At 61.0% G+C, this 226937-nt stretch carries 217 protein-coding genes, 4 tRNA genes, 2 pseudogenes and 1 riboswitch (2 of these 224 cut by a window edge); of the genes and pseudogenes, 116 read left to right on the top strand and 107 right to left on the bottom strand.

All coding sequences use genetic code 11. The annotated features are described in order from the left end of the window. A protein-coding gene (gene recG / locus J5278_RS10990; RefSeq protein ID WP_209187504.1) for an ATP-dependent DNA helicase RecG crosses the window boundary here: on the bottom strand, window positions 1–291 show its start. The gene continues 1812 nt to the left of window position 1, outside the view; only the first 291 of its 2103 coding nucleotides appear in the window; it begins with the start codon at window positions 289–291; its stop codon lies off the left edge, out of view. A 176-nt stretch (window positions 292–467) separates the two neighbouring features. Between recG and J5278_RS10985 the strand changes: the two genes are divergently transcribed. Together J5278_RS10985 and mfd are read left to right on the top strand one after the other, a co-directional pair. Then, window positions 468–785 carry a succinate dehydrogenase assembly factor 2 gene (locus tag J5278_RS10985; protein ID WP_209183702.1) on the top strand — a complete coding sequence of 106 codons (318 nt, stop codon included), beginning with the start codon at window positions 468–470 and terminating at the stop codon, window positions 783–785. Beyond that, window positions 782–4282, top strand: a complete 3501-nt coding sequence (gene mfd / locus J5278_RS10980; protein WP_209187455.1) for a transcription-repair coupling factor — start codon at window positions 782–784, stop codon at window positions 4280–4282. Before J5278_RS10985 ends, mfd begins: the two co-directional genes overlap by 4 nt. 63 nt (window positions 4283–4345) lie before the next feature. Here the strand turns inward: mfd and J5278_RS10975 are convergent, their stop codons facing one another. Next, window positions 4346–5017, bottom strand: a complete 672-nt coding sequence (locus J5278_RS10975; protein ID WP_209183704.1) for a DsbA family oxidoreductase — start codon at window positions 5015–5017, stop codon at window positions 4346–4348. Between the two features lie 81 nt (window positions 5018–5098). Then, window positions 5099–6910: an extracellular solute-binding protein gene (locus J5278_RS10970; RefSeq protein WP_209183705.1), complete on the bottom strand. Its 1812-nt coding sequence runs from the start codon at window positions 6908–6910 to the stop codon at window positions 5099–5101. Between the two features lie 268 nt (window positions 6911–7178). On the opposite strand from J5278_RS10970, the gene J5278_RS10965 reads away from it, so the two are divergent. Next, window positions 7179–7823, top strand: a complete 645-nt coding sequence (locus J5278_RS10965) for an invasion associated locus B family protein (protein ID WP_209183706.1) — start codon at window positions 7179–7181, stop codon at window positions 7821–7823. Window positions 7824–7948: 125 nt separating this feature from the next. On the opposite strand, the gene hspQ is transcribed toward J5278_RS10965, so the two are convergent. From hspQ to J5278_RS10950, 3 genes are all read right to left on the bottom strand, one after another. After that, entirely contained in the window at window positions 7949–8278 is a 330-nt protein-coding gene (gene hspQ / locus J5278_RS10960; RefSeq protein ID WP_111215626.1) for a heat shock protein HspQ, read from the bottom strand. Between the two features lie 178 nt (window positions 8279–8456). Then, window positions 8457–9866 (bottom strand): type I glutamate--ammonia ligase, encoded by a 1410-nt coding sequence (gene glnA / locus J5278_RS10955; RefSeq protein ID WP_142822635.1) that lies wholly within the window; start codon window positions 9864–9866, stop codon window positions 8457–8459. Window positions 9867–9919: 53 nt separating this feature from the next. Beyond that, entirely contained in the window at window positions 9920–10258 is a 339-nt protein-coding gene (locus J5278_RS10950) for a P-II family nitrogen regulator (RefSeq protein ID WP_003579240.1), read from the bottom strand. Window positions 10259–10599: 341 nt separating this feature from the next. Here J5278_RS10950 and J5278_RS10945 point away from each other — a divergent pair, with 341 nt between their 5' ends. After that, the gene (locus J5278_RS10945; protein ID WP_209183707.1) at window positions 10600–12075 is read left to right on the top strand and encodes an NAD(P)H-hydrate dehydratase; all 1476 of its coding nucleotides are present in this window, start codon (window positions 10600–10602) and stop codon (window positions 12073–12075) included. A 6-nt stretch (window positions 12076–12081) separates the two neighbouring features. Here the strand turns inward: J5278_RS10945 and J5278_RS10940 are convergent, their stop codons facing one another. Beyond that, window positions 12082–12891, bottom strand: coding sequence for a DUF72 domain-containing protein (locus tag J5278_RS10940; protein WP_209183708.1), 810 nt, complete (start codon window positions 12889–12891; stop codon window positions 12082–12084). Between the two features lie 63 nt (window positions 12892–12954). Then, on the bottom strand, window positions 12955–15879 hold the full coding sequence (uvrA, locus tag J5278_RS10935; RefSeq protein ID WP_209187457.1) for an excinuclease ABC subunit UvrA: 2925 nt from the start codon (window positions 15877–15879) through the stop codon (window positions 12955–12957). A gap of 248 nt (window positions 15880–16127) precedes the next feature. On the opposite strand from uvrA, the gene J5278_RS10930 reads away from it, so the two are divergent. Together J5278_RS10930 and J5278_RS10925 are read left to right on the top strand one after the other, a co-directional pair. Beyond that, a complete protein-coding gene (locus J5278_RS10930; protein WP_111215778.1) occupies window positions 16128–16688 on the top strand; it encodes a single-stranded DNA-binding protein in 561 nt (186 codons plus the stop codon). 71 nt (window positions 16689–16759) lie between these two features. After that, window positions 16760–17014, top strand: a complete 255-nt coding sequence (locus J5278_RS10925) for an RDD family protein (RefSeq protein WP_209183710.1) — start codon at window positions 16760–16762, stop codon at window positions 17012–17014. A gap of 15 nt (window positions 17015–17029) precedes the next feature. On the opposite strand, the gene J5278_RS10920 is transcribed toward J5278_RS10925, so the two are convergent. Further along, window positions 17030–17659: a MarC family protein gene (locus J5278_RS10920; protein ID WP_142822645.1), complete on the bottom strand. Its 630-nt coding sequence runs from the start codon at window positions 17657–17659 to the stop codon at window positions 17030–17032. 225 nt (window positions 17660–17884) lie between these two features. Here J5278_RS10920 and gyrA point away from each other — a divergent pair, with 225 nt between their 5' ends. Beyond that, window positions 17885–20707 (top strand): DNA gyrase subunit A, encoded by a 2823-nt coding sequence (gene gyrA, locus J5278_RS10915; RefSeq protein ID WP_219258271.1) that lies wholly within the window; start codon window positions 17885–17887, stop codon window positions 20705–20707. Between the two features lie 188 nt (window positions 20708–20895). Here gyrA and J5278_RS30925 read toward each other — a convergent pair whose 3' ends face one another. The 3 genes from J5278_RS30925 to J5278_RS10905 all read right to left on the bottom strand — a co-directional run bounded on the left by J5278_RS30925 (window position 20896) and on the right by J5278_RS10905 (window position 21539). Continuing rightward, a complete protein-coding gene (locus tag J5278_RS30925) occupies window positions 20896–21030 on the bottom strand; it encodes a hypothetical protein (protein ID WP_257623361.1) in 135 nt (44 codons plus the stop codon). 39 nt (window positions 21031–21069) lie between these two features. After that, window positions 21070–21225 (bottom strand): hypothetical protein, encoded by a 156-nt coding sequence (locus tag J5278_RS10910; RefSeq protein ID WP_162854755.1) that lies wholly within the window; start codon window positions 21223–21225, stop codon window positions 21070–21072. Window positions 21226–21356: 131 nt separating this feature from the next. Continuing rightward, entirely contained in the window at window positions 21357–21539 is a 183-nt protein-coding gene (locus J5278_RS10905) for a hypothetical protein (RefSeq protein ID WP_142822647.1), read from the bottom strand. A 201-nt stretch (window positions 21540–21740) separates the two neighbouring features. Between J5278_RS10905 and coaD the strand changes: the two genes are divergently transcribed. The 5 genes from coaD to tgt all read left to right on the top strand — a co-directional run bounded on the left by coaD (window position 21741) and on the right by tgt (window position 25646). Beyond that, complete coding sequence (gene coaD / locus J5278_RS10900) at window positions 21741–22235, top strand: pantetheine-phosphate adenylyltransferase (RefSeq protein ID WP_142822648.1); 495 nt, start codon at window positions 21741–21743, stop codon at window positions 22233–22235. A gap of 30 nt (window positions 22236–22265) precedes the next feature. Continuing rightward, a complete protein-coding gene (locus tag J5278_RS10895; RefSeq protein ID WP_209183712.1) occupies window positions 22266–22835 on the top strand; it encodes a peptidylprolyl isomerase in 570 nt (189 codons plus the stop codon). Between the two features lie 23 nt (window positions 22836–22858). Further along, entirely contained in the window at window positions 22859–23368 is a 510-nt protein-coding gene (locus J5278_RS10890) for a peptidylprolyl isomerase (RefSeq protein ID WP_209183713.1), read from the top strand. 73 nt (window positions 23369–23441) lie between these two features. Then, on the top strand, window positions 23442–24515 hold the full coding sequence (gene queA / locus J5278_RS10885; RefSeq protein ID WP_209183714.1) for a tRNA preQ1(34) S-adenosylmethionine ribosyltransferase-isomerase QueA: 1074 nt from the start codon (window positions 23442–23444) through the stop codon (window positions 24513–24515). After that, window positions 24516–25646 (top strand): tRNA guanosine(34) transglycosylase Tgt, encoded by a 1131-nt coding sequence (gene tgt, locus J5278_RS10880; protein WP_142828847.1) that lies wholly within the window; start codon window positions 24516–24518, stop codon window positions 25644–25646. A gap of 3 nt (window positions 25647–25649) precedes the next feature. Here the strand turns inward: tgt and J5278_RS10875 are convergent, their stop codons facing one another. From J5278_RS10875 to J5278_RS10860, 4 genes are all read right to left on the bottom strand, one after another. Beyond that, window positions 25650–26075: a DUF4864 domain-containing protein gene (locus J5278_RS10875; RefSeq protein WP_209183715.1), complete on the bottom strand. Its 426-nt coding sequence runs from the start codon at window positions 26073–26075 to the stop codon at window positions 25650–25652. Between the two features lie 204 nt (window positions 26076–26279). Further along, the gene (locus tag J5278_RS10870; protein ID WP_209183716.1) at window positions 26280–26642 is read right to left on the bottom strand and encodes a DUF4189 domain-containing protein; all 363 of its coding nucleotides are present in this window, start codon (window positions 26640–26642) and stop codon (window positions 26280–26282) included. 158 nt (window positions 26643–26800) lie between these two features. After that, window positions 26801–27757 carry a bile acid:sodium symporter family protein gene (locus tag J5278_RS10865; RefSeq protein WP_209183717.1) on the bottom strand — a complete coding sequence of 319 codons (957 nt, stop codon included), beginning with the start codon at window positions 27755–27757 and terminating at the stop codon, window positions 26801–26803. A gap of 157 nt (window positions 27758–27914) precedes the next feature. Further along, a complete protein-coding gene (locus J5278_RS10860; protein WP_209183718.1) occupies window positions 27915–28355 on the bottom strand; it encodes a hypothetical protein in 441 nt (146 codons plus the stop codon). 105 nt (window positions 28356–28460) lie between these two features. Between J5278_RS10860 and J5278_RS10855 the strand changes: the two genes are divergently transcribed. The 3 genes from J5278_RS10855 to J5278_RS10845 are packed head-to-tail and all read left to right on the top strand — an operon-like array spanning window position 28461 to window position 32591. Next, the gene (locus tag J5278_RS10855; RefSeq protein ID WP_209183719.1) at window positions 28461–29117 is read left to right on the top strand and encodes an ABC transporter ATP-binding protein; all 657 of its coding nucleotides are present in this window, start codon (window positions 28461–28463) and stop codon (window positions 29115–29117) included. Next, window positions 29117–31525 (top strand): FtsX-like permease family protein, encoded by a 2409-nt coding sequence (locus J5278_RS10850; RefSeq protein ID WP_209183720.1) that lies wholly within the window; start codon window positions 29117–29119, stop codon window positions 31523–31525. The genes J5278_RS10855 and J5278_RS10850 overlap by 1 nt, the downstream gene beginning before the upstream one ends. After that, window positions 31515–32591, top strand: a complete 1077-nt coding sequence (locus J5278_RS10845) for a lipocalin-like domain-containing protein (protein ID WP_209183721.1) — start codon at window positions 31515–31517, stop codon at window positions 32589–32591. Before J5278_RS10850 ends, J5278_RS10845 begins: the two co-directional genes overlap by 11 nt. Here J5278_RS10845 and J5278_RS10840 read toward each other — a convergent pair. Both J5278_RS10840 and parE read right to left on the bottom strand, forming a co-directional pair. Next, window positions 32588–33796, bottom strand: a complete 1209-nt coding sequence (locus J5278_RS10840) for an AI-2E family transporter (protein ID WP_202617119.1) — start codon at window positions 33794–33796, stop codon at window positions 32588–32590. The genes J5278_RS10845 and J5278_RS10840 overlap by 4 nt on opposite strands. A gap of 166 nt (window positions 33797–33962) precedes the next feature. Then, window positions 33963–36026, bottom strand: a complete 2064-nt coding sequence (gene parE, locus J5278_RS10835; RefSeq protein WP_142822660.1) for a DNA topoisomerase IV subunit B — start codon at window positions 36024–36026, stop codon at window positions 33963–33965. 209 nt (window positions 36027–36235) lie between these two features. Here parE and J5278_RS10830 point away from each other — a divergent pair, with 209 nt between their 5' ends. The 5 genes from J5278_RS10830 to J5278_RS10810 all read left to right on the top strand — a co-directional run bounded on the left by J5278_RS10830 (window position 36236) and on the right by J5278_RS10810 (window position 41582). Further along, window positions 36236–37123: an alpha/beta hydrolase gene (locus tag J5278_RS10830; protein WP_209183722.1), complete on the top strand. Its 888-nt coding sequence runs from the start codon at window positions 36236–36238 to the stop codon at window positions 37121–37123. 122 nt (window positions 37124–37245) lie between these two features. Continuing rightward, window positions 37246–38016 carry a triose-phosphate isomerase gene (gene tpiA / locus J5278_RS10825; RefSeq protein ID WP_209183723.1) on the top strand — a complete coding sequence of 257 codons (771 nt, stop codon included), beginning with the start codon at window positions 37246–37248 and terminating at the stop codon, window positions 38014–38016. A 133-nt stretch (window positions 38017–38149) separates the two neighbouring features. Then, the gene (gene secG / locus J5278_RS10820; RefSeq protein WP_209183724.1) at window positions 38150–38593 is read left to right on the top strand and encodes a preprotein translocase subunit SecG; all 444 of its coding nucleotides are present in this window, start codon (window positions 38150–38152) and stop codon (window positions 38591–38593) included. A gap of 139 nt (window positions 38594–38732) precedes the next feature. Continuing rightward, window positions 38733–40361: a CTP synthase gene (locus J5278_RS10815; protein ID WP_142822664.1), complete on the top strand. Its 1629-nt coding sequence runs from the start codon at window positions 38733–38735 to the stop codon at window positions 40359–40361. Window positions 40362–40517: 156 nt separating this feature from the next. Beyond that, window positions 40518–41582, top strand: coding sequence for a HoxN/HupN/NixA family nickel/cobalt transporter (locus J5278_RS10810; RefSeq protein WP_209183725.1), 1065 nt, complete (start codon window positions 40518–40520; stop codon window positions 41580–41582). An 82-nt stretch (window positions 41583–41664) separates the two neighbouring features. Here J5278_RS10810 and J5278_RS10805 read toward each other — a convergent pair whose 3' ends face one another. Continuing rightward, window positions 41665–42753: a citrate synthase/methylcitrate synthase gene (locus J5278_RS10805; RefSeq protein WP_209183726.1), complete on the bottom strand. Its 1089-nt coding sequence runs from the start codon at window positions 42751–42753 to the stop codon at window positions 41665–41667. Window positions 42754–42837: 84 nt separating this feature from the next. Here J5278_RS10805 and J5278_RS10800 point away from each other — a divergent pair, with 84 nt between their 5' ends. Continuing rightward, window positions 42838–43977, top strand: coding sequence for a citrate synthase family protein (locus J5278_RS10800; RefSeq protein ID WP_209183727.1), 1140 nt, complete (start codon window positions 42838–42840; stop codon window positions 43975–43977). A gap of 193 nt (window positions 43978–44170) precedes the next feature. Next, window positions 44171–45199, top strand: coding sequence for a phosphogluconate dehydrogenase (NAD(+)-dependent, decarboxylating) (gnd, locus tag J5278_RS10795; RefSeq protein ID WP_142822668.1), 1029 nt, complete (start codon window positions 44171–44173; stop codon window positions 45197–45199). Between the two features lie 78 nt (window positions 45200–45277). Here gnd and glp read toward each other — a convergent pair whose 3' ends face one another. From glp to J5278_RS10770, 5 genes are read right to left on the bottom strand one after another with little or no spacing between them, the layout of a single operon-like run. Continuing rightward, window positions 45278–46501, bottom strand: a complete 1224-nt coding sequence (glp, locus tag J5278_RS10790) for a gephyrin-like molybdotransferase Glp (RefSeq protein WP_209183728.1) — start codon at window positions 46499–46501, stop codon at window positions 45278–45280. Continuing rightward, complete coding sequence (moaC, locus tag J5278_RS10785) at window positions 46498–46998, bottom strand: cyclic pyranopterin monophosphate synthase MoaC (RefSeq protein ID WP_209183729.1); 501 nt, start codon at window positions 46996–46998, stop codon at window positions 46498–46500. Before moaC ends, glp begins: the two co-directional genes overlap by 4 nt. A gap of 1 nt (window position 46999) precedes the next feature. Next, the gene (gene trpC, locus J5278_RS10780; RefSeq protein ID WP_209183730.1) at window positions 47000–47815 is read right to left on the bottom strand and encodes an indole-3-glycerol phosphate synthase TrpC; all 816 of its coding nucleotides are present in this window, start codon (window positions 47813–47815) and stop codon (window positions 47000–47002) included. 16 nt (window positions 47816–47831) lie between these two features. Then, entirely contained in the window at window positions 47832–48848 is a 1017-nt protein-coding gene (gene trpD / locus J5278_RS10775; RefSeq protein WP_209183731.1) for an anthranilate phosphoribosyltransferase, read from the bottom strand. Between the two features lie 18 nt (window positions 48849–48866). Next, window positions 48867–50762 (bottom strand): peptidylprolyl isomerase, encoded by a 1896-nt coding sequence (locus J5278_RS10770; protein ID WP_209183732.1) that lies wholly within the window; start codon window positions 50760–50762, stop codon window positions 48867–48869. Between the two features lie 166 nt (window positions 50763–50928). On the opposite strand from J5278_RS10770, the gene J5278_RS10765 reads away from it, so the two are divergent. The 3 genes from J5278_RS10765 to J5278_RS10755 all read left to right on the top strand — a co-directional run bounded on the left by J5278_RS10765 (window position 50929) and on the right by J5278_RS10755 (window position 54345). Next, a complete protein-coding gene (locus J5278_RS10765; RefSeq protein ID WP_142822674.1) occupies window positions 50929–51210 on the top strand; it encodes a hypothetical protein in 282 nt (93 codons plus the stop codon). A 383-nt stretch (window positions 51211–51593) separates the two neighbouring features. Next, a complete protein-coding gene (locus tag J5278_RS10760) occupies window positions 51594–52811 on the top strand; it encodes an HlyD family secretion protein (RefSeq protein ID WP_209187463.1) in 1218 nt (405 codons plus the stop codon). After that, a complete protein-coding gene (locus J5278_RS10755; RefSeq protein ID WP_142822676.1) occupies window positions 52804–54345 on the top strand; it encodes a DHA2 family efflux MFS transporter permease subunit in 1542 nt (513 codons plus the stop codon). The genes J5278_RS10760 and J5278_RS10755 overlap by 8 nt, the downstream gene beginning before the upstream one ends. A gap of 27 nt (window positions 54346–54372) precedes the next feature. Here the strand turns inward: J5278_RS10755 and J5278_RS10750 are convergent, their stop codons facing one another. Then, the gene (locus J5278_RS10750; RefSeq protein WP_209183734.1) at window positions 54373–54927 is read right to left on the bottom strand and encodes a DNA-3-methyladenine glycosylase; all 555 of its coding nucleotides are present in this window, start codon (window positions 54925–54927) and stop codon (window positions 54373–54375) included. A gap of 189 nt (window positions 54928–55116) precedes the next feature. Between J5278_RS10750 and J5278_RS10745 the strand changes: the two genes are divergently transcribed. Together J5278_RS10745 and J5278_RS10740 are read left to right on the top strand one after the other, a co-directional pair. Beyond that, window positions 55117–55365 carry a hypothetical protein gene (locus tag J5278_RS10745; RefSeq protein WP_111215685.1) on the top strand — a complete coding sequence of 83 codons (249 nt, stop codon included), beginning with the start codon at window positions 55117–55119 and terminating at the stop codon, window positions 55363–55365. 137 nt (window positions 55366–55502) lie between these two features. Beyond that, window positions 55503–55751 (top strand): BON domain-containing protein, encoded by a 249-nt coding sequence (locus J5278_RS10740; protein ID WP_142822678.1) that lies wholly within the window; start codon window positions 55503–55505, stop codon window positions 55749–55751. Window positions 55752–55795: 44 nt separating this feature from the next. On the opposite strand, the gene J5278_RS10735 is transcribed toward J5278_RS10740, so the two are convergent. From J5278_RS10735 to J5278_RS10725, 3 genes are all read right to left on the bottom strand, one after another. After that, on the bottom strand, window positions 55796–56062 hold the full coding sequence (locus J5278_RS10735) for a hypothetical protein (protein WP_209183735.1): 267 nt from the start codon (window positions 56060–56062) through the stop codon (window positions 55796–55798). Window positions 56063–56082: 20 nt separating this feature from the next. Next, the gene (locus tag J5278_RS10730) at window positions 56083–56346 is read right to left on the bottom strand and encodes a hypothetical protein (protein WP_209183736.1); all 264 of its coding nucleotides are present in this window, start codon (window positions 56344–56346) and stop codon (window positions 56083–56085) included. A gap of 152 nt (window positions 56347–56498) precedes the next feature. Beyond that, a complete protein-coding gene (locus J5278_RS10725) occupies window positions 56499–56792 on the bottom strand; it encodes a DUF2934 domain-containing protein (protein WP_209183737.1) in 294 nt (97 codons plus the stop codon). 181 nt (window positions 56793–56973) lie between these two features. On the opposite strand from J5278_RS10725, the gene J5278_RS10720 reads away from it, so the two are divergent. Continuing rightward, window positions 56974–57900: a DUF429 domain-containing protein gene (locus J5278_RS10720; RefSeq protein WP_209183738.1), complete on the top strand. Its 927-nt coding sequence runs from the start codon at window positions 56974–56976 to the stop codon at window positions 57898–57900. Between the two features lie 79 nt (window positions 57901–57979). Here the strand turns inward: J5278_RS10720 and sfnG are convergent, their stop codons facing one another. The 5 genes from sfnG to xylF form a co-directional block, all read right to left on the bottom strand. Then, window positions 57980–59083, bottom strand: a complete 1104-nt coding sequence (sfnG, locus tag J5278_RS10715; RefSeq protein WP_209183739.1) for a dimethylsulfone monooxygenase SfnG — start codon at window positions 59081–59083, stop codon at window positions 57980–57982. A 554-nt stretch (window positions 59084–59637) separates the two neighbouring features. Next, a tRNA-Arg gene (locus J5278_RS10710) sits at window positions 59638–59714 on the bottom strand. Between the two features lie 168 nt (window positions 59715–59882). Continuing rightward, the gene (locus J5278_RS10705) at window positions 59883–60668 is read right to left on the bottom strand and encodes an ATP-binding cassette domain-containing protein (protein WP_209183740.1); all 786 of its coding nucleotides are present in this window, start codon (window positions 60666–60668) and stop codon (window positions 59883–59885) included. Window positions 60669–60682: 14 nt separating this feature from the next. After that, window positions 60683–61996, bottom strand: coding sequence for a sugar ABC transporter permease (locus J5278_RS10700; RefSeq protein WP_142822685.1), 1314 nt, complete (start codon window positions 61994–61996; stop codon window positions 60683–60685). A gap of 262 nt (window positions 61997–62258) precedes the next feature. Continuing rightward, window positions 62259–63299, bottom strand: a complete 1041-nt coding sequence (gene xylF, locus J5278_RS10695) for a D-xylose ABC transporter substrate-binding protein (protein ID WP_142822686.1) — start codon at window positions 63297–63299, stop codon at window positions 62259–62261. Between the two features lie 221 nt (window positions 63300–63520). Here xylF and J5278_RS10690 point away from each other — a divergent pair, with 221 nt between their 5' ends. After that, window positions 63521–64759, top strand: coding sequence for an ROK family protein (locus tag J5278_RS10690; RefSeq protein WP_142822687.1), 1239 nt, complete (start codon window positions 63521–63523; stop codon window positions 64757–64759). Between the two features lie 63 nt (window positions 64760–64822). Here the strand turns inward: J5278_RS10690 and iolG are convergent, their stop codons facing one another. Beyond that, window positions 64823–65815, bottom strand: a complete 993-nt coding sequence (gene iolG / locus J5278_RS10685; RefSeq protein WP_142822688.1) for an inositol 2-dehydrogenase — start codon at window positions 65813–65815, stop codon at window positions 64823–64825. A 155-nt stretch (window positions 65816–65970) separates the two neighbouring features. Between iolG and J5278_RS10680 the strand changes: the two genes are divergently transcribed. Continuing rightward, a complete protein-coding gene (locus J5278_RS10680) occupies window positions 65971–66210 on the top strand; it encodes a hypothetical protein (protein WP_209183741.1) in 240 nt (79 codons plus the stop codon). An 18-nt stretch (window positions 66211–66228) separates the two neighbouring features. On the opposite strand, the gene J5278_RS10675 is transcribed toward J5278_RS10680, so the two are convergent. Continuing rightward, window positions 66229–66738, bottom strand: a complete 510-nt coding sequence (locus tag J5278_RS10675; RefSeq protein WP_209183742.1) for a hypothetical protein — start codon at window positions 66736–66738, stop codon at window positions 66229–66231. Window positions 66739–66792: 54 nt separating this feature from the next. Further along, window positions 66793–67797, bottom strand: coding sequence for a LysR family transcriptional regulator (locus tag J5278_RS10670; RefSeq protein WP_209183743.1), 1005 nt, complete (start codon window positions 67795–67797; stop codon window positions 66793–66795). A gap of 270 nt (window positions 67798–68067) precedes the next feature. Between J5278_RS10670 and chvE the strand changes: the two genes are divergently transcribed. From chvE to araD, 5 genes are all read left to right on the top strand, one after another. Next, window positions 68068–69132, top strand: a complete 1065-nt coding sequence (chvE, locus tag J5278_RS10665) for a multiple monosaccharide ABC transporter substrate-binding protein (protein WP_142822692.1) — start codon at window positions 68068–68070, stop codon at window positions 69130–69132. A 95-nt stretch (window positions 69133–69227) separates the two neighbouring features. Further along, window positions 69228–70763 (top strand): multiple monosaccharide ABC transporter ATP-binding protein, encoded by a 1536-nt coding sequence (gene mmsA, locus J5278_RS10660; RefSeq protein ID WP_209183744.1) that lies wholly within the window; start codon window positions 69228–69230, stop codon window positions 70761–70763. Continuing rightward, the gene (mmsB, locus tag J5278_RS10655) at window positions 70763–71974 is read left to right on the top strand and encodes a multiple monosaccharide ABC transporter permease (RefSeq protein ID WP_142822694.1); all 1212 of its coding nucleotides are present in this window, start codon (window positions 70763–70765) and stop codon (window positions 71972–71974) included. Before mmsA ends, mmsB begins: the two co-directional genes overlap by 1 nt. 118 nt (window positions 71975–72092) lie before the next feature. Next, window positions 72093–73091: an AraD1 family protein gene (gene araD1 / locus J5278_RS10650; RefSeq protein ID WP_209183745.1), complete on the top strand. Its 999-nt coding sequence runs from the start codon at window positions 72093–72095 to the stop codon at window positions 73089–73091. Between the two features lie 57 nt (window positions 73092–73148). Continuing rightward, window positions 73149–74888 (top strand): L-arabinonate dehydratase, encoded by a 1740-nt coding sequence (araD, locus tag J5278_RS10645; RefSeq protein WP_111215714.1) that lies wholly within the window; start codon window positions 73149–73151, stop codon window positions 74886–74888. Between the two features lie 113 nt (window positions 74889–75001). On the opposite strand, the gene J5278_RS10640 is transcribed toward araD, so the two are convergent. Continuing rightward, window positions 75002–76429, bottom strand: a complete 1428-nt coding sequence (locus J5278_RS10640; protein WP_209183746.1) for a DUF6880 family protein — start codon at window positions 76427–76429, stop codon at window positions 75002–75004. Window positions 76430–76703: 274 nt separating this feature from the next. Between J5278_RS10640 and J5278_RS10635 the strand changes: the two genes are divergently transcribed. Continuing rightward, window positions 76704–76777 (top strand) — tRNA-Gln (locus J5278_RS10635). A gap of 158 nt (window positions 76778–76935) precedes the next feature. Here J5278_RS10635 and J5278_RS10630 read toward each other — a convergent pair. Then, window positions 76936–77661, bottom strand: coding sequence for a GIY-YIG nuclease family protein (locus tag J5278_RS10630; RefSeq protein WP_209183747.1), 726 nt, complete (start codon window positions 77659–77661; stop codon window positions 76936–76938). Between the two features lie 443 nt (window positions 77662–78104). Between J5278_RS10630 and J5278_RS10625 the strand changes: the two genes are divergently transcribed. Then, entirely contained in the window at window positions 78105–82760 is a 4656-nt protein-coding gene (locus J5278_RS10625; RefSeq protein ID WP_209187464.1) for a hypothetical protein, read from the top strand. Between the two features lie 55 nt (window positions 82761–82815). Here the strand turns inward: J5278_RS10625 and J5278_RS10620 are convergent, their stop codons facing one another. Next, on the bottom strand, window positions 82816–83427 hold the full coding sequence (locus J5278_RS10620) for a PilZ domain-containing protein (protein WP_209183749.1): 612 nt from the start codon (window positions 83425–83427) through the stop codon (window positions 82816–82818). A 173-nt stretch (window positions 83428–83600) separates the two neighbouring features. Next, window positions 83601–84197, bottom strand: coding sequence for a PAS domain-containing protein (locus J5278_RS10615; protein WP_209183750.1), 597 nt, complete (start codon window positions 84195–84197; stop codon window positions 83601–83603). A 265-nt stretch (window positions 84198–84462) separates the two neighbouring features. Here J5278_RS10615 and J5278_RS10610 point away from each other — a divergent pair, with 265 nt between their 5' ends. After that, a complete protein-coding gene (locus J5278_RS10610; protein ID WP_209183751.1) occupies window positions 84463–85242 on the top strand; it encodes a rhomboid family intramembrane serine protease in 780 nt (259 codons plus the stop codon). Window positions 85243–85349: 107 nt separating this feature from the next. Further along, the gene (locus J5278_RS10605; protein ID WP_209183752.1) at window positions 85350–85784 is read left to right on the top strand and encodes a CBS domain-containing protein; all 435 of its coding nucleotides are present in this window, start codon (window positions 85350–85352) and stop codon (window positions 85782–85784) included. Window positions 85785–85855: 71 nt separating this feature from the next. Here the strand turns inward: J5278_RS10605 and J5278_RS10600 are convergent, their stop codons facing one another. The 3 genes from J5278_RS10600 to folE form a co-directional block, all read right to left on the bottom strand. Further along, window positions 85856–86821 (bottom strand): patatin family protein, encoded by a 966-nt coding sequence (locus J5278_RS10600; protein ID WP_209187465.1) that lies wholly within the window; start codon window positions 86819–86821, stop codon window positions 85856–85858. A 116-nt stretch (window positions 86822–86937) separates the two neighbouring features. Next, complete coding sequence (hisI, locus tag J5278_RS10595) at window positions 86938–87384, bottom strand: phosphoribosyl-AMP cyclohydrolase (protein WP_209183754.1); 447 nt, start codon at window positions 87382–87384, stop codon at window positions 86938–86940. A 19-nt stretch (window positions 87385–87403) separates the two neighbouring features. Then, window positions 87404–88018, bottom strand: a complete 615-nt coding sequence (folE, locus tag J5278_RS10590; protein ID WP_142822706.1) for a GTP cyclohydrolase I FolE — start codon at window positions 88016–88018, stop codon at window positions 87404–87406. A gap of 272 nt (window positions 88019–88290) precedes the next feature. Here folE and J5278_RS10585 point away from each other — a divergent pair, with 272 nt between their 5' ends. From J5278_RS10585 to J5278_RS10570, 4 genes are all read left to right on the top strand, one after another. Next, the gene (locus J5278_RS10585) at window positions 88291–88737 is read left to right on the top strand and encodes an iron-sulfur cluster assembly scaffold protein (RefSeq protein ID WP_219258270.1); all 447 of its coding nucleotides are present in this window, start codon (window positions 88291–88293) and stop codon (window positions 88735–88737) included. 2 nt (window positions 88738–88739) lie between these two features. After that, on the top strand, window positions 88740–89096 hold the full coding sequence (gene yidD / locus J5278_RS10580) for a membrane protein insertion efficiency factor YidD (protein WP_209183756.1): 357 nt from the start codon (window positions 88740–88742) through the stop codon (window positions 89094–89096). A 164-nt stretch (window positions 89097–89260) separates the two neighbouring features. Next, window positions 89261–91249, top strand: a complete 1989-nt coding sequence (gene thrS, locus J5278_RS10575) for a threonine--tRNA ligase (RefSeq protein WP_209183757.1) — start codon at window positions 89261–89263, stop codon at window positions 91247–91249. Between the two features lie 106 nt (window positions 91250–91355). Further along, complete coding sequence (locus tag J5278_RS10570; protein WP_209183758.1) at window positions 91356–92195, top strand: lysophospholipid acyltransferase family protein; 840 nt, start codon at window positions 91356–91358, stop codon at window positions 92193–92195. Between the two features lie 25 nt (window positions 92196–92220). On the opposite strand, the gene J5278_RS10565 is transcribed toward J5278_RS10570, so the two are convergent. Next, on the bottom strand, window positions 92221–93294 hold the full coding sequence (locus J5278_RS10565) for a hypothetical protein (protein WP_247749127.1): 1074 nt from the start codon (window positions 93292–93294) through the stop codon (window positions 92221–92223). A gap of 243 nt (window positions 93295–93537) precedes the next feature. Here J5278_RS10565 and J5278_RS10560 point away from each other — a divergent pair, with 243 nt between their 5' ends. The 3 genes from J5278_RS10560 (at window position 93538) to J5278_RS10550 (ending at window position 96022) form a co-directional block, all read left to right on the top strand. Then, window positions 93538–94125, top strand: coding sequence for a nitroreductase (locus tag J5278_RS10560; protein ID WP_142822711.1), 588 nt, complete (start codon window positions 93538–93540; stop codon window positions 94123–94125). After that, window positions 94125–94736, top strand: coding sequence for a flavin reductase family protein (locus J5278_RS10555; protein WP_209183759.1), 612 nt, complete (start codon window positions 94125–94127; stop codon window positions 94734–94736). The genes J5278_RS10560 and J5278_RS10555 overlap by 1 nt, the downstream gene beginning before the upstream one ends. A 146-nt stretch (window positions 94737–94882) precedes the next feature. Continuing rightward, entirely contained in the window at window positions 94883–96022 is a 1140-nt protein-coding gene (locus J5278_RS10550) for a DUF2336 domain-containing protein (RefSeq protein WP_374108271.1), read from the top strand. Window positions 96023–96038: 16 nt separating this feature from the next. On the opposite strand, the gene pcaD is transcribed toward J5278_RS10550, so the two are convergent. Then, window positions 96039–96839: a 3-oxoadipate enol-lactonase gene (gene pcaD / locus J5278_RS10545; RefSeq protein WP_209183760.1), complete on the bottom strand. Its 801-nt coding sequence runs from the start codon at window positions 96837–96839 to the stop codon at window positions 96039–96041. Between the two features lie 287 nt (window positions 96840–97126). Between pcaD and malQ the strand changes: the two genes are divergently transcribed. After that, complete coding sequence (gene malQ, locus J5278_RS10540; RefSeq protein ID WP_209183761.1) at window positions 97127–98926, top strand: 4-alpha-glucanotransferase; 1800 nt, start codon at window positions 97127–97129, stop codon at window positions 98924–98926. Window positions 98927–98959: 33 nt separating this feature from the next. Here the strand turns inward: malQ and J5278_RS10535 are convergent, their stop codons facing one another. Further along, on the bottom strand, window positions 98960–99865 hold the full coding sequence (locus tag J5278_RS10535; protein WP_142822716.1) for a LysR family transcriptional regulator: 906 nt from the start codon (window positions 99863–99865) through the stop codon (window positions 98960–98962). 135 nt (window positions 99866–100000) lie between these two features. On the opposite strand from J5278_RS10535, the gene J5278_RS10530 reads away from it, so the two are divergent. The 10 genes from J5278_RS10530 (at window position 100001) to J5278_RS10485 (ending at window position 109227) form a co-directional block, all read left to right on the top strand. Further along, complete coding sequence (locus J5278_RS10530) at window positions 100001–100723, top strand: LamB/YcsF family protein (RefSeq protein WP_142822717.1); 723 nt, start codon at window positions 100001–100003, stop codon at window positions 100721–100723. 74 nt (window positions 100724–100797) lie between these two features. Beyond that, window positions 100798–101031, top strand: a complete 234-nt coding sequence (locus tag J5278_RS10525) for an acetyl-CoA carboxylase (RefSeq protein ID WP_142822718.1) — start codon at window positions 100798–100800, stop codon at window positions 101029–101031. Further along, complete coding sequence (locus J5278_RS10520) at window positions 101031–102395, top strand: acetyl-CoA carboxylase biotin carboxylase subunit (protein WP_209183762.1); 1365 nt, start codon at window positions 101031–101033, stop codon at window positions 102393–102395. The genes J5278_RS10525 and J5278_RS10520 overlap by 1 nt, the downstream gene beginning before the upstream one ends. Window positions 102396–102407: 12 nt before the next feature. Then, on the top strand, window positions 102408–103283 hold the full coding sequence (locus tag J5278_RS10515; protein ID WP_209183763.1) for an allophanate hydrolase subunit 1: 876 nt from the start codon (window positions 102408–102410) through the stop codon (window positions 103281–103283). Beyond that, window positions 103273–104244 (top strand): biotin-dependent carboxyltransferase family protein, encoded by a 972-nt coding sequence (locus J5278_RS10510; RefSeq protein WP_209183764.1) that lies wholly within the window; start codon window positions 103273–103275, stop codon window positions 104242–104244. Before J5278_RS10515 ends, J5278_RS10510 begins: the two co-directional genes overlap by 11 nt. A 262-nt stretch (window positions 104245–104506) precedes the next feature. Beyond that, a complete protein-coding gene (locus tag J5278_RS10505; protein ID WP_209183765.1) occupies window positions 104507–105259 on the top strand; it encodes an ABC transporter ATP-binding protein in 753 nt (250 codons plus the stop codon). After that, window positions 105256–105990, top strand: coding sequence for an ABC transporter ATP-binding protein (locus tag J5278_RS10500; protein ID WP_209183766.1), 735 nt, complete (start codon window positions 105256–105258; stop codon window positions 105988–105990). The genes J5278_RS10505 and J5278_RS10500 overlap by 4 nt, the downstream gene beginning before the upstream one ends. Window position 105991: 1 nt before the next feature. Beyond that, window positions 105992–106897: a branched-chain amino acid ABC transporter permease gene (locus tag J5278_RS10495; protein WP_209183767.1), complete on the top strand. Its 906-nt coding sequence runs from the start codon at window positions 105992–105994 to the stop codon at window positions 106895–106897. A 3-nt stretch (window positions 106898–106900) separates the two neighbouring features. Next, entirely contained in the window at window positions 106901–107983 is a 1083-nt protein-coding gene (locus J5278_RS10490) for a branched-chain amino acid ABC transporter permease (protein WP_209183768.1), read from the top strand. A 41-nt stretch (window positions 107984–108024) separates the two neighbouring features. Further along, window positions 108025–109227: an ABC transporter substrate-binding protein gene (locus J5278_RS10485; RefSeq protein WP_209183769.1), complete on the top strand. Its 1203-nt coding sequence runs from the start codon at window positions 108025–108027 to the stop codon at window positions 109225–109227. A gap of 428 nt (window positions 109228–109655) precedes the next feature. Here J5278_RS10485 and J5278_RS10480 read toward each other — a convergent pair whose 3' ends face one another. The 7 genes from J5278_RS10480 to J5278_RS10450 form a co-directional block, all read right to left on the bottom strand. Then, window positions 109656–110477 carry an MBL fold metallo-hydrolase gene (locus tag J5278_RS10480; protein WP_209183770.1) on the bottom strand — a complete coding sequence of 274 codons (822 nt, stop codon included), beginning with the start codon at window positions 110475–110477 and terminating at the stop codon, window positions 109656–109658. Between the two features lie 4 nt (window positions 110478–110481). Beyond that, entirely contained in the window at window positions 110482–111261 is a 780-nt protein-coding gene (locus J5278_RS10475; protein ID WP_209183771.1) for a TatD family hydrolase, read from the bottom strand. 6 nt (window positions 111262–111267) lie between these two features. Beyond that, window positions 111268–112821, bottom strand: a complete 1554-nt coding sequence (metG, locus tag J5278_RS10470) for a methionine--tRNA ligase (RefSeq protein WP_209183772.1) — start codon at window positions 112819–112821, stop codon at window positions 111268–111270. Window positions 112822–112939: 118 nt separating this feature from the next. Further along, the gene (locus J5278_RS10465) at window positions 112940–113959 is read right to left on the bottom strand and encodes a DNA polymerase III subunit delta' (protein ID WP_209183773.1); all 1020 of its coding nucleotides are present in this window, start codon (window positions 113957–113959) and stop codon (window positions 112940–112942) included. Next, window positions 113956–114642, bottom strand: coding sequence for a dTMP kinase (tmk, locus tag J5278_RS10460; RefSeq protein WP_209183774.1), 687 nt, complete (start codon window positions 114640–114642; stop codon window positions 113956–113958). The genes J5278_RS10465 and tmk overlap by 4 nt, the downstream gene beginning before the upstream one ends. A gap of 149 nt (window positions 114643–114791) precedes the next feature. Beyond that, a complete protein-coding gene (locus J5278_RS10455; protein WP_209183775.1) occupies window positions 114792–115973 on the bottom strand; it encodes a D-alanyl-D-alanine carboxypeptidase family protein in 1182 nt (393 codons plus the stop codon). Between the two features lie 66 nt (window positions 115974–116039). Then, complete coding sequence (locus J5278_RS10450) at window positions 116040–117164, bottom strand: septal ring lytic transglycosylase RlpA family protein (RefSeq protein ID WP_209183776.1); 1125 nt, start codon at window positions 117162–117164, stop codon at window positions 116040–116042. 339 nt (window positions 117165–117503) lie between these two features. Between J5278_RS10450 and J5278_RS10445 the strand changes: the two genes are divergently transcribed. Next, entirely contained in the window at window positions 117504–117842 is a 339-nt protein-coding gene (locus J5278_RS10445) for a hypothetical protein (protein ID WP_209183777.1), read from the top strand. 195 nt (window positions 117843–118037) lie between these two features. Then, window positions 118038–118127 (top strand) — tRNA-Ser (locus J5278_RS10440). A gap of 73 nt (window positions 118128–118200) precedes the next feature. On the opposite strand, the gene J5278_RS10435 is transcribed toward J5278_RS10440, so the two are convergent. Continuing rightward, a complete protein-coding gene (locus J5278_RS10435; protein WP_209183778.1) occupies window positions 118201–118611 on the bottom strand; it encodes a hypothetical protein in 411 nt (136 codons plus the stop codon). A 142-nt stretch (window positions 118612–118753) separates the two neighbouring features. Continuing rightward, window positions 118754–119680 carry a LysR family transcriptional regulator gene (locus J5278_RS10430; RefSeq protein WP_209183779.1) on the bottom strand — a complete coding sequence of 309 codons (927 nt, stop codon included), beginning with the start codon at window positions 119678–119680 and terminating at the stop codon, window positions 118754–118756. Window positions 119681–119760: 80 nt separating this feature from the next. Between J5278_RS10430 and J5278_RS10425 the strand changes: the two genes are divergently transcribed. The 3 genes from J5278_RS10425 to J5278_RS10415 all read left to right on the top strand — a co-directional run bounded on the left by J5278_RS10425 (window position 119761) and on the right by J5278_RS10415 (window position 121375). Beyond that, a complete protein-coding gene (locus tag J5278_RS10425; protein WP_209183780.1) occupies window positions 119761–119988 on the top strand; it encodes a hypothetical protein in 228 nt (75 codons plus the stop codon). A gap of 22 nt (window positions 119989–120010) precedes the next feature. Then, entirely contained in the window at window positions 120011–120721 is a 711-nt protein-coding gene (locus J5278_RS10420) for an SDR family oxidoreductase (protein WP_209183781.1), read from the top strand. Window positions 120722–120844: 123 nt separating this feature from the next. After that, window positions 120845–121375: an ester cyclase gene (locus tag J5278_RS10415; RefSeq protein WP_209183782.1), complete on the top strand. Its 531-nt coding sequence runs from the start codon at window positions 120845–120847 to the stop codon at window positions 121373–121375. Between the two features lie 499 nt (window positions 121376–121874). On the opposite strand, the gene J5278_RS10410 is transcribed toward J5278_RS10415, so the two are convergent. After that, the gene (locus J5278_RS10410; protein WP_257623360.1) at window positions 121875–122447 is read right to left on the bottom strand and encodes a TetR/AcrR family transcriptional regulator; all 573 of its coding nucleotides are present in this window, start codon (window positions 122445–122447) and stop codon (window positions 121875–121877) included. A 137-nt stretch (window positions 122448–122584) separates the two neighbouring features. On the opposite strand from J5278_RS10410, the gene J5278_RS10405 reads away from it, so the two are divergent. After that, window positions 122585–123316, top strand: coding sequence for an SDR family oxidoreductase (locus J5278_RS10405; protein WP_209183784.1), 732 nt, complete (start codon window positions 122585–122587; stop codon window positions 123314–123316). Between the two features lie 333 nt (window positions 123317–123649). On the opposite strand, the gene J5278_RS10400 is transcribed toward J5278_RS10405, so the two are convergent. From J5278_RS10400 to J5278_RS10390, 3 genes are all read right to left on the bottom strand, one after another. Continuing rightward, the gene (locus tag J5278_RS10400) at window positions 123650–124090 is read right to left on the bottom strand and encodes a tetratricopeptide repeat protein (RefSeq protein WP_209183785.1); all 441 of its coding nucleotides are present in this window, start codon (window positions 124088–124090) and stop codon (window positions 123650–123652) included. A gap of 129 nt (window positions 124091–124219) precedes the next feature. Beyond that, complete coding sequence (cysC, locus tag J5278_RS10395; RefSeq protein ID WP_209183786.1) at window positions 124220–126133, bottom strand: adenylyl-sulfate kinase; 1914 nt, start codon at window positions 126131–126133, stop codon at window positions 124220–124222. Window positions 126134–126647: 514 nt separating this feature from the next. Next, window positions 126648–127790 carry a hypothetical protein gene (locus tag J5278_RS10390; RefSeq protein ID WP_209183787.1) on the bottom strand — a complete coding sequence of 381 codons (1143 nt, stop codon included), beginning with the start codon at window positions 127788–127790 and terminating at the stop codon, window positions 126648–126650. A gap of 658 nt (window positions 127791–128448) precedes the next feature. On the opposite strand from J5278_RS10390, the gene J5278_RS10385 reads away from it, so the two are divergent. The 4 genes from J5278_RS10385 to J5278_RS10370 all read left to right on the top strand — a co-directional run bounded on the left by J5278_RS10385 (window position 128449) and on the right by J5278_RS10370 (window position 132021). After that, window positions 128449–129009: a transglutaminase-like cysteine peptidase gene (locus tag J5278_RS10385; protein ID WP_374108282.1), complete on the top strand. Its 561-nt coding sequence runs from the start codon at window positions 128449–128451 to the stop codon at window positions 129007–129009. A gap of 247 nt (window positions 129010–129256) precedes the next feature. After that, window positions 129257–130021, top strand: a complete 765-nt coding sequence (locus J5278_RS10380; protein ID WP_209183788.1) for a hypothetical protein — start codon at window positions 129257–129259, stop codon at window positions 130019–130021. A gap of 126 nt (window positions 130022–130147) precedes the next feature. Then, window positions 130148–131647, top strand: a complete 1500-nt coding sequence (locus tag J5278_RS10375) for a D-alanyl-D-alanine carboxypeptidase (protein WP_209183789.1) — start codon at window positions 130148–130150, stop codon at window positions 131645–131647. Between the two features lie 107 nt (window positions 131648–131754). Continuing rightward, window positions 131755–132021 carry a hypothetical protein gene (locus J5278_RS10370; protein ID WP_142822746.1) on the top strand — a complete coding sequence of 89 codons (267 nt, stop codon included), beginning with the start codon at window positions 131755–131757 and terminating at the stop codon, window positions 132019–132021. A gap of 1 nt (window position 132022) precedes the next feature. Here the strand turns inward: J5278_RS10370 and J5278_RS10365 are convergent, their stop codons facing one another. Next, window positions 132023–132460, bottom strand: coding sequence for a DUF1489 family protein (locus J5278_RS10365; protein ID WP_209183790.1), 438 nt, complete (start codon window positions 132458–132460; stop codon window positions 132023–132025). 61 nt (window positions 132461–132521) lie between these two features. Then, the gene (locus J5278_RS10360; RefSeq protein ID WP_209183791.1) at window positions 132522–133928 is read right to left on the bottom strand and encodes an L-serine ammonia-lyase; all 1407 of its coding nucleotides are present in this window, start codon (window positions 133926–133928) and stop codon (window positions 132522–132524) included. A 211-nt stretch (window positions 133929–134139) separates the two neighbouring features. Between J5278_RS10360 and J5278_RS10355 the strand changes: the two genes are divergently transcribed. From J5278_RS10355 to J5278_RS10345, 3 genes are all read left to right on the top strand, one after another. Continuing rightward, window positions 134140–134832: a DUF599 domain-containing protein gene (locus tag J5278_RS10355; RefSeq protein WP_111221941.1), complete on the top strand. Its 693-nt coding sequence runs from the start codon at window positions 134140–134142 to the stop codon at window positions 134830–134832. 77 nt (window positions 134833–134909) lie between these two features. Next, window positions 134910–135899 carry a heparan-alpha-glucosaminide N-acetyltransferase gene (locus tag J5278_RS10350; protein WP_209183792.1) on the top strand — a complete coding sequence of 330 codons (990 nt, stop codon included), beginning with the start codon at window positions 134910–134912 and terminating at the stop codon, window positions 135897–135899. Window positions 135900–135911: 12 nt separating this feature from the next. Continuing rightward, window positions 135912–136385, top strand: a complete 474-nt coding sequence (locus tag J5278_RS10345; protein WP_209183793.1) for an isoprenylcysteine carboxylmethyltransferase family protein — start codon at window positions 135912–135914, stop codon at window positions 136383–136385. An 18-nt stretch (window positions 136386–136403) separates the two neighbouring features. Here J5278_RS10345 and J5278_RS10340 read toward each other — a convergent pair whose 3' ends face one another. Both J5278_RS10340 and mgtE read right to left on the bottom strand, forming a co-directional pair. Then, window positions 136404–136796: a MerR family DNA-binding transcriptional regulator gene (locus J5278_RS10340; protein WP_209183794.1), complete on the bottom strand. Its 393-nt coding sequence runs from the start codon at window positions 136794–136796 to the stop codon at window positions 136404–136406. A gap of 93 nt (window positions 136797–136889) precedes the next feature. Further along, entirely contained in the window at window positions 136890–138308 is a 1419-nt protein-coding gene (gene mgtE / locus J5278_RS10335; protein WP_142822752.1) for a magnesium transporter, read from the bottom strand. A 164-nt stretch (window positions 138309–138472) separates the two neighbouring features. Here mgtE and J5278_RS10330 point away from each other — a divergent pair, with 164 nt between their 5' ends. Together J5278_RS10330 and J5278_RS10325 are read left to right on the top strand one after the other, a co-directional pair. Beyond that, a complete protein-coding gene (locus J5278_RS10330) occupies window positions 138473–138979 on the top strand; it encodes a peptide deformylase (protein WP_209183795.1) in 507 nt (168 codons plus the stop codon). A 54-nt stretch (window positions 138980–139033) separates the two neighbouring features. Next, window positions 139034–139525, top strand: coding sequence for a BON domain-containing protein (locus J5278_RS10325; RefSeq protein WP_209183796.1), 492 nt, complete (start codon window positions 139034–139036; stop codon window positions 139523–139525). 69 nt (window positions 139526–139594) lie between these two features. Here J5278_RS10325 and J5278_RS10320 read toward each other — a convergent pair whose 3' ends face one another. Both J5278_RS10320 and lipB read right to left on the bottom strand, forming a co-directional pair. Then, window positions 139595–140134, bottom strand: coding sequence for a hypothetical protein (locus J5278_RS10320; RefSeq protein ID WP_209183797.1), 540 nt, complete (start codon window positions 140132–140134; stop codon window positions 139595–139597). 376 nt (window positions 140135–140510) lie between these two features. Beyond that, entirely contained in the window at window positions 140511–141230 is a 720-nt protein-coding gene (gene lipB, locus J5278_RS10315; protein ID WP_209183798.1) for a lipoyl(octanoyl) transferase LipB, read from the bottom strand. Between the two features lie 201 nt (window positions 141231–141431). On the opposite strand from lipB, the gene J5278_RS10310 reads away from it, so the two are divergent. The 10 genes and pseudogenes from J5278_RS10310 to fghA all read left to right on the top strand — a co-directional run bounded on the left by J5278_RS10310 (window position 141432) and on the right by fghA (window position 149544). Continuing rightward, window positions 141432–141516, top strand: a tRNA-Leu gene (locus J5278_RS10310). A gap of 182 nt (window positions 141517–141698) precedes the next feature. Beyond that, window positions 141699–142634, top strand: coding sequence for a DMT family transporter (locus J5278_RS10305; protein ID WP_209183799.1), 936 nt, complete (start codon window positions 141699–141701; stop codon window positions 142632–142634). 84 nt (window positions 142635–142718) lie between these two features. Continuing rightward, complete coding sequence (locus J5278_RS10300; protein WP_209183800.1) at window positions 142719–143429, top strand: hypothetical protein; 711 nt, start codon at window positions 142719–142721, stop codon at window positions 143427–143429. A gap of 109 nt (window positions 143430–143538) precedes the next feature. Beyond that, window positions 143539–145012 (top strand): annotated as a pseudogene (locus J5278_RS10295) (acetyl/propionyl/methylcrotonyl-CoA carboxylase subunit alpha); the annotation flags it as partial. Continuing rightward, window positions 144997–145260 (top strand): annotated as a pseudogene (locus tag J5278_RS31610) (acetyl/propionyl-CoA carboxylase subunit alpha); the annotation flags it as partial. The pseudogenes J5278_RS10295 and J5278_RS31610, both read left to right, overlap by 16 nt. 48 nt (window positions 145261–145308) lie before the next feature. Continuing rightward, window positions 145309–145548 carry an acetyl-CoA carboxylase biotin carboxyl carrier protein subunit gene (locus J5278_RS31605; protein WP_374108281.1) on the top strand — a complete coding sequence of 80 codons (240 nt, stop codon included), beginning with the start codon at window positions 145309–145311 and terminating at the stop codon, window positions 145546–145548. Between the two features lie 101 nt (window positions 145549–145649). Beyond that, window positions 145650–146915 carry a hypothetical protein gene (locus tag J5278_RS10290; protein ID WP_209187468.1) on the top strand — a complete coding sequence of 422 codons (1266 nt, stop codon included), beginning with the start codon at window positions 145650–145652 and terminating at the stop codon, window positions 146913–146915. A 149-nt stretch (window positions 146916–147064) separates the two neighbouring features. Further along, window positions 147065–148192 carry an S-(hydroxymethyl)glutathione dehydrogenase/class III alcohol dehydrogenase gene (locus tag J5278_RS10285; protein WP_209183803.1) on the top strand — a complete coding sequence of 376 codons (1128 nt, stop codon included), beginning with the start codon at window positions 147065–147067 and terminating at the stop codon, window positions 148190–148192. Window positions 148193–148246: 54 nt separating this feature from the next. Continuing rightward, on the top strand, window positions 148247–148714 hold the full coding sequence (locus J5278_RS10280; RefSeq protein WP_111221927.1) for a YaiI/YqxD family protein: 468 nt from the start codon (window positions 148247–148249) through the stop codon (window positions 148712–148714). Next, entirely contained in the window at window positions 148711–149544 is an 834-nt protein-coding gene (fghA, locus tag J5278_RS10275) for an S-formylglutathione hydrolase (RefSeq protein ID WP_209183804.1), read from the top strand. The genes J5278_RS10280 and fghA overlap by 4 nt, the downstream gene beginning before the upstream one ends. 75 nt (window positions 149545–149619) lie before the next feature. On the opposite strand, the gene J5278_RS10270 is transcribed toward fghA, so the two are convergent. The 7 genes from J5278_RS10270 to crcB all read right to left on the bottom strand — a co-directional run bounded on the left by J5278_RS10270 (window position 149620) and on the right by crcB (window position 155218). Further along, window positions 149620–150009 (bottom strand): DoxX family protein, encoded by a 390-nt coding sequence (locus J5278_RS10270; protein ID WP_111221925.1) that lies wholly within the window; start codon window positions 150007–150009, stop codon window positions 149620–149622. Window positions 150010–150121: 112 nt separating this feature from the next. Further along, the gene (locus J5278_RS10265; RefSeq protein WP_209183805.1) at window positions 150122–151654 is read right to left on the bottom strand and encodes an acyl-CoA carboxylase subunit beta; all 1533 of its coding nucleotides are present in this window, start codon (window positions 151652–151654) and stop codon (window positions 150122–150124) included. A gap of 65 nt (window positions 151655–151719) precedes the next feature. Next, on the bottom strand, window positions 151720–152205 hold the full coding sequence (locus tag J5278_RS10260; protein ID WP_209183806.1) for a hypothetical protein: 486 nt from the start codon (window positions 152203–152205) through the stop codon (window positions 151720–151722). Between the two features lie 53 nt (window positions 152206–152258). Next, window positions 152259–153047: an ATP12 family chaperone protein gene (locus J5278_RS10255; RefSeq protein WP_209183807.1), complete on the bottom strand. Its 789-nt coding sequence runs from the start codon at window positions 153045–153047 to the stop codon at window positions 152259–152261. 9 nt (window positions 153048–153056) lie between these two features. Next, window positions 153057–153713 carry an HAD-IA family hydrolase gene (locus J5278_RS10250; RefSeq protein WP_142822773.1) on the bottom strand — a complete coding sequence of 219 codons (657 nt, stop codon included), beginning with the start codon at window positions 153711–153713 and terminating at the stop codon, window positions 153057–153059. Beyond that, on the bottom strand, window positions 153710–154705 hold the full coding sequence (locus J5278_RS10245) for an RluA family pseudouridine synthase (protein WP_111221920.1): 996 nt from the start codon (window positions 154703–154705) through the stop codon (window positions 153710–153712). Before J5278_RS10245 ends, J5278_RS10250 begins: the two co-directional genes overlap by 4 nt. A 135-nt stretch (window positions 154706–154840) precedes the next feature. Beyond that, window positions 154841–155218, bottom strand: coding sequence for a fluoride efflux transporter CrcB (gene crcB / locus J5278_RS10240; protein ID WP_209183808.1), 378 nt, complete (start codon window positions 155216–155218; stop codon window positions 154841–154843). Between the two features lie 155 nt (window positions 155219–155373). Here crcB and J5278_RS10235 point away from each other — a divergent pair, with 155 nt between their 5' ends. Then, a complete protein-coding gene (locus tag J5278_RS10235; protein ID WP_111221918.1) occupies window positions 155374–155646 on the top strand; it encodes a hypothetical protein in 273 nt (90 codons plus the stop codon). Between the two features lie 13 nt (window positions 155647–155659). Here J5278_RS10235 and J5278_RS10230 read toward each other — a convergent pair whose 3' ends face one another. Then, window positions 155660–156190: a copper chaperone PCu(A)C gene (locus J5278_RS10230; RefSeq protein WP_209183809.1), complete on the bottom strand. Its 531-nt coding sequence runs from the start codon at window positions 156188–156190 to the stop codon at window positions 155660–155662. Window positions 156191–156371: 181 nt separating this feature from the next. Then, window positions 156372–156458: riboswitch (glycine riboswitch) on the top strand. 154 nt (window positions 156459–156612) lie between these two features. Between J5278_RS10230 and gcvT the strand changes: the two genes are divergently transcribed. The 3 genes from gcvT to gcvP are packed head-to-tail and all read left to right on the top strand — an operon-like array spanning window position 156613 to window position 161003. After that, window positions 156613–157749: a glycine cleavage system aminomethyltransferase GcvT gene (gene gcvT, locus J5278_RS10225; protein ID WP_209183810.1), complete on the top strand. Its 1137-nt coding sequence runs from the start codon at window positions 156613–156615 to the stop codon at window positions 157747–157749. A 27-nt stretch (window positions 157750–157776) separates the two neighbouring features. Beyond that, window positions 157777–158139: a glycine cleavage system protein GcvH gene (gcvH, locus tag J5278_RS10220; RefSeq protein WP_142822779.1), complete on the top strand. Its 363-nt coding sequence runs from the start codon at window positions 157777–157779 to the stop codon at window positions 158137–158139. Continuing rightward, window positions 158139–161003 carry an aminomethyl-transferring glycine dehydrogenase gene (gcvP, locus tag J5278_RS10215; protein ID WP_209183811.1) on the top strand — a complete coding sequence of 955 codons (2865 nt, stop codon included), beginning with the start codon at window positions 158139–158141 and terminating at the stop codon, window positions 161001–161003. Before gcvH ends, gcvP begins: the two co-directional genes overlap by 1 nt. A gap of 35 nt (window positions 161004–161038) precedes the next feature. Here gcvP and J5278_RS10210 read toward each other — a convergent pair whose 3' ends face one another. From J5278_RS10210 to J5278_RS10165, 10 genes are all read right to left on the bottom strand, one after another. Next, window positions 161039–161662, bottom strand: a complete 624-nt coding sequence (locus tag J5278_RS10210; protein WP_209183812.1) for a LysE family translocator — start codon at window positions 161660–161662, stop codon at window positions 161039–161041. Window positions 161663–161757: 95 nt separating this feature from the next. Continuing rightward, window positions 161758–162150 carry a Fe-S cluster assembly scaffold SufA gene (gene sufA, locus J5278_RS10205; RefSeq protein ID WP_209183813.1) on the bottom strand — a complete coding sequence of 131 codons (393 nt, stop codon included), beginning with the start codon at window positions 162148–162150 and terminating at the stop codon, window positions 161758–161760. A gap of 85 nt (window positions 162151–162235) precedes the next feature. Further along, window positions 162236–162520, bottom strand: a complete 285-nt coding sequence (locus J5278_RS10200) for a type II toxin-antitoxin system RelE/ParE family toxin (RefSeq protein ID WP_209183814.1) — start codon at window positions 162518–162520, stop codon at window positions 162236–162238. After that, window positions 162517–162795 carry a type II toxin-antitoxin system ParD family antitoxin gene (locus J5278_RS10195; RefSeq protein WP_209183815.1) on the bottom strand — a complete coding sequence of 93 codons (279 nt, stop codon included), beginning with the start codon at window positions 162793–162795 and terminating at the stop codon, window positions 162517–162519. The genes J5278_RS10200 and J5278_RS10195 overlap by 4 nt, the downstream gene beginning before the upstream one ends. Window positions 162796–162844: 49 nt before the next feature. After that, window positions 162845–163225: an SUF system Fe-S cluster assembly protein gene (locus J5278_RS10190; protein ID WP_209183816.1), complete on the bottom strand. Its 381-nt coding sequence runs from the start codon at window positions 163223–163225 to the stop codon at window positions 162845–162847. A 114-nt stretch (window positions 163226–163339) separates the two neighbouring features. Continuing rightward, entirely contained in the window at window positions 163340–164581 is a 1242-nt protein-coding gene (locus J5278_RS10185) for a cysteine desulfurase (RefSeq protein ID WP_209183817.1), read from the bottom strand. Between the two features lie 12 nt (window positions 164582–164593). Next, window positions 164594–165868, bottom strand: a complete 1275-nt coding sequence (sufD, locus tag J5278_RS10180; RefSeq protein WP_209183818.1) for a Fe-S cluster assembly protein SufD — start codon at window positions 165866–165868, stop codon at window positions 164594–164596. 22 nt (window positions 165869–165890) lie between these two features. Continuing rightward, window positions 165891–166646: a Fe-S cluster assembly ATPase SufC gene (gene sufC / locus J5278_RS10175; RefSeq protein ID WP_142822795.1), complete on the bottom strand. Its 756-nt coding sequence runs from the start codon at window positions 166644–166646 to the stop codon at window positions 165891–165893. A gap of 281 nt (window positions 166647–166927) precedes the next feature. Then, on the bottom strand, window positions 166928–168397 hold the full coding sequence (gene sufB / locus J5278_RS10170) for a Fe-S cluster assembly protein SufB (RefSeq protein WP_142822796.1): 1470 nt from the start codon (window positions 168395–168397) through the stop codon (window positions 166928–166930). Window positions 168398–168545: 148 nt separating this feature from the next. Continuing rightward, entirely contained in the window at window positions 168546–169712 is a 1167-nt protein-coding gene (locus tag J5278_RS10165; RefSeq protein ID WP_209183819.1) for a cysteine desulfurase family protein, read from the bottom strand. Window positions 169713–169932: 220 nt separating this feature from the next. On the opposite strand from J5278_RS10165, the gene J5278_RS10160 reads away from it, so the two are divergent. Beyond that, complete coding sequence (locus J5278_RS10160; RefSeq protein WP_111221903.1) at window positions 169933–170610, top strand: alpha/beta hydrolase; 678 nt, start codon at window positions 169933–169935, stop codon at window positions 170608–170610. 87 nt (window positions 170611–170697) lie between these two features. Here J5278_RS10160 and J5278_RS10155 read toward each other — a convergent pair whose 3' ends face one another. Beyond that, a complete protein-coding gene (locus J5278_RS10155; RefSeq protein WP_209183820.1) occupies window positions 170698–171375 on the bottom strand; it encodes a hypothetical protein in 678 nt (225 codons plus the stop codon). A gap of 170 nt (window positions 171376–171545) precedes the next feature. Then, window positions 171546–172670, bottom strand: coding sequence for an anhydro-N-acetylmuramic acid kinase (locus tag J5278_RS10150; RefSeq protein ID WP_209183821.1), 1125 nt, complete (start codon window positions 172668–172670; stop codon window positions 171546–171548). 145 nt (window positions 172671–172815) lie between these two features. Here J5278_RS10150 and tyrS point away from each other — a divergent pair, with 145 nt between their 5' ends. Continuing rightward, complete coding sequence (tyrS, locus tag J5278_RS10145; RefSeq protein ID WP_209183822.1) at window positions 172816–174072, top strand: tyrosine--tRNA ligase; 1257 nt, start codon at window positions 172816–172818, stop codon at window positions 174070–174072. Between the two features lie 54 nt (window positions 174073–174126). Here tyrS and J5278_RS10140 read toward each other — a convergent pair whose 3' ends face one another. Continuing rightward, entirely contained in the window at window positions 174127–177558 is a 3432-nt protein-coding gene (locus tag J5278_RS10140; RefSeq protein WP_209183823.1) for an AsmA-like C-terminal region-containing protein, read from the bottom strand. 104 nt (window positions 177559–177662) lie between these two features. On the opposite strand from J5278_RS10140, the gene J5278_RS10135 reads away from it, so the two are divergent. The 5 genes from J5278_RS10135 to J5278_RS10115 all read left to right on the top strand — a co-directional run bounded on the left by J5278_RS10135 (window position 177663) and on the right by J5278_RS10115 (window position 182535). Next, complete coding sequence (locus tag J5278_RS10135; RefSeq protein ID WP_209183824.1) at window positions 177663–178130, top strand: peroxiredoxin; 468 nt, start codon at window positions 177663–177665, stop codon at window positions 178128–178130. 10 nt (window positions 178131–178140) lie between these two features. After that, the gene (locus J5278_RS10130; RefSeq protein ID WP_257623401.1) at window positions 178141–178971 is read left to right on the top strand and encodes a ferritin-like domain-containing protein; all 831 of its coding nucleotides are present in this window, start codon (window positions 178141–178143) and stop codon (window positions 178969–178971) included. Between the two features lie 106 nt (window positions 178972–179077). Beyond that, window positions 179078–180352: a M23 family metallopeptidase gene (locus tag J5278_RS10125; protein WP_209183826.1), complete on the top strand. Its 1275-nt coding sequence runs from the start codon at window positions 179078–179080 to the stop codon at window positions 180350–180352. Window positions 180353–180586: 234 nt separating this feature from the next. Continuing rightward, window positions 180587–182113, top strand: coding sequence for a DEAD/DEAH box helicase (locus J5278_RS10120; RefSeq protein ID WP_142822806.1), 1527 nt, complete (start codon window positions 180587–180589; stop codon window positions 182111–182113). Further along, on the top strand, window positions 182113–182535 hold the full coding sequence (locus tag J5278_RS10115) for an NUDIX domain-containing protein (RefSeq protein WP_209183827.1): 423 nt from the start codon (window positions 182113–182115) through the stop codon (window positions 182533–182535). The genes J5278_RS10120 and J5278_RS10115 overlap by 1 nt, the downstream gene beginning before the upstream one ends. 9 nt (window positions 182536–182544) lie before the next feature. On the opposite strand, the gene J5278_RS10110 is transcribed toward J5278_RS10115, so the two are convergent. The 5 genes from J5278_RS10110 to J5278_RS10090 all read right to left on the bottom strand — a co-directional run bounded on the left by J5278_RS10110 (window position 182545) and on the right by J5278_RS10090 (window position 185075). Beyond that, window positions 182545–182865, bottom strand: a complete 321-nt coding sequence (locus J5278_RS10110) for a TfoX/Sxy family protein (protein ID WP_111221896.1) — start codon at window positions 182863–182865, stop codon at window positions 182545–182547. Window positions 182866–182869: 4 nt separating this feature from the next. Further along, entirely contained in the window at window positions 182870–183487 is a 618-nt protein-coding gene (locus tag J5278_RS10105; protein ID WP_247749093.1) for an NTP transferase domain-containing protein, read from the bottom strand. Beyond that, the gene (locus tag J5278_RS10100; protein ID WP_209183829.1) at window positions 183487–184182 is read right to left on the bottom strand and encodes an XdhC family protein; all 696 of its coding nucleotides are present in this window, start codon (window positions 184180–184182) and stop codon (window positions 183487–183489) included. The genes J5278_RS10105 and J5278_RS10100 overlap by 1 nt, the downstream gene beginning before the upstream one ends. Then, the gene (locus J5278_RS10095; protein WP_374108270.1) at window positions 184182–184502 is read right to left on the bottom strand and encodes an XdhC family protein; all 321 of its coding nucleotides are present in this window, start codon (window positions 184500–184502) and stop codon (window positions 184182–184184) included. The genes J5278_RS10100 and J5278_RS10095 overlap by 1 nt, the downstream gene beginning before the upstream one ends. A 117-nt stretch (window positions 184503–184619) precedes the next feature. Next, complete coding sequence (locus J5278_RS10090; RefSeq protein ID WP_209184114.1) at window positions 184620–185075, bottom strand: flavin reductase; 456 nt, start codon at window positions 185073–185075, stop codon at window positions 184620–184622. Between the two features lie 197 nt (window positions 185076–185272). On the opposite strand from J5278_RS10090, the gene J5278_RS10085 reads away from it, so the two are divergent. From J5278_RS10085 to J5278_RS10035, 11 genes are all read left to right on the top strand, one after another. After that, window positions 185273–186355: an ABC transporter substrate-binding protein gene (locus J5278_RS10085; RefSeq protein WP_209183831.1), complete on the top strand. Its 1083-nt coding sequence runs from the start codon at window positions 185273–185275 to the stop codon at window positions 186353–186355. A gap of 101 nt (window positions 186356–186456) precedes the next feature. After that, the gene (gene rpe / locus J5278_RS10080; protein ID WP_111221891.1) at window positions 186457–187143 is read left to right on the top strand and encodes a ribulose-phosphate 3-epimerase; all 687 of its coding nucleotides are present in this window, start codon (window positions 186457–186459) and stop codon (window positions 187141–187143) included. Further along, window positions 187130–187636: a hypothetical protein gene (locus tag J5278_RS10075; protein WP_374108269.1), complete on the top strand. Its 507-nt coding sequence runs from the start codon at window positions 187130–187132 to the stop codon at window positions 187634–187636. Before rpe ends, J5278_RS10075 begins: the two co-directional genes overlap by 14 nt. An 89-nt stretch (window positions 187637–187725) precedes the next feature. Then, on the top strand, window positions 187726–189027 hold the full coding sequence (purB, locus tag J5278_RS10070; RefSeq protein WP_209187471.1) for an adenylosuccinate lyase: 1302 nt from the start codon (window positions 187726–187728) through the stop codon (window positions 189025–189027). Window positions 189028–189101: 74 nt separating this feature from the next. After that, window positions 189102–189656, top strand: coding sequence for an alpha/beta hydrolase (locus J5278_RS10065; RefSeq protein ID WP_142829152.1), 555 nt, complete (start codon window positions 189102–189104; stop codon window positions 189654–189656). A 111-nt stretch (window positions 189657–189767) separates the two neighbouring features. Then, on the top strand, window positions 189768–192314 hold the full coding sequence (locus J5278_RS10060; protein ID WP_247749094.1) for a bifunctional diguanylate cyclase/phosphodiesterase: 2547 nt from the start codon (window positions 189768–189770) through the stop codon (window positions 192312–192314). Window positions 192315–192553: 239 nt separating this feature from the next. Further along, a complete protein-coding gene (gene purC, locus J5278_RS10055) occupies window positions 192554–193318 on the top strand; it encodes a phosphoribosylaminoimidazolesuccinocarboxamide synthase (protein WP_111221888.1) in 765 nt (254 codons plus the stop codon). An 18-nt stretch (window positions 193319–193336) separates the two neighbouring features. Beyond that, window positions 193337–193579, top strand: coding sequence for a phosphoribosylformylglycinamidine synthase subunit PurS (purS, locus tag J5278_RS10050; RefSeq protein WP_142822821.1), 243 nt, complete (start codon window positions 193337–193339; stop codon window positions 193577–193579). A gap of 19 nt (window positions 193580–193598) precedes the next feature. Continuing rightward, window positions 193599–193856 carry a hypothetical protein gene (locus tag J5278_RS10045; RefSeq protein WP_209183833.1) on the top strand — a complete coding sequence of 86 codons (258 nt, stop codon included), beginning with the start codon at window positions 193599–193601 and terminating at the stop codon, window positions 193854–193856. Next, the gene (purQ, locus tag J5278_RS10040) at window positions 193853–194524 is read left to right on the top strand and encodes a phosphoribosylformylglycinamidine synthase subunit PurQ (protein WP_142822825.1); all 672 of its coding nucleotides are present in this window, start codon (window positions 193853–193855) and stop codon (window positions 194522–194524) included. The genes J5278_RS10045 and purQ overlap by 4 nt, the downstream gene beginning before the upstream one ends. A gap of 118 nt (window positions 194525–194642) precedes the next feature. Then, window positions 194643–195050: a hypothetical protein gene (locus J5278_RS10035; RefSeq protein ID WP_209183834.1), complete on the top strand. Its 408-nt coding sequence runs from the start codon at window positions 194643–194645 to the stop codon at window positions 195048–195050. 15 nt (window positions 195051–195065) lie between these two features. Here the strand turns inward: J5278_RS10035 and J5278_RS30920 are convergent, their stop codons facing one another. After that, window positions 195066–195197, bottom strand: coding sequence for a DUF1127 domain-containing protein (locus tag J5278_RS30920; protein ID WP_247749133.1), 132 nt, complete (start codon window positions 195195–195197; stop codon window positions 195066–195068). A 206-nt stretch (window positions 195198–195403) separates the two neighbouring features. Here J5278_RS30920 and J5278_RS10025 point away from each other — a divergent pair, with 206 nt between their 5' ends. The 4 genes from J5278_RS10025 to J5278_RS10010 all read left to right on the top strand — a co-directional run bounded on the left by J5278_RS10025 (window position 195404) and on the right by J5278_RS10010 (window position 200151). After that, window positions 195404–196822, top strand: coding sequence for a PLP-dependent aminotransferase family protein (locus J5278_RS10025; protein WP_209183836.1), 1419 nt, complete (start codon window positions 195404–195406; stop codon window positions 196820–196822). Window positions 196823–196954: 132 nt separating this feature from the next. Next, entirely contained in the window at window positions 196955–197548 is a 594-nt protein-coding gene (locus J5278_RS10020) for an acyloxyacyl hydrolase (protein WP_209183837.1), read from the top strand. Window positions 197549–197670: 122 nt separating this feature from the next. Next, a complete protein-coding gene (gene purL, locus J5278_RS10015; protein WP_209183838.1) occupies window positions 197671–199902 on the top strand; it encodes a phosphoribosylformylglycinamidine synthase subunit PurL in 2232 nt (743 codons plus the stop codon). 15 nt (window positions 199903–199917) lie between these two features. Then, window positions 199918–200151: a BolA/IbaG family iron-sulfur metabolism protein gene (locus tag J5278_RS10010; protein WP_142822835.1), complete on the top strand. Its 234-nt coding sequence runs from the start codon at window positions 199918–199920 to the stop codon at window positions 200149–200151. A 16-nt stretch (window positions 200152–200167) separates the two neighbouring features. Here J5278_RS10010 and J5278_RS10005 read toward each other — a convergent pair whose 3' ends face one another. After that, complete coding sequence (locus J5278_RS10005; protein WP_209183839.1) at window positions 200168–201319, bottom strand: hypothetical protein; 1152 nt, start codon at window positions 201317–201319, stop codon at window positions 200168–200170. Window positions 201320–201605: 286 nt separating this feature from the next. Here J5278_RS10005 and grxD point away from each other — a divergent pair, with 286 nt between their 5' ends. From grxD to J5278_RS09990, 3 genes are all read left to right on the top strand, one after another. After that, a complete protein-coding gene (gene grxD, locus J5278_RS10000) occupies window positions 201606–201938 on the top strand; it encodes a Grx4 family monothiol glutaredoxin (protein ID WP_142822838.1) in 333 nt (110 codons plus the stop codon). 139 nt (window positions 201939–202077) lie between these two features. Next, window positions 202078–203307, top strand: a complete 1230-nt coding sequence (locus J5278_RS09995; protein WP_209184117.1) for a multidrug effflux MFS transporter — start codon at window positions 202078–202080, stop codon at window positions 203305–203307. A gap of 10 nt (window positions 203308–203317) precedes the next feature. After that, a complete protein-coding gene (locus tag J5278_RS09990) occupies window positions 203318–204601 on the top strand; it encodes a multidrug effflux MFS transporter (protein ID WP_209183840.1) in 1284 nt (427 codons plus the stop codon). Window positions 204602–204611: 10 nt separating this feature from the next. Here the strand turns inward: J5278_RS09990 and J5278_RS09985 are convergent, their stop codons facing one another. The 11 genes from J5278_RS09985 to J5278_RS09935 form a co-directional block, all read right to left on the bottom strand. After that, the gene (locus J5278_RS09985; protein ID WP_209183841.1) at window positions 204612–205436 is read right to left on the bottom strand and encodes an inositol monophosphatase family protein; all 825 of its coding nucleotides are present in this window, start codon (window positions 205434–205436) and stop codon (window positions 204612–204614) included. Window positions 205437–205457: 21 nt separating this feature from the next. Continuing rightward, window positions 205458–206285 (bottom strand): inositol monophosphatase, encoded by an 828-nt coding sequence (locus J5278_RS09980; RefSeq protein ID WP_209183842.1) that lies wholly within the window; start codon window positions 206283–206285, stop codon window positions 205458–205460. A 48-nt stretch (window positions 206286–206333) separates the two neighbouring features. Further along, window positions 206334–207206, bottom strand: coding sequence for a tRNA 2-thiocytidine(32) synthetase TtcA (gene ttcA, locus J5278_RS09975; protein ID WP_142822845.1), 873 nt, complete (start codon window positions 207204–207206; stop codon window positions 206334–206336). A gap of 72 nt (window positions 207207–207278) precedes the next feature. Continuing rightward, window positions 207279–208208, bottom strand: coding sequence for a glutaminase (locus J5278_RS09970; RefSeq protein WP_142822846.1), 930 nt, complete (start codon window positions 208206–208208; stop codon window positions 207279–207281). A gap of 67 nt (window positions 208209–208275) precedes the next feature. Next, window positions 208276–208893 (bottom strand): 30S ribosomal protein S4, encoded by a 618-nt coding sequence (rpsD, locus tag J5278_RS09965; protein WP_111221875.1) that lies wholly within the window; start codon window positions 208891–208893, stop codon window positions 208276–208278. A gap of 280 nt (window positions 208894–209173) precedes the next feature. Next, window positions 209174–210688 carry an ATP-binding protein gene (locus tag J5278_RS09960; protein ID WP_209183843.1) on the bottom strand — a complete coding sequence of 505 codons (1515 nt, stop codon included), beginning with the start codon at window positions 210686–210688 and terminating at the stop codon, window positions 209174–209176. A 182-nt stretch (window positions 210689–210870) separates the two neighbouring features. Further along, complete coding sequence (locus tag J5278_RS09955) at window positions 210871–211158, bottom strand: HigA family addiction module antitoxin (RefSeq protein ID WP_209183844.1); 288 nt, start codon at window positions 211156–211158, stop codon at window positions 210871–210873. A 40-nt stretch (window positions 211159–211198) separates the two neighbouring features. Further along, window positions 211199–211999, bottom strand: coding sequence for a glutamate racemase (gene murI / locus J5278_RS09950; RefSeq protein WP_142822851.1), 801 nt, complete (start codon window positions 211997–211999; stop codon window positions 211199–211201). Continuing rightward, on the bottom strand, window positions 211980–212807 hold the full coding sequence (locus tag J5278_RS09945) for an RNA methyltransferase (RefSeq protein WP_142822853.1): 828 nt from the start codon (window positions 212805–212807) through the stop codon (window positions 211980–211982). Before J5278_RS09945 ends, murI begins: the two co-directional genes overlap by 20 nt. A gap of 76 nt (window positions 212808–212883) precedes the next feature. After that, a complete protein-coding gene (locus J5278_RS09940; RefSeq protein WP_209183845.1) occupies window positions 212884–214896 on the bottom strand; it encodes an FUSC family protein in 2013 nt (670 codons plus the stop codon). Window positions 214897–214941: 45 nt separating this feature from the next. Then, on the bottom strand, window positions 214942–215484 hold the full coding sequence (locus tag J5278_RS09935; protein WP_209183846.1) for a hypothetical protein: 543 nt from the start codon (window positions 215482–215484) through the stop codon (window positions 214942–214944). Window positions 215485–215714: 230 nt separating this feature from the next. Here J5278_RS09935 and J5278_RS09930 point away from each other — a divergent pair, with 230 nt between their 5' ends. Further along, the gene (locus J5278_RS09930) at window positions 215715–216926 is read left to right on the top strand and encodes an NADP-dependent isocitrate dehydrogenase (protein ID WP_111221868.1); all 1212 of its coding nucleotides are present in this window, start codon (window positions 215715–215717) and stop codon (window positions 216924–216926) included. Between the two features lie 79 nt (window positions 216927–217005). Further along, on the top strand, window positions 217006–217452 hold the full coding sequence (locus tag J5278_RS09925; RefSeq protein WP_209183847.1) for a GNAT family N-acetyltransferase: 447 nt from the start codon (window positions 217006–217008) through the stop codon (window positions 217450–217452). Between the two features lie 73 nt (window positions 217453–217525). Here J5278_RS09925 and alaS read toward each other — a convergent pair whose 3' ends face one another. Both alaS and recA read right to left on the bottom strand, forming a co-directional pair. After that, window positions 217526–220186 carry an alanine--tRNA ligase gene (alaS, locus tag J5278_RS09920; RefSeq protein WP_209183848.1) on the bottom strand — a complete coding sequence of 887 codons (2661 nt, stop codon included), beginning with the start codon at window positions 220184–220186 and terminating at the stop codon, window positions 217526–217528. Between the two features lie 163 nt (window positions 220187–220349). Then, the gene (gene recA / locus J5278_RS09915) at window positions 220350–221438 is read right to left on the bottom strand and encodes a recombinase RecA (protein WP_111221865.1); all 1089 of its coding nucleotides are present in this window, start codon (window positions 221436–221438) and stop codon (window positions 220350–220352) included. Window positions 221439–221678: 240 nt separating this feature from the next. Between recA and J5278_RS09910 the strand changes: the two genes are divergently transcribed. The 3 genes from J5278_RS09910 to J5278_RS09900 all read left to right on the top strand — a co-directional run bounded on the left by J5278_RS09910 (window position 221679) and on the right by J5278_RS09900 (window position 224574). Further along, entirely contained in the window at window positions 221679–222623 is a 945-nt protein-coding gene (locus J5278_RS09910) for a carbohydrate kinase family protein (RefSeq protein WP_209183849.1), read from the top strand. A 46-nt stretch (window positions 222624–222669) separates the two neighbouring features. Further along, window positions 222670–223596, top strand: coding sequence for a pseudouridine-5'-phosphate glycosidase (locus J5278_RS09905; protein WP_209183850.1), 927 nt, complete (start codon window positions 222670–222672; stop codon window positions 223594–223596). 93 nt (window positions 223597–223689) lie between these two features. Then, on the top strand, window positions 223690–224574 hold the full coding sequence (locus J5278_RS09900) for a DMT family transporter (RefSeq protein WP_209184118.1): 885 nt from the start codon (window positions 223690–223692) through the stop codon (window positions 224572–224574). Between the two features lie 17 nt (window positions 224575–224591). Here the strand turns inward: J5278_RS09900 and cckA are convergent, their stop codons facing one another. Next, window positions 224592–226937, bottom strand: the 3' portion of a protein-coding gene (cckA, locus tag J5278_RS09895) for a cell cycle histidine kinase CckA (RefSeq protein ID WP_142822868.1). The gene runs 261 nt beyond the window's last position; only the last 2346 of its 2607 coding nucleotides appear in the window; its start codon lies off the right edge, out of view — the gene reads right to left on this strand; its stop codon occupies window positions 224592–224594.

Raw genomic sequence — 226937 nt, 5'->3', positions numbered from 1 at the left:
CTCGTCGTGCAGGAACACGCGGTACGGCTGGCTGGTGCGCGGCGGCGGCGCCTGATGGCGGTCGACCCGGCCGGTGATGGTGACGATGGTCCCCTGCGGCGCCCGTGCGATTCCCGGCTGTTCGCGCCGGTCGACGATTGATGAGGGGGCATGGAACAGCAGGTCGACGACCCTGGTGTCCTCAAGATTTTCGCGGCCAAGCAGCTTTACCAGCAGGTCGGCCACTTTTGGCCCGACGCCCGGCAGCGAGGAAATGGAAGCAAACAGCGGATCGAGAATGGCAGGGCGCATGATGGCGGCAAAATGCGACGGCGGACCCCGCTTTGGCAAGGCCGGATGACGCGATCCGCCGAGAGTTCTCGACATGCCCCCGGAAAAATCCCCGGCAGCGTCTTTTTTCCGAAAAACCGGTTCCCACATTTCGAAGCGATGCTTTATAGAGACGCAGCAACAAGAAGGTGTGTGAGATGACAGGCGTAACACTGAGCAGCGCGCTCCTCGATCCACGCCGCAAGCGGATTCTGTTTCGTTGCTGGCATCGCGGTCTCCGGGAAATGGATCTGGTGTTCGGCCAGTTCGCGGACGCAGAGCTGCCGACACTGTCGGAGGCCGAGCTCGACGAGTTCGAGATCATCATGGATGAGGAAGACAATGATCTGAACCGCTGGATCCTCGGCACGCTTCCCGTACCCGAGCGGTTCCAGACGCCGCTGTTTACCCGCATTGCCGCCTACGCGCCGGATTTCGAACAGATGACCGCCGACCTGCGCAGGGTCGCGGAATGATTGCAGGTATCGACGTCAGGAAACTTGCAGCGGCGCCCGTGCCGCTGACGATCGGCAACGTTCCGGCCGGCCTCGATCCCTTTATCATCGCGGAATTGGCGCGGTCCGGCGAACCGGTTGCCTACGTGCTTTCCGACGGACAGCGCATGGCTGACATCGAGCAGATGCTGTCGTTCATTGCGCCTGAAATTCCGGTGCTGACCCTGCCGGCCTGGGACTGCCTTCCCTATGACCGCGTTTCCCCGAGTTCCGACACGTCGGCACGCCGGCTGGCGGCGCTTGGCGGGCTGATCGCCTACCACAAGAAGCCACATTCGGCGATCGTCCTCGTCACCGTCAATGCCCTGTTGCAGAAGGTCGCCCCGCAGGACGTGATCGAAAGCCTGGCCTTCTCGGCAAAGCCCGGCAGCCAGTTGCGCATGGACGATATCGCCGGCCGCCTGGAGCGCAACGGTTTCGACCGGGTCGCGACCGTGCGCGAGGTCGGTGAATTCGCGGTGCGCGGCGGTATTCTCGATGTCTTCGTGCCCGGGTCGGAAGAGCCCGTGCGCCTCGATTTCTTCGGCGATACGCTGGAGAGCATCCGCAGCTTCGACCCGGCAAGCCAGCGGACGACCGGGCAGGTGCGCTCGCTCGATCTCAATCCGATGAGCGAAGTGACGCTGACGCCGGATACGATCAGCCGCTTCCGTACCAATTACCTGGCGACCTTCGGCGCTGCCACCCGCGACGACGCCCTGTATGTCGCCGTCTCCGAAGGCCGGCGGTATCCCGGCATGGAGCACTGGTTGCCGCTTTTCTATGAAAAGCTCGATACGATCTTCGACTACCTGAAGGGCTTCCGCTTCATCACCGACCATACGGTGCGCGAAGCAGCAGAGGAGCGCTCGAAGCTCGTCCGCGACTATTACGAGGCGCGCCAGCAGTCCGGCGAGCAACGCAAGGGCGCGATGACGCAGGGCACCCCCTACAAGCCTGTGGCCCCCGGCGAGCTTTACCTCGACGGCAAGATGTTTGGCGCGACGCTCGATGCCTTCAACGCCATCCGGATGTCGCCGTTCAACGAGCACGAGGGCGCGACCCGGATGGTGGTCAATGTCGATGCGCGCCAGGGGCCGCGCTGGGCCCGCGGTGCCACCGAGCAGGTCGATGCCGAGCGCGTCAACGTCTTCGATGCCGTCGTCAAGCATATCGCAGATCGTCGTGCGGCCGGTGGCAAGGTACTCGTCACCGCCTGGACGGAAGGCTCGCTGGAGCGCCTGCTACAGGTGCTCGCCGAGCATGGCCTGCAACGCGTCAAGACCATCGAGGCGATGAAGGATGTCGATGCGCTGGCCAAGGGCGAGGCGGCAGCGGCCGTGCTCAACCTCGAAAGCGGTTTCGAAACCGGCAATCTGGTCGTCATCGGTGAACAGGACATTCTCGGCGACCGCATGGTCCGCCGCTCCAAGCGCAGCAAGCGCGGCGCCAACTTCATTTCCGAAGTCGCAGGCCTCGACGAAGGCTCCATCGTCGTCCACGCCGAACACGGCATAGGCCGCTTCGTCGGCCTCCGGACCATCGAGGCTGCCGGCGCGCCGCATGCCTGTCTCGAGCTGCTCTATGCCGACGACGCAAAGCTGTTCCTGCCGGTCGAAAACATCGACCTCCTGTCGCGCTACGGCTCGGAAACCAGCGACGCGCAGCTGGACAGGCTCGGCGGCGGTGCATGGCAGATGCGCAAGGCCAAGCTGAAGAAGCGGCTGCTGGATATGGCCGGATCCCTGATCCGTATCGCGGCCGAACGCCTGACGCGCCATGCGCCGGCGCTGATCGCACCCGATGGCATCTACGACGAGTTCGCCGCTCGCTTCCCTTACGACGAGACCGAGGATCAGGCGAACGCCATCGACGCCGTGCGTGACGATCTCGCCGCCGGCCGGCCGATGGATCGCCTCGTCTGCGGCGACGTCGGGTTCGGCAAGACGGAAGTTGCGTTGCGCGCCGCCTTCGTCGCGGCGATGAACGGCGCCCAGGTGGCGATCGTGGTGCCGACGACGCTGCTGGCTCGCCAGCATTTCAAGACGTTTTCCGAGCGTTTCCGTGGTCTGCCGATCCGGGTTCAGCAGGCTTCGCGCCTGGTTGGCGCAAAGGAACTGGCACTGACCAAGAAGGAAGTCGCCGAAGGCAAGACCGACATCGTCGTCGGTACGCACGCGCTGCTCGGCAACGGTATCAAGTTCGCCAATCTTGGCCTGCTGGTCATCGACGAAGAGCAGCATTTCGGCGTCAAGCACAAGGAGCGGCTGAAGGAGCTGAAGAGCGACGTCCACGTCCTCACCCTCTCGGCGACGCCGATCCCGCGCACCCTGCAGCTGGCGATGACGGGTGTGCGCGAGCTCTCCCTGATCAAGACGCCACCGGTCGACCGCATGGCGGTGCGCACCTTCATCTCGCCCTTCGATTCGCTGGTGATCCGCGAAACGCTGATGCGCGAGCATTATCGGGGGGGCCAGAGTTTCTATGTCTGCCCACGGCTCGCCGACCTTTCCGATATCCACGCTTTCCTGCAATCGGATCTGCCGGAACTGAAAGTCGCCGTTGCCCACGGCCAGATGCCGGCGAGCGAGCTCGAAGACATCATGAATGCCTTCTACGAGGGCCGCTACGATGTGCTGCTGTCGACCACCATCGTCGAATCTGGCCTCGACGTGCCGACTGCCAACACCCTGATCGTCCACCGCGCCGACATGTTCGGGCTTGCCCAGCTTTACCAGCTGCGCGGTCGTGTCGGACGTTCCAAGGTGCGGGCTTTCGCGCTGTTCACGCTGCCCGTCAACAAGGTGCTCACCTCGACGGCAGAGCGCCGCCTGAAGGTGCTGCAGTCGCTGGATACCCTCGGCGCCGGCTTCCAGCTCGCCAGCCACGATCTGGACATCCGAGGCGCCGGCAATCTGCTGGGCGAGGAACAGTCTGGCCATATCAAGGAGGTTGGCTTCGAACTCTACCAGCAGATGCTGGAAGAGGCCGTGGTCGAAGTGAAGGGCGTCGACGAGATCCAGGACACCGGTTGGTCGCCGCAGATTTCGGTGGGCACGCCGGTGATGATCCCCGACGACTATGTGCCCGACCTGCACCTGCGCATGGCGCTCTACCGCCGGCTCGGCGAGATCACCGATCTCAAGGAAATCGACGGTTTCGGCGCCGAGATGATCGACCGCTTCGGACCCATGCCGATCGAGGTGCAGCACCTGCTGAAGATCGTCTACATCAAGTCTCTCTGCCGCATTGCCCATGTGGAGAAGCTCGATGCCGGGCCGAAGGGTGTCGTCGTGCAGTTCCGCCACAAGGAATTCCCGAATCCGGCAGCCCTCGTCGGCTATATCGCCAGGCAGGGCTCAATGGCGAAGATCAGGCCAGACCACAGCGTCTTCCTCACCCGCGACCTCCCAACACCAGCCAAGCGCTTGGCGGGCGCCGCCGTAGTCATGACGCAGCTGGCGGAACTGGCAAAATAAAAGGCTGCGTGCCCTGACGGAGCGCGCAGCCTGATTTACAGGGTAAATGTGAGAAATGCTGCGCTAGTTGAGCGCCGCGCGGGCCTCGCCCTTCGTCTTGGCGATGTCGCGGAGCGCGTTGGCAATCACATCCGGCGTCTGGGCGCCGCTGACTGCATATTGCTGGTCGAAGATGAAGAACGGCACGCCGTTGACGCCCATCTGCCGTGCCGACTCGATTTCCGCGACGATCAGGTCGCTGTCGGCATCGGAGGCGAGGAGGGCCTCGATGACCGCGCGATCCAGTCCGGCGGCTTCGGCGATGTCGAGAAGTACGGCGTGGTTGCCGACATTTCTGCCTTCTTCGAAATTCGCCTTGAAGAGGCCTTCGACCACCCGGTTCTGGAGTTCGCGATCTTCGGTCACAGCCCAGTGGATCAGTCTGTGGGCATCGAGCGTGTTCGGGCCGATGGTGATGGCATCGAAATTGAATGCAATTCCGACCTCGCGGCCAAGACCTGTGAGCATCGCGTGAGCGCTGGCCACCTTGTCTGCACCGCCAAGCTTTTCAGCCAGCTTTTGCTTCTGGTCGACGCCTTCAGGCGGATAATCCGGATTGAGACGGTAAGGGCGCCAGTTGATGTCGACACCGACTTCGTCCTGCACTTCGGCAATCGCCAGTTCGAGCCGCGCCTTGCCGAGGTAGCACCACGGGCAGACGACGTCCGAGACGATATCGATTGTGATGCGTTCCATGGTCGTTGCCCTTTCCTGTTTATCGGACCGAAATAGTCTCTTTGCCGCCTGGCTTCAACCAGGCACCAAAAAGGAACTACCTCACTGCACCGACGCATCCCACCACACAGGCAGCTGATAGCCGTATAGGGGCGTGACAGCCGGATGCCCTATCCGTTTGTGCCGAGCCACATATTGCTGGTCGATATGATAGAGCGGCACGAAGTAATGGCCGGAAAGCAACAGCCGGTCGAAGGAACGGACGGCATCGCGAAAATCCTCAACGCCGCGCGCCGAGAGAATGTGGCCGATCAACGTATCCACATCGGGATCGGCAACGCCCGCAAAGTTCTCGCTGCCCTGTCGATCACGCGCCACCGAACCCCATCGCCCGACCTGCTCGATGCCCGGCGAGAGGGAAGATGTGAACGATTTGATGATGATGTCGTAGTCGAAGCTGATTGTCCGGCGCTGGTACTGCGAATCGTCGACGGTGCGGATCGCCACCTCGATCCCCAGCAGGTTCAGCGTTCTCCGGTAGGCGATTGCCAGTCTCTCCTGGTCGGCATTCTGTGTCATGATCTCGAACGCCAGCTGATGCCCGCCGGCATCGACCATCTTGTCATCCTTGATCGTGTATCCACCTGCCTTTAGCAGATCCACGGCCCGGCGCAGCACGGTGCGGTCGCGGCCGGAACCGTTGGTGACGGGCAGCTTGTAGGTACCGTCGAGCACGGCCGGATCGATGCGCTTGCTGATCGGACCCAGCATTTCGAGCTCGCGGGCATCGGCGGGTACGCCGAAGGAAGACAGGTCTGAGCCCTGCCAGTAGCTCTCCGTTCGCGTATAGGCGCCTGACGATAGGTTCTTGTTGACCCACTCGAAATCGAAAGCCAGCGAAAGGCCTTCGCGCACCTTGGCGTTGGCGAAGATCGGCCGCCGCGTGTTGAAGACAAATCCGAACATGCCGCTGGGAAGCTTGGGATTGAAGACATCCTTTACAACCTCGCCGGAGCGCGCCGCCGGAAAGTCGTAGGCATTTGCCCAGTGGCCGGGGCTACCATCCGCATAGATATCGACATCGCCTTTCTTGAAGGCCTCGAACAGCGTGTTTTCCTGCAGGAAATAGTGAACGGTCAGCAGGTCGTAATTGTCGACCCCGACCTTGGCCGGAATATCCTTGCCCCAGTAATCCGGGTTCCGCGCAAAGACGATGCTGTCGCCGGGGTTCACCGTTTTCACCCGGTAAGGCCCGGACCCGATGGGTGCCACCAGCGTCGTCTGGTCGAATTTATCCGGATCGATCGCATGCTGCGGCAGGATCGGCGTCGAGCTGGCGATGATCATCGGCGTCTCGCGGTCGGCCTTGTCGTTGAAGGTGAAGCGGACACTGTGCTCGCCGACTTTCTCCATCTTGGCAACGGCATTCAGCCGGTTCGAGTAGGGCACGCGGCCCTTGTCACGCAAAAGGTTGAAGCTGAAGATCACATCATCCGGTGTCACCGGCTGGCCATCCGACCACTTGGCGGCGGGATTGAGATTGAACTGTATATAGGACCGCTTGTCGTCCCATTCGGCGGTCTGGGCGAGCAAGCCGTAGAGGGTAAACGGCTCGTCGCGCGAGCGCTGCATCAGCGTTTCGTAGACGATGTTGCCGTAGTCCGGATCCCACATGCCGCGCGCCGTCGTCCGCATGCTTTTGAGGATGAAAGGGTTGAGATTATCGAAGGTACCGACCACCCCGTAGCTGATGTGGCCGCCCTTCTTGACGGTCGGATTGACGTAAGGGAGGGCCTTGAAGTCGGCGGCAAGCGCCGGATCGCCGTGCATGGCAAGGCCGTGCACGGGGTCCGCCTGGGCGGTCTTGCAAAGCATTGCCGCAGCTAGATAAATCGCGACCCGGAGCGCTCGCATGGCATCCTTTCCCATAAGGGCATGATTCGTGACGGCGACCTTATCATGGCCTCCTCGATCCAAGACATAGGCATCGGATTTGTCCATCCTGCGGCCGAAACATGCAAAGAAAAGCTGGATATCCGAAGCAACGCCATGTAACAGGTGATCCACAGTTCGGAGTCATGCATTTGCCTTATTCTTTCGACAGGTGGACAGCAGTTTGACCCGAAAGGCATGAGGTGGCAGAAGGCTGCTTTGCATCGGATTTCAGGAGGCGGATTTCGCTATGACGTTCAAAACTGACAAAACAATTCGCGCGGCTCTGTCTGCACTGGCACTCGTGATGGGCGCTGCTGCGCCGGCTTTTGCGCAGGATGCACCGGCTGCTCCGGCCGATGGCGCCGCTCAGACCCCACGTCTCGGCTGGTACAAGACATGCGCAAAGCAGGATGACAACGACATCTGCATCGTCCAGAACCTGATCATGGCCAACAGCGGCCAGCTGGTGACGGCAATTGGTCTGATCTCTATCGACGGCAAGGTCAACCGCAAGATCCTGCAGATCTCCGTCCCGACAGCGCGCCTGATCGGGCCCGGCATCACCATGCAGATCGATGGCGGCAAGGGCCAGAAGGTCGATTACGCCGTCTGCCTGCCGGACAAGTGCACAGCCGAAATTCCTCTGACGGATGCGACGATCGCATCGCTGAAGAAGGGCACGGACGTGACCTTCACATCGATCAACTTCCGCCGCGCTCCGAACCCGATCAAGGTTTCGCTGACCGGCTTCGGCGCCGCCTATGACGGCCCGGCGATCTCCGATACCAAGCTCGCAGAAAGCCAGCGCAGCCTGCAGGACAGCATGCAGAAGAAGGCTGAAGAAGCCCGCAAGAAGCTTGAAGACGCCCAGAAGGCAGCGAAGTCCCAGTAAGCACCACACGCGTATGATCTAAAAAGCCCGGTTCAGCCGGGCTTTTTTTATGGCTCATCGTCAGACGACAAAAAAAGCAAGCCGGTTTGTCGGCTTCCTTTCATAGGCGCGTATCTGTTGAGGGATCAGTGGGCGAAGCTCATCTTGGGCTTGAGCTCGCCGGTCGTCTTGCGGTCGAAGATTTGGTAGACCTGCGGGTTGCGGAGAGGTTCTCCGCTGTCGTCGCTGACGAGGTTCTGCTCTGAGACATAAGCGACATATTCCGTCTCCTCGTTTTCAGCCAGCAGGTGATAGAACGGCTGGTCCTTGCTGGGACGAACCTCGGTCGGAATGGCATTCCACCATTCTTCCGTGTTGGCGAACTCCGGATCTACGTCGAACACGACGCCTCGGAATGGAAACACCCGATGCCGGACCACTTCGCCGATATTGAATTTTGCATCTTTTTGTTTCATGGCGCGACTTCCTTTCACGCAATTATGTGGGACGATGCGCCACATTTTTCAAGCCTTTTGCCGCCGTTGTCCCACAGCGCTGCCATAGTCAGGCGGCCGACAAGACCAGTAAAGCACGCCGCGCTGGCTCGGCGCAGAAAAAAAGTCCCGGCGATGACCGGGACTTTCTGGTTGATGACTAGGCCGAGTAGTACATGTCGAATTCGACCGGATGGGGTGTCATTTCGTAGCGCATGACCTCCACCATTTTCAGTTCGATGAACGAATCGATCTGGTCGTCGTCGAACACGCCGCCGGCGGTCAGGAACTTGCGGTCCCGATCAAGGTTTTCCAGCGCTTCACGCAGCGATGCGCAGACGGTCGGGATCTTCTTCAGTTCCTTCGGCGGCAGGTCGTACAGGTCCTTGTCCATCGGCTTGCCGGGATGGATCTTGTTCTTGATGCCGTCAAGGCCGGCCATCAGCATGGCGGCAAACGCCAGGTATGGGTTGGCAGTCGGATCCGGGAAGCGAACTTCTACGCGCTTCGCCTTCGGGTTGGAGCCGAAGGGAATACGGCAGGAAGCCGAACGATTGCGAGCCGAATAGGCAAGCAGCACCGGAGCCTCATAGCCCGGGACGAGACGCTTGTAGGAGTTCGTCGACGGGTTTGTGAAAGCGTTGATGGCCTTCGCGTGCTTGATGATGCCGCCGATGTAATAGAGGCAGGATTCCGACAGGCCGGCATACTCGTCGCCGGCGAAGGTCGGCTTGCCGCCCTTCCAGATCGACTGGTGCACATGCATGCCCGAGCCGTTATCGCCGAAGATCGGCTTGGGCATGAAGGTCGCCGTCTTGCCATAGGCGTTGGCGACCTGATGAACGACGTACTTGTAGATCTGGATCTTGTCGGCGTTGCGCACCAGCGTGTCGAACTTGACGCCGAGTTCGTGCTGTCCCGCAGCCACTTCGTGATGGTGCTTTTCAACCACGACGCCCATTTCGCCGAGAACCGTCAGCATCTCGGAGCGCATGTCCTGGCAACTGTCGATCGGCGGAACTGGAAAATAGCCGCCCTTGACGCGAGGACGGTGACCGAGGTTGCCGGTCTCGTAGTCGGTGTCGTCGTTCGACGGCAGTTCGCTGGAATCGAGCTTGAAGCCGGTGTTGTAGGGATCGGCTTTGTACTTGACGTCGTCGAATACGAAGAACTCAGGCTCCGGGCCTACGAAGATCGTGTCGCCGATGCCGGAAGCCTTCAGGTAGGCTTCTGCCTTCTTGGCGGTACCGCGCGGATCGCGATTGTAGGATTCGCCGGAAACCGGGTCCAGGATGTCGCAGAGGATGACCATGGTCGACTGCGCGAAGAACGGGTCCATGTGAACCGTTTCCGTGTCGGGCATCAGCACCATGTCGGATTCGTTGATGGCCTTCCATCCTCCGATAGAGGAGCCGTCGAACATGACGCCATCGGCGAACATGTCTTCATCGACGCAGGCAACGTCCATCGTCACGTGCTGCAGCTTGCCCTTCGGGTCCGTAAAGCGCAGGTCGACGAACTTGACGTCGTTGTCCTTGATCTGTTTCAGAATTTCGTTTGCGGTCGTCATGGGATGCTTCCTCGGTTTTTTATGACGATTTTGCCCTGGCCACCGGCGAGGGCTTAGATGGCATCTATACCCGTCTCTCCCGTACGGATTCGGATGACCTCTTCGATATTGGAAACGAAGATCTTTCCGTCGCCAATTCGTCCGGTCTGCGCCGCCTTGCGGATCGCGTCAATAACCGCTTCGGCATTTTCGTCTGCCAACACAACTTCGACCTTCACTTTCGGAAGGAAATCGACGACATATTCGGCACCACGGTAGAGTTCCGTGTGACCTTTCTGGCGACCGAAGCCCTTGGCTTCCGTGACAGTGATACCCTGCAAGCCGACTTCCTGAAGGGCTTCCTTCACTTCGTCCAGCTTGAATGGCTTTATGATCGCTTCGATCTTTTTCATGAGAAAATGTCTCTCCGCTTCTCCCGTTAGAGCGGACATTGCCCGCTCGCCCTTGTTGATGCACGTATCATGCCAGATTATCCAGAGATGTTTCGGTAAATGTTGCAGTTTTGAGCAATTTTGAGGCTGATACAGGGTTGTTTGACATATCGTGCCCCGAATTGAATATGCGCAGACACGTTTCGGACGATATCCGGAATGGAGGGCGGACCGCAGCGGTTGGAACGGCCTACACGCCCTGAATTCGACTGATTAAAAAGCGTGCTTTTGCTCAAATTTAAGTCGGCGGCACGCGGGATTTTTTGATTGTTTTTCAGGCGTCGTTGCGATCATTATCGTCCATGACACACACCCTAGCTGAACTCCTCCTGACACCCCAATCGATGGCGGCGGTCGACAAGGCCGCTGCGGCTTCAGGAATTGACTCTTTCGGACTGATGCAGAAAGCCGGCCGGGCGGTGGCGGCTGCGGCCTTGCGGGATTGTCCGGAGGCGCTGCGATACGCGGTCCTGTGCGGCCCCGGCAACAATGGCGGAGATGGCTACGTGGCCGCTTTGGCGTTGCACGAATGCGGTGCCGAGGTCGACGTATATCACCTCGGAGATGCAGCCGTGCTGAAGGGCGATGCGGCGCGCGCCTTTTCCGCCTGTCCGATTGCCGGCTCGCCGCTCGGTGCCTATCTGCCCCGGGCCGGCGACCTCATCATCGATGCGATTTTCGGTGCCGGCCTCGCGCGGGATGTGCCTGACGCCGTCGCAGCCGTGATCGAACGAACACGTGCCGCTTCCATCCCGGTTATCGCCGTCGATTTGCCGTCGGGCGTCAACGGCGCTACCGGCCGAGTGCTGGGCGCCGCCTTTCGCGCTTCCCATACGGTGAGCTTCATGACGCGCAAACCCGGGCATCTGCTGATGCCGGGCAGGGAGCTGTGCGGCACGCTCGAGATCGTCGATATCGGCATCCCGGCCCGCATCGTCCGGGAAAACGCCAACGGGCTCATCGCCGAGAACACGCCGGAACAGTGGCGGTCTTCCGTGCCTGAGGCTTTGGTGGAAACCCACAAATACAAACGCGGGCATCTTGTCGTCTTTTCCGGCAGCGAGACGGCGACGGGTGCGGCACGCATGTCGGCCATGGCGGGTCTGAAGGCTGGGGCGGGGCTGGTGACGATCGCCTCTTCCAGAGCCGCGCTCAAAGTCAATGCGGGGGCGCTGACGGCGATCATGCTGCGCGAAATCGATGACAGAGCCGCTCTTGAGGAGTGGCTCAACGATGCACGGCTATCGACTTTCGTTCTCGGCCCGGGTTTTGGCACAGGCGAAAAAGCACGGCAGTTCGTGGCAGCGCTGGTGGATCGACATCTCGTGCTCGATGCGGACGGCATCACCTCATTCAAGGACGATCCCGACGCACTCTTCGATGCTTTTGCCACCGGGCCGACTCATCTTGTGCTGACGCCACATGAAGGCGAGTTCGGCCGTCTTTTCCCGGATATCGCCAAGGATGAGGCTCTCGGCAAGGTCGAGAAGGCAATCGCAGCCGCAAGGCGCTCGCATGCGGCAATCGTCTATAAAGGCGCTGACACGGTGATCGCCGCGCCAGACGGGCGGGCACTGATCAACTGCAATGCGCCGCCATGGTTGGCAACTGCCGGCTCCGGCGATGTGCTGGCGGGGATCATCGGCGGACTTCTGGCGCAGGGCATGCCGGCCTTCGAGGCCGCGGCTGCCGGTGTCTGGCTGCACGGCGAAGCGGGAAACCGGGCCGGCAAGGGCCTGACGGCCGAAGAACTGGTCGGCCACGTGAGGCCGCTCTGACCCGTACTAGGATTTGGCAAGCACGCCCTGCAGGGCAATGGCGCCCTGCGGTGCGTTGACTTTTCCATCGTGGATCATAAAGGCGAAGACATCCCGCGGCTGGACTTTCACCTTGCGCGCAGAATCGATCAGCGGCAGGTCGGCGGGCAACTTGCCTTCTGCCCAGGTCTGAAGGCGCTCCGCCCACTCTTTCAGTTCCTTCGGCGGATAGCAGGTCTTGATTTCATCGGAGCCCTTCTGCAGGCGGCTGTAGACGAAATCGGCGGTCACATCGGCGATCATCGGATAGTCATGATGGTCGGCACAAACCGGGGCCACCTGGTATTTCTCCAGCAGCGCGACGAACTCCGGCACCTTGAACGAATCGTGGCGTACCTCAACGACGTGCCGCAGCGACAGTCCGTCCTGCTTCAGCGGCAGGAGCTTCAGAAAGCCTTCGAAGTCTTCAGCATCGAATTTCTTCGTTGGTGCGAACTGCCAGAGCAGCGGACCCAGCCGGTCGCCGAGCTCGCTGATGCCGGACTTCAGAAACCGCTCCATCGATTCCCCGGCTTCCGCCAGTATCTTGCGATTGGTGACGTAACGCGTCGCCTTCAGGCTGAATATGAAGCCATCCGGCACCTCGGAGGCCCATTTTGCAAAGGTCGCCGGCTTCTGCGTCGCATAGTAGGTCCCGTTGACCTCGATCACCTTCAGCTTGCTGCTGGCGTAGCGCAACTCGTCCTTCTGCTTGAGATCGTCGGGGAAGAACGTCCCGCGCCAGGGCTCGAACGTCCAGCCGCCGATGCCGGTGCGAATGGTGCCTGCCGCTGTCATATGGTTCCCCCGTCTATTTATCGTACCGGTATCCGGCGCTTCGAGTGTCTGTTCGCCGGGAGATCACTCTGCCGCAGCCACGGCCTTCTTGACGGGCCGCCGCTCCAGCAATTCCTTGAGGAAGTGTCCGGTATAGGACCGCTTCTCCTTGACGATTGTCTCAGGCGTGCCAACTGCCACGATCTCGCCGCCGCCGTCGCCACCTTCGGGGCCGAAGTCGAGCACCCAGTCGGCGGTCTTGATGACCTCGAGATTGTGCTCGATGACGACAACCGAATTGCCTTGGTTGACCAATTCGTGCAGCATTTCCAGCAGCTTGGCAACATCGTGGAAATGAAGCCCTGTCGTCGGCTCGTCGAGGATATAAAGCGTGCGCCCGGTCGAGCGCTTCGACAATTCCTTGGCCAGCTTGACACGCTGCGCCTCGCCGCCGGAGAGCGTGTTGGCCTGCTGTCCGACCTTGATATAGCCGAGACCGACGTCCTTCAGCGATTGTAGCTTGTCACGCACCGCAGGCACCGCAGCAAAGAAATCGACGCCTTCTTCGACGGTCATGTCGAGCACGTCGGCAATCGACTTGCTCTTGAAGGTGACGTCGAGCGTCTCGCGGTTATAGCGCTTGCCGTGGCAGACGTCGCAGGTGACGTAGACGTCGGGCAGGAAGTGCATCTCGATCTTGATGACGCCATCGCCCTGGCAGGCCTCGCAGCGTCCGCCCTTGACGTTGAACGAGAACCGGCCCGGCTGGTAGCCGCGCGCCTTGGCTTCCGGTAATCCGGAAAACCAGTCGCGGATCGGCGTGAAGGCGCCGGTATAGGTGGCCGGGTTGGATCGTGGCGTCCGGCCAATCGGCGACTGGTCGATGTCGATGACCTTGTCGATATGCTCGAAGCCATCGATGCGGTCGTGCTCGGCCGGCGTTTCGCGGGCGCCCATGACGCGGCGGGCCGCAGACTTGTAGAGCGTCTCGATCAGGAAGGTGGACTTGCCGCCGCCCGAGACGCCGCTGACGGCGGTGAAGACGCCGAGCGGGATCGCAGCCGTAACGTTCTTCAGATTGTTGCCGCGGGCGCCAAAAATCTTGATTTCCTTGCCCTTCTTCGGCTTGCGTCGCTCTGCAGGCACGGGCACGCCGAGATCGCCGGACAGATAGCGGCCTGTCAGCGAATTCGGGTTCGCCATGATCTGCTGCGGCGTGCCATGCGCAATGACCTCGCCCCCATGGATACCGGCTGCAGGGCCGATATCGACGACATCGTCTGCCTGCATGATCGCATCCTCGTCGTGCTCGACGACGATGACCGTGTTGCCGATGTCACGCAGATGCTTCAGTGTCTCCAGCAGGCGCGCATTGTCGCGCTGGTGGAGGCCGATGGAAGGCTCGTCAAGGACGTAGAGCACGCCCGTAAGGCCGGAGCCGATCTGGGAGGCGAGCCGGATGCGCTGGCTCTCGCCGCCCGAGAGCGTTCCTGAATTGCGGGAAAGGCTCAGATATTCCAGCCCGACATCGTTGAGAAACCGCAACCGGTCGCGGATTTCCTTGAGGATGCGGACCGCGATTTCGTTCTGCTTGGACGTGAATATCGCCGGCAGCGTCTCGAACCAGTCGCGGGCGTTGCGGATCGACATCTCCGAGACCTGGCCGATATGCAGCGTGGCGATCTTCACCGCCAGCGCTTCCGGCTTCAGCCGGTAGCCGGCGCAGACGGGACACGGAGCCGCTGACATATAGCGCTCGATCTCCTCGCGCGCCCAGGCGCTGTCTGTTTCCTTCCAGCGGCGCTCTAGGTTGGGCACGATGCCTTCGAAATTCTTGTGCGTCGTGTAGGCACGCGCACCGTCGGCGTACTGGAACTCGATCTTGTCTTCCGTGCCGTGCACGATCACTTCCTTGGCCTTAGCAGGCAGGTCGCTCCAGCGGCTCGAGAGCTTGAAGCCATAATGCTTGCCGAGCGCCTCCAGCGTCTGATTGTAATAGGGAGACGTCGATTTGGCCCACGGGGCAATCGCGCCATCGCGAAGGGTGCGCTCATGCTCGGGGACGATCATCTCGGGATCGATCTTCTGCAGCGAGCCGAGACCGTCGCAGGAGGGGCAGGCGCCGGCTGGATTGTTGAACGAGAACAGGCGGGGTTCAATCTCTGGAATGGTAAAGCCGGACACCGGGCAGGCAAACTTCTCTGAAAACAGCACCCGTTCGTGGGTCTCGTTCAGCGACTTGTTGGCGGAACCGCCGGCAGAGGTTTCCTCGGGCGGCAATGGCTTGTCGGCAAACTCCGCCACGGCCAGTCCGTCCGCCAGCCGCAGAGACGTCTCGAAGCTGTCAGCCAGACGCGCCGCGACATCAGCGCGCACGACAATGCGATCGACGACCACGTCGATGTCGTGCTTGTACTTCTTGTCGAGGGCAGGCGCATCGGCGATCTCGTAGAACTGTCCGTCGATCTTGACGCGCTGGAAGCCCTTTTTCATGAGCTCGGCAAGCTCTTTCTTGTATTCGCCCTTACGCCCGCGCACCATCGGCGCCAAAATATAAAGGCGGGTGCCGTCGCCAAAGGCGAGCACGCGGTCGACCATCTGGCTGACGGTCTGGCTCTCGATCGGCAGTCCGGTGGCTGGCGAATAGGGCACGCCGACGCGGGCAAACAGCAGGCGCATGTAGTCGTAGATTTCCGTAACGGTGCCGACCGTCGAGCGTGGGTTGCGCGACGTCGTCTTCTGCTCGATGGAGATCGCCGGGGACAGGCCCTCGATCAGGTCGACATCGGGCTTCTGCATCATCTCGAGGAACTGACGCGCATAGGCCGACAGGCTCTCGACATAGCGGCGCTGGCCTTCCGCATAGATCGTATCGAAGGCGAGCGACGACTTTCCCGAGCCCGACAGGCCGGTCATGACGATCAGCTTGTTGCGCGGCAGATCGATGTCGATACCCTTGAGATTGTGCTCGCGCGCACCCCGGATGGAGATGGTCTTCAGTTCGCTCATCGTTTTCCGCTAAATCCCTGTTCAGCCCTTATCTAGTGATGAAGGCCGGCGAGTCGAGGTTGAAATGCGACTCTCCGCCCGCTTTTCGATTCGGTTGACAAAATCATAGCCGCTGACTAGAACAAAGAAAGAACAAAATTCCTTGTGGATGACCGCCGCTTAGATCGCACCGGGCGGGGCCGATGGTTTAAGGTGCGTGCAATTATGTTCCAGGGCCGCCGGTGGGCGCGGCGAGCAGGGTGATTGGTATGGCGGGCAGCGTAAACAAGGTAATTCTGATTGGGAACCTCGGGGCTGATCCGGAAATCCGCCGGACCCAGGATGGTCGCCCGATCGCCAATCTCAACATTGCCACCTCCGAAACGTGGCGGGACAAGTCGTCCGGCGAGCGCAAGGAAAAGACCGAGTGGCACCGCGTGGTGATCTTCAACGAGGGTCTGTGCAAGGTTGCCGAGCAGTATCTGAAGAAGGGTGCCAAGGTTTACATCGAGGGCGCCCTGCAGACCCGTAAGTGGACTGACCAGGCCGGTATCGAGAAATACTCGACCGAAATCGTCCTTCAGGGCTTCAACTCCACTTTGACCATGCTCGACGGACGCGGTGACGGCGCTGGCGAAGGCGGCGGTCGCGGCATGCAGCGCAGCGGCGGTGGTGGCAATGATTTCGGCGGCGGCGGTTCGGGCTACGGCGACGACTACAACCAGTCTTCGCCATCGTCGTCATCCGGTCGCGGCAATGCCGGTAACGCCGGCAATAGCGGCGGTGGCGGAAACTTCTCGCGCGAACTTGATGACGACATTCCGTTCTGAGATTGGACTATCCGATGCACCCTGCGGGGTGCATCTTTCGTTTTGCGGCCGGAATAACAGGGACTTCAGCAATGTCAGACGCACTCGTGCCAAGAAATCCGTCGACATGGAGACGCGTGCTGGCGCTTATCCTCGACCTGATCACCGCTTTTTTCGGCCTGGGTTACCTCGTGGCGCTGCTGACGGGCGGCATGACTGAAGATGGTTTCCAGCTGAACGGCTGGCCGGCAATGCTGCTGTTCGCGCTGGTCATCGCCTATTTCGTCATTGCCAATCGATTTTTCGGCGGCACGATCTGGAAATACATATTGAAGGCGCGCACCTAACCCGCGCACACCCGGTCAGATCGCAAAGGCCGATCGGATGCCATCGACGACGAACTGTGTGGCAAGCGCTGCCAGGATAACGCCGAGGAGGCGCGTCAGGATCGCACGTCCCGTCATGCCCAGGAAGCGGTCGAGACGCTCGGCAATCAGCAGGGCTGCAAATGTCAGTACCAGGCAGGCCGCGATCACGACGATCAACTGCGAGCGATCGACGGAGCTCTGCAGCGATCCAGAAAGCAGGATCGTCGCAGAGATGGCGCCGGGCCCCGCGATCAGCGGCAATGCCAGCGGGAAAACCGAGATGTTATGGATATGATCCCGGGTGATTGCCACCTCGGCCGTCTTTTCCTTGCGGTCCTGGCGTTTCTCGAAGACCATCTCGAAGGCGATCCAGAATAGCAGCAGTCCGCCAGCAATTCTGAATGCACCGATCGATATGCCGAGTACGCCAAGCACGCTTGAGCCGAACAGCGCGAAGGCGGCGAGGATACCAAAGGCAATCAGCGAACCGCGCAAAGCGACCTGCGTCCGCTGGCTGCGGTTCATGCCTGTCGTCAGCGCCAGGAACAGCGGTGCCAGCCCGGGTGGATCGATGGTCACCATCAATGTGGTGAAGGCATTGATGAGACTGTCTACGCTCGCCATAATTTCCCCCGGATCGTCAACTTCACTTATGAAACTGACCCTTAAGCGCTGATCGCCGTTTGGCAAAGCGTTCGCAGCGACGAGCTTTTCCCACATGTCGCAAAAATGTGCTATTGAAACGTTCCAGAGGCTAAAAGCCTGTTCAAAACCGTTGGCGAAATTAGCGCCTTTGTCCGCTTTCCGCTATAAATTCCACAGTGATTCTTAAAGAGATCGTGATCTGTTTTGACTGAGCAATCCACACCCGGTGGCGGGAAGCTCCCGCCTGGTATCGAGCCAATTTCCATCATCGAGGAAATGCAGCGGTCCTATCTCGACTACGCCATGAGCGTTATCGTCAGCCGCGCCCTTCCGGATGTCAGGGACGGTCTCAAGCCTGTTCATAGACGCATCCTTTTCGGCATGTCCGAACTCGGGATCGACTGGAACAAGAAATACGTAAAATGCGCCCGCGTGACCGGGGATGTGATGGGTAAATTCCACCCGCACGGCAACTCGGCCATTTACGATGCGCTGGCCCGCATGGCGCAGGACTGGTCGCTTCGGTTGCCGCTCATCGACGGCCAGGGCAATTTCGGTTCCGTCGACGGTGATCCGCCGGCAGCCGAACGCTACACAGAGTGCCGGCTGCAGAAAGCTGCTCACGCGCTGCTCGACGACCTCGACAAGGATACGGTCGACTTTCGCGAGAACTATGATGGCACGCTCAGCGAGCCGGTCGTGGTGCCCGCAAAATTCCCCAACCTGCTGGTCAACGGCGCTGGCGGCATCGCCGTCGGCATGGCCACCAATATTCCGCCGCATAATCTGATCGAAGTGATCAATGCCTGCATCGCGCTGATCGACGACCCGGCCATCGAGCTCGCCGATCTGATGCAGATCATTCCGGGCCCCGATTTCCCGACCGGTGCCAAGATCCTCGGTCGTGCCGGCATCCGCTCGGCTTATGAGACCGGTCGCGGTTCGGTCATCATGCGCGGCGTTGCAGCCATCGAGCCGATGCGCGGCGATCGCGAACAGATCATCATCACCGAAATTCCCTTCCAGGTGAACAAGTCGACGATGATCGAGAAGATGGCCGAACTGGTGCGCGAAAAGCGCATCGAGGGCATCTCCGACCTGCGCGACGAATCCGACCGACAGGGCTACCGCGTCGTCGTCGAGCTGAAGCGCGACGCCAATGCAGAGGTCATCCTCAACCAGCTCTATCGCTACACGCCGCTGCAGACGTCCTTCGGCTGCAACATGGTGGCACTGAACGGCGGCAAGCCGGAACAGATGACGCTGCTCGACATGCTGCGCGCCTTCGTTTCGTTCCGCGAGGAAGTCGTTAGCCGGCGTACGAAGTACCTGCTGCGCAAGGCCCGCGACCGCGCCCATGTCTTGGTCGGTCTCGCTATTGCAGTTGCCAACATCGACGAAGTCATCCGTGTAATCCGCCAGGCGCCGGATCCGCAGTCTGCCCGCGAAGAGCTGATGACGCGCCGCTGGCCTGCATCGGATGTCGAAAGCCTGATCCGGCTGATCGACGATCCGCGCCACCGCATCAATGAAGACCTGACCTACAATCTGTCAGAAGAACAGTCCCGCGCCATTCTCGAATTGCGCCTTGCCCGCCTGACAGCCCTCGGCCGCGATGAAATCGGCGACGAACTGAACAAGATCGGCGACGAGATCAAGGATTACCTCGACATCCTGTCTTCCCGCGTTCGCGTCCAGACCATCGTCAAGGACGAACTGACGTCTGTGCGCGACGAATTCGGCACAACGCGCCGCACCGAGATTATCGATGGCGGCCTCGAGATGGATGACGAGGATCTCATCTCCCGTGAGGACATGGTCGTAACCGTCTCGCATCTCGGCTACATCAAGCGCGTCCCGCTGACCACCTATCGCGCCCAGCGCCGCGGCGGCAAGGGCCGCTCCGGCATGGCCACCCGCGACGAGGATTTCGTCAACCGGCTTTTCGTTGCCAACACCCACACGCCGGTGCTGTTCTTCTCCTCGCGCGGCATCGTCTACAAGGAGAAGGTCTGGCGTCTCCCCATCGGCACGCCACAGTCTCGCGGCAAGGCGCTGATCAACATGCTGCCGCTCGAAAAGGGCGAACGCATCACCACGATCATGCCGTTGCCCGAGGACGAGGCGAGCTGGGAAAACCTGGACGTCATGTTCTCGACAACGCGCGGTACGGTTCGCCGCAACAAGCTGTCGGACTTCATCCAGGTGAACCGCAATGGCAAGATCGCCATGAAGCTGGACGAGGACGGCGATGAAATCCTGTCCGTCGAGACCTGCTCGGAACATCAGGACGTTCTGATGACCACGGCGCTTGGCCAGTGCATACGCTTCTCCGTATCCGACGTCCGCGTCTTTGCAGGCCGCAACTCCATCGGCGTCCGCGGCATCACCATGGCCGAAGGCGACCGCATCATCTCGATGACGATCGTCAGCCATGTCGACGCCGAGCCGTGGGAGCGGGCTGCCTATCTGAAACGGGCCGCCAATGAGCGGCGCCTGACAACGGGCGAAGCCGAAGATATCGCACTTGTCGGCGAGGAAGTCGTGGAGGAAGGCCAGTTGAGCGACGAGCGCTACGAGGAACTGAAGGCGCGCGAACAGTTCGTGCTGACGGTTTCCGAAAAGGGCTTCGGAAAACGCTCGTCTTCCTACGATTTCCGCATATCTGGCAGAGGCGGCAAGGGCATCCGTGCCACCGACACGTCAAAGACCGGCGAGATCGGCGAACTTGTTGCGGCCTTCCCTGTCGATGACGGCGATCAGATCATGCTTGTCTCCGACGGCGGCCAGCTCATCCGAGTTCCCGTCGGCGGCATCCGCTTCGCCAGCCGCGCTACCAAGGGCGTGACGATCTTCTCCACCGCCAAGAACGAGAAGGTCGTGTCGGTCGAGCGCATCAACGAGCCGGAAGACGATGAGGAAATCGTCGATGTCGCGGAAGATGGCACCGTAGCGCCTCTCGATGCTGAAACTTCAGACAGCGAGACGCCGCCAGCCGGTTCGCCGGATGAAGGCAGTCCCGAATAGCAGCCGACAAGATATGCCACCGATACCAAAAAACCGGGCGCAGCTTTTGCGCCCGGTTTTTCGTTGAGGAAGGGTAATAAAACAATGAAGCCGAACGATGGGAGGATCGTTCGGCTTCATTGTTTGATAATTATTGATGATGAGAGCGTGTGAGAAATCTACTGCAGACTTCCAGATGCAGCAGGCGTTCAGAACGCCTTGTGCTGCTTGGTGATCTGCTTCATCTCTTCGCTTTCGCGACGCAGTGCCGAAACGGTTGACGCCACGGACACGACGAACATGACGCTGATAACGGCAGTGAGCAATGTCAAAATCGTGAACATGGTTGTTTTCCTTCTTCGCAACTCCGTGCGATCAGATCCTTAATATTGGCTCGCCACGTAGGAGTGAGCCGATGCATATGGACCATAGACAGGAGACTGATCGGTCTTCTGACCGTAGAGAGCAACTGTGAAAGCCAGCATGCCGGTAATGACTGTCATCCAGACGACGTTGATGAGGATGACTTTGTCCGGCATGGCTTTTTTCCTTCGTGTTACTGTGTTCATGTCTGTGTTCCGATCTGATAACGTGTCCTTTGGAAATTGGTTCCGCCGGATGTTGACAACTATTTAACGAAGGTTCGCTGAAGCAACTTTGAATAGGTCGTTCATTTACCGTTCATGTTTGCGGCCGCCCGCCGAAGTGTCGCCACGACGTCCAAAGCGAGTGCATTTTCGGGGACTGGAGTGGCCGTCGGCCATTCGATTTCGTAGGTCGAGTTGAACCGGCGAACGAGCATCTCGACGATCAGCGAGCCGATGATGGTGGCGGTAGCGAGAAGGATCAGCATGATCGTCAGCCTCGAAACGGAGCGTTGAACTCACCGTCCTCGTTGCTTTCGACGGTATGGCCCTTTTAATCACGGCCTGCCTGAAACGGCCTTGAACGCCGCATTCATCTTCCATTCAGCCGCCGGTTGCCGTGCCGCAAATGACTTGCGATAGCGCCCCATCCATGACAAAAGGCCAGCGAAACAACCGGCCGGTAGAGAATGACGATAGCTTTCTATCCCGGATCCTTCGATCCGATGACAAACGGACATCTCGACGTTCTCGCCCAGGCGTTGAACGTCGCGTCGACTGTTATCGTCGCGATCGGGGTGCACCCGGGAAAGACACCGATGTTCTCCTTCGAGGAGCGCGCCGAACTGGTCCGGCAGTCGCTGGCCGCCGCTCTTCCCGGCAAGACTGACGCCATTTCGGTGGTCTCGTTCGACAATCTGGTGATCGACGCCGCTCGCAGTCATGGTGCATCGCTGCTGGTGCGCGGCCTGCGCGATGGTACCGATCTCGATTACGAAATGCAGATGGCCGGCATGAACCGCCAGATGGCGCCCGAGCTGCAGACCATCTTTCTGCCGGCCGGCACCGCCTTCCGGCCGATAACGGCCACATTGGTTCGCCAGATTGCAGCCATGGGCGGCGATGTCAGCGCGTTCGTGCCCGCACCGGTTCTTGTCGCCCTGAAGGCCAAGGCGAAACGCTAGGCCCTAACGATTTTCCCAACGGAGCATTCCATGAAGTTCATCCACATCGCTTTCGCCGGACTTATGTACCTGGCATCCCTGACAGGCGCTGCTTCCGCTGCCGACGATAACGACATCACGATCCAGCTGAAGGACGGCCCGGTCGTCATCCAGCTCATGCCGGAAATCGCCCCGAAGCACGTCGCCCAGATCAAGGCGCTGGTCGCCAAGGGTGCCTATGACAACGTCGCCTTCCACCGCGTCATCGACGGCTTCATGGCCCAGACCGGCGACGTCAAGTTCGGCAACATGGCCAAGGGCTATAATGCCCAGCAGGCCGGCATGGGCGGCTCCGACATGCCCGACATCAAGGCCGAGTTTTCCAAGACGCCTTTCGTGCGCGGCACCGTCGGCATGGCCCGCTCGCAGGATCCCAATTCGGCAAACTCGCAGTTCTTTATCATGTTCAAGGACGGACCTTTCCTCAACGGCCAGTACACGGTCGTCGGCAAAGTCGTGTCCGGCATGGAATTCGTCGACAAGATCAAGAAGGGCGAGGGCGACAGTGGTTCCGTTACCGACCCTGACCGGATGATCAAGGTCACCCTGGGCAAGAAGTAAGAAGTTCAAAAGAGGAAAACACAATGGCTGAGATCAAAGATCCGGAAAACACCATCATCCTGGAAACCACCAAGGGCAAAGTCGTCATCCAGCTGCTGCCGGAAGTGGCACCAGAGCACGTTGCGCGCATCAAGGAACTGGCCCGCGAAAAGGCCTATGACGGCGTGGTCTTCCACCGCGTCATCAACGACTTCATGGCCCAGACCGGCGACGTCAAGTTCGGCAAGACCGGCGGCGCAGACTTCAACCCGGCCCGCGCCGGCATGGGCGGCTCGTCCAAGCCAGACCTGAAGGCTGAATTCTCTGCGACCAACCACACCCGGGGCATCTGCTCGATGGCCCGCTCACAGGCTCCGAACTCGGCCAATTCGCAGTTCTTCATCTGCCTTGCCGATTCACCGTGGCTCAACAAGCAGTACTCGGTCTGGGGTCAGGTCATCGAAGGCATGGATAACGTCGACAAGATCAAGAAGGGCGAGCCCGTCAAGGATCCGGATTCGATCGTCACCATGCGGGTTGCCGCCGACGTCTGATCGTGATTACTCCTGAAGCCCGCCCTTCGCGCTCCCGGCGCGGGGGCGGGTTTCACTTTGTCTGGAATTGCCCATGCGCGTAGACCTATTCGATTTCGACCTCCCGGATGAGCGCATTGCGCTGCGTCCCGCCGAGCCGCGTGACAGCGCCCGGCTGCTGATTGTCGATCCCCACGCAACACCCGAATTGTCCGACCATCTCGTCCGTGACCTGCCTTCGTTCCTGCGGGCTGGAGACGCTGTGGTGTTCAACGACACCCGGGTCATTCCGGCCCAGCTCGAGGGCATTCGTCACCGCGACGGCGCGACCAGCCAGCAGGTTTCCGCCACGCTCCACATGCGGATGTCGCCCGGCAGCTGGAAAGCCTTTGCCAAACCGGGCAAGCGCATCAAGACCGGTGACCGCATCCAGTTCGGCAGCGAAACCGCCGAGATCGCCCTTGAGGCAACTGTCGGCGAGAAAGGCGAGGGCGGTGAAATCACCCTGCATTTCGATTTCTCCGGTCCAGAGCTGGATGCAGCGATAGCGGCCGTCGGCCACATCCCGCTTCCTCCCTATATTGCCGCCAAGCGTCACGAGGACGAGCGCGACAGTACCGACTACCAGACGATCTATGCCCGGGAAAAAGGAGCCGTCGCGGCACCCACGGCCGGGCTGCATTTCACCCCGGAACTGTTCTATGCCCTGGACCGGATCGGCGTCGAGCGGCATTTCGTGACGCTGCACGTCGGCGCCGGAACGTTCCTCCCGGTCAAGGCCGATGATACCGACGACCACAAGATGCATCAGGAGATCGGCCATGTCAGCGCAGCGACGGCTGAAGCGCTGAATGCGGTCAAGGCGCGCGGCGGCCGGATCGTCTGCGTCGGTACGACATCGTTGCGACTGATCGAGAGTGCGGCCGCAGACGACGGCACCATCGATCCGTGGTCCGGGCCGACCGGCATTTTTATCACCCCAGGCTACCGCTTCAAGGCGGTCGATATCCTGATGACCAATTTTCACCTGCCGCGCTCGACGCTGTTCATGCTGGTTTCTGCTTTCGCCGGCTTCGAAACGATGCACGCGGCCTACGCCCATGCTATCGGCACCGGCTACCGTTTCTATTCCTATGGCGATGCCAGCCTCCTGTTCCGGAAAGACTAGATGAGCCAGACCTTTCAGTTCCAGTTGAAGAAGACCGATGCAGGCGCCCGTCTCGGTGAAGTCTCGATGCCACGCGGTTCGATACGCACACCGGCCTTCATGCCGGTTGGCACCGTCGGCACCGTCAAGGCGATGTATCTCGACCAGGTGCGCGACAGCGGCGCCGACATCATCCTCGGCAACACCTACCACCTGATGCTGCGTCCGGGCGCGGAGCGCGTCGCCCGCCTTGGCGGCCTGCACGAATTGATCCGCTGGCCTTATCCAATCCTTACCGATTCCGGCGGCTTCCAGGTGATGTCGCTGTCGGGGCTGCGCAAGCTCGACGAGCAGGGGGTCACCTTTAAGTCCCACGTTGACGGCAGTACGCATTACATGTCGCCAGAGCGCTCGATCGAGATCCAGGGCCTGCTGGACAGCGACATCCAGATGCAGCTCGATGAGTGCGTGGCGCTGCCGTGCGAGCCGAAAGAGATCCAGCGCGCCATGGAAATGTCGCTGCGCTGGGCGGAACGCTGCAGGGTGGCGTTCGGCGAACAGCCCGGCAAGGCAATGTTCGGCATCGTACAGGGCGGTGACATTCCCGATCTTCGCATCCGCTCGGCGCAAGGGCTGACCCAGCTGGACCTGAAGGGTTATGCCATCGGCGGCCTCGCCGTCGGCGAGCCTCAGGACGTCATGCTCAAGATGCTGGAGACGACCTTGCCGGTGTTGCCGACGGACCGGCCACGCTATCTGATGGGTGTCGGTACGCCTGACGATATCCTGAAGTCGGTGGCACGCGGCATCGACATGTTCGACTGCGTCATGCCGACCCGCTCCGGTCGCCACGGCCTCGCCTTTACCCGGCGCGGCAAGGTGAACCTGCGCAACGCACGCCATGCGGAAGATATGCGCCCGCTCGACGAACAATCGAATTGCCCGGCATCGCGCGACTATTCCCGCGCCTACCTTCACCACCTGACGCGCACCGGCGAAGCGTTGGGCGGCATGCTGCTGTCATGGCACAATCTCGCCTACTACCAGGAACTGATGCAGGGCATCCGGCAGTCGATCGAGGAGGGCCGCTTTGCCGATTTCATGGCGGAAACGCAGGAGAACTGGGCAAAGGGCGACCTCGAGCGGATCTGAGTATTAGATGCCCTTGCTCGTCGTGTTCGGCACGATCTGCACGCCGTTGATCTTGTAGCCGCCGTCAGGCTGACGAGCCAGCTGGTAGATCGCCGACCAGTCCTGACCGTCGCGGCCGGTGATCAGCACTTCCTGGTAGAGAACGGCATCGTCGCTTTCCGATTTGCTGCGACCGAAGGCATAGTTTCCGGGATGATAGACCGGCTGGTAGCTCTTCTTCACCATCGCGAAGAAGGCGTCCTTGTCCGGAAATTTAGCGGCAATGCCCGGCGCTGCAAAAGAGTAGGCCGCGTCCGCATCGTCGTGAAGAAAGGCCTGTATCTGCTTCTCGATGACCTGCTGGGCCGCCAGCGCAGCATCCGCCGCCGCAGCAGGCGTAAGACCCAAGCAGAAAAGGAAGGCTAGGAAAGCGTAAGGCAGCGTGCGCATGCAAGGACCTCCTGTAGCGGAAGCCCATAGAATAGCGCGTTCAGCGAATTTTAAAAGGGAACATACGTCGTCGCTTATTTAGCTCGTTCGAGCAAAGTACAAACAAGCGATGGTGCTGTACTTTAACATATTGATAGTAGTGAGAGTGACGGCTGACGCGAATGCAGGCCGTCACTCTTCAGTGACGTTTCAGGCTTGGGCGCCTTAGTTCTGGCAGTCCGAAACGATAACTCGGCAATTCGGGCAATCTTGCAGCGCCTTCTTTTCGGCTTCGCGCTTGGTGTCGCCGTAGCCTATGCCGTAGTTGACCTTGTCGCCGACATAGGCGCCGCACGTCTCGAACCAGACGGCAATTTCACAGCTGTCGTTGCCGGCTTCCTTGCAGGACTTCATCGCATCCCGCTCGGCTTCCTTGCGGGTCGAGCCCCAGCCCGTGCCATAGCCGACGTCGCTCGCCGATGTACCCTTGCTGTCGTTGACGGCGAAAGCGCCGAACGCGAATGCAGTGCTTGCCTGAACCGAAAGCAGAAGTGCGATCGACATGCCAAGTGCAGCTTTATAACTCATGATGAACCCCTACAAAAATGGTAACCGCCCTCTCGCGGCGGGGTATCATAGCATCTCACGGGTCATGAAGAACCGAGCCTATACTTCCAGCGCAGCCCATTTTTGGTAGGATTTATTAACCTTATATAGTTTGGAAAAAAACATTTTCCAAAAGTTCTTCAGAAAACTGGAGCAATATCTGGTTTTTCCTGTTCTGTTTGCCGTGAGAAGTAATTGGCAATCAATGCTCCGGAAATATTGTGCCACACGCTGAAGATCGCGCTCGGAACTGCGGCGATCGGCGAAAAATACGCATTGGCAAGTGCTGCACCCAATCCGCTGTTCTGCATGCCGACCTCGATGGCCAATGCCTTGCGTTTCGGCAGCGAAAGTCCGAACGCCTTGGCCGCGAAGAAGCCGAAAAGATAGCCGAGCCCGTTGTGGAGGACGACGACGGCAAAGATCAGCAGCCCGGATTGCGCAATTGCGCCCTTGCTGGCGCCAACGACGGCACTGACGATCAGGACGATGCCGACGACGCTGACCAGCGGCAGCACCGGAATGGCCGCCCGTACGAGCGACGGGACAAACTTCTGGAACAGCAGTCCCAATGCCAGCGGCAGCAATATGACCTGGACGATGCTAAGAAACATCGCGACGGGATCGACCGGCAGGTATTGGCTGGCAAACATCCAGACCAGGAACGGCGTGACAATCGGTGCGGCCAGCGTTGTCACGCTTGTGCAGGCGACGCTGAGGGCGACATCGCCTTTCGCAAGATAGGTCATGACATTGCTGGACGTGCCGCCCGGGCAGCAGCCGACGAGGATCACGCCTGCTGCGACCTCCGGCGGCATCGGGATGATGCGTGTCAGCAGAACTGCAAGTGCCGGCATGATGATGAAGTGCGCGAGGACACCGATTGCGACCTCCAGCGGACGCCTGACGAGCGCCTGGAAGTCATCGAGCGAAAGCGTCAGGCCCATGCCGAACATGATGATGCCGAGCAGGATGACGATGTAGGGCGCAATCAGCTTGAACGTGTTTGGAAACAGAAATCCAAGGACCGCAAACAGGATGACCCAGAGGGCAAACGTCCTGCCGACGAATGCAGACAGCGATACGAGTGTTTTCACGAGAAGCCTCCCAAATAGCAGGGTCTGGCTTGATCGGCATGCCTCCGCCTGTCAAGGTCAGGCCTGGACGGGTTGGTTCTGAAGCAGCACCAGCGACAAATTATGGGCCAAGCAAAAGCTTCACTAACAAAGCGTGGGCAGCGCTCAGATCCGGAAGTCAGTCGGGGACGTATTTGTGCTCGTAGCGGACGCGGAAATTACGCCGGTGAAAATCCTCGCGGAAACAGATGAAGACCAGCTCAAGATCGCCATCGTCATGATTGTGGCCGAGCAGGCTAAGGGCGATGACGATCGTGCCGCTGTAGCCCCGCGTCAAGCGGATGGCGGCATTGCGGATCTCGTTGGCTGTTACCGGGTCGTTCTCGGTGCGGCGATAGACGAGCCAGAAAGGAGCGGTTTGTTTGGCTTCCGCAAGCGCGACGTCCACTTGGTCGCGGAATTCGCCGGTATGCCGACCTCTTTCCGAAGCTGCTGCCCGTTCCATATCCTCGGTCATGACGTTCAGGTAGCCATCCCGGCCGCTGCCGTCGAGGATCGTGGCCTCGACTTTTTCCAACGCCTTGTCTTCACTTAACGCGGTCTTGAACAGGATCGCCATCGAATCGCCTATACTGCATATACGGGGTCAAATTAGCCAGTCTTATGGACCCGGGCCACCGCGAAGCACGAGGTCAGCCGCTCCGTGGACCTTATAAGGAATACAATGGTTCTCGCAATGCAAGGTGTGAGCAAGTCCTACCAGACGGTCGAGGGACCACTGGAAGTGTTGCATTCCATAGATCTCGGTCTGGACGCTGGCCGGAGCCTGGCACTCACGGGCGAATCGGGCAGCGGCAAGAGCACTTTGCTGCATCTCGCAGCCGGTCTCGACAGCATCGATGCCGGTAGCATTGCTATCGCCGGCAACGATGTGACGCATCTGCGCGATGTCGGCCGCGCCGCGCTGCGCCGCAGCGTGGTCGGTCTCGTGTTCCAGCAGTTCAATCTCATTCCCTCGCTCGACGTCGAAGCCAATCTTGCCTTCCACGCCCGTCTTGCCGGACGGCACGACACCGGCTGGCAGAAAGAGCTGACGGAGAGGCTGGGGCTGGCGGGCTTGCTGAAACGCTACCCGGAGCAACTCTCCGGCGGCCAGCAGCAGCGTGTTGCCATAGGTCGCACGTTGGCGGCACGACCAAAGCTGGTGCTGGCCGACGAGCCGACCGGTAATCTCGACGAGGCGACTGGCGACGCGGTGCTCGACCTTATGCTGTCGCTGGTGGCCGAGACGGGAGCCGCGTTGCTGATGGTCACGCATTCGCTGCGCCTCGCCGAACGCCTCGATGCACGCATCCATCTGCGCTCGGGGCGGATCGCCTGATGCTGGCAGTCAGCCTCTCCGCGCTGCTGTCCCACTGGCGCCGCCGACCGATGCAACTGGCCATGCTGCTGCTCGGCCTGTCCCTGGCCACGGCTTTGTGGTCAGGCGTGCAAGCGATCAACGCCGAAGCCCGTGCCAGCTACGACCGCGCGGCAGCCATGCTCGGCCAGGACCGGTTGCAGCAGATTGTCTCCGCCGATGGCGAACTGATGCCGCAGTCCGATTTCGTCGCTCTCCGGCGTGCCGGCTGGCTGGTGTCTCCCGTCATCGAAGGCGACATAAGGTTCGGCACCGTCAGGATACACGTCATAGGCCTCGATCCGGTCAGCCTTCCCGCAGAGGCGCAACAGGTGAACGTCAGCGCAGGCAATGACCTCCTGAGCTTCATCACGCCGCCGGGCCGCATGTATGTCGCGCCGGCAACTGCCACGCAACTGGCCGGCCAGCCGGCGCCGCCGCTGGAGACGGCTAGTGGCCTGCCGCCGGGAACGGCGCTTGTCGACATCGGCATCGCCCAATCCCTTCTGGATAAACACGGACAGATCAGCCGCCTGATCCTCGACCCCCACCAGCCAGCCGGTCTCGCACCGCTGTCGTCGATCGCACCAGGTCTCGTCGTTCACGCGCCGGACCCGCAGGGCGACCTCGTCCGGCTGACTGACAGCTTCCATCTCAACCTGACTGCTTTCGGGCTGCTGGCCTTCGCCGTCGGGCTGTTCATCGTCTATTCGGCCATCGGTCTTGCCTTCGAGCAGCGTCGCCAGACATTCCGGACGCTCCGGTCTCTGGGCCTGTCGGCCCGGGCCTTGATCGCCCTGTTGCTGGCCGAATTGCTCATCCTCGCGCTCGTTGCCGGCCTTGGCGGCGTGGTGCTTGGCTATTTCGTCGCATCGGCCCTGCTGCCTGACGTGGCGGCCACATTGCAGGGGCTCTATGGCGCCGCCGTGCCGGGCACGCTGACGTTGCGGCCGGAGTGGTGGGCAACGGGTATGGCCATTGCCGTCCTCGGCACGCTGGTGTCGTCGGCACAGAGCCTCTGGCAGGTCTGGAGATTACCGCTGCTGGCGCCCGCCCAGCCGCGTGCGTGGGCGAGGGCGTCGGAGGCAGCACTCAAGGTCCAATCGGGCCTGGCGCTCGGCTTTTTTGCGGTCGGCCTGACGCTGGCGCTCTGGGGCTCCGGTCTGGTGGCCGGGTTTGCGGTTCTGGCCGGGCTGCTGCTGGGCTCGGCACTGCTTTTGCCTGTGGTCATGACCTTGATGCTGGCGATCATGCAGCGCCTGGCACGCGGTCCCCTGACACAATGGTTCTGGGCCGATACCCGCCAGCAACTGCCCGGCCTGTCGCTGGCGCTGATGGCGCTGCTGCTGGCCCTGTCGGCGAATGTCGGCGTCGGCACCATGGTCGCGAGTTTTCGCCTGACCTTCATCGGCTGGCTCGATCAGCGTCTGGCAGCCGAACTCTACGTCACCGCGCGCAACGAGGGCGAGGCATCGGCCTTGCGCACATGGCTCGCCCCCCGCGTCGATGCCGTGCTGCCGATCTGGAATGTCGAAGGTACCGTCGCCGGTCGCCCGGCGCAGGTCTTCGGCGTCGCTAATGACCGTATATACCGGGACAACTGGCCGATGCTGCAGGCCGTCCCCGACGTCTGGGACCGGATCGCTGCAGGAAATACCGCGCTGATCAACGAGCAGATGTCGCGCCGCGAGAAACTCAGGGTCGGCGACCCCCTGGTTCTGCCGGGAAACTGGAAGACCACCATCGTCGGCGTCTACTCCGACTATGGTAATCCCATCGGTCAGGCCATTGTCGGTATCGATGGCTTGACGACCCACTACCCCAACGTTTCGCGGCTACGCTACGGCCTGCGTCTCGATCCGGCCAAGACCCCGGCGCTTGTGGATGCGCTTGAGGCGCAGTTTCACCTGCCGTCGCAGAATGTCGTCGACCAGGCGAGCATCAAGGCCAAGTCGCTGGAGATCTTCGAAAAGACATTCGCCGTCACCGGCGCCCTCAATGTGCTGACACTGGGCGTCGCCGGACTGGCGATGTTTGCCAGTCTCATGACCCTGTCAGGCATGCGGCTGTCGCAGATTGCCCCGGTCTGGGCGATGGGGCTGACGCGTCGGCATCTGGTGGCGCTCGAAGTGGCGCGCACCATGGTGCTGGCGGTCCTCACCCTCGTTGCGGCGCTGCCGGTCGGCATCGGTCTCGCCTGGGTGTTGCTTGCCATCGTCAACGTCGAGGCATTCGGCTGGCGCCTGCCGATGCACCTTTTTCCTTCGGACTGGCTGCGGCTGGCCGGGTTTGCGCTGGTTGCAGCGTTGCTGGCAGCGCTCATCCCACTCCGCCGACTGGCGACGCTGTCGCCGTCCGATCTGCTGAAGGTTTTCGCCAATGAGCGTTAGAGCATCGCTGTTTTGCATCGCACTCGCCGTCGGTTCTCAAGGCGGGATGGTCAACGCCCAGGGGTTCGCCGGTCTCGGCACCAGTGCCGATGGCTTCGCCGTCCCCAAGCCAGGTGTGCCCTTCAGCTTTCCGGCAGACCATGGCCCGCATCCGGACTACCGCATCGAGTGGTGGTACCTGACCGCGGATCTCAAGGGGGCGGATGGAAAGGACTACGGGGTGCAGTGGACGCTGTTCCGTTCGGCGCTGTCGCCCGGCGCGAAGGCGAACTGGTCCAGTCCGCAGATCTGGATGGGCAACGCCGCCGTGACCACGCCGACGCAGCATTTCGTCGCCGAAAAGTTTTCGCGCGATGGTTCAGGCGCTGCCGGGGTCACGGCGACGCCTTTTGCGGCGTGGATCGACGACTGGCAGATGAAGACGCGTCCGGATAAACCGGCAGGTGGCGACGCGCTGTCCCACATCGATCTCACCGCCACCGGTGCAAGCTTTCGCTACGATCTCACTCTCGACGCGAAGGGGCCCATCGTTGCGCAGGGCGATGGCGGCTATTCCGTGAAATCGGCCGGCGGTCAGGCAAGCGAATACTATTCGCAGCCGTTCTACGCGGCAAAGGGCACGCTGAAACTGCCGGGTGGCGATGTCGCCGTGACCGGGGATGCGTGGCTCGATCGGGAGTGGTCGTCGCAGCCGCTTTCGGCCGACCAGAAGGGCTGGGACTGGTTTTCGCTGCATCTCGAAAACGGTGAAAAGCTGATGGGTTTCAGGCTGCGCGACAGCGGCGCGGGTTTCACCTCGGCCACCTGGATTGCCGCCGATGGCAAGCCGACGCCGTTACCCAAAGGCGCCCTGACCATGACGCCGCTCAAGACAACGAACGTCTCAGGCCACACCGTGCCGATCGAATGGCGCCTGGATATCCCGGTCCGCAATTTCAGTGTCACGACCAGCCCGCTGAATGCGCAGGCCTGGATGGCAACGCGCTTTCCATACTGGGAAGGGCCGATCAGCTTCCAGGGAACGCAAAAGGGCCGCGGTTATCTCGAAATGACCGGTTACGACTAGCGGACAGCGCTGGCATCCAGATCGGCCTTGGGAACGTCGCGGTGAATGCGTAGCGGCTGTTCGGCGTCGTTGTATTCCTGCTCATCCTCCGCAAGCTCGACTTCGCGGATCCATTCGCGCCAGATCGCAACGATGATCGCCATCAGCACCGGACCGATAAACAGCCCGAGAAAGCCCATCGTCTTGACGCCGCCGACGAGGCCGAAAAACGTCGGCAGGAACGGCAGCTTGATGGGGCCGCCGACCAGTCTCGGTCGCAGCGTCTTGTCGACGATGAAAAGCTCGACCGTGCCCCAGACGAGCAGCGCGACGCCGGCGACCTGGGCACCGCTGCCGAGCAGATAGAGGGAGACCAGCGTGAACGACAGGGGCGCGCCGCCGGGAATGAGCGCCATCACGCCGGTGAGCACGCCGAGCGTCACGGGCGAGGGGACGCCGGCGATCCAGTAGGCGACGCCGAGGACGATGCCTTCACCGATGGCGATGACCGTCATGCCCATGACCGTCGAACTGATGGTGATCGGCACGACCCGCGAGATCCGCGCCCAGCGATTGGGAAAGATGCGCTCGCCGATCAGATCCAGCTGCCGCACGAAACCGATCCCGTCACGATAGACGAAAAACAGCGCGATCATCATGAACAGCAACGTCAGGATCACGTGGAATGCGCCACCGCCTGCCGCAAGGACCGCGCGGTAGATGTTGCCGATGTTGGCGCCGCTGACAACCTGCGCCATTTCGCCGATGGCACCGGGAACGCCGACATAATGCGTCCATTGCTCATTAAGCCACGGCCCGGCGATCGGCAGGTCCATGATCCACAGCGGCGTCGGAGCGCCGAAGCGATTGACGTGCAGCGCCCAGGTGAACCATTCCTTCACCTCGCCCGAGGTGTAGATCACAGCGAAGACGATCGGAAGCACGAGGAAGGCGATGATCAGAATTATGGCGATGGAGGCAGCGATCGTGCGGCGATTGCCGGTGCGGCGCAGGATATCGCGATAGATCGGCCAGGTCGCAAAGCCGATGACGAGTGCTGCCAGCACCGGAACGATGAAGCCGTAAAAGAAGTAGATAGCGGCCAGCGCGATAAGCAGCAGCAACCAGCGCGCGGCCGAGATCGACGGGATCAGCGCCATCCGTGCCTGTGTCGCTGGTCCCAGCCAGCTCGGTTCCCCCGGCTTTTGACGTTCGAACATACCCACCCGGACTTCTGTCTTCATTTCAGTTCAATTGGTTATGGGGCATGAACCAGGCTGATTCAAGGGTAAGGCCCGCAATGGCCTATATTACACCGCCGTGACAGCGATGCGACCGCAAGTGGTTGTGGAGGAGAAAAAGTCTACCTCGCGTCGCTCCCCGATATCGACCCTAGATATCGAGATTTTCCGCAAAGGCTGCGCGCTCCTGGATAAAGCGGAAGCGAGCATCTGGCTTGGTGCCCATCAAGGCATCCACCGCATCCCGGGTCCCCTCGAAGTCGACATCGTCGATCGCCACCTTCAGCAGCGTCCGCCGCGCAGGGTCCATCGTCGTTTCCTTGAGCTGTGCCGGCATCATCTCCCCGAGGCCCTTGAAGCGTCCGATTTCGACCTTCTTGCCCTTGAACACCGTGTTCATGATCTCGGCACGATGCGCGTCGTCGCGGGCATAAAGGGTTTTTGCACCCTGGGTCAGCCGGTAGAGCGGCGGTACGGCAAGGAACAGATGGCCGCCCCGGATCAGGTCCGGCATTTCCTGGTAGAAGAAGGTGATCAGCAGCGACGCAATGTGGGCGCCATCGACATCGGCGTCGGTCATGATGATGATGCGCTCGTAGCGCAGATCCTCGTCGCGATATTTCGCACGCGTTGCGCAGCCGAGGGCCTGGATCAGGTCGGAGATCTGCTGGTTGGCCGAGAGCTTTTCGCGGGTGGCGCTGCCGACGTTCAGGATCTTGCCGCGCAACGGAAGAATCGCCTGGTTGGAGCGGTTGCGGGCCTGCTTTGCCGAACCGCCGGCCGAATCGCCTTCGACGATGAAGAGTTCGGCACCGGCAGCCGTATTCTGCGAGCAGTCGGACAGCTTGCCCGGCAGGCGCAGCTTGCGGACCGCGGTCTTGCGGTTGACCTCTTTTTCCTTGCGGCGACGCAGCCGCTCTTCGGCGCGTTCGATCACCCAGTCGAGCAGCTTTTCGGATTCGGCCGGATTGTCGGCGAGATAGTGGTCGAAGGGGTCGCGCAAGGCATTTTCGACAATGCGCTGGGCTTCGGCACTGGCCAGCCGATCCTTGGTCTGGCCGACGAATTCGGGCTCGCGAATGAACACCGACAGCATGCCGACGGCTGAAATCATCACGTCGTCGGTGGTGATCGCGGCAGCGCGCTTGTTCTGCGTCAACTCCGCATAGTTCTTGAGCCCCTTCAGCAGCGCAATGCGAAGGCCGGCCTCATGGGTGCCGCCTTCGGCGGTCGGAATGGTGTTGCAATAGGAATGTACCTGCGGATCGCCGCCGTACCAGCTGATAGCCCATTCCAGAGAGCCGTGGCCGCTGGCCTTCTCCGACTTGCCGGCGAAGATCTCGCGGGTGACGGTGAACTCCTTGCCCATCGTCGCCTGCAGATAGTCTTTCAGGCCGCCCGGAAAATGGAAGACTGCCTTGTCGGGAATATCGGAACCTTCCGGCAGCATCCCGGCATCGCAGCTCCAGCGGATCTCGACGCCACCGAATAGGTAGGCCTTGGAGCGGGCCATGCGGAAAACACGCGCCGGATCGAACTTGGCGTGATCGCCAAAGATCTGCGGATCGGGATGGAAGCGCACGCGCGTGCCGCGACGATTGTGGATATCGCCGAGTTCCTCGAGACCGCCCTGCGGAATGCCGCGTGAAAAGCGCTGGCGATAGAGCTTCTTGTTGCGGGCAACTTCGACTTCCATGTCGTCCGAAAGCGCATTGACCACGGAGACGCCGACCCCGTGCAGACCGCCTGAGGTCTCGTAGGCCTTGCCATCGAACTTGCCGCCCGCATGCAGCTTGGTCATGATCACTTCGAGTGTCGACTTGCCCGGCACCTGCGGATGGTTTTCTACCGGTATGCCGCGGCCGTTGTCGCTGACGGTCAGGTAGCCCTCGACGTCGAGATGGACCTCGATGAAATTGGCATGGCCGGCGACAGCTTCGTCCATCGAATTGTCGATGACTTCGGCAAACAGATGGTGAAGCGCCTTTTCGTCAGTACCACCGATATACATGCCGGGACGCATGCGGACGGGTTCGAGGCCTTCGAGCACCCGGATCGCCGAGGCATCATAGCCGTCGGATGACGATTGCGTCGGCGGCGCCGGGCGAGGGGCGGCTGCGACTTCCGGCTTCTTTGGGGCATCTGCCTTCTTGGCGACTTCCGGGGCTGCGGCGATCGTCGAGACTGCGGAAAAGAGATCGTTGCTGTCATCCATAAGCGTGTTCAAATCTTAAAGTGAGAGTAATCCCCGCGAGCGGTGGCAGGCCAGAGCGAATCGATGGCGTAGCACGCTCGACTGATCCGGATTCTGGCAGAAATCTTGCAAAAAAGCGACGCAGGCAGATTCCGGGACCAATTGGAAAAAAGATTTGCGTCGGCCATCGCCGAATGGCAAGCCACAGTTCTTCAAAGGGTCCCATCGGCATGCCAATGTCCACAGTTCATTTCTTCAAGATCGCTGCCACCGTCGCGTTTATCGCCTTCCTGTCCACGAATGCGTCTGCCGTGCAATTGAAGCCGTTCAAGGACGAGCTGTTTTCCAGCCAGACCATTGTCGAGAGCCATGATAACGGTGCGTTCGAAACCATCGACTACCAGGAGATGCGCGACATCAACGGCCGGGACATCGTTCCAGAGCGCCGCGTCAAGCCGGCCTATCTCGGGCTCGGCGTCCGCTGGAAGCAGACGGACGAGACGCTTGCTCTCGGTGCACGCAAACTCGATGTCACCAGGGTGGGACCTGCGACCGGCCAGGCCTTCACAGTGATCTTCGTCCACGGTCGAGCCGGCGACCGGCGGCTGGGCTCGAACGACTATATGTTCGGCGGCAACTTCAACCGGCTGAAAAACCTCGTGGTCGACAATGGCGGCAGCTACTATGCGCCGACCATCGGGACGTTCGATGCCGAAGGTGTGGCCGATGTCGCCGCGCTGATCCGGGCAGTCTCCGAACAATCAGGCGGAAAGCCTGTCATCCTCTCCTGCGCCTCGATGGGCAGCATCGTCTGCTGGGGGATCACGCGGGATGTCGAGAGCGTCAAGCGGCTTTCCGGGATGGTGATGATGTCAGCCGTGACTGACCCGACCTTCGCCAAGAGCCCGTTCTACAAGGCCCGGCTGCCGATCTGGTTTGCCCATGGCAGCGCCGACAATGTCTATGCGGCTGCAGACCAGCAGGCGCAGTTCGAAAAGCTTATCAAGGCAAAGTATCCGGCCCGCTTCACGCTCTATACGAACGGCACCCATGGAACGCCATTGCGCATGCTGGACTGGCGGAAGACCCTCAACTGGCTGTTTTTACCCTCGCCATGATCGCAGTTTTTGCTTTCGGTCGGAGCGACGGCTGGCAATCGGGATGGCGTAATGGCGCGCAACTTTCATTTTGCCGATTCTTTTGCTAGGTCCGCATGCAAAGCGACGGGAGGAGAGGCGCCATGACACAGAAGATACGTCCGCTATTGGCGGGCAACTGGAAAATGAACGGCACGCGGGACAGCCTGACGGAGATAAAGGCTATTGGCGATGCGATCGATCAGGCCCAGGCGGAGAAGGTCGAGGCACTGCTCTGCCCACCGGCAACGCTGCTCTATGTGGCGACCGCACTCTGCGACGACAGCCCGCTGGCGATCGGCGCCCAGGATTGCCACCAGCACCGCATTGGCGCCCACACCGGGGATATTTCCGCTGAAATGATTGCGGATTGCTTCGGCACCTATGTGATCGTCGGTCACTCCGAGCGGCGCCGGGACCATGGCGACAGCAGCGAACTCGTGCGTGCCAAAGCGGAGGCCGCACATGCGGCGGGACTGACCGCCATCATCTGCGTCGGCGAGACTGCCGAAGAGCGTCAATCCGGCCATACCATCGATGTTCTGAAGCGGCAGATCGAAGCATCGGTCCCGCGCGGCTCGACGGCGGACGATACCGTCATCGCCTATGAGCCGGTCTGGGCCATCGGAACCGGTCTGGTGCCGCAGGAAGAAGAGATTGCCGCCGCCCATGCTTTCATGCGCGCCGATCTCGTGGCGCGGCTGGGACGGACTGGCAAGAGCATGCGGCTCCTCTACGGCGGCTCCGCGAACCCTGCCAACGCAGCTGTCCTCATCGGCATAGATAACGTCAATGGCTTGCTGGTCGGCGGAGCGAGCTTGAAATCGGTCGATTTCATCGCGATATACAACGCATATCTGAAACACACGGCCTGACGCTGGCCGCCTCCTGCCGTTTTTGGGCTGCAGGGGCGGGCCACGATGAAAAGGCTTGGAATAGGCGAGAGGCTCATGTAAAGAGCCGCGAGCTTTTCTTCTTATGCCCGTATACGCGGGCGGGACTGGACCTATGCAGACCGTATTGATTGTCATTCATCTCATGATCGTGCTTGCGCTGGTCGGAGTGGTTCTTATTCAACGCTCCGAAGGCGGCGGCCTTGGCGTCGGCGGCGGGTCGGGCTTCATGTCCGCCCGTGGCGCTGCCAATGCGCTGACCCGGACAACGGCGATCCTTGCGACGCTGTTCTTCATCACGTCGCTCGGTCTCGGCGTCCTGTCGCGCTATGAAGGTCGCCCGACCGACATTCTCGACCGGATCACGCCGGCTGGACAGACGAAGAGCGGCGGCATTCTCGACTCGCTCGGCGGCGCAAAGCCCGCGACAGGCACCGCGCCTGCTGGTACTGCACCGGCAGGAACCGCGCCAGCAGGAACGGCACCCGCTTCGCCTTCCGGCCAGGCTGCCCCGGCAACGCCAGCACCGGCGCCGACCGGCGTACCCACGGGTCAATAACAGACCCTGAAACAATCCTCCGGCAGGTATCAAAACCTGCCGGTTTTATTTTGTCCATCCTCCGCCTCGTCTTCAAAAGTTCTGGAAAAGAATTTTGGGGCTGGCGGAATCATTTGTTAAAAGGTAACCGGTGGCTCCCATGGCGCGATATGTATTCATCACCGGCGGCGTGGTTTCCTCTCTAGGCAAGGGAATTGCGGCCGCTGCTCTCGGAGCACTCCTGCAGGCCCGCGGTTATAGATGCCGCCTGCGCAAGCTCGACCCCTATCTCAACGTCGATCCGGGCACGATGAGCCCGACACAACACGGCGAAGTCTTCGTGACGGATGACGGCGCAGAGACCGACCTCGACCTCGGGCACTACGAGCGCTTTACAGGCCGCTCCGCCACCAAGACCGACAACATCACAACCGGTCGCATATACAAGAACATCATCGACAAGGAACGGCGCGGCGACTACCTCGGCGCCACCGTCCAGGTCATTCCGCACGTTACCAACGAGATCAAGGATTTCGTTACCGAAGGCAACGACGACTACGACTTCGTCATCTGCGAAATCGGCGGTACTGTCGGCGATATCGAGGCGATGCCGTTCATGGAGGCCATCCGCCAGCTCGGCAACGACCTGCCGCGCGGCACGGCCGTCTACGTCCACCTGACGCTGATGCCGTACATTCCGGCTGCCGGCGAGCTGAAGACCAAGCCGACCCAGCATTCCGTCAAGGAACTGCAGGCGCTGGGTATTCACCCCGACATCCTGCTCGTACGCGCCGATCGCGAGATTCCGGAAGCCGAGCGCAAGAAGCTTTCGCTGTTTTGCAACGTCCGCCAGTCCGCTGTTATCCAGGCGCTGGACGTTGCCAATATCTATGATGTGCCGACGGCCTACCACAAGGAAGGTCTCGACAACGAAGTGCTGGCCGCCTTCGGTATCGAACCGGCACCGAAGCCGCGTCTCGAAGCGTGGGAAGAAGTCTGCAATCGCATCCATACGCCCGAAGGCGAGGTGACCATTGCCATCGTCGGCAAGTACACCGGCCTCAAGGATGCCTACAAGTCGCTGATCGAAGCGTTGCATCACGGCGGCATCGCCAACCACGTCAAGGTCAAGCTCGAGTGGATCGAATCGGAAGTCTTCGAAAAGGAAGACCCGGCTCCCTATCTCGAAAAGGTGCACGGCATTCTCGTGCCCGGCGGCTTCGGCGAGCGCGGATCGGAAGGCAAGATCCACGCGGCCCGATTCGCCCGCGAGCGTGCAGTTCCCTATTTCGGTATCTGCTTCGGCATGCAGATGGCGGTCATCGAGGCGGCCCGCAACCTGGCCGGCATCGAGCACGCCTCGTCGACGGAGTTTGGCGCGACCAGCGAACCGGTCGTGGGCCTGATGACCGAATGGATCAAGGGAAACCAGCTGGAGAAGCGCGCGGCCTCAGGTGACCTCGGTGGCACAATGCGCCTCGGCGCCTACAAGGCGGCGCTCAAGAAAGGCACGAAGATCGCGGAGATCTATGGATCTTCGGATATTTCCGAACGCCATCGCCATCGCTACGAGGTCAATGTCGATTACAAGGACCGGCTGGAAAGCTGCGGCCTGGTATTTTCGGGCATGTCACCGGACGGCGTGCTGCCGGAGACAATCGAGTACCCCGATCATCCATGGTTCATCGGTGTCCAGTATCATCCTGAGCTGAAGTCCCGTCCTCTCGACCCGCATCCGCTGTTCGCAAGCTTCATCGAGGCAGCACTCGAACAGAGCCGCCTGGTCTGAGGCGACAAGGACATTACGGACAACATTCGAAGCCCGGCGAAAGCCGGGTTTCTTTTTGAGCCGCATCAGATTTTTCGCGGGGCTTACGTCATTTGCCTCTCGTCTCGCTTTTCTTTCCATGGCAGTTTGCGGTGCAGTGCCAGAGGAAAGTGAAGTTTGATGCCCAATCCGTTTGACGACCGGAAAGACCGTGCCCGGACGAAGATCACCATGACCTACATCCTGCTGATCGGCTTCAATATCGGTGCGTGGGTTTGGGCATGGTCGGCCTTTTCGGACCGCCCAGCCTTGCTCGGCACGGCGTTCCTTGCCTACATGCTTGGCTTGCGGCATGCCTTCGATGCCGATCATATTGCGGCCATCGACAATGTCGTGCGCAAGCTGGTGCAGGACAACAAGTCACCGGTTTCCGTCGGCTTCTTCTTTTCGCTCGGTCATTCCAGCATCGTCGTGCTGGCATCGATCGCCATCGCGGCAACTGCTTCGATGATGCCGCTCGGCGCTTTCCGCGATGTCGGCGGCATTATCGGCACATCCGTTTCAGCGCTGTTCCTGGTCGTTATCGGCGTTGCCAATTTCTTCGTGCTGCGCGGCATCTGGGCAGCTTTCCGTCGTGCAAGGCGCGGCGAAACGATCGTCGAGGAAGACTTGGATGCGCTGTTGTCGAACAGCGGCTTCCTCGCGCGCATCTTCCGGCCGATGTTCAAGATCGTCACGCGCTCATGGCACATGTATCCCATCGGCTTCCTCTTCGGCCTCGGCTTCGACACGGCTACGGAAATCGGCTTGCTCGGGATATCGGCGACGCAAGCCGCGCAGGGCATGTCGTTCTGGACGATCCTCGTTTTCCCCGCGCTTTTCACGGCTGGCATGTCGCTGCTCGACACCACCGACAGCGTCCTGATGACACGCGCCTACGGCTGGGCCTTCATCAATCCGATCCGCAAGCTCTGGTACAATCTGACAATCACCGCCGCCTCGGTCGCCGTGGCGATCTTCATCGGTGGCATGGAAGCACTTGGCCTTATTGTCGATAAGCTCGGGCTCGAGGGTGGCATCTGGCGCACCATTGCCGACCTCAACGATAATCTCGCCAATTTCGGCTATGCCGTCGTCGGTATCTTCGCCGCCAGTTGGTTGATTTCCACCTTGGTCTACAAGGCGCGTGGTTACGACGACGTGACACTGAACCTTGCCACTGGGCAATCCACCACGAACTGACGAATCCGCCTCATTCGTGAGTGCCTTCCGGGGCGGCTCCGGATCCACCAATATGGCAGACCCGGATATGACTGACCGACCGTCAGGCGGCCTTCGGCAATGGTCCTGTATAGCGCGACTGCGGGCGGATGAGCCGGCCGTCAAGCACCTGCTCGCGGGCATGGGCAATCCAGCCGACCATGCGGCCGATGGCGAATACGCCGGTGAATGCCTCCCTCGGGAAACCGAGCGAATCGAGCAGCATTGCCGTGTAGAATTCGACGTTGGTCTCGATAGGCCGGTCCGGCTTGCGTTCGCGCAATAACGCCAGTGCGGTCTGCTCCACCGCCTCCGCCAGCTCCATCCGCCGTCCATCCACCTGTCCGGCCGCAACGATCGGCTTAAGCGCCGCCTTCAGCGCATCGGCGCGCGGATCGCCCACCCGGTAGATGCGATGGCCGAACCCCATCAGCCGCTCGCCCTTGTCGAGTTCGGCAGCGATCCACGCACGGGCGTTGGCAGGCTCGCCGATGGCGTCCAGCATGTCGAGCACCGGCCCCGGCGCGCCGCCATGCAGCGGTCCCGTCAAGGCTCCGAGCGCACCGAGCACGGAGGAAGTGAGCCCGGCCTGGGTCGAGGCGATCACACGGGCTGCAAAGGTCGAGGCGTTCAATCCGTGGTCGGCGATTGTGACCAGATAGGCATCGAGTCCCGCCGTCTGTTCTGCGCTGGGCGTGATGCCGGTGAGCATTCTCAGAATATCCTCGGCCTGCGAAAGGCTGGGATCCGGGCGTATCGGCGGCTTGCCGTCCCGAAGTCGCAGCACTGCCGGCAGGAATACAGCGGGTGCTGCCATCAGCCTCACCGCCGTGGCATGGTCCGCGCCATCCGGTACGCGGGCAAGCAGCGCCCGGATAGCCTCGACCGGCGGCAACCTGAACAGGCCCGGTTCGCTCTCGGTTACGATATTGAACATTGACACCCGCGCGTCACCGATAAGTGACCTTCGTCCATCGACATCGGTCGTTTCCGGAAAAAGCCCCGAAAGCAACAGCTGGGCAACGTCCTCGTAGCGGCTCGTTGCCACGAGGTCGTCCAGCGACACGCCACGTATCACCAGTCGACCGGCGAGCCCGTCGACATCCGACAACCGGGTTTCTGCGGCAATGACATCGTCCAATCCACTTTTCATCGTCTTCTCCTTTGACTATGCGAGATGATCGGCGCCATTTGTATTGACGTCAATCTTGATGCTTTCGATCAATATGAGGATGCCATGTCGTGGCTGACTGCAGAGCAGGCGTTGCAACTGCTCGGAACGAAACAGCAGACCTTGTACGCCAATGTCAGCCGGGGTCGCATCCGTGCCAAGCCCGATCCGGCCGAGGGCCGCCGCAGCCTTTATTTTCGCGATGACGTGCTCCAGCTCGCCAACCGCCAGGCCGGTCGCCGCAAGAGCGAAACTGTCGCTGCCGAAGCAATCCAATGGGGCGATCCCATGCTGCCCTCGGCGGTCTCGACCGTTTCCGATGGCCGGCTGTTTTACAGGGGCAGGGATGTTGCAGCGCTGTCGGAGAATGCGACGCTTGAGGAAGTAGCAGCCTTGCTCTGGGATATGCGCCGTCCGCTGTCTTCCCTGGCACAGAATGGCGTCTCGAAAGACGGCGCGACAATCGCATCGGCTTTGGTTGCACTGGCAGGTCGGGCGACGCGGGATCTACCGTCCATGGAGAGATCCCAGTCCGCGCTGCAGGCCGACGCGCAGAGCGTGCTTGCCACGGTCGCAAATGTGCTCGCTCCCTGGTCCGCCGACCAGCCCCTGCATAGACGTCTGGCGGAAAGCTGGGGCCGCCCTGCCGCAGCGTCGATCCTTCGCCGCGCGCTGGTGCTGTTTGCCGATCACGAACTGAATGCCTCGACCTTTGCCGCCCGCGTCACAGCCTCGACAGGCTCCTCCCTGTCTGCGGCGGTCTTGTCTGGCCTGGCGACGCTGACTGGGCCGCTGCATGGCGGCGCCTGGCAGGCTGTGAAGGTACTCGTCGGCAACGCCGAAGAGCTCGGTGCCCACGAGGCGGTCAGCCGCTATCTGGCTCAGGGGCGCAAGCTGCCGGCCTTCGGGCATCGCCTTTATCCGCACGGCGATATCAGGGCCACCACTCTGCTCCGACATTTCGAGCTCCCTACTGCCTTCGCCGACCTGCAGGAGGCGGCCGAGAAAATCGTCGGCGAGCGCGTCAATGCCGATTTCGCCCTCACGGCGCTTGCCGTCGCCTACGACCTGCCACGCGATGCCCCGATGACCATATTTGCGCTGGCGCGGACGGTCGGGTGGCTGGCACATGCGATGGAGCAGGCTGTCGGTGGGCGGCTTATCCGACCACGCGCTCGTTACATCGGCCCCACATTGGAGGCTTGAGCCCGCGCCCCAATGGCAGTAGGAAGATGTAATTCAAACGATTAGGGTTGCTCACGTATTCTTGATGTTTCGCAGCTACGCTTGCCTGCTAACCCTCGACGCCGTAATTTGCGAGCACTAAGGCCTGTCGCAAAATCACCCTATACACTTGACCGGAGCGACCGCTCCAAAACCGTCCCAAGGAGACGTGACTATGCAGATTGGTATGATTGGCCTCGGCCGCATGGGCAGCAACATGGTGCAGCGGCTTATGAAGAGCGGCCACACGGCCGTCGTCTTCGACGCGCGCGCCCAGAGCGTCGAGGACCTCAAGGGCATGGGCGCCACCGGCAGCTCCAGCCTTGAGGACTTTGTCGCCAAGCTGGATAAGCCACGCGCCATCTGGATGATGCTGCCGGCAGCCATCGTCGACAACGAACTGACCAAGCTGGTGCCGTTGCTCGAAGAGGGCGACATCATCATCGATGGCGGCAACTCCTACTATCATGACGACATCCGTCGTGCGGCGATGCTGAAGCAGAAGGGCATCCACTATGTCGACGTCGGCACCAGCGGCGGCGTGTTCGGCCTGCAGCGCGGCTATTGCCTGATGATCGGCGGCGAAACGCCGACCGTCCAGCACCTGTCGCCAATCTTTGCAACGCTTGCGCCTGGCATGGGCGACGTGAAGTCGTCCGCCCAGCGCAGCGAAGTCGCTGCTGCCAAGAGCACGGCGGAGCAGGGCTTCCTGCATTGCGGTCCGCATGGCGCCGGTCACTTCGTCAAGATGGTCCACAACGGCATCGAATATGGCCTGATGGCTGCCTACGCAGAAGGCTTCAACATCCTGCGCCACGCCAATATCGGCATGCAGCAGGCCGAGGCCGACGCCGAGACAGCGCCGATGTCGAACCCGGAATTCTACCAGTACAATCTCGACATCCCGGAAATCGCCGAAGTCTGGCGTCGTGGCAGCGTCATCACCTCTTGGCTGCTCGATCTGACGGCAGATGCGCTGCACGAAGATCCGGCCCTGTCGCAGTATGCCGGCCGCGTTTCGGACTCCGGCGAAGGCCGCTGGACGATTTCCGCGGCTATCGACGAAGGCGTTCCGACACCGGTCCTGAGTGCGGCCTTGTTCAGCCGCTTCTCTTCGCGCGGCAATGACGGCTTTGCCAACCAGGTGCTGTCAGCCATGCGCGCCGGCTTCGGCGGCCACCACGAAAAGCCACCCGTCAAGTAAGCGGGCCGGCAACAGACGCACTTCCATCGGGCGGCGAAAGTCGCCCGATGTGATTCTGGCAGTTCGCTCGCGAGGGCGTCAGCCCTGCAGGTCCGGCCGCAGCAGGAGAATGGGGCAGGGCATGCCGGCCGGCATCGCCGGAGCATTTGGGGGCCGTACGATCAGGCAGTCTGCCTGGGCGAAGATCTTCATCATCGAGGAATCCTGCTTGCCGAAAGGCTCCGTAAGCCAGCTGCCATCGCTCGATTTGGAAAGCGTTGCGCGTAGATAGTCCTGACGCTGATTGTTCGCCGCAAGTGGTTTCGCCGTCAGCGAAGCTGCCGCGCGCTGGATCGGCGGCAGACTGGCAAGTTTGCGGATCAGCGGCTCCAGGAACAGGATGCCGCAGACAAGGCTCGACACCGGATTTCCGGGCAGGCCGAGCACATGTGCCGCTCCGAGGCTGCCGACCATCAGCGGCTTGCCCGGCCGCATGGCGATGCGCCAGAAGTCGAGTTGCATGCCGGATGCCACAAGCGTTGCCTGCACGAGGTCATGGTCTCCCACGGAGGCACCGCCAAGCGTGACGATAACGTCGGCACCGGCGTCGCGCGCACGTTCCACAGCCGCCGTGATTGCCGCGCTGTCATCCGGCGCAATGCCGAGGTCGAGGATATCGGCTCCGGCTTGTCGAGCGAGAGCTGCGATGCCGAACGTGCTTGAGGCCAGGATCTGCGATGGACCGGGGATTGCGCCGGGCGGCAGCAGTTCATCGCCGGTGGCAAGGATCGCCACCAGCGGTTTGCGGAAGACGGTCAGCGTCGCATGGTTCATGGCTGCTGCCACAGTCAGCCGGGTGAAGTCCATGACGGTGCCGTGCGGCAGCACGATCTCGCCATCGACGAAGTCCTGACCGCGTGGGCGCACATGCTGGCCGGAGCGTACCGGATAGGTCGAGCGTATGCTGCCGTCGGTCGCCTCGACATCCTCCTGCAGAAGTACGCTGTCGGCCCCCTCAGGCAGTGGCGCGCCGGTGAAGATGCGCACCGCCTCGCCACTGGCGACTGTGCCTTCGAACGCGTGGCCGGCGGCCGAGATGCCGATGACTTTCAGACTGGTATTCGGTGCAGAGAGATCGGCCTGCCGGATCGCGTATCCGTCCATCGCGGAGGCGTTGAAAGGCGGCTGGGTGAGGCGGGCGGGAAGGTCTGTCGCCAGTACACGGCCGGAGGCATCACTGAGGGTCACAGTCTCGTGCTCGGCGACAGGCCGCACCTTGTCCAGCAAGCGCGCCTGCGCTTCGGCAACAGGCAGCAAGCTCATGGGGATGGGCCTGCAAGCCGGAAGTCGCCGGATTTGCCGCCGGACTTTTCCTCGAGCCGGATGCCGCCGATTTCCATCAGCCGGTCGGCCGCCTTGGCCATGTCGTAGATTGTCAGGCAGGCAACAGAGACGGCGGTCAATGCTTCCATTTCGACGCCGGTGCGTCCCGTAAGCTTGGCAGTTGCCATCACACGCAGTCCGGGAAGGCTGTCGTCGGGCGTGATCTCCACACCGATCTTCGTCAGCATGAGCGGATGACAAAGAGGAATAAGGCTCGATGTCTGCTTGGCGCCCATGATCCCTGCCAGGCGCGCCGTGCCGATGACGTCGCCTTTCTTGGCGTTACCCTCGAGAATCAGCCGGAGTGTCTCAGGCTGCATCTTCACATGGCCCGAAGCCGTTGCACTGCGCATGGTCTCCGCCTTGTCGCCGACATCGACCATGTGGGCTTCGCCGGACGCATCGATGTGCGTGAGGCTGCCGTGCTCTGCCGCCATGCTATTCGGCCGCCAGCGCGGCGGGTTCGCCTGTCAGGAGGGTTCGCGTTGCCGCTGCCACATCGTCCTTGCGCATCAGGCTTTCGCCGACCAGGAAGGTATCGATCCGGCATGCCTGCAGCCTGAGGCAGTCGGCGTGGGTGAAGATGCCGCTTTCGCCGACGATTATCCGATCCGCGGGCACCATCGGTGCCAGTCTTTCGCTGGTGGCAAGGCTGACCTCGAAAGTGCGCAGGTCGCGGTTGTTGATGCCGATGAGCGGCGACGACAGTTTCAGCGCACGCTCCATTTCCGGCTCGTTATGCACTTCCACAAGCACATCCATCCCGAGTCCGAAGGCTTCGTCCTGAAGGCGCTCCGCATCCTCATCCGAAAGCGATGCCATGATCAGAAGAATGCAGTCGGCACCCCAGGCGCGAGCTTCCTGCACCTGGTAGGTCTCAAACATGAAATCCTTGCGCAAGGCGGGCAGGCTGCAGGCGGCGCGTGCGGCGGTCAGGAACGCCGGGGAGCCCTGGAAGCTGGGGGCATCGGTCAGCACGGAAAGGCAGGCAGCTCCGCCCGCGTCGTAGGCCGCAGCCAATGCCGGCGGATCGAAGTCGGCACGGATCAGACCCTTGGACGGGCTTGCCTTCTTGATTTCGGCGATGAGGCCGAACAGGCCAGCCTCATGCTTTGCCACGAGAGCCCGGTGGAAGCCGCGCGGCGGCGTCTGGTCCGCCTGCATGGCCTTGAGGTCGGCAAGCGAAACCGATGCCTTTGCGGTCTCGATTTCCTGGCGCTTGTAGATTTCGATTTTTTTGAGAATGTCGGTCATGGCGAGCGCCCTTCCTTCAGTCGCCGTCGTTCGAGACGGCAATCAGCCTGTCGAGAGCGGCAGCCGTAGCGCCACTGTCGAGCGATTTTGTGGCAAGCCGCATGCCGTCGATGACGGTCCCGGCCTTGCCGGCCACGACCAGAGACGCGGCGGCGTTGATCAGCGAGATATCGCGATAGGCATTTTTTTCGCCGGAGAGCACGGCACGCAAGGCGGCCGCATTGGCAACGCCGTCGCCGCCCTTGAGGTCGGCCAAGACGGCAGGCTGCACGCCAAAATCACCGGGGCGGAGTTCGAACGTCCTGATCTTGCCGTCTTCGAGTGCCGCAACCTGCGTCATCCCCGTCGTGGTGATCTCGTCAAGGCCGTCGCCATGGACCACCCACACATTTTCTGCACCGAGATCGCGCAGCACTTCGGCCAACGGCACCACCCATTGCGGTGCGTAGACGCCGAGCAATTGCCGGCGAGCGCCAGCGGGGTTCGACAGGGGGCCGAGAAGATTGAAGATCGTCCGGGTGCCGAGTTCCACCCTGGTCGGGCCTACGTGGCGCATCGCCGAATGGTGTATCTGGGCAAACATGAAGCCGATACCGGCGTCGCGGATGCAACGGCCTATATGCTCCGGCGAGATGTCGAGCTTCACACCCAGCGCCGAAAGGCTGTCGGCTGTGCCGGCTTTCGAGCTTTGCGCGCGGTTGCCATGCTTGGCAACCGTTACGCCGCAGCCTGCGACGATCAAGGCGGCAAGGGTGGAAATATTGTAGGTGCCCATGCCGTCGCCGCCGGTGCCGACGATGTCGATGGCATCGGCCGGAGCTTCCACAGGCAGCATCTTGGCGCGCATCGTGGTGACGGCGCCGACGATCTCGTCGACGGTTTCGCCTTTCATCCGCAGCGCCATCAGGAAGCCGCCGATCTGCGACGGCGTCGCCTCGCCGGACATCAGGATCTCGAAGGCCTGCCGCGCCTCGTCGCGCGTCAGACTTTCATGGCCGGCGACTTTGGCAAGCAGTGGCTTCAGATCGGCCATCGAGGTCGGTTCCCTAGCTTAGCGCTGCACGGCCTGAGCCGCGGCCTCGCGGTTTACGGTCACGCCGTATTTCGTCTGCAACTCGGCAACCATCTGGTCGAGGATATCGTCACCGGCAGCGTCTGCAATCCTGGAAATCTGCTGGTCCTGGTTGGCAAGGACATCCGTGGCTGGCGGCGTCGTGTTGACGTCGGTTACCTTCAGCAGGATCTGCGTCGTGTCGTCGCCGCCGACGGCGCTGGCAACCGTATCGACAGGTCCGGAGAATGCTGCCGACACACCGGCGCTGCCAAGGACGCTGTCGTCCATGTTGCGCGTCACGTTGGTCTTGTTTTCGACGGCAATGCCAAGCGGCGCGGCAATATCGGCGAGCGACTTGCCCTTCTTGGCCTCATCCTTCAGGGCGGTGGCCTTGGCGGCGAGGGCGACCTTCTGCTGTTCCGCGGTCCAGTCGGCAGCGGCCTTGTCATGCACCTCGGCAAGCGGACGATCGTGCTCAGGGGTCACGTCCAGTACGTCGAACCAGACATAGCCGTCGCTGCCGATGGGAACGGGAAGTGCCTGGACGCCGACATCGGTCTTGAAGGCTTCCGTGAGCAGCTTCTGGCGCTCGGGAATATCCTTGACCTCGTTGCCGGCCTTGTCGAGGCCGGTGGCGTCGACGGAATCGACCGTCACGGGCTTCAGTTTCAGTTGCTGCGCTGCCTCGACCAGTGTCGCGCCGGAGCCGCGTGCATCTTCGAACTTGTCGTGCAGGTCGGCGATCTGCGAGGATGCTGCAGCAATCGCCATCTGCTTGCGGAGGTCTTCCTTGACGTCCTCGAACGACTTGGCGCTTTCCACCTTGATGTTGGTGACGCGCAGGATAACCGGTCCGAACGATCCCTCGATGACGCCGGTCGTGCCGCCGTCCTTGGTGACAGCGAAAGCCGGTTCCGCGATGGCAGAATCCGGAACGCTCGCCTTGTTGAATGTACCGAGCATGACGTCGCTGGCGGTCTTGCCCTGATCGGTTACCAGCTGGTCGAAGGTCGTGCCGGTTTTAAGGGCGACGGAAGCCGCGTCCGCCAGGTCCTTGTTGGCAAAGCTCAGCTGTTCGATCGTCCGGGTCGCCGGGATCGTGAAGCTTTCCTTGCGCTTTTCGAATTCGGCGCGCACGGCATCGTCCGTGATGGCGGCGGTATCAGCAATGTCGGCTGCCTGCAGCTTCACGTAGGAGAGTTTGCGATACTCCGGCGCGCGGTACCGCGACTTTACGCCTTCGAACCACTTCGCCAGCACGTCGTCAGCCGGGGCCTTGACCGGATCGATGTTCGCATTTGTGAGGATCAGGTAGTCGATGCTGCGGCTCTCGTCGTGGAACTCCTTAAGGCCGGCAACCAGCGTTTGCGGTGCCTTGAAGCCGTTGGATATGGAATCGACGATCTGGCCGCGAACCGCGACCTTGCTGCGCTCATTGATATAGTCGTCCTGGCTGATGCCGGCATTGGCGAGGCGGCTTGTGAACAGGCCGCGGTCGAATTGACCTGTGTTCGACTTGAATGCCGGGTCTTCGCCGATCAGTTTGGCGAGCCGGTCCTGCGACAGTCCGAGGTTCATGTCGGCTGCCAGCTGGTCCAGCGAGGCGCCAGCGACGAGCTGGGAGTTGGTCTGCTGTTCAAGCCCGAAGGCGCGGGCCTGCTCCGGCGACAGCTGCGTTCCGAACTGCTGGCTCAGCGCCGAGAGCTGGCGTCGATAGGCGAGGCGGTATTCCGCAGCCCCGATCTGCTGGTCGCCGACACTGATGACGGTCGATCCGGTGCTGCCGCCGATCAAGGACCGCGACACGCCCCAGATCCCGAAGGATGCCACTAGCAACAGCATCAGGCCCTTGGCGACCCAGGTGCGGGCCAATTTTCTCAGCAGTTCAAACATCGGAATGCTAACCTCAATACGGAACGGCCTCGCAAATCAGGCGAAGCATTGGCTGTTCCTTAGAGCAATCCGCACGGGAATTGAAGAGCATCCGCCGAAATCGCAAAATGCGCGGAACCAATGCCGATACTCGGCGTTTATCGGGCACAAACAAAGGAGCTGAAAAATGGCTGAACTGAAAACCGCTTCCATCCAATCCGCAGCAGCACGTGTCGAAACAGAAGCAGCAGCGCAAGACCTTTCCGCGCAGATCACCGCCCTCAAGGAAGATCTGGCCAAGCTGTCCGAAAGCGTTGTGGCGATCAGCCAGGGTGCCAAGACGGTTGTGACAGAAGAAGCCGCTCTGGTGACCTCTCGCGTCCGCGACAAGGTCCGCGAAGAGCCGCTTTTCGCTCTCGCCGTGACCGCAGGTGTCGCCTACGTCGTCGGCCTTCTCAGCCGCCGCTAAAACAATCAAATCTAAGCTAACCAGAAAGCCGGCGGTAATCGCCGGCTTTCTTGCGTTTATGGCTTTTTTGAATACAGCTATAGCGATATAGAACGTTTGACTTATTATGTATCAGGGTATAGTAAGCATGCTACCGAATAGCAGGCTTTGCGCCCATGACAATCTTCTCTTTCCACGCTTTACCTGAATACGTTTCAGCCCGCCGCCAACTGTGCGAACCGGCTGTCGTCCTGAAATCCTGCTCCGACAGGCTGCCTGGCCATAACAGACCGGCGTCGAGGGGCAGTTGCAGGCATTTCCGCATCGTCCCGACTTCTTGACCAATCCCCGCACCAACCACGTTGCCAGCGGCCCTTCGGCCCTGTGCCAGCAAGAGACTTCCCATGGCTGAACGACTGCCTCTCCCCAGATCCGCCAAATTCGAAAAGACCATCCGTGTCGTCACGACGGACGAGATTGCCGAAGGACCCTCCGGCAATCCGACAGCGGCGCCGACAGCTATCGCTCCGCCTGCAGCAGCGCCCGTTGCGACGCGCCGACGCCGTGGTGCAACGCGGCTGATCCTGTTTGCGGCGCTCCCCATCGTGCTCGTCATCGGCGGCTATTTCTACGTCACCGGCGGGCAGGTGATGTCCACCGACAACGCCTACATCGGCGCCGACATGGTCGGGGTTTCCACCGATGTCAGCGGCTTCGTCGCTGCCATAGAGGTGCATGAAAATGAACAGGTGAAGAAGGGCCAGGTGCTGTTCAGGCTGAAGCCCGATTCCTTCCAGATTGCGCTGGAGGGTGCCAAGGCCCAGCTCGGCGTTGCCCGCAACCAGATCCTGAACCTGCAGGCCAGCTACCAGCAGACCCTGGCGGAGATTGCCCAGGCCGAGGCCGACCTGCCGTTTTACCAGACCTCTTTCGATCGCCAGCAGAGCCTGATCAACAGTTCCGCAGCCTCCAAGGCCGCCTTTGATTCGGCCAAGCACGACCTAGACGCCGCCAAGCAGAAAGTAGCGGTCGCCAAAGCCCAGGCCGCCACAACACTGGCTCAGATCGGCGGTGACCTTAATCAGCCACTCGAGCAGAACCCCACCTATCTTCAGGCAAAAGCCGCCGTCGACGACGCGCAGCGGCAACTCGACGACACCGTGGTTCGGGCTTCCTTCGATGGCACCGTCACCAATGTCGACAGCCTCCAAGTCGGTGGCTACCTCGCGGCTGCTCAGCAGGGCTTTTCCCTGGTGTCGTCGAACGACATGTGGATCGCCGCCAGCCCGAAGGAAACAGAACTGACCTACGTCAAGCCGGGCCAGAAAGTCTCCATCTCCGTTGATTCCTATCCGGGCACGGTCTGGACGGGCACTGTCGCCAGCATCAGCCCCGCCTCGGGCTCCAGCTTTTCGTTGCTGCCGGCGCAAAACACCACCGGCAACTGGGTTAAGGTGGTCCAGCGCATCCCGATGCGGGTGAACATCGACGATGCCGCCGGCAAACCGCCGCTTCGGGTCGGCATGAGCACGGAAGTGGACGTCGACACGGGCCACGCTCGTGGCTTGCCGGATTTTGTCGCAAAACTGCTGGGCCGTTCCGATGGCAAGGGTCATGAGTAACCCATCCGACGGCGCCGCGCCCGTCATCGCCAACCGCGGCGCAATCACCGCCTGTGTCATTCTCGCGGTCATCATGCAGGCGCTGGATACGACGATCGCCAATGTGGCATTGCCGTATATCCAGGGCAGTGTCGCAGCCAGTTCCGACCAGATCAACTGGGTGCTGACCTCCTACATCGTCGCTGCCGCCATCATGACGCCGCCATCGGGCTTCCTGTCCGCCAAGTTCGGCCGCAAGCGTGTGCTGCTGACGGCAATCGCCGGCTTCGTGGCCGCCTCTGTGCTCTGTGGCTTTGCCCAGTCTCTGGTGCAGATTGTTGGCTTCCGCCTGTTGCAAGGTCTTTTCGGCGCGGCTCTCGTGCCGTTGTCGCAGGGTATCCTGCTGGACATCTACTCCGTCGAGGAGCGCGGCAAGGCCATGGCGCTGTTTGGTGTCTCGGTGATGGTTGGTCCGGTGCTCGGCCCCGTCATCGGCGGCTGGCTGACAGACCATATCAGCTGGCGCTGGGTGTTCTACATCAACGTGCCGATCGGCCTTGTCGCCTTTATGGGCATCGTCGTCTTCGTCAAAGAGACGAAGGTCGACGCGCTGGCTAAGCTCGACGTTTTCGGCTTCAGCATGCTGAGCCTCGGCATAGCTTCGTTGCAGCTCTTCCTCGACAGGGGCGAGCAACTGGACTGGTTTTCATCCGGCGAGATCATCGTCGAAGCGCTGGTCTGCTTCTGCGCCTTCTACCTGTTCGTGGTCCACACATTCACCACAGAGAAATCCTTCGTCAACCCGCGTCTCTTTCTCGATCAGAATTTTTCCGTCAGCATGTTTTTCATCTTTATCGTCGGTGTCACTTATCTGGCATCGCTGGCGCTGATGACGCCCTATTTGCAGACCCTGATGGGCTATCCTGTCGTCACGGCGGGCATCGTCATGGGACCGCGTGGCCTCGGCACCATGGTCTGCATGTTTCTTGTCGGGCGCCTCATCGGCAAGGTGGATACGCGCTGGCTCTTGCTGCTGGGGCTCGGCCTCACGGCCTGGGCGATGTACGAGATGACCGGCTGGACACCCGATGTCTCGCAAACGACGATCATCGTTGTCGGCTTTGTCCAAGGCGCCGGTTTGGGCTTCCTGTTCGTACCGCTGACCACCGTCGCATTCGCGACCCTGCCGGCGCACATGCGCGGCGAGGGGACAGGGCTGTACAATCTATCGCGCAATATCGGCTCCAGCGTCGGCATCTCCATCGTCTCGGCGCTGATCATCCGCAATACCCAGAGCAACCACGAATCGATTGCTGCCTACGTGACGCCGTTCAACCACGCGTTCGACGCACCAGCCGCCCAGGGCCTAAGCCCGCTGACCGCGATTGGCCGCGCCAGCTTGGACAATATCGTTACCCTGCAGGCGACGATCATCGCCTATATCGACGACTTCAAGCTGCTGATGCTGATGTCGCTGTTTGCCATGCCGCTGGTCATCCTGCTGCGCAAGCCGGCTGCACCGCCGAAGGTCGACCACAGCATTGCCATGGAATAGCAAATGCCGGAGCCTGCCGATGCGGCATCAGCCAAATTTACGGCTGACAAAGCGCGATCCCGCCGCGCCGAACCGCCAGGGAGCCGCGACATTGCGCGTGATGCCGATCCGCGGCCCAGAAACGATGGGCGTCTCGGAACCCGCAGCGAGTGTGAACGGCGGCTGGTCAAGAGGCGCTCCGTTGTGTGCAAGTTCGATGCCCAGCGCCTGGCTGAGCTTGCCGGGACCGCTGCACAGTTGCGCAAGATTATCCGTGCCGCGTCGCCCTGCCATCCTGTCAAGACCGGTGTTCGGTTCCAGCGCACGGATCAGCACCGCGCTACCGGGCAGGCAGACGAAGTTGATGCACCAGTGAATTCCATAGGAGCGGTAGACATAGGCATGCCCGGCCGGGCCGAACATCACGGCGTTGCGCAATCCCGGTCCGCGGAAGCTATGGGAGGCTTCGTCGTCCAGCCGATAAGCCTCCGTTTCGACTATCAAGCCGCCGACGCCGTTGGCGCAAAATTGCCAGCCGATGAGATCGCGCGCGACCTCCACGACATCCCGCCCGAAAAAGGCAGCCAGGCTGTTGCTGAGCATAAGACACAAACCTTTGATCGATGGAGGTCACCCTGCAACTGCAGACGTTGAGCACGTGCGTGTATAGTAACCCGCTCCAATCGAAGTCAACGAACCCCGGGCCCTGCGAGCTCAGGTTCAACTTGCCGAGTTGCTGCTCAAACTGGGAACATATTAGCGTTTTGCGTCTTTCCACGCAGGAGGCTGCGGATGGCTAAGTTCTATTTCAACATAAGCGATAACGAGGGCTTTTCCGCCGGTGACGCGCCCTTCGAATATCCGACGCTGACTGCGGCCATCGACCAGGCTAAGAGCGTGCTGGCAGAGATGGCGATCGATGGGATCCCAGAGGGCAACGGCCGTCGCCTCTCCGTGGAAGTCGCCAATGACCGCCGCCAGCCCGTTGTCCGGTTCACGATTGTGCTGATGGTCGACTATTCGCCCAGCGATAGCGCCTGACGGGTTTTGCGGACGTAGACATTGCAGCCCGATATGACAATCGATGACGCTCTGACATCAAAATTGTGAATATGAACGCACGATGAACAAAATTGGCGTTCATACGTTACAACTGATAGAAAAAGGAGCGTGTCGCCATGTTCATGTCTATTCTTCCAACGAGCGGTTTTGTCGGCGCCCAGATGGCTGGCCTTTGTGCAGCAGTTTCCTCAGCTTTGGCCTACGCATCCGGCCTTGACGGAGCCCGTATTGAAGTCACCCAGGATCGAGGCGTCATCTATCTCGACGGCTCCGCACCGAGCCTTACGGCACTCGAAGCCGCAGTCAACGTTGCGCGCGAGATCGCCGGCAATTCAGTCTGCAACCGCATCGAGCCAGCCTACTGAGCCTCACCACCGGCGACAGGCTCCTGATATTCGCGTAGACCGATCTACTGCCGCCTGGCCGCACCCTTGTCAACGACCTCGAAGATTGCCCTGAGCCGATCCAGGTCGTTGGCCTTCAGCGTTTCCATATCCCCGGTCGGATTGAGGGGCTTGAACCATTCTATCGCCTCCCGCAGCACTGTCGCGTAGGGCTCGCGGTATTCGCTAAGCCCTAGCACCCATTCTCGGACGGTTTCGCGCTCCATACGGGACGCGGCATAGCGAGCATGGACGGTCTTGGCTGAACTGATGAGGTCGTCGACGTTTTTCATGGGCACTCCTCGGCTGACCGTCAATGGACCGGCGGGTCCTGGTCGTCAAGGAAAGTCCGTATTCCCTCGCGCTCTATAGTCGCCAGGAATTCATCGAAGGCATCGCGGTCGGTGGAGAAACCCTCTTCCCACATGGTTCGTCCATCCGCAGCATCGGTCACCTCCATCTTCCAGTCGAGCGTGGTGCCAGCTGCACGGAATATGTCGACGCGCACCGTGGTGCCGCTTTCCGAAAACTCACCGGAAAGCTCCGAGTGCTCAAGTCTATCTTCGTTCCGAATCATCCGATCTTATCCTCCTGCTTTTCGCTTCCTAACATGCCCGAAAGGCGAATTCTCGACGGTTGGGAATCGCCAAAAGAAGAGCCCGATGCGCTGGGCGCATCGGGCTCTTACATTTGATAACGGCCGCCTTTTATTCATCACCTTGTGCAGAATTAGGGCTGTTCGCGGGTGCCGTTTGCATTGGTGCGCTGATCGTCATCTTCCAGATCCGTTGAGACCATATACGTGTCCGAATGCTCGCGGGCCGCCTCGCGCATCGCGCGCGGGCTCGCGAGATCGTCACCCTCGATGGTCTCGGAACCGGCCTTGCCGCCGGTTCCGGCTTCAGCGTCGTAGTCGCGCTCGGCTTCCGCCCAGTGCTCCGAGTGAGCGCCGTCCGGCTGTCCGTTGCGTTCCCAGATTGCGTGTGCGCGGCGTTGGATTTCTGTTTCGCGGTTATCACTCATCATCATTCTCCCGTTGATGCGTATAAAACATGCACGGCGTCAAAGCGTTCCAAAGAAACGGAAGTGTGAATATATACAGTACGGATAAAGCGGTGTTTGCAGGCGCAACGCAACATCAAAGTTCCGCGTTAAAACTATCGCCTGTATAGCCAGCGAGCGCGTCAAAAAAAGGATCGATGGCATGGCACTCGAGGTCTGCGCGCATTGCGACTGGAGCAAGCACAGCGGAAAGCGCTGGATGTCGGCCGCCATTCGGGCGGATGGCAAATGGATTGTCGCCGCTCCGGAGCTTGTCGGCGATACCGCCACCTTGTTTCAGAGACTGGCAGGACGTTCCCACCAGTCCGGCTCGCTGCTGGTAGGGTTCGACTTCCCGATTGGGCTCCCCAAAGCCTACGCCGCAGATGCCGGCATTGCCTCGTTTCGCGAAGCGATCGCACAGTTCGGGAAGGGTGATTGGTCCGATTGGTATGACGTCGCCGATCAGCGCCACCAGATATCCCATCGACGGCCGTTCTACCCGATGCGGCCAGGCGGAACGGAGAGAGCCCATCTCTACGACGGACTTGGTATCCTCAAGAGCGATGATTTGTTGCGAGAATGCGAACGGGCGACGCCCTACAGGCCAGCCGGCTGCTCATTATTCTGGACACTGGGCGGCAATCAGGTTGGCAAGGGTGCGATATCGGGATGGCAGGAGATCATTGCGCCGGCGCTCGACGACGTTGGCATCTGGCCATTCGATGGAACGCTCGCAGAGCTTACCTCCTCCAGGTCTGTGGTGATCTGCGAGACCTACCCGGCCGACGTATACAGCCTGCTTGGAATTGCGAAAAATTGGGGAAGCAAGAGGCGTCGGGAGGATCGACGGCGCGTCGGTCCCGGCATTCTGGAGTGGGCGAAAGCGCGTCAGGATATCGACACGACGGCAATCGTCGACTGCCTGCGTGACGGCTTCGGAGACGACAGTTCCGGAGACGATCGCTTCGATGCGGTTGTCGGGCTGCTCGGAATGCTCGAAGTCGTCACCGGCCGCCGCCTGGAAGGCTCACCGGACAGCGATAGCGTAACGCGGGTCGAAGGCTGGATACTCGGACATCTTCGTTGACATTTGTCGGCGCAGTGGCCGCTGCGGATCGCTAAAGATCCGCACCGGTTTCCTGGTCGATCTCGCTTGTTGACGCTGCCTATTCGGCGGCGACGGCGGTGGTGGATGCTGCCGCTTCGATCTCGCGCACAAGCGGGATCACATGGCGGCCGAAATACTCGACCTCTTCCTGGAAATGCAGAAAACCCAGCAGGATGAGATCGGCACCGGCGCGCTTCAGGTCGACGATTCGCTCGGCCACCTGCCGTGGCGTGCCGATCAGGTTTGAGCGAAAGCCGTCATTATACTGAACGAGGTCCTCGAACGTCGATTTCGCCCAGTTGCCTTCGCCCTCGGGGGAGGCCTTGCCGGCATTCTTGACCTCATGGGCGAATGCCTTGACGGCGTCGATGTTGGCTTTGTCGATGATCTCGGCAAGCACTACCTTCGCCTCTTCCTCCGTCTCGCGGACGATGGCAAACGCATTGACGCCGACGCGAACGGAATGGCCATTGGCCTTCGCTTTCCTCTGGATATCGTCGACCTGCTTGCCGATTTCCTCCGGCGTATTGCCGTTGGTGAAATACCAGTCGGAGACACGCGCGGCCATGTCGCGCGCTGCCCGAGACGAACCGCCCTGAAAGATTTCCGGCTGCGGGTCGAGTGGTTTCGGCTTCAGCGAATAGTCGTTGAAACGATAGAAGTCGCCGCTGAATGTGAACTTGTCCTCGGTCCAGATGCCGCGCAGTGCGCGAATGAATTCTTCCGAACGGCGATAACGCTCGTCGTGGTCGAGCCAGTGTTCGCCGATGGCATGAAACTCTCCGCGAAACCAGCCGCTGACGACATTGACCGCGACGCGACCGTTGGTCAGGTGGTTGATCGTAGCGATCTGCTTGGCCGCAAGCGCCGGGTTCCAAGGCCCCGGCAGCAGTGCTGCAATGACCTTCAACGTCGTCGTTGCTGCGAGCAGGGCATGGCTGAATGCCACAGATTCATGCTGGAATTCCGCGCCGTATCCAGCCGTGAAGCGGATCTGGCTGAGCCCATATTCAAAACCCGCCGCTTCTGCGATCTGCGCCAGCTTCCTGTTATAATCGATCGTCCAGGACGTTCGCTGTTCGATATCGGACGTCACCAGCCCGCCCGAGACATTCGGCACCCAATAAGCAAACTTGACGGGGTCGGAGTTGTGAAAAGTCATCGCATTATCCTCCTTCATGCAAATCAGGCTCGGGCGCGTCGCGAAGGCCTTTGGGTGGAGTTTCCTCCTGAACCCGGCGGTGCACGGAACGCCACAATCGCAACGTCCACCCTTGGAGACTTGCATAATCTACCAAATCGATAGAACTAAAAGGAGGCCGAGTACCAATAAACGAAGTCTTCAGAGAAAATTGCCCGGCTCGCATCGCTTTCCAGGAGAATATCAATCTCGAATCCGTCAGACGCCACCTCTGGATGATCGCCAGGACTGAATACGGCACAAATATCGCATCGTCTCTGCCCGGCCATCCCGAAGCGTCCTCTTATTGCCCGCAAAGCCGCGTGATCAAGGTGAGGGCGACTGAGCCAAATCCGGCCAATTTCGTGTGAGGAGATACGATTCTCCGCGCAAGCCACCAACCAATGGCAAGCCAAGAACGTGCCGCCACCAGACTATTGCAACGCACTGATATTTGGACGCGAACGAAAGACCAACGCTGCAGGAGTGGTGGCGTTAGTTTGTTTGACGAGGTGGAAACGGACAAAATAAGAGATTGGCGCACCCGACAGGATTCGAACCTGTGACCTTTGGAATCGGAATCCAACACTCTATCCAGCTGAGCTACGGGTGCATGCCGTGGGCGGAGCTTACCGCCTGTCCGATGGCAGGTTCATAGCCCAGGTCGCGTCAGGCATCAATGCGGAAAATGCGGAAAAGCTGTCAACGACGCCAACAGTTTTTCGCAAAAGACAAGGCCGCGACGTTTTGGTTCGCGGCCTTGTGCTTTCAAGCCTGGCGATCACGCCGTCTTCATGGCGCCGGGGCCTGGAGTGGCCTTGGGCGGCACCTTGCCGAGGATGATCATGCCGAGCACTTCGTCCTTGGTGACATCCTCAGTACGGGCATGGCCCACCACCTGGCCGTTCTTCATGACGGAGACGCGGTCGGCGAGATCGAAGACATCGTGGATGTCGTGGCTGATAAGGAAGATACCGATGCCTTCCTTTTTCAGTTGCTTGATGAGTTCGCCAACTTGCGCCGTCTCTTGCGGTCCGAGCGCCGCCGTCGGTTCGTCCATGATCAGGATGCGGGCGTTGAAGAGGATAGCCCGGGCAATCGCCACAGACTGCCGCTGGCCGCCGGACAGCGCCTTTACCGGCTCCTTGAAGCGTTTGAAGTTCGGGTTCAGCCGGCCCATCACTTCGCGGGCGGACGCTTCCATTGCCACGTCGTCAAGGGTTCCCCAGCGCGTCTGCAGTTCGCGGCCGAGATAGAGATTGGCAGCGGCATCGACGTTGTCGGCGACGGCGAGCGTCTGGTAGATCGTCTCGATGCCGAATTTCTTGGCATCGCGGGGCGTGCGGATGTCGACGGGCTCGCCGTTGATGAAGATATCGCCGCTGTCGCGCTTGTAGGCGCCGGACAGGATCTTGATCAGGGTCGACTTGCCGGCGCCGTTGTGGCCGAGCAGGGCGACGACTTCGCCCGGATAGAGGTCGATCGAGGCGTTGTCGACCGCGTGGATGCCGCCGAAGGAAATGGAAATGTTCTTCAGTTCCACAAGCGGAGTGTTGTGATCCGTCATAGCTGGAATTCCTCTTACTTGGCCCGCGAGCGATAGACGGTGTCGAGCCAGACGGCGATCACCAGCACGACGCCGACGACGACGTTCTGGATGGGCGTATCGACATTGGCGAGCCCCATGCCCGACTGCAGAGACTGCATGACGAGGGCGCCGAGCATGGCGCCTGCCACCGTGCCGGTACCGCCGGCGAGCGACGTGCCGCCGATGACGGCCGCAGCGATGGTGTAGAGCTCATAGGTCGTGCCCTGCGAGTTGGCGGCGGCATTCAGCCGAGCGGTCGAGATCGCGGCGGCGACGGCGGCGAGAAAGCCCATCAGCGTGAATATCTTCACCGTGACCCAGCGCGTCTTGATGCCGGCGAGTTCGGCTGCTTCCGGATTGCCGCCGATGGCAAACACATAACGACCGAAACGCAGCCGCGTGGCGATGAACGTCATGATGATCCCGGCGGCGACGGCAATCAGGACGGGAACAGCAATACCGTAGGGGATATCGAGGCCGCCGTCAGGCCAGGCGATGCCGTGGTCGTTGGCGTACTTCTTGGCGATGCCGACCGGCCAGTAATAGATGGTGAAGACATAGATCGTGCCCAGCACCATGGCCGAGCCGAGGATGGCGAGGAAATATTCGGCCCAGACGGGGCGCCGGGGAAAGTTGAAGCGCTTGCGCTGGCGCCGCGAGCCGGCAATGCCGACCACGATCATCAGGCAGGCGACGATGCCGATGACCCAGCTCCAGGTGGCGCCGATGGAGCCTTCCGCGCCGCCGCCCATGATCCGGAAAGTGGCGTCGAGCGGCGCAACGGTCTGGCCCGACGTGACATACCAGGCAAGCCCGCGCCAGGCGAGAAAGCCGCCGAGCGTGACAATGAACGAGGGAACGCCGAGGAAGGCGATAATGATACCCTGCAGGAGCCCGATCAGGGCGCCGGCAGCCAGTCCGCAGATCAGCGCGATGACCCATGTCCAGTGGCTGTCGAAGCCGAGATAGGTCGGCAACCATTTTGCCTGGACGACACCCATGATCATGGCGACGAAGCCGAGCAGGGAGCCGACGGAAAGGTCGATATTGCGGGTGACGATGACCAGAACCATGCCGGTCGCCAGGACGGCGATCTCGCAGGTCTGTACAGAGAGGTTCCAGAGGTTGCGCGGCGTCAGGAACAGGTGCCCGGTATAGAGGTCGAAGCCGACCCAGATGATCAGCAGTGCGCCGACCATGCCGAGCATGCGGGTATCGATCTCGGTGGCACGCAGGAAGCGCGTGAGCGCATTGGTCTCCGTGGCGCGCGCACCGCCCGATGTTGTGGACTGGGTCATGTCGGCCATTGCTCTGCCGTTCTCCACTGTTGAGCGCAGACCGTCGACACTTTGCGTTTCACTGGCATAAGTCTGGCGCTGTTCTCGAATATGCGTCCCGGCCGATGGATGGACAATCTCTCGGCATAGGTGCCGGCACGCGCGGTGACGACCTCAGTGACGCAAGGGTTGCGGCAGTGGCCATAGCGTCCTTGCAGACATGGCCGCGCCGGTGGCGATCGGCGCCGCACCGGTTATCGGGCGGCGCCTCACTTGCAGTTTGGGTCAGCGGTTACTTGCAGGCAGCAACGGCGCCGGCCTTGACGCCCTGGCAGGCTTCGGCCTTGGAAATCCAGCCAGCGTCAATGACGACGTTGAGGTTATCCTTGGTGATGGCGACAGGCGTCAGGAAGACCGACTGCATTTCGACATGCTTAGGACCGCCGTTGAAGCTCTGGACGCCCTTGATTTCGGTCATCTTCTTGCCACCGGCAAGATCGAGAGCGATTTCAGCGGCGCGCTTGCCGAGTTCGCGGGAGTCTTTCCAGACGGATACGGTCTGGGTGCCGAGCGCGATGCGGTTGAGGGCCGCCTTGTCGGCATCCTGGCCGGATACAGGCACGGAACCGGCAAGGCCCTGTGCGTCGAGCGCGGCAACGGCGCCACCGGCAGTTCCGTCGTTGGAGGCAACGACCGCGTCAACCTTGTTGTTGTTGGCGGTCAGGATCTGCTCCATGTTGCGCTGTGCATTCTGCGGCAGCCAGCCATCGGTATAGGCTTCGCCGACATTTTTGATCTTGCCGGCATCCATGGCAGCCTTGAGGACTTCCTTCTGGCCTGCAAACAGGAAGTCTGCGTTCGGATCGGAAGACGAGCCCTTGATGAAGACATAGTTGCCTTCAGGCTTGACCTTCAGCACGTCGCGGGCCTGCATGCGGCCGACTTCCTTGTTGTCGAAGGTGATGTAGAAAGCAGCCGGATTTTCGATGAGTCGGTCGTAGCCGACGACCGGAATACCTTCGTCTGCGGCTTTCTCGATTGCCGGGCCGATGGCGTCGCTGTCCTGGGCAAGCACGATCAATGCCGTGGCACCCTGCGAGATCAGCGATTCGACGTCGGTCAGCTGCTTGGAAGCAGAGGACTGGGCATCTGCGGAAATGTACTTGGCGCCCGCTGCGGCCAGTGCCTTCTTAATTGCGGCTTCGTCGGTCTTCCAGCGTTCTTCCTGAAAGTTCGACCAGGAAACGCCGACGACGAGATCCTTGGCGAAGGCGGTCGTCTGCATCGTCAAAACAAGGGCTGCGCCAGCGGCGAGCCTAACAAAAGTTTTCATAATACCCTCCCGAGTGAAACGCGACCGCACGCACCTGTAGAGCTCCCGCCCGGCCGCCGCGAATGTGCTGTCGAAAAAACTCCTTTTTTCTCGACAGTCGAGAAATTAAGTGTCAGAGAATTTTAAGGCTGTCAACACTGCACGACCAGGTTTTGTCGGCGATCAAGATCCAACCGCAGGTTCGTTATGCGCGACTGACAGGGAGAGGGGAGAGACACCTGATGCAAGGCAAGTCCAGTGCCGAGTGGGTGCGCCGGCGCAACAGCGTCATGGTGCTCAGGGCACTGCGCCGCCACGGGCCGCTGGCTCACACGGAGCTCTCGGATCACACGACTTTGTCGTCCGGCACGATCTCGGCAATCACCGCCGATCTCGAGCGTGCCCAGATCATCGTCAAGACCGAGCAGCAACTGGCAGGCGGCCGCGGCCGGCCGCGCGTGGCCTTTGCCCAGCGCCGCGACTGCGGCTATCTGGTGGTGCTCATCATCTCGTCGGATGCGGTTCAATATTCGTTGGTGGATTATGCCGGCACCTTGCTCGATCGATTTTCCGAAGGCCGGTCGCAGGACGGAACGGGCATTGCCCGATTCGTCGAATCCATAAGGGCAGGGTTATCCAGAATTGTCGCCCGCTCGAAGATTGCGCCGCAGGACGTGCTCGTCATCTCGATCAGCAGCAAGGGCCTGGTAGACGGTCTTGAGCCGGTGCTGCGCTGGTCGCCAATCTTCGGGGAGGAACAGATCGACTTTGCCGCAGTTCTCGGAAACGATTGGCCGGCGAAGATCATTCTCGGTAACGAGACGCTGCTGGTGGCCGATGCCGCCGGACAGCGCGAGGAGCAGGGCCGGGGTTTCGAGACGCTGGCAGCCCTGTCGCTTGGCCACAGCATCGGGCTCGGCATCGTCAGGCGCACCGCCAATGGCGACCGCGAGGTCGCGGCACCTAATTTCGGCCATATGCTGCATGAGCCGAATGGCGGCCTCTGTCGCTGCGGGTCGCGCGGCTGCATCGAGGCCTATGCGGGTTTCTACGCCATCCTGCGCAATGCCTTTGCCGTGCCGCTCGACACCATTCCGGCCAAGTTCGTACCGGTCGCCGAACTCGACAAGATCGCAGCCAGCGCCCGGCAGGGAAATCGTCGCAACCGCTTTGCCTTTCACCAGGCAGGCCTGGTGCTCGGCAATGGCCTGTCGCGGGTGCTCAGCCTTTACGAGCAGATGCCTATCGTGCTGACGGGTCCGGGAACGCGATACGTCGATCTATTGCAGGAGGGTATGGAGGAGGGTTTGCGGCAGTCGCAGATCGTTCGCATGGGAGGCCTGCCGGAAATGAGGATCATGGCAGACGAACAGGCGCTGGTCTTCGAGGGCCATCTGCGCCGGGCGCTGGATGCGATAGACGGCGACATCGTTGCATTGCGGGCGATTGCCGATGTCGAGATCAAGGATCGGGCAGGGTAGGCACCCCAATATATCGACGCCGGATAGTGGCCCGGCGTCGATCGATAGCTTGAGCGGATAATCTCAGGCGACGGAAATCAATTTGCCTTCCTTGACCGAGCGCACTGCCGCGTCGGCAAGTTTCAGCGCGGCGAGGCCATCGGCGCCGGACGGGCTGATGTCGGTGCCTTTCTCGACGGCGCTGATGAAGGCGGCAATCTCGTTGGCATAGGCTTCCGTATAGCGCGTCATGAAGAAATCATGCAGAGGCGGACGGGTGTACCCGTCGCCATTGGCAACCTCGATGGAGAAGGGGCGCTGGTTCTCAGCGGCCACCATGCCCTTCGAGCCGTGGATCTCTATGCGCTGGTCATAGCCGTATGTGGCACGGCGCGAGTTCGAGATCATCGCCTGCTTGCCGGATGCCGTCTGCAGCAGCACCGAGACGCTGTCGTAATCTCCGGCCACGCCGATTGCCTTGTCGATCAGCACCGCTGCCGTCGCGCTGACGGATACCGGCTCTTCGCCGAGCAGGAACCGCGCCATGTCGAAATCATGAATGGTCATGTCGCGGAAAATGCCGCCAGAGCGCTTGATGTAGTCGACGGGCGGCGCACCGGGATCGCGGGAGGTGATCGTCACCATCTCGACGTCGCCGATCTTCCCATCGTCGATCGCCTTGCGCACGGCCATGAAATGCGGATCGAAGCGGCGATTGAAGCCGACCATCAGCTTTCCCTTGGTCTTTGCGACGACGTCGATGCACGCCTCGACCCGGGCGGTATCGAGGTCGATTGGCTTCTCGCAGAAGACAGCCTTGCCAGCGCGGGCAAAACGTTCGATCAGGTCTGCGTGTGTATCTGTCGGGGTGCAGATGACCACTGCGTCGATATCTGCTGACGATTCGATCGTGTCGATGGTGCGAACCTCGCAGCCATAGGCCGAAGCTATCGCATTGGCTGCGGCCGCAAAGGGATCCGCTACCGCCACCAGTTTCGCATCACCGTTGGCGCTGACTGCCTTGGCGTGAACCTTGCCGATGCGGCCGGCGCCGAGCAGTCCAAATCTTACCGTCATTTTCCATCCTCCCAGATTCGGAACAAATAAACCGTCTTGGTCTCATTCTGGAATTTTCATTCCATCTTCCTGTGCCGTCGTCAAGCGCCCGGGGTTTCACAATCGCGAAATTCAGCTTATGGACGGTGCCGAACAAACAAGCGGACAACAGCCTCATGAAAATGATCGACCCGAGCCATCGATTCTACCGCCCAATCTATGTGCGTATCGGCATCGTTGCCCTCTGCCTTGGCTGGGCAATCATCGAGGCAACCTTCGGCGAGCCGATCTGGAGCATGGCCATCGGTGCCGTAGGCGCCTATGCGGCGTGGGTTCTGCTGTTGAACTATACGCCAACGCCGGAAGAAATCGCACCGCCGCCGCCGCCGCGTGACGATGCAGGTCCAGAAGCCTGATCTGTCTAATAGCCTGATCTATTTGAAAAGTCTGGCGCGGATCTCGATGCGGCGCAGCGCCTCGTCGATCAGCAGGTTGGCGATTTTCATGCGCGTCGTCGCCTGTTCCTTGAACAGCGGGTTGACGCTGTCGGGATGGTTGGCCTTGGCAAAACTGCGGCGCTTGTCGTTGAGCGTCTGCAGCGTGTCCGCAGCCGAAATTCCAAGTTCCGCAGCAACCTCCTGCGGCAGGATACGCGCCAGGTGGACCGGCATCACCGGTGCGGCGCATTCCTCCGGCTCTATGTCTTCCGTCGCGGTGGACGGCGCCTCAGGCGCGGGCGGTTCTCGTTCGGGCCCGAGGTTGTCGAGATAGGCCTGGTCAGGTCGCGCCTCGGATACGGACACGCCATCCCGCACATCAGCCGCGAAGCTGGAATTCAGGCCTTGAATTCGGTGCGCCGAAGCCGGCTGAGCGAAAACTGCTTCTTCATCCTCGGCGTCGAGACGGTCGAGAACGGATTGAAATATGGATTGTCCAAACAGCATGATGTCTCCCAATCCGCAAAGCCTACGAAACGAAAGTGGTGTCTGGCTGGTCGGTCAGATTGCAGCGCGCCGGCTTTCCTGCAGGATCATGTCATAGAGTAGTAGGGCGCTGGGTGGCAGGGCGCGTTCGCGCGCCGTGATCAGGCTGTAGGGCTTTACATCGATGGCGAAATCGATCGGCAGGATACAGGCCTCGCCTGCCTGTGAACTCTGGCCGCAGATGAAATCGGCCATGTCGCGAGCGATCGGCGAAATCGCATCTGTCTTGCAGACGACGGCAAGTGTCAGGACCACCGAAGACGTGTTGACGATATTCTCCGGCAACGCCACGCCGGCGGATATGAAAATATCCTCGAGCCTGCGGCGCAGCAGCGTACCCGGCGGCTGGAACACCCAGTCCTGGCCGGTGAGATCCGCAAGCCCGACGACGCCCTTTTTGAGCAATGGATGCCCCTTGCGCACGATCAGGCAGGCTTTTTCGATGCCGATCTGATGGGCGGTGAACAGCCGCGGGTTCAGCTCGTCCGGAATGCGGCTGATGATGAAGTCGTGCCGGGCCGCCAGCAATTCGCGGGCGAGAACGTTGCTGTTGTCGACCTGGATATTGATTTCGATGCCCGGATAGGCCTCTGTCACCCGCTGTATCGCCGGGACCACCAGGCTGATGGCCGGAGCTGCCACGGCACCGAGATGCACGGACCCACCCTTGCCGGTACGCAACTCGGCGATCTCGCGGCTGGCCTCCCGCAGTTCCAGCAGGATCTTGCGGGCCCGCTTGGCAAGCGCCAGGCCGAACGGCGTCAGTTCCACGCCACGGGCGACGCGCTGGTAGAGAGATGTCTTGGCGATCGCTTCCATCTCCGACAACATGCGCGAAGCTGCAGGTTGAGAGATATTCATGGATTCGGCTGCGGCGGATATCTGTCCGTGATCCTCGATCATGACGATCATCCGCAGATGATTCATCTTCAATCCGTTGCGCAGGAGGCTGTCGTCACGAAAATTATCTGTGTGGATTTCTATACCATCACGAGAATAATCGTTGTGTATGTTCTCCATGGTGGCATTTTTCCTGCTTACGGGGCCAAAAAGTAGTACTTTTTACCATTATACCAAAATCATCATATTGTACGCCAGTTATTCTATTTGACAGTTATACGAATTGATTCCAGTTTGCCGCCGTGCTGGGAGCAGCATGACACGTGTGGGATCGTGGAGGAGACGTACTTCGTATTGATATTGAAGTAATATCCAATCAACGGAACCTGCCACAGTTTCGGGGTGGGCGCTTTTGCGTACGCCAAATCTTTAAAAAAACGGGAGAGAGCAATGAAATCCATTATCTCATTGATGGCCGCAGCGGCCTTCGGTGTTGCAACATTTGTCATGCCAGCCATGGCTGCCGACAAGGGTCTGGTTGGTATCGCTATGCCAACGAAGTCTTCGGCGCGCTGGATCGATGACGGCAACAACATCGTCAAGCAGCTTCAGGCTGCTGGTTTCACGACCGACCTGCAGTATGCTGACGACGATATTCCTAACCAGCTTTCGCAGATCGAGAACATGGTCACCAAGGGTGCCAAGGTTCTCGTCGTCGCTTCGATCGACGGCACGACACTGTCTGACGTGCTGCAGAAGGCCCATGACGCCGGTATCAAGGTCATCGCCTATGACCGCCTGATCCGCGATTCGGCCAACGTCGACTACTACGCTACCTTCGACAACTTCCAGGTCGGCGTTCTCCAGGCTGGCACCATCGTTGACGGCCTCGGCCTCAAGGACGGCAAGGGCCCGTTCAACATCGAGCTTTTCGGCGGTTCGCCGGACGACAACAACGCCTTCTTCTTCTATGATGGCGCAATGTCGGTTCTTCAGCCTTACATCGACAGCGGCAAGCTCGTCGTGAAGTCCGGCCAGGTTGGCATGGACAAGGTCGGTACGCTGCGTTGGGATCCGGCAACGGCTCAGGCCCGCATGGATAACCTCCTGTCGGCCTACTACACGGATGCTCACGTCGATGCAGTCCTGTCGCCTTACGACGGCCTTTCGATCGGCATCATCTCGTCGCTCAAGGGCGTCGGCTACGGCTCGGGCACCCTGAAGCTGCCAATCGTCAGCGGCCAGGATTGCGAAATTCCTTCGATCAAGTCGATCATTGCTGGCGAACAGTATTCTTCGATCTTCAAGGACACCCGTGACCTCGCCAAGGTCACCGTTGCCATGGTCACCGCAGTTGCTACCGGCGGCACACCTGAAGTCAACGACACCAAGACCTACGACAACGGCGTCAAGGTCGTTCCTTCCTACCTGCTGAAGCCAGTCGTCGTCACCAAGGACACCTACCAGAAGGTCCTCATCGACAGCGGCTACTACAAGGCTGAACAGCTTAAGTAAGCACTGAAAACCACCGGAACCCGCAGATTGCGGGTTCCGGACTTCGCATTTATGATCGTCGCGTCAGTCACGACTCCCGGCGTTGGATTTTGATTATGGACAATATTATCCTAGAGATGCGGGACATCACCAAGACGTTCCCGGGCGTCAAGGCGCTTGAGAATGTGAACCTCAAGGTTCGGCAAGGTGAGATCCACGCACTGGTGGGCGAAAACGGGGCCGGCAAGTCGACCCTCATGAAAGTTCTATCCGGCGTCTATCCGGCCGGCACTTACGATGGCGATATCGTATACGAAGGCGATGTGCGTAACTTCAAAGTCATCAAGGACAGTGAAGCCATCGGCATCATCATCATTCACCAGGAGCTGGCACTGGTGCCGCTTCTGTCGATCGCCGAAAACATTTTCCTCGGCAACGAGGTTGCGACCAACGGCGTCATTCGCTGGCAGGAAGCTTTTTCGCGCACCCGCAAGCTGCTCGACAAGGTTGGATTGAAAGAGTCGCCGGAAACTCTGGTGACCAACATCGGCGTCGGCAAGCAGCAACTGGTCGAAATCGCCAAGGCGCTGTCGAAGAGTGTGAAGCTGCTTATCCTCGACGAGCCGACGGCCTCGCTCAACGAAAAAGATTCCGACGCCCTGCTCAATCTGCTGATCGAGTTCCGCAACCAGGGCATCACCTCGATCATCATCACGCACAAGCTCAACGAAGTGCGCAAGGTGGCCGACCAGATCACCGTCCTGCGCGACGGGATGACCGTGAAGACGCTGAACTGTCACGAGGAAGAGATCAGCGAAGACATCATCATCAAGAACATGGTGGGCCGCGAACTGGCTGACCGCTATCCGCCGCGCTCCGTGCCGATCGGCGAGACGGTTCTGGAAGTCAAGAACTGGAACGCCTTCCACCAGCACCACCGCGACCGGCAGGTTCTCCACGACATCAACGTCAACGTCCGCAGGGGCGAAGTTGTCGGTATTGCCGGCCTGATGGGGGCAGGGCGCACCGAGTTCGCCATGAGCGTCTTTGGCAAATCCTACGGCCACAAGATTACCGGCGAAGTGCTGATGGACGGCAAGCCCGTCGATGTCAGCACTGTGCGCAAGGCGATCGACGCCGGTCTCGCCTACGTGACGGAAGACCGCAAGCATCTGGGCCTGGTGCTGAACGACAGCATCATGCACAACACCTCGCTGGCCAACCTTGCCGGCATCTCCAAAGCGACCGTCATCGACAACCACAAGGAATCGGATGTCGCCACCGACTTCCGCTCCAAGCTGCGCATCCGCAGCTCCGGGATTTTCCAGGAGGCCGTCAATCTTTCGGGCGGCAACCAGCAGAAGGTCGTCCTGTCCAAGTGGCTGTTCTCGGATCCTGAAGTCCTGATCCTCGACGAGCCGACGCGTGGTATCGACGTCGGCGCCAAATACGAAATCTACAGCATCATCAACCAGCTGGCTGCCGACGGGAAGGGCGTTCTGATGATTTCATCGGAAATGCCCGAACTGCTTGGGACTTGCGACCGCATCTACGTCATGAACGAAGGACGCATCGTCGCTGAATTGTCCAAGGAAGAGGCAAGCCAGGAAACCATCATGCGCGCTATCATGCGCTCTGGGGAGAAGAAATAATGACTCCTGTTAACCCCCCCGCCGCTGAGGAAAGCCACGTGATTTCCGCCGTCGATTACATCCGCGGCAATATTCGTGAATATGGCATGCTGATCGTTCTCGTAGCGATTATGGTGTTCTTCCAGTTCTACACAGGCGGTATCCTGTTCAAGCCGGTCAACCTGACGAACCTCGTGCTGCAGAACTCGTTCATCGTCATCATGGCACTGGGCATGCTTCTCGTCATCGTTGCCGGTCATATCGACCTTTCCGTCGGCTCGATCGTCGGCTTCGTCGGCGCCATCGCCGGTATCCTGACCGTGCAATACCAGATGAACTTCATCCTTGCGGCCCTGCTTTGCCTGGTCGTCGGCGGTGTCATCGGGGCGGCCCAGGGCTACTTCATCGCCTATCACAAGATACCGTCGTTCATCGTCACGCTGGCCGGCATGCTTGTCTTCCGCGGCCTGACGCTGTTCGTCCTCGGCGGCAAGAACATCGGGCCTTTCCCGAAGGACTTCCAGCTGATCAGCACCGGCTTCATCCCCGATTTCATCGACATCAGCGGTCTCGTCTCCGGTCTGCACTCGACCTCGATCATCCTGTCGATCGTTATGCCGCTGCTCCTCTTCATCATGGCGTGGCGTCGCCGGAAGACCAACGAGAACCACGGCATCGACGTCGAGCCGATGAGCTTCTTCCTCATCCAGAACCTGATCATCTGCGGCGCCCTGCTGTTCCTCGGTTACCAGCTGTCGTCTGACAAGGGCCTGCCGAACGTCCTGATCATCATGGTCATCCTGATTGCGGCCTACGCCTTCATCACCCGCCAGACGACCATCGGTCGTCGCGTCTATGCCATGGGCGGAAACGAGAAGGCGACGAAGCTTTCGGGCATCAACACCGAGCGCCTGAGCTTCTTCACATTTGTCAACATGGGTGCGCTTGCAGGTCTCGCCGGCATGATCGTCGCCACCCGCCTCAATTCGGCAACACCGAAGGCCGGCGTCGGCAACGAGCTTGACGTCATCGCGGCCTGCTTCATCGGCGGTGCCTCGGCATCCGGTGGCGTCGGCAAGATCACCGGCGCTGTCATCGGTGCGTTCATCATGGGCGTCATGAACAACGGCATGTCGATCGTCGGTCTCGGCATCGACTTCCAGCAGATGGTCAAGGGACTGGTGCTTCTCGCTGCCGTCTTCTTCGACGTCTACAACAAGAACAAGGGCTGATCGCCTCTGGCGATCGGTTCCCATTTGCAGTCAGGCGAGCGATTTTCGCGGGCTCTTTCCTTAAGGGCGTGCCACGCGGGCTAGTCGCTTCCGCCTTCCAGATAGAAGGACAAGGTCCGTGCTCATTTCCCAGATCAAAGGTGCAGACGGCGCGATAACAGTCGCCGTCCGCAACGAACCGGGCGAAACCGCCAAGGCCGTCAAGGGTGCCGCCAGCGTCTATGCGCTCGCGATCGAGGCTGCCGATGGTGGAAAATCACTCTCCGAAGTCATCGCCGCCCACGGGCTGGGTGAGACTGTCGACCTCGACAAGGCCTATGCCGAAGGCAGGTTCCTGCCGCCAATCACCCATCCGGACGCTGCCCACCTGCACCTGACAGGCACGGGCCTTACCCATCTGGGTTCGGCCGCCACCCGCGATTCCATGCACAAGAAGACATCCGAAGAGGCTGAGGAAACCCTCACCGATTCCATGAAGATGTTCCGCATGGGCCTTGAGAACGGCAAGCCGAAGAATGGCGAAAAGGGTGTCCAGCCCGAGTGGTTCTACAAGGGCAACGGCAACGAGACTGCAGCCCCCGGCGCACCCTTGGTGTCGCCCTCTTTCGCGCTCGACGGCGGTGAAGAGCCTGAAATGGCCGGCATCTATGTCATCGGCAAGGACGGCACTCCGTTCCGCATCGGCTTTGCGCTGTCGAACGAATTCTCCGATCACGTGACAGAGCGGATCAACTATCTCTACCTCGCGCATTCCAAGCTGCGGCCTGCTAGTTTCGGCCCGGAAATCCGCATCGGCGCTGCGCCCGACGACATCAGGGGTACGTCGAAAATCACCCGCGACGGCAAGGTCATTTTCGAAAAGCCTTTCCTGTCGGGCGAAGCGAACATGTCGCACACCTTTGCCAATCTCGAATATCATCACTTCAAGTACGGCCTGTTCCGCGCTCCCGGCGACGTTCACGTCCACATGTTCGGCACGGCGACGCTGTCGTTTGCGGACGGTATCAAGCCACAGGCCGGCGATGTGTTCGAGATCGAAGTTGCCGATTTCGGCCTGCCGCTGCGCAATCCGCTCGCCGTAGCCGCGGAAACAGACGTGACGGTTCGCCAGCTCTAGAGACTTATGCTCCGGCCCGAGAGGGATGATCCGGAGCGCCCCCAAGGACGATGTGACATGCACAAGAAAGCAGAATGGCCGCGCCGGTTGAGATCGCAGGAGTGGTACGGCGGCACCAGCCGTGACGTGATCTACCACCGTGGCTGGATGAAGAACCAGGGCTATCCGCACGACCTGTTCGACGGACGGCCGGTCATCGGCATCCTCAACACCTGGTCGGACATGACCCCGTGCAACGGCCACCTTCGCGAGCTCGCGGAGAAGGTCAAAGCCGGCGTCTGGGAGGCCGGCGGCTTCCCGATGGAAGTGCCGGTATTCTCGGCCTCCGAAAACACCTTCCGCCCGACCGCAATGATGTACCGCAACCTCGCGGCACTGGCGATCGAGGAAACCATCCGTGGCCAGCCGATGGACGGCTGCGTGCTGCTCGTCGGCTGCGACAAGACCACGCCGTCGCTGATCATGGCAGCTGCTTCCGTCGACCTGCCGTCGATCGTCGTCACCGGAGGCCCGATGCTGAACGGCTATTTCCGTGGCGAGCGCGTCGGCTCCGGCACCCATCTCTGGAAGTTCTCCGAGATGGTGAAGGCCGGCGAGATGACGCAGGAGGAGTTCCTCGAGGCAGAAGCGTCGATGAGCCGTTCTTCCGGAACCTGCAACACCATGGGCACCGCCTCGACCATGGCGTCGATGGCCGAAGCCCTCGGCATGGCGCTGTCGGGTAACGCCGCGATCCCCGGCGTAGACAGCCGCCGCAAGGTCATGGCGCAGCTGACAGGCCGCCGCATCGTCGAGATGGTCAAGGACGACCTGAAGCCATCCGACATCATGACCAAGGAAGCCTTCGAGAACGCCATCCGCACCAATGCGGCCATCGGCGGCTCAACCAATGCCGTCATCCACCTGCTTGCCATGGCCGGTCGCGTCGGTATCGATCTTTCGCTGGACGACTGGGACCGTTGCGGCCGCGACGTACCGACCATCGTCAACCTGATGCCGTCGGGCAAGTATCTGATGGAGGAGTTCTTCTACGCCGGCGGTCTGCCTGTCGTTCTGAAGCGCCTCGGCGAAGCGGGCCTGCTGCACAAGGACGCGCTGACCGTCTCGGGCGAGACGATCTGGAACGAGGTCAAGGACGTCGTCAACTGGAACGAGGACGTCATCCTGCCGGCCGACAAGGCGCTGACCCAGTCTGGCGGTATCGTCGTCGTGCGCGGCAACCTGGCTCCCAAGGGTGCGGTATTGAAGCCATCCGCTGCTTCGCCGCATCTGCTCGTCCACAGGGGTCGGGCAGTCGTGTTCGAGGATATCGACGACTACAAGGCGAAGATTAACGACGATGCGCTCGATATCGACGAGACCTGCGTCATGGTCATGAAGAACTGCGGCCCGAAGGGCTATCCCGGCATGGCCGAGGTCGGCAACATGGGCCTGCCGCCAAAGGTGCTGAAAAAGGGCATCACCGACATGGTCCGCATCTCGGACGCTCGCATGTCCGGCACTGCCTACGGTACCGTCGTGCTTCACACGTCGCCGGAAGCCGCTGTCGGCGGTCCGCTGGCTGTCGTGAAGAACGGCGATATGATCGAGCTCGACGTGCCGAACCGGCGCCTGCATCTCGACATTTCCGACGCGGAACTGGCAGAGCGGCTGGCCGCATGGCAGCCGAACCACGACCTGCCGACGTCCGGCTACGCCTTCCTGCACCAGCAGCATGTCGAAGGTGCCGATACCGGCGCCGACCTCGACTTCCTCAAGGGCTGTCGCGGCAATGCGGTCGGCAAAGACAGCCACTAAAAGCCATCCACATATGATATCGACGAAAGGCGGGGCTATAACCCCGCCTTTTCCTTATCTGCAATTAGCCAAGACTTTGCCGGCGGGCGAGGCGGCTTCCGGCGAACTACGCTTTACCCGACAGCGCTCCAGAAACCGTGCTTCTTGCCATGCCTTCGCTTCAGCTCCGCAACATAGACAGCATGATCCGGGAACGCCCCGAAATCGGCGATATGGCTTGCGAGAATTGCGCAGGTGGCAAGGTGTCGGGCGGCGTGGCGATAGCGGCTGGAGCGGCCGCCCTCCAGCGAGAAGTCGATCATCGCCCGCAGCAGGATGGTGGCCGCCAGCGGTTGTTTTTCCTGCAGCCATTCGGCAGCTTTGGCCAGGATCTCGTAGAGGTCGCCATCGATCTCCCCAGCGCGGGCAAGCACCAGCTTTGCCGCTTCCGCCGGCGCCGGCCATCCCTCATAGAACATCAACGCCATATGGACATCCTCGAAGTCGGCCGCGTAGGCGAAGGCCTTTTCCTCGGCCTCGATATCGTCGAAATCCGGCAGGCGCTTGATGAACGCCTTCAGGTGTTCGACGCTCAGGTCCCGCTCGAAACACTGCCAGCGAAAAGCTTGCGCCTCCGCCTCGCGGCCGAGCACCTCCAGCGTCTCGACGCGCAAATGCTGCCACTCGATATCCAGCGCCGGGCGTCCCGTCGGCGGCGCCTTGTCGAGGGCCGCGAGCGCTTCCGCCGCCCGCCCGGCCGCAAGCAGCCGTGTGGCGATCTGGGCGGCAATGGAAGGCACGGTCTGCGACTTTTCACTGTGCTGACGGACGAATGCATCGACGTCCCCCTCGGCATCGGCGATCTGCTGCAGCGCGATGCGGACGGCGGAGTCCCGATGGCGGGCCTCGATCTCGTCGGCATAAATCGGCCCGCTCATGCCCCAGCCGATGGCGACGCGGTCTTTGGGCACCTCGAGCTTCTCCTGCTGCCATCCGGCCAGCAGCTTTTTCAGCTGTGCCAGCCCGCTCTGTCCGAGGGCCGCTGCAAGCGCCGGGATCAGCGGGTCACATTCGCCATACTCATTGCGCCTGATCGCGCCAAATACCTGTTCCGCCAGCCTCTTGTGGTGGGACGCCCGTGGGGCGATGGTGCCGAGATCGACGCAAGCAGCATGAAAACTGCCGATGATCACCCCATTGCTGTCGTCGCATCGTGCGAAGATCGAACCGGCCAGCTCGAGAAAGCGCCACAAAAGGTCCATCGCCTCGTCAGGATCGCCATCGGCGATGGTGCCTGAAATCATCGTACGCTGCGTTTCGAGGTCGCTCTTCAGGGCCTTGATCTTGCGCCAGTCGATGTAGGTTTTCGCCCGGTCGATGGACGACAGCCGCTTGCGCACCTCGCGCGCCACCTCGGCCGTGCTCTGCGCACCTGCCAGCTCCAGCCGAAGCCGCCGTTTGTGCGCCGCGTTGCCCATGCTGATCTCGATCAGCAATTCGGACAGCCGCCCGGCGCCGAGCGTCTCGAGGTTCTTCGCATTCAACGTCGTCTTGGCGGCCATGAAACATCTGCTTCTTTGGTTTAAATCCGGGTGTCCGGAGCCGGCAGATTAACGGCGCCAAGGGCAGGGGGCAATCGCGTTCGCCACCCAGATGCAGCCCAAGCGCATCCCGTCAGAGCGGTTTTTGCAAGAAGAAACAATAGCCTCGCCGCGCCAGCCGATAAAAATGCGCACTAAGCCAAAACACCCGCCGGCAGGGGGTTGCATCGCCAAGAGAATCCTTTATATGACGACGCACCGGCGAAGACCTGAGGCATGCCACAGGGATCTCTATTGGGGAATAGTTCAACGGTAGAACGACGGACTCTGACTCCGTTAATCTTGGTTCGAATCCAGGTTCCCCAGCCAAATCTAATTCATAGAATTAATTTAGATAATTACAGAAAATTACGTTTTGTGGCCGATATTTTCTCGGGGACGAATTTATCGGATCGTGAAAGCACTGAAACCGCCAAATCCGAAGAATGCACAACTCAAAGTTCCTTACGTTTCAGCTCCAGTCTCATTCAGTAAATTTTTGACCAGCGCTTGAAGGCTGAGATGTCAGCTCTCAACAGCTTGAACCACTCCCCACGCGTTCGCTTTGAAGCGAAGCGTTTATGCCAGTATGCTTCGACACCAGCGGGGTCATCAGTGAGGATCGAATGAACGAGTTCGATTTCCTGAGGTAATTCAATCTGGATTTGTCGCCCGCGCTTGTTTAAGGTAGTTGTGCACCCGATCTTATAATCGGAACCATGGCGTTGCATGTAGACGAAACCGAGCGCTACCGCGGCATCTTGGTCGCTCGCAGCTGTTCTGCGGCGCGGGACGTAGCTTCGAGCGAACGCTGCCACTTCTAACTCTTGAGCACGATCAGCGTAGTCAGCTAAGGCTGCGGCTAACTCCACCATGTTCCAATGCGAAGCAATTGTTTTTGCGTCTGGGCTACCAGGACGCTGGTGAAATTCGTATTTAAGATCGGTCGTGGACGGGAATCGGCCGAGCGACCTTGAGATCTCCATCACTATTTGAAGCAGGGCATCTTTCCCCCAAGCTCCCTGAAGTTGGTTTGGTGTAAGTCCTGCTTCGGCGACAGCATCACTCCAGTTTCGCCAAATCTTACCAATCCACTCGTGGCGTTTAACACCTGTTGCTGTTTCAAATCTGGCGATCCCAGGCGCCTTACCTCCACTGCTAGCGGCCAACTGCTGTATCTTGCGAAGAATATCCTGCTTCAGATGTGCATTCATAACTCTGATCCTAGGGTTAACACTTGGCAATAGACCAGCAGCCACATGCGAGGTTGTTCAACACGCTGCGGCGTTGTCATCCAGGAGAATCAAAGAAAATTACGGCGCACAAAGAGTGCCGTCTCTCGAAAATTAAATTGCATTAGCCTTGCCCCGGTTACATGAGTAATTGCGAGTAGATCTTCTACGATAAATTTCCAACAAGAAACTTTGCTTTCACTAGTCACACTCTCCCTACCCGTCCCACACCCCATCCCGACAGCCCCAGGCAAGCTCATCCTCCCATAACCGCCTCAGGTCGGGGAGCGTGGCGAGTCTTTGTGCGCGTCCTGTAAGCGACCTAGCTGTGAGGGCGTTCGGGGTCCCCTGTGATTTCGGGCGTGCATTGTTCGCGGGGGCGCGGGCAGGGCTTCGCGGCTGTGAAGATATCAAAGGGGTTCCACATGATTTCGCCGATTTCCTCGCTGAGCGCCACGCAGATCAGGGCGCTTGCGACCACGACTATCGCGGCCTGGACGACCAACGACATTTCGGCGTTGTCGACGACGCAGATCAAGGCGCTCTCGGCAGCGCAGGTCGCGGCGCTTGAAACGGAAGACCTTGCTTCCTTCTCGACAGCCCAGCTCTCCGCCATCTCGGCAACCTCGATCACCAGCCTCAGCCTCGACCAGCTGGCCATACTCACCACCGACAAGATCGGCGGCCTCGCGGCGACGCAGATCGCGGCGCTGAAGACCGCACAGATCGGCGCGCTCGACGCGCAGCAGATCGAGGCGCTGACGCCCGCTCAGGTGGCATCCCTTAGTGCCGGCCAGATCGCAGCACTGTCGACAGACGATATCGCCGGCTTCTCGACGGCCGACATCGCCGCAATCAGCGCCAGCGCCATTACCGGGCTGTCGTCCGCCAATATCTCCGTGCTCAGCTCCGGCCAGACTGCGGCCCTCAAAACCAGCCAGATCGTCGTGCTGAGGACCAGCCAGGTCGCGGCGCTGACGACGGACCAGATCCCCGCACTCTCGACCGCGCAGATTGCCGCCCTCAGCGCGACGCAGGTCAAGGCCTTGCCGACCGGAGATGTCGGCGCCCTATCCAGCGCCCAGATCGCCGCCCTCGGCACGAGGGCGATTGCAGGGCTGACGTCGGCCCAGATTTCGTCGTTGTCGACGGGGCAAATCGATGCCTTCACGTCTGTGCAGATCGCCAGCCTCACCTCGCTGCAGGTCTCGGCCGTCAGCGTGGCCGGCCTCGCCACATTTTCCTCCGGCGACATGGCGGCGATCAGCACCGTGGCGCTGGCAGGGCTGTCCACCGCCAGCATCGCAGCACTCACCTCCGATCAAGCCGCAGCGCTGAAGACAACCCAGATCGCGGCGCTGAGAACGGGCCAGATCGCAGCGCTCACTTCCGACCAGATCCCGGGCCTGTCGACCTTGCAGATCGCCGCCTTGACCGCATCGCAGGTGAGGATGCTGAACGGCGCAAGTATCGCCGCGTTGTCCACCGATCAGGTCGCGGCCATCAGCACCAAGGCCGTCTCGGGCCTCACCACGCAGCAGATCTCGTCGCTCTCGACAGGGCAGGCGCAGGCTCTCACCCCGGCGCTGGTCGGCGTCATGACGGCAGCCCAGATCGGCGCGCTCAATACTGCTGATCTCGCTACCTTCTCGACGGCCGATATCGCCGCAATCAGCGTTGCCGCATTGCCGGGCCTTTCCACCGCCAATGTCGCCGTTCTCAGTTCCGACCAGCTATCCGCCCTGAAGCCAACCCAGATCGCCGCCCTGAAGACAACCCAGATCGCTGCGCTCGACGCAACCCAGACACCGGCGCTGACGACGGCGCAGGTCACCGCGCTGACCTCGCTGCAGATCAAGGCTTTGGCGAGCACCAGCGTCAGTGCCCTGTCCGCCGACCAGATCGGCGCGCTCAATGCCAAGGCCGTCGCCGGCATGACGACCGCCCAGATCGCGGCCCTCTCCACGGATCAGGCTGCAGCGCTGACATCCAGCCAGATCGCAAGCCTCAACTCCGGCCAGATTGCAGCACTCAGCACTGCCGATATCGCGACGTTCTCGCCCGACGAAATCGCGGCCATCAACGCGGTCGCCCTGACAGGGCTGTCCACCGACGGTATCGCGGCGCTCACTCCGGATCAGGCGGCGGCGCTGAAATCGACCCAGATCGCAGCCCTGAAGTCCGGCCAGATCGCGGCCCTTTCGTCCGACCAGATTGCTGCGCTTACGACATCGCAGGTCGGCGCGCTGGTCTCGGCGCAGGTCAAGGCCTTGTCCAGCGGCGGCCTCGCGGCCCTTTCCGGCGACCAGATTACCGCGTTGAACAGCAAGGCTATCGCAGGCTTTACCTCGCTGCAGATCTCCTCCCTGTCGACGCTGCAGATCGAGGGCTTCACATCCGCCCAGGTCGCCAGCCTCAGTTCCGCGCAACTGGCAGCGCTGAGCACGGCAGACCTCGGTGTCCTGTCTACGGACGAGGTCGCCGCCATCAGCAACGCGGCGCTCTCAGGCCTTTCGAGCGCCGGCATCGCCGCCCTTTCGCCGGAACAGACGGCAGCGCTGAAGGCAACCCAGATTGCCGCCCTGAAGACGGCGCAAATCGCAGCCTTGAGTGCCGCCCAGATTGCCGAACTCGGCACCTCGCAGGTAGCCGTGCTGACGGCAGCGCAGACCGGCGCACTGTCCAGCACCACCATCGCCGCGCTGTCGAACGAACAGATCGGAGCCCTCAGTGCCAAGGCCGTGGCAGGTCTCACGTCGGCACAGATCGCTGCCCTGTCGGTCGATCAGGTGGAATCTCTGACCTTGGCGCAGGTCGCAGGCCTCGGCTCCGCCCAGATCGCCGCCATGAGTTCAGCGGATCTCGCGGCCTTCTCGGCCGATGAAGTGGCAGCTGTCAGCACCGCAGCGCTTTCCGGCCTTTCCAGCGATGTCCTGTCGTCCCTCAGCGCCGACCAGATCGCAGCGTTGAAGACAAGCCAGATCGCAGCCCTTAAAACCGCACAGATCGCCGGCCTTGCATCCGGGCAGATCGGCACCCTGAGCACCACGCAGGTTGCCGCCCTCAGCGCCGCGCAGGTCACGGCTCTCTCCTCCGGCAGCGTCACGGCCCTCTCCGACGACCAGATAGCGGCGTTGAGCGTCAAGGCGGTCGCCGGCCTGACGTCGACGCAGATCACCCTGCTATCCAGCGACCAGATCCAGTCGCTGACCTCGGCACAGGTGGCAGGCCTTGGCTCCTCCCAGATTGCCGCCCTGAGCACGGCAGGTCTCCAGGCCTTCTCGACCGACGATATCGCGGCGATCGGGACGGGAGCTCTTGCAGGCCTCTCGACCACTGCCATCGCCGCCCTCAGCCCGGATCAGGCCGCAGCGCTGAAGACGACGCAGATTGCGGCGCTGAAAAGCGCACAGATCGCGGCACTGACCACGGCACAGATTGCCAGCCTCACGACCCAGCAGATCGGGGCGCTCAGTTCATCAGCCATCTCCGGCATTTCGACAGCTGACATCGCAGCCTTTTCCGCAGACCAGATCGCCTCGCTGACGGCAACGGCGATGAAGGGCCTGACCTCCTCGCAGATCGCTGCCCTGACGACCGACCAGGTCAGCGGCCTCTCGGCATCGCAGATCGGGGCGCTGAATTCCTCGCAAATTGCAGCCCTCAGCACCGCCGACCTCGCGACCTTCTCTGCAGCCGATCTGGCCGCGATCAGCGCGGCCGGCATGTCGGGCCTCTCCAGCGACAATATCTCCAGCCTTTCGCCTGACCAGGTTGCTAGCCTGACCGCGGTCCAAGTGGCCGGGCTGACATCCTCACAGATAGCCGCCCTAACCGGGGCGCAGGTCGCAGCGCTGACAACCACGCAGGTAGCTGCCCTCGTCTCGACCGCGATACCCGGCCTCTCGACTGCAGGGATCGCATCCCTCTCGGGCGAGCAGGTTGCGGCGCTCACCACCAAGGCCGTCGCCAGCCTCACCACGGCGCAGGTCGGCGCCTTGTCCAGCGACCAGATCAACGCGTTGACGGCAACGCAGATTGCCAGCCTCGCCTCGAGCCAGGTCGCCGCCCTGACTGCGGGCGATGTTGCGGTCCTTAGCGCCGACGATATCGCAGCGATCACCGCCTCGGCGCTTTCCGGCCTGTCATCCAGCAACATCGCTGCCCTCAGCGCCGACCAGATTGCAGCCCTGAGTGCCAGTCAGCTGGCTGCACTGCAGACAGCCCAGGTTGCGGCGCTGACTTCAGCGCAGCTTCCGGGCCTCACATCGTCGCAGATCGGCGCGCTCACCTCTCTCCAGATCGCGGCTCTCTCCAGCGACAGCATTGCAGCCCTGTCGCCGGACCAGGTGGCTGGCCTCAGTGCCAAGGCCGTTGCCGGCCTTACGGCAGCCCAGGTTGCCGCGTTGTCGACCAGCCAGGTCGAAGCGCTGACTCCGACCCAGTTTGCAGGCTTCAGCGCCGCGCAGGTCGGTGGCCTCAACAGCGCGGATGTGGCTGTTCTCTCGACGGACGATATCGCAGCTATCGGAGCGGCTGCGCTGCCGGGGCTGGCGAGCGCCAATATCCCATCGCTCACGCCGGACCAGATGGCGGCCCTGAAGACAAGCCAGATCGCCGCACTGACCTTCGCCCAGACCCGGGCCCTGAGTTCGGCACAGGCCGCAAGCCTCAGTACCGATCAGGTGGCGGCGCTGAACGCGGTACAGATAGCTGCGCTCGGAACGGCCAGCGTCGCAGCGCTCTCGACCGATCAGGTCGCGGCCCTGAATGCAAGGTCTCTGGTCGGCCTGACCACGGCTCAGATCGGTGCCATGTCGACGGCGCAGGTCGAAGCCCTGACGCCGGCCCAGGTGGGGGCACTCAATTCCCTGCAGATCGCGGCATTGAGCACGGACGGGCTGTCGGCCTTCTCGCTGGCAGACATCTCCTCGATCTCTACGGCGGCGATTGCCGGCCTCTCCACGGGTGATATCTTCGGATTGTCGAGCGCCCAGTTGCAGGCAATCACCGCATCACAGGCCGAGGCACTGGATCCAACCCAGATGGCGGCGGTCATCACAGCCTACCAGTCTTTCTGATAGGATTGGACCATGCCTTTACCCACGTCGCGCAAAGCGTCGTGGGCTTTCCGGCTCAGAGAAATTCGCGCAGCGTGTCGCGCGATTGCAGCGACAGGAATTCGATTGCAACGCCTTCGCGGAAATGGCGAACGATCCTGCCGCGCATGTTGCCGAGGCGGACGGCCATGCCGAGGGCAGGGCGCGCTTCGACATCGACGGCAGCACCGGAGAGCGACAGATCCATGAGGCGGCAGTTATAGACGGAGCCATCCTCGAGGGTCAGTTCCACCGTCGCACTCTTCGGCGTCAGCCGATCATGGCGGCGATCCTCGGGCAGGCCGAGTTCGTGCTTGTTGGCAAGCCAGGTCAGCTGTGCTGCGAGCTTCTCGCGTTTGCGATCGGTGGCGTTGATCGACATGTTGAAGCCGCGATTGTCGACCGAGATGACAAGACCCTCAATCCGGCCTAGATGGTCGATATAGGCAATAACCCGCTCATTCGCGCGCGGCCTGCCTTCGCATATAACGTAAAGGTCGCCCGGCGACATATCGACGACCATGCACTCGAATTCATCGTAATTTGCCAGCATCAGGCGACCCTGCATGTTGATCGGCACCCTTTGAAAGGTCCGTTGATCCACGCGCGGCGCACTCCGCGTTGTCAGTGCTGGCTGGAATGAGTGCATAAAGCGACTTCTTGATCCTGTGAGGCTCCAAGCATTGGTAGCAGAAATTTGTTAATAGATGATTGGCCGCCGTACGCCAGTTGCATTCGATGCACGTCATGCACTCATTCGCCACGCCCCAAAAGAGCGCAGGTTGTATCGTGGCTACCGGAGCATCTGCGACAGTTCGAAGGTCAGAGGTTGAGCGCCCGGCGAACGGCGAGGGATAGCCCCAACCCCTTGCTGGCCAAAGCCGATGCTTGAGATTGCGGCGCAGGCGTTTCGGGTTCGCGCAAGCCCGTCTGGCCATCGATCTTACGGCCACGATCGAGACGAAGACCGGCGAGGGGCTGCATTCCAAGCCAGGCGCTTTTGCTCGTCGCCACCAGGCAACCCAGCACCCGATCGCAGCGATCCGGCGAGGAGCGCATCGGCAGCAGGATGACCTCGAATGTCATCGAGCGGCCATAGCCGCCATTGCCCGTTGCATTGAGCAAGGCCGGCGAAACCCCGTCCATGACCCCCTTGGCAAAAGTGACGGCCTCGTCACCTTGGCTGCTCCAAAGCGACGAAAATGGCATGTCGCGAAGTTCCCGGGCGAAAAGACTGCAAATCATCGTCCCCGCCAGGCGAAAGCGGGGACCGCCGGCATCAGCGGCTTCCAGGATGAAGACCTGCGGCAGCATGTGACGGATGGCACCCGGATCGATCTCGGACCGCAACGGAGCGTCGGCGATCCCTCGGGTGCTGTTCCAATAGGTAAACAGTTCAAAGCTCGTATCCAGGCGCATGGTCGGTCCGTGTGTCAATTCGGTGCAGGATGGCGAATATTTCCGCCCTCTGGACCATCCCATGCTTATTCCGTGCCACGGCAACCGGGTTAGGGTTAACGAAGCCTTTCAATTGACCGCCGGTGCTTTCCTGTGAGATCGAGGATCATGACAGTCCGAAGGCTGACAGCACCAACTTCCAGCCGCCCGGCTCAATTGGGCGGCTTCTTTTTTGGCAACCGCTCCTGTATGCCTTGCGCTTTCCTTTCACGACGAAGAGCATGACATGCAAGACGATGTGCCCAATCTTCCCCCGACAGTGGAGAACCGCCCAGACGCGCCTCCGCCACGCACACCGATCTTCAATCTTCCCCCCGTCCTCGTCGCGAGCCTAGGCCTGCTGCTGGCGATCTTTCTGATCCAGAGCGTATTTTTTTCGACGGACACGCTCGACTGGTTCTTCTTTACTTTCGGCTTCGTACCGGGCCGCTACACAACGCCTTTGTCGCAGCAGGGTCTGGAGTGGCTCTGGACGCCGGTAACCTATTCGCTGCTGCATGCAAGCATCGAGCACATCCTGTTTAACGGCTTGTGGCTGATGGCCTTCGGTGCGCCGGTGGCTCGCCGCATCGGCCCGGTGCGCTACATCGCATTCTGGATACTTTCGGCAATCGCAGCTGCAGCACTCAATGCCGCCATCCATTGGGGCCAGATGACGTTGATGATCGGCGCATCGGGCGTCGTCTCGGCGCTGATGGGGGCTGCCTGCCGCTTTGCATTTCCGCCCGAGAAACGCGGGCCTCGCCCGATGGAATCGCACCTCAATCCAAGACTGTCGATCATTGGCGCATTGCGAAGCCGGACAGTCCTGATGTTCATCCTGTTCTGGTTCTTCACCAATATACTCATCGCCTTCGGCATGCCGCTGATTGGCGATGGATCGCAGGACGTGGCATGGGACGCTCATGTCGGCGGCTTTATCTTCGGTTTCCTGCTCTTTTCGCTGTTCGACCGCCCGATAGAATTGCCGACGCCGCCTGAAGACGTCGCCGCCATCGATGGCTGAAGGTTGCATTCCCGGCAACCTGAGTGCAACATCGAATTCCGGCCGCGCGGAGGGAGGAGACCACGGGCGACCGGAATCCTATTGCGATTTCGAAAGGGGAGGATCGAATGCCAATTTCCGTAAAATCCATTTTGGACGCCAAGGGTCGCGCCGTGGTGACCGTCGGTCCGGACACGACGCTGCTTGAGGCCGCTGCGATCCTGGCGGAACACCGTATCGGTGCGCTGGTGATCGGATCGCTCGGAGGCACTATCTCCGGCATATTCACGGAGCGGGACGTTGTAAAAGCTGTTGCCAAATATGGCCGCTCCAGCCTCGACCAACCGGTCGTGGAAGTGATGAGCTATAACATCGTCCGCTGCAGCGAAGATTCGACGGTCGACCAAGTCATGGAGATGATGACGCAAAGACGGTTTCGCCATGTACCGGTGGAAGACGACGGCAAGCTCAGCGGCATCATTTCGATCGGCGACGTCGTCAAGGCTCATATCCGCGAGATTGAACTCGAGGCCGAACAGATCAAGGCCTATATCGCTGGATGAAATGTCCTGGGGAAGGGGCTGATCACAGCGCCTCCCCAGCTACGACTGCGGGATGTGCGCCACCCACCGCGTCAGCGGGCATAGGCCTCCTGCATGCGGCGAATTTCCGGAAGTCGAGCCGAAGCCTCCTCATAGCCGCGATCGATGGCCGCACCGGCGCGATGAAACTCGGATAGGCCGATATCGCTCAGTCGCGGATGCAGCGCCAGGTCCGGTGGGTCGCCGGCAAGACGCGCGCGCGAAATCCTGTCCTGTATGATGTTGAAGGCCTGCACCATGACGCCGGTCATACCGAGCCTGGTATACGGCGCTTCGGACTGGCGATGGATGTCGGTCGCAGGCTGCAGAGCGTTGTGCTTGACCACGGCCGAACGGCCGTAGAGATCGTAATTGAGGTTGACCGCGACGACCAGCGGCTGTTCGTAGGACCGGCAGACCGAGACCGGCACCGGATTGACGAGCGCGCCATCAACCAGCGTCCGGTTGTTGCTGCGCACCGGCTCGAAAATTCCGGGAAGGGCGTAGGACGCACGCAATGCTGTGATCAATGATCCGTTGGTGATCCACACCTCATGGCCGGTGTTGAGTTCGGCCGCCACGGCAACGAATGGCCTGGGCAGGTCCTCGATGCTCAGCCCCTGCAGGTGCTCCTGCATCCGCTTGGTCAGTCGCATGCCGCCGAAGAGCCCGCTTCCGCCAATGGTCAGGTCAAGCAGGCTGGCAATGCGGCGCATGGTAAGCGAGCGGGCGAATGTTTCGAGTTCATCGAGCTTGCCGGCCAGATAGCAACCGCCGACGAGTGCGCCGATCGATGTGCCGGCAATCATACCGATCTCGATGCCGGCCTCGTCGAGCGCTCTCAGCACGCCGATATGCGCCCAGCCTCGCGCTGCGCCGCCGCCCAGCGCCAAAGCGATTTTCGCTTTGCTGGGAAGGACGGGAATGAGGGCCGTTGCGGAGAGATCGTTGCCTTTGGCCGGGGAGGTAACCGCCGAACTCTGTCCGGCTCCCTGACGATTGAAACGCCAGTTCAGCATCTTGTCTTCCTTCGAGACGTATCGCGCCTCTTGTTATATCGCGTCCCTTTTTGTTTGCCTGAACATCATACGTCTACAGGGCTTAACAGTGTAATGCCCTGCCGGATCAATTTGTTTTAATGGCCATATACATCGCGTGGGTCGAAGTGGCGGTGAGTGTCGACGATGCGCACCACCGGCTTACCGTCCTGCAATTCGACGACCCGGTAGAAGCACGAGCGCCGACCGGTATGGCAGGTGGCAGCATGACCCCCAACCTCGACCTTCAGCAGGATTGCATCCTGATCGCAATCGGTACGGATTTCCATAACCGTTTGCAAATTGCCGGACGTTTCGCCCTTCTTCCAGATCTTGGCGCGCGAACGGCTGTAATAATGCGCAATGCCGGTGCTGAGCGTGAGGGACAGAGCCTCGGCGTTCATGTGCGCTACCATGAGCAGGACACCATCACTGGCGTCGGTGACGACAGCGGTGATCAGACCGCCATCGTCGAAACGCGGCGTGAACTCGCCGTCATCCTCAAGTTCCGCCTTGTCGCGGGAAGGCTCCCTGAATCCTATCATCGCAAACCGTCACCTGAAATTAGCGTCCGCGCACCAGCGTCATGAAACGCGCCTGCTCGGCCGGATCGACCTTGTAAGAGCCGGTGAACCGTGTCGTCAGCGTTGTCGATCCCTGCTTCTGCACGCCGCGCATGGCCATGCACATATGCTCGGCCTCGATCATGATTGCAACGCCACGAGGACGCAGCGTCTCGTCGATTGCGGTGGCGATCTGTGCCGTCATAGTTTCCTGGGTCTGCAGGCGGCGCCCGAAGATATCGACCACGCGGGCGATCTTGGACAGGCCAAGAACGCGGCCGTTCGGCAGGTAGGCCACATGAGCTTTTCCAATGATCGGCACCATGTGGTGCTCGCAATGGGAAAAGAACGGAATGTCGCGCACCAGAACCATGTCGTCGTAGCCAGCCACTTCCTCGAAGGTCCGGCCAAGCACATCTTCCGGATCCAGGTCGTAACCGGCGAACAGTTCGCGGTACGACTTGGCGACGCGTGCGGGCGTGTCGATCAATCCCTCCCGGGTCGGGTCGTCACCGGCCCAGCGGAGAAGGACACGCACGGCATCCTCGGCTTCCTTTTGAGTCGGACGATCCGGGTGGGTGTCGGTCAGCGCCAAATTCTTCAACACAGCGTCCATTTCAGGCTCTCCTGATCCGCGATAGGGATCGTTTCAGTCTCGTCAGCGACATTGCCAGCCGGACACGGCTTTCGGCAAAATCAGTCCATACGTCCAGATTCTCGCGGCCGTCGTACACTGTTTCGGGTGAAACTCGCAGAAGAGCGTTGTAAAATCATGTCCTACGAACGAGATACATATAGTACGGCACCCTCGATGTGAAAGTGTTCGATCGGACACGGTGTGTTTTTCGTTTAGAATACAGTGACCGCCATATCGGAGCCCGGAGCGCAATGGACGACATCTACAACACCAAAATCCTTGAGTTTGCCGGCAACATAACGCGCATCGGCGTGATTGAGGATGCGGATGCCAGCGTCAAGGCGCACTCGCGTCTATGTGGCTCCCGCGTCACCATATGGCTGAAACTCGATGGAAATGTGGTCAGCGACTTCACCCACGACGTCAAGGCATGCGCGCTCGGCCAGGCTTCATCGTCAATCATGGCACGCCATGTGGTCGGGGCGACCGTGTCTGAACTGCGCCAAGCTCGAAGCGACATGCTGGCGATGCTGAAGGCAGACGGCGAGGGGCCTGTCGGCCGATTCGAGGAGATGCGATACCTCCGCCCGGTCAAGGACTATAAGGCGCGGCACGCATCGACGATGCTGACATTCGACGCCGTCATCGATGCCATCGAGCAGATCGAGGCCAGACGCGGCGCAGCCGTGGAGGCCTGACCATGTGCGACGCGCACGGCCATGACGATAAACCCCGCCAATCCAGAAACTATGCCGGTCCCTTCCGCAAGACCCCGGACCGGCTGCTCGGGATAGGCCTGATCCGACTCTACCAGCTGACACTTTCCGGCTTCATCGGCAATTCCTGTCGCCACCTGCCGACCTGTTCGGAATACGGCTATGAGGCAATCGCACGACATGGCCTCTGGCCCGGTGGCTGGATGACGTTGTTTCGCGTCGGCAGTTGCGGGCCTGGCGGCAGCAGCGGCTTCGACCCCGTTCCGGAGGTTCTCGAGCGCAGATACCGGTGGTGGACGCCGTGGCGATATCTGGCCCTGCGCCGCTCGCCGGGCGCCTGATAAACAACATCATACACGGCCGGGTAGAACATGAACGGCGTGCCTGATCTTTACTCAAAGCCTGAAAACATCTATCAGGCGCTGCGAGATCGGCGGCCTATTGCCCATCTCGTTTATGACGCACCACCCGCATTGGTTGGCGGGACTGGATAAGGAAGCTTATGATGACGGATGCTATTTCCCTGACATTTCCCGATGGTTCGGTGCGCGGCTTTGCAGCCGGCGCAACAGGCCGGGATGTCGCCGAATCGATATCGAAGTCGCTGGCCAAGAAGGCCGTGGCAATTACCATAGACGGCACTGTACAGGACCTCTCCGAACCGGTGACCTCAGGGGCGATCGAGATCGTCACCCGTACCGACCCACGCGCGCTGGAACTCATTCGCCACGACGCGGCCCATGTCATGGCAGAAGCCGTGCAGGAACTGTGGCCCGGTACGCAGGTGACCATCGGTCCGGTGATCGAGAACGGTTTCTATTACGACTTTGCCAAGAACGAGCCGTTTACGCCGGACGACCTGCCCGTCATCGAAAAGAAGATGAAGGAAATCATCCTGCGCAACAAGCCGTTCACAAGAGAGATCTGGTCGCGCGAAAAGGCCAAGCAGGTATTTGCCGACAAGGGCGAGACCTACAAGGTCCAGCTGGTTGATGCGATCCCTGCTGGCCAGGATCTGAAGATTTACTACCAGGGCGACTGGTTCGACCTCTGCCGTGGCCCGCATATGGCCTCGACCGGCCAGATCGGCACTGCCTTCAAGCTGATGAAGGTGGCCGGTGCGTACTGGCGTGGCGACAGCAACAATCCGATGCTGACCCGCATCTACGGCACGGCGTTCGCCGAACAGTCGGAACTCGACAACTACCTGAACATTCTGGCTGAAGCCGAGAAGCGCGATCATCGTCGCCTCGGCCGCGAGATGGACCTGTTCCATTTCCAGGAAGAGGGACCCGGCGTGGTCTTCTGGCATGGCAAGGGATGGCGGCTGTTCCAGTCGCTGGTATCCTACATGCGCCGGCGCCTTGCGCGCGACTACCAGGAAGTCAACGCGCCGCAGGTGCTCGACAAGTCGCTCTGGGAAACCTCGGGACACTGGGGCTGGTACCGCGACAACATGTTCAAGGTGACGGTTGCCGGCGATGAGACCGACGACGAACGCGTCTTCGCGCTGAAGCCCATGAACTGCCCCGGCCATATCCAGATCTTCAAGCATGGCTTGAAGTCGTACCGCGAACTGCCTGTGCGACTTGCAGAATTTGGCAACGTTCATCGCTACGAGCCCTCCGGCGCCTTGCACGGACTGATGCGCGTGCGCGGGTTTACGCAGGACGATGCCCACATCTTCTGCACCGACGAGCAGATGGCCGCCGAATGCCTAAAGATCAACGATCTCATCCTCTCGGTCTATGAGGATTTCGGCTTCCAGGAAATCGTCGTCAAGTTGTCGACACGGCCGGAAAAGCGGGTCGGGTCGGATGCCCTGTGGGATCGCGCCGAAGCCGTCATGATGGAAGTGCTCCAGACCATCGAGGCGCAATCGGGCGGGCGTATCAAGACCGGCATCCTGCCGGGCGAGGGCGCTTTCTACGGTCCGAAGTTCGAATACACGCTGCGTGACGCCATCGGCCGCGAATGGCAGTGCGGGACGACGCAGGTCGACTTCAACCTGCCGGAACGCTTTGGCGCCTTCTACATCGACCAGAACTCGGAAAAGACCCAGCCGGTTATGATCCATCGCGCTATCTGCGGCTCGATGGAGCGCTTCCTCGGTATCCTGATCGAGAACTTCGCCGGTCACATGCCGCTGTGGATTTCACCGCAGCAGATCGTCGTCGCAACCATCACATCCGAGGCTGACGACTACGGTATGGAAGTAGCCGAGATGCTGCGCGAAGCAGGCCTGCAGGTCGAGACCGACTTCCGCAACGAGAAGATCAACTACAAGATCCGCGAGCACAGCGTCACCAAGGTGCCCGTGATCATCGTTTGCGGCAAGAAGGAAGCCGAGGAGCGCTCGGTCAATATCCGCCGCCTCGGTTCGCAGGCGCAGACCTCGATGTCGCTCGATGCGGCTATCGAAAGCCTGACGCTGGAAGCCACGCCTCCGGACGTTCGCCGCAAGGCAGCGGAGAAGGCGGCGCGGGCAGCCTGAGCGATCACTCTCTGACAGAGCCGTGCTGGCTCTGTCAGAGAACTGACATCGAAGTGTAATATACCGACGCCAGTGTGATCAGGGGCGGGGCCTACCCGGAACAATCGTGAAGCTCAAAGTGCTTTCCTACGCCAATGACCGTGATCCTCGCCTGAAGCGCTGGTTCATCCGCTCCATCGAGGGCCTGTCGGGCCGAGATCGTTACGCGCGGCTTTACGACATCTGGCGCAGCGACATCGTTGCCTCCGGCGACCGTGTGTTTGGCAAGATGCTGGACCTTATCGACATCCGGATGGACGTGCGCGGCGCCTGGCCGCCGGTCAATCTGCCCGACACGCCGCTCGTCATCGTCGCCAACCATCCGTTCGGCATCGGCGACGGGATAGCGGTGCTGGCGCTGGCCGAACAACTCGGTCGTCCCTTCCGGGTGCTGATCAACGACGAACTGCTCAAGGTTCCGGAGATGAGCGCCTATTCGTTGCCGATCTCGTTCGAGGAAACCCGCGAAGCGATGGCGATGAACATGCAGACCCGCCACGAGGCCGTTCGTCTCCTGAAGGAAGGCGTGACCATCATCGTCTTTCCAGCCGGCGGCGTGGCCACGGCGAAGCGGGGATTTGGTCTGGCGGAAGATCTGCCCTGGAAGATCTTCCCGGCAAAGCTGGTGCAGGCAGCGCGGGCGTCCGTCATTCCGATCTATTTCGAAGGCCAGAACGGCCGGCTGTTCCACCTTGCGAGCAAGCTTTCCCTGACGCTTCGTATCTCGATGCTGATCCGCGAATTCCGACGCCTCTCCGGCAGCACGATCACCTCCCATATCGGTGACCTCATCACCTTTGAAAAACTCAGCGAGGGTGCCGATCGCAAGGATCTGCTGTCACGACTTTACAGCGCCGTGTTCTCGATGGCGCCGCCGAAGCGCCCGGTTCTCAGCCGCGCCAGCTGAGTCTGACGAAGCCGACCTGAGCCCGCTAATCCATGCTGGTACCGTCGTCGCCTGGAGGCAGCGGCGGCTGGACGGCGGAGGGTCCGCCGGCCTCGGGAGGTGCGGTCGGCGCCTGTGCGGCCGGTGCCTGCGGCGAAGGTGCCTGCTGCAGCTGGTCGTCAGGTCCGTTTTCCGGATCCTGCAGATCCTGTGGCTGCTGCTCTTTCATCAGCACCTCGACGTCGGTGTTCTTGCCGGCCGCAACACTGAAATCCCGCTGATAGATCTTGTCCTTGTTGCGGGCGACGGCAGTGTAGCGCCCCTCCGCCAGTATCATCGTCGGGAAGGCGCTGACGCTCTCGCCGACGATATCGCCGGCAGCCGTCAGCACAGACCAGGCCGTATCGGCAATGGCCTCGCCGCCGGCATCCGAAACCAGCTTGAAAGTGAGTTTTGCGGCACGATGCTGGATCGTCGCCTCGGTCACCTTGCCGGCCTCGACCTGGATATCGGCGCGGATGATGGCATTGACCTGCCCGTATTCCGAGACAATGTGGTAGGTCCCGGCGCTGAGTCCCACCAGCGTGTTCGGCTTGACGTCGGACATGACGAGACCGCGTGTCCCGTCCTCCTTCACCTCGTTGGAATAGACGGAAAAACTGAGCTCGGCCGGTGGAATCCTGACATCGGAGCCGGACACCGCGTTGAGCAGGATGCCGCCGGCATCGAGCACCATGACCTGCTTCTGCGTCTCGCCGCTTTCCGGCACCGTGAGCTTCTTGGTAACGCCGGCGCGACCGAATGAAACGTTGACGAAATAATCCCCCGGGCCGAGCTGAAAGGCCGCCGAACCGCCTTTGGAGCTGGCCACCAGCGGCAGTTTTCCGTCACCGCCAGCGACAGGACTGAACACGTACCAGGACAGACCCTGTTGCAAAGGCGGCCCATCCGCCGTCAGCTTGGCGTCGAGTGCGACATCGCGGATGGCGGCTGCCTTCTTGTCCGTCCCCGGGGAGATGAAAGCGTTTAGCTTCGGCATTTTCGCCGTACTGTCGAGCTGCTTGAATTCCTTGAAGGCATCGTCTGCCCGGACGGAGAGGCCGGTAGCGAGCAAAAGCATCGCCGTCAGGCCTATACGACCGGTATGAACAAAAGCCGACATGAATTCCCACCGATCGATGACGCGTATCAATCCGCAACAGAAGACCAACGCGGTGGCAAATTCAAGACCTTGACCATCATACCCCCGGGTTTCGCATGGTTTTGTCCCTGCAGCGGCAATTGACATCGGCGCAGCCGGCAGCGACAAACCGGCATCGCCATTCATGACCCTTGCGACCTTGTCGCCACGATGGAATTTCTGATGAAAAACGACATCACGCTGATCGATTACCTCGCTGTCCGCCGGTCAACGCCTGCCTTCCAGATGTGCGAACCCGGGCCGGGCAGGGGCGAACTCGAGGACATGTTGCGACTGGCCTCGCGCGTGCCGGATCACGGCAAGCTCGCACCCTGGCGCTTTATCGTCTACCAGGGTAACGAGCGAGCCAAGATCGGCGAGGCGCTGCTGCAGTTGGCGCTGGAGGCAAAGCCTGACCTTTCCGACGAAATGAGGAAGGTCGAACTCGCCCGGTTCACCCGCGCGCCTGTCGTCATCGCTGTCGTCAGCACCGCCGGACCTCATGTCAAGGTGCCCGAATGGGAGCAGGTCCTGTCGGCTGGCGCGCTCTGCCTCAATCTGTCGATGGCGGCCAACGCCCATGGCTATGTCGCGAACTGGCTGAGCGAGTGGTTTGCCTATGACGAGCGCGCCTATCCTTTGCTCGGCATCAGGCCCGGCGAGAAGGTTGCAGGTTTCATCCATGTCGGATCGACCACCTTCCCGATCACCGAGCGGCCGCGCCCTGAACTCAGCGACACCGTGACCTGGGTCGGCGGAGGCGACGGCTGATGTTCTACAGCACGGACACCAACCGGCACGGCCTGTCCCATGATCCGTTCAAAGCCATCGTCACGCCAAGGCCCATTGGCTGGATCGGCAGCAAGGGCAGGGATGGCTCGATCAACCTGTCCCCCTACTCCTTCTTCAACGCTGTCTGCGACACCCCGAAGATCATCATGTTCTCCTCGCAGGGCCGCAAGGACAGCGCCCGGAACGCGGAAGAAACCGGCGTGTTCACCGCCAATTTCGTCAGCCGCAACCTGATCGAACAGATGAATGCCTCCTCGGTGAGCGTACCCTATGGGGTCGACGAGTTTGATGTCGCGGGCTTGACGGCGGCACCCGCTGAACTGATCGATGCGCCCTACGTCTCCGAGGCCTTCGCCGTGCTCGAATGCAGGGTGACGGAAATCCGTAATCCCATGACCTTGTCCGGGACGCCGGCCAACAATTTCATGGTGTTCGGCGAAGTCGTCGGCATTCGCATCGACGAGGTGATCATCCGCGACGGGCGCCTCGACATGGAACTGGCACGGCCCATGGGCCGCATGGGCTATATGGACTACAGCGAGGCCAGCACGGTGTTCGAACTGCTGCGTCCACCCACGCCAAAGTCGTAATTCGATGTCGATTTACCCGTCGTCGGCCAATTCGACAATCTTACCGGACGCTTAACGCCTATGGTGAACCAATCATAAACTTTTTGCCGCTAGTCTCGGAATCACAGTAGCGGACGGCAGCCGTCCCCAACATCGAGGCCGGAAAAGTGATCGTAGAGGCATTTCTTCGCTGGACGGAAACGGCCAAGGCCGGCGACAGGGCAAGGGCTGCCAATGCGCTTGGTCGGGCCTATCTCGGCACGACGATGCCGGCTGCCGAACGCGATGCGGCCGAGATGGCGATGACTTTCCTGCTAGACGATCCATCGCCGCGCGTCCGCCTGTCTCTCGCGGAAGCACTGGCCCATGCAGCAGATGCGCCGCGCAACGTCATCCTGTCGCTAGCCACCGACCAGCCAGAAATTGCTGCCCAGGTCATCCTCTGCTCGCCGCTGTTTAACGACGCCGATCTCGTCGACCTCGCCTCGCGCGGCGACAGCGTGACGCGGGTGCTGATTGCCTCGCGCGGGGCACTCGGTGCGTCGGTCGTTGCGGCCATTGCCGAGATAGGCGACGAAGAGGAAGTTCTTTGCCTTCTGGAGAATGACGGTGCCTGCTGGTCGCGCGCTTCGCTGAAGCGTGTCACGGATCGGCTGGGCCATTCCGCCGATATCCGCCGGCTGCTTCTCGAGAGGCATGACTTGCCCTGCGATGCCCGCCATCTGCTGATGCAGCAGGTCAGCGACGCGCTGGCGGAATTTTCGCTCGTACAGGCAACCCTCAGCCCGCGCCGCCTGCAGCATGTGACCCGAGAGGCAGGCGAGGCGGCCACCGTGGCAATCGCGGGTGCCGTCAACCATGATGAAATCTCCGGAATGGTCGAGCACCTGCGGCTGTCCGGGCGCCTCACGCCGGCTTTCCTGATGCACACGCTGTGCAGCGGCAAGGTCGATTTCTTTGCCGGCGCCGTCGCCAATCTCTCAGGCTGCAGCGAGCCTCGTGTGCGGTCCATTCTCGGCACCGGACGCATGCATGCCGTGCGTGCCCTCTTTGAAGCCGCCGGATTGTCGCGCGATATCAGCACGCTGTTCGTCGAGGCGACGATGCTTTGGCGTCAGGCGTCGCGGTCCACCATGGAGACCATGCTGGATACGGTATCTCAACGCCTGTTGCGACGCCTTGGCCGGCGCCACGGCACTGCTGGTGGCGTCACCGACCTGCTGGTGATGGTCGAAAAGCTGCACATCCAGGAGCAGCGTCAGTCGGCCCGCAATTTCGTCTCCCAGGCCATGCCCTACGCGGCCTGAGAAACCGAAAGATCGCCTACTTACCCGTCTCGACTTCCGCGATAAAGGCCTTGATGATTTCGGTGAGCAACGCCGGCTGTTCAACGCAGGCTATGTGTCCTGCATCGCGGATCAGTTCATAGCGCGCATCGGGAATGCGCTTGGCCATTGCCAATACGACGTCAGGCGGTGTCGAGCCGTCCTTACCGCCGGCGACACAGATCGTCGGTACGGCAATGGACGTCGCCGCCGTCTCATAGTCTGCGTCTCTCAACGCCTCGCAGGTCGCCACGTATCCCTCCGCCGGCTGACGGACCAGCATATTCCGATAGCCGGCATAGGCTGTATTCTCTGGGCGTCGGAATTCTTCCGTGAACCATCGCTCCATGATGCCGTCGGCAAGCGCCTCTATGCCGCCGGCCTTAACTGCGGCGATGCGGTCATTCCAGAGGTCGGGTGTCCCTATCCTTGGCGCCGTGCCGCAGAGGATGAGGCCTCGCACCAGTTCGGGACGGCGCTGGTAAAGCGACTGGGCAATGAGCCCACCGACAGAAAGGCCGCAGATATACGCATTGCTGACGGAAAGCATGTCGAGAAGACCGGCGAGGTCGCCGGCATGGTCCTCGATCGCATATGGGGTCTGGCCGACATCCGACAGGCCGTGACCGCGCTTGTCATAGAGCACGATGGCAAAATCGCCCGCAAGCCGGACGATCACGTCGCGCCATATGCGGAAATCTGTGCCGAGAGCATTGGCAAAGACGATGGTCGGCTTGTCGGCCGGCGCGCCGATGATTTGATAATGGATCATCAAATCGTTGATGCGGGCAAACTGCATGCTTTGGTCCTCACGATCGGTTTAGGCTTCCATAGCCAGCGGCATGCCGGCAACACGCTCTATTGCCATGAGGATGGCTGCACAGCAAAGAAAATCAGTTCGTTGCAGCGAGCGGCGTAGGTCAGTTCGGTCCGTCGCCACTCCGGGCCACGGAGACTTCAGGGAGAGCATTCCGACGCTCATCTACCCAATGGCTGGCGATTGGTTCGGAACAATAGCAAACCGATTTTGTTGTCCTAGCAACGCCGCAAGGGCCTCCGTCCCGGCGCTCGAGGAATTGACAGCCAATGCAGAAACATCATCAGAGCCTGAGAAGCCTTGCCCGCACCCACGGCATAGACCTCCGCCGGCCGTCCTCGGACGGCAGCACAACGGCAGTATCCGACGCTACACTGCGGATGATGCTGACGGCGCTCAAGGTCACGTTCGATGATGAAACAGCACCCACAGGCCCCGCCAACTGCTTCCTGCCTCCGGAGCTCATAGATCGTCCGTGCTGGGGTCTCAGCCTGCAGCTCTACGAGCTTCGTTCAGCCCGCAACTGGGGCATCGGCGACTTCCTCGATCTCGAGGCTTGTTGCGATCTGGCAGGCCCGCTGGGTGCCGACTTCATTGGCCTTAACCCGCTGCACGCGCCATTCACGGCCGATCCCGAGCGCTGCAGCCCCTATGAGCCTTCCAACAGGCATTTTCTCAACCCTTTCTATATTTCAGTCGATGCGGTGGAAGGCTTCGCGATGACGCCCGCGCTGGATGAGCGCATCCGGCGACTTCGTGCCACGGAGCTTGTAGACTACAGGCAAGTGGCGGAACTGAAGCTCGAGGTGCTCCGGGACCTTTGGACGAGCGGGAAGGGCGGTCGCGGCAGCCCTGATTTTGCCGCCTATGTCTCGGAAGGCGGCGAAGGCCTGCAGCGACACGCTCTGTTTGAAGCCCTCTCCACGGAGATGGGCAGGGGCGGTGTCGGGACCGGTTGGCACGCATGGCCGGATGCTTATCGCACTCCATTTTCAGAGGAGGTCGGCCGCTTTGCGGAGGAGCACTCCGAAAACATCATGTTCCACAAATGGCTGCAGTGGCTGGCGCATCAGCAACTCGGCCAAGCCGGCACCCGTGCCAGGGAACGTGGCATGCGCATCGGGCTATACCTCGACCTTGCCGTCGGCGAGGCGCTTGATGGCTCCGCAACCTGGAGCGATCCGGATTTCTACGTCTCCGGCGCCAGCATCGGTAACCCGCCCGAACCCTATGCCATCGACGGCCAGGACTGGCGGCTGGCCGCCCTTTTGCCGGACGCCATCGCATCCGGCAAAGCCTCGCCGTTCCACAAGATGCTGGCGGCTGCCATGCGCTACGCCGGCGCGATCCGCATCGACCACGCGGCCGCTCTTTCGCGCCTCTTCCTCGTACCCACCAGCGGCACTCCGGCAGACGGGGCCTATGTATCCTATCCGCAGGAAGACCTGCTGCAGGTCCTCTCCAGTGCATCGCAGCAATACCGCTCTATCGTCATAGGCGAGGATCTCGGCAATATTCCCGGTGGTCTCCGCGAAGACCTTGCCGACGCGCAGATACTCTCCTACCGCATTCTGTCTTACGAGCGAAACGGGCAGGGGTTCATCGCTCCGGAAGCCTACCCGGCCCTCGCGCTTGCCTGCGTCTCCACCCACGATCACCAGACATTTACGGGCTGGTGGCGCGGCGACGACATTGCGCTACGCTCCGAGCATCGGCTGGTGCCCGCCGAGCTTGCCGAAGTCCACGAGATCGCAAGGCAGGAGGAGCGTGATGACCTGCTTCGTGCCTTTGCAGATGCCGAGGTTCGCGAGCCAGCGATAACAACGGGCGAAGACGAAAGTGTTGCCCTTGCCGTAGCCTCCTATCGCTATATCGCGCAGACGCCATCCGCGATGGTAGCGGTCAGGCTTGCAGACCTCACCAACGAACCGAACCCGACCAACATTCCGGGCACCAGCACCAGCTATCCGAACTGGAAGCCCAAGCTGTCGGTCCCGCTGGAATCGCTCGCTGAGGCACCGCTGTTTCGTGAAATCGTCAGCGCCATCAGTCAGATCCGACCGCGATAGTGCAAAGGCAGCAGGCTAAGGTAACTTGCCGGCTCAGCCCCCACCACCAAGTGTCACGGACATGAAAGCTCGGAATGTCGCTGCAGCCGTGGCCATAGGTCGGGCGCGCGCCCAGGCCAGGCCGACATCCATGCTGGGGACGGGTTCGATCAGTCTGCGAACTTCGATGCGCTGCCCCTCGAGAGACCACGGCCGATAAACCATGTCCGACAGGATAGTGACGCCGACACCGGCTGCGACGAGCGAGCGGACGGCCTCGACGGAGCTGGTCGTCAACACGGCATTCGGCTTTTTACCGGCAGCATCCCAGTAGCGTGTGGCGGTCGTGCTCGCCTCGTCGACGGTCAGCATCACATAGTCCTCCTGCGCGACGTCGGCGAGGCTGATTTCGGTCCTTGACAGCAGGTGGTGATCGGCGGAGAGCCAAAGCCGGCGTGATGATCGCAGCAGCAGTTCCTGTTCGAGTTCGTCCGAATTCGCCAGGTTGGAGACCAGCATGATCGCGATATCCAGGTCGCCGCTGGCCAGCTGTCGCTCGACTTCGGCGCGGGGCAATTCCCTGATCTCCACCGAGATATGCGGGTAGGTCTTTCGGAAGCGCGCGTAGTATTTCGACATGAAATAGCCGGTCACCGTGTAAGTCATGCCCATGGTGAGTTTTCCCGACAGTTCCGCACGCTCGCGCAGAGGGCTGTGAACCGCAGCGGCGACCGCTCCGGTGATGATCCGTGCGTGATCGAGGAACCGGGCGCCCTCCATCGTCAGCCGCACACCTCCATGCGTCCTCTCCAGAAGCTTGACCCCGAGCTCCTCTTCCAGCGATTTTATCGCTGCCGTTACCGCCGATTGGGAGATGTTGAGGTTGACGGCCGCGTGGCTGACTTGTCCACTTTCTGCAGACGCAATAAAATAATCTAGTTGTTTCAGTGTGATGCTCATGTCTGTTCCACCAATTTCTTATTATCGTTTTTTTCGATATTACATTACGAAAATTACTATTTCACAAGAGGCAAAAGCTCGGACAAGATTTGTGCAACGCCGCAAAGACGGCAGCTTATAAGGGGCACAACAACGATGAGCGTCACGCTGAACTGTGACATGGGAGAGAGCTTTGGCCTTTACAGGCTGGGCGACGACGCCGGGCTTATGCCGCTTATTGATGCGGCGAATGTGGCCTGCGGCTTCCATGCATCCGATCCCGACCATATGCGAACGACAGTCCTCCGCGCCAAGGAGCATGGCGTCAAAGTCGGGGCACACCCGTCGCTTCCTGATCTCCAGGGTTTTGGCCGACGCGAGATGAAGATGAGCCGGCAAGAGATCGCCAACTCGGTCATCTACCAGGTCGGCGCGCTGCTCGGTTTCCTGAAAGCGGAAAACATGCCGCTCAATCACATCAAGCCGCATGGCAGCCTTTACAACATGGCCGCCCGCCAGGAAGAAGTCGCTCAAGGCATATGTGATGCGGCAGAAGTCTTCGGTGTGCCGGTGTTCGGCATGACAGGTACCCTGCACGAAAGCATCTACCCGCAGCGCGGCATCCGCTTCATCCCGGAATTCTATGCCGATCTCGACTATACGCCGGCGGGTGCGCTGATCGTCACGCGCGAGCATCCGGCCATGGATCCGGAGCTGATGGCGTCCCGCTGCGTCCGCGCGTTGACGGACAAACAGGGCACGGCTACCGACGGCAGTCTCTTCCCGGTTGGCTGCGAAACGATTTGCGTGCATTCGGATACGCCGAACGCTATCGATATTGCCAAGGCCGTGCGCAGCGCAATCGCGCCCTGGCACTGATTTCGGCGGCCGCCATCCATGGCGGCCTTATTGCCTGCATCCATCTTGCATTGTCGGAACAGGAGACCCATTCCATGCCACAGATCCTTTCACCGCTTCCTGGAACGTTCTACCGCAGTGCGGCACCAGGCCAGCCGCCATTGAAGGCCGACGGCGACGATGTCGCAATCGGTGACGTTATCGGCCTGATCGAGGTGATGAAGTCCTTCCACGAGGTTAAGGCCGAGGTTGCCGGTAGCGGCATCTCCTTCCTTGTCGACAACGAAGACCCTGTCATGGCAGGCGCACCGCTGGCGGACGTCGGCTGATGCTGAAGAAGTTGCTGATAGCCAATCGTGGCGAGATAGCAGTGCGCGTCATCCGCGCTGCCAAGGACCTCGGCATTGCTACGGTAGCGGTATACTCCGCGGCCGATGCGGATGCGTTGCATGTTCAGCTGGCAGACGAAGCCGTCAACATCGGCCCACCGGCAGCCAAGAAGTCCTATCTCAACATCGAGGCCCTGTTGGCGGCAGCCCGCGACACCGGATGTGACAGCATCCATCCAGGCTACGGCTTTCTGGCTGAAAACGCCGAGTTTTCCGATGCCGTGAGTGCGGCAGGCCTCGTCTTCGTCGGCCCCTCCGGCAATGCAATCCGCCTGATGGGAGACAAGGTTTCGGCGCGCCTCGCTGCCTCTGCTGCCGGCGTTCCAGTTGTTCCGGGTTCGGTCGGTCGGGTCGAAAGCATCGAGGCGGCGCGGGACGTACTGGCCGAGACCGGTTTCCCGGTGATGATCAAGGCCGCCGCCGGCGGTGGCGGACGTGGCATCCGCATCGCCAACTCGGCGGCCGAATTCGAGCAAGCCTATCCGCAGGCCCAGGCCGAAGCCCTGGCTGCCTTCGGGGACGGGGGGCTTTATATGGAGAAGGTCATTGGCCGTGCCCGCCATATCGAGGTGCAGGTGCTTGCCGACGGCCATAATGCGGTCCATTGCTACGAGCGGGAATGCTCGCTGCAGCGTCGTCGCCAGAAGGTCTGGGAGGAGGCGCCTTCGCAAGCCCTCTCAGACGCGCTGCGCGAAGAACTCTGCGCCTCGGCCGTAGCGCTCGCAAAGGCCGTCGCCTATTCCGGCGCGGGGACAGTCGAATACCTCTACGACGATGCCGCCGACCGCTTCTATTTCATCGAAATGAACACCCGTATCCAGGTCGAACATCCCGTGACCGAGGCTGTGACCGGCATCGATCTCGTGGCGGAGATGCTGCGGATTGCCGGCGGCGAGCCATTGCGATTGTCCCAGGCCGATATCAGGGTCAGCGGACACGCAATCGAAGTGCGGCTGAACGCGGAAGATCCCGCCAAGGATTTCGCGCCGTTTCCGGGCAAGGTCGGCGATCTCAGGATACCCGGCGGCCCCGGCGTTCGCTTCGATTCGATGCTCTACGCCGGTTACCAGGTACCGCCCTTCTACGATTCACTTCTCGCCAAGCTGATCGTCCACGCAGAGACCCGGGAAGGGGCGATTGCGCGGCTTCAGAGGGCATTGGGCGAACTCGAGATCTCGGGCATGAAGACGACCAAGCCGCTGTTTCTGGCACTTGCCGCAGACCCGGCAGTCCAATCAGGAAACGTGCATACGCGCTGGCTGGAAGGCTGGCTTGTCGAAAACGCAGCGGCGCTTGCCAGCTGAAAAGGAGAACCGATGTCGATACGCTTCAACTTCGGCGGTGACGAACACATCTTCGGCGAGGTGTCCGAGGAAATGTCGCTCACTTCGTTCTTCACCGGCCTTTCGATGATCAACGCGGTTCGCGAGGCCGGTATCCGAGGGGTCACCGAGACCTGCCCGGCCAATGCGAGCTTCCAGATCCGCTTCGATCCGGATATCATTGCGCCGCAGGATCTTCTGAAAGAACTGCAGTCAATGGAAGACGCCGCGTCAAAGTCCGACGCCTCGCTGAAAACACGCATCATCGAGCTTCCCGTTTATTTCCAGGATCCCTGGACCCATGAGACGGAAATGCGCTTCCGCGAGCGCCATCAGGACCCCAGCGCGACGGACCTCGAATATTCGGCCCGTATAAACGGATACGCCACGATCGAGGAATTCATCGCCGCCTATTCCGGTCAGCCCTGGTTCGTTTCCATGGTCGGCTTCGTGGCGGGCCTGCCATGGCTATACCAGATGGTGGAGCGCAAGAAGCAGATCGAGGCGCCGAAATACCTGCGTCCCCGTACGGACACACCGAAACTCACCGTCGGTCACGGCGGCTGCTTTGCGGCGATCTATTCGGTGCGCGGCGCCGGCGGCTACCAGATGTACGGCGTCACGCCGGCACCGATCTATGACCCGACCCGCAAGATCCGCTATCTCATCGACGAGATGTGCCTCTTCAAGCCGGGTGACATCGTCAAGTTCAAGTCGATCACGCGTGACGAATACGATGGCACGCTCGAGGAAATCGAGGCGAACCGCTGGCAGCCCACGACGCGCGATTGCACCTTCAAGCTCACCGACTTCAACAAAGACATGCTTGGTACCAATGTCCAACTGATGGAGCTTCTCAATGGCCGTTAAAGTCATCAGTCCCGGCCTTGCGACCTCCGTGCAGGACCTCGGTCGCCCCGGCTATTATCACGTCGGCATCCCCGAAGGCGGCGGCATGGACCGGTTTTCGAGCCGCATGGCAAACCTGCTTGTCGGCAACGACGCAGGAGCAGCGGTCCTCGAAGCGACGTTCATGGGGCCTGAGCTGGAGTTCACTCAACCGGCCGTGGTAGCCATCACCGGCGGCGAGTTGCCGCCCAAGGTCAACGGCGAGGAGCGCCCAACCTGGGAAAGCTTCGAGGTCAAGGCGGGCGACCGTCTCTCCTTTGGCTACCTAAAATCCGGCGCGCGCGCATATATTGCAATTTCGGGCGGCATCGACGTGCCCGTCGTGCTCGGGTCCCGCTCCACCTACGTGCTGGGCGCGCTCGGCGGCTTTGAAGGCCGCGTGCTGAAAGCCGGTGACGAGCTTCCCATCGGGCAGGCAACAGGTACCGCCGGCCGCTCGCTACCAGCGGCCCTGCGCGGCCTCGGCGCGATGCCGGCAGAACTGCGCATGCTGCCCGGCATCTACTGGCACAGGATCACCGAGGCTGCCGGAAAGCGGTTCTTCGAGGATACCTGGAAGGTAGCCCCTGAGGCAGATCGCATCGGCTACCGCTTTCGTGGGGGTACACCGCTCGAATTCATGCCCCGTGAACAGCCTTTTGGTGCAGGTTCCGACCCTTCCAATATCGTCGATGCCTGCTACCCCTATGGCTCGGTTCAGGTGCCGAGCGGCACGGAGCCGATCGTACTCCACCGCGATGCCGTATCGGGCGGTGGCTACATGATGCTCGGCGTGGTGATTTCGGCAGACATGGATCGCATCGCCCAGATGCAGCCCCATACGCCGGCGCGCTTCGTTCCCGTCACCCTCGAGGAAGCTCTTGCTGCGCGCGCCGATCGCCGCGCCGAGCTCCGGAAGGCGGAAGAATACCTGACCGCCTGAGGCAGCGGCCCGCGACCGGTCAGGACTGGCGAGGGAAGGGACGAGGCTAAGGTCGGCGCGAGCCGGCCCTTCGAAGCGCCAGCCGACAAAAGGCTGGCACGCGCAACAACAAGACAAAGCCGGTAAACGGCGAGACTTTGGCAGCCGAGCGGTCCGCAGAGATCGCCGGTACCGAAAAAGGGGAACATAGCTAGACTCGGCAGCCTGTAACACGGCCGGACCCGTCGTTCCCTTTCCATCGGTAACACAAGGAACTGGGAACATGGTTGAACTGAGCGCGCAAAACATATCGGTCGCCTTTGCAGGGCTCAAGGCGCTGTCGTCGGTGACGCTCGACATCACGCCCGGACATATCAGCGGACTGATCGGCCCGAACGGTGCTGGCAAGACGACGCTCGTCAACGTCCTCACCGGATTTCAGGCGCCGACGGAGGGCGAAGTGAAGCTCGATGGAGCATCGCTCAATCGCCTCAAGCCGCATCAAGTACGCCGCAGGGGCATCGCCCGAACGTTCCAGGGCGGGCGCCTGTTTCGCGACCTCGCAGTCGTCGACAATCTGGAAGTGACCGGCGTCGGGCTCGGCATGAGCCGGCGCGCCGCCGTCGCCGAAGCTGAGGCCATGCTCGACTGGATGGGCATCGGATCGCTCGGTTCGCGTATCGCCGGAACGCTTCCCTACACGGACGAGCGCCGGGTCGCTATCGGCCGCGCGCTGATGGGCCGCCCAGCCTACATCCTTCTCGACGAGCCCGCCGCCGGCATGAGCAGCCAGGAGGCGGCCGACCTGTCGTCCCTTGTGCGCAAGATCGCCCGCGAACTCGGCTGCGGAGTGCTGATCATCGAGCACAATGTCGGTCTCGTCCTCGGTCTCTGCGACCACATCGTCGTGCTCGATTCCGGTGCTGTCATAGAGGAGGGGACACCGGCTGCGATCCGCAACAGCGAAAAGGTCCGCCACGCCTATATGGGAACTGCTGCGGACACAGCGCTGCCGGTCGTGGAGGTGCTGCTATGAGCCTGCTGGTTCTCGCCAATATCGAGGTTCGCTACGGTCGCCTGACGGCCGTGCGCGGCGTATCGTTTTCCATCAGGGATGGCGACACGGTTTTCATTACCGGGCCAAACGGCGCCGGCAAATCATCGTTGCTGCGCGCAATTGCCGGCGTCACGCCTGCCTTTGCAGGCACGATCGATTTCGACGGCTACAATATCACCGGCCGCGCGCCGGAGGATATTGCCCGCCTCGGCTTTTCGCTGGTGCCTGAGGGCCGGGATGTCTTCGGTTCGCTGACCATCGAGGAAAATCTGCTGGTCGGCACCGGAATGAAGGCAAAGGATCGCGGCTGGAAGGCCAAGGTCGCCGAGGATCTCGAGGCGGTCTACCAGACATTCCCGATGCTGAAGGAACGCCGCAACGGCCAGGCCGGCCTGCTGTCTGGCGGCCAGCAGCAGATGCTCGTCATCGGCCGGGCGCTGATGACCAATCCGCGCCTGATCGCCATCGACGAGCCGTCGCTCGGGCTGGCGCCCAACATCACCGATCAGGTGTACGAGCGGCTGATTGCCTTGCAGGCGCTGCGCAAGTTGACGCTGCTGATCGTCGAACAGAGTTCCACCCGCGCCAATCTCGTCGGCGGACGAATGCTGCTGATGCGCGGTGGCGAGGTCGTGCTTGACGGCGATGCCCGCGAACTCGGCACCAGCGAGGCCATCCAGGCCGCCTATTTCGGCTACGAGGACAAATGAGATGTTGCAGATCGTATTTGACTCGCTGTCCCTCGGTTCGCTCTATGCCCTCGGCGCCCTCGGCATCGCGCTGATCTTCGGCGTCATGCGCCTGGTGAATTTCGCCCACGGGGACGTCATCGCCTTCTGCGTCTTCGCATTGCTCTGGCCATCCACGGATGCGATGGCCATCGTCTTTGCCGGCAACCTGCCATGGTACCTGCTGGTGCCGCTGGTGCTTGCTACGGGTGCTGCGCTGTCGGTCCTCTGCGAAATCGTCGTCTTCCGCCGCTTCCGCCGTGCCAACCCGGCCACCATGATGATCGCGTCTTTCGCGCTCGGTTTCGTCATCCGCTACTTCCTGCTGATGCTCTTCACGAGCCGCCCGAAGTCGATCTCGCTGCTGCCGATGCTCTCGCAACCGGTGGAGATCTTCGGCGCCCGGCTGCCTCTGCTGCAGCTGATCACCATCGTCGCGACAGTGTTGATCCTGATCGCCCTTTCGCTCTTCCTGCGCCGCACGAGGTTCGGGCTGGAAATGCGCGCAGCCGCCGAAAACTTCTCGATGGCACGGATGCTCGGGGTGAGGGCCAACCGGGTGATCATGGGGGCCTTCGCATTGTCCGGGGCGCTGGCTGGCGCAATCTCGCTGATCTTCGTCTGCCAGACAGGCACCGCCGATATCCAGATGGGCGGGGCGATCATGCTGATGGCATTCATCGCAACGGTGATCGGCGGCCTCGGCAGTCTTCCGGGTGCAGTGCTTGCCGGCTTCCTGCTGGGTGCTGCCTCCGTCATCATGCAGGTGGTGTTGCCGATCGATGCGCGTCCGTTCCGTGATGCCTTCGTCTATGGCGCCGTCATCCTCGTCCTCCTCTTCCGTCCGCAAGGTCTGATCGCCGCGCGCGGCACCAAGGAAAGGGTCTGATCCATGACCACTGCAACCGCTCCCGCCTTGCCGGCCGAACTGGCATCGCCGCGCAAGCCCGCACCCTTCGCGCTCGCCCGGCGCACGATCATGACGCCGATCCTGCTGTCTCTGCTCATGCTGGCGATCGCCGTGCTGACCGTCATGACCGGCTCGCGTCCGTTCAACCAGGCGGTGATCGATGTCTTCGTCCGCATCACCCTGGTCGTCGGGCTCTATATCTTCATCGGCAACTCCGGGGTCCTCAGCTTCGGCCATATCGGCTTTACCTGCATGGGTGCCTATGCCGCAGCGTGGCTGACCATTAGCCCGATGATGAAGAAGAGCGCGCTTCCGGGCTTGCCCGGGTGGCTGCTCGAGACGCGTCTTCCGTACTGGGAGTCTGCGATTATTGCGGCGATCTTTGCCGGGCTGGCGGCCCTGGTTTTCGGGCGGGTGCTGATGCGCCTGTCGGGCATTGCCGCGTCGATCGCCACCTTCGCGATGCTGGCAATGATCAATACCATCTACTCGAACTGGCAGGATGTTACCGGCGCGACGTCGTCGGTGGTGGGCATTCCCATCGTGCGCCTCATCTGGCCTTATGTGGGTGCGGCCGTCCTCGCCATCTTCATCGCCTGGGCGCATGCCATCTCGCGCTCGGGACTGGCCTTGCGCGCCGCCCGCGACGAGCCGACGGCGGCTGCCGCCTCCGGCGTCGATATCCCGAAGGAGCGGCTGGTCGCATTCACCATCTCGGGCGTGGTCATGGGCCTCGGAGGCGCTCTGATGGCGCATTCGATCGGCGTCGTCACGCCCGACAATTTTTATCTCGGCCTCACCTTCATCACGCTTTCCATGCTCGTTGTCGGCGGCATGAGCAGCCTTTCCGGCGCGGTGATCGGGGTGGTCCTTCTCTCTGCCCTCATCCAGGTTCTTCGCTGGCTGGAGGCGGGTGTCCCCGTGGGCACAGTCACCCTCGCTCTTCCCAAGGGGCTCCAGGAGATCGCCCTCGGTGTCATCATGATCGTCATTCTCGCGCTTCGTCCTGCCGGCTTGATAGGCAATCGCGAGATCACGTTTTTCAGGCGTAAACATAACAAATAGCCGACGAGGACAACAATCGTCAGGCAATAAAGGAGCAGCTAATGGAATACGTAAGAAGACTATTTGCAGCAGTTCTGGCCACGGCATTCGCCGCGGCCGCAGTTCCGGCCATGGCCGACGACAGCAAGATCGTTGTGGGCTTTGCGACGGCCGCATCCGGCTTCATGCAGGCTTACGACAAGCCCGCAACCGATGCCGCGATGATCCGCATCGATGAGATCAACGCTGCCGGCGGCCTGCTCGGCAAGAAGATCGAAGTCGTCAGCGCCGACACCAAGTCCGACCGTGCAGAAGGCGCCAAGGCTGGCCTGTCGGTCATCGACCAGGGCGCAAGTCTGGTAGTCGTTTCCTGCGACTACGATTTCGGGGCACCGGCAGCACTGGCCGCCGAAGATGCCGGACTGGTGTCGTTCTTCCTTTGCGCGGAATCGGTCAAGGCCGGTATCCAGGGCGTCGGCAAGCACAGCTTCTCGGCTTCCGTGCTGGCAGCTGTCCAGGGCGCGACGATGGCCGAATGGGCCTTCAAGGAAAAGAAGGCCCAGACCTTCTACCGCCTGCTCGACACCTGGACGGAATACAACAAGGGCATCTGCGACGGCTTCGACTGGATGATGCCGAAGCTTGAAGCCCAAGGCGCCAAGCTCGTGGGCCAGGATACCTTCAAGAACGAAGATGCCTCGATCGCCGCCCAGATCACGCGCATCAAGTCGCTCCCCAAGGAGCCTGACGCCATCATGCTCTGCACGATGATGCCGGGCGCCGTCTCGGCGATCAAGCAGATCCGCGCCGCCGGCATCAACTCGATGATCCTCAACGGCTCCGGCGTCGATGGCAGCTACTGGCTGTCGGCCGTGCCGGACCTGTCGAACTTCTACACGCCGGTCCAGGGCTCGATCTACGGCGACGACCCAAATCCCGATGTGCAGAAATTCAATGGCGTCTATAAGAAGAAGACCGGCACGGATCCTTCCAGCCAGTACGTCTATCCCGGCTATTCGATGATCGACGTCTGGGCCAAGGCCGTCCAGCGCGCAGGCACGACCGATGCCGACGCAGTGGTTGCCGAACTCGAGAAGATGAAGGACGAGCCGACGCTCTTTGGACCGCGCACCTTCACCGCCGAACTGCACCACCAGAACAAGGCGCGCTACCTGATCGTCGAAACCAAGAACGGCAAGCCCGGCGTCGTTGGCAACTGGACGATCTCCGAGCCAGTTCCAATGGAAGCACTGGTCAAGAAATAACAAACCACCGCCGGGTCTGACCCGCCAAAACCAAAGAGCCCGACCGCTTCCACGCGGCCGGGCTTTTCACTTTCCGCTGCGGAGAAAAGTGTGACGCGGGTTTACCGAAGCTGCATCGAGAGCCGGCCAGACGGCGGACATTGATCCTGCGCTAAATCTCACGTCTCAGTCGCCGCCCATGGCCACGCTGGCAACAACGGGCAGGGGTCCATCGCGCAATATCCTGGCGTTCGTCCATGTCGAGCTGCAAGTAGGTGCGTTCCATTCCTCCACACTATCATAGCGGTCATAAATCCTTGAAATCATTGGCATGTCGCACTTGAAAATAGAATGTACCCGACTAGATGCAAAAGGTGGATAAGATAGATTATGGAACTGATGTGGATAGCCACATACTACCAAACCCCGCACCCATCGCAGATCCACGGCTACTCCGGCGTGTCGATCTCGAACGCGAAGCTCATCTGGTCGTAGGCCGGTTCGACGTTGGCTGGTGTTTCTCTGAGAACGGTGGCGTAGTCGAGCGGTGTGTGCATGTGGGTCAGGATGGCGCGCTGTGGCTTCAGGCGGCTGATCCAGTCGAGCGATTGCTCTAGCGACAGATGGCTTGGATGTAACCGGTACTGGAGCGCGTCGATGATCAGCACGTCGAGGTTGCCAAGAGCCTGGACGGATGCTCGCGGGAAATCGCTGACGTCGCTGCAATATGCGACGTCGCCGATGCGAAAGCCGAGCGACTGGATGTCTCCGTGTTGCTGGAGATGCGGCTGGACATGGATCGGGCCGCCGGCGCCGTCGATTGCGAACGCCTGCATATCCTCAATGATGACAGGCTCGACGATCGGCGGGTAATTGCTGCCGGTCGGTGTTTCCAGGCAATAGCCGAAACCCTGCCGGATGCGGTCCATGGTGACCCTGTCGGCGTGGATCGGAATGCGCTTGTTGTCGATGTGGAAATAGCCGCGCAGGTCGTCGATGCCGTGGATATGGTCGGCGTGCGCGTGGGTATAGAGAACCGCGTCGATTGCCTCGACCCTGGCGCGGACCATCTGCTCGCGAAAGTCTGGACCGGTGTCGACGACGACGGTGGTAACGCCGCCATCCGGCCCAAATTGTTCAATCAGCAATGCCGCCCGGCTGCGCCTGTTTTTGGGATTGGTCGGGTCGCAGGCGCCCCAGTCGCCGGTGATGCGCGGAACGCCCGGAGACGATGAGCAGCCGAGAATGGTGAACCGCCGCCTGTAGGTCACGCCGTCAGATCCTCGGCATCTTCGAAAAAATCCTGAATGCATTTTCGGTCGTCAGCGCCGCAACTTCCGCACTGCTGACGCCGATGGTCTCGGCCAGCACTTCAGCCGTGTTGACGACGTAGGACGGCTCGTTGCGCTTGCCGCGCCAGCGTTTTGGCGCAAGGTATGGCGCATCGGTCTCGACCAGAAGCCGGTCATGCGGGACGGTCCTGGCCACCGCGCGCAGTTCCTCGGATTTGGGGAAAGTCAGGATGCCGGAGAACGAGATATAGCCGCCGAGCGCAACGCCCGTGGCTGCCAGATCGGCACCCGCCGAGAAACAGTGCAGGATGAAGGGGAAGGCGCCCTTCCCTGTTTCCTCGGTCAGGATTTCAGCCATGTCGTCGTCGGCGCTGCGACTGTGAATGACAAGCGGCAGGCCGGTTTCGCGCGCCGCAGCGATATGTCGGAGAAAGCCGGTGCGCTGGTCCTCAGGCTTCACCGTGTCGTAGAAATAGTCGAGCCCGGCCTCGCCGATGGCCACCACCTTCGGATGGCGCGACAGCCGCACGAGATCCTCGACCTCGATGTCGAGCTCCTCGTCGGCATTGTTCGGGTGCGTGCCGACGGAGCAGAACACAGACGGATAGGCGTCGGTGATCGCCAGCAGGCCGTCCAGCTTGGCGACACGTGTCGAGATCGTCACCATCTGGCCGACGCCGGATGCGTGGGCACGCGCCACGATGGCATCGCGCTCCTCGGCGAAATCGGCAAAATCGAGGTGGCAGTGGGTATCGATCAGCATGTCGTCCTAGACCTCCGGCGCCACGTAGCGCGGGAATACCGGCTTCGGTGCTTCGAGCGGGGTGCCCGGCACGAGACGACCCGCCTCGCCCAGCGCCGCGAAATCGCGTTTGTCCGCAGGCGCGGCCACCAGGTCCAGCAGCTTGGCTGCCGAATCCGGCACAAACGGCTGCAGCAGGATGGCGATCTGGCGAACCACTTCGGCGGTTACGTACAGCACGGTTCCCATGCGGACGATATCGGTCTTTTTCAGCGCCCAGGGCTCCTGGCCGGCAAAGTACCGGTCGGTTTCAGACACGACGGCGATGATGGCCGCCAGCGCCCGGTGGATCATCTGCTTGCCCATCTCGTCACGGGTGATATCGGCCAGGGCATCGACTTGCGCCAACATCGCCTTGTCTTCATCTGACAGAGGCCCGCATTCCGGAATTTTTCCGTCGCAATTCTTGACGATCATCGACAGCGAACGGCTGGCAAGGTTACCGATGCCGTTGGCAAGATCGGCGTTGATGCGTGTGCCGATGGCGTCTTCGCTGCAATTGCCGTCCTGCCCGAACGAGATTTCGCGCATCAGGAAATAGCGGATCGGGTCGAGGCCGAAATGGGCAATCAGCTCGAACGGATCGAGCACGTTGCCGAGCGACTTCGACATCTTCTCTCCGCCCTTGGCCAGCACGAAGCCGTGGGCAAAGATCCGCTTCGGCAACGGCAACCCGGCCGACATCAGGAACGCCGGCCAGTAGACGGCGTGGAACCGGATGATGTCCTTGCCGATCACATGGACATCGGCCGGCCAGAATTTTGCCCGGGGGCCATTGGGATCTTCCAGATAGCCAGTCGCGGTCAGGTAGTTGGTGAGCGCATCGACCCAGACATACATGACATGCGATGGGTCGTTCGGCACCTTGATGCCCCAGTCGAAGGTGGTGCGTGAGATCGACAGGTCGCGCAGCCCCGATTTGACGAAGGACATCACCTCGTTGCGGCGCTCGGAGGGGCCGATGAATTCGGGATCGCTCTCGTAGAGCGCCAGCAGCTTGTCCTGGTACTGCGACAGGCGGAAGAAGTAGCTCTCCTCCTGCACCCATTCGACGACCGTGCCCTGCGGCCCGTAGCGCAACCCATCGGCGCGCTTCTCGGTTTCGTTTTCCTGGTAATAGGCCTCGTCGCGCACGGAATACCAGCCGGCGTAGGAATCCTTGTAGATGTCGCCATTCTCGGCCATCCGGTTCCAGATGTCGCGCGAAGTCTGGTGGTGACGCTCTTCCGTCGTGCGGATGAAGTCGTCGTTCGATGAATTCAGCAGCTTGCCCATCGCACGGAATTCGTCCGAGTTGCGCAATGCCAGAGCCTCCGGGGCAATCCCTTCGAGCTTTGCCGTCTGCTGCATCTTCTGGCCGTGCTCGTCGGTGCCGGTGAGAAAAAACACCTCGCGCCCGTCCAGCCGCTGGTAGCGGGCCAGCGCATCCGTGGCGATCAGCTCATAGGCATGGCCGATGTGCGGTCGGCCATTGGGATAGGCGATCGCGGTGGTGATGTAGAATGGGGAAGTGTCTTTCATCGGCGGCATCGAGCCCGTCTTGTTATGTTTGAAGAAGCTGCGTCGCTATTATCGCAAGTCGCACCGCAGCGAAACCTTGAAGTTTGGCGCCAGCGTCGATCGACCCGGCAGGAGGCGACTACAGCTGCTGTTTAAGATCGCCCAGCACGGTCAATATGGTCTGCTTGCGATCAAGATTGTAGGCCTGCGACACTGTCAGCCGTTCGGTGACGTCAGAATGAAGCCGCGACATCCGCTCGGCGTCCACCACCCGGCCTTCGAGTGCCGCCTGGCGCGCCCGCGCCATGATATCGTCCTCGATCTGGGAGACGAAGAAATCGAAAATCGTTTCGCTCTCCCGGCCCGACAGCACGTCCGCAAGCTTGTGCATCGCCTTGCGCGCTGCAGGCCCATCGGAAGCCACCACCTGTCGGTAGGCCGCGACAATGTCCGCGCCACCGTAGTTGATCAGCTTCAGCGCCTCGCTGACGCTCCCCTTGGCATCGCGCAAAAGGTTGGCATCGGCGGCGATGTCGAGATTGGACAAAGCCGCTGCCAGCGCTTCGTCACTGAGCGGTGACAGGCGCAATGGCAGGCAGCGCGAGCGTATGGTCGGCAGAAGCTTGCCGGGCGCGTGCGACAGCACCAGGAACAGCGCCCGCTTCGGCGGCTCCTCGAGTATTTTCAGGATGGCGTTTGCAGCGCTGCGGTTCATGTCGTCGGCGGGGTCGATGATGACGATGCGCCAGTTGCCGGTGCCCGACGTCTGCGAGAAGAATTTACCGGCCCGCCTGACCTCGTCGACGGTGATTGCCGATTTCACCTTGCCGGTCTTCTCGTCGACAGGGCGCGCCAGATAGAGAAGGTTGTGAGACGCGCCCGACGCGATGGCATGGCTGACGACAGAGGCCGGATCGGGATCGGCGATCTCGCCCGGCGCCATCAGCGGATCCGGATGCGACAGCACATGATTGGCAAAGCGGAAGGCCAGCGTCGCCTTGCCGATGCCCTCCGGCCCCTCGATCAGGATCGCATGGTGGCCCTTGCCGGAACGATAGGACTGGGCCAGGAACGCCTCTGCCTCCGCATGGCCGAAAAGCCTGGTATTTTCCATGGGAGCAATGGCGCCGTCCAGCACGCCGGGCCGTTCGTCGCTCATTGTGCGGTCTCCGGGCCGGGCCCCGCCTGCCCGTCATGCGATGCCAACCGCTGGCTGACAATGGCAAGGATGCGGGCCGCGATCTCTTCGGGTGCATGCAGGGCGTCGATGACATGGCAGCGTTGCGGATCGCTGGCAGCAATATCGAGAAACGCCTCCCGGCGCTTTTCATGGGTTTCCATCTCTTCCTTTTCAAAGCGATCCGGCTCGGCCGTCGTCGCGGCTCCGCGCCTGTGTGCACGCTCGAGGCCGACGCTGGCGGGCAGGTCGAGGATCAGGGTGCAGTCCGGAACGACGCCGTCGACGGCAATCCGTTGCAGCGCCTCGATGAAATCAGGCTCCAGATTGCCCGTCACGCCCTGGTAGACGCGCGATGAATCCATAAACCGGTCGCAGAGAACGATTTTCCCTTGCGCCAGAGCCGGGCGGATGACCTCCTCGACATGATCGTTGCGGGCCGCAGCAAACAGGATGGCCTCCATGCGCGTCCCGAAAGGCTCGGCAGCCCCGGAGAGCAGCACGTGGCGCACCGCCTCCGCACCGGGCGAACCGCCGGGCTCGCGGGTGACTAGCACATCGCGACCGCTCGCCGTCAGGGCTTCGGCGAGCAGACGGATTTGCGTCGATTTACCGGCACCCTCCCCGCCTTCAAAGCTTATGAACAAACCGGTTCCGTTCGACAATTGCTCGCATCCTGCGATCTCGCATTCCATTCGGCAGTCAGATAGGCACTGCCATCGGCCGTTGGCGACTGTTTAACGCAAGACGACGCCGGGCGAAACCTTCTGGCCGAGAGTTTGCGATGTTGTGCGGTGATTTGCCCGAAGCTCTGTCAAGCCGGGGTCGGAGTTTCCCAGAGCCAGGAAAACAAAAGCATTTCCGATAGCTCGACCAGGGCATCGAGCGCCCGGCGCCCGAGACCGCCCTGGGCGACATCGCCATCGGTGAACAACGGAACCTCGCGCACGACGCGGGTCCCGGAAAACACTTTTAAAATCCCCGCCGGCTGGCCGCTTGCAACAGGCGCGGCCAGCGGCCAGCGGTAGATGACGCGGGCCGTCAGCCGATCGGGATTGTTGACGGGCACGTAGACATCCACGCCTGTCTTGGCGACAAGCCCGACCGATGCCCTGGCGCCGCCGTAGACGCTGGCCGTGCCAATCACTTCGCCCTCATCGAAAACACGCTGGCTCCTGAAATTGCTCAGTCCCCATTCCAGTACGCGCTTGGCTTCCTCGGTGCGCTCCTTGTCGGAGCCGAGGCCGCCCATGGCAAGGAACAGACGCCGCCCGTCACGCGTCACGGATGAGACGATCGAAAACCCCTCGCCCTCCGCAAAGCCGGTGCCGAGCCCGTCGACGCCCATGGTCAGCGGCAGCAGCGGATTGCGGTTTCGCTGAAAAATCTTGTTCCAGGTAAAGTCGGGCTGCGAGAATGACTTGTAAAGGTCCGGATATTTTGACTGCAGGTCACGCGCCAGCGTTACCAGTTCGCGGGCCGAAACCTTGCTGTCGGCATCGGGAAGTCCCGTTGCGTTGCCGAACTGCGCCTTCGGCATGCCGATTTCGCGCGCATGCTGGGTCATCCTGCGGGCAAACTCCGCCTCGCTGACGGACATGCCTTCGGCAAGCACGATGCAGGCGTCATTGGCCTGCTGGATCGCCGCGCCCTGGACGAGGTCGCCGATCCGCACGCGGGATTTCAGCGCTGCAAACATGGTCGACGCCCGCGATGGTGCGCCGCCCCGGCGCCAGGCGTTTTCAGAGACGGGATAGGTGGTATCGAGGCTAACCTCGCCGCGGGCCAGCGCCTCGAAAACCACGTCCAGTGTCATAAGCTTTGCCAACGACGCTGGAGAAAAGGGTTTGTCCTCATTCTTGGCCAAGAGAACGGTGCCGGTCGACGCCTCGATCATAAAGGCCTGCCCGGCCTTGGTGTCGAAGGCCGGTGGTGGCGTTTGTGCGACCGCATTTGTGGAAAACAGCGCGACTACAGCGAAAAGGTATTTCAGCATCGAGTCCCCTTCCCGCTTGCCTGCATTAAAATTACGCGCGGCCCGGAACTAAGGCAATTGCCGCCCTCAGTCGACCTGCGCGGCGGCCATCTGCCGATGATACGAAGCCAGTATCGATTTCTGCGTCAGGCCATCGTTGCGGACCATCACGGCGTCGAACGCCAGTGCACGTGGCGCAGCCCTCTCAGGTTCCCCATAGGCGACGGCAAGAGACGACGCAGGTGTCAGAGCGGCAAAACCCTGGCGGGAATTCGGCCGTTCGTATGGAACGGGTCCGATCTGCGGCAGCGACACGAGGATACCCTGGGCCGCCGGCTCCGGTGCACCCCAGTTCATCGGTGGCTGCTGCTGCTTGAAGGCCGGCGATGTCGGTGTCGATCCGGCATAGGCAGTCGACGCCATGGGAGCTGCCGCGGGCACGGGCACTCCCGACGTCGGGCGGCGGGTCGGCTGGCGCAGCGGCGTCTGCACATAGTCCGGCAACTGGTCGGCGGTCATCTTGCCATTCGATGCGACCATCAGGCCGCTGCCGAACTGGCTGCCGGGATTGATGCCGGGCACGCGGCTGCCCTTCGGTACATAGGAGGCCATCAGATAAGGCATGTCGTGACCCTCGAGCGGTGCACGACCGACATATTGCACCCGCACCGCGCCGGTCCCGCTGTCGCGAAGATCGAGGAGGTCGGCGCTCTTGTTCGAAAGGTCGATGATGCGGCCGGGATGATACGGGCCGCGATCGTTGACACGCACGATGACCGACGAACCGTTCTCGACATTGGTAACCCGCGCGTAGCTCGGCAGCGGAAAAGTCGGATGGGCTGCAGATAGGCTTAGCTGGTCATAGACCTCGCCATTGGCCGTCAATCGGCCGTGAAATGCGGAACCGTACCAGGACGCGATGCCGACCTTGTTATACCTGTAGTCTTCCTTCGGATAATACCACGCACCCTTCACCTGATAGGGATTGCCGACCATGAAGCGTCCGCCGCCGCTGGGAATCTTGCCACTGGTGACGACGCGCGGGCTGGCCTTGACGCCATATTCGGCTTCAGAAAAATATTCCTTGCCATGCTTGGTCTTCAGAGGCGGAGCATGCGTCGTGCCGCAGGCGGAAACGGCTGCACACACGGCCGAGAGTGCCGCCCAGCGCAGGCCTCTCCTGTATGATACCGAAACATTCTCGAACGTCATGTCTGCCAAACCGATACGCGATACTGAACAAGGTGGAACAGAAGAGGGTGGATGAGACGACGGGTCTTCAACTCCAATTCCGACCTACGCCCCAATCACCTAACGGGACTTTAATCATGTTTGCATGATGTCAAATTAGCCGGTCCCAGTGGCCTAAAAGGAACAATTGTAACGATCATGGTTAACCAGCAGTAAACGGAACCAGGCAACCGCGCGCCAACCCTGACGGCCGGGAAAAGTATCAACCCGTTGCGCGACTGCGCTGTCCCCACGGATCGAATCTCAACCCCCAGGTCAGGTTCGTCTCCTAGCAGTACGGTTTTCTCCCCGGGGAACTACATGCGTCTGTTTTCGATCATCCTGGCCGGCTCACTGGCGGTTTCCACCACTGCGTTCGCCAATTCTCCCTGTAGCGGCAAGAAAGGTGGCATCGACCATTGCGAGGGCAGCACATTCATATGCAATGACGGGTCGGTGAGTGCCAGCAAGAAGTCATGCTCAGCCACCATGGGAACAGGCACGGGAGCACTCGGCATAGCCGGCGCCCAACAGGAAGAAATGTCGCCGACAGCTTCGAGCGACTGCTCCTGCCGATCCGCAACCTATTGCACCGGCCCAAAAGGCGGCCACTTCTGCACCACAGATACCGGTGGCAAGAGCTATCTCCATAAAGACTGACGAACGAGCCTCGACCAGCCAACGATAGTGGCTTAGATCCATGTGGCAAGGACGCTTGCATTGCCGAAAAGGTTGACGCCGCGTTGCAAGAAGCTATAAGCGCAAGTCGAAAACCGAAATAGTTGCAACCTGCGCCGCAACTAGTCATTCCGGTCAACGATATTGAAGAAGAAACCGCTTCAATATCATACGCTTGGAAGAGTGTCCGAGTGGTTTAAGGAACCGGTCTTGAAAACCGGCGTGCGGGAGACCGTACCGTGGGTTCGAATCCCACCTCTTCCGCCATTTCGCTGCAGATTGTGCGACAAACTGCGATTGCTGCGAATGGGATCGCCACGTCATCTCGCCGACGCAAAAATCAAAAGTGCTGGTCAAGAAACGCCGCCGCTTCGTCCGAGATTCCGACTACTTTGTTCGTCGCCTGACGATAGAGTTTGAAATTTAGCTCGGTTCCCGGCTGGCCATCATTCCATTCGTTGAGAGGCTTTAGCTCGCTCCGCCCCAGCGGCCTTTTTACGAGCGCGGTGCATCGAATGGAGAGGCTCACGCGCGGCGTTTGCCGGGCGACGCCGCGCTTCTTTGCAATCGCCTCGGCGTAAGTCACGATGCCGCGCGCGCAAAGGCCTCGCCCGCCCTCGTTCTCGCTTGCGAATACGAAAATTACGTCACCTTTGACGATCTGTTTGCCGCCGTACATCGTTTTCTGTGCCGTGAACGAGAAACTTTCAACCCTTGGATCGCCAACCTCAGCCTTGATCGCGAACGCCATGACTCTCCCTCCCGACTGCCCAAAGGACACATAGTGCTATAGCGTAGACATAGTGCCATCTTCATCGGGCGTGGCCCGCCACTTTGCCGAGGCAGCCGTGTCTGCGAACGGCTTATCGCAAATCGCCGCCCTTTTCATGCCATCACACGCCCTCGCCGGCGATCGACTGCCGATCCGAATCAATCGTGGCGTCGATGTAATCCGCAAGCCCGTCGAGCAGGACGCGTGTTTTGAGTGGCAAATGCCGAGCGCTTGGATAGAGGGCAACGATCGGCGCTTCGCCACCATCCCAACTTGGCAGTACACGCTCAAGCAGGCCTGTGGTGAGGTCTCCGGCAATATCGACTTCCGATTTCAACATGATGCCAAGGCCGTCCCGCGCCCAGCCGTGCACGACATCGCCGTCATCGGCGCGTAGCCGTGCATGCGCCGCAATATTTGCTGTGGCGCCATCGGGCCCGTGCAGGTACCAGGGTTCGCTGGCGGCGCCATAGCGCAGGAAAGCGTGCGCCTTTGAATCGCCCGGCGTGAGCGGCCGGCCAACGCGATCGAGATAAGCGGGCGCCGCAACCAGGATGCGCCGATTGTCGGCGAGCTTTCGCATCATGGCCGAACTGTCAGCAAGGGCGCCGATGCGGATCGCGACATCAAAGCCGTCGGCTACGATATCGACCACACGGTCGTCGAGTTCCAGCGCGACGGTAAGGCCGGGGTAGCGCCCGGCAAGTCGTCCAAGGGCCGGCGCCACGAAGCGCCGGCCGAAAGCGATCGGCGCACTGACGCGCAAGGTGCCAACCGGCTCGTTGCGACCGCCAGCCAATCGGCCTTCCGCCGCTTCCAGGGTTTCGAGAGCCCGCACGACATCGGCCAGCAGCCGAGCGCCTTCGTCTGTCGCGCTCAGTGACCGGGTGGTACGATGGATCAGCCGAACGCCGACGCGGCTTTCGAGTGTCCCGAGCCGCTTGCTGACCACGGCCAGCGTAACGCCAAGGCGCAATGCTGCAGCCGTCAGGCTGCCTTCCGCCAGGATCGCGCGAAACGTCTTTAACTCGTTGAGGTCATCGAGCATCAATTATCAATCCGAAGTCGACAAACAATCGTCTATAAATAACATTATCATCTATGGCACGATAGTCCATATCATGGCTCATGACGAATGTAGCCATTCTCACCAACAATCGAACGCTTCTCGGTAGCGACCTTGCCGCAATCGCCGCGTCCGCGATCTCCGCTCCCGGCAATGCCCGATCGAAGCCCGCCGTGTGGTTCGCTCGCAAGGATGAGATCGCGACATGGGCAGCCGAGCACCGCGCGATCACTCCCATTTATGACCGCGGCGCGCTGACCGTCAGCGGGTTGCCCGGCTCAGCCGCCTGATCCCGAACGAAAGGATTTGACCATGACTCTCTCCCTGAAAGATAAACGCGTCCTCATCGTCGGCGCCACCGGCGGGATTGGTGCCGCGACGGCCGAAGCTTTTGCCGCGACCGGTGCTTCCGTCTTCGCCGCTGGCAGGCCCGGTCCCAAGCTCGAAGCCCTCGCCGCCCGCATCGCGGCCCAGCCCGTCGCGCTCGACATTCTCGACAACTCCGCCATCGAAGTCTTCTTCGGCGAGGCGCAGCCGTTCGACCACTTGGTGATCGCCGCGGCGGCAACCCGGAGTGGTCCCGTTGGTGGGCTGTCGCTCGACGACGCCAAGGCCTCCATGGAAAGCAAGTTCTGGGGCGGCTATCGCATCGCGCGGGCCGCCAGAATCGCGGATAGCGGTTCGATCACCTTCGTCTCGGGATTTCTGTCACGGCGTCCGAGTGCGAGTTCGGTGCTGCAGGGGGCAATCAATGCGGCCCTGGAAGCGCTCGGACGCGGCCTGGCGTTGGAACGGGCCCCGGTCCGGGTCAACACAGTGTCACCCGGCCTGATCGACACGCCGCTCTGGGGCGGCATGGAAAAGGCCGACCGCGTAGCCATGTTCGCCCGCACGGCCGAACGGCTGCCCGTGCGTCGCGTCGGCGAGCCGGAGGACATCGCGCAGGCGATCCTGTTCGTCGCGACCAATCCCTTCGCCACCGGTACCACGGTCACAGTCGATGGTGGCGCCACCATCGCCTGAGACAAGCGGTGCTCGCCCGAACTCGGAAACACGACCACTTCACCACTGCGCCGACCGCTATCCTCGACGAACGCGTGTGTCGCGGGGACGACGATGCCGCCAACCCCTGAAAGAGAAAATGTCATGCGCAAATTTCCAGTCGCAGCCGCCATCCTCGGAATGCTGCTCTCTGTGCCAGTCGATGCCGCGGAGCTGAAGATCGACGATCTCACCGTTGGAAGGACCGTCTCGAACGAACAAAACCAGGCGACAGTGACGGCAGCGAAGGCCTTCTATCAGTTCTGGGACACCGGCGACGAAGCCGCCCTCAAGGCAGCGATCGCGTCTACCTTCACCGACCGCACGCTGCCGCCCGGCCGTCCCCAAGGACCGGCAGGCCCGGCGTTCGCCTCGAAAAAATTCCGCTCAGCGGTCCCCGATCTCCGCGTGGAGGTGAAGAAAATGATCGTCACAGGTGAGTTTGTTACGGTTCACATGGAGTTCAGAGGTCATTTCACCGGCACCTTCGGCACAGTGAAGGGCCAGGGGCAGGCGATCGACTTCATCGCGACCGATCTGCTCAAGGTGACCGATGGGCGGATTACGGACAACTGGCACATTGAAGACAATCTGACACTGCTCTCGCAAATGGGCGTCGCGACCGTAACGCGGTGATGGTTGCGCGAACCTGAAAGCCCCTACCGTGTGGGAGCGCTTTCGAATGGTGCATCAAATTGCGCGAGCAGCGGTCCATTCCTGACGGCGATGATATCATCATCGGCCAGATGCGGCATTAGAGGGCTATAGCGTAGACGTAGTGCTCTTCATCATCGCGCGGGGCCCGCCATTTCGCCGACTTTACGCCATGGTGCGACATTCTTCGCGATAGATCCTCGACCACCGCCGATAGAGCCACAGAGGCGATATGTGAGGATGTCATACATGGCTTATGAGAACCCTCGGATCGGCAGCAAGCGCCCCCAGACGGACGCTTAAATGAGCATTTCGAGCCGCCGAAAGCGGCCATTTGTTCAGCGCGATCTTTCCCGTTTCTCTGTCTCCCCGCGAAGATTTGGGGGGAAGCCGAAGTTGCGCTCGGTCGCGTGTATGAGGAACGCGGCGGCTTTCTCGCTCCCGGTCCGCAATCGGGAAAGTTGCCTTGCCGGTGACGGCGTTAAGGCGGCGATCGAGCCGCTTCCAAATAGGCGTTGCACATCATCATGAGCTGACCTTGGACGGCGCGTTCCTCGTCTGGAGGCAAGTTGCGCTCGAACACGTTGCGGACCGTGCCGAAAACGGTGGCTAGCAGCGTAAGGTTGACGGTCGACAGCTCGGCAAAGGTCGCATCGGAAGCGGTTCCTAACATCGCAGCGGTCGCGGCATCGACACGGGCGGCGAAGGCTGCGATCAGCGCCTCGTTGTCAATCTCCACAACGGAGCGATAGAGCGCGCGTGTCACCTCCGGCCGCTCCGTCTTGGCGTGCCAGTAGGTCGTCACCAGCGCCTCGATCATCCGCTTGATGGCAGCGCCGTGCTGCACCAGGCACGCAGCCTCTACTTTGGTAGCCAGTGCGTCGAGATAGCGTTCGTTGAGCGCATAGTACAGCGCCTGCTTGTGCGGGAAATACTGGTACAGCGTGCCCACCGACACGCCCGCCCGCTGCGCCACGCGAGTGGTCGTCAATCGGTGCGGTCCATCGCTCACCAGAACCTGAATGGTCGCCTCGAACATGACGTCCAGCGTCACCGTCGCCCGTGCCTGACGCGGCGTTTTCCGGGGGTTTAGGTGGGACGGCCGCGCCGAAGCCATAAGCGAATCCTCAAACTGATGGATCCTTCATATATTGGAGCGACACCAAAACGAACCCCATAAGGACTGAAGAAATGGCCGACACTTCCCGCATTGCCCTCGTCACCGGCGCGAACAAAGGCATCGGACTTGAAATTGCTCGCCAACTTGCTCAAGCGGGTGTCACCGTTGTCATCGGCGCTCGCGATCCCGGTCGCGCCACCGCATCCGTGAGCGGGCTATTGGAAGCTGGCCTGTCGGTTCGATCAGTTACCCTCGACCTCAACAATCATGCGGGCATCGCTGCGGCGGCCGAAACTATTCGCGCCGAATATGGTCGGCTCGATATCCTCGTGAACAACGCCGGCATCGTCGATGCCGAGGACGGACCGCCGACCAGCGGCTCAGCGGAGGCCGCGCGGCGTATCATGGACACCAACTTCGTCGGCACGTTGGCGGTGACGCAGGCAATGCTGCCGCTACTGCGCCTGTCGTCGGCCGCCCGTATTGTGAACCTATCCAGCTCGCTAGGTTCGCTCGCGCTCAACGGCGATCCAGCCTCGCCCTACTATTCAGCCCGGCTGATCGGCTACAATGCCTCCAAGGCGGCGCTGAACATGCTGACTGTGCAGCTTGCCGAGGAACTGCGCGACACGCCCCATGTCATCAACTCGGTTAGCCCAGGCTATGTGAAGACCGACCTGACCGGGGGCAACGGCTTCATGACGCCCCAGGAGGGCGCGAAGCTGCCGGTCAAATACGCGCTGCTGGGTGGAGATGCGGTATCCGGCCGCTTCGTTGAAGCACGTGGCGAGACCCCTTGGTAAGCTTTCGCGTAGGACGCCCTGCCCGCGTGACGGACGAGAGAGACGAGAGCGGACGGCCGGCAATTCACCAGCCCGGCCGTTCAGGACATAAATGGCCAAACTGCTAGGCAACCGTTGCAACCTCGGAAGTCGCGCCGTGCGGCGGTAGAGGGTTACAGCGTAGACATCATCACAATCGGGCGCGGCCGCCACTTCGCCGATGTTCAATCAGAGGCATTGTCGAGATGGTTTGCCCCATACCCTCACAGTCAGTCGAGCTATCCCGAGCGCGCTCCTCTGGCGAGTTCGGCCATCAACTTGCGCTTCGAAGACGCCCATGCTGCGCGGCAGCAGTCAAGATACCAGCTTCCGCATGCGCAGGTAGTTCAGATACTTCGCATCGGATTCCTCGAAGATCTCCTCGCCCTCGGCCATGTAGGCGCGCAAGAGCGGGTCGGTGCTCTCCTCCTGATGACCAAGATCGTAAAGGCATGTGCCTATGCCTAGCTGGACAAAGCCGTTGGCATGGCCATCGCTGCTCGCTGCCGCCTGCTGGAAGGAGGAGAGCGCGGCCTCCATATCGCCTTGCTGCCTTTGGGCGTCGCCTATAGAAGCATAGAGCCACAGCGCCGCATCCCATTTGTGGTGCGGCTCCGGTAGCAAACGGATGGCCGACTGCCAGCACCGGATCGCACCTGTCTCGTTGCCAGCATCAAGCAGGTCGTTGCCCTGCTCGGACAACTCCGTCACGCGCTCATGAATGTCGTCCGGCAGTTCTTCCTGTTCAACACTCATTCTGCAAAGCCTTGTCTATCGATTTATCGGATATCTCTGTGGCGGGCGACGAAAGATACCCTGCCATACACGTACCCGACCGTCGCCTCCGCTGCCGTCGTCTTCAATCCTGTTGAATGAAATTGCGCGTTAGACCAGAAACCCAAGCCCACGAAGCCTTTTCTCCAGCGCGGCCATCGTTTCCTCCGGCGACCTTCCGACGGTCTCCAAGCGGACCTCGGGTTTTTCCGGGGCCTCGTAGGGGGAATCGATGCCCGTGAAGTTCTTGAGCATCCCATTTAGCGCCTTGGCATAGAGACCTTTTGGATCGCGGCGGGCACACTCTTCGAATGGCGTATCGACAAAAACCTCGACAAATTCGCCTGGCTGCAACATCTCCCGCGCCATCTGTCGCTCTGCACGAAATGGAGAAATAAACGACACCAGGACGATGAGGCCAGCATCGGCCATCAGCCGCGCGACCTCGGCAACACGTCGGATATTCTCGACCCGGTCCTCGTCCGTAAATCCGAGATCGCGGTTAAGCCCATGGCGCACGTTGTCGCCATCCAGGAGATAGGTATGGTAGCCGGCAAAATGCAGCTTTTTCTCGAGCAAATTGGCAATTTCCGACTTGCCCGCACCGGACAGACCGGTGAACCACAAGACGACCGGCTGCTGATACTTTGCCGCTGCGCGCTGCGTCTTGTCGATATCGAGAGACTGCCACCGGATATTCCCCGCGCGCCGCAAAGGATTGAGGATCGTTCCTGCAGCCACGGTAGCATTTGTCATCCGGTCGACAAGGACAAACGCGCCAGTGATGCGATTGACGGCAAAAGTGTCGAACGCGATCCGTGACTGTACCGAGATGTTGGCCACGCCTAGCGCGTTGCGCTCAAGCGTCTTTGTCGCCTCATGGGCAAAGCTGTCTACGTTGATGCGGCATTGCAGATCCGTCACCGTGGCGTTGACCTGCTCCACCTCCGTCCGCAGGATATAGGATCGACCGGGTAACAACGGCTGCTCATCGAACCAGACGAGATTGGCGGCGAACTGGTCAGAGACATGCGGATGCGCGGAGGGCGACACAAGCATATTGCCGCGCGATACCTCTACCTCGTCCTCGAGCACGATCGTGATCGCCTGGCCTTCGATGGCGCGCGTAAGATCTCCATCGTCGGTGACGATGCGCTTCACCCGTGTCAATTTGCCGGATTTGGCGATGGCGACGACATCACCCTGCTTTACCGATCCGGAAGCCACTGTGCCGGCAAAGCCGCGCAAATCGAAATCGGAACGGCTCACATACTGCACCGGAAAACGAAATGGCGCGTCGGCAGTTGCCTCCCCGATCGATACGGTCTCGAGCTGCTCCAGCAAGGTCGGACCCACATACCAGGGTGTCCGGTTCGATCGCCGCACGACGTTGTCGCCGTGGCGCGCCGAAACAGGGATCGCCTCGATTGTCTCGAAACCGAGTTCAGCAACAAACCCGCGATACTCCTCCTCGATACGTCGGAATACGTTGCCATCAAATGCGACAAGATCGCATTTGTTCACCGCCAGAACGACGTGGTTGATGCCGAGCAGCGAGGCGATGACCGAATGGCGGCGCGTCTGGGACAGGATCCCCTGGCTTGCATCGACAACGACGACCGCCAGATCGGAAGTCGATGCGCCCGCCGCCATGTTGCGCGTGAATTGAGCTCGACCCGGTGCATCGGAGGCAATAAATTTTCGCTTCGATGTTGAAAAGAACCGATGACCGGGATCATTGTCAGACACCAGCGATCCCTTGGCTTCCTGCGCATTGGCGAGCGGCGAAAAATCGGTGTCTTCATTGTTGGAAGATGCGTACAAATGGCTTTGACTTTCGGACGCAGGTTCGTGTGCAATCACGCTGTCATCGTCCAGAAGCCGGCCAATTAGTGTGGACTTGCCGCCATCGATCGATCCACACGTCAGAAACCGCAGTTGCGGCTTCTGCGTCCGCGCGGTAGCGATCGCTCTTTTTTCATCAGCGGCAGGCTTGCCTAGGGACCTGTTCAAATGGGGGCGCATGCCTGTCAAAATAACCCGCTTATGACTTTGTGTTCATCCGCAAATGCGCGTCCGAATCAAGTTAGAGAAGGGGCTTCCCTTCAGTTATCGCCGGCGGCAGCTGATAGTTTGCCGCGCTTGAACACCTACATTCTAAGGAGCAGGCTCTGCTCAGGTACCGACAACGTGAAGTTGACATCTGCTTCGCTAAGGATTCGTAGGTCACTGTTCAGATAATGTCATTAGTCTCTGGAATTTCAAGTTGGCGACCAATTTAAAAACCAAAAGACAGTTCTTTAAATACCAATCCGTATCCACCTGCGAAATACACTTAGGATTGCAATAAGCGTGAGAAAATCGGCAGAATAACAGGCAGCGGCCTGACACTTCTGAATTGCGGCAATAAATATGTTAGCGCCGCATTCAGGCGTTGAAGTTTTCAACGCCTGAAAAAGATGAGGATAAGGGTGACAGCCGCTCGTAACGTCAACCTGATGCCAACAAAGCCCTATCAATCAACCCCGCGCCAAACTTTTCACCGGCGGCTGATACCCCTGGCCGCTGACAACGCTGCGCGTACGGGAGCCGTGGCGCGCCATGTCCGGCTTTCGGTGACAGCTCTGAAATCGGCTTCAGCCTTTTCAGCGCGAGCTTGTTCGGTGGAAACCGCAATTTGCAGTTTGGCGGCTTTGCTTTCGGCGCGCTCTGCCTGCACGCGCAATCCGGATGCTTCATTCGAGAGCCGAGCGGATTCTTGCACCAACGCGGCCACTTCGCTCTGGAGGCGGGACACTTCGCTTTGCAGACCTTCGGATCCGCTCTTCAACCCGGCTGCTTCGCTTGCAGAACGACCCGCCTCATCAGAAACCCGCGAAAGCTCCGCACGAACTCGAGCCAGTTCGCGCCGCAGCGCAAGCATGTCAACTTCGTCATGCCTCAGTGACGCCGGCCCCCGGTGCAGCGTCGGTGAAGTCTCCCGTTTGGTCCCCTCGTCAGTGCCGACACGCACCTTAGCAGGATCGGCTATTCGCTCGTGGGCCGAATATGCGAGCTCTGGCGTCACCTCCGGCGGGAGGACAGGCTGGAGCGCTCTGAAGAGGTATTGCTTGTCCTCGATTATTTTCGGGAAAGCCAGAAAATGGATCGGTATCTCGACTTTTGCGGCGCGCCAGATCAAGTCGTGGAACGACACAGCCAGCAGGCGTGCCTGATCGAGGGGATTGACCGAGTAGACTACACCGCCAGGTGTCGTTCCCCAAACTTCCCAACTTTGGTCCAGCTCTGCCATCCAGGGAGCCGACTCGTGCATCGCCCGCATCTCTAGGACTGTGCGGCTGGTCGCAGCTTCCACGAGATCGCGAACGGGAATCAAAATTGCGTCCACGGCGATATGCGGGTTAGCCAGGATTTGTTCAAAATACTGACCGATCCACGGAGACTTCACCACATAGGGCAGGTTTTCTCCGGTTCCGCTGACGATTTCTTCCAAGCCGGCATTTGCCGTGTCGTCCCACATTACCTGGCCATCTCTGCTGCGCGAGAGAGTGGTATCGAGCCCGAGTTCTGTTAGATAGCGCACCAGAAAACTGGTGCCTGCACGCCCGGTGCCAGCAATCAGAAGATGACGCTTTGGCGATTGGTATGAGCCCGCCGCTGGATCGGCTTTAGTTTCGTTCAATCTATTACATCCTTTATTGCGCTGATGTAGCGCTGAAAACAAACGGCAGCCGTATTACGCGGATGGCTGCATGAGACAGGGCACTCACCCGTTCATAAGTTTGACGTGGCACCAATGTTTTGCCAATTCACGATTTGCGCGAGATATGACGAACGCCTGACAAATTCAATCGTTGGGGAATTGTCAGTTCTCAGCTCCGCGCTAAGCGGAGAAAAAAACGCATTTCCGAAAAATAATTTTTTGCACAGCTGCCGGGCTGAAGGCGGAGATAAGTGGATATTGGGGTGACAAAACGTGCTGGGATGTTCTGAAACGGGACAAGGTGTGCTGGATCGGCACAATTTCTTTCACAGTCCGCTCAGGCAGTCGCATTTTGGTACAATGGCGTAAAACCTATAGATATCAGTGGGATGCCGGCGTTGGGGGCTGCTTTCGGCCGTCACTTCGTCTTTTCCCATGTATTTCGATTTTCGTTCAAATTTGCGTCGATTTTTATTCGAGTTTTATTACTGTTTGTCTTTTGTTTTATTCTATTAAGTCCTTAATTTGACTACGTAATTTTGCGTGGGGTAAAAACGTCTGTGGCAATGTCGTCTCCATAACGGGGACGAAAAAAATGATAACATCCTTGCTGCGCAGAGCCGCCACGGCCGCCGTCATGACCCTCAGCCTGATTGGCTTTGCAGAGGCCACACCGGCGACCATGGGGATTACCGGAAATGCTGCTCCGCCGATCGGCCACTACGAATTCTGCCGCGATAATCCGAGCGAGTGCGCCTATGCCGGTGGCGATGCCGGTCCTGCAATTCTCAGCGAAGACCGCTGGAAGACGATCCTCAAGATCAACTACACTGTCAACACGACGATCAAGCCGATGACCGACATGGAACTCTACGGCGTCGAGGAAAAATGGGCGATCCCCACCTGGGCCGGCGATTGCGAGGACTACGCGCTGCTGAAGCGCAAGGAGCTCATCGCTGCCGGGTTCTCGCCGTCCGACACGCTGATGACAGTGGTTCTGCAGCCAAACGGCGAAGGCCATGCCGTGCTGACAGTGCGCACCGACCATGGCGATTTCATTCTCGACAACATGCGCAACAAGGTCATGCTCTGGTCGGATACGGAATACACATATCTGAAGCGCGTTTCGGTCGAAAATCCTTCACGCTGGGTCAAGATCCAGGATGGCCGCGCAGTTGCCGTCGGCAGCGTGAAATAAGCTTTTGCATAACCGGTCGCCAGCGCTTCGCTGTCGTCCGTCAAGCCCGGTCTGTCCCCGTACTCGTCATTGACCGGCGCTTCGAGCCGTTCCCGCTGTCCCGGGAACGGCTCTTTTTTGTTTCCAGCCAATGCAGCCGGCAATTAACCCGACGTTAACCATGATGGCGCCAACTGGGTCGTATCAAGACTCATTCGTATTGTTGCCGGGGCACAAAGCGGCCGGCGGATAAACGAAGGCAAGATCCATGGCCGCCGCCTCCCCGTCGAATACTACCGTGGATAACCACCTACCGCTCGTGAGTGGTGGCGTGGCGTGGCGATTGTTTTTCCTGCTGGCGTTGCTGGTCGTCCTGACGATCGCCATTGCCGTCGGTGGACGCTGGATCGGCAGACGGATTTCACTCGCCGGCCACACCACCAGCACACAGACTTTTGCGATCACCATCGGCGAAGACAGCCTGAGGCTGGCGGCAAATACCATCCGCTTCCCGAGCGAACGCATCGATGGCGTCACCGAGCGTGTCGATCTCTATCTGACGTTTCCCGAGATACAGGGATACAGCGACGCCAACAGTCAGAATTTCAATGATATTTCCCGCTCCTCCTCGCTGGTCTTCCTGCAGCTGACGCAAGGGACGATGTCACGCGACATGTCCGGACGACTGGAGCCGATCTACGCGCATCTGATCGAGGGCGCCCCATTTCCGGGGCCGAACGGACTGACGGCACATCGGCTTCGGTCCGATGCCGGATATGCCGGCGAGACCCTACTGACAGCACCGCGGCTCGGCAAGCCGGACTATGTCGTCCGCTGTCTGCTGCCGTCTTCGCCTGACAAGGCCACCAGTGCAGATTGCCAGAGAGACGTCAAAATCGGTAACGATCTCAGTCTTCTCTACCGCTTTTCCAGCCGCCTTTTGGGCGACTGGGATCATATTGATGCCGCACTTCAGCAGTTTGTGGAAATGCGCCTGACCCAATCCGCAACACCAACGGCTGCCCTTCCCTGAGACGTCGCAAAAGCAGCCAAATCCCGCAACGAACTGTTCATCATAAACCGATTGGTAACGCTAAGCCCCTATTATTGCCCGCAACGGGCGCTCTGGGGAGGTTGCGGCCGGATCGTTGGAATTAAAATGCAAGTGAAGAGTGAAATAGTGCCCAGGTCAATTTTCAGAGCATCGTCGTCCCGTACCCGTCGGTTTGTCACCAAGATTTGCCTCGGTTTCGCCATGATGGTCTCCGTCATTGCCGTCGCATCGCCGTCAAACGCTGCAAAATATGCTGGGATCGTCGTTGATGCGAAGACGGGCAACGTGCTCTATAGCGAGGATGCTGATTCTCTGCGCTATCCGGCGTCTCTGACCAAGATGATGACCCTCTATCTCACCTTCGAAGCGCTTGAATCGGGCCGTATCAAGCTTGACACCCAGATACCTTTCTCTGCGCTTGCCTCAGCCCAGGCACCCACCAAACTCGGCGTTCGTCCCGGCGGCACGATCACCGTCGAACAGGGAATCCTCTCGCTGGTGACGCTGTCGGCCAACGACGCTGCAATGGCGCTTGGCGAATATATCGGCGGCTCCGAGGAAAAATTCGCTGCGCTGATGAATAACAAGGCGCGTGCTCTCGGCATGACGCGCACGACCTACCGCAATCCGAACGGCCTGCCCAACACCGCGCAGATGACAACGGCGCGTGACCAGGCCCGGCTCGGCATCGCCCTTCGCGAGCATTTTCCCCAGTATTACGGCTACTTCTCGACACGCTCCTTCACATTCGGCAGGCGCGTGATCGCCAATCACAATCGCCTCGTCGGTTCGGTTCGGGGCGTTGACGGCATCAAGACGGGTTACACACGGGCTGCCGGGTTTAATCTGGTGACGTCTGCAGAGCTCGAAGGTCGCTCTATCGTCGGCGTCGTGCTCGGTGGCGCCTCTACCCCTGCCCGCGACAACCAGATGCGCAAGCTCGTTGCTACCTATCTGCCAAAAGCATCGCTGCATGCAGACGCCGGCAAGGCTGTGGCGCAGGTCGCCCAGGTGGCCCCGGAGCGTCCGGCCTTCCAGGCACCGGCGCCTTTGAAACCGAATGTCGCCGCTGCCGCAGCCCGCATGGCCGCTATGGGCGATGTTCGCCCGCCCGCAAGCGTGCCCACGCCGTCCGGCCGTGACCCGTCGTCCAGCGTCGCGGCATTCGCCGCAGTCACGCCGACATCGTCCAATCCACTCGTTGCCACCAAGCCACACAACAAGAATGTACCGCCGAACGACGTCGCCTCGATCGCGCCGGCCTACGCCCAGTCGTCCAGCGACAGCGATGACGTCGACAGCGTCGTGACCGCGTCCACCCGCCCGGCCAAGGCCAATCCACTGGATGACAAGGGACCCCGCGGGTGGGTAATCCAGGTCGGCGTTTCTCCCAGCAAGGAGATGGCAAGCGATCTCCTCGACAGCGCCAAGAGCAAGGGCGGCAAGTCGCTGCGCTCTGCAAAGGCCTACACGGTGGCTTTCGGGAGTGGCAACTCTCTCGTCTACCGCGCCCGCTTCGGCGGCTTCGAAGACCAGCGTGAAGCCACCAACGCCTGCAGCGTCCTCAAGCGCTCCGGTATCAAATGCTGGGCGAGCCTGCAGTAGGCCGTCTTGCGATGTACTGGCCGATGCCGCGTTCCAGCATCGGTTCTTCGAATAGACGCGTAATGTTCGTTCGACCCTGAATTTGTAATGTGTACGGGGAATTTAAAATGGCAGTGAACGAGAACAGTCCGGATATCTCGGTCGGGGGGGGCAAGGGCAGGCCGAAAGCCTACGCGCTGCACCCTCTCCACGAGGCGGCAATGCGGATCGCCGAAATCGGGCGCGGCCGCTCCCGGTCTAAAACCAAAGACCTGATCGGTGTACTGTTGTGCCATGGCGCGCGCGCCTGGCGCTATTCGCAGCCCGAAGCACGCATCCATCTGCATGTCTCGACCATCAACAGACAGGCGCCAGTGCTGATGCGGCTTCGCTAATTCAGAGAAGACCGAGTTCGATGAGTTCGCGGCGAAGCTCCGCGGGCATCTCGGCAACATCTGCGCCGAGGCTATGCAGGTCGCGCGGAACGTCTTCCTCGGTCAGGTAGCGCCAGCCCTGGAAGGGGCGGCGCGGTTGGCTGGTGGTCTCGATGACTTCCGGACCGAGGATAAGCCTGCAGCGCGAAATCCCCTCCCCGTCGGTAAAGCTGACGACATCCAGGAGCTTCTGACGGGCCTGGACCTGGCCCTTGATCACCCAGTACAGAGAACCGCCGTCCACAAGCTCCGCGACGCGTTTCGGCACCATCCGGGTCGTGTGCACGCTGTGCGGTTCGAGGCCGGCGGCAAGCGCGGTCAGCGAGCGCTCAGCCACCCATTCACGCAAGTCGTCGATAGAATCGGCGCCGACGCAGAGTTTGATCATATGCAAAGCCATGCGGCCGTTTCAAATCCTTTTGGCCGGCAGCGTCAAGCCTTTCCGGACGGCATCCACAAGCTCAGCACTCGACCACGTTGACGGCCAGTCCGCCTGTGGAGGTTTCCTTGTATTTCTCGCTCATGTCGTAGCCTGTCTGGCGCATGGTCTCGATACAGGCGTCGAGCGGGACGAAGTGCTGCCCATCGCCCTTCAGCGCCAGCGAAGCGGCGGTCACCGCCTTCACCGCACCCAGCGCGTTGCGCTCGATGCAGGGGACCTGCACAAGGCCGGCAATCGGGTCGCAGGTCATGCCGAGGTGGTGCTCCAGAGCAATCTCGGCGGCGTTCTCGATCTGCTCCGGCGAGCCTCCCATGACGGCAGCAAGGCCCGCTGCGGCCATCGCCGCTGCCGACCCCACCTCGCCCTGACAGCCCACCTCGGCGCCGGAAATCGACGCATTGTGCTTGATGATGCCGCCGATGGCTGCTGCCGTCAGCAGATAGTCGCGGATACCGCGCTCGTCGGCATCGTCGTGGAAATGGGTGTAGTAGCGGATCGTTGCCGGGATGACGCCGGCAGCACCGTTTGTGGGGGCCGTGACGACGCGGCCGCCGGATGCATTTTCCTCGTTGACGGCCATCGCGTAGACGCTGAGCCAGTCGTTGGCGAGCAGCGGATTGATGCGGTTGCTCCGCCATTCCTCTTCGAGCTTGGTGTGGATGGTGCGCGCCCGACGACGGACGTTGAGCCCGCCGGGCATAATGCCCTCGCCCTTGAGGCCGCGGTCGATACAACTGCTCATGGCCGCCCAGAGCTTGTCGAGCCCGGCATCGAGCTCCGCCGTGGTCATCTTGGTTTCCTCGTTGGCGCGCTTCATCTGGGCAATTGACAGGCCAGAGCGTTGGGCCATTTCGAGCATCTGCTTGGCGCTGGCAAAGGGAAACGGAATCTTTTCGCCGGCGGCGGGCTTCGATTTATTGGCCCGCATCTGCGCAAGTTCCGTATCGGTCACAACGAAGCCGCCGCCGACGGAATAATAAATGCGCCTGACGAGCAGCCGGTCGTCCTTGTCGAATGCCGAGAAGCTCATGCCGTTGGCATGGCCGGGCAGCGGCGTCTTCTTGTCAAACACCAAGTCGGTCTTGGGCTGGAAGCCGTAGGTCGGGTGGCCGGGGGGCGATATCTGGCCACTGCGCTCCACCTCGGCGATGATGCCGTCCATACGATCCGGATCCACCGTGTCCGGCTGTTCGCCGGTAAGGCCGAGGACGACGGCGCGGCCGGTGCCGTGGCCGATGCCGGTAAAGGCGAGCGAGCCGTGAAGGCTGACCTTGATCTGCGCCACTTGGACATTCGAGGACGGGCGCGGCCATTCGCTCGATAGCAGGAGATCGAGAAACAGGTTGGCTGCCGACATGGGCCCCATTGTGTGCGAACTCGATGGACCGACACCGATCTTGAAGACGTCGAAGACGGAGAGAAACATGAAAACCTGCAGATAGGAGGAACGGCTACAACGAAGCTATGTCAACGACATCACGGGCCACGGCGACCCACCGACATCGGATGGGATGACTGCGACATTACGACACTGCGGCCACGGTTCAAAGATAAGATGCACGTGGCGCTCCTTCAACATTGCACTTGCGGCCGTCATGGCTAGTGTCGGGGCTCGAACAGCCCTGGGGACCCGCTCGATGTCGACCGCCGATTTTGCCGCCTTGGCACTTTTCATCTTTCTCTGGATAGCCCTCAACTGGATCACCAGCAGTTCGAGGTTCTTCAACCGCATCAGCCTGACGCAGGCGATGATCGAGCGCCGGCGCGAATGGATCTACAATTCGCTGCGCCGCGACCTGAAGATGATCGATACCCAGATCCTTGCAGGCCTGCAGAACGGAACCGGCTTTTTCGCCTCGACCTCGATCTTCGCGATCGGCGGCTGTTTTGCGCTGCTCGGTGCCACTGACAAGGTCAATGCCTTCTTTGCCGACCTGCCCTATGTCTTCAACGGCAGTCGGACCACCTTCGAATTGAAGGTCGCCGGCCTCGCTGGCCTGTTCGGCTACGCCTTCTTCAAGTTCGGCTGGGCCTACCGCCTGTTCAACTACTGCACGATCCTCTACGGCGCCATTCCGATGATGGGCGATGTCGACAAGGACCCGGCATTGACGCGCCGCGCCGCCGAGCGCGTCATCCACATGAACATCATCGCGGCCCGCAATTTCAACGCCGGCCTGCGGGCGATCTTTCTCTCCATTGGTTATCTCGGCTGGTTCGTCAGTCCCTATGTGTTCATGGTCACCACCCTGTTCATCATCGTCGTGCTCATACGCCGCCAATTCTTCTCCGACGCGCGCCTTGCCATCATGGATATCGACGTGCCTTGAAATCGCCGCGCTTGTCCTATTTCCGGAACATCTTCGGCTGCGGCCGATGAACAGTGTTTCCCGGAAAGGATAAGTTGATGGCTGCTGTCGCCGAGAGCATCGACGAACCGCGCAAGCCCCCGCGTATCGGCCTGCTCGACACGTTGCGCGGCATCGCCCTGCTGGCCATGGCGAGCTATCACGGCACCTGGGACTTCGAGTTCTTCGGATATCTCGATCCGGGCACGGCCGAAACCGGCTGGCTGAAAATCTATGCCCGCGTCATCGCCAGCACCTTCCTCTTCATGGCCGGCGTCAGCCTTGTCCTCGCAAACCGGCCGGCTATCCGTTGGCAACCTTTCTGGAAAAGGCTGGCGATGATCGCGGTGGCGGCGATTGCCATCTCCGTCGTGACGCGGTTCGCAATGCCGGACGAGTGGATCTATTTCGGCATCCTCCACAGCATCGCAGCACTCAGCCTCATCGGCATCGGCTTTCTGTGCCTGCCGACAGCCTGTATCTGGGCGGCCACGGCAGTGCTCGGCGTCGGTTGGGTCGTGAATGTCTTCGTCATGCCGGGTGCGCTTGGGTCGGACCTGTTCAACCCGCGCTACCTTGCCTGGCTCGGCTTTGCGACGATGCCGGTGCGCTCAAACGACTTCGTGCCGCTATTTCCTTGGGCGCTGGCCTTCTTTGCCGGCTTGAGCGCAGCCACTCTCGCCCTGCGCACCAGTCTGCCGCAGCGGCTGGCATCATTGGGTACCGGCAACAGCCTGCTGGCGAAAGGCGGGCGCCACAGCCTGCTCTTCTATCTGCTTCACCAGCCTATCCTGTTCGGTCTCGTCTATCTGCTGTCGCTGGTCGCACCGGCGCCAAAGCCGGATCCTGCTGTCGGCTACCTCCGCCAATGCCAGGCCACCTGCACCCAGTCAGCAGGCGAAGCACTGTGCCGCAGCTTTTGCCAATGCACGCTCACCCGGATGAAAGCACAAAGTCTTTTCGAGCCACTCCAGTCTGGCGCAATCCAGGCAGATCAGAATGATCAAATACAGAGAATCGCAGTACAGTGTACGGAACAAGCGCAGTGACGGGAGTATTCTATGAATGCCTATCGTGCCAAGCCGCTCAGCTTTCCCTGGCCTCCGTTCATCTATGGGCTTGCCATTATCACGGCGCTCGTTGCTGACGCAGTCATCCAGATACCCATACCAGGACTTCGATCTCCCTATTTCTGGACGCTCGGGGCAGCTCTTACACTCCTGGCTGTCTGGCTGGATCTTTGGGCGATGAAAACGTTGCTTGACCGAAGAGCGACGGTCATGCCCCATCGTCGCTCGGTTCACCTGATGACGACAGGACCGTTTCGCTACACCCGCAATCCGATCTACCTTGGTTATACGCTGGTCACGGTCGGGTGGGCATTGCTGACCGGCAACCCCTGGCTACTGGTCGCTGCCCTCGCCGCGACAGTCGCCACCGACTACGGTGCGATAAGGCACGAGGAACTGCACCTGCTGTCCCGATTCGGCTGTGAGTTCGAATTCTACTGCCGCCACACGCGGCGCTGGCTTTAGCCGGAAGACCGCCATATCTCAGGTTCCGACACCGATTTCAGCCAGTCGGCCTATGCAAGCCTCCTCGACATGGTCGAGTTCGGTCAGCGTATCCTCGATGTCCTTGCGCTTTTGCCGCAAATCGTCCCGCTTTTCGGCAATCCGCTTCATCAGAAGCTTGAGCTGGCCGACCTCGCCGGGCGGTTCGCGGTAGACCATGATGATCTCGCGGATCTCGGCAATCGTGAAGCCAATCCTTCGGCCTCGCAGGATTTCGGCAATAAGCCGACGGTCAGCCTGGCGAAACAGCCTTGTGCGGCCGCGCCGCTCCGGGTGGATCAGCCCTTCGTCCTCGTAGAAACGTAGCGTTCGGGTGGAAACGCCGAACTCGCGCGTCAATTCTGTGATGCTGTAGAATTTGTCGACCGGCAATGGATGGCGCCTCCGGGGCTGCAGCAATGGCTCTTACGTAAAAGTCAATTCTAGCCAATCTCGCCAAGCCCGGCAATCGATCAATGCGGCCGCTCAGTGAATGACAAACCACCATGTGGCGATGCCGAGAAATGCGAAATAGCCGGTGCAGTCGGTAACCGTGGTAACGAAGGCCGACGAAGCGATGGCGGGATCGGCGCCCATCCGGTTCAGCAGCAAGGGCAGCAGGATACCGCCAAGCGCTGCCGCCACGAGGTTGATGACCATCGCGGCACCGACGACCACGCCAAGCTGGAGATCGTGAAACCAGAAGGTGGCGATCGCTCCCATGAGGATGGCGAACACGATGCCGTTGAGCAACCCGACGGTCGCCTCCCTGCGGATGATCCGTGCCGCATTGTAGATATCGAGATCGCCGGTCGCCAATGCGCGTACGGTCACCGTCATCGTCTGCGTACCGGCGTTGCCACCCATGGAAGCGATGATCGGCATCAGCACGGCGAGCGCGATCATCTTCTCGATGGAAGCATCGAAGACACTGATGATGCTGGACGACAGGATCGCCGTCAGCAGGTTGACGGCAAGCCAGAGAAAGCGCGACCGCACCGTCGACGCGACGCTATCCGACAGTTCTTCATCGCCGACGCCGCCGAGCCGCTTGATATCCTCGTCCGCTTCCTCGTTGATGACGTCGACGACGTCGTCGATGGTCAGCACGCCGACTAGACGGCCGTTATCATCGACCACAGCGGCAGACAGCAGGTCGTACTGCTCGAAAAGACGGGCAGCCTCTTCCTGGTCCATCTCTGCCGAAATCGGATGCGTCGTCTCGCGCATGATGTCTTCGATCTTCGTCTGGCGTTTGCTGCGCAGGATGCGATCGAGCGCAAGCCCTCCGAGTAGCTTGAAGGTCGGATCGATGACGAAGATTTGCGAGAAGTCTTCCGGCAGCCCCTCTTCCTCGCGCAGATAGTCGAGCGTCTGGCCGACTGTCCAGAAAGGCGGCACGGCAACGAACTCCGTCTGCATGCGGCGACCCGCCGAGCTTTCCGGATAATCCAGCGCCCGCCGCAAACGAACACGTTCGGTGAAAGGCATCTGCGACAGGATTTCGTCGCGGTCCTGCTTGTCGAGGTCCTCCAGGATATAGACAGCGTCATCCGAATCGAGCCCGCCGATACCGGCAGCAATCCGCTCGTTCGGCAGGTGATCGACGATCTCGCGGCGGATCGCCTCGTCGACCTGCGTCAGCGCCGTCATATCGAAATCGTCACCGAGCAACCCGACAAGCGCCAGCCGTAGGTCGGAGTTCAGCGCCTCGAGAAGATCGCCAAGCTCGGATTCGTGCAGACGCACGACATTGCGGTGCAGAAAACCCGTATCGCCGGCATCGATCGCATGGCTTACCTGCGTCAGAAAATCGGCACGTACATTGCCGTCTTCGTCGTAGATGTCGAAGTGCCCGGTGTGGCTTCCGGCGCGAACGCGTTCGTCTGTGTCGGTCGTCGTCATCCGCGCCTCGCATTTTGCCGCATTCAGCACACCGAGTGAGAATGGCTGGATAAAATCCAATGTCAACAAGCGGATAGCCACGAATTCCTGTGGGATGGGAAGCTTGACACAGCCATTCGTTCAACAGTCTAACCGCTACGCCACAGTTTTAAAAAAAGTGACCCATGACCCCTCTCGCCATTCTTCGCTATCCAGATGCCCGTCTGAAGGTCGCCTGTGCCCCGGTGGTTGCCTTCGATGACGAACTCAGCCGGCTGTCGTCGGATCTGCTGCAGACAATGCGGGCAGCACCCGGGGTCGGAATAACGGGCGCCCATGTCGGCATCCTGAAGCGCGTCATGGTGATCGAACTGCAGCCTGGAGACACCATCCTGACCCTCATCAACCCCGAGATCGTCTGGTCATCCACCGAAACGGCGCGCCATCTGGAAGGCAGTGTCTGCATGCCGGGTGCAACAGAGGAAGTCGTTCGGCCCTCCGGCATCCGCTACACCTATCGCGACATCGAAGGTGCGCACCACGAGCACGCCGCCGACGGCTTTCTTGCCGCCTGTATTCAGCATGAGATCGATCAGCTCGACGGCATCTTCTGGCTACAGCGTCTGTCGAAGCTGAAAAGGGATCGGCTTGTCAAAAAATGGGAAAAAGGTGAAAGCGCCCGACGCGATTGAACCAAGCGCGCTTCAAGCCGTTGTGGGTCTGAAACGACGCAAGGGAGCTCGATCATGGGTGGTATTAAGAAAGACACGACACGCGAAGAAGACTACCGCGACTACGAAGAGCGCGACCTGAAGGAAGGCTGGCCCTATGACGACGACGCCGGCGCCTCCTCGGAGCCGTCCGAGAATCGCCCTTATGGCGAGACGGATGCTAATTTCGATGAAGGCAGTAACAAGAGCTTCACCGTTGCGCGCACCGACGCCGACGGCCAGCAGGAGCGCCAGTCCAACCCCCTGACCTCGACGACACGCGATCTCGTCGAATCGGACGATATCGAGGAGCGGGTGATGGATGCGCTCAGCGACGTCGAGGGTGCCAGCCCGGAAATGATCGACGTGCGCTCGGAAGGCACAGTCATCATCCTCGAGGGTGAAGTCGACGATGCTGCCACAGCGCGCCAGCTCGGACGCATCGCCCGCTCGATCTCCGGAGTGACCGCCGTGCGCAACCTCATCCAGATCATCGGCGTGGACGCCAACATCCCCGACGACGACTGAGAACAATACCGTAAACGCAAGAACGGGCGCCCCGACGGCGCCCGTTTTCGTTTGCGTCAAAGTATGAAATCAGCCTTTGAGCTTTGAATTGCAGAGGCTGTAGTAACCGCCGCCCTTCTGGATCCACTTGACGCCGGCAAGGGCATTCTTGGCTTTGGCATCGTGGTAGGCATCGACGCAGGTGTGGAAGCGGGCCTTGCCTGCAGTTTCGGTCGCATATTTCGGAGAAACGGCGGTGGGCAAGCTCAGGCCGGCAGGCGCTGCCATGGTCGGCTTGGCTGGCTCCTTGGCTGGAGGCGCAGTGGCGTCCGGCTCGTCTGCTGCCTTTGTTGCCGTCGGCTTGGCGGCCATTGTGTTGGCCTTGGTCGGCGCAGCAGCAGTGGTTGCGGCCGGCGCTGCGGCGGCAGGCGCTGCAGCGGCATCGGCGCCGCACTGGGCGGTACGGTAGTCGTTCCACTTCATGCCGTTCAACGTCCCTGCGGCCTGCGCCGCCTTGTACTTGACGCTGCACTCTTTCATCGTCAGGGCCGACGCGGGCGTGATCAAGGTCAGCGAGCCAAGCAGGGCGAAAGAGGCGAAAGATGTGAGTAAGAGTGTACGGCTGGTCATTCCAAGTCCTCACTTTGATGGTTGGGTCAGTATCGATCCCGCGATTCCCCATCTTGCGTTGCGCAGGGAGCCGCTGAAGAAGAGACTATTTCAGCGAAGGTGAACGCAGGATGACGAAAAAGCTAGGCCTCATTTCAAGGGACTAGAAGAGAGGCGGTCGGGATTATGGCGTGCACCAGCTGAAACACCACTCCGCAGAGAACGATGAACGCAAGGCCCATGGGCATCAGCAAATTGTTGTTCAGCATGCATGGCTCCCCCCAATACTTGGTTGGAGCATAGTCTACTATCGCGGACTGGCAAGCCCGATATTAATGTTTGGTTAAGCTTGATGCAGCGCCCAGCAACACAATAATATTAAGATATTCGAAGCATATCAGGACTTGTCTTCAACCGTCGGACCAAACACTGCCTCGAATGACTGTCGCAGGTTGACGTCGACGTCTGCCATGGTGACGGGCAGTCCGAGATCGACGAGGCTGGTGACGCCGTAGCTCGCGATGCCGCAGGGCACTATACCCGTGAAATGCTCCAGATCTGGCTCGACGTTCAGCGACAGGCCATGGAACGTCACCCATTTGCGCAGACGGATACCGAGCGCTGCGACCTTATCCTCCGCCATCGATCCATCTGGCAAAGGCGGCCGTTCCGGACGCCGCACCCAGACACCGACCCTGTCCTCGCGCCGCTCGCCACGCACGTTCATCGTCTCCAGCGTGCCGATGATGACCTCTTCCAGCGCTGCCACGAATGCACGGACGTCCTGGCGCCGGCGCTTCAGGTCCAGCATGACGTAGACGACGCGCTGGCCTGGACCGTGATAGGTGTATTCGCCGCCTCGCCCGGTCGCAAAAACGGGAAACCGGTCCGGCTGGATCAGGTCGGCCGAATGGGCGCTCGTGCCGCCGGTATAGAGTGGCGGATGTTCGACCAGCCACACGAGCTCGTCGCTGCGCCCCTCGGCAATGTCAGCCACTTCCCGTTCCATGGTCGCCACGGCATCGGTGTAGTCCACCAGGCCGTGAGCGACACGCCAGCGCACCGGAGGCGAACCAGGGGCCGGAATCATCGAAATCTCAAGATCCTTGCGCAACATCGCCGTCTGACTTCCCTGCAACAATTTATGTGAGACCGCTGGCAATAGCTGCAGCCGTTATTATGGCGTTATATGGATGGTTTAGAGGGTAAATTCAAACGCTTGTCACAGCATGTGAAAAAATCGGTGATAACGCTCTTGTGCCCCTCTAAGCCTTTTGCTACATGCAGCGCGCCGGAGCAATTCGGCACCTACCACGATGCGGTCGTGGCGGAATTGGTAGACGCGCAGCGTTGAGGTCGCTGTGGGGCAACCCGTGGAAGTTCGAGTCTTCTCGACCGCACCATCTCTTCTCGCAGGCTTTATGCAGCGGAACGAAGAGCTCTCTTTAAAGTCGAAAACGACTTTCGCTTCGGCGAGACGCCGGGGCAGCCGGAAGATGTTATTGTTATCCCTGCTTCTCATAGTTGCTCTTGCCTGCGCATTTCGCCTGTGATTGATGTCACGACGAAAACCGCAGAGCACCCAATGTCCCCAGCTGATTCTTCCTTTCAAAATCCGTTGCGCGGAATGCTGATCATGGCAGGCGCGATGGTTGTGCTTCCGGTCATGGATGCGATTGCCAAATATATGGCGACGTTCGAGGGGATGTCGCCGGGACAAGTGACTTTTTACCGCTTCTTCTTCCAGCTCCTCTGTACCCTGCCGCTGCTTCTGGCCGGAGGGTCTGCCTTTTCCACCAGGCGCCCATGGATGAACCTTTTGCGCGGCGTCCTGCATGGAGCGGCAAGCCTGCTGTTCTTCGTGGCTGTCAAATACATGCCGCTTGCCGATGTTTTCGCCATCTATTTCGTCGAGCCCTTCATCCTGGTCTGCCTGTCGGCACTCTTCCTCGGCGACAGGGTCGGCTGGCGGCGGTGGCTGGCGATCGTGGTCGGTTTCGGTGGCGCGATGATCGTCATCCAGCCAAGCTTCGAGATCTTCGGCCTGAAAGCGCTGTTGCCAGTGGCCTGCGCGTTTCTCTACGCCATCTACCTTTTCATGAACCGCGCCATAGGCGAAGCCGATTCGCCTTTGGCAATGCAGACCATGGCCGGTATCGGCGGTACCGTCTTCATGGCCGGTGCCCTGTTCGTCGGCAATGCCGCTGGAGCTGTGGATTTCTCCCTGTCGTTGCCCGGCTCCACCCTCGGCCTCCTGCTGCTTCTCATCCTCGGCTCGATTTCCGGCTACGCTCATATTCTGGTTGTCAGAGCATTTCGTCTGGCGCCCCTCTCGCTGCTGGCGCCGTTTCAGTATTTCGAAATCATTTCAGCGACGGTGCTCGGCTACGCGCTTTTCGGCGACTTTCCGAACCTCTCCAAATGGATCGGTATTGCCATCATCGTCGGCTCCGGATTGTTCATCATCTGGCGCGAACGGGTGAACTCTCGATTGTTAAAAACAGCCGTATTCGCCGACTAGGACGTTAACCGCGATCCTTGAGGCTTTCTCAACCGGAGGGCGGTAAAGAATTTCCCAGTTTCATGATGAAACGGGAGATAAAAGATGAGCGAGTTCCGTCTCTCTTTTCCGGCTTGGCTTCTTGCCGGAAAGAGTCGGCTTTCGGCCGAAGATGTACTGACATTGCGCAGGATTAGCTTTCCGGATGGCATCCGGGCGTCTGAAGACGCGGCTCTCCTGATGTCGATCCACAATTCCATCCCTGAGAAATGCGACGAATGGCATGGCTTCTTTATAGGAGGGCTGGCCGATTTCGTCGTCAATCACAGCTATCCCCAAGGTTCGCTGGATGATGCGAACGCGGCCTGGCTTATACAGGCGCTGTCCAGCGATGGCGTTGTCCACGCACCGAGCGAATTCGAGGTGCTGATGCAGGTCATCGATATCTCGGCAAACGTGCCGCCTGCGCTCGGCGCCTTCGCCATCGACCAGCTGAGATACGCCCTGGCTGCCGGCACCGGCGCCTATTGCGAGGTTCGCAGCATCGACAGCAGGGGTATTACCCGCCACGACGTCGAGTTTGTCAGGCACGTGTACAGACACTCGACAGACGCCTCTGGCATCGTCCTTTCGGCTGTCGAGATCGAGGCTCTCGACCGTGTTGCGCTGGCAGCGGATCCCCATGCAAACCATCCCGACTGGGCCAGGTTGCGACAGGCAGTCCGGGCGAAGCGCAGTGAAAATACGCCGCGCATCCGCTGGCTCCGCGTGTCGGACGATATGCTGGCAGAGGGCAACACCGAGGCCGCCGCCTAAGCCTGGTAAACTCCGGTTGGGCATTTTACCCGCCGGATGTTTTACAGCATTGAACCGCCTGTGGATTTGCGATTAGAACAGTCGATACTCAAGCCGCTGCGGAGCATCGATGTTCACGAAAATCCTGATCGCCAATCGCGGCGAGATCGCCTGCCGGATCATCAAGACGGCGCGGCGGATGGGCATTGCCACGGTTGCCGTCTATTCGGATGCCGACCGGGACGCGCTGCATGTCGAAATGGCCGACGAGTCCGTACACATCGGTCCACCGCCTGCCGCAGAGAGCTACCTCGACGCAGAGAAAATCATCGCTGCCTGCCGCCAGACCGGCGCCGAGGCTGTCCATCCCGGCTACGGCTTTCTCTCGGAACGGGCATCCTTCTGCGAGGCGCTGGAAGCCGAGGGGATCGTTTTCATCGGGCCGAAGCCCAAGGCCATCAAGGCAATGGGAGACAAGATCGAATCGAAGAAGTTCGCCCGCGCCGCCGGTGTCTCCACGGTTCCTGGCTATCTGGGAGTGATCGCCGACGCCGACCATGCGGAGACTATTGCCGCAGAGATCGGTTACCCCGTGATGATCAAGGCCTCCGCCGGGGGCGGTGGCAAGGGCATGCGTATCGCCTGGAGCAGTGCCGATGTCCGCGACGGGTTCGACCGTGCCAGTTCGGAAGCCAGAAGCTCGTTCGGCGACGACCGGCTGTTCATCGAGAAATACATCGTCGATCCCCGCCATATCGAGATCCAGGTGCTCGGCGATGCTTTCGGCACCGTGCTCTATCTCGGCGAACGAGAATGTTCGATCCAGCGTCGGAACCAGAAGGTCGTCGAGGAAGCACCCTCGCCGTTTCTCGATGCCGCCACACGGAAGGCCATGGGCGAGCAATCGGTGGCGCTTGCAAAAGCCGTCGACTACCAGAGCGCCGGCACCGTCGAGTTCATCGTCGACAGCCAGCGCAATTTCTACTTTCTCGAGATGAACACGCGCCTTCAGGTCGAGCACCCCGTTACCGAGCTTGTCACGGGCATCGATCTCGTCGAGCAGATGATCCGGATCGCAGCGGGCGAACGACTTTCCCTGGCGCAGGAAGACGTGGCGCTGAAGGGCTGGGCCATCGAAAGCCGCGTCTATGCCGAAGACCCCTATCGCAACTTCCTTCCATCAATCGGCCGATTGACCCGTTACCGCCCACCGGCCGAGCGCCGGACGACAGATACGGCTCTCCGCAACGATACCGGCGTCTTCGAAGGTGCCGAGGTATCGATGTTCTACGACCCGATGATCGCCAAGCTCTGCACATGGGCGCCAGATCGCCTGCAAGCCATCGAGGCCATGGGCGAGGCGCTGGACGGCTTCGTCGTCGACGGGATCGCCCACAACATTCCGTTCCTGTCCGCGTTGATGAAGCATCCGCGCTGGCGGGAGGGGCGGATCTCCACCGGTTTCATCGCCGAAGAGTTTCCCGATGGCTTCGCGCCGATGGCGCCGGACGCAGAACAGACCGAAACGCTGGTGGCGATTGCCATGGTCTGCGGCACGATCGATGCTGACCGCCGCCAGCACTATGCCGACCGCCTGCGTCCGCCGCCTGGAGACGAGATGATAGACCGTGTCATCAAGCTCGGGACGGATTACTTCCGCGTGCGGATGGCGAAGCGCGATAACGCAACGCCGTTTACGTATCTCATCGAGATAGCGGGCAATGAGATCGCGGTTGTCACCGGCTGGAGACCCGGCGACGCGGTGTGGTCAGGAACGGTGAACGGGCACAGCGTGACTGTCCAGACCCGGGAGCAGTCCAACGGCCTGCGCCTAGATTGGCAGGGCCTGTCGGTCGTCACCCGGTTCCTGACACCCCGGCAGCATGAACTCGACCGCCTGATGCCCATCAAGACGCCGCCCGATACTTCTAACCTGCTTCTATGCCCGATGCCGGGCCTGCTGGTTTCCATCGCGGTGACGGAAGGGCAACTGGTCAAGGCTGGCGAAACGCTGGCGGTCGTCGAGGCGATGAAGATGGAAAACGTGTTGCGGGCGGAGCGTGACCTGACCGTCGGCGCGATCGCGGTCAAGCCGGGGGAGAGCCTGTCGGTAGACGCTGTCATCATGACATTCGCGTGAGCCGGCCGGATGGTTAAATTGGTCGCTATGATCCTCGCGCTTTCTTAAAGAATCCGGCGAGATAAACGCCTTCAGGAGCAATTGCGCCCTGAGGAAAAACCGTGTCGTCGCTCTATTCCGCCATCCTGTTGCTGGCGATCAATCTCGGCGTACTGTGGCTGCTGATGGCTGCTCCCGTCGGGACGCGCACGATCCGCATGCGTCGCTCCTTCCGCCAGCCCGCCGATGCTCTATGGCAGGCGGTCAATCCGTCTGGAGCCAGCGCCGACTGGCACCATGGGGTCATCTCCAGCCGCGCCATCCTGGATAGACCGGGCATTGTCGAGCAGACCTATCGCCATCTCGACCGCCAGGGACAACCGATCCGCCGGCTTTTCGACGTCAAGATGACCGAGCCGACACCCGGCATGCTTGGCTACACGACAACGGTCGTTGACGACAGCACGCTCGACAATCGCTTCTGGCGCCATTTCCACGAACGGCGTCAGGTCGTGACCGACGCATCCGGCACGACGTTGATCGTCGAGCAGACCGATACCTATCGCGGTTTTGCTTTTCTGATCTTTCGCTATTTCACGCTCCGCCGCGAGTTGCGCGCTCTCGAGGGCTGGCTGAAAACAGGCCAGTCGACGCCCAACGGCATTTTTGAACATCCGCTCGTCCAGACCTTCCTGGCGGTCCTGTCGACCCTGATCCTCTGGCCATTTTTCGGCCTGGATGCCGCCGGGCTGATGATATCCACCTTTCTGACGGTAGTCATCGTCCTGCACGAACTCGGTCATATGGCCGCCTACCGGACATTCGGCCATCGCAAGGTGCGGATGATCTTCGTGCCCCTCCTTGGCGGCATCGCGATTGGCGGACGGCCATACAACAGCCTGTTCGAAGTCGCGACCTGCGCGCTCATGGGATCAGGCATGTCCGCCTTCCTGGTGCCGATCCTGATTGCAGGCATCCGCGCCAACGAGGCCGGCTGGCTGCCGGCCGATTGGCACGGACCTCTGCTAGTCTTCCTGCTCATTCTCGGCGCCTTCAATCTCCTCAATCTTTTGCCGATGTATCGCTTCGACGGGGGTCAGGTTCTGCGCCAGATCTTCACCGGGAAATTCAGCCTCGTCTTTGCCAGTTTCGCAATAACGCTGGCGATTCTTGCCGTTGGCTGGTCCATAGGCCTGACCGCATCTACGCTGCTTGCCGCCCTTGCGGTGTTCACGCTGCTCAGCCTGATCGGCTTCGGCTCGGTCAAGCCAAAGCACGAACTGGAGAAAATGTCCGGTGGCGAGAGACTGCTCGTCTCGTTCGGACTCTATGCCGCCGTGGCGATGCATGCCTATGCCATCCGTTTTGCCGCAGACATCCTGTTCTGATCGCGACCTCTTCGGTCGAAACTCCGGCTGGCGTAGTGGCTTCGACTGTGAACCCGGCTAAGTATCTGATTTTTCGCTTGAGCCGCAGCCGCGCGCCGTGCAATGTCGCCGCACTCGACAATCCAGTGCAAATCACCAGGAGACAGACGATGGACGTACGCGCCGCCGTTGCCGTTCAGGCAGGAAAACCGCTCGAAATCATGACCGTCCAGCTCGAAGGCCCTCGCGCCGGCGAAGTGCTGATCGAGGTCAAGGCGACCGGCATCTGCCACACCGATGATTTCACGCTCTCCGGCGCCGATCCCGAAGGCCTTTTCCCGGCGATTCTCGGCCATGAAGGCGCCGGCATCGTTGTTGACGTGGGCCCCGGCGTGACCTCCGTCAAGAAGGGCGATCACGTCATCCCGCTCTACACGCCGGAATGCCGCGAATGCTATTCCTGCCTTTCGCGCAAGACCAACCTGTGCACCTCGATCCGTGCCACCCAGGGCCAGGGCGTCATGCCCGACGGCACGTCGCGCTTTTCCATCGGCAAGGACAAGATCCACCACTATATGGGTTGCTCGACCTTCGCCAACTACACGGTCCTTCCCGAGATCGCGCTCGCCAAGGTCAATCCCGACGCGCCGTTCGACAAGATCTGCTACATCGGCTGCGGCGTGACGACTGGTATCGGCGCCGTCATCAACACGGCAAAGGTCGAGATCGGCTCGACGGCCATCGTCTTCGGCCTCGGCGGCATCGGGCTCAACGTGCTGCAGGGTCTGAGGCTCGCCGGCGCCGACATGATCATCGGCGTCGACCTCAATAACGACCGCAAGGCATGGGGCGAGAAATTCGGGATGACGCATTTCGTCAATCCGAAGGATGTCGGCGACGACATCGTTCCCTATCTCGTCAATATGACCAAGCGCAACGGCGACACCATCGGCGGCGCCGACTATACGTTCGATTGCACAGGCAATACCAAGGTCATGCGCCAGGCGCTGGAATCGTCTCATCGGGGTTGGGGCAAGTCCGTCGTCATCGGCGTTGCCGGCGCCGGCCAGGAAATCTCCACCCGCCCGTTCCAGCTGGTCACCGGCCGCTCCTGGATGGGCACGGCCTTCGGTGGCGCGCGCGGCCGCACGGATGTGCCGAAGATCGTCGACTGGTACATGGACGGCAAGATCCTGATCGATCCGATGATCACCCACACGATGCCGCTCGACGACATCAACAAGGGTTTCGAGTTGATGCACAAGGGCGAAAGCATCCGCAGCGTCGTCTTGTACTGATCTGGTCGAGGGCGGCCTTCCGGCTGCCCTCCCGTCTTGAAAATGGACCGTCTTATGATTTACGTCGATGCCGACGCATGCCCGGTGAAGCCTGAAGTCCTGAAGGTTGCCGAACGGCACAATCTCGAAGTGACTTTCGTCGCCAACTCAGGCCTGCGCCCGTCACGAGATCCGATGATCAAAAATGTCATCGTTTCCAACGGCTTCGATGCCGCTGACGACTGGATTGCGGAGCATTGCGGCGTTGGCGACGTGGTGGTCACTGCCGACGTGCCGCTGGCCGGGCGCTGTGTTGCGACCGGTGCCCTCGTAACGGGTCCGACGGGACGCGTCTTCGACACGGGCAACATCGGCATGGCAACGGCAATGCGCGATCTTGGCGCCCATCTGCGCGAGACCGGCGAGAGCAAGGGCTACAACGCAGCCTTCTCGCCGCGCGACCGGTCCAGCTTCCTCGAAACATTCGACCGGCTCTGCCGGCGGGCGAAAGCCCAAGTCCCCCCGACTGGAGATCCCACATGAAGGTCCATTCCCAGGTTACCGCTTTCGGCGGAATGCAGGGCGTATACTCTCACGAGTCCGAAGCCTGCCAGTGCGAGATGACGTTTGCCGTCTTTGTGCCCCCGCAGGCCATCGAACGGCCCTGCCCGGTCGTCTGGTTCCTCTCCGGCCTCACCTGCAGCCATGCCAACGTCATGGAAAAGGGGGAATATCGGCGGATGGCGGCGGAGCTCGGCCTGATCATTGTCTGCCCTGATACAAGCCCGCGTGGCAACGATGTGCCCGACGAACTCACAAACTGGCAGATGGGCAAGGGTGCGGGTTTTTACCTGGATGCCACCCAAATGCCATGGGCTGCAAACTTCCAGATGTATACCTACATCACCGAGGAACTGCCGGCCTTCGTCGCCCAGCATTTCCGCGTCGACATGACACGCCAGGGCATCTTTGGACATTCCATGGGTGGCCACGGCGCCCTGACGATCGCCCTGAAGAACCCCGACCGTTTTCGGAGCTGCAGTGCTTTCGCGCCCATCGTCGCGCCGATGACCGCCGACTGGTCGACCGGTGCTTTCAAAAAGTATCTCGGTGAAGATCAGGCGACGTGGCGGGCATACGACGCCTGCGCGCTCGTCGAGGACGGCGCCCGCTTTCCGGAAATCCTGATCGACCAGGGTAAGGCCGACGGCTATCTGGACACCGGCCTGCGCCCATGGCTTTTCGAGACAGCGACCGAAGATACCGGCATCGCACTCACGCTGCGCATGCACGAGCGCTACGACCATTCCTACTATTTCATCTCGACCTTCATGGACGATCACCTGAAATGGCACGCCGAGCGGCTGGTCTAGGAAAATCGGTCTAGACGCGAAAACTTGGGTTGGTATCGAAGCGGGGAAGACGAGCGCTTCCCCGCTTCGAGCCTTTTACTTCTTGCGATTGTCGACGGCCAGCAGGCCCGGGCCTGCGAACACGAAAAACAGGAAGACGAAGCAGAACAGAATGGCAGCATCGCCACCGTTGTTGACCGGAAAGAAATCCTTCGGTGCGTGCGCCATGAAATAGGCGACGGCCATGTTGCCGCAGAGAATGAAGGCAACCGGGCGGGTGAAGAGGCCGAAGAGGAACAGCAGGCCACCGAATGCTTCGAGAATACCTTGGGTCAGAGATAGCGCCGTCAGCGGCCCGGCGTGCTCGCCGTTCGGAAAGGCAAAAAGCTTCTGCGTGCCGTGCTCGATGAACTGCAGCGCCGTCATGATGCGAAGGACGGTGAGCGCGTAGGGTTGGTATTGGTTTAATCGATCAAAAAATGCCATGAAAATCTCCGGTTGAAAGCTCCCGCGCCACCGTTAACCTGAGGCTTCGATTCCACGAAGACACAGCTTCTGACACCACATCAATTTTTCGTGTAAAATCCGCGACTTGTCGTCACAGGGGAATGTTGTCGTGCTTCTTCCAGGGGTTCGACAGGTCCTTGTTCCGCAGCATCTTCAGCGCCCTGGCCAAACGCCTGCGGGTTGAGTGCGGCATGATGACCTCGTCGATATAGCCTCGCTCGGCGGCGACGAAGGGTGACAGGAAACGATCCTCGTACATCTTGGTATGCGCCGCGATCTTGTCCGGGTCGGCGATATCCTTACGGAAAATGATCTCGACCGCCCCCTTGGCCCCCATCACCGCGATCTGCGCAGTTGGCCAAGCATAATTGATATCGCCGCGCAGATGCTTGGACGCCATCACATCATAGGCACCGCCGAACGCCTTGCGGGTGATAACGGTCAGCTTCGGCACCGTCGCCTCCGCATAGGCAAACAGCAGCTTGGCACCATGCTTGATCAGCCCGCCATATTCCTGCGCCGTGCCGGGGAGAAATCCAGGCACATCGACGAAGGTGACGACGGGAATGTTGAAGCAATCGCAAAAGCGCACGAAGCGGGCGGCCTTGCGAGAGGCGTCGCTGTCGAGCACGCCGGCCAGAACCATCGGCTGGTTGGCGACGAAACCGACCGTCGATCCCTCGATCCGGCCGAACCCACAGACGATGTTCTTCGCAAAGCTTGCCTGGATCTCGAAGAAGTCCCCCTCGTCCGCCACCTTGAGGATAAGTTCCTTGATGTCATACGGCTTGTTGGCGCTGGCAGGGACGAGCGTATCCAGAGACATATCCATGTCAGTCACCGACTGGTGACTGACAATCGATGGCACCGGCGCGGTGTTGGAAAGCGGCAACAGGTCGATCAGCCGGCGCACCTGCAGCAGGGTGTCGATATCGTTGTCGTAGGCGCCGTCGGCGATCGACGATTTCGTCGTGTGGATCGACGCCCCGCCGAGTTGCTCTGCCGTCACGGTCTCGTTGGTCACCGTCTTGACCACGTCAGGCCCGGTGACGAACATGTAGGACGTGTCGCGCACCATGAAAATGAAATCGGTCATGGCCGGCGAGTAGACGTCGCCACCGGCACAGGGGCCCATGATGACCGAGATCTGCGGAATCACGCCAGATGCAAGGACGTTACGCTGGAAGACCTCGGCGTAGCCGCCAAGTGCTGCGACGCCCTCCTGGATACGGGCACCGCCGGCATCGTAGAGACCGATGATCGGCGCCCGGTTCTTCAGCGCCATGTCCTGCAGCTTGATGATCTTTTCCGCATGCGCTTCGGAAAGCGAGCCGCCGAAGACGGTGAAATCCTTGGCAAAGACGAACACCGTCCTGCCGCTGACCGTACCCCAGCCTGTCACTACGCCGTCGCCGGCAATACGGTTGTCCTGCATGCCGAAGTCGCTGGAGCGATGCTGGACGAACATGCCGAATTCTTCGAACGATCCGTCGTCGAGAAGCACGTCGATCCGCTCGCGTGCTGTCAGCTTCCCCCGCGCATGCTGTGCATCGATGCGAACCTGTCCCCCGCCGAGCCTGGCCGCCTCGCGGCGTTCTGCCAGTTCCTCCAGAATGTCTTTCATGCCAGCCTCAGGTCCAACCGCATTTCAGGGTCTGTCGTCTCACGCCTCGGTCGCTTCCGGACCCGTCAGTTATCCGGTCGCGGCGCCGTAAGCCCGTAGGCCGCACGAATGCGCGCGGCAATATCCTCGGCCATGAGGTCGTCTATTGCATCGCTATCGGCCGAAAACGTTGTCGACTCGAAGGAGTTCACGGCAACCACCGAGCCTGTATCGATCGCACTGGCGTCGATATCGACCTTTGCGGAGTTGCGGTTCTTCTCGTAGCCCTGTGCCCGCTCGGATTGTGTGATGTGGATGGTGAGTGCCACGGCACCCTCCGTCACAGCACGCTTGGTGGCAGCAATCGCGGCGTTCACCCGTGTGCTGACCTCAGACAGCAGCCTCGGAGACGCGCCATTCGCGGAGACGACAGTGACACTGCGGACATCGTAGACAGGCCCGGGCGGCGGGTTCAGAGGCGGCATATGATAGCACGCGGACAGCAGCACGCATGCTGCCAGCGCCGGCAACAGCCGAACCTTGGTGGAGAAAGAAATTTTGCTGCCGATCATCACGCTACGCCCGTTAGGCCTCAACCTTCGCTATAACGGATTGCAAATCAACACTATTCCGCCAAAGCGTGACGAAAAACCTCGGCAGCGGTCAGAAATTCTGCAAACCGCAGCGACCGTCGGTGCTCCGCTTCTGCATCGCTACCCCACTGTTCGCTCGTCCAGTCCTCGTCAAGATGTGCCAGCGACCAGCTTTCTTCTGCCGGAAGATATCCCTCAGCAAACGCCAGTGTGAGGATCGCCGATCCCGTCAGCGTCGTCAGGGTATGAAGGCCTGCCAGTTGCAGCGGGTTTCCGTATTTCGAGAGCGCTGATTCGAATTTGTCGATGGCCTCTTTCGGCTGCTCCCGATGTATCACGCCTTCGGCCAGCAGAAACCGGGCCCCGAATGTCGCATCTGCCCAGTCCAGTACGGGGTCCCAGCGCTCTGCCTGGCGCCGGACGAGTTCGACCGGCGTATGCGCCCGGTAGCAGATGAGATCGATGCCGCTGTATCGGACGATGTCGTCGGAAACGGCCTTGGGATCTTTGGCGATCCCATCCAGCGCCGTGTTGACCAGCCGCGTGACCGGCATCGTCATCGGGTCGATGAAATCAGCCTGGGCCCGCCATTCCCGGGCGATCCGATCTGCCAGCACCGCGTTTGCAACGCTCAGTGCGTTGCGGGCCGGTGTCTTCACGGGACGACCGTCGAGTTCGACTGCAAAGCCACCCTCGCCCTGGCGAACGCCTACCTCCTTGTAGAAGCGCTTCGGCAGCGGCTTCTTCATGGCCATCTGTGCCCGGCGAACCGGGTCGGGATCGCTCAGCTGCTGGGTGAAATCTGTCAGATCTTCGCGCATCGGATAGCCTCAGACAATATGGCTCAGCAGGTCGTTCGGATGGTGGGCGATGGCGTCTGCACCGCTTGCAAGCAGGTCTTCTATTGCTGCATAGCCCCAGGCGACGCCGATCGCCGTTGCACCGGCGGCCTTGGCCATCTGCATGTCGTAGATCGCGTCGCCAATGACAACCGTATCGTGGGCAGAGATGCCGGTTTCCTCGCAGCACTCGGTCACCATAGCGGGGTGCGGCTTCGACGGGCAGTCGTCGGCTGTGCGCGAAACGACGAAATGCGGCGCAAGGCCGTGCATGTGGAGGATCTCGGTCAGCCCGCGACGGGATTTGCCGGTGACTGCGCCGATCGTCAACGCGTCGCCGCGCGCAACCAGCGTATCGACCAGCGGCCGTATACCGTCGAACAACGGCGTATCCATGCCCGGCTCATCGCGCACATCGGTGTAGATGGTCTTGTAATGAGCCATCATGGCCACCGCCTCGTCGTCGACATGCTGACGGCCCAGCATGCGGGCAATGGCGATATCGAGCGTCAAGCCGATGATCGACTTGGTCGAAGCGATGTCCGGCCGTTTGTGCTTGAAGTCGACGAAGGTGCGGGCCATCACCTCATGGATCAGGCGCGCGCTGTCGACGAGCGTACCGTCGCAGTCAAAGAGAACGAGCTTCATTCTTCGTTGTTTTCATAGGGCGAGAGATCGAAGCCGAGCAGGTTCCAGCTCTGCACCATGTGTGGCGGCAATGGTGCCGTCACGCGCAGCCGTCCGCCGTTCGGGTGCGGTATATCGATGTGGCGGGCATGCAGATGCAGCCGCTTCTGGATACCGCCGGGGAAAGGCCAGTTGTGGTCTTCCTCGAAATATTTCGGATCGCCGATGATCGGATGGCCCATGCCCAGCGCATGAACTCGGAGCTGGTGGGTACGGCCCGTATAGGGCTCCATCTCAAGCCATGCCATAGTCTGCGCAGCTGTTTCCAGCACACGGTAATAGCTGATCGCATGATCGGCGCCGTCTTCGCCGTGCTTGGCGATGCGCATCCGATCGCCGTCCGGTGTCGCTTCCTTCACCAGCCAGCTGGAGATCTTGTCCTCGTGCTTGCGCGGTACGCCCTTGACCAGCGCCCAGTAGGTCTTTTTCGTGTCGCGCTCGCGAAACGCCGCTGTCAGCTTCTGCGCTGCACCGCGGGTGCGGGCGACAACGATCACACCGGTCGTGTCGCGGTCGAGGCGGTGCACCAGACGCGGCTTTTCGCCCTTCTTGCTGGTCCAGGCTTCGAGCATCTTGTCTAGATGACGGTGAAGGCCGGAGCCGCCCTGCACGGCGAGGCCGGCCGGCTTGTTGAGTACAAAGACTTTCTCGTCCTCGTGCAGGAGCATGCGGGCCAGCAGATCGCCGTCGTCGTCGTTCTTCAGGTCGCCGCCGCTGATCGGGCCGCCCTTGATGATCTTCTCGTCGATATCCATCGGCGGAATGCGGACGGTCTGTCCGTACTGGACACGCGCGTCGGTCTTGACGCGTCCGCCATCGACCCGCACCTGGCCGGAGCGAAGCAGTTTCTGCAGCTGCCCGAATCCGAGGCCCGGAAAATGCACCTTGAACCAGCGGTCAAGGCGCATGCCCGACTCTTCCGGCTCGACTAGTCTATGCTCAATCCCGGCCATGCTTCTTCTTTCAAACGATGAGGTCTCGGCCTAAGCCGGCCTTTTGCCGTCGCTTTAGAGCATTTTTCGGCAAAGTGGAAACCGGAATCGTCGCCATTGGTCGTTTGTTACGCTTTCCGGCCCGGTTTTGCCAGATCAGGTCAGTGCCCGCGCCACCATGAGGCCTGCAAAGACCGTGCAGAGCGACACGCCGACGCTGACGAAAACATATAGCAATGCAAGACCGACATTGCCACGCTCGGCCAAGGCGATAGTGTCGAGCGAAAATGCGGAGAACGTGGTGAAACCGCCGACAAGCCCGGTCATCAGCAAAAGGCGCAGATTGTCCGATCCGCCATATTTGCGGGCGATGAGCTCCGCAAACACCCCGATGATGAAAGAGCCGACGACGTTGACGGTCAGCGTCCCCCAGGGGAAGGCAGGCCCGCCGATCCTGAAACCCCAGATGCCGACATAATATCTGAGGACAGAGCCGATTGCGCCGCCGAAAGCGACCAGAAGAACTTGAAACATGAGGTGCTGTTACCGAAGGATTGCGATCCCGCCAAGGTAGAAATCGGCAAAGCCTCATTCGTTTGGCGATCCATAAAATACCACCGGTTTTCTTCAGCGCGCAAGAAGATCGTCGCGATAAGGTTCCATATGCTTCTCCGTCTGGACATCTCGTAATGGTCGAAGTCGTCAACGTTTCCGCCTACATGGCATCCTGGGCCGCTGACATGACCAAACAGCCGACGCTGGTTCCGCCTGCCATCGCCGAGCGGACTGCGCGCAAGGAAGCGCTGCGCCGACTGCGGGATGGTGTTGATGACAGCGACGTCGAAAGCATTTCGCCGATCATTCAGGCAACGACCATTGGCCTCGACCTGATGAATGAAGGCAGCCGCCAGCCGCGCTCCACGCTCCAGCACGCGCTGGATTCTTACGCCGAGAACGACTGACTTGCCGTTCCGCCTAGTTGCCCCTCGCTGACTCCACCGGCAACGACATCGAAACCGCTCCGGCTTTTTCAAACGTCAGCATAACCGGCACGACACCGCCTTGTCTGAAGGGCGCCCTCACTTGCTTGAACATCATGTGAAGCGTGTTCGGCGACAGCACGACCGTCGCGCCCGGGCCGATCACGATGCCATCCTTCAGTTCGCGCATCCGCATGATGTTGTCCTTCATCGTCATTTCGTGAAGCTCGACTTTCGCTGCCGCCGGAGACGAGACGGAGACCAACCGCTCTTCGCTGCTGCCACCATTGTGGATCGTCACGTATCCGCCGCCGACCGGCTGCCCCGGCAACATCGCCCTGACATAGCCGCCGGTGATGTCGAGATCGCCTGCCTTGACCGCCGCTGTGCCGACAGGTTCCGGGCTGGACATCGACATGCCAGACATATTTTTCATATCACTGCTCTGCGCCAGCACTATCGAGGTTCCCGACGCAAGCAGCACCAAGGCGAGTGCTAAAACTCTGAGCGAGTGGTGTTTCTGCATGGCGTTCTCCAGTCTGGCGATGCGCGTTTCACATCGTATGCTATCGCCGGATGATGGGATGTTTGGCCCGAACTTGCAACGCTGCCGCGCAGGCATCGCGAATGCCGGAACGCCGCGACAAAAAACTGCCGGATCGCGACATTTCCACTTGCCAACGCCAGCGCCCGCCCGATAATGGCTTCCAACCCGATTGGGAGAATCCGGCGATGCCGGTGCCGAAGGAGCAACCGCCCCGGAAACTCTCAGGCCCAAGGACCAGTCGGGGGCAGACGAAACTCTGGAGAGAGGCGCCGCGTTGACGGTGCTCGCCGAAGGGATAACAATCTCAGGCGAACGGACAGAGGGGGCTCATCACCAAGGCGCCATTGCGCCGGATCCATGAGCCCGCGCTTCGAGAGAAGTGCAAACGCCGGAGGCGTCGTTTGACCGAGACAGTTGCCCTGAAAAAGACAGCCCTGCACCAGCTGCACATTGCACTGGGTGCCCGCATGGTGCCTTTCGCCGGATACGACATGCCGGTGCAATATCCGGCCGGCGTCCTCAAGGAGCATCTGCAGACGCGCTCAGCGGCGGGTCTCTTCGATGTGTCGCACATGGGCCAGATCATCATCCACGCCCGTTCAGGCACTTACGAGGATGCGGCCCTGGCGCTGGAGACCTTGGTGCCCGTCGACATCCTCGGCCTCAAGGCGGGACGTCAACGCTACGGCTTCTTTACCGATGACAGCGGCGCAATTCTCGACGACCTGATGATTGCCAATCGCGGCGACCATCTGTTCGTCATCGTCAACGCCGGCTGCAAGGACGCCGATCTCGCCCATCTGCAGAAACATATCGGCGATCGGTGCGAGATCACGCTGCTGGACCGCGCCCTCGCTGCGCTCCAGGGCCCCCGTGCGCAGGCAGCGCTGTCGGAGCTCTGGCCGGGTCTCTCGGAAATGAAGTTCATGGATGTCCGCGATGTCGGCCTGCACGACGTACCCTGCCTGGTGTCGCGTTCCGGCTACAGCGGCGAGGACGGTTTCGAGATTTCCATTCCGGCAGACAAGGCCGAAACGGTGGCCAAATGGCTGCTCGACCACCCCGACGTGCAGCCGATCGGCCTCGGCGCCCGCGATTCCCTCCGGCTCGAGGCCGGCCTATGCCTCTATGGCAACGACATCGACACCACCACATCGCCCGTCGAGGCAGGGCTGGAATGGGCGATCCAGAAAGTCCGTCGCAATGGCGGCGCTCGTGCCGGCGGCTTTCCGGGTGCAGAACGTATCCTGGCCGAACTCGATAATGGCGCGTCGCGCCGTCGCGTCGGACTTAAGCCGGAGGGCAAGGCGCCGGTTCGCGGCCATGCCAAACTTTACAGCGATGCCGAAGGCTCGACGGAGATCGGCGAGGTCACTTCCGGCGGATTCGGCCCGAGCGTCGATGGCCCCGTGGCCATGGGCTATGTGCCGACAGCTCTCGCTACGCCCGGAACATCGATTTTCGCCGAGGTGCGCGGGAAATTCCTGCCCCTCGTCGTAACCGCCCTTCCCTTCATCACCCCGACTTACAAACGCTAATACCGGTTTCCCAGAGAGGATATTTCCATGTTGAAGTTCACCGAAGAGCACGAATGGCTGAGCATCGAAGGCGGCATCGCCACGGTCGGCATTACCACCTACGCCGTCGACCAGCTTGGTGACCTCGTTTTCGTCGAACTGCCGGAGATCGGCGCCACTCTGACGAAGGCCGGCAATGCTGCGACGGTCGAGAGCGTCAAGGCCGCCTCCGACGTCTACTCCCCGCTCGACGGTGAAATCACCGAAGTCAACGAAGCGATCGTCGCAGATCCGTCGCTGGTCAACTCCGACCCGATGGGCAAGGGCTGGTTCTTCAAGCTGAAGCTCGCCAATGCCTCCGATGTCGACACGCTGCTGGACGAAGCCGCTTACAAGGAGCTCACCGCCTGATGAATACGCCGACTGAGTTTACCTTTACGGACTACCAGCCGTATGATTTCGCCAACCGCCGTCATATCGGTCCTTCGCCCGAGGAAATGGCGGCGATGCTGAAGGTCGTCGGCTACAAGAGCCTCGATGCGCTGATCGACGCCACCGTGCCGCCAGCGATCCGCCAGACGTCGCCGCTCGCCTGGGGGCCAGCGATGACCGAACGCGAGGCGCTCGACAAGCTGCGCGAGACTGCCAACAAGAACAAGCTGCTCGTCTCGCTGATAGGCCAGGGCTACTACGGCACGATCACTCCGCCTGTGATCCAGCGGACCATTTTGGAGAACCCCGCCTGGTACACGGCCTACACGCCTTATCAGCCGGAAATCAGCCAAGGCCGGCTAGAGGCGCTGCTGAACTACCAGACCATGATTACGGATCTCACCGGCCTCGACGTCGCCAACGCCTCGCTTCTGGATGAGGCCACCGCTGCCGCCGAAGCCATGGCGATGGCCGAGCGCGTGTCGAAATCGAAGGCCAAGGCGTTCTTCGTCGATGCCGCCTGCCACCCGCAGACAATCGCACTGATCGAGACCCGCGCCGAGCCGCTGGGCTGGCAGGTCATAACAGGCAATCCCTTCACCGATCTCGACCCCGTCGATGTCTTCGGCGCCATCTTCCAGTATCCCGGCACCCATGGCCACATCCACGATTTCACCGGCCTGATCTCCAGATTGCACCAGACGGGCGCGATCGCTGTGGTCGCCGCCGACATCCTGGCGCTGACGCTGCTGAAGTCGCCCGGAGAAATGGGCGCAGATATAGCCATTGGTTCGTCGCAGCGGTTCGGCGTACCCGTCGGCTACGGCGGCCCACACGCCGCCTACATGGCCGTCAAGGATGTCCAAAAGCGCTCGATGCCCGGTCGCCTGGTCGGCGTCTCGCTCGACGCTCGCGGAAACCGCGCCTATCGGCTCTCGCTGCAGACGCGCGAACAGCATATCCGCCGCGAAAAGGCGACTTCCAACATCTGCACCGCCCAGGTGCTGCTCGCCGTCATGGCCTCGATGTACGCGGTCTTCCACGGTCCCCAGGGCATCAAGGCCATCGCCCAGCAGGTGCACCAGAAGGCCGTGCTGATGGCCAAGGGCCTCGAAAAGCTCGGCTACACCATCGAGCCAGAGACCTTCTTCGACACCATCACCGTCGATGTCGGTCACATGCAGGCGCTGATCCTGCGCGCCGCTGTCGCGGAGGGGGTCAACCTTCGCAAGATCGGCGAAACCCGAATCGGCATGAGCCTCGACGAGCGGACCCGCCCTGCAACGCTGGAAGCAGTTTGGCGTGCCTTCGGCGGCACGTTCGAGCTCGCCGACTTCGCCCCGGAATATCGCCTGCCGAAGGACCTTTTGCGTACCAGCCCCTACCTCACGCATCCGATCTTCCACATGAACCGCGCAGAAAGCGAAATGACCCGCTATATCCGGCGGCTGTCGGACCGGGACCTAGCGCTCGACCGTTCGATGATCCCGCTCGGCTCCTGCACGATGAAGCTGAACGCCACAGCCGAGATGCTGCCCATCAGCTGGCCGGAATTTGCCGATATCCACCCCTTCGTGCCCGACGACCAGGCGCTCGGCTATCGCGCCATGCTCGACGACCTCACCGAAAAGCTCTGCGCCGTCACCGGCTACGATGCCTTCTCGATGCAGCCGAACTCCGGGGCGCAAGGGGAATATGCCGGTCTCCTGACCATCCGTAACTACCACCGTGCCAACGGCGACGATCACCGCGACGTCTGCCTGATCCCCACCTCTGCCCACGGCACCAATCCGGCCTCGGCACAGATGGCCGGCATGAAGGTGGTGATCGTCAAGGTCGGGGACGACGGCGATATCGACATGGATGATTTCCGCGCCAAGGCAGAGCAGCATGCGGCAAATCTCTCCTGCTGCATGATCACCTATCCCTCGACCCACGGCGTGTTCGAGGAGACGGTGAAGGAGATCTGCGAACTCGTCCACAAGCACGGTGGCCAGGTCTATCTCGACGGCGCCAACATGAACGCTATGGTCGGTCTGTCCCGACCCGGCGATATCGGTTCCGACGTCAGTCACCTGAACCTGCACAAGACCTTCTGCATCCCGCATGGCGGTGGCGGTCCCGGCATGGGTCCGATCGGCGTCAAGGCGCATCTGGCAGCCTACCTGCCGGGCCATCCGCAGACGGACGGTCGCCCCGGCGCTGTCTCTGCTGCAGCTTTCGGCTCTGCCTCGATCCTGCCGATCTCCTGGAGCTATTGCCTGATGATGGGCGGCGAAGGCCTGACGCAGGCAACGAAAGTGGCGATCCTCAACGCCAACTACATCGCGGCGCGACTGAAGGACGCCTATCCGGTGCTCTACACATCGAAGGCCGGTCGTGTGGCGCATGAATGCATCATCGACACGCGGCCGCTGGTCGACAGCGCCGGCGTGACCGTCGACGATGTCGCCAAGCGGCTGATCGATTGCGGCTTCCATGCCCCAACGATGAGCTGGCCGGTGGCCGGCACGTTGATGATTGAGCCGACCGAGTCGGAAACCAAGGCCGAACTCGACCGCTTCTGTGCAGCCATGCTCGCCATTCGCGACGAGGCCCGCGCCATCGAGGACGGCCGGATGGACAGGACTAACAACCCGTTGAAAAATGCGCCGCACACGGTCGAAGACCTCGTCGGCGAATGGAATCGGCCCTATTCCCGCGATCAGGCCTGCTATCCGCCCGGCGCCTTCCGCGTGGACAAATACTGGTCACCGGTCAACCGCGTCGACAACGTCTACGGCGACCGCAACCTCATCTGCACATGCCCGCCCGTCGAGGACTACGCCGAAGCAGCAGAATAAAGACAGATGGCCCCGGATCGAACCGGGGCCATTTTTCAAGCGAAGAACTTGTAGCTCGCAACGCAAAGCGCCAGAGCACCGAAGCCGATCAGCAGGTAGGCCGAGACCCGCCCGACCTTGTCGGCAAACTGGTCCGACAGCCGGTCGCGCGCCAGACGAACCGCGCCGCTGAGGAACAGCCACCAGGCGACCGAGCCGGTAAACGCTCCCCCGACGATAAACGCTGCACTCGCAGCGCTGCTCTCATGGGCAAGACCGAAGGCTGCAAAAAGTGCACCGAAGGAAATGATCGTCGCCGGATTGGAAATGGTCAGGAAGAATGTCGCGACGGTCGTTCGAAAAAGATCGGCGGCGCCGATATCCGCAGCCGCAATCGGGTCGCGGTCGAGGCTCTTGTAGCCGAGCCAGATCAGCAGCAGCCCGCCACAGAATGCCAGCGGCAAAGCGATCTTCGCGAGCACGTCTGCAAATATAGCCAGCCCGCCAACGGCAACCAGGGCGTAGCTCGCATCGCCGAGCGCCGTCCCGAGGCCCAATGCAGCGCCGGCCCAGAAACCGCGTTCCAGCGTGCGGTTGATGCACAAGGTACCAATCGGCCCCGGCGGCGCGGTGATGATGATCCCGAGCAGCGCGCCCTTCAGAAACAGTATCAGCCACATGCTACATCACCGGTCCTGCCGGCAGCAGCGAACGGAGCAAGAAAAGCAAAGGCCGCCCGAGACGGCGGCCTTTGTCCAACGGCGGCAATAAGAGATTAAATGGCTGCAACAGACGCCTCGCGCTGGGAGGCGAGCGCTGCGAGATCCGCAGGCTTGAGTTCGACCGATTCGCCACAGCCGCAGGCGGAGGTCTGGTTGGGATTGGTAAAGATGAAGCCGGAGCGCAGCGTCGTCGTTTCGAAACCCATCTCGGTTCCGAGCAGAAAGAGTACAGCAGACGGCTCGATCCAGACCTTGGCCCCGTCGCGCTCAATCAGATCATCCTTGGGATTGGCTTCGGTCACCATGTCGATGGTGTATTCCATCCCGGCGCAGCCACCCTTCTTGATGCCGACGCGAACGCCCTTGGCATCCGGCCCGGAATTCCCGACAATCGCCTTGACGCGATCCGCCGCGCTTTCGGTCATGGTCATAACTGCAAAGCCCATCGGCCTAGTCTCCTGTGGCAACCGGGTTCAAGGCCCGGTGCTTCGTCTTCCAAGATGTAATACCACGCCATGCTTGGATCAATAGCTAAACCAGCTTCGGCAAGTCGCGCGCACCGTGCACCACCCGGACGATTTCCACACCATCGACATCTTCACGGTAAAGAATGAGGTATCGACCAACTGCTGACAGTCTTAAGCCCTCTCGTAGTTCGTCTCTAGCCACGCCTGTACCCGGCATCGCGCCCAATTGTCTGAATTTACGGTAGATCCCGTCATACCACTTCAGCGCTGCGGCTGGATTTCGCTCGCCAATGTATAAAGCTATTCCCATGATATCCGCCTCCGCCAGAGGACGGACCCAGAAACTCACGAACGGCTCGCGGCGAGACGCGTTACCAATTCAGCACGTGTACGGGAAAACGCCTTTTCGCCATCTGTCGGATGGCCGCTGGCAATCCCAGCGTCCCAAAGTTCGCCGAGCTTCGTATCTGTGAGATCGTGCCCGTTGCGACGTGCCTGCCAATCATTCAATGCAGCTTCGAATACGTCCGAAACCGAAACATATTCGCCGGAGTCGACGGCATCCTGAACTATGGATTGCATCTCGGGCGAAACATCGATTGCAACAACCTTATGACCAGACATTTCTGAACCTCCTGGTCGAAATTACCTGATGAGGGGTTTTACGGCAAGATCAATACCAGCCGACGGAAACCTGCGCTTCTTCCGACATCCGGGCGGGCGTCCATGGCGGGTCGAAGGTCATGCCGACTTCGACGCCGGAAATGCCTTCCACCGCACCCACGGCGTTCTCGACCCAGCCGGGCATTTCGCCGGCAACCGGGCAGCCGGGAGCGGTCAGAGTCATCATGATCTTCACCATCCGGTCGTCCTCTATGTCGATCTTGTAGATCAGGCCGAGTTCGAAGATATCAGCCGGGATTTCCGGATCGTAAACCGTCTTCAGGGCCGCAATAACATCATCGCTCAGGCGCGCCAGCTCGTCGGCCGGAATGCTGGAGTGGACGATGCCTTCGCGCACGTCGGTCGTCTGTTCGCTGTTATCCAGGCTCATCTCGGGCACTCCTTAGAGCAGTTCCGGCAAATGTACGTAGCGGCTTTACATCCGGAAATGCGTAAAAACAGAGAGATAGAGCACTTCTGTGTATAGATGAACGGCAGAAATGCTCTAGGCAAAGAATTTTCGTGCATGATCGAGCGCATCGGCCAATGCGTCGACTTCTGCGCGGGTATTGTACATGCCGAACGATGCACGGCATGTGGAGGTGACGCCAAAACGTTTCAAGAGCGGCTGGGCACAATGGGTCCCTGCCCTGACGGCGACGCCCTGCCGGTCGATCACCATCGATACGTCGTGAGCATGGATGCCGGCCAGTTCGAACGAGAAGATAGCTCCCTTGCCGGGTGCATTGCCGAAGATCCGCAGTGAATTGATGGCGCGCAGGCGTTCGGATGCATAGGCGGTAAGATCGGCCTCATGGCGGGCAATGGCTTCGCGTCCGATGCTGTCCATGTAATCAAGCGCGTAGCCGAGCCCGATTGCCTGGACGATCGGCGGGGTGCCTGCCTCGAACCGGTGGGGCGGGTCGTTGTAGGTCACCGCCTCCTCGCCGACGTCGATGATCATCTCGCCGCCACCCTGGAATGGCCGCATCTCGCGCAGGCGCGACTGCTTGCCGTAAAGCACGCCGATACCGGAGGGGCCGTACAGCTTGTGACCCGTTACCACGTACCAGTCACAATCCATGTCCTGCACGTCGACCGGCAGATGCACCGCGCCCTGGCTACCGTCGACAAGCACGGGGATGCCGCGCGCGTGGGCGATCCGGCAAATTTCCTTGACCGGCAGCACGGTACCGAGTGCGTTCGACATATGGGTGATGGCGACGAGCTTGGTTCGCTCCGTCAGGCTTCTCTCGAAATCCTCGATATGAAACGCACCCTCGTCGTCGACCGGTACCCAGACGAGCTTGGCGCCCTGCCGTTCCCGGATGAAGTGCCACGGCACGATGTTCGAGTGATGCTCAAGGATCGTCAGCACGATCTCGTCGCCTTCACCGATATGCGGCATTCCCCAGCCATAGGCGACAGTGTTGATCGCCTCCGTGGCATTTTTGGTGAAGACGATATCGTCGATACCGGGTGCATTCAGAAACCGTCGCACTTTTTCACGCGACGCCTCGTAGGCTTCCGTAGCGGCATTCGAGAGGTAGTGGAGCCCGCGATGGACGTTCGCATATTCGTTGGAATAGGCATTCGAAATGGCATCGATCACCACCTGCGGTTTTTGCGCCGAGGCACCGTTGTCGAGATAGACGAGCGGCTTGCCGTAGACCTGTTTCGACAGGATCGGAAAATCCCGTCTGATGGCCTCGACGTCATAAGTGGTGGCAGTGGTGATCTTGTCCATCATGGGATCCAATCAGGCGTGCTTTTCGAGCCAGGTCGAGATGATGCCCTTCAGCGCCCCGACCAGGGCTTCGTTTTCAAGTTCCTCGACCACCTCGATGACGAAGGCGCTGACGAGCATCGCCCGTGCCTTGCTGGCGGGAATACCGCGGGCCATCAGGTAGTAGAGATGGGTGTCGTTGATATCGATGACGGTCGCGCCGTGGCCGCACTGGACGTCGTCGGCAAAGATCTCCAGCTCCGGCTTTGCCGAGAAGTCGCCGTCGTCGGACAACAACAGCGTGTTGCACGACATCTTGGCATCGGTCTTCTGGGCATCGAGAGCAACACGGATCATGCCCTGGAAGACACCGCGAGCCCTGTCGAACACAACGTTGCGGATGATTTCCTTCGACGTCGTATTCGGCACGTTATGGCCGAGCGTCATGGTGACGTCCGTATGGGTCTCTCCGCCGAGGAGGTTAACGCCGCGCAGCTGCAGGTCCGCACCCTCGCCTGTGACAGCGATGTGCAGCTCCTGGCGCACAAGCTTGCCGCCGGCATTGACGACAAACAGCGTCAGCTTTGCATCCTTGCCGAGATCGATACGGATCTGGCCGAGATGGGTATCGTCAGCGCCCTGCTCCTGCAGGATGACCCAGGTAACCTCGGCGCCTTCGCCGATGCGGACTTCGCTGACTGCCGAGACAAGCGCGGCATCCGCAGTCACCGCACGGTGACGCTCGATCAATGTCACACAGGAGCGGGCACCGAATGTTACCGGCAAGCGGCTGTGCATCTGTCCGCCGGCATGGATAAACTGGATTTCAAGCGGCGCCTCGAGCTTCGTCTCCGCCGCAATGTCAACGACATAGCCGTCGCGCACAAAACTGCCGTTGATACGGCCGATGGCATCGTCCCTGTCGAGCGCATCAAGGCCAGCGGTCGCGCTGCCGTCGATCAGACTATCGGCATAGGGCTGCACGGTCACGCCGGCAGGCGCCGAGAGGGTACCGCTCAGGCCTTGCGAGACGGTGAGAACCGCCGAACCAGGCACAAGCGGTTCCAGCTCCTCGACGCGGCCGGACGTCGCAGCCTCCGGTACCGAGCGCAAGAGGTTTTTCAGATCGGTGTAATGCCACGCCTCGACGCGGCGCGTCGGCAGGCCGGCCGTCTTCAGCTCGTCCAGCAACCGGTCGCGCAGCGCGAAAACGTCGCCATTGCCCGGCAGTTCGCCGAGTTGCGTGTTGTAGGCCTCGATCAGCGCCAATTCGGCTGCCGTCAGGCGGGTCGTCGTCTGCATGTTCATGGACGTCGTCCTTTCCGCCCTATCAGGCTGCAGCGCCAATGATATCGGCGTAGCCATTGGCTTCGAGATCGTGTGCCAGCGTCTTGTCGCCGGTCTTGATGATCTGGCCCTTGTAGAGAACATGGACCGTGTCAGGCACGATGTAATCCAGCAAGCGCTGGTAGTGAGTGATGACGATGGTGGCGCGATCCGGAGACCGCAGCGCGTTGACGCCATCGGCAACGATCTTCAGGGCGTCAATGTCGAGGCCCGAGTCCGTCTCGTCGAGGATGCAGAGTTTTGGCTGCAGCAGCGCCATCTGCAGGATCTCGGCGCGCTTCTTCTCACCGCCGGAAAAGCCGACGTTCAGCGGCCGCTTCAGCATCGCGGTATCGATCTGAAGCTTGGCTGCAGATTCCTTGACGAGGCGCATGAAATCCGGCGTCTTCAGCTCTTCCTCGCCGCGCGCCTTGCGCTGTTCGTTCATCGCCACCTTGAGAAACTGCATGGTGGCCACGCCCGGGATTTCGACCGGATACTGAAACGCAAGGAAAATCCCCTTCGACGCGCGTTCGGCAGCGTCGAGTTCCAGGATACTTTCACCGTTATAAAGGATCTCGCCCTCGGTGACTTCATAGTCGCTGCGACCGGAGAGTATGTAGGACAAGGTCGACTTGCCGGAGCCGTTCGGCCCCATGATGGCAGCGACTTCGCCGGCCTTCACCGTCAGGTTGAGGCCACGAATGATCTCGGTGCCGTCTTCGGCGATGCGGGCGTGGAGGTTTCTGATTTCAAGCATGTCTGTAATCCATCTTCAAAGTTTGCGTTGCGCGCTTTGCAGCGCTGCAGTCAGAATTTACGCACGCTCAGGGTGCCAGGACCTTAAGCAGCAGAACAATCAGCCGGAAGAAAATGCTGGCCAAAAAAAGCCAAATATCCGCTCCGAGCAATGCGTCGACGACGATCGAGAACCGCCCCATCCGATCCGCAAGGTAACGATACTTGCGGGGTGGGGCCTTGGCTGCAGAGCGTTGGTCGGTGAACGACTGCCCTGCGTTTCCCGGCCGTGTCGATTTCATATCAGCCCACACTGCCCTCAAGTGAAATCGAGATCAGCTTCTGCGCTTCGATCGCAAATTCCATCGGCAGTTCCTGCAGGACTTCCTTGACGAAGCCGTTGACGATCAGGGCGATGGCCTCTTCGGTCGGGATACCGCGCTGCAGGCAGTAGAACAGCTGGTCCTCGGAGATCTTCGAGGTCGTCGCTTCATGCTCGAACTGCGCCGAGGAATTCTTCGCCTCGATATAGGGAACGGTGTGCGCGCCGCAGCGATCGCCGATCAAGAGCGAGTCGCACTGGGTGAAGTTGCGGGCGTTGGTCGCCTTGCGGTGTGCCGAGACCTGGCCGCGATATGTGTTCTGCGAGACACCGGCAGCAATGCCCTTGGACACGATGCGGCTCGACGTGTTCTTGCCGAGATGGATCATCTTGGTGCCGCTGTCGATCTGCTGGTGACCGTTGGAGACCGCAATCGAATAGAACTCGCCACGGCTGTCGTCTCCGCGCAGAATGCAGGACGGATACTTCCAGGTGATGGCGGAACCTGTCTCGACCTGCGTCCAGGAGATCTTGGATCGTGCGCCGCGGCAATCGCCGCGCTTGGTGACGAAGTTGTAGATGCCGCCCTTGCCGTCCTTGTCGCCCGGATACCAATTCTGGACAGTGGAGTACTTGATCTGCGCATCGTCCAGCGCCACCAGCTCGACGACAGCCGCATGTAGCTGGTTTTCGTCGCGCTGCGGTGCCGTGCAGCCTTCGAGGTAGGACACGTAAGCCCCCTCTTCGGCAATGATCAGCGTCCGCTCGAACTGGCCGGTGCCCTTCTCGTTGATGCGGAAATAGGTCGACAGCTCCATCGGGCAGCGAACGCCCTTCGGAATGAACACGAACGAGCCGTCTGTGAATACCGCCGCATTGAGCGTCGCATAATAGTTGTCGGTGGTCGGCACGACGGTACCGAGATACTGCTTGATGAGATCCGGATGCTCGCGGATGGCCTCCGAGATCGACATGAAAATCACACCGGCCTTCTTCAGCTCTTCCTTGAACGTGGTAACGACCGATACGCTGTCGAACACGGCATCGACGGCGATCCGCGACGTCTGGACGCCAGCAAGGATCTCCTGCTCGCGCAGCGGGATGCCAAGCTTCTCGTAGACCTTCAGCAACTCAGGGTCGACATCGTCGATAGACTTCGGTCCTGGCGTGCTCTTCGGCGCGGCATAGTAGTAGATGTCGTTGAAATCGATCTTAGGATAGTCGACGCGGGCCCACGTCGGCTCCTCCATCGTCAACCAGCGACGATAGGCATCGAGACGCCATTCGAGCATCCATTCCGGTTCCTGCTTCTTGGCAGAAATGAAATGGATAATCTCTTCGGAAAGGCCCTTGGGTGCCTTGTCCATTTCGATGATGGTCTCGAAACCATACTTGTATTGGTCCACATCAATCAGGCGCACCTGATCGATCGTTTCCTGGACGGCAGCCATGTCGTTCTCCAATCTCGCCGGATACAAGGTCCGGCAGCTTGTCAACGGTTTAGCAAATTTTCATTTGCCACTATGTAGGTGGCCAATGGGATTTTTTCACCCCGATTGGCAAGCGTAAACTTGCGTTTCCGCAAAATTCAAAATGCGGTCAAGCCGCAACCCCGGAAAGCCTTCGCCTCCCGGCAATTTTCGCAAAAGCTGCGAGCACCCGGTCGATGTCCTCATTCTTCGTGTCGAAGCCAAGCGATATACGCAATGCGCCGAGACGTGGATCGCGACCCATCGCCACCAGCACATGGCTCTCGCCCAGCTTACCCGCCGAGCAGGCAGAGCCCGCCGAGAGCGCAACGCCCTCGAGATCAAAGGCAATCTGCCCGGTTTCAGCCTTCAGCCCGGGCAGCGTGAAGAATGTCGTGTTCGGCACACGCAGCTGGCCCTCGCCGTGAATGATGACGTCAGGTGCCGCATCTCGCATGCCGGCTTCCATACGGTCGCGCAATGCCAGAACGGCCGCATTTCGCAACTGGAATTCAGCGGTGGCCGCAGCGGCAGCGGCACCGAAGCCGATCACCGCCAGCGAATTCTCCGTCCCCGACCTGTGACCCTTCTCCTGGCCACCGCCATGGATCAGCGGCTTAGGCATCATGATCTCACCTCGCGACACAAGCGCGCCTGCGCCTTTGGGACCACCGATCTTGTGCGACGAGACGATCATAAAATCCGCGCCGATCTCGTTGATGTCGGTCTTCACCCGACCGGCACCCTGGACAGCGTCGACGACGAAGGTGCCGCCGTGGCGGTGCACAATCTCTGCTGCCGCCCGGACCGGCTGAAGGATGCCTGTCTCGTTATTGGCGAGCATGATGGCGACCATCGGCAGGCCTTGCGCCTTGTCATGGCTGGACAGCATCGTCTCCAGCGCGACGAGATCGACGACGCCATCGAACGTCACGGGAATTTCGCTGACCCGGTCCTTTGCAAACCGCCCGCCTTCGCGCAATGCCGGATGCTCAATGGCCGAGACGTAGAGGTGGCCAACGGCAAGCGGCGTGCGGCCCATGCGAAACTCAGGCGTCAGCACCATATTGGCAGCCTCGGTGGCGCCGCTGGTGAAAACCACATGCGCTGGGTCAGCGCCGGTCAGGACTGCCACGTCGCGTCGGGCGGCCTCGATGGCGGCGCGCGTGGCGCGCCCTTCGCCATGAACGGAGTTCGGGTTGCCGAAAAGATCGAGTCCATGCAGCATCGCCTCCCGCGCCGCCGGATGGAGCGGGGCGGTTGCATTCCAGTCAAGATAGAGGCGTGATGCCGCCATGACCTGCTTTTCCTGCCTCAGCGATGCGGATTACCGGCGCCGGCTCATTTTTCTTGTAATTGCCGGCGGGCTTGCCTTATGACACCTCCACAACGCGTGGAAGATCATGCAGAGTTTCGAATTGTTCTAAACTGCGTTCTAGAAAAGATGAGCGCGTTCGTCAAGTCAACTTGCTGCCTAATGCATCTTGTCAACGCCGAAAATCAGGTACGGAGTATCGATGCCCGAAGTCATTTTCAACGGCCCGGCTGGCCGCCTTGAGGGCCGCTATCAGCCCTCCAAGGAAAAAAGCGCGCCGATCGCTCTCGTGCTTCATCCGCATCCGCAGTTCGGCGGAACGATGAACAACCAGATCGTCTACCAGCTGTTCTACATGTTCCAGAAGCGCGGTTTCACCACCTTGCGCTTCAATTTCCGCAGTATTGGCCGCAGCCAGGGCGAATTCGACCACGGCGGCGGTGAGCTGTCGGATGCAGCCTCGGCGCTGGACTGGGTGCAGAGCCTGCACCCCGATTCGAAAAGCTGCTGGATCGCCGGCTATTCCTTCGGGTCTTGGATCGGCATGCAGCTTTTGATGCGCCGCCCGGAAATCGAAGGCTTCATGTCGATCGCACCGCAGCCGAACACCTATGATTTCTCCTTCCTCGCCCCCTGCCCGTCGTCCGGCCTGATCATCAACGGCGATGCCGACAAGGTAGCCCCGGAGAAGGACGTCAACGTGCTGGTCGACAAGCTGAAGTCGCAGAAGGGCATCCTGATCACCCACAAGGTCGTGCCGGGCGCCAACCACTTCTTCAGTGGCCAGGTCGATACGCTGATGGGCGAATGCGAGGATTACCTCGACCGGCGCCTCAACGGCGAACTCGTGCCGGAACCCGCTGCCAAGCGCATCCGCTAGTTTCCAAAGCCGAAATTAACAAAGCCGCCGAAGCAATCCGGCGGCTTTGTTCGTTTTTCGAGGACGCCAGATTGACCTTCCCGGAACCTACCGACCGATCGTCGGCCACGGGAACGAAAGCACTTCGCGCGTGTAGCTCTCGACCACGACACTGAACGGAACGCCGTCCCCACGGGTCAGATACGCGCGGTGCTGGAGGACGAACTCAGGTATGGCGAGGTTACCGCTGGTCGAAGGCGGCAGCGCACCGCCCATGTCCCAATCGGCTGGCAGCGGTTGCCAGAGCAGTTCGGCTGAAACGGTGTGCCTTTGAAAATGCAATTCCTGCACCGCGCGTCCGAATGCCGTATCCGTCGTTTCCAGAACGTGATTCATGCTCTCCGTCAAACGCGACGGAACGTACCAGTTGTCGGCTTCGGACAGGATATGGTCGCCGCACATCAGCTTGACCCGGCGATACTTGACGGGCTCGGCATCGGTCACGCCCAGGAGTTTGCGAACCCCTGCATCGGCCGGCTTTTCGGCCCCCGGCTCGAGATGCGCGACAACTTTCGGCGTTGGCGCAAGCTTGTGGGTGGCGCACCAGCGATCGAGCGTCAGCGTGGCGCTATCATGGCTGAGCAGGTCCGCGTTCAGCGCGTTGACGATGGCCAGTGCCGTGAGGCGACCGACGGCGGTGTCGGGCGGACCGGGCTGTTCTGCCGATGCCGCGCCGGTGAGCAAAAGGCCAAGGGCCAGGGTGGATAAAGAGAACCGGGTTTTCATATTTCTGCCTCGCATGTACGCCTTGCCGCGGTGTGATTGCTCCAATCCGCGTAGAACGTTACTACCGCTTGCGGTATGGCAATCCGATGACACACGGATTTCCCGTTTCATTTTCATGTGCTTAGACGCTGAGAAAATGGTGGAGAACTGTCATGCCGCACGCCATACGATCACCCGTGGCGTGCCAGTATACCACCGGTCACCGGGACGCTGACACCCGTGGTTCCCGGATAGGTCAGCGGCAATCCCTCCAGCGAGCGGACCGCGAGGTAGGCCCAGGCTTCCGCCTCCATGCTGCCACCATCGAAGCCGGCCGCTTCAGCAGCAACGACACGGGCGCCTTGCTCTTCCGCCAGTTCGGAAAACTCGGCCATGATTACCGGGTTCAGCCGACCGCCACCGCAGACGACATAGGTTTTCGGCGGCTGCGGCAGATAGCCCGCGAGCTTAAGGATGGACGCAGCCGTGACATGCGCCAGTGTCCGCGCGCCATCGGCAAGCGAGACTTCGCCCTTGACCGGCGGCAGGAAGTCGCTGCGGTCGAGCGACCGGCGGATATTGGCGGAAAAGAACGGGCTTTCGAGATAGCGGCGCACCAGCGGCGGAGACACCGTGCCCCTAGCGGCGGTCTCGCCATTGCGGTCGTAGGCCTTGCCGGTATGGGCCTCGATCCACTGGTCGATCAGCATGTTGCCGGGACCGCTGTCGAAGGCGGAAAGCGCGCCGTTCTCGGCAATGTAGGTGAGGTTGGAAATACCGCCGATATTGACGAACACCACCGGTACTGCGAATTCCGGCGGCAGGTTGGCCGACAGCGCCGCATGGTAGATCGGGATCAGCGGCGCGCCCTGTCCACCTGCAACCATGTCGTTGGCACGCATATCGTAGACGACATCGATGCCAGTCTCCGCAGCCAGCAACGGTCCGTCGCCGATCTGAACCGTCAGCCCCTCGTCCGGGCGATGCAGCACTGTCTGGCCGTGAAAGCCTATGACGTCGATGTCGGTGGGCGACAGGCCGTTGCGCATCAGGAAGGATTTGACGGCCGCCGCATGGCACAGCGTCAGCGCCTGTTCGGCAGCACTGAGATTGCCCGGCCGTTCCCGTCGATCCCTGATGACCTTTGCCGTCTCCAGCGCCTGTTTCCAGCGGCCGCGCAGTTCGTCGTCGTACGGAATATAGAGGCTCGCCCCGCGCTCCACGACCTCTCGTCCGTCGGTGTGCAGCAAGGCGATATCGATCCCGTCCATCGACGTGCCGCTCATCAGCCCTATTGCCGTTCTTATCTTCGTCATGACTCCTCGCAAAACAGCCCGCGCAAAACATTGCCGCCGCAATAGTGCACTTTCGCGAAAACAGTGCTAAACGCGCCGCGACGGTTCAACAACAGCGATTTTGCCCCTGTGCACGCCTAGGGCGGCGCATTCGAGAGACCCTATCATGGCCGAATTCAAATCCGATTTCCTGCACACTCTTCAAGAGCGAGGCTTCATCCACCAGGTTTCAGATGAGGCCGGCCTGGATACGCTGTTCGCCAAGGAAACCGTGACGGCCTATATCGGCTTCGATCCGACAGCCCCCAGCCTGCATGCGGGATCGCTGATCCAGATCATGATGCTGCATTGGCTGCAGGCGACCGGGCACCGCGCCATCTCGCTGATGGGCGGCGGCACCGGCATGGTCGGCGATCCCTCCTTCAAGGAAGAATCGCGCCAGCTGATGACGGTGGACACGATCGAAGGCAACATCGCCTCGATCAAGCAGGTTTTCTCCAACTACCTCAACTACGGCAACGGCAACAACGATGCCATGATGATCAACAATGCCGAATGGCTGCGGTCGCTGAACTACCTCGAATTCCTGCGCGATGTCGGCCGGCATTTCTCGGTCAACCGCATGCTCGCCTTCGATAGCGTCAAGACCCGGCTGGAGCGCGAGCAGTCGCTGTCGTTCCTCGAGTTCAACTACATGATCCTGCAGGCCTACGACTTCGTCGAGCTGGCCAAGCGCTACGACTGCCGGCTGCAGATGGGCGGCTCCGATCAATGGGGCAATATCGTCAACGGCATCGATCTCGGTCACCGCATGGGGACACCGCAGCTCTACGCCCTGACCTCGCCGCTGCTGACGACCTCCTCGGGCGCAAAGATGGGTAAGTCGGCGAATGGTGCGATCTGGCTCAATGCCGACATGCTGTCGGCCTACGATTTCTGGCAGTACTGGCGCAATACCGAGGATGCCGACGTCGCACGCTTCCTGAAACTCTACACGACCCTGCCGATGGACGAGGTTTCCCGCCTCGCCACACTCGGCGGCGCTGAGCTCAACGACGTCAAGAAGATCCTTGCAACCGAGGTGACCGCCCTGCTGCACGGCCGCGCCGCTGCCGAACAGGCGGCCGAAACGGCGCGCAAGACCTTCGAGGAAGGCGGCATCGCCGAGAACCTGCCATCGATCGACGTGCCCTTAGGTGATCTGGAGGCTGGCATCGGCCTGTTGTCGCTGATCGTACGGGCGGGCCTTGCGACATCCAACGGTGAAGCACGCCGTCATGTGCAGGGTGGCGCGGTACGCATCAACGACCAGCAGGTGACCGACGAGCGTCAGGCGATCGGAACCGGCAACGTCACCGCCGACGGGATCATCAAGTTGTCGCTCGGCAAGAAGAAGCACATGCTGATCCGCCCGCAGGGTTGAGGCACTAAAATCATAGCGATCAGGCCGGCCATCGTGCCGGCCTTTTTGTCTCCGCTAGAACTCGAAAATCTGCCGGAAGATGCCGGGGGCGATGACCGAGAGCGGGTTGATCACCAGGTTGGGCGAATCGAATGGGCCCGTCAGCTTGAAGGTGATGCCGATCAGGCCTCGGTCGGTGCCGTTGCCAAGCAGGAAGCCGACGATCGGCACCTCGGCAAACAGCCGGTTCAAGCCGTAGGCGGGCATGAACGTGCCGGTCATGTCGGTATTGCCCTTGGCATCCTTGATCGTTCCCTGGAACGTCGCCCCAACCTGATCGCCGCGCACGACGCCGTTCTCGACGGACACCACGCCCTTGCGGATCGACAGGTGGGCAAAGCCACGCTGGAAATTCTGCGCGCTGGTGTCGATATCGTGCTTGACGGCGGAGTTCAGGCTTTCGCCGTCCCGTCCCGCCGGCGTGGTAACGATGGATTGCAGCTTCTTCTCGTTGACGATGGAAAAACGCCTGATATCGATGGACCCGTCCCAGCTGTCGTCGCCGTCGGCGCGAAGGTTGAGATTGAGCAAGCCGCCTCTCAGATGGCCGTAGACATCAACGAACCGTGCCACCGAGCCGGCGTCGCTGCTGGTGACATGGAACGTGCCACCCTGCCCGCCCTTGGTCATTTCGGTGACGACAGCCTGCCCGGTGCGGGTCACGCCTGAAAAGTCGGCCTGCGTCGCCTTGCCGTTGTTAAGCGCATAGACAAGGCTGACATTCCTGATCGTCTCGTCGTTGAAGCCGATGATCTTGTCGAGCTTGGCGCGGATCGTCGCATCCGTCTTGTCGCTGCCGCCGTCGTCGCCCTTGCTAGGCGCCTTCAGCCGCGCCAAGATCGGCCTGATATCGGCGGCGTTGCCATCGACCCTGACGTCGTAGGCGCCCTTGGTTCGCTTGATCGACAAGGCGAAGTCGTCGACCGACGATAGCTTGATGCTCGAGAAATCGGCGGATGACAATCCGGACTTGCCGATCTGGATGGAGCCGGTCGCTCCGAAGCCATCACCCTTGAGCGTGAAGTTCTTCAACGATGGCTGGTCGGCCGGCCCCGATGCCTCGAACTCGGCATTGGCAGCAATACCGCTTCCCTTCGACCAGCCGATCCATGGCACGGTGAGCGCTGCCTTGGTCAGGTCGATCTTGATGTCCTGCCGGTTTTCATCGATCCGGGTAACCTTCACCTTCAGCGGCCCGTCGACGAAATCGGAGAGCCCCGGGAGGATGGTCTCCCGCTGCTGATTGGAAAGCGTCACGTCGACAACGCGCTCACGCTTGATGGACGATCCCTTTTCCGTCGGCTCCACCATGTCGATTTGCGCCGGGATACCGTCGATGAGCGCGTCTGCGGCGAGATGCACCTCCTGCGGATCGGCATCGATGGTACCGTCGACATTGGTGATCTTGCGACCGTCGAAGGCCTTCAGGACGTCGACCTTGTGGAGCTGCAGGCTGGCCTTCCAGACTGGTGGCGGCGGGTCCTGATCGTTGATCAGGCCAAGAGTCGCCTCGACATCCGCGTCGATCTTGCCGCTGAAATCCTCGGGCTTGAACTCGGTGCGCTGTAATACGCTCAAGGGCTTGAAGGTCAGCAGCTCGCCGACTGCGTCACCATTGCCTGAAAGAGCCAGCTTCATCTTCGCGGTCAGCGGCTTGTCGTAGACCGCAGGAATGGAAAATGTGCTCGGACCGACTGCGACCTGTCGGCCAGACGGAAAATACGACGTACCCTTGACGATATCGACCGAAATGACCGGACCCTTGAGGTCGAAGTGACCCGTCATGTCTCGGATTGGGGGAATGTCACCGGGCACGTTGAGGCGCGAGCCGTTGATATCGAATGCCAGATGGATCTCGTTTTCGTCCAGACGAAGATTACCGGTCGCCGCCGCCTGGGCGAGCCGTCCTCCGGGAATAAACAGTGAAATCGTGGCGTTGCTCATGGCACCACCGAACAGGTTGCCCTGTACCCAGGTGCGCGCTTTAGGCGACATCCAGAAAGGCCAGAGCTGTTTGACGGCAGCGGCCTGCAGCTGCTCCGCCTGGGCGCCGAAGCTGATTTCCGGCGAACCCGGCGCAATGCGCAGCCGCAAGGAGCCAAACAGCGATCCCATCGGCGTGGTGATGCCGATGGTGTCGAGTTTCAGCTCCTTGTCGGCCGTCATGTAACGGCCATTGGCATGGCCATCGAAGCTGAGCGGAGCTTCACCGGCTTCAGAAGTCGCTGCCGTCGCGTTGGCGATCCGGAAATCGACGCCAAAACCCTTGGCAGCGGTCGGATCGACCCGGTCGAGGTCGATGACCGAACCGAAAAACGGCACGACCGTCGATTGGAACGTCGCCAGCGACTTGTTGATCTCGAGCGCCTGGCGATCCGAATTGTAGCTGAGATTGATATCCGCGCCGGAAATCTCCTGCGCATCGCGGTCCATAAAGAGCGTGCCGGGCAGCACCTTGATGGCGGCTGTCAGCTTGGGATCGACACCCGATGCGCCACGGGTGGACGACAGCGAGACGTCGGCAAACCCGGTGATGCCCTGACGCGGCGTCCCGTTCGAATCATAAGCCATCGACAGCGGCACAAGATCGAGGTGGCGGATGACGGCCGTCATCGAAGATGGCCGGTCGGCCTCCTGCGTGGCATTCACATCCAGCGACGCGACTGAGCCGTCGATCGAAAGCTGGCCTTTGAGGCGCAGCGTGTTGGGCGTCGGACGTGAAAACGCCAGCTGGTCGATCACCAGCGAAATCGGCGTGCCACCGTCCTGTCTTGCGAGCTTTACGGCAAGGCCGGATATCTCGACGGCATCCGTACCGCCGCGTTCAACGAAATGCTGCAGGAAATCGAGATTGGAAAATGCCGATTCCAGCGCGGTCGGGATGCTGTCTACCCGGAGGTTGGCGACATCGATGGGCTCGCTCTGCGGCAGCAGCGCGGTGTCCAGAGCTATACCCTTGGCCCGGACGGTTGCGATTGCGATTCGGCCCTGAACGAGCGCAAACGGATCGAGAACCATGCGCACGGCGCCCATGGTCGAGAGGTGCTTTCCGGTTTCCTGGTCGACGACATTGACGTCGCTCGCCTCGAGCGCGAGTTGCATGTCGGATGTGAACCGCAGCACCGTCGAACCGACCTCGGCCTTGTAGCGGGGTCCGATGGCGTTATCGAGAGCGGCCTGGGCCTTGACCGAGAGCGGTTCGTCGAAGATCCCGCTCTCGATGCTGGCGATAACGGCACCGGCAATCAGCGCGATGAAGATGGCAAAAACGCCGGTTATACGGGTCGCATGCCAGACATGTCCACGGCGGCGACGGCGGCGGCGCGGGCTATTGACGATAATCGGATCGTCGACCTGCGAGGACGGCATTTGATCGAGCGGAACCAGATCCTTCTTGCGGAATTTCAACTTTTCGCCCCGGATCAATCCACCGCGTCCTTCTCTCATGCGTTTTTACAGTTGACGGCCCGCAAGAGCGGCGCCAAGCACATTTCACTATATCGGCATAGTCGGTATAGTCATCAAAATCCCGGCAAAAGAAAGGTTTTCCCATGACAGAACTCAGTGTCGGCGCAAATGCGCCCGCTTTCGATCTTCCACGTGACGGCGGCGGAAACGTCTCCCTTGCAGCGTTTCAGGGCAAGCCTGTCGTACTGTTCTTCTACCCTAAGGACGACACGTCGGGATGCACCACCGAATCAGTAGCCTTCACTGGTCTCGCATCGGAATTCGAGAAAGCCGGTGCAGTGGTAATTGGCATGTCGCCGGATTCCGTCAAGAGCCACGACAAGTTCGTCAAGAAACATTCCCTTGGCGTCATCCTCGCTGCCGACGAGGAAAAATCCACGCTGGAAGCCTATGGTGTCTCGAAGGAAAAGAGCATGTACGGCAAGAAATACATGGGCGTCGAGCGCACCACCGTGCTGATTGGTGCAGATGGCCGAATCCTCAGGATCTGGGAGAAGGTCAAGGTGCCCGGTCACGCCGAGGAGGTCCTGGAGGCCGTCCGTGCGCTCTGAGCGCGACGCCGTGACAGTCTCCGAATCCGCCATCGTCTCGCTTCGCGGCGGGGCGATCGCGGCCATCGCTGCCTGCGATGTCGAGCGGAAAGCCGAACTTGCACAGGAGACGGCCAGGCGCTGGTTCGCACGCACCCTGTCGCTGCGCTCACCGCTCGACCCTGTGCTGCCGGACCGCCCGGGACGGCCGGCAAAGCCGGAATTGATCCCGCCGAAGAATATGGAAAAGCGATCCCTTCACAGTGTAAAGGGCCGCATCGCCCTTCTCCACGCCATCGCTCATATCGAATTGAATGCCGTCGATCTCGCGCTCGACATCGTCGCCCGCTTTACGACCGAGAAGGTCCCGAACTCGTTTTTCGATGGCTGGATGCAGGTTGCATTCGAGGAGGCGAAGCATTTCCGGCTGGTGCGCCAGAGATTACAGCAGCTTGGCGCCGACTACGGCGACCTGCCCGCCCATGACGGCCTGTGGCAAGCAGCCCACGCTACCCGCACGGACCTGACGGCGCGTCTGGCCGTCGTGCCGCTCATTCTCGAGGCACGCGGTCTCGACGTGACGCCGGCGCTGCAGACCAAGATGCGCGAAACCGGTGACTACGAAAGCGCAGCCGTCCTCGATGTCATCTACGAGGATGAAAAAGGCCACGTCGCGGTTGGCGCCAAGTGGTTCAGATTTCTCTGCGCCCGCGAGAAACGCGATCCGGTCGCAACGTTCCAAGCGCTCGTCCGCAGCAATTTCAGGGGTCCTCTGAAGGCGCCCTTCAACGATATTGCCCGTGCCGAGGCCGGCTTGACGCCGTCCTTCTACCGCTCGCTGACCTCCACCAGCCGTAGTTGATTTTGCAAACGATTTTGCCACAGGCGGGCCTGCCGAAAGGCTTTGTTAACCATGCTCGTGCCTAATCCTGCCTGCAGCGCAGAAACGCTGCGGTGGGAGAATCGCCGTGGGAAACGGGCAGCAGAACAGGATTTTTGGCGGCGCCAGGCAGCAGCATGTCATCATCCTCGCCAGCGGCGACAAGGTCCGGCACATGACGCTGCGTCCATGGATGACGGCATCCGCCATCGGATGTGCTGCAATCCTCGTCATCGGCTATCTGCTGGCAACCTCCTACCTCGTCCTGCGCGATGATCTGATCGGCGCCACGATGGCCCGCCAGGCGCGCATGCAATACGATTACGAAGACCGAATTGCCGCCCTGAGGGCGCAGGTCGACCGCGTCACCTCACGCCAGTTGCTCGACCAGCAGGTAGTCGAGCAGAAGGTCGACAAGCTGATGCAGCAGCAGATGTCGCTCTCGTCGCGTCACGGCAAGCTCGATGCCTTGCTCGACCGCGCGGAGAGTTCGGGCGTTATCGACAAGCAGCCGCCAGCCTCCGGTGCAGATCATGCCGAATTGAACGCCCGACAAAAGGCCCTCGAACTCGCGAAAGCGGGTAGCCCGGCGGAAGTCACCCCTGACAACTCGACGCTCGCCTACCTGCCCGCCAAGGAAACCGTCGCGGACCACGCCGACCGGGTGTTCTCCAAGGTCACCCTTTCGCTGAAGAAGATCGAGCAGGACCAGCTGAAGCGCATCAAGCGGCTGACCGATGGCGCCGACGATACGGCTGACAACATCCAGTCGATCATCAAGACGGTGGGCGTCACAGTTCCGGCGTCCCCCGCCGCGATCGATGAAGATGGCGGTGTCGGAGGGCCCTTCCTGCCGCCGGAAAACGTCGACCCGTTCGACCAGTCGCTGGCAAATCTCGATACGGCGCTGACGCGGCTCGAAGCGGCGCGCGGAACGGTCGAACAGCTGCCCTTCCGCAACCCCGCACAGGGCAAGCTGATCACCAGCCCGTTCGGCAACCGCAAGGATCCCTTCTTCGGCAAGCTGGCGCTGCATCCCGGTGTGGATTTCCATTTCGATCCCGGCGAGGCCATCAAGGCGACGGCGCCGGGCAAGGTCGTTTCGGCAGGCTGGGCCGGCGGCTATGGCAACATGGTGGAAATAGACCATGGCGATGGCATTTCGACACGCTACGGTCATATGGCAGCAATTACCGTCCAGGCCGGCGATACGGTCAAGGCCGGCGAGCAACTCGGCCTTGCCGGAAGCACGGGACGGTCGACCGGCACCCATCTCCACTACGAAGTCCGCGAGGACGGGCGTCCCGTCGACCCGATGTACTTCGTCAATGCAGGCATCAAGCTCGCCAGCTATATCAATTAGCTAGCCTTGCAATTTACCGCTTTGCGGGGGGCACTTTTGTCCCTATGATCATGACAGCAATGCAACAGGCCGCCGCGCGACGGAATTTTTTAACCCAGCGCGCCGGGAACACTCTCCCGTTGCCTCATTTCCTTGACTTCAGGGCGTTTTGATACTATGTGGCGCTGCATTGCGGCATACAGCCTGTCGACTCATCGTGCGGTCGACCAAACCGAAACGGAAACAGTTTTCCCTTTGACCACATTTGCTGACCTTGGCCTGAGCCAAAAAGTCCTATCCGCTGTCACAGACGCGGGCTACACCATCCCTACTCCGATCCAGGCCGGCGCCATCCCGTTTGCGCTGCAGCGCCGCGATATCTGCGGCATTGCGCAGACCGGAACCGGCAAGACCGCCTCGTTCGTGCTGCCGATGCTGACCATGCTCGAAAAGGGTCGGGCCCGGGCGCGCATGCCGCGCACGCTGATCCTCGAACCGACGCGCGAACTGGCAGCCCAGGTGGCTGAGAACTTTGAAAAATACGGCAAGAACCACAAGCTGAACGTTGCGCTGCTGATCGGCGGCGTGTCGTTCGAAGAGCAGAACAAGAAGCTCGAGCGCGGCGCCGACGTGCTGATCTGCACGCCCGGCCGCCTGCTCGACCATTGCGAACGCGGCAAGCTGCTGATGTCAGCCGTCGAGATCCTGGTTATCGACGAAGCCGACCGCATGCTCGACATGGGCTTCATCCCGGACATCGAGCGCATCGTCAAGATGATCCCGTTCACCCGCCAGACGCTGTTCTTCTCGGCCACCATGCCCCCGGAAATCCAGAAGCTGGCCGACCGCTTCCTGCAGAACCCGGAACGCATCGAAGTGTCGCTGCCGTCCTCGACTGCAAAGACAGTGACGCAGCGTTTCGTTGCCTCGCACGGCAAGGACTACGAAAAGCGCGCGACGCTCCGCGACCTCATCAACGCCCAGACGGATCTCAAGAACGCGATCATCTTCTGCAATCGCAAGGTAGACGTCGCCGATCTCTTCCGCTCGCTCGAGCGCCACGGATTTTCAGTCGGCGCGCTGCACGGCGATATGGACCAGCGCTCGCGCACGACGATGCTGCAGAATTTCCGTGATGGCCAGATCCAGCTGCTGGTCGCATCCGACGTTGCCGCACGCGGCCTCGACCTGCCCGATGTCGGCCACGTCTTCAATTTCGACGTTCCGATCCATTCGGAAGACTATGTCCACCGCATCGGCCGCACGGGACGTGCCGGCCGCTCGGGCGCAGCATTCACGCTGGTGACCAAGCGTGATACGAAGTATATCGATGCCATCGAGAAGCTGATCGATCAGAAGATCGAATGGCTTAACGGCGACCTGAACGCTCTCCCGCCGGCAGATGAAAGCCAGGAAACCGAACGTCCGCGCCGTGGCAGCAGCCGCGACAAAGACAAGGAACGCGGTCGCGGCAGAGGTCGTTCTGCACCGAGCCATCCCGTTCACAAAGCTGATATCGATGTGGTTGATACTGTCGTTCAACCCGTCGAAGTTGCACCCGTACCAAAGGCCGAAGTTGTGAAGAACGAGCGCAAGATCGAGACTAACAAGCCGCAGAACAATAATTCTCGCAACAATCCCGGCCGCCCTTACCCGGCAAACGATGACAATCGCGAACGTCGTGCCCGCTATCATCGCGACCAGGACGACGGCCCGACACCGCTGGGTTTCGGAGACGACATCCCTGCTTTCATGCTGATCGTCACTGCCGCTAAGGTCTGATGACTGCACCGGGCACCGATTTTCCGGGACTGGGCACCGGGCTTGCCATCCTTCGTGACGGCAAGCTTCTGCTCTATAAGCGGATAAAGGCGCCCGAAGCCGGATTTTGGAACATCGTCGGCGGCAAGGTCGACCTGATGGAAGCCTCCGCCTCTGCTGCCAGACGCGAGGCAGGGGAAGAGTCCGGTCTCCAGATTGGACAGATCGACCTGCTCTGCACGACGGAACAGATCATCGAGGCCGACCGCCAGCACTGGGTGTCGCTGATTTATGTCTGCACGGATTTTGTCGGCGAGCCATCGCTGATGGAGCCGGACAAATTATTCGAATTCGGATGGTTCAGCCGCAACGCGCTGCCAAGCCCGCTTTCTGTCTTTACCAGGGCTGCCATCGACCACCTCGACACTGACCTCTTTCCCTGACTTCAGCGGTTACTTCTCCGTCCGCAGCGCCGCCTCGTATGCAAGCCGCACCCATTTTGCCATGACATCGGGATCGTCGAACGCATCCTCCGGGATCGACCAGTACGGCATGAACACCGGCTTGCCCTTCTTCCCCTCGTACGACCAGCGCCTGGCGCCGGCAGATTCGAAAGCGGGCGAACTGACATCGTCGGCCTTCAGCAGCATCTCGTCGCGAAAATCCAGGGCGATGATCCGGCCCTGATGATAGACGCCCTTGCCGCCGAACATCCGCTTGATGGTCACCGGCCCAAGTGCCGCAAACATTTCCTCTATATCCAGATTATCCAAGATCTTACTCCTTGAGGATGCCGCCGGCTGCAAGGACGGCATCCGGCGTATCGACATCGAGATGCGCAGCATGGCCGATCTCGACATCGACAACCGGCAGGCCGCATCCGTCTATGATACCGCGTGCACCGACATCTCCCCCCAACCCCATTATCGCCGGCCTCAGCGAGGCCGGCAGGATCACCGGGTTGCCACGCTTTCCGTCCGAGACCGCGCGAACGACAGCTTGCCCCCCGGCCCCTTCGAACGCGCCGATCAGCGCCATGAGATCGGAGGTTTCGACGGCGGGCATGTCGGCCAGCATAACCAGCACGCCAACGCTCCCCGACGCCGACGCGGCACCGAAACCGGCAACGATAGAACTGGCCATGCCGCTTTCGAAATCTGGATTGTGGACGTTTTCGATTGGGAGCCCTGCCAGTAAGGCCGTTATTTCGGGATGTCTGTGCCCGGTGACAACGAAGACCGGCGCGCCGGTTGCGCAAGCCCGTTCTGCCATGATCCTCACCAGCGAGATGCCATCGAATGTTGCCAGCAGCTTGTGCGGACCACCCATGCGGCTGGCTTTACCGGCTGCCAGCAACACGATTGCAACGGGAGAGCGCGCGATCTTCTCCGGCATCAGGCTGCATCCCCGGGCAAGGACAGGGACCGGCGACGCCATGACTGGATAATCTCGGCCAGGATAGCGACGGCAATTTCGGCGGGGGTCACGGCCCCTATGTCGAGCCCGATTGGAGCATGTATCCTTGAAAGGTCCTCATCGCCAAACCCCTCGGCCTGTAAACGCAGCAGGCGCGCGGCATGGCTCCGTCGACTGCCCAGCGCACCGACATAGAAGCACCCGGCTTGCAGCCCAGCGCCGATAGCGTAGTCGTCGATATCAGGCTCATGCGCCACCGCCACCACAGCGGTGTGGCGATCCACCACCAGCTTTTCCCTTGGCCAGCCGACGATAAGCTGCGCCGACTCGAAGCCATCGGCAGACGAAAAGCCGATCCGGGGATCGATGATCGTGAGATCGAATCCCGCCACACTCGCCATCGACGCCAGTGCCCGACTTATCCGCACCGCGCCGATGACGACGATCCTAGGTTCTGGCACATGGACGTTGAGGAAAAGCTGGCTTCCGTCGAGTGCAATCTTCGACGATCTGCCGCTCCGGAATGCAGATGTGACCGCATCGCCAAGAGCGCCCTCGATCCCTTCGCCTTCGACCACAAGCCGCTTCGTTCCGTCCACGAGATCGGTGACGACAACAGCGGCATGCCGGTCACGACGCAAAGAACATAGCTGGCTAAGCGTTTCCATTCGCATCAGCCTACCTTCTCGATGTAGACCTCGATCCTGCCACCGCAGGAGAGGCCGGCAGCGCGGGCCATCTTGTCCGTCACCCGGAAATCCATGAGCCTCCCGGCGCCGGCCGCGATGACCTCGAGCGCTGCAGCAACCACGTCGCTCTCGATGCAACCGTTCGTGAGCGTACCCTCTGTGGCACCGTCCGAGGAGATCACCATCTGTGTTCCCACCGGCAGCGGCGCCGAACTCCATGTCTCGGTCACCGTCGCCAGTGCCACTGCCGTGCCGGAAGCAGCCCACCTTTCGGCTGTATCGAGGACGTCAGTTCCTGCAAGCATCGACATCTGTCCTCCCGGACGCCACCAAAGATGTGGAATGCGTGGCAATCAAGCGCCGATTGCCGAAGTTAAAGTCAGGCCGGCGTGAGTCAACCCGCGCGCCCACCGGACGAAGATCTATCGGCCAACGGCGTGGTAGTCGCGGTGCATGTAAAGCAGAGCCGGGCGTCGCTCACTGAAACGGACAGCCACCACTTCCCCGAAGATGACGTTGTGAGTCGTGCCGCGCGTCACATCGACAACCTTGCAATCGAAGGCAGCGAGGGCATCGACCAGAACGGGCGCACCAGTCGCCAGCGTGTCGAAATCGCCCGTGGCAAAGCGCTCGTCGGTGGACATCTGCGTCTTGCCGGAGAAGGCATCGGCCAGCATCTGATGATGGGCGCCGAGTGCGTTCAGCGAAAAGATGCCGCTTGCGAGAAAGATGTCGTTCTTGGCATTGCCGCTGTTGAGGCAGACGAGCACCGTCGCCGGATTGTCGGAGACCGAGCATGCCGCCGTGATCGTCACGCCGCGACGGACACCCTCATGCACGGTCGCAACCAGCTGCACGTGGCCGGCGTAGCGGCTCATAGCATCTCTGAAATGGGCCGGATCCAACGACTGTTCCAAGCGATCTCTCCCATTCTGCTGCTGGCATCGCCAATATGGAGCCCACGCGCCAGCTTTTCCACCATGCTCAGGCGAAAGCACGTCTTGTACCGGATTTTCTTTGACGGCAGGGAGTGGTCCGATAAAAGAACAGGAGAAACAATCGGGATTTTCCTTTCATGAACAGGCTGCGTCGATCCCTGCTCGCCCTGGCGCTGCTGTCTGCGGCGGAAAGCAGCCATGCGGCCGGCGTTTCCATCGGCTTGGTCGCGCCCCAGAACGGCACCTTCGCATCTCTCGGCGCCCAGATGATTGCCGGCGCAAAATTCCAGGCACAGGCCGCCAACGACGCCCTGACGACCATTGACGAACCCTGCACCGAGAACAGCGGCCAGGTCATCGCTGACGCCCTGATCAAGGCCAAGGTGCAAATCGCCATCGGCTTCCTCTGCAGCGATTCGCTGGAAGGTGCCCTGCCGCGCTTGAAGGATGCCGGCATCCCGGCCATCACCGTGTCCGTACGCTCGCATATCCTGATGGAAGATGCGCTGAAGAACGGCTGGCCATTGTTCCGTCTCGCTCCGGCAGACAGCGCTGAGGCAAAGCGGATAATCGGCGTCATCCTGCAGAACTGGGCCTCGCAGCCGCTGGCGCTGGTCGATGACGGCACCATCCATGGTCGGGAGCTCGTCGATGCCGTGCGCACCGGTCTTGACGAAAACGGCCTGAAACCGGTCTTCAACGACACGCTTCGCCCGGGTCAGGATCAGCAGATCAGTCTCGTCAGGCGCCTGAAAAAGGCTGGCGCCACAGCCCTGCTTGTCGGCGGAGACCGCAGTGACGTCGCAATCATCGCCCGCGATGCGGCAGCGGACAAGGATGCCCTGCAGATTATGGGCGGCGATGCGATGCGGGCTGCCGACCAGCCCATTCCGCTTGCCGACGGCGTGCTTGCCGTGACCATACCGGACTATGCCAGCCTTCCCCCGGCAGCACAGGCTGCCAAAGCCTTGCGCGACGCCGGTGTCGAGCCGGAAGGCTACGTCCTGCCGACAGCGGCGGCTGCCCTGATCGCCGACCAGGCCGTCACCGCAGCGCTGGCGGAAAAGACCCCCGTCGCCGCGAAGCTCGTGGGAACGACATGGCAGACACCGGTCGGCCCCGTCGCCTTCGGCAACGATCACGAGTTGACCGAGAACCCCTATCGCCTGCTGGAATGGCGCGACCATCGCTTCCAGCCGCCGGTCGCCCCCGGCAACTAGCCGGCAAGCCCCTGCCGCGGTGGAGTGCTGGCGACGCGTCGTTGCCGTTCCTCCCATCCGGTGATAATCAAGCGTCAGATGACTTTGGAGTTTCCCCGACCATGCCGTTGCCGATCCGAATTGCCCCCTCCATTCTCGCCGCCGACTTCTCCAAGCTGGGCCAGGAAGTCCGTGACGTGACCGCGGCCGGCGCTGACTGGATCCACCTCGACATCATGGACGGACACTTCGTTCCCAACATCTCGTTCGGCGCCGATGTCATCAAGTCCCTGCGCAGTTTTACCGATGCCACTTTCGACTGCCACCTGATGATCGCGCCTGTCGATTTCTACCTGGAAGCCTTTGCCAAGGCCGGTTGCGACCGCATCACCGTGCATGCCGAGGCTGGCCCGCATCTGCATCGCTCGCTGCAGACCATCCGCAATCTCGGCAAGAAGGCCGGCGTCACCCTCAATCCGGCGACGCCGCTGTCTGTGCTGGAAAACGTGCTCGACGATGTCGATCTGATCCTCATCATGTCGGTCAACCCAGGCTTTGGCGGCCAGAAGTTCATCCCCGCAATGGCCGACAAGATCCTCAAGGCCCGGCAGATGATCGGCGACCGACCGATCGAGCTCGAGGTCGATGGCGGCGTGACCGTGGAAACCGCATCGATGATCACAGCAGCCGGTGCCAATGTGCTGGTCGCAGGGTCGGCAATCTTCAAGGGCGGCTCGGCTGAGGCCTATCGCAAGACGGTCGGCGATCTGCGTGCCGCTGCCGAGCAGGGCCGCGTTGGCGCGGCGTGAGCCGTCGCTGATCGACAAGGCGGCGCGGACAACGACCGTACCGCTGTATCTGACAGGCGCTGTTGCCTGGGGCGCCCTGATGACGCTTTCCGCGGCAATGGCGCTCTACAGGCACAACGGCCTGCAGACGGACCGGCTCGACAGCCTGCTGATCGTCTATTTCCTCGGCGGCGCCCTCGCCTGGCCTCTTGCCGTAACGGCGGCTGGCTGGTTATCGGGCGGCAAACCGGTAGAGACACGCTTTGCGGCCTGCCTGCTTTGCCTGGCGCTCGCAACCATGTCGATGACGGCTTTTCTCTTCGCGCTCGACTACCGCATCTTCTATTCGCGCTGGCATGCACCGGCCGGATCGCTCATCTGGATGTTCCAGTTCGTCTTCACCGGTGCCAGTGCGGTCTATCAGTTCGGTGTGCTCGGCAGCCGGCTGTTTCTGCCGCTCGGGCTCATCTGGCTGCCGACGGCAAGCTACTATCTGGCGCGACGCCTGCGATGAGCGCCCGCCAAGCGTTGAGATTGTCATCCGTCTTTGCTAAAGGGGCGGCAAGCCTTGAAATTCCTGCTGTTGAAGAAAGCTGAGAGCTTATGATCCCTCGCTACTCCCGCCCGGACATGGTCGCCATCTGGTCGCCCGAAACGAAGTTCCGCATCTGGTTCGAGATCGAAGCCCATGCCTGCGATGCGCTGGCCAACCTCGGGGTCATCCCGAAGTCGGCAGCCGAGACGATCTGGGAAAAAGGCGGCAAGGCGACCTTCGATGTCGATCGGATCGACGAGATCGAAGCCGTCACCAAGCACGACGTCATCGCCTTCCTGACGCACCTCTCGGAAATCGTCGGCCCGGATGCCCGCTTCGTCCACCAGGGCATGACATCCTCCGACGTCCTCGACACCACCTTCAACATCCAACTCGTCCGCGCCAGCGATCTTCTGCTGGCCGATCTCGACCGACTGCTGACGGCGCTGAAGACCCGCGCCTTCGAACATAAGGACACGGTCCGTATCGGACGCAGCCACGGCATCCACGCCGAGCCGACGACCATGGGCCTGACCTTCGCGCGCTTCTACGCCGAAATGGTCCGCAACCGCGCCCGTCTCGTCGCCGCCCGTACCGAAATCGCCACCGGCGCCATCTCCGGTGCCGTCGGCACCTTTGCCAACATCGATCCTTCCGTCGAAGAATATGTCTGCGAAAAGCTCGGCCTTGCCGCCGAGCCTGTATCGACGCAGGTCATCCCGCGCGACCGCCATGCCATGTATTTCGCCACACTCGGCGTCATCGCCTCGTCGATCGAAAACGTCGCCATCGAAATCCGCCACATGCAGCGCACCGAAGTCCTGGAGGCGGAGGAATTCTTCTCGCCCGGCCAGAAGGGCTCGTCTGCGATGCCGCACAAGCGCAACCCGGTGCTGACTGAAAACCTGACGGGCCTCGCCCGGCTGGTACGCATGGCGGTGGTCCCCGCCATGGAAAACGTTGCCCTCTGGCACGAGCGCGATATCAGCCATTCGAGCGTCGAGCGCGCGATTGGTCCGGACACCAGCATCACGCTCGACTTTGCACTCAACCGGCTTGCCGGCGTCATCGAAAAGCTGGTCATCTATCCCGAGAACATGCTTCGCAACATGAACAAGTTCAAGGGCCTAGTCATGAGCCAGCGCGTGCTGCTCGCCCTCACCCAGGCCGGCGTTTCGCGCGAGGATTCCTATCGCCTCGTCCAGCGCAATGCCATGAAGGTCTGGGAACAGGGCAAGGACTTCCTCGAAGAACTGCTCGCCGACCCCGAAGTCCGCGCCGCACTTTCCGAAGAGGAATTGCGCGAGAAATTCGACCTCGGCTACCACACCAAGCATGTCGACACGATCTTCCGCCGCGTTTTCGGCTGACGATCCGAAGGCGGCAGCGTCTGTCTCCGCCTTCATCCCGGCACCGGCGTGTTCAGCTCACAGATGGCAGAAGCATGAAAGTATCCGAAGCAGATATCCTCATCGTCCCCGGCTATACTAACTCCGGTCCCGACCATTGGCAGACCCGCTGGGAGCAGAAGCTCAGCACGGCGCGTCGCGTCGAGCAGGCGGAGTGGTCGAAGCCGGTGCGAGACGACTGGGCAGCCCGCATCGCCGAAGAGGTAAATGCCTCGACCAAGCCCGTGGTTCTGATCGCCCATTCACTGGGCGTGCCCTCGGTGCTACATGCCATCCCGCATTTCAAGAAGCCTATTGCAGGCGCCTTCTTCGTGGCCCCACCAGACGTTACCAACCCGGAAATCCGCCCGAAGCACCTGATGACCTTCGGCCCCTATCCGCGCGATACCCTGCCCTTTCCATCGATGACCATCGCCAGCCGCAACGATCCTTTCGGCACCTATGAGCACGCCGAGGAGATTGCCAAGAGCTGGGGGTCTACCTTGATCGACGCTGGCGAGGCCGGCCACATCAACGCCGATTCCGGCCATGGTCCCTGGCCCGAGGGCACGATGGTCTTTGCGCAGTTTCTCAGCAAACTGAAACCATAAAAACTCCCCTGACTGTTTGAGGGCAAAGTTACATTAGCTTTTCCGCTTATGTTGTTTATCTCAAATTAATCAAATGCACCCACAGTATTGGCAGTGTCTGTGGGTGCTCCTTTGACTTGGTTTTCAAACGATGAGACGCGTTTCGACGGCGTGACGGCGGGCGTCTTCGATGTTCTCCATCGCGTTCCCGTAGCAACCCTTGCCGTCTCGCTGGCCGACCATTGCATGGTCTACGCCAACGCAGCATTCTGTGCGCAGTTTGGTACTCCCACCGGGCATAAGACGGTGGATGAACTTACTCTACCCGACGACCTTCCCCTTCTTCGCAGGCAGTTGAACGGGCTTTCAAGCGAGCCCAGCGTCGAAGCCGTCTCGATGCGGCTGCGGGGCAACTCGGATCGTCCAATCTGGGTTTCGGCGTCCTTCACGAAGCTTGCGACACCGGAAAATTGCATCCTCATCCAGCTGGCCGATATCGACCGTGAAAAACGCCTCATCGAAGACCTCGGCGAAAAGGAAAGTCGCTGGAACTCGGCACTGACAGGCTCGGGGCTCGGGGTCTGGGATCACGACTTCGTCAAGGGACGGTTGAGCTATTCCGAGACCTGGCGAAAAATGCGCGGCTACACGTCGGAGGAGGAAGTCGACGCTGCACTTGAAAACTGGATCCTGTCCGTTCACCCGGACGATCGCGACTATGTGTTGAAGTCCATCGAGCTGCAAAATTCAGGCAAGGCCGTGAGCGGCACCTTTTGCTACCGGGAACGTCACAAGGACGGCCACTGGATCTGGATCGAATGCCGCGGCGCCGGCGTCGAATGGGACGAGCACGGCACTCCCACCCGAATTATCGGTACCGATATCGACATCACCGCCCGCAAGGCTGCCGAGGAGTTGCTGACACACACGTCGAGACGGCTCGATCTGGCGCTCGATGTCTCCGGCATCGGTGTCTTTGAGGCTAATTTGGATACAGGGGTTGTCGAGTGGGACCATCGCCTGCTCGTCATCTACGGCCTGCAACATACGCCGAGCCTCAAGCGGCTCGACGCATGGATCGAAACCATCCATCCCGATGATCGGGAGAGAATCGAGAGGCATCTCCAGGACCATCTAGCCGCCCGCGAGGCTTTCGAGCAGGAATATCGGATCGTCCGGCCCGATGGTACGGTCCGTGTCATCCGCGGGCGCTCGACAACATTTGTGGACGGCAGCGGCACCAACAGGATGATCGGCGCCAACTGGGATGTGACGACCGAGGTCGGGCTCCGGGACGAGCTGAACCGCGCCAAGGAACTCGCAGAAGCCCGTAACATCGAACTTGAACTGGCCAAGGAGAAAATCGAGCACATCGCTCTCCACGACCACCTGACCGGGCTTCCCAATCGCCGCTATCTCGATCGTGTGCTTTCGGCACGGGCCGAAGAGTGCCGCGCGCAAGGCATGGTCCTCGTGGTCCTCCATGTCGACCTCGACCGCTTCAAGCAGATCAACGACACGCTGGGTCACCGCGCCGGTGACATGATGCTCAAGCATGCCGCCTCCGTGCTGCGCGATGGCGTCGCCGCCGGTGATTTCGTCGCGCGGATCGGCGGCGACGAATTCGTCATCGTCTGCACCCGGAAGGCATATTCAAGGAAGATTTCCGGCCTCGCCGAACAGGTTATTCGCGAACTGCACAAGCCGGTTCGCTACGAAGGCCACGACATCCGGTTCGGCGCCAGCATCGGCATTGCCTTCGACAGCGGCGACGACCTCGATGCCAAGCAACTGCTGCTGAATGCCGATATCGCGCTTTACCGCGCCAAGGGCAGCGGCCGAAACAGGCACGAGTTCTTTTCGCTGGATGCCCGCCAGCATATCGTCACCACCAAGCGCCTATCGGATGAAATCCTCCTCGGCATAGAACGCCATGAATTCATACCGTTTTACCAGCCGCAGTTCTCTGCAGCCACGCTGGACGTCATCGGCGTCGAGACGCTGGTGCGTTGGGACCATCCCGAGCACGGCATCCTGTCTCCCGACAGCTTCATGTCGACCGCCGAGGACCTCGACGTCGTCGCCGTGCTCGACCGCCTGGTCCTCGAAAAAGCCCTCGCCGACCAGCAGTCATGGCGCGACGCCGGGATCGACATCCCGAAAATCTCGGTCAATGTCTCCGCCCGCCGCCTGGCTGACCCCAATCTCGGCAAGGCGTTGCGCGCGCTGAAGATCAAACCCGGTACAGTGTCCTTCGAGCTGCTCGAATCGATTTCCCTCGACCAGTATGGCGAGACATCCCTTGCCAACCTGAAGCGTCTGAGGCGATTCGGCATAGACATCGAAATCGACGATTTCGGCACAGGCCATGCCTCCATCGTCGGCCTCCTCCGCTTGAGCCCCAAGACCCTCAAGATCGACCGCGAACTCATCAAGCCCCTGGTGGCATCGGCCGAGCAACGGCGGCTCGTCGGGTCGATCATCGAGATCGGTCGTTCGCAGAAAATCGGCGTCACCGCAGAGGGCGTCGAGACTATGGAGCATGCCCGGATCCTTGCCGAACTCGGCTGCGACAGTCTGCAGGGCTATGCGCTCGCGCGCCCGATGCCGGCTGCGGAAATTCCGGCCTTCATCCGCAGCGAGTGCTGGCGCCCCGACCGCAATGTCCAGGCCGCCTGAGGACGCCTAGAAGCCGCCCGCAGCGACGGTCATCCGGCCTTTCGCGCCACCTGATTATTCGTCATAAAGTTTGTCATCCCGGTGATACATTACGATTCCCGCGACTTTGACAGCCGAGGGCGGATTCGGAGGAAGGAGAGGCAGGCGCATTGTGAATTTGCTTCTTTTCCTTTATGGGGACGCCCAGAGATTGATCCCTACGCGCCATCCCAAGGGCGCCAACGACAGAGAATTACAAGATGAACCGTCGCCGCCGTATCTACGAAGGCAAGGCAAAGATCCTTTATGAAGGACCCGAGCCTGGCACGCTGATCCAGTTCTTCAAGGATGACGCGACCGCCTTCAACAAGAAAAAGCATGAAGTCATCGACGGCAAGGGTGTGCTCAACAACCGTATCTGCGAGTACATCTTCAACCATCTGAACAAGATCGGCATCCCGACCCATTTCATCCGCCGCCTCAACATGCGCGAGCAGCTGATCAAGGAAGTCGAGATGATCCCGCTGGAGATCGTCGTGCGCAACGTTGCCGCCGGATCGCTGGCAACGCGTCTCGGAATCGAGGAAGGTGTCGTCCTGCCGCGCTCGATCATCGAATTCTATTACAAGTCCGATGCCCTCAACGACCCCATGGTGTCCGAGGAGCACATCACGGCTTTCGGCTGGGCCAACCCGGCCGAACTCGACGACATCATGGCGCTGGCTATCCGCGTCAACGATTTCATGACCGGCCTGTTTCTCGGCGTCGGCATCCAGCTCGTCGACTTCAAGATCGAATGCGGTCGCCTTTTCGAAGGCGACATGATGCGCATCATTCTCGCCGACGAGATCTCGCCGGACTCCTGCCGTCTCTGGGACGTCGAAACCCATGAGAAGATGGACAAGGACCGCTTTCGCCGCGATATGGGCGGACTGCTCGAAGCCTATTCCGAGGTCGCCCGTCGTCTCGGCATCATCAATGAAAATGAGCCCGTGCGCGGCACGGGACCGGTTCTCGTCAAGTAAAAAGGCAGGAAGACACCAGTGATCAAGGCTCGCGTCACCGTCACGCTGAAGAACGGCGTTCTCGACCCCCAGGGCAAGGCAATCGAAGGCGCGCTCGGCGCTCTCGGTTTCGAAGGCGTGGACCATGTCCGTCAGGGCAAGGTTTTCGACGTCGTCCTCGACGGTACCGACAAGGTCCGCGCCGAGGCTGACCTCAAGTCCATGTGTGAAAAACTCCTCGCAAACACGGTCATCGAGAACTATACTATAGCTCTCGACTGAGGGTTGTGGACAAGGTCCAATGACTGAAGCAACGCAGGAACTGATGTACGAGCTGATGAAGCGAATCCAGGGGGACGTTGCAGGCCTGAAGGAGGGCCAGCGTGACCTGCTACAGGAGATGTCCAGCTTGCGCGGACAGTGCCATTTGTTGCAGGGCGACTTCAATAATCTGCGTAATACCGTTGGTCACATAGACATTCGTCTCGAGCGCATCGAAAATCGCCTCGAACTTCGTGAACTTGCAGAAGCACAAGCTAGGTTTGAACCGCACCCATGAAATCAGCAGTCGTTCAGCTTCCAGGCCTAAACCGCGATCGTGATATGATCGCTGCCTTGACGAAAATCTCCGGCGTTGCGCCAATCACCGTCTGGCAGACGGAGACGGAAATCCCGGATGTCGACCTTATCGTCATTCCCGGTGGCTTTTCCTACGGCGACTACCTTCGCTGCGGCGCCATTGCAGCGCGCATGCCAGTCATGCGGGCAATCAAGGAAAAGGCCGAACAGGGCGTCAAGGTTCTCGGCGTCTGCAACGGTTTCCAGATCCTCGTCGAGGCCGGCATGCTACCCGGTGCGCTGATGCGCAACGCCTCGCTGAAGTTCGTCTGCAAGGAAATCAAGCTCGAAGTCGTCAATGCGGACACAGACTTCACGCGCGCCTATGAAAAGGGCCAGGTGATCCGTTGCCCGATCGCCCATCATGACGGCAATTACTTCGCGGATGCCGAAACGCTGGCTTCCATCGAGGGCAACGGCCAGGTTGTTTTCCGCTATCTCGAAGACGGCAATCCCAACGGCTCGATGAACCATATCGCTGGCATCATCAACGCCAAGGGCAATGTGCTCGGCATGATGCCGCACCCGGAAAACCTGATCGAGGCCGCTCATGGTGGCTCGGACGGGCGTGGCCTATTCGCCTCCGCACTCGACATTGTCGCGGCCTGAGACATTCCTCCCATTATGCCATTGACCGGCGCGTTCTCCCTGAATGCGCCGCAAAGGCAGCTTATTGGCTCGTGAATTGGCGACGCGAGTTCGGCCCGACAGATTGAAAGACAGATTGATGCGCATTTCTACCAACGGACTTCTGACAGCCGCCGCCCTCTCCGCCTTGGCAGTCTTTGCCGCTTCATGCCAGTCCAAGCGCGCACCTGAGGTCACGCTGACCCAGCCCCGCACGGCGCTATCGACGATGGAGCGCGTCGCTGTTGCCGCCCATGGCTGCTGGTTCAAGTCATCCGACCCCGCCTTCGCGCGCTATACGATGGCCCCGGAACTGAACTCCTTCACCGGCCGGCCGCGTTTCCTCGTTGTTGAGCGCAGCCAGCCGACCGGCCGCCCCTTGCTCGTCGTCCAGGCCGAAGGCAACCCGGCGAAGCTTGCTGCCTTCGGACCCCTGATGAACGGTCCAAACTCGGCTCGCATCACCTCAGACATCAACCGCTGGGCCGGCGGCACCAAGGGCTGCTGAGAAATCATAGGCCGGTTACTCCCAGAAAAATGACTTTGCGACCTCCCGCCGGACCTCTGCGGGAGTGAGGCCTATGTCGCGCAACTGATCCATGGAAAGCGCACGCAGCGCCCGGCGGCTGCTCCTTTTTTCCGACCACACCGCCATCCGCTCTATGATGCCGGCAGCGAAAGCCGTGGGACGAAGACGCCGCTGCGGTGCGTCGCTATAGATTGCACCCCGCCGCCCCCTAATTGTATCGATTGTACCCATCACCTCTACCTCGTTTCCTCGAGAAGTCTGCCAGTCAAATTACCGATCGAATACCGGTCGTAATCTTGACTTTTGACGGGTACAATGGCACGATTGTCACCATGACAAATTGGCTTCCAGACATTTCCAGCGGTACGGGTCCGGTTTACGTGCGGGTCGCCGACAGCATTGAAACCGCGATCAGCCACGGCATATTGCCGCCGGGCGCAAAGCTGCCGCCGCAACGCAATCTGGCCTTCGACATCGGCGTGACCATCGGCACCATCAGTCGCGCCTACGCCCTCGTGCACGAACGAGGATTGGTTGCCGGCGAGGTCGGGCGCGGCACATACGTGCTTGACCGCGAGCACAGCAAGCCGATCACCCAGATGGATCCCATCACGCAGGCCCTGTCCGGCACGCGCGGCATGGAGGCACCATTGGCCACGGTTCGCTTGGATACGACGGCAGCTCCCGATATCGGACAGGGCGAGATCATCGGCCGCCTGTTTGCCGATATCAGCCGCGAAAAGAGCATGGAGATCTCGTCATACTCCCGCACGTTCCCCGCCAGCTGGTCGCTGGCCGGCCAAGCCTGGCTGTCTCGAAACGATTGGCGGCCGGCGGTCGAAAATGTCGTTCCGACGCTTGGCGCCCATGCCGCAGCCATCGCGGTCATTGCGGCAGTCACTTCGCCGGGCGACAAGATCGTCTTCGAGAACCTCACCTATACCCAGGTCAGCCGCGCCACCCGGCTGCTCGGGCGCCGCGCGATCCTCGTAGAATCCGATGAGCAGGGCATCATTCCTGATGATTTCGAGCGCCTCTGCCAGCAACAGCATCCGCGCCTCGCCTTCCTGATGCCAACCGCCCATAACCCGACGCTGACGACGATGCCGGAAGCACGTCGCCGTGCCATTGCCGCGATTGCCCGACGGCACAGCGTCTGGCTGATCGAGGACGACATCTATGGCGGGATGACCGGAGACCAGACGCCGCTGATGGCAAGCATTGCACCGGAACGCACATTCCTGGTCAGCGGACTGTCGAAATCCGTGACGGCGGGCGTGCGCGGCGGCTGGGTCGCCTGCCCGCCACACTTTGCCCAGCGCGTGAAGGTGACGCACAAGATGTCGACCGGAGGACTGCCGTTCATCCTTGCAGAGACGGGAGCGCGCCTCGTCCACAGCGGTCACGCTTTGTCGCTTCGAACCCGCACGGTGGCAGAGATAGCGACGCGCGAGGCGATGGCGCGCGAAGCTTTTGCCGGCTTTGAATTCTCATCCGAGCCGCATATTCCATTCCTTTGGTTGAAACTGCCCGAGCCATGGCTGTCGGGGACTTTCAAGAATGCGGCGCTGGCGGAAGGCGTGCTGATCGACGATGAGGACGAGTTCAAGGCAGCTCGGACGGAGAAGGTCTATCACCGGGTTCGCATTGCCTTTTCCTCTCCCCAGGACCGCAGCGTCGTGCAGGCAGCCTTTATGACCTTGCGTCGGCTGCTCGAAAACGGCTCTGCGGGTTACGATAGCGATAGCTAAAGCAACTGTGGCATTTTGGTGTCAGCCTCCCGGAAAGCGTTAACGCCCTACCGCGACTGCTTTACGCGACATGAGCCGGTGCTACGAATTGGTTGCTGCACCGATTCGTGCACGTGGTTGTTGGAGGTTCTGATGCGCCTGAATGGTACCTTACGTCGCCTGGCCTTCATCAGTGCGGCGTTAGCGTCTGTCGCTTCCGGGTCCTCCGTCATTGCAGCGGACATGAGCCAGGCCCCTGCCGATACTACCAGGATCTTCGACGAACTGCGCTTCGGCGCCAGCGCTTCGATCCAGACCGGACACGATCACGAAAACGGCGTCTTTCCCGATGTCCAGGTGCTCTTCAATCCGTTCGGGTACAATCCGGCCGGCGACTGGAAGGACCAGATCACCCACCCCCGTATCCATATCGGTACATCCATCGGCACCGGCGGGTCGGCTGACCAGCTCTACAGCGGCCTGACCTGGACCATGACCTATTCGAGCGGCATTTTCACGGAAGCCGGCTTCGGTGGTGTCGTTCACAACGGCAATCTGACGGCGGAGAATGATGGCCCCAAGCTCGGCTGTCATCTGCTGTTTCATGAATATCTCGGCGCAGGCTATAATTTCGACAGCCACTGGAGCCTGATGGCGCAGGTTGCACACTCCTCGCACGCCGATCTCTGCAATGGTCCCAATGCCGGCATGACCCGCGCCGGGCTGCTGGTCGGCTACAAGTTCTGATAGCGACCTTGTGCTTTCCTGTGTGATGGCCGCGTTGAGCGGCCATTTTCCTGTCGCACGATCAGACCACATGCGCTAAAGAGACCCTTAAATCCCCTTCAGGTCAGGACTCTCCAGCGCTCATGACTCTTTCCAATACCATTCAGATTACCCCAGAACTCATCGCCGCCCACGGCCTAAAGCCGGATGAATATCAGCGCATTCTGGATCTGATCGGTCGGGAACCCAGCTACACCGAGCTCGGGATCTTTTCGGCGATGTGGAACGAGCACTGCTCCTACAAATCCTCGAAGAAATGGCTGCGTACGCTGCCGACGACAGGCGCCCGCGTCATTCAGGGCCCCGGTGAAAATGCCGGTGTTGTCGATATCGATGACGGCGACTGCGTCGTCTTCAAGATGGAGAGCCACAACCATCCCTCCTATATCGAGCCCTACCAGGGCGCGGCGACAGGCGTCGGCGGCATCCTGCGCGACGTCTTCACCATGGGTGCTCGCCCGATAGCGGCGATGAATGCCCTGCGCTTCGGCTCCCCCGATCACGCCAAGACACGCCATCTCGTCTCCGGCGTCGTCGCCGGCGTCGGCGGATATGGAAATGCCTTCGGTGTTCCGACGGTCGGCGGGGAAGTCGAATTCGACGCACGCTACAATGGCAACATCCTGGTCAACGCCTTTGCGGCCGGCCTGGCCAAGTCAAACGCCATATTCCTGTCGGAAGCCAAAGGCGTCGGCCTGCCCGTCGTCTACCTCGGTGCCAAGACCGGCCGCGACGGCGTTGGCGGCGCGACCATGGCCTCAGCGGAATTCGATGAGCAGATCGAGGAAAAGCGCCCGACCGTGCAGGTTGGCGACCCCTTTACCGAAAAGTGCCTGCTGGAAGCCTGCCTCGAGCTGATGCTGACCGGCGCGGTCATCGCCATCCAGGACATGGGCGCTGCCGGCCTGACATGCTCCGCGGTCGAGATGGGTGCCAAGGGCGACCTCGGCATCGAGCTCAATCTCGATCTTGTCCCGGTGCGCGAGGAGCGCATGACGGCCTATGAGATGATGCTGTCGGAAAGCCAGGAGCGCATGCTTATGGTGCTACAGCCGGAAAAGGAAGACGAAGCCAAGGCGATCTTTGTCAAATGGGGTCTCGATTTTGCCATTGTCGGCAAGACCACCGACGACCTGCGCTTCCGCGTCCTGCATCAGGGCGAGGAAGTCGCCAACCTGCCGATCAAGGATCTCGGCGACCATGCGCCGGAATACGATCGCCCCTGGCGCGAATCCGACAAGCGCGCGCCCCTGCCCGCCAATCTTGTCGCAGCCCCTGAGGATTACGGCCAGGCGCTGCTGTCGCTGGTAGGCTCCGCCAATCAGTCCAGCCGCCGCTGGGTCTACGAGCAGTATGATACGCTGATCCAGGGCAATTCGCTGCAGCTTCCCGGTGGCGACGCCGGCGTCGTGCGTGTCGAGGGCCATCCGACGAAGGCGCTTGCCTTCTCCTCCGACGTGACGCCGCGCTATGTAGAGGCCGACCCTTTCGAAGGCGGCAAGCAGGCCGTTGCCGAATGCTGGCGCAATATCACGGCCACCGGTGCCGAGCCGCTTGCCTCGACTGATAACCTCAATTTCGGCAATCCTGAAAAGCCGGAGATCATGGGCCAACTGGTCGGCGCCATCAGGGGCATCGGCGAAGCCTGCCGCGCCCTCGATTTCCCGATCGTCTCCGGCAACGTGTCGCTCTACAACGAGACCAATGGCGTCGCCATTCTGCCGACTCCGACCATCGCCGGCGTTGGCCTGCTCCCTGACTGGAGCAAGATGGCCCGCATCGGCGGCGCTTCGGACGGCGACCATATCCTGATGATCGGCGTTGACGGCAGCCATCTCGGTTCGACGATCTACATGCGCGACATTCTCGGCGATACCAGCGGCCCCGCTCCGGAGGTCGATCTGTTTGCCGAACGCCGCAACGGCGATTTCGTCCGCTCGGCCATCCGCAACGACCAGGTCACCGCCTGCCACGACATCTCCTCCGGCGGCCTGGTGCTGGCGCTTGCAGAAATGGCCATGGCCTCAGACAAGGGCATGGAGATCACGCTCGGTGAATGCCGCGGCCAGCCGCATGCGCTGCTATTCGGCGAGGACCAGGCCCGCTATGTCATCGCGGTAAAGCCTGAGATCGCCGACTTCGTTTGCATCAATGCCGAAAATGCTGGCGTGCCATTCCGGCGTCTTGGCAAGGTTGGTGGCGACGCGCTGGTGATCGACACGCTTCTGTCAGTTCCCGTCGACCGGTTGCGTCATGCCCATGAATCGTGGTTTCCTGCCTTCATGGACGGCAGCGCCTTGGCCGCTGCCGAGTAAGGGGAGCAGACGACGATGGCCATGAAACCCGGCGATATCGAAGACATGATCAAGGCCGGCATTCCCGGCGCAACAGTAACGATCCGCGACCTTGCCGGCGACGGCGATCACTATGCGGCTGAGGTGGTCTCCGAGGCATTCCGCGGCAAGACACGCGTGCAGCAGCACAAGATGGTCTATGACGCCCTGCAGGGAAACATGGGCGGAGTACTGCACGCTTTGGCGCTGCAGACGTCCATACCTGAGTAACAAACATTGCCGGTTCCTAGAGGACCGGCAGTTTCTTCTGGGTGAACTGCGTGAAATCTGACGCCGGCAGCGGGCCGGCCGTCATCAGCGTAAAATCGAAGGGCGCCTTCAGATCCGGCCCCAGCACGTATTGCCGGTGAACGCGCAGGAAATCGCGCTTGATCTTACGGTAGTGGACGTCGCTCAGCATGGTCTTGAAGCGCACGAAGATAATATCCCCCTGCCTTTTTTCCGGATGGCCGCAAAGCGCCACGACCTTTGTCTTGTAGAAATGGATGGCGTCGGTCAGGCAATGGACCTCAATCAACGAGATCTCCGGACAATCCGCAATCAGCCCTACCCGCGCGCGCAGAACCTTCGCCGAGCGGAACAAAGCGCATTGCAGGATCGCGCTTCCAAGCGTGAGGAAGACTACCCGCTTGCCTTCGAATAACGCCGGCTCCCGCTCGAGCAGAAGGCCGATCACATGGGCTGCCACGGTCGAGCCCATGCTGTGCGACGAGATCACATACTCATCGGCAGGCTCGCGCAGTGCCTCGCGAACCACAACGGCGCAGCGCTCCAGCCAGGCTTGCGCATCGAGGCCACGCAGCCCCGCCATCGCCACAGCCATCTCCCAGTCCGAAAACAGATGCAACGTATGCAGCCTGTCCCTGCGCGGTAGAAACACATACCAAAAAAGCACTGCAGAAAGCGGCAAGCTGCAAAGCAGGCTCCAGGCACCAAGCCCCAGATAATAGGGCACCGCCGCTATCAGCAGGCCTACTGCAGATGCCGCCATCACCAGCATGAACGGAAAGACGAAGAACAATCCGAAACGCCACGCATGGCGGAAGTAGCCGCCCATTCCGCCGCCGACGACGACGCGGACCGCTGCGAGATACCCGAAGCCGAGGCGGGTGAGGAGGTTACGGCTGTTGAGACCCGATACGAGATCATTGTGATCGAAAATGTGCACGCGGCTTTCGGTCTGCCAGTCACTGGCACTGGTACTAACGTCGAAATACGAGGTGGCGCCAGTGCGCTTGAAATCGCCGATAGCGGCATCGTAGCCCCAGACCTCGGCGCTCTGCTTTGCCGAACGTGCGTAACGCGCCCTGTGGGCCGCAGCGTCGAGCGGCTCGAAACCCGGAAAATGCAGGACGACCCGCTTCTGAACCTTTGTCATCGACGTCCATCAATGTCGCGAGAGCCGCGACGAACACAAGTTATCAGGAGGCCCGGCAGGACTGGAAAGACACACTGCATGGCAAGGTGGTTTGCTAGACGAAGTCGCTCGATATTCATAGCCGCGATGTGTCGGCAGGTATCATTTGGTCCAACCCCGCCTCGCCCATCAGCCGCTAAAAAAGGCAATGCCGCACTATTGCGGCTGGAATTTGAGCGACCACATGCTATGTAAGACGAACAATCGACGATGCGGGCCTTGAACCCGCATGTGAAAGGATAATCTGATGAGCGGCATCAACGAATTGATCGACAATGAAGTGAAGAGCAGCGACGTCGTTCTGTTCATGAAGGGCACACCGCAGTTTCCGCAGTGTGGCTTCTCCGGAAAAGTCGTGCAGATCCTTGATTACATCGGTGTCGACTACAAGGGCGTCAATGTCCTTGCCGACGCTGAAATCCGTCAGGGCATCAAGGACTATTCGAACTGGCCGACTATCCCCCAGCTCTACGTCAAGGGTGAGTTCATCGGCGGCTGCGACATCATCACCGAGATGTTCCAGGCCGGCGAACTCCAGCAGCATTTCCAGGAACACGGCGTCCCCGTCCGCGTCGCCTGATCGGGCACCGGGCACCCGCCCGGTTTCCATTATCCAGTCCATTTGCTAGGCGCTGCCTCATAGGCAGCGCCTCAGCACGTCTATGGGAATGAAATCCGTGGCAAACTCCTCCGACGCCATGTCCGCTGGCCGCGTGCCGATGGGCAAACGCGAATTCATCGCGCTGGCTGCACTGCTAATGGCTCTGAACGCGCTTGCGATCGACATCATGCTGCCAGCGCTGCAGCAGATCGGCGCCAGCCTCGGCGTCGAAAATGAAAATCATCGGCAATACATCGTCTCGGCCTATCTCATGGGCTTTGGCGGCGCACAGCTTGTATACGGTCCGCTTTCGGATCGTTTCGGACGGCGCGTGCCGTTGATTGCCGGCGTGGTCATCTACATCCTGTCGTCGCTCGGCATTGCCTTCATTCCCTCGTTTTTCGGCCTGCTGGCATTGCGCTTCGTGCAGGGGCTAGGGGCTGCCGCCACGCGCGTCATCACCATTTCCATCGTCCGCGACATCTATGGCGGCCGGCAGATGGCCGAGGTCATGTCGCTGATCATGATGGTATTCATGATCGTGCCGGTAATTGCGCCGGGATCTGGCCAGATCATTATGCTTTTTGCCAGCTGGCACATGATCTTCGTATTTATCGCCGCCATCGCGTCCTGCGTGCTTGTCTGGGTCTACTTCCGCATGCCGGACACGCTGCATGCCGAGGACGTGCGCCCCTTCACGGTAAAATCGATCCTGGCCGGCTTTGCGATCGTTCTCTCGAACCGCACCGCGCTCTGCTATACGCTCGCCAGCACCTTCATATTCGGGGCGCTTTTCGGCTTTATCAACTCCGCCCAGCAGATCTATGTCGGCATCTACAAGCTCGGTGTCTACGCACCACTGGCCTTTGGGGGTGTCGCTCTTTTCATGGCGTCTGCATCCTTTGCCAACTCGCAACTGGTCGGGCGCTTCGGCATGCGCCGCCTGTCGCACGCCTCGCTGATCGGCTTTAGCGTCATTACCTTCGTTTGGCTGATCGTACAGCTGTCCTTCGCGTCGCCGATGCCGTTTCCCTTGTTCATCGTCTTCTTCGCGCTGGTGATGTTCCAGTTCGGCCTGATCGGCTCAAACTTCAACGCGCTGGCCATGGAGCCGCTCGGCCACGTCGCCGGCACAGCCTCGTCCGTGCTCGGTTTCATGAGCACCGTCGGTGGCGCCCTGATCGGCGCGGCCATCGGCCAGTCCTTCGACGGAACGGCGACGCCGATGGTGGTGGGCTACTTCACGGTGTCGCTGATCGCTCTCGGTTTCGTCCTATATGCCGAGCGCGGCAAGCTTTTCCGGCCGCACAACGCACCCGTCGTCAACGATCCCTCCCTCGCCCACTGACAGGCCTCACATGACCCAGCCTATAACATCGAACGACGTGGCGCCGGGAGGATCGGAGCGCATCGGTCTGGGGCTGGTGGAGTTCATCGTCACCATCGCCCTGATGACCGCCAGCGTGTCTCTGGCGATCGACAGCATGCTGCCGGCGTTACCCAAGATCGGCGCAGCGCTCGGGGTGCCCACCGCCAACGACACCCAGCTGGTGATCGGCGTGTTCTTCTTCGGCTTCGGCCTGGCGCAGCTCGTCTTTGGCAGCCTGTCAGACACCTATGGGCGCCGCAACATCCTCCTTGGCGGCCTTGTCTTCTACGTCATCACGATGTTCGCCGCAGCCTGGACAGACAGCTTCCCGGTCCTTCTCGCGCTACGTTTCGCGCAAGGCGTGGGTGCCGCCGCCGTTCGCATCACCACGATGGCCATGGTCCGCGATTGTTTCGGCGGACGCGAGATGGCGCGGGTGATGTCCTTCGTGATGATCGTCTTCATGATCGTCCCGATCGTCGCCCCGGCCCTCGGCCAGCTGATCATCACCTTTGCGACCTGGCCGTGGATCTTCATTTTGCTCGGCAGCGCCGGCGCGGTGTTGCTGGTCTGGGCGTTTTTCCGGATGAACGAATCCCTGCCCCTCACAGAGCGGCTGCCGCTGTCGACGCGCTCCGTGCTGTCAGGCTTCCGCACCGTGCTCACCAACCGCATCACCTGCGGCTACATGCTCGGCATGACGCTGTTTACTGGTGTCATCTGCGCCTATGTGATGTCGGTGCAGCAGGTGTTCGGCGAGGTATTCGGGCTCGGCGACTGGTTGCCTTTGGCCTTTGCCGCAAGCGCCGGCGGCATTGCCATCGCCAATTTCGCCAATGGCTTCTTCGTCCGCCGTTTCGGGATGCGGCGCATTTCCCACGCAGCGATGATCCTGTTCACGATCATCGCCGTCTGCGGCTTTGTATTCGCACTGGCGATGCCACCGAGCTTCATCGTCACCTATCTGCTGATTTCGTCTCTGCTGGTGATGTTCGCCGTTATCGCCACCAATTTCACCGCCATCTGCCTGGAGCCCATGGGCCACCTCGCGGGTACGGCCACTTCGATCACAGGATTCGTCTCGACGACTGGCGGCGCTCTGGTTGGCGGCGCGGTCGGCCAGATGTTCGACGGCACGACGCGGCCGCTGTTTGCAGGATTTGCAATCTTCGGCGCGCTGACGATCGCGGCCGTCCTATGGGCTGAAAATGGCAAGCTGTTTTCCCACCCCGGCGACGATCCCGTCCTCGACCCCGGTGCCATGCACGGCTGAAACGCCAGTCTCAGAGCGTGAAGACCTCGCGGCGCAGCGTTTCCCAGGATGCCTTGTCCGGCGTGATCAGCAGCCCGCCGTCGAGGTGGTGCGGCAGGTAGCTCGATCTATCGAAGCGCGCCGCATAGGCACCCGCCTCCTCGCTTATCAGCACGCCGGCCAGATGGTCCCAGGGCAGGATCTTGTTGTACATCAGGTAATGTACGTGGGCGCCGGCAAAGGTGCGGTACTCGTGGGCCGCGCAACGGTAGTTGGACGCGAAGCGCACCTTGGCGAGATTACCCATGACCTCGGCGCGCTTGCTCTTGTCGATGAAGCCCGTCGAGGCAAAGCCGGTCATCTGCTCCAGCGGCACCGGCGCTACCACGGACAGGCGCTCCCCCTCGCCGCCTGGCCTGCGGAGCCAGGCGCCGCTACCTTTTTCCGCCATCACCCAGTCGTCGCCCATCGGATCGAATATGATCCCGGCGATGGTTTCACCTCGAACGACCACCGACGCCATGACGCCGAAGGCAGGCACGCCTGCGGCAAAGTTAAATGTCCCGTCGACCGGATCGACGATGATGGCGAGATCCGCGCCCTCGAGCTTGGCGAGGAGGTCCGGATCGGCCGCGACCGATTCCTCGCCGATGAACACCGCCTCCGGCCAGAGCTTTTCAACCTCGGCCTTGATCATCCGCTCGGCCTGCTCGTCGGCTTCGGTGACCAGATCGGTCGCTTCCGACTTGATGCGGATATCGCCGGCACCGAGACGACGGAAGCGCGGCAGGATTTCAGCCTGCGCCGCGTCCCGCAGCAGGTTGGCCAGAACGGTAATGTCGACGGTCGCGGTCATGGCAGTGCTCCTCGATTGATATCAGAGACCGATGATCTCCCGGCGAACGGCTTCCCATGTCTCCCGGTCGGCAGCGGCAATGATACCGCCGGTCATCTCACCCGGCGGATGGGCCGAGCCGTCAAAGCGGGCGCTGTAGCCGCCGGCCTCGCGGTGGATCAGCAGCCCGGCCAGATGATCCCAGGGATTGAGTTTCTCGTGGGCCACGAAGTCGATCTTGCCAGATGCCAGCATCCAGTACTCATGAGCCGAACAATTGTAATAGAAGCTCATCCGGATCTTGGCCATGTTGCCGGCAATCCGCGAACGTTCCGGCTCGCCCATATGCGCCCAGGCGACGATACCGGTCATGGAAGAAACGGGTTTCGGCGCAGCGACCTGCAGGCGCTGGGAACTGCCGTTGCGCCGCGTCAGGTGCGCGCCTCCGCCGGCAACCGCAGTGATGGTGTCGCCGAGAACGGGATCATGGATGATGCCCGCCACCGTCTCGCCGTTGGCGACGACAGCAAGGATGGTGCCGAACATCGGCAGGCCGGCAGCAAAATTGAAAGTGCCGTCGACAGGATCGATGACGAAGGCAAGTTCCGCGCGGTTAAGCGCCGGCACCACCGAGCGATCGGTATCGTAAGCCTCCTCACCGACGATGAGCGCTTGCGGGAAACGCTGGCGCAGAGCTTTCGTTATACGTTCCTCGGACAGCAGATCGGCCTGCGTCACGAGGTCGATGGAAGATGTCTTCTCGGCAATGTCGCCGGTCTGGAGATTGCGGAAACGCGGCATGATTTCCGCTTCGCCAGCCTGCCGGACCTGTTCGACGAGGAAAGCGATGTCATTTTCGTTAATAGCCATAAAAACCCGATCCCTCACAATATGCTGCGCTGCGGCATAACCGCTATGTCACGACGGTTTTGTGACAGCAAGACCGGAAAAATCGAACAGGGCGGGATCGAGCAGATGCGATGGGTTCACATGCGCCAGGGCGCGTAGCATCGTGTCCTTGCGGCCGGGCATGCGGCGTTCGATATCGGCGAGCATGTCCTTCATGGCGTTGCGCTGCAGGCCATCCTGCGAGCCGCAGAGATCGCAGGGAATGATTGGGAACTGCATGGCGGCTGCGAACTTCGCAAGGTCGTCCTCGGCGGCATAGGCAAGCGGACGGAGCACCATCAGGTCGCCCTCGTCATTGAGCAGCTTTGCCGGCATCGATGCCAGACGACCGCCATGAAAGAAGTTCATGAAGAAGGTCTCGAGGATGTCTTCCCGGTGATGCCCGAGCACCAGCGCCTCGCAACCCTCCTCGCGAGCGATGCGATAGAGATTGCCGCGACGCAGCCGTGAGCAGAGCGAACAGTATGTGCCGCCGGCCGGCACTTTTTCCTTTACGATCGAATAGGTGTCGCGATACTCGATCCGGTGCGGCACGCCGACCTTCGTCAGGTACTCCGGCAGCACGTGCTTGGGAAAATTCGGCTGGCCCTGGTCGAGATTGCAGGCGATGAGGTCGACCGGCAGCAGCCCGCGCCATTTCAGGTCGAGCAGCAGCGACAGCAGGCCATAGGAATCCTTGCCACCGGAGACACCAACCAGCCAGCGCTTCTGACCCTTCAGCATGTCGAAATCGTCGAATGCCTGGCGCACTTGGCGCAACAGGCGCTTGCGCAGCTTGTTGAAGGACACGGAGCGCGGCGCATCGGCGAAAAGCGGGTGCGCGCCGGCGGCATCCTCGATGTCGGCTTGGATTTCGTCGACCACGGGCATCGCTATGTTCATATCACCATTCCATCCAGGGTCGGCTGCCCTTGCCTCAGGCCATAGCAGAACGGCCCACCGAAGACACGCCTCTCAATCGCCAAATACCGACCAGCCGGTACGCGCCGCCAGCATTTCGAGCGCCACTGCGCCCAACTGCGAGTTGCCGACCTTGTTCAGCCCCGGCGACCAGACGGCGATGGAGGCGACCCCGGGCGCGATTGCCAGGATACCGCCGCCGACGCCGCTCTTGCCGGGCAGGCCGACGTGATAGGCAAAGTCACCGGATCCATCGTAATGGCCGCACATCAGCATCAGCGCATTGATGCGCCGCGCCCGCTTCGGCGACACGACGGAATGGCCGGTGACCGGGTTGCTGCCGCGCGCGGCGAGATAGAGCCCCGCCTTCGACAGCTGGCTGCAACTCATGGCCAGTGCGCACTGGTGAAAATAGACGCCCAGCACATGCTCGACCGGATTTTCGATGTTGTGGTAGGCCCGCATGAAATTGGTCAGCGCGAAATTGCGAAAACCGGTCTGCGCCTCGGAGCGGGCGACGCGGTCGTCGATGAGAATCGATTCGTCATCGGCCAGATACCGCATGAACCGCAGGAACTCGCCGATCACTTCCTTTGGCGCATGGCCGGACAGAACGACATCGGTGACGGCTATGGCGCCGGCATTGATGAAGGGGTTGCGCGGAATGCCGGCTTCCTGCTCGAGCTGGACGATGGAATTGAAGGCCGAACCCGATGGCTCGCGACCCACTCGCTTCCACAGCTGCTCACCGATCTTGCCGAGCGCCAGCGTCAGCATGAAGACTTTCGAGATACTCTGGATCGAGAACGACATCTCGGCATCGCCGACGCGATAGACGCGGCCATCGACGGTGGTGATCGCCATGCCGAACTGGCGGACGTCGACCTTGGCAAGCTCGGGGATATAATCGGCAACCTTGCCCTCGCCGAGCCGCGGCAACAGGTCGGCATGAATGCTGTCGAGGATCGCCTGCACGTCGGTCATCGTCGCCTCCGAATAGAAAAAAGCCGCCCCGAGGAGCGGCTTTCCAATAGTATGATAATCGCGTCGATTAACGCGAGTAGAATTCGACGACCAGCTGCGGTTCCATGACGACGGCGTAAGGAACGTCGGTCAAGGTCGGCACGCGGACGAAAGTCGCAACCATCTTGTTGTGGTCGACTTCGATGTAGTCAGGAACATCGCGCTCAGCGAGGCCAACGGCTTCGAGAACGATGACCAGCTGCTTCGACTTCTGACGCACTTCGATAACATCGCCGGCCTTGCAACGGTAGGAACCGATGTTGACGCGGACGCCGTTGACCGTGACGTGGCCGTGGTTGACGAACTGACGGGCAGCAAAGACCGTCGGAACGAACTTGGCGCGATAGACGATCGCATCCAGACGCGATTCCAGGAGGCCGATCAGGTTTTCAGACGTATCGCCCTTGCGGCGGTCGGCTTCGGCGAAGATGGCGCGGAACTGCTTTTCGCGCAGGTCGCCGTAGTAGCCCTTGAGCTTCTGCTTGGCGCGCAGCTGAACGCCGAAATCCGAAAGCTTGCCCTTGCGGCGCTGACCGTGCTGGCCAGGACCGTATTCGCGACGGTTAACCGGCGACTTCGGGCGGCCCCAGATGTTCTCGCCCATACGGCGATCGATTTTGTACTTGGATGATGCGCGCTTGCTCATCGTATTTCCCTATCAAGATGTTCGACCGGTTTGTTGCCAAACCAGATCAAGGAAACACGCCCTCCTCTGAACCCGGTTTTCGGGGTTCCGACAGGTTCCTCACATTCGCGAACGGAGGAGCCACGGGACATGTCAAATGAAACACCGGACATTTCTGCCCGGCGTTGGGCGCTGTTTAGGCAGAAGTCATGGAATTGTCAACAACGGATGACGCTGCGAAACGCCTGTACCGGCAAAACCGGCAGAGGCCTGCCGTTCGATCACAGATGTCCGCTGGAATTCACTCGGCAGCCGTCTGTGTCACGGCGACATCGTCGACGGCATTGGCATCGCCCGGCGCAGTCTGGCAATCGATATCGGGAAAAGCCACGACTCGCCTGCCGGAAAAATCGGTGTGCACGACGACGCTGCCCTGTTCCTCGAAATAGCTGAGCAGGCGTCTGGCGCGTCGGGCGGAGTGCGTGCCATAGGCGCGGGCGATACGCGCATCCGACGGGCACGGCTCGCCGCAGATGGCAGCCTTGGCGAGCATCAGGAACACGCCCTGAAGATCGTCGGTGACGCCCTTCGACAACGTCATCGCCGTTGCCCAGTTTTCGGTCTCGGCAGTCACCGGATCCACGCCGGAGCGCGAAATCGCAACCCGGTGACGGAAATCCGGCATCGACAGGGGCGGCCCTGGAATGCGCCGCATGCGCACCCGCACCAGGAACTCCTGGTAGAGGACGGAATCGGTCCGGAAGCCGGAGGCCGGATCGTCGAGGATTTCAGCCAGCACGGCGGCCAGCCGTTCCTGCCGCTCCTCGGGGGTCACATCTGCCTGCTTTGGCCTCGCATCCTCGATCGGCGCCATTGCCGGCGGCACAAACCGCGAAAGCTCGGCCAGGATATCCGTCGTCGGCCTGGGCGTCGGTGTGCGGCGCACGGCAGCGCGCTGGAATTCCTGCGGATCGGGCGTGAAGATCAGCTCTTCGACATCCATCGGCGCATCCGGCAGCGGCATCAGCTTCGGGCTCGACGAGCGCGCCGAGGTTTCCACAGCACCGATGGTGATCGGCAGCGGCCGGCGCGACAGGGCCGGACCAAGTGCTACGAAATGCCCGCGCTGCAGATCGCGGAACATCTCTGCCTGGCGCCGGTCCATTCCGAGCAGGTCGGCAGCACGCGCCATGTCGATATCGAGGAAGGTGCGGCCCATCAGGAAGTTCGAGGCTTCGGCCGCCACGTTCTTGGCAAGCTTTGCCAGCCGCTGCGTGGCAATGACGCCGGCAAGGCCGCGCTTGCGGCCGCGGCACATCAGGTTGGTCATCGCGCCGAGCGACATCTTGCGCGCATCATCCGAGACTTCGCCGGCAACGGCGGGCGCGAACATCTGCGCCTCGTCGACGACCACCAGCACCGGATACCAGTATTCGCGGTCGGCATCGAACATGCCGTTCAAAAAGGCGGCGGCGGCGCGCATCTGCTGCTCGACATCGAGCCCCTCGAGCGTCAGGACGCAGGAGACCCGGTGCTGCCGGATGCGCGTCGCAATGCCCGTCAATTCCGCCTCGCTGCGCTCGCCATCGACGATCACATGGCCGAACTTGTCGGCCAGCGTAACGAAATCACCCTCGGGATCGATGATGCATTGCTGCACCCACTGCGCCGATTGCTCCAGCAGGCGCCGGAGAAGATGGGATTTGCCGGAGCCGGAGTTGCCTTGCACCAGCAGGCGCGTCGCCAGCAGCTCCTCGATATCGAGCTGGGCGCTGGTCCCGCCGGACGCCGTCCCCATGTCGATGCCGACCTGCAATGCACTACCTCGTTCAGTCTAGACTCAGGAAATGTGAAGCTGCCATTGTTCAGCAACGGCGCGCCTCCGTCTATCAGAGAATTCCCGGGCGTTCGCCGCCGCGTTTAGGAAACCCACAAGGGATTTGCAAAGCGCACGCTGGCGCGCCTGACGACAGGGCGGTTCAGTGCGGACCACAGCCTCTAGGCGGCCTTGTCGTCCAATGGCCTCACCGCTGGATGATCGCGCTTCAAGGCTTGCGCCAGATCGTAATTGCATTGAAGCCCCAGCCAGAAGCGCGCCTTGCTGACGCCGGCCATTTCCAGCCGGACTGCGAGATCCGGGCTTATGGCTGCTCGGCCATTCAGAACGCGCGACAACGATACGCGTGAAATCTTCAGGCGCTCGGCAGCCTCGGTAACGGGAAGTCCCAATGGCAGAAGGACATCCTGTCGCAACAATTCTCCGGGATGAGGAGGAGATTTCATCATGTCGGGGACCTCTTGGTTATACGCGCTCCACAACAGCACACTATGCCCTCAGCCCAAACCCCTGCATCAGCCGCCGCGTCGCAAAATCCGGATTGCCCGAGGTGAACACCGCGAAGTCGTCCGCTTCCGGGTGGACGGCATCGGCGAGAACAGGCACGAGGCTGCGGGCGCGGCGGGCGATGGCCTCGGCGGGGTCGAGCCAGTCGACCGGCCAGGGTGCCAGGCGACGGAAGAGGTTGGCCATGAACGGATAGTGGGTGCAGGCGAGCACGACGATGTCGGTCTTGCGACCCTCCTTTTCCACGAAGCATTGGCCGATCTCCTGCAGCACGGCTTCGTCGGAGACCGGTTCGCCCCGGATATAAGCTTCCGCCATCCGCGCCAGGTTTTCCGAGCCGACGAGGCGGACATGGCACTGGGCGGCAAACGACTGGATCAGGTCGCGGGTATAGGCGCGCTTTACGGTTCCAGGCGTCGCCAGCACCGAGACGAGGCCGGAGCGGGTCCGCTCGGCCGCCGGTTTGATGGCTGGCACGGTGCCAACGAACGTCATGTCAGGAAAGGCGGCGCGCAGATCGGCACCGGCGAGCGTGAAGGCGGTGTTGCAGGCGATGATGCAGATCTCGGGATCGTATTCGGCAAGCAGCCGGGCAAACAGCGAGATGATGCGGTCCTTCAGCGGCTGCTCTTCCCAGCCGCCATAGGGAAAACCGGCGTCGTCGGCGACATAGACGAAGCCGCGCTCGGGCATCAGCACCCGCGCCTCGCGCAGCACGGTCAGCCCGCCGATGCCGGAATCGAAGACCAGGATCGGTTTTGGCTCAGTCGTCGGCGCTGTCATCGACGGGTTTTTCCTTGGCGGCATTGCGCGGTTCGGCACGGGAGACGTTGCGCGGAAAGCGGTCCAGCGACGATATCACGCCACGCATGACGCTGATCTCCTGCTCGGTAAAGCCCTGGCGCGAAAACACCGCCCGGAGATTGTCGACCATCTTCGGCTTTTTTTCGATCGGATGGAAATAATTGCGCGCGCTCAGCGCTTCCTCGACATGGTCGAACAGCCCCTGAAGCTGAGATTTCGTCGACGGTCGCTGCGGATTGGCGGCAAAGCTGGTGACGCTCAGGTCCTCCATGCCGGACTTCATCCACTCATAGGACATCAGCAGCACGGCCTGGGCAATGTTCAGCGAGGCAAAGGCGGGATTGACCGGGAAAGTGACGATCTCGTCGGCCAACGCCACTTCCTCGTTGCTGAGACCCCAGCGCTCGCGCCCGAACAGAACGCCGCAGCGCTCGCCGGCGACAAAACGCCCCCGCAGTGTCTCGGCGGCTACGACCGGCGAACGGACAGGTTTATAGCCATAACGCTCGCGGGCCGTCGTTGCATACACGAAATGGAGGTCGGCAATGGCTTCCTCCAGCGTCGGAAATACGCGCGTCGCCTCGATGACGTGGCTGGCATTCGAGGCAGCGGCGGTCGCCTTCTCGTTCGGCCACCCGTCGCGCGGATTGACTAGACGCAGTTCGGCAAGGCCGAAATTCGCCATGGCGCGCGCCACCATGCCGATATTCTCGCCCATCTGCGGCTCGACCAGAATGATGACCGGCCCCTCGGCCAGCAACGGCTTTTCGCTGTTTGTTCCTGACATGACTATCCTCGGTGCGCCGCAGTGGCGAAATTGCTGCCGGAAATACCCGCGAAGGCCCGGAACGGCAAGCCCCGGCTCATGGATAAAGCCGATCGAGCATCGATCCGACCATCTCGATGCCGAGCCGCATGCCGCCGCGCGACAGCGGTAGATGGCGCCCTGTCGCCCGCGCCGACTTGCGGTCGACGAAGAAGCACTCCGAGCCCCTGCCTGAGATGGCATTCAGCCGCTGGAGGTTTTCAGACACATTCAGCGCGATCTCGCCATCCGGATCGTCGCGAGAGAAGGCGATGTTGCGGGCAAAGACCCGGGCCCAGTAGGTGCAGGCCATCAGGATCGCCAGCGTCTGGCGCACATTGCCCGGTTTGCGCACCAGGCTCCAGGACTGGCCGAGGGGCTTGGCCGCGGTGGTAACGTCGCGGTAGGCGGCATCGAGGTTTTGCGACAGGCGGATCAGCTCGAGGCCCGGACCGCTTCCGCCGGCGGCATCGAGCAAAGCCCGGAGCACATCGAACCACCTGGCCAGCGCCCCATCCAGCACGCCTCGCGTCTTCGCTGGAAAGACCAGGAAGGCAACCGCCGCACCGGCCGTCGCGCCGATGATTGTTTCTCCGATACGTAGTTGCAGCACCTGTAGCGTCAGCGCGCCCGTCATGCCGTAGACCAAACATAGAACGATGGAGATGAAGAAGGTCATGGCCCCGTAGGACACCTGGATAAAGTAGAAGCCGAGAAAGATCGACACGACCGAAAGCAAGATGGCAATAGCGGTATGGCCCGCTACCACCAGCGCCAAGGCCATGCCGACGGCAATCCCCAGCACGGTGCCCATCGAGCGCTGAAACGCCTTCACAGCCGTATCGCCGCGCGAATTGGTGTTGGTGAACACCAGGAACGCCGTTAGCACCGCCCAGAACCAGCGCTCGCGGGACAACAGCAGACCGAAGACCATGGCGATGCCGGTGGCCAGCGTGATCTGCAGTGCCGATCGCATGGCGGCATCGTCGAGCGACAGTTTTGGCCACTTGATGACCGTGCGCGCGCCGTTCGCGCCGGCGATATCGCTGAAACCCGTCATGCGGCCGAGAGACAGGGTTTCCGTCAGCGCATCGCGGGCGTCCCGGAGCCAGATCATCGCCCGCATCGTCTCGGAACTGCGCTTGTCCGCCATCGTCTCGAAGCCATCGGTCTCGCGCTCTAGCAGGGCGTCGTCATGGGCAATAACGGCGTGCACCAGCGCAAAGCTCGGCACGGCGCTCTGGCTCATCATGATGGCGCTTTCCGCCGCCAGATGGACGTCGAAAAGCCGCATGGAGATATCCACTGCCGGTGTATCGCTGGCGAGTGTACCGCTCGCCGGCGTATCGACGGCGGGTGCATCGTCGGCCGGCTTGGGAATGAAGCTCTCCGCCATCAGCACGACGTCCTTCAGCCTCTCCTCAGCCTGGAGCAGCGCGCGATGCTCGGTTTCCGATATCCGCCCGTCGCGAACGCTCACCGCAAGTTCGATCAGCATCTGGTTGACCCGGCCGAGCACGCTCTCCAACGCCCGCAACAGGTCCTTGCGCCAGTCATCCGGCAGCAGGACGGAGCGCACGCCGTGGGCGACGAGCGACGAGACGACAGAGCCCATTGCCACCAGTGGCATCTCACCCAGCCGGGGCTGGAAATAGGCACCCATGAAATAGGACATGAAGGCGAACATGCCCACCGCATTCCAGCGCACGCCAAGCGCCCTCACCCAGCTTGCGGCAAAGATGATGGCGAGGAAAGCGACATCGCTGATGTAGCGATGGTCTGCGAGCAGCGCTGCCAGTATGACGGCCAGCACGCTGGCCAGGCAGCCGATCAGCCGTGTCACCAACTGTTCCGATGGACGCTTGTCGCGCACGGTGAAGCCGCCCTGGATCGACAGAAGTATCCCGAGTGCATAGGCGACATCGGGCAGCGGCACAATCGTTGAATGGATGACGAAGAGAATGCTGAATGATAGCACCACGGTCAGCGTCACCCGCGAGGCCTGTCGCAGCCGCGAAAATGCCGGGTCGTTGGCGGCCAGCCAATCACGAAACCGATGGGCGATGTGCATCAGGATCCTTCGTCGTTAAACGCATCGCCAGCCTGTGGCGTCAGGCTACGGCTGCTTGGCGATATCCTGCATGGCGGCCTTGAGGGAACTCGGCTTCCCACTGTCGTCCGTCGTCAGGATGTCGTCGACCACCGGTTTTCCGCCTTCGGTCAGAACCTCGAAGCGAACCTCCGTGAAGGCATCAGACGCTGCAGCGTCCTCGGCGCCCATGCAGCGCGACTTCTGGAACCGCGCCACCACCTCGGTCTTGCCGCCCGATACGGCCCCGGGAACGATCGTCACGTTCTCGAGCGGACAGGCATCCTGGCTGCCGACAATGACGTCGTAGTCGAACGGCGAGATGCCGTCTTCCGTCGCCGGATAATTCTGGGCGGCCTGGTAGCCACGGATGAAATCGGCGCTGAACAGCTGCCGCAGGTGCGACGCATCGAACATGTCCTGCCAGTAGCTGTCGCCGCCGGCCCAGTTGGCCACCGTCGCATCCATGATGGTCTTCACCGGAGAAACGGCAGGATCTGCGGCGAAGGCGCCGGGCGCCTGGATCAACACAAGGGCGGCGATGAGGTATGCAGGCAGCGATCGGGGCATGGCAATGTCCGTAAACACACAAAATATCATTGTAAAAATCGGCTATATCGGCGAGCCTTACAAGCGCCTCGCACTAGAAAAGCGGTGATTGGCCGGGCAGATTTGACGCGCAAAAAGGCGAATTCTGCACCCTTCCCGGCTTTGCCTCGGCGCCCCGCGGTGCTATAGCGCTCGAGACTTCAAGTCCAACACACAGGGCCGCCCGGCCATAAGCAGAACGAGGCAGATATATGGAAAAGATCAAGGTTGCAAACCCCGTCGTCGATCTCGACGGCGACGAGATGACCCGCATCATCTGGCAGTTGATCAAGGATAAGCTCATCCTTCCCTACCTCGACCTCGACATCCAGTATTACGATCTGTCGGTCGAAAATCGCGACGCCACCAACGACCAGGTGACGATCGACGCCGCCCACGCCATCAAGAAATACGGCGTCGGCATCAAGTGCGCGACGATCACTCCGGACGAAGACCGCGTCAAGGAATTCAACCTGAAGCAGATGTGGAAGTCGCCAAACGGCACGATCCGCAACATCCTCGGCGGCGTCATCTTCCGCGAGCCGATCATCTGCGAAAACGTGCCGCGCCTCGTTCCCGGCTGGACCAAGCCAATCGTCGTCGGCCGTCACGCCTTCGGCGACCAGTACAAGGCCACCGACTTCAAATTCCCGGGCAAGGGCAAGCTGTCGATCAAGTTCGTCGGCGAAGACGGCGCCGTCATCGAGAAGGAAGTCTACGACGCGCCGGGCGCCGGCGTGGCCCTCGCCATGTACAACCTCGACGAATCGATCCGCGATTTCGCCCGCGCTTCGCTGAACTACGGCCTGATGCGCAAGTGGCCCGTCTACCTGTCGACCAAGAACACAATCCTGAAGGCCTATGACGGTCGCTTCAAGGATATCTTCCAGGAAGTCTTCGACGCTGAATTCAAGACCCAGTTCGATGCTCTGAAGATCACCTACGAGCACCGCCTGATCGACGACATGGTCGCCTCGGCTCTCAAGTGGTCCGGCGGTTATGTCTGGGCTTGCAAGAACTACGACGGCGACGTCCAGTCCGACATCGTCGCCCAAGGCTTTGGCTCGCTCGGCCTGATGACCTCGGTGCTGCTGTCGCCAGACGGCCAGACCGTGGAAGCAGAAGCAGCCCACGGCACCGTGACCCGCCACTACCGCCAGCACCAGAAGGGACAGGAGACATCGACGAACTCGATCGCCTCGATCTTTGCCTGGACACGTGGCCTCGCACACCGCGCCAAGCTCGACGACAACGCGGCACTCGCCAAGTTTGCAGCGACGCTCGAAACCGTCTGCGTCGACACCGTCGAAAGCGGCTTCATGACCAAGGACCTGGCCCTGCTCATCGGCCCCGACCAGCCCTGGCTGTCGACGACTGCTTTCCTCGACAAGGTCGATGAAAATCTCCAGAAGGCAATGGCATAAGCCATTATCTTAATGTGATCGGCAGACGGCGGGGACTTCCCCCGCCGTTTCCATATCTGCAGGCCGGAGACCGGATCCGATGACCAACACCATTCGTCCGCTGGAGCTTGACGACCGCGCCGCCTGGGAGCCGCTCTGGCAGGCCTACCAGCGATTCTACGAGGTCGAGATTCCGCCGGAAACAACAGACCGGACATGGGCGCGACTTCATGACCCGAACGAGCATATGCAGGCGCTCGGCGCTTTCGATGACTTTGGCCGCCTGGTGGGCATCGTCCACGCCATCTTCCACCGCTCGACATGGATGCCGGAATGGACCTGCTATCTGCAGGACCTCTATGTCGAGAACGACCAACGCGGCAAGGGTACGGGTGCAGCCCTCATCGAGGCCGTGGCGGACCTTGCCCGGGCCAATAGCGCCGGTCGCCTGTACTGGATGACCCACGAAACCAATACCGCAGCCCAGCGCCTCTACGACCACATCGCGGCACGATCCGGCTTCATCCAGTATCGCAAGGCCCTATAGCAACCCATTGTAAAACGAAAAACGGCGGAAGCTGATCGCTCCCGCCATTCCAAATCTCAAATCTCAGGACTGGTCAGCCGGCGAGTGCTGCTGCAACGGCCTCGATCGCCTCGTCGGCCTTGGAGCCATCGGGACCGCCGGCCTGCGCCATGTCTGGCCTGCCGCCGCCGCCCTTGCCGCCAAGCGCCGCAGACGCGATGCGCACCAGATCGACCGCGCTGAAACGGGCGACCAGATCTTCGGTCACCGCCACCACGGCGCTCGCCTTGCTATCCTCGGAGACGCCGACGAGGACGACGACGCCGGAGCCGAGGCTCGTCTTGCCTTCGTCCGCCATGCCCTTCAGATCCTTCGGATCGACACCGGCGATAGCCCTTCCGAGGAACTTGACGCCGCCGATATCGCGCACTGCATCGCCGCCATCGCCCTGCCCGCCGCCCATCGCAAGCTTGCGCTTGGCATCCGCGAGCTCACGCTCCAGTTTGCGGCGCTCGTCCATCAGGGCTTCGACGCGGGTGACGACCTCGGCAGGCTGCACCTTCAGCGCTGCTGCCAGAGCTTTGACGCGGTCATCCTGCTCGGCCAGATAATCGCGGGCCGAAACGCCTGTGACGGCCTCGATACGGCGCACGCCGGCGCCGACGGCGCTCTCCGAGAGCACCCGGATCAGGCCGATCTGGCCGGTCGCCGTCACATGCGTTCCGCCGCAGAGTTCGATCGAATAGGGCTTGGCAGCCTTCTCGCCGCGCACCGCCGTGCCCATCGACACGACGCGGACCTCATCGCCGTATTTTTCGCCGAACAGCGCCATCGCGCCTTCGGCAATCGCATCGTCGACGCTCATCAGGCGCGTCGATACCGGCGCGTTCTGAAGCACGATCTCGTTGGCCATTTCCTCGACAACCTTCAGTTCCTCGACCGACATCGGCTTCGGATGCGAAACGTCGAAGCGAAGGCGCTCGGGCGCCACCAGCGAACCCTTCTGGGCGACATGGGTGCCAAGCACCTCGCGCAGCGCCTCGTGCAGCAGATGGGTCGCGGAATGATTGGCGCGCAGCCGGCCGCGGCGATCATGATCGACCGTCAGCACAACGGGGTCGCCGACCTCAATGGTGCCGGTGGCAACGGTTGCCACATGGGCAAACAACCCGTCGCCGCGCTTCTGCGTATCGGACACGGTGAGCTTGACGCCCTCGCCTGCAATCACACCGGTATCGCCCATCTGGCCGCCGGACTCAGCGTAGAAAGGCGTCTGGTTGACGACGATCTGCACCGTCTCGCCATCGGCAGCGCTGTCTAGAGATACGCCATCGCGGACGATCGCCTGGATTACGCCTTCGGCCGTCTCGGTGTCGTAGCCCAAAAATTCCGTCGCGCCGTTCTTGTCCTTCAGTTCGAACCAGACGGTCTCCGTCGCCTTGTCGCCGGAGCCGGACCAATGGGAGCGGGCCTCGGCCTTCTGGCGGGCCATCGCATCGGTAAAGCTGGCGACGTCGACGGCGATGCCGCGCTCGCGCAGCGCATCCTGCGTCAGGTCGAGCGGGAAGCCGTAGGTGTCGTACAGCTTGAAGGCCGTCTCGCCATCGAGCATATCGCCCTTGCCCATGGTGGCGGTTGCGTCGGACAGCAGCGACAGACCACGGTCGAGGGTCTTGTGGAAGCGGTTTTCCTCAAGCTTCAGCGTTTCCGAAATCAGCGATTCCGCCCGCACCAGCTCAGGATAGGCGCGGCCCATCTCCTGCACCAGCGTCGGCAGCAGCTTGTACATCAGCGGATCGCGGGCACCGAGCAGTTGTGCATGGCGCATGGCGCGGCGCATGATGCGACGCAGCACATAGCCGCGACCTTCGTTTGACGGCAGCACGCCGTCGGCAATCAGGAAGGCCGACGAGCGCAGGTGATCGGCGATGACCCGGTGGCTGGCCCGGTTATCGCCGATAGCCATCACGCCGGTTGCTTCCTCGGAGGCCTCGATCAGCGCCCGGAAAAGATCGATGTCGTAATTGTCGTGCTTGCCCTGCAGCAGCGCCGCAACGCGCTCGAGGCCCATGCCGGTGTCGATCGACGGACGCGGCAGGTCGACCCGCTCGTCCTTTGAAAGCTGCTCGAACTGCATGAAGACGAGGTTCCAGATCTCGATGAACCGGTCGCCGTCTTCGTCGGCGGAACCGGGAGGCCCACCCCAGATATGGTCGCCATGATCGTAGAAGATTTCCGAACAAGGACCGCAAGGGCCGGTATCGCCCATCGCCCAGAAGTTGTCGCTGGTCGGAATGCGGATGATGCGGTCGTCGGACAGGCCGGCGATCTTCTTCCAGAGGTTAAAGGCATCATCGTCCGTGTGGTAGACCGTCACCAGCAAGCGCTTGGCGTCGATATCGAATTCCTTGGTGATCAGGTTCCAGGCAAGCTCGATGGCCTGCTCCTTGAAATAATCGCCGAACGAGAAATTGCCGAGCATCTCGAAGAAGGTGTGGTGGCGGGCGGTGTAGCCGACATTGTCGAGGTCGTTGTGCTTGCCGCCGGCGCGAACGCATTTCTGTGCCGAGGACGCTGTCTTGTAGGGGCGCTGTTCCAGCCCCGTGAAAACGTTCTTGAACTGCACCATGCCGGCGTTGGTGAACATCAGCGTCGGATCATTGCGCGGCACGAGCGGGCTCGACGGAACGATTTCGTGCCCATTCGTCTTGAAGTAGTCGAGGAAGGTCGACCGGATTTCATTTACGCCGCTCATGCTATGCCCTTATCGCTGCCGTCGGCAGTCCCCATACAAAATCCACTGGCTTTTATCGCTCGCTCTCGATCCTGTCCAGCCGCACTAACGAAAGCGGCCGCACATCCCGAAAGACGTGCGGCCGGCAGCTTGAACCTACCCTTCGACCTTGCGGTCGGGACCGTTACATATCGGCAGCAACATCGCCGTCGTTGGCATCGGGACCGCCGTTCACCAGCAGCTTGTCGGCGATCAGGCCGGCACTCTGGCGCAGCATCGTTTCGATCTCCTTTGCCAGTTCCGGATTGTCGCGCAGGAAGATCTTGGCGTTCTCGCGACCCTGCCCCAGGCGCTGGCTGTTATAGGAGAACCAGGCACCTGACTTCTCCACGATGCCGGCTTTTACGCCGAGATCGACGAGTTCGCCGGTCTTCGACACGCCTTCGCCATACATGATGTCGAACTCGACCTGCTTGAAGGGAGGCGCCATCTTGTTCTTGACGACCTTGACGCGCGTCTGGTTGCCGATGACCTCCTCGCGATCCTTGACGGCGCCGATGCGGCGGATGTCGAGGCGAACAGAGGCGTAGAATTTCAGCGCGTTACCGCCAGTCGTCGTTTCCGGCGAACCGAACATCACGCCGATCTTCATGCGGATCTGGTTGATGAAGATGACCATCGTGTTCGACTTCGAGATCGACGCGGTCAGCTTGCGCAGCGCCTGGCTCATCAGGCGAGCCTGCAGGCCTGGCAGGCTGTCGCCCATTTCGCCTTCGATTTCAGCCCGCGGCGTCAGGGCCGCAACGGAGTCGATGACCAGCACGTCGATGGCGCCGGAGCGCACCAGCGTGTCGGTGATCTCGAGCGCCTGCTCGCCGGTATCGGGCTGCGAGATCAGAAGGTTCTGGAGGTCGACACCGAGCTTGCGGGCATAGACCGGGTCGAGCGCATGTTCGGCGTCGACGAAGGCGCAGATGCCGCCCTTTTTCTGGGCTTCGGCAATGGTCTGCAGCGCCAGCGTCGTCTTGCCCGAGCTTTCCGGTCCATAGATCTCGACGATACGCCCCTTCGGCAATCCACCGATGCCAAGTGCGATATCGAGGCTCAAGGAGCCCGTGGATACTGTCTCGATCTCGACGATGCTTTCATTCGAGCCGAGCTTCATGATCGAGCCCTTGCCGAATGCCCTCTCGATCTGAGAGAGTGCGGCTTCGAGCGCCTTGCTTTTGTCCACCGATTTTTCCTCTACGAGCCGCAAACTATTCTGTGACATGAGATCCACCTTTAGGTTATTGAAGCCGCACAGGCAACGAAGCAGTTGATGTCGTTTTTGTACTTGATTTGTTCCGGTTCCGCAAGGGGCCTTCAAATAATTGAAACAAAAAGGTAAAATGACCTTTGTTCTATATTTGTTTTCCTTTTTTGTCGCAAAGGCTTAGGCGATCCTCAGCAGGCTTTGCGGGGTTCGCAAATGCGGGTCGATTCGGCTCTTTCGAAATGACCGGGGCTGGGTATGTCTAGGCAGATTCTCGTGCTCGGCGGCGCTCACATCGACAGGCGTGGCCGCATCTTCGGAGAGACCGATCCAGGCGCCAGCAATCCGGGCGCTTGGTTCGAGGAACCGGGCGGCGGCGGCTTCAATGCGGCCCGCAATCTCGCCCGGCTTCACCACGACGTGCGGATGGTCTCGCCACGCGGCGGCGATGCTCTCGGCGACATGGTGGCATCTGCGGCTCGCGAGGCGGGTGTCGACGACCGCCCGTTCGTCTTTCTCGATCGCACAACGCCGAGCTACACGGCGATCATCGAAAAAGACGGAAACCTGGTTATCGCGCTGGCGGATATGGAGCTCTACAAGCTCTTCAGCCCTCGCCGCTTGCTGATCCGCGCCATCCGCGATTCATTCGCATCGGCGGACCTCATTCTCTTCGACGCCAATCTGCCGGCCGAAACACTGGCTGCGATTGCCCGCAAAGCGGTCGATCTCGGCAAGCCGCTGGCAGCCATTGCCATCTCCCCGGCCAAGGTCGTGCGCCTCAAACCCTGCCTTGCCGATATCGACTATCTGTTTCTCAACCAGTCGGAAGCCGCCGCCCTCACCGGCAGCAGGCCGGACGATCCGCTGCAGTGGGTGAGCCAGTTGCAGGCCCTTGGTCTCAAGGGTGGCGTCATCACGCGAGGGCAGCAGCCTCTCGTCGCCTTTGACGGCCGCATCACCCTTACCTTGGAGCCGCCAGCTGTGGACGACGTCGCCGACGTCACCGGCGCCGGCGATTCGCTGGCGGCCGGGGTGCTTTCGGCGCTGATGGACGGTCTCGATCTGGCGGAGGCGGTGCGCCACGGCGCTGCAGCGGCTGCCATCACGGTTCAGTCGCCGTTTGCAACGGCCGCCAATCTGTCGCCGCAGCATCTTCGTCAGGTTCTCACCCTTGTCGGCGCGCCCAAAATACTGTCATGAAGCCCCATCCCGCCCATCAAACCCGCACACTCAGGTGGACAAGACCATGACCAAACCATTTTCCGCTCTGTTGCCGATCTCATATTCAAGTGAAGTCGCCGCCGCCAAGGCACGTGGCGCACCGATCGTCGCGCTCGAATCGACGATCATCACGCACGGCATGCCCTATCCCGGCAACATCGACATGGCTCGCAGCGTCGAGGCTATCATCCGCGAGGAAGGTGCCGTGCCGGCAACAATCGCAGTCATCCACGGAACGTTGCACATCGGCCTTGAACCGGCCGAGCTAGAGAGCCTCGCCCAGACCACGGACGCGATGAAAGTATCGCGCGCCGACCTAGCCTTTGCAATTGCGGAGCGCCGCACCGGGGCAACCACGGTTGCAGCCACGATGATTGCAGCCGCGCGGGCCGGCATCAAGGTGTTTGCCACCGGCGGCATCGGTGGTGTGCATCGCGGCGCCGAGACCAGCTTCGATATCTCGGCCGACCTCGAGGAGCTGGCACGTACCGGCGTCATCGTTGTCTGCGCCGGCGCCAAGGCAATCCTCGATATCCCGAAGACGCTGGAAGTCCTGGAGACCCGTGGTGTTCCCGTCGTCACCTTCGGCAGCCCGGAATTCCCTGCCTTCTGGTCGCGTGCCTCCGGCCTGCCAAGCCCGCTGACGCTGAACAGCCCGGCGGCAATCGCCAATTTCCAGACTGTGCGCGAGCAGCTGGGTATCGATGGCGGCATGCTGGTTGCCAATCCCGTGCCGGAGGAAGACCAGATCGAGCGCGAGGAAATGGAGATCTACATCGAGCGCGCGCTCGACAGCGCCGAGCGCGAGGAAGTGGTCGGCAAGGCCGTCACGCCCTACCTGCTCAGCACGATCTTCGACATCACCGGTGGTCGCAGCCTGAAGACCAACATCGCGCTGGTCGAAAACAATGCGCGGCTGGCTGCCGAAATCGCCGTCGCTCTGGCGGATTAGGCAGAAACGTCGTTCACCGAAGCTGCCGCGCCGATCTCCGGCGCGGTTTTTTGTTTTCAGGGCTGCAGCAGGAAACCTCCCGTGCCAGATATCATGCCTCCAGCCGCCACAGGGCCGCGCGACAGCCGCATACCGCTTGCAGCCCTGATACTTGGCGGCGCTGCCATCGGCGGCTCGCCGATTTTCGTGCGCCTGTCGGAGGTCGGTCCGCTTGCCACGGCGTTCTGGCGTGTAGCGCTGGCGCTCTTGCCGCTTCTTCTCGTCTCACTCGCCAGCCGCCGGAAATCGGCCGTCCAGCCGCGTAATCTATCCGAATGCTTCATGCTGGTGCTGCCGGGCCTGTTCCTCGCCACGGATCTCGTCACCTGGCATCTGTCCATCCACATGACGTCCGTTGCCAATGCGACACTGCTCGCCAATCTGGCGCCGATCTTCGTTGCCGCCATCGGTTGGCTGTTCCTCGGCGCGCGCATCACCAGGCTGTTCCTGCTCGGGCTGGCGACGGCGCTGGTCGGCATCGTCACGCTGAAGGGCGGCCTTTCCGGTCTTGCGAACGGCGATCTCAGGGGAGATGGCCTGGCAACGGTCGCAGCGCTGTTCTACGCCGGATATATTCTGGTGATCGGCAGGCTCAGAACCCGGTTCGACACGCTGCAGATCATGGTCTGGAGCACGGCCGCCGCAACCATCTGTCTTTTCCCGGTGGCCCTCATGATCGAGGGCGTCATGCTGCCACCAAGCCTGTTCGGCTGGCTCATGCTGATCGGCCTCGCCTTCATCAGCCATGCCGGCGGCCAGGTGGCGATTACCTATGCGCTCGCCTACCTGCCGGCCGCATTTTCATCGCTGACGTTGTTGCTGCAGCCGGTGGTCGCCGCGGTACTGGCCTGGGCGCTTCTGAGTGAGAGCATCGGGCCACTGCAGGCCGTCGGTGGCGCCATCGTGCTGGCCGGCATTCTGATCGCCCGACGCGGCTGAAGCGCCACGCTTGCCGATCAGCTGTCCAGCATCTCGCGAACGGCGACAGCCAGTTGCTTCAGCGAAAACGGCTTCGGCAGGAAGCCGAACTTCGAATCCGCCGGCAGGTTGCGCGCAAACGCATCCTCGGCATAGCCCGAGACGAAGATGAACTTCATATCCGGATAGATCTTGCGCAATTCGCGCAGCAGCGTCGGCCCATCCATTTCCGGCATCACCACGTCGGAGACGACGACATCGACCTTGCCTTCGAGTTCCTCGAGAATTTCCAGCGCCTCGACGCCGGACCCAGCCTCATGCACGGTGTAGCCGCGCGTTTCCAGCATCCGCTTGCCGCCGCGCCTCACGGCCTCCTCGTCCTCGACCAGAAGCACGACGGCCGATTTGCCGGTGAGGTCTGCCTGCTCGACGTCTGCAAGTGCGGCGCCCTCGCCCATCGGCGGGGCATGCGGCGCTTCCTGCGGGCTTTCGCCGGGCAACAGGATGTCCATCACGTGGCGCGGCAGGAAAACGCGGAAAGTGGTGCCCCTGCCAACCTCGGAATCGGGCTGGATGTAACCGCCGGACTGCTTGACGATGCCGTAGACCATGGCGAGCCCGAGGCCCGTGCCCTTGCCAACATCCTTGGTGGTGAAGAACGGCTCGAAGATCTTGTCCATGATTTCGGGCGCGATGCCAGTGCCGTTATCGGTGACTTCCACCAGCACCATGTCCTCGTTCGGCAGGTAGGCCGAGTTGAACGCCGCCATGTCGTCCGCTGCGACATTTCGGGTGCGCAGCAGCAGCGTGCCGCCATCCGGCATTGCATCGCGGGCGTTGACGCAGAGGTTGATCAGCACCTGCTCGAATTGCGAAAGATCCGTTTTCACCGGCCAGAGATCGCGCCCGTAATCGACCTCCAGCTTGACGCGGGTGCCCGACAGCAGCCGCTCGACCAGCATACGGAGATCGCCGATGACATCGGTCAGGTTGATGATCGTCGGGCGCATCGTCTGCTTGCGCGAGAAGGCCAGCAACTGGCGCACGAGCACGGCCGCGCGATTGGCGTTGCGCTTGATCTCCATCAGGTCGGCAAAGCTTGCGTCGGCCGGACGCGCCTGCAGCAGCAGATGGTCGGACGACAGCAGGATCGCGGTCAGCACGTTGTTGAAATCGTGGGCGATGCCGCCGGCAAGCGTACCCACCGCATTCATCTTCTGCGTCTGCGCCATTTGCGCCTCGAGCGCCTTCTGCTCCGTCACCTCGACGGCGTAGACGATGGCAGCCTCTTCCGGCGCCTCGTCGCTCTGCTCGATGACCGCATTGATATAGAAGCGGAAATGCCGTGTCTCATCCTTCGGGTTGCGGGAATCGATCGACGGAATATCGCCCTGCCGGTCCTTGGCAGCGGCAAATGCCTGCGCCAGCAGCGGCCGCTCGCTTTCGCTGAAGATCGTCTCCAGCGTCGCGCCGCGCTCGATATCGTCGCGCGAAACCACGTTGGAAAACAACTTCAGGAACGGTGCGTTGGTGCGAAGGATACGCCCTGTCCCGTCGACGGAAGCAATCGCCATCGGCGTATTGTTGAAAAAGCGGGTGAAGCGCATCGCCGCAACCGAGGCAGACTGGTCGTCGTCATCATCTTTCTGGCGGCCGAGCACGATCGTCCGGCTTTCGCCGGGGGCACCGTCACGCATGGAGGTGACGCTGTGCACCAGACGCGCTGGCAGGCTCTGGCCGTTGCCCTTGCGCAGGTCGAGATCGAGGGTGACGGTCTTCTTCAAGCCGGGTTCCGCCTGCACGGACTGGATGAGCGCGAGCCCCTCGCCGGCCACGAGGTCGCCGACCGTGATCGATCCCGGCGTGAACTTGGTGAGATCGAGCCCCAGCCATTCCGCCAGCGTCGCATTGAGATAGAAGATCTCGCCCTTTCGTCCGGCCGAGAAGAAACCGGCCGGTGCATGGTCGAGATAATCGATGGCGTTCTGCAATTCCTTGAAGAAACGCTCCTGGTCGTCACGCTCCGAGGTGATGTCGGTAATCTGCCATATGTGCAACGGCTTGCCGCGCCCCTGCCCCGGTGGCAGCAGGCGGGCTTTCAGGCGGTACCAATGCGCGCCGGAGCCGCTGGAGCCGACGGGACCGAGCGGCTTCATCAGCCGGAATTCCTCGCTGCCTTCCTTGCCTTCGCGCAACTCGTTCGACAGGCGGTAAAGAGCCTGGTTGGATTCGCGGTTGCGCGACAGCAATGTGTCGAGCGACTGGACCTCGGTGGTCTTGCTGGCGCCGGTCAGCTTGCCATAGGCGAGATTGGCGTAGACGATACGGCCCTTGTCGTCGGTGATCAGCGTACCGTCGGGCTGGCTGTCCAGGAACGAGCGCGC

The organism is Rhizobium sp. B21/90 (genome assembly GCF_019355815.1).
GTDB lineage: Bacteria > Pseudomonadota > Alphaproteobacteria > Rhizobiales > Rhizobiaceae > Rhizobium > Rhizobium rhododendri.
The sequence above is the reverse complement of the archived record's forward strand: the minus strand, read 5'-3'. Positions and strand labels throughout refer to the sequence as shown.

Bases quoted from the DNA above. Each gene is read 5' to 3' on its own strand.
- J5278_RS10985 (WP_209183702.1), top strand. From the start codon at position 468: ATGACAGGCGTAACACTGAGCAGCGCGCTCCTCGATCCACGCCGCAAG.
- mfd (WP_209187455.1), top strand. From the start codon at position 782: ATGATTGCAGGTATCGACGTCAGGAAACTTGCAGCGGCGCCCGTGCCG.
- J5278_RS10975 (WP_209183704.1), bottom strand. From the start codon at position 5,017: ATGGAACGCATCACAATCGATATCGTCTCGGACGTCGTCTGCCCGTGG.
- J5278_RS10970 (WP_209183705.1), bottom strand. From the start codon at position 6,910: ATGCGAGCGCTCCGGGTCGCGATTTATCTAGCTGCGGCAATGCTTTGC.
- J5278_RS10965 (WP_209183706.1), top strand. From the start codon at position 7,179: ATGACGTTCAAAACTGACAAAACAATTCGCGCGGCTCTGTCTGCACTG.
- hspQ (WP_111215626.1), bottom strand. From the start codon at position 8,278: ATGAAACAAAAAGATGCAAAATTCAATATCGGCGAAGTGGTCCGGCAT.
- glnA (WP_142822635.1), bottom strand. From the start codon at position 9,866: ATGACGACCGCAAACGAAATTCTGAAACAGATCAAGGACAACGACGTC.
- J5278_RS10950 (WP_003579240.1), bottom strand. From the start codon at position 10,258: ATGAAAAAGATCGAAGCGATCATAAAGCCATTCAAGCTGGACGAAGTG.
- J5278_RS10945 (WP_209183707.1), top strand. From the start codon at position 10,600: ATGACACACACCCTAGCTGAACTCCTCCTGACACCCCAATCGATGGCG.
- J5278_RS10940 (WP_209183708.1), bottom strand. From the start codon at position 12,891: ATGACAGCGGCAGGCACCATTCGCACCGGCATCGGCGGCTGGACGTTC.
- uvrA (WP_209187457.1), bottom strand. From the start codon at position 15,879: ATGAGCGAACTGAAGACCATCTCCATCCGGGGTGCGCGCGAGCACAAT.
- J5278_RS10930 (WP_111215778.1), top strand. From the start codon at position 16,128: ATGGCGGGCAGCGTAAACAAGGTAATTCTGATTGGGAACCTCGGGGCT.
- J5278_RS10925 (WP_209183710.1), top strand. From the start codon at position 16,760: ATGTCAGACGCACTCGTGCCAAGAAATCCGTCGACATGGAGACGCGTG.
- J5278_RS10920 (WP_142822645.1), bottom strand. From the start codon at position 17,659: ATGGCGAGCGTAGACAGTCTCATCAATGCCTTCACCACATTGATGGTG.
- J5278_RS30925 (WP_257623361.1), bottom strand. From the start codon at position 21,030: ATGTTCACGATTTTGACATTGCTCACTGCCGTTATCAGCGTCATGTTC.
- J5278_RS10910 (WP_162854755.1), bottom strand. From the start codon at position 21,225: ATGCCGGACAAAGTCATCCTCATCAACGTCGTCTGGATGACAGTCATT.
- J5278_RS10905 (WP_142822647.1), bottom strand. From the start codon at position 21,539: ATGCTGATCCTTCTCGCTACCGCCACCATCATCGGCTCGCTGATCGTC.
- coaD (WP_142822648.1), top strand. From the start codon at position 21,741: ATGACGATAGCTTTCTATCCCGGATCCTTCGATCCGATGACAAACGGA.
- J5278_RS10895 (WP_209183712.1), top strand. From the start codon at position 22,266: ATGAAGTTCATCCACATCGCTTTCGCCGGACTTATGTACCTGGCATCC.
- J5278_RS10890 (WP_209183713.1), top strand. From the start codon at position 22,859: ATGGCTGAGATCAAAGATCCGGAAAACACCATCATCCTGGAAACCACC.
- queA (WP_209183714.1), top strand. From the start codon at position 23,442: ATGCGCGTAGACCTATTCGATTTCGACCTCCCGGATGAGCGCATTGCG.
- tgt (WP_142828847.1), top strand. From the start codon at position 24,516: ATGAGCCAGACCTTTCAGTTCCAGTTGAAGAAGACCGATGCAGGCGCC.
- J5278_RS10875 (WP_209183715.1), bottom strand. From the start codon at position 26,075: ATGCGCACGCTGCCTTACGCTTTCCTAGCCTTCCTTTTCTGCTTGGGT.
- J5278_RS10870 (WP_209183716.1), bottom strand. From the start codon at position 26,642: ATGAGTTATAAAGCTGCACTTGGCATGTCGATCGCACTTCTGCTTTCG.
- J5278_RS10860 (WP_209183718.1), bottom strand. From the start codon at position 28,355: ATGGCGATCCTGTTCAAGACCGCGTTAAGTGAAGACAAGGCGTTGGAA.
- J5278_RS10855 (WP_209183719.1), top strand. From the start codon at position 28,461: ATGGTTCTCGCAATGCAAGGTGTGAGCAAGTCCTACCAGACGGTCGAG.
- J5278_RS10850 (WP_209183720.1), top strand. From the start codon at position 29,117: ATGCTGGCAGTCAGCCTCTCCGCGCTGCTGTCCCACTGGCGCCGCCGA.
- J5278_RS10845 (WP_209183721.1), top strand. From the start codon at position 31,515: ATGAGCGTTAGAGCATCGCTGTTTTGCATCGCACTCGCCGTCGGTTCT.
- parE (WP_142822660.1), bottom strand. From the start codon at position 36,026: ATGGATGACAGCAACGATCTCTTTTCCGCAGTCTCGACGATCGCCGCA.
- J5278_RS10830 (WP_209183722.1), top strand. From the start codon at position 36,236: ATGCCAATGTCCACAGTTCATTTCTTCAAGATCGCTGCCACCGTCGCG.
- tpiA (WP_209183723.1), top strand. From the start codon at position 37,246: ATGACACAGAAGATACGTCCGCTATTGGCGGGCAACTGGAAAATGAAC.
- secG (WP_209183724.1), top strand. From the start codon at position 38,150: ATGCAGACCGTATTGATTGTCATTCATCTCATGATCGTGCTTGCGCTG.
- J5278_RS10815 (WP_142822664.1), top strand. From the start codon at position 38,733: ATGGCGCGATATGTATTCATCACCGGCGGCGTGGTTTCCTCTCTAGGC.
- J5278_RS10805 (WP_209183726.1), bottom strand. From the start codon at position 42,753: ATGAAAAGTGGATTGGACGATGTCATTGCCGCAGAAACCCGGTTGTCG.
- J5278_RS10800 (WP_209183727.1), top strand. From the start codon at position 42,838: ATGTCGTGGCTGACTGCAGAGCAGGCGTTGCAACTGCTCGGAACGAAA.
- gnd (WP_142822668.1), top strand. From the start codon at position 44,171: ATGCAGATTGGTATGATTGGCCTCGGCCGCATGGGCAGCAACATGGTG.
- glp (WP_209183728.1), bottom strand. From the start codon at position 46,501: ATGAGCTTGCTGCCTGTTGCCGAAGCGCAGGCGCGCTTGCTGGACAAG.
- moaC (WP_209183729.1), bottom strand. From the start codon at position 46,998: ATGGCGGCAGAGCACGGCAGCCTCACGCACATCGATGCGTCCGGCGAA.
- trpC (WP_209183730.1), bottom strand. From the start codon at position 47,815: ATGACCGACATTCTCAAAAAAATCGAAATCTACAAGCGCCAGGAAATC.
- trpD (WP_209183731.1), bottom strand. From the start codon at position 48,848: ATGGCCGATCTGAAGCCACTGCTTGCCAAAGTCGCCGGCCATGAAAGT.
- J5278_RS10770 (WP_209183732.1), bottom strand. From the start codon at position 50,762: ATGTTTGAACTGCTGAGAAAATTGGCCCGCACCTGGGTCGCCAAGGGC.
- J5278_RS10765 (WP_142822674.1), top strand. From the start codon at position 50,929: ATGGCTGAACTGAAAACCGCTTCCATCCAATCCGCAGCAGCACGTGTC.
- J5278_RS10760 (WP_209187463.1), top strand. From the start codon at position 51,594: ATGGCTGAACGACTGCCTCTCCCCAGATCCGCCAAATTCGAAAAGACC.
- J5278_RS10755 (WP_142822676.1), top strand. From the start codon at position 52,804: ATGAGTAACCCATCCGACGGCGCCGCGCCCGTCATCGCCAACCGCGGC.
- J5278_RS10750 (WP_209183734.1), bottom strand. From the start codon at position 54,927: ATGCTCAGCAACAGCCTGGCTGCCTTTTTCGGGCGGGATGTCGTGGAG.
- J5278_RS10745 (WP_111215685.1), top strand. From the start codon at position 55,117: ATGGCTAAGTTCTATTTCAACATAAGCGATAACGAGGGCTTTTCCGCC.
- J5278_RS10740 (WP_142822678.1), top strand. From the start codon at position 55,503: ATGTTCATGTCTATTCTTCCAACGAGCGGTTTTGTCGGCGCCCAGATG.
- J5278_RS10735 (WP_209183735.1), bottom strand. From the start codon at position 56,062: ATGAAAAACGTCGACGACCTCATCAGTTCAGCCAAGACCGTCCATGCT.
- J5278_RS10730 (WP_209183736.1), bottom strand. From the start codon at position 56,346: ATGATTCGGAACGAAGATAGACTTGAGCACTCGGAGCTTTCCGGTGAG.
- J5278_RS10725 (WP_209183737.1), bottom strand. From the start codon at position 56,792: ATGAGTGATAACCGCGAAACAGAAATCCAACGCCGCGCACACGCAATC.
- J5278_RS10720 (WP_209183738.1), top strand. From the start codon at position 56,974: ATGGCACTCGAGGTCTGCGCGCATTGCGACTGGAGCAAGCACAGCGGA.
- sfnG (WP_209183739.1), bottom strand. From the start codon at position 59,083: ATGACTTTTCACAACTCCGACCCCGTCAAGTTTGCTTATTGGGTGCCG.
- J5278_RS10705 (WP_209183740.1), bottom strand. From the start codon at position 60,668: ATGACGGATCACAACACTCCGCTTGTGGAACTGAAGAACATTTCCATT.
- J5278_RS10700 (WP_142822685.1), bottom strand. From the start codon at position 61,996: ATGGCCGACATGACCCAGTCCACAACATCGGGCGGTGCGCGCGCCACG.
- xylF (WP_142822686.1), bottom strand. From the start codon at position 63,299: ATGAAAACTTTTGTTAGGCTCGCCGCTGGCGCAGCCCTTGTTTTGACG.
- J5278_RS10690 (WP_142822687.1), top strand. From the start codon at position 63,521: ATGCAAGGCAAGTCCAGTGCCGAGTGGGTGCGCCGGCGCAACAGCGTC.
- iolG (WP_142822688.1), bottom strand. From the start codon at position 65,815: ATGACGGTAAGATTTGGACTGCTCGGCGCCGGCCGCATCGGCAAGGTT.
- J5278_RS10680 (WP_209183741.1), top strand. From the start codon at position 65,971: ATGAAAATGATCGACCCGAGCCATCGATTCTACCGCCCAATCTATGTG.
- J5278_RS10675 (WP_209183742.1), bottom strand. From the start codon at position 66,738: ATGCTGTTTGGACAATCCATATTTCAATCCGTTCTCGACCGTCTCGAC.
- J5278_RS10670 (WP_209183743.1), bottom strand. From the start codon at position 67,797: ATGGAGAACATACACAACGATTATTCTCGTGATGGTATAGAAATCCAC.
- chvE (WP_142822692.1), top strand. From the start codon at position 68,068: ATGAAATCCATTATCTCATTGATGGCCGCAGCGGCCTTCGGTGTTGCA.
- mmsA (WP_209183744.1), top strand. From the start codon at position 69,228: ATGGACAATATTATCCTAGAGATGCGGGACATCACCAAGACGTTCCCG.
- mmsB (WP_142822694.1), top strand. From the start codon at position 70,763: ATGACTCCTGTTAACCCCCCCGCCGCTGAGGAAAGCCACGTGATTTCC.
- araD (WP_111215714.1), top strand. From the start codon at position 73,149: ATGCACAAGAAAGCAGAATGGCCGCGCCGGTTGAGATCGCAGGAGTGG.
- J5278_RS10640 (WP_209183746.1), bottom strand. From the start codon at position 76,429: ATGGCCGCCAAGACGACGTTGAATGCGAAGAACCTCGAGACGCTCGGC.
- J5278_RS10630 (WP_209183747.1), bottom strand. From the start codon at position 77,661: ATGAATGCACATCTGAAGCAGGATATTCTTCGCAAGATACAGCAGTTG.
- J5278_RS10625 (WP_209187464.1), top strand. From the start codon at position 78,105: ATGATTTCGCCGATTTCCTCGCTGAGCGCCACGCAGATCAGGGCGCTT.
- J5278_RS10620 (WP_209183749.1), bottom strand. From the start codon at position 83,427: ATGCACTCATTCCAGCCAGCACTGACAACGCGGAGTGCGCCGCGCGTG.
- J5278_RS10615 (WP_209183750.1), bottom strand. From the start codon at position 84,197: ATGCGCCTGGATACGAGCTTTGAACTGTTTACCTATTGGAACAGCACC.
- J5278_RS10610 (WP_209183751.1), top strand. From the start codon at position 84,463: ATGCAAGACGATGTGCCCAATCTTCCCCCGACAGTGGAGAACCGCCCA.
- J5278_RS10605 (WP_209183752.1), top strand. From the start codon at position 85,350: ATGCCAATTTCCGTAAAATCCATTTTGGACGCCAAGGGTCGCGCCGTG.
- J5278_RS10600 (WP_209187465.1), bottom strand. From the start codon at position 86,821: ATGCTGAACTGGCGTTTCAATCGTCAGGGAGCCGGACAGAGTTCGGCG.
- hisI (WP_209183754.1), bottom strand. From the start codon at position 87,384: ATGATAGGATTCAGGGAGCCTTCCCGCGACAAGGCGGAACTTGAGGAT.
- folE (WP_142822706.1), bottom strand. From the start codon at position 88,018: ATGGACGCTGTGTTGAAGAATTTGGCGCTGACCGACACCCACCCGGAT.
- J5278_RS10585 (WP_219258270.1), top strand. From the start codon at position 88,291: ATGGACGACATCTACAACACCAAAATCCTTGAGTTTGCCGGCAACATA.
- yidD (WP_209183756.1), top strand. From the start codon at position 88,740: ATGTGCGACGCGCACGGCCATGACGATAAACCCCGCCAATCCAGAAAC.
- thrS (WP_209183757.1), top strand. From the start codon at position 89,261: ATGACGGATGCTATTTCCCTGACATTTCCCGATGGTTCGGTGCGCGGC.
- J5278_RS10565 (WP_247749127.1), bottom strand. From the start codon at position 93,294: ATGCTTTTGCTCGCTACCGGCCTCTCCGTCCGGGCAGACGATGCCTTC.
- J5278_RS10560 (WP_142822711.1), top strand. From the start codon at position 93,538: ATGAAAAACGACATCACGCTGATCGATTACCTCGCTGTCCGCCGGTCA.
- J5278_RS10555 (WP_209183759.1), top strand. From the start codon at position 94,125: ATGTTCTACAGCACGGACACCAACCGGCACGGCCTGTCCCATGATCCG.
- pcaD (WP_209183760.1), bottom strand. From the start codon at position 96,839: ATGCAGTTTGCCCGCATCAACGATTTGATGATCCATTATCAAATCATC.
- malQ (WP_209183761.1), top strand. From the start codon at position 97,127: ATGCAGAAACATCATCAGAGCCTGAGAAGCCTTGCCCGCACCCACGGC.
- J5278_RS10535 (WP_142822716.1), bottom strand. From the start codon at position 99,865: ATGAGCATCACACTGAAACAACTAGATTATTTTATTGCGTCTGCAGAA.
- J5278_RS10530 (WP_142822717.1), top strand. From the start codon at position 100,001: ATGAGCGTCACGCTGAACTGTGACATGGGAGAGAGCTTTGGCCTTTAC.
- J5278_RS10525 (WP_142822718.1), top strand. From the start codon at position 100,798: ATGCCACAGATCCTTTCACCGCTTCCTGGAACGTTCTACCGCAGTGCG.
- J5278_RS10520 (WP_209183762.1), top strand. From the start codon at position 101,031: ATGCTGAAGAAGTTGCTGATAGCCAATCGTGGCGAGATAGCAGTGCGC.
- J5278_RS10515 (WP_209183763.1), top strand. From the start codon at position 102,408: ATGTCGATACGCTTCAACTTCGGCGGTGACGAACACATCTTCGGCGAG.
- J5278_RS10510 (WP_209183764.1), top strand. From the start codon at position 103,273: ATGGCCGTTAAAGTCATCAGTCCCGGCCTTGCGACCTCCGTGCAGGAC.
- J5278_RS10505 (WP_209183765.1), top strand. From the start codon at position 104,507: ATGGTTGAACTGAGCGCGCAAAACATATCGGTCGCCTTTGCAGGGCTC.
- J5278_RS10500 (WP_209183766.1), top strand. From the start codon at position 105,256: ATGAGCCTGCTGGTTCTCGCCAATATCGAGGTTCGCTACGGTCGCCTG.
- J5278_RS10495 (WP_209183767.1), top strand. From the start codon at position 105,992: ATGTTGCAGATCGTATTTGACTCGCTGTCCCTCGGTTCGCTCTATGCC.
- J5278_RS10490 (WP_209183768.1), top strand. From the start codon at position 106,901: ATGACCACTGCAACCGCTCCCGCCTTGCCGGCCGAACTGGCATCGCCG.
- J5278_RS10485 (WP_209183769.1), top strand. From the start codon at position 108,025: ATGGAATACGTAAGAAGACTATTTGCAGCAGTTCTGGCCACGGCATTC.
- J5278_RS10475 (WP_209183771.1), bottom strand. From the start codon at position 111,261: ATGCTGATCGATACCCACTGCCACCTCGATTTTGCCGATTTCGCCGAG.
- metG (WP_209183772.1), bottom strand. From the start codon at position 112,821: ATGAAAGACACTTCCCCATTCTACATCACCACCGCGATCGCCTATCCC.
- J5278_RS10465 (WP_209183773.1), bottom strand. From the start codon at position 113,959: ATGAGCGACGAACGGCCCGGCGTGCTGGACGGCGCCATTGCTCCCATG.
- J5278_RS10455 (WP_209183775.1), bottom strand. From the start codon at position 115,973: ATGCTGAAATACCTTTTCGCTGTAGTCGCGCTGTTTTCCACAAATGCG.
- J5278_RS10450 (WP_209183776.1), bottom strand. From the start codon at position 117,164: ATGACGTTCGAGAATGTTTCGGTATCATACAGGAGAGGCCTGCGCTGG.
- J5278_RS10445 (WP_209183777.1), top strand. From the start codon at position 117,504: ATGCGTCTGTTTTCGATCATCCTGGCCGGCTCACTGGCGGTTTCCACC.
- J5278_RS10435 (WP_209183778.1), bottom strand. From the start codon at position 118,611: ATGGCGTTCGCGATCAAGGCTGAGGTTGGCGATCCAAGGGTTGAAAGT.
- J5278_RS10430 (WP_209183779.1), bottom strand. From the start codon at position 119,680: ATGCTCGATGACCTCAACGAGTTAAAGACGTTTCGCGCGATCCTGGCG.
- J5278_RS10425 (WP_209183780.1), top strand. From the start codon at position 119,761: ATGACGAATGTAGCCATTCTCACCAACAATCGAACGCTTCTCGGTAGC.
- J5278_RS10420 (WP_209183781.1), top strand. From the start codon at position 120,011: ATGACTCTCTCCCTGAAAGATAAACGCGTCCTCATCGTCGGCGCCACC.
- J5278_RS10415 (WP_209183782.1), top strand. From the start codon at position 120,845: ATGCGCAAATTTCCAGTCGCAGCCGCCATCCTCGGAATGCTGCTCTCT.
- J5278_RS10405 (WP_209183784.1), top strand. From the start codon at position 122,585: ATGGCCGACACTTCCCGCATTGCCCTCGTCACCGGCGCGAACAAAGGC.
- J5278_RS10400 (WP_209183785.1), bottom strand. From the start codon at position 124,090: ATGAGTGTTGAACAGGAAGAACTGCCGGACGACATTCATGAGCGCGTG.
- cysC (WP_209183786.1), bottom strand. From the start codon at position 126,133: ATGCGCCCCCATTTGAACAGGTCCCTAGGCAAGCCTGCCGCTGATGAA.
- J5278_RS10385 (WP_374108282.1), top strand. From the start codon at position 128,449: ATGACCCTCAGCCTGATTGGCTTTGCAGAGGCCACACCGGCGACCATG.
- J5278_RS10380 (WP_209183788.1), top strand. From the start codon at position 129,257: ATGGCCGCCGCCTCCCCGTCGAATACTACCGTGGATAACCACCTACCG.
- J5278_RS10375 (WP_209183789.1), top strand. From the start codon at position 130,148: ATGCAAGTGAAGAGTGAAATAGTGCCCAGGTCAATTTTCAGAGCATCG.
- J5278_RS10370 (WP_142822746.1), top strand. From the start codon at position 131,755: ATGGCAGTGAACGAGAACAGTCCGGATATCTCGGTCGGGGGGGGCAAG.
- J5278_RS10365 (WP_209183790.1), bottom strand. From the start codon at position 132,460: ATGGCTTTGCATATGATCAAACTCTGCGTCGGCGCCGATTCTATCGAC.
- J5278_RS10360 (WP_209183791.1), bottom strand. From the start codon at position 133,928: ATGTTTCTCTCCGTCTTCGACGTCTTCAAGATCGGTGTCGGTCCATCG.
- J5278_RS10355 (WP_111221941.1), top strand. From the start codon at position 134,140: ATGTCGACCGCCGATTTTGCCGCCTTGGCACTTTTCATCTTTCTCTGG.
- J5278_RS10350 (WP_209183792.1), top strand. From the start codon at position 134,910: ATGGCTGCTGTCGCCGAGAGCATCGACGAACCGCGCAAGCCCCCGCGT.
- J5278_RS10345 (WP_209183793.1), top strand. From the start codon at position 135,912: ATGAATGCCTATCGTGCCAAGCCGCTCAGCTTTCCCTGGCCTCCGTTC.
- mgtE (WP_142822752.1), bottom strand. From the start codon at position 138,308: ATGACGACGACCGACACAGACGAACGCGTTCGCGCCGGAAGCCACACC.
- J5278_RS10330 (WP_209183795.1), top strand. From the start codon at position 138,473: ATGACCCCTCTCGCCATTCTTCGCTATCCAGATGCCCGTCTGAAGGTC.
- J5278_RS10325 (WP_209183796.1), top strand. From the start codon at position 139,034: ATGGGTGGTATTAAGAAAGACACGACACGCGAAGAAGACTACCGCGAC.
- J5278_RS10320 (WP_209183797.1), bottom strand. From the start codon at position 140,134: ATGACCAGCCGTACACTCTTACTCACATCTTTCGCCTCTTTCGCCCTG.
- lipB (WP_209183798.1), bottom strand. From the start codon at position 141,230: ATGTTGCGCAAGGATCTTGAGATTTCGATGATTCCGGCCCCTGGTTCG.
- J5278_RS10305 (WP_209183799.1), top strand. From the start codon at position 141,699: ATGTCCCCAGCTGATTCTTCCTTTCAAAATCCGTTGCGCGGAATGCTG.
- J5278_RS10300 (WP_209183800.1), top strand. From the start codon at position 142,719: ATGAGCGAGTTCCGTCTCTCTTTTCCGGCTTGGCTTCTTGCCGGAAAG.
- J5278_RS31605 (WP_374108281.1), top strand. From the start codon at position 145,309: ATGCCCATCAAGACGCCGCCCGATACTTCTAACCTGCTTCTATGCCCG.
- J5278_RS10285 (WP_209183803.1), top strand. From the start codon at position 147,065: ATGGACGTACGCGCCGCCGTTGCCGTTCAGGCAGGAAAACCGCTCGAA.
- J5278_RS10280 (WP_111221927.1), top strand. From the start codon at position 148,247: ATGATTTACGTCGATGCCGACGCATGCCCGGTGAAGCCTGAAGTCCTG.
- fghA (WP_209183804.1), top strand. From the start codon at position 148,711: ATGAAGGTCCATTCCCAGGTTACCGCTTTCGGCGGAATGCAGGGCGTA.
- J5278_RS10270 (WP_111221925.1), bottom strand. From the start codon at position 150,009: ATGGCATTTTTTGATCGATTAAACCAATACCAACCCTACGCGCTCACC.
- J5278_RS10265 (WP_209183805.1), bottom strand. From the start codon at position 151,654: ATGAAAGACATTCTGGAGGAACTGGCAGAACGCCGCGAGGCGGCCAGG.
- J5278_RS10260 (WP_209183806.1), bottom strand. From the start codon at position 152,205: ATGATCGGCAGCAAAATTTCTTTCTCCACCAAGGTTCGGCTGTTGCCG.
- J5278_RS10255 (WP_209183807.1), bottom strand. From the start codon at position 153,047: ATGCGCGAAGATCTGACAGATTTCACCCAGCAGCTGAGCGATCCCGAC.
- J5278_RS10250 (WP_142822773.1), bottom strand. From the start codon at position 153,713: ATGAAGCTCGTTCTCTTTGACTGCGACGGTACGCTCGTCGACAGCGCG.
- J5278_RS10245 (WP_111221920.1), bottom strand. From the start codon at position 154,705: ATGGCCGGGATTGAGCATAGACTAGTCGAGCCGGAAGAGTCGGGCATG.
- crcB (WP_209183808.1), bottom strand. From the start codon at position 155,218: ATGTTTCAAGTTCTTCTGGTCGCTTTCGGCGGCGCAATCGGCTCTGTC.
- J5278_RS10235 (WP_111221918.1), top strand. From the start codon at position 155,374: ATGGTCGAAGTCGTCAACGTTTCCGCCTACATGGCATCCTGGGCCGCT.
- J5278_RS10230 (WP_209183809.1), bottom strand. From the start codon at position 156,190: ATGCAGAAACACCACTCGCTCAGAGTTTTAGCACTCGCCTTGGTGCTG.
- gcvH (WP_142822779.1), top strand. From the start codon at position 157,777: ATGTTGAAGTTCACCGAAGAGCACGAATGGCTGAGCATCGAAGGCGGC.
- gcvP (WP_209183811.1), top strand. From the start codon at position 158,139: ATGAATACGCCGACTGAGTTTACCTTTACGGACTACCAGCCGTATGAT.
- J5278_RS10210 (WP_209183812.1), bottom strand. From the start codon at position 161,662: ATGTGGCTGATACTGTTTCTGAAGGGCGCGCTGCTCGGGATCATCATC.
- sufA (WP_209183813.1), bottom strand. From the start codon at position 162,150: ATGGGCTTTGCAGTTATGACCATGACCGAAAGCGCGGCGGATCGCGTC.
- J5278_RS10195 (WP_209183815.1), bottom strand. From the start codon at position 162,795: ATGTCTGGTCATAAGGTTGTTGCAATCGATGTTTCGCCCGAGATGCAA.
- J5278_RS10190 (WP_209183816.1), bottom strand. From the start codon at position 163,225: ATGAGCCTGGATAACAGCGAACAGACGACCGACGTGCGCGAAGGCATC.
- J5278_RS10185 (WP_209183817.1), bottom strand. From the start codon at position 164,581: ATGGACAAGATCACCACTGCCACCACTTATGACGTCGAGGCCATCAGA.
- sufD (WP_209183818.1), bottom strand. From the start codon at position 165,868: ATGAACATGCAGACGACGACCCGCCTGACGGCAGCCGAATTGGCGCTG.
- sufC (WP_142822795.1), bottom strand. From the start codon at position 166,646: ATGCTTGAAATCAGAAACCTCCACGCCCGCATCGCCGAAGACGGCACC.
- sufB (WP_142822796.1), bottom strand. From the start codon at position 168,397: ATGGCTGCCGTCCAGGAAACGATCGATCAGGTGCGCCTGATTGATGTG.
- J5278_RS10165 (WP_209183819.1), bottom strand. From the start codon at position 169,712: ATGGCGGCATCACGCCTCTATCTTGACTGGAATGCAACCGCCCCGCTC.
- J5278_RS10160 (WP_111221903.1), top strand. From the start codon at position 169,933: ATGCCCGAAGTCATTTTCAACGGCCCGGCTGGCCGCCTTGAGGGCCGC.
- J5278_RS10155 (WP_209183820.1), bottom strand. From the start codon at position 171,375: ATGAAAACCCGGTTCTCTTTATCCACCCTGGCCCTTGGCCTTTTGCTC.
- J5278_RS10150 (WP_209183821.1), bottom strand. From the start codon at position 172,670: ATGACGAAGATAAGAACGGCAATAGGGCTGATGAGCGGCACGTCGATG.
- tyrS (WP_209183822.1), top strand. From the start codon at position 172,816: ATGGCCGAATTCAAATCCGATTTCCTGCACACTCTTCAAGAGCGAGGC.
- J5278_RS10140 (WP_209183823.1), bottom strand. From the start codon at position 177,558: ATGAGAGAAGGACGCGGTGGATTGATCCGGGGCGAAAAGTTGAAATTC.
- J5278_RS10135 (WP_209183824.1), top strand. From the start codon at position 177,663: ATGACAGAACTCAGTGTCGGCGCAAATGCGCCCGCTTTCGATCTTCCA.
- J5278_RS10115 (WP_209183827.1), top strand. From the start codon at position 182,113: ATGACTGCACCGGGCACCGATTTTCCGGGACTGGGCACCGGGCTTGCC.
- J5278_RS10105 (WP_247749093.1), bottom strand. From the start codon at position 183,487: ATGCCGGAGAAGATCGCGCGCTCTCCCGTTGCAATCGTGTTGCTGGCA.
- J5278_RS10100 (WP_209183829.1), bottom strand. From the start codon at position 184,182: ATGCGAATGGAAACGCTTAGCCAGCTATGTTCTTTGCGTCGTGACCGG.
- J5278_RS10095 (WP_374108270.1), bottom strand. From the start codon at position 184,502: ATGCTTGCAGGAACTGACGTCCTCGATACAGCCGAAAGGTGGGCTGCT.
- J5278_RS10090 (WP_209184114.1), bottom strand. From the start codon at position 185,075: ATGAGCCGCTACGCCGGCCACGTGCAGCTGGTTGCGACCGTGCATGAG.
- J5278_RS10085 (WP_209183831.1), top strand. From the start codon at position 185,273: ATGAACAGGCTGCGTCGATCCCTGCTCGCCCTGGCGCTGCTGTCTGCG.
- rpe (WP_111221891.1), top strand. From the start codon at position 186,457: ATGCCGTTGCCGATCCGAATTGCCCCCTCCATTCTCGCCGCCGACTTC.
- purB (WP_209187471.1), top strand. From the start codon at position 187,726: ATGATCCCTCGCTACTCCCGCCCGGACATGGTCGCCATCTGGTCGCCC.
- J5278_RS10065 (WP_142829152.1), top strand. From the start codon at position 189,102: ATGAAAGTATCCGAAGCAGATATCCTCATCGTCCCCGGCTATACTAAC.
- purC (WP_111221888.1), top strand. From the start codon at position 192,554: ATGAACCGTCGCCGCCGTATCTACGAAGGCAAGGCAAAGATCCTTTAT.
- J5278_RS10045 (WP_209183833.1), top strand. From the start codon at position 193,599: ATGACTGAAGCAACGCAGGAACTGATGTACGAGCTGATGAAGCGAATC.
- purQ (WP_142822825.1), top strand. From the start codon at position 193,853: ATGAAATCAGCAGTCGTTCAGCTTCCAGGCCTAAACCGCGATCGTGAT.
- J5278_RS10035 (WP_209183834.1), top strand. From the start codon at position 194,643: ATGCGCATTTCTACCAACGGACTTCTGACAGCCGCCGCCCTCTCCGCC.
- J5278_RS30920 (WP_247749133.1), bottom strand. From the start codon at position 195,197: ATGGCGGTGTGGTCGGAAAAAAGGAGCAGCCGCCGGGCGCTGCGTGCG.
- J5278_RS10025 (WP_209183836.1), top strand. From the start codon at position 195,404: ATGACAAATTGGCTTCCAGACATTTCCAGCGGTACGGGTCCGGTTTAC.
- J5278_RS10020 (WP_209183837.1), top strand. From the start codon at position 196,955: ATGCGCCTGAATGGTACCTTACGTCGCCTGGCCTTCATCAGTGCGGCG.
- purL (WP_209183838.1), top strand. From the start codon at position 197,671: ATGACTCTTTCCAATACCATTCAGATTACCCCAGAACTCATCGCCGCC.
- J5278_RS10010 (WP_142822835.1), top strand. From the start codon at position 199,918: ATGGCCATGAAACCCGGCGATATCGAAGACATGATCAAGGCCGGCATT.
- J5278_RS10005 (WP_209183839.1), bottom strand. From the start codon at position 201,319: ATGACAAAGGTTCAGAAGCGGGTCGTCCTGCATTTTCCGGGTTTCGAG.
- grxD (WP_142822838.1), top strand. From the start codon at position 201,606: ATGAGCGGCATCAACGAATTGATCGACAATGAAGTGAAGAGCAGCGAC.
- J5278_RS09995 (WP_209184117.1), top strand. From the start codon at position 202,078: ATGGGCAAACGCGAATTCATCGCGCTGGCTGCACTGCTAATGGCTCTG.
- J5278_RS09990 (WP_209183840.1), top strand. From the start codon at position 203,318: ATGACCCAGCCTATAACATCGAACGACGTGGCGCCGGGAGGATCGGAG.
- J5278_RS09985 (WP_209183841.1), bottom strand. From the start codon at position 205,436: ATGACCGCGACCGTCGACATTACCGTTCTGGCCAACCTGCTGCGGGAC.
- J5278_RS09980 (WP_209183842.1), bottom strand. From the start codon at position 206,285: ATGGCTATTAACGAAAATGACATCGCTTTCCTCGTCGAACAGGTCCGG.
- ttcA (WP_142822845.1), bottom strand. From the start codon at position 207,206: ATGAACATAGCGATGCCCGTGGTCGACGAAATCCAAGCCGACATCGAG.
- J5278_RS09970 (WP_142822846.1), bottom strand. From the start codon at position 208,208: ATGACCGACGTGCAGGCGATCCTCGACAGCATTCATGCCGACCTGTTG.
- rpsD (WP_111221875.1), bottom strand. From the start codon at position 208,893: ATGAGCAAGCGCGCATCATCCAAGTACAAAATCGATCGCCGTATGGGC.
- J5278_RS09955 (WP_209183844.1), bottom strand. From the start codon at position 211,158: ATGATGAAATCTCCTCCTCATCCCGGAGAATTGTTGCGACAGGATGTC.
- murI (WP_142822851.1), bottom strand. From the start codon at position 211,999: ATGACAGCGCCGACGACTGAGCCAAAACCGATCCTGGTCTTCGATTCC.
- J5278_RS09945 (WP_142822853.1), bottom strand. From the start codon at position 212,807: ATGTCAGGAACAAACAGCGAAAAGCCGTTGCTGGCCGAGGGGCCGGTC.
- J5278_RS09940 (WP_209183845.1), bottom strand. From the start codon at position 214,896: ATGCACATCGCCCATCGGTTTCGTGATTGGCTGGCCGCCAACGACCCG.
- J5278_RS09935 (WP_209183846.1), bottom strand. From the start codon at position 215,484: ATGCCCCGATCGCTGCCTGCATACCTCATCGCCGCCCTTGTGTTGATC.
- J5278_RS09930 (WP_111221868.1), top strand. From the start codon at position 215,715: ATGGAAAAGATCAAGGTTGCAAACCCCGTCGTCGATCTCGACGGCGAC.
- J5278_RS09925 (WP_209183847.1), top strand. From the start codon at position 217,006: ATGACCAACACCATTCGTCCGCTGGAGCTTGACGACCGCGCCGCCTGG.
- alaS (WP_209183848.1), bottom strand. From the start codon at position 220,186: ATGAGCGGCGTAAATGAAATCCGGTCGACCTTCCTCGACTACTTCAAG.
- recA (WP_111221865.1), bottom strand. From the start codon at position 221,438: ATGTCACAGAATAGTTTGCGGCTCGTAGAGGAAAAATCGGTGGACAAA.
- J5278_RS09910 (WP_209183849.1), top strand. From the start codon at position 221,679: ATGTCTAGGCAGATTCTCGTGCTCGGCGGCGCTCACATCGACAGGCGT.
- J5278_RS09905 (WP_209183850.1), top strand. From the start codon at position 222,670: ATGACCAAACCATTTTCCGCTCTGTTGCCGATCTCATATTCAAGTGAA.
- J5278_RS09900 (WP_209184118.1), top strand. From the start codon at position 223,690: ATGCCTCCAGCCGCCACAGGGCCGCGCGACAGCCGCATACCGCTTGCA.